Origin of the sequence: Pseudogulbenkiania ferrooxidans 2002 (assembly GCF_000174355.1) — a bacterium.
In the GTDB taxonomy this organism is placed as follows: domain Bacteria; phylum Pseudomonadota; class Gammaproteobacteria; order Burkholderiales; family Chromobacteriaceae; genus Pseudogulbenkiania; species Pseudogulbenkiania ferrooxidans.
This window is the reverse complement of sequence record NZ_ACIS01000010.1, coordinates 1-169,976: the sequence shown is the minus strand read 5'-3', so window position 1 is coordinate 169,976 and position 169,976 is coordinate 1. Positions and strand designations below refer to the sequence as shown.

At 67.2% G+C, this 169,976-nt stretch carries 148 protein-coding genes and 1 pseudogene; 88 read left to right on the top strand and 61 right to left on the bottom strand.

Going from position 1 to position 169,976, the window contains the following annotated elements; all coding sequences use genetic code 11:
* The first annotated feature begins 245 nt into the window (after positions 1-245).
* The 5 genes from FURADRAFT_RS17375 (at position 246) to FURADRAFT_RS17355 (ending at position 5,951) form a co-directional block, all read left to right on the top strand.
* On the top strand, positions 246-1,424 hold the full coding sequence (locus FURADRAFT_RS17375; protein ID WP_008955482.1) for a glycosyltransferase family protein: 1,179 nt from the start codon (positions 246-248) through the stop codon (positions 1,422-1,424).
* The gene (locus FURADRAFT_RS17370; protein WP_008955481.1) at positions 1,421-2,566 is read left to right on the top strand and encodes a glycosyltransferase family protein; all 1,146 of its coding nucleotides are present in this window, start codon (positions 1,421-1,423) and stop codon (positions 2,564-2,566) included. The genes FURADRAFT_RS17375 and FURADRAFT_RS17370 overlap by 4 nt, the downstream gene beginning before the upstream one ends.
* Positions 2,556-3,341, top strand: a complete 786-nt coding sequence (locus FURADRAFT_RS17365; RefSeq protein ID WP_008955480.1) for a polysaccharide deacetylase family protein — start codon at positions 2,556-2,558, stop codon at positions 3,339-3,341. The genes FURADRAFT_RS17370 and FURADRAFT_RS17365 overlap by 11 nt, the downstream gene beginning before the upstream one ends.
* Positions 3,335-5,419, top strand: coding sequence for a mechanosensitive ion channel family protein (locus FURADRAFT_RS17360; protein WP_008955479.1), 2,085 nt, complete (start codon positions 3,335-3,337; stop codon positions 5,417-5,419). Before FURADRAFT_RS17365 ends, FURADRAFT_RS17360 begins: the two co-directional genes overlap by 7 nt.
* Before the next feature lie 121 nt (positions 5,420-5,540).
* Complete coding sequence (locus FURADRAFT_RS17355) at positions 5,541-5,951, top strand: hypothetical protein (RefSeq protein ID WP_008955478.1); 411 nt, start codon at positions 5,541-5,543, stop codon at positions 5,949-5,951.
* 258 nt (positions 5,952-6,209) lie between these two features.
* Here FURADRAFT_RS17355 and FURADRAFT_RS17350 read toward each other — a convergent pair whose 3' ends face one another.
* Together FURADRAFT_RS17350 and FURADRAFT_RS17345 are read right to left on the bottom strand one after the other, a co-directional pair.
* Positions 6,210-7,598, bottom strand: a complete 1,389-nt coding sequence (locus FURADRAFT_RS17350) for an aminopeptidase P family protein (protein ID WP_008955477.1) — start codon at positions 7,596-7,598, stop codon at positions 6,210-6,212.
* 98 nt (positions 7,599-7,696) lie between these two features.
* Positions 7,697-9,304 (bottom strand): methyl-accepting chemotaxis protein, encoded by a 1,608-nt coding sequence (locus tag FURADRAFT_RS17345; protein WP_050773245.1) that lies wholly within the window; start codon positions 9,302-9,304, stop codon positions 7,697-7,699.
* A gap of 391 nt (positions 9,305-9,695) precedes the next feature.
* Between FURADRAFT_RS17345 and FURADRAFT_RS17340 the strand changes: the two genes are divergently transcribed.
* The gene (locus FURADRAFT_RS17340) at positions 9,696-10,673 is read left to right on the top strand and encodes a LysR family transcriptional regulator (RefSeq protein WP_008955475.1); all 978 of its coding nucleotides are present in this window, start codon (positions 9,696-9,698) and stop codon (positions 10,671-10,673) included.
* Here the strand turns inward: FURADRAFT_RS17340 and FURADRAFT_RS17335 are convergent.
* A complete protein-coding gene (locus tag FURADRAFT_RS17335) occupies positions 10,630-11,814 on the bottom strand; it encodes a benzoate/H(+) symporter BenE family transporter (protein WP_008955474.1) in 1,185 nt (394 codons plus the stop codon). The two genes, FURADRAFT_RS17340 and FURADRAFT_RS17335, sit on opposite strands and share 44 nt — an antisense overlap.
* 252 nt (positions 11,815-12,066) lie before the next feature.
* Between FURADRAFT_RS17335 and FURADRAFT_RS17330 the strand changes: the two genes are divergently transcribed.
* From FURADRAFT_RS17330 to FURADRAFT_RS17280, 11 genes are all read left to right on the top strand, one after another.
* On the top strand, positions 12,067-13,500 hold the full coding sequence (locus FURADRAFT_RS17330) for an aminotransferase-like domain-containing protein (protein ID WP_008955473.1): 1,434 nt from the start codon (positions 12,067-12,069) through the stop codon (positions 13,498-13,500).
* A gap of 243 nt (positions 13,501-13,743) precedes the next feature.
* Entirely contained in the window at positions 13,744-14,856 is a 1,113-nt protein-coding gene (locus FURADRAFT_RS17325) for an NAD(P)/FAD-dependent oxidoreductase (protein WP_008955472.1), read from the top strand.
* A gap of 422 nt (positions 14,857-15,278) precedes the next feature.
* On the top strand, positions 15,279-16,007 hold the full coding sequence (locus tag FURADRAFT_RS17320) for a response regulator (RefSeq protein WP_008955471.1): 729 nt from the start codon (positions 15,279-15,281) through the stop codon (positions 16,005-16,007).
* An 8-nt stretch (positions 16,008-16,015) separates the two neighbouring features.
* Positions 16,016-18,607, top strand: coding sequence for a hybrid sensor histidine kinase/response regulator (locus FURADRAFT_RS17315; protein ID WP_008955470.1), 2,592 nt, complete (start codon positions 16,016-16,018; stop codon positions 18,605-18,607).
* A gap of 185 nt (positions 18,608-18,792) precedes the next feature.
* On the top strand, positions 18,793-20,061 hold the full coding sequence (locus FURADRAFT_RS17310; protein ID WP_008955469.1) for an ABC transporter substrate-binding protein: 1,269 nt from the start codon (positions 18,793-18,795) through the stop codon (positions 20,059-20,061).
* A 264-nt stretch (positions 20,062-20,325) separates the two neighbouring features.
* Positions 20,326-21,270, top strand: coding sequence for a carbohydrate ABC transporter permease (locus tag FURADRAFT_RS17305; protein ID WP_008955468.1), 945 nt, complete (start codon positions 20,326-20,328; stop codon positions 21,268-21,270).
* Position 21,271: 1 nt separating this feature from the next.
* The gene (locus FURADRAFT_RS17300) at positions 21,272-22,102 is read left to right on the top strand and encodes a carbohydrate ABC transporter permease (protein ID WP_008955467.1); all 831 of its coding nucleotides are present in this window, start codon (positions 21,272-21,274) and stop codon (positions 22,100-22,102) included.
* Between the two features lie 6 nt (positions 22,103-22,108).
* Complete coding sequence (locus tag FURADRAFT_RS17295; protein WP_008955466.1) at positions 22,109-23,737, top strand: alpha-glucosidase family protein; 1,629 nt, start codon at positions 22,109-22,111, stop codon at positions 23,735-23,737.
* Positions 23,737-24,876 carry an ABC transporter ATP-binding protein gene (locus FURADRAFT_RS17290; RefSeq protein WP_008955465.1) on the top strand — a complete coding sequence of 380 codons (1,140 nt, stop codon included), beginning with the start codon at positions 23,737-23,739 and terminating at the stop codon, positions 24,874-24,876. Before FURADRAFT_RS17295 ends, FURADRAFT_RS17290 begins: the two co-directional genes overlap by 1 nt.
* 152 nt (positions 24,877-25,028) lie before the next feature.
* Positions 25,029-26,048 carry a porin gene (locus FURADRAFT_RS17285; protein ID WP_008955464.1) on the top strand — a complete coding sequence of 340 codons (1,020 nt, stop codon included), beginning with the start codon at positions 25,029-25,031 and terminating at the stop codon, positions 26,046-26,048.
* 267 nt (positions 26,049-26,315) lie between these two features.
* On the top strand, positions 26,316-26,552 hold the full coding sequence (locus FURADRAFT_RS17280) for a hypothetical protein (RefSeq protein WP_008955462.1): 237 nt from the start codon (positions 26,316-26,318) through the stop codon (positions 26,550-26,552).
* Positions 26,553-26,680: 128 nt separating this feature from the next.
* Here FURADRAFT_RS17280 and FURADRAFT_RS17275 read toward each other — a convergent pair whose 3' ends face one another.
* Positions 26,681-29,728 (bottom strand): transglycosylase domain-containing protein, encoded by a 3,048-nt coding sequence (locus FURADRAFT_RS17275; protein ID WP_236261622.1) that lies wholly within the window; start codon positions 29,726-29,728, stop codon positions 26,681-26,683.
* A 277-nt stretch (positions 29,729-30,005) separates the two neighbouring features.
* On the opposite strand from FURADRAFT_RS17275, the gene FURADRAFT_RS17270 reads away from it, so the two are divergent.
* Positions 30,006-30,206: a DUF1059 domain-containing protein gene (locus FURADRAFT_RS17270; RefSeq protein ID WP_008955460.1), complete on the top strand. Its 201-nt coding sequence runs from the start codon at positions 30,006-30,008 to the stop codon at positions 30,204-30,206.
* Positions 30,207-30,487: 281 nt separating this feature from the next.
* On the opposite strand, the gene FURADRAFT_RS17265 is transcribed toward FURADRAFT_RS17270, so the two are convergent.
* From FURADRAFT_RS17265 to hutI, 7 genes are all read right to left on the bottom strand, one after another.
* Entirely contained in the window at positions 30,488-31,486 is a 999-nt protein-coding gene (locus FURADRAFT_RS17265) for a 2-hydroxyacid dehydrogenase (RefSeq protein WP_040653154.1), read from the bottom strand.
* A gap of 15 nt (positions 31,487-31,501) precedes the next feature.
* Complete coding sequence (locus tag FURADRAFT_RS17260; RefSeq protein ID WP_008955458.1) at positions 31,502-32,785, bottom strand: MFS transporter; 1,284 nt, start codon at positions 32,783-32,785, stop codon at positions 31,502-31,504.
* A gap of 80 nt (positions 32,786-32,865) precedes the next feature.
* Positions 32,866-34,569, bottom strand: a complete 1,704-nt coding sequence (locus FURADRAFT_RS17255) for a PfkB family carbohydrate kinase (protein ID WP_008955457.1) — start codon at positions 34,567-34,569, stop codon at positions 32,866-32,868.
* 308 nt (positions 34,570-34,877) lie between these two features.
* Positions 34,878-35,894 carry a LacI family DNA-binding transcriptional regulator gene (locus tag FURADRAFT_RS17250; protein WP_040653153.1) on the bottom strand — a complete coding sequence of 339 codons (1,017 nt, stop codon included), beginning with the start codon at positions 35,892-35,894 and terminating at the stop codon, positions 34,878-34,880.
* A gap of 943 nt (positions 35,895-36,837) precedes the next feature.
* Positions 36,838-38,373: a histidine ammonia-lyase gene (hutH, locus tag FURADRAFT_RS17245; protein ID WP_008955455.1), complete on the bottom strand. Its 1,536-nt coding sequence runs from the start codon at positions 38,371-38,373 to the stop codon at positions 36,838-36,840.
* 150 nt (positions 38,374-38,523) lie between these two features.
* Positions 38,524-40,194 carry a urocanate hydratase gene (gene hutU / locus FURADRAFT_RS17240; RefSeq protein WP_008955454.1) on the bottom strand — a complete coding sequence of 557 codons (1,671 nt, stop codon included), beginning with the start codon at positions 40,192-40,194 and terminating at the stop codon, positions 38,524-38,526.
* 530 nt (positions 40,195-40,724) lie between these two features.
* The gene (gene hutI / locus FURADRAFT_RS17235; protein WP_008955453.1) at positions 40,725-41,963 is read right to left on the bottom strand and encodes an imidazolonepropionase; all 1,239 of its coding nucleotides are present in this window, start codon (positions 41,961-41,963) and stop codon (positions 40,725-40,727) included.
* A gap of 588 nt (positions 41,964-42,551) precedes the next feature.
* Between hutI and FURADRAFT_RS17230 the strand changes: the two genes are divergently transcribed.
* The 8 genes from FURADRAFT_RS17230 to FURADRAFT_RS17195 all read left to right on the top strand — a co-directional run bounded on the left by FURADRAFT_RS17230 (position 42,552) and on the right by FURADRAFT_RS17195 (position 49,992).
* Positions 42,552-43,322, top strand: coding sequence for an ABC transporter substrate-binding protein (locus FURADRAFT_RS17230; RefSeq protein ID WP_008955452.1), 771 nt, complete (start codon positions 42,552-42,554; stop codon positions 43,320-43,322).
* Between the two features lie 172 nt (positions 43,323-43,494).
* Entirely contained in the window at positions 43,495-44,184 is a 690-nt protein-coding gene (locus tag FURADRAFT_RS17225; RefSeq protein ID WP_008955451.1) for an ABC transporter permease, read from the top strand.
* Entirely contained in the window at positions 44,181-44,894 is a 714-nt protein-coding gene (locus tag FURADRAFT_RS17220) for an ABC transporter permease (RefSeq protein WP_008955450.1), read from the top strand. The genes FURADRAFT_RS17225 and FURADRAFT_RS17220 overlap by 4 nt, the downstream gene beginning before the upstream one ends.
* 24 nt (positions 44,895-44,918) lie before the next feature.
* Positions 44,919-45,686 (top strand): ABC transporter ATP-binding protein, encoded by a 768-nt coding sequence (locus FURADRAFT_RS17215; RefSeq protein ID WP_008955449.1) that lies wholly within the window; start codon positions 44,919-44,921, stop codon positions 45,684-45,686.
* A 318-nt stretch (positions 45,687-46,004) separates the two neighbouring features.
* The gene (locus FURADRAFT_RS17210) at positions 46,005-46,859 is read left to right on the top strand and encodes a D-hexose-6-phosphate mutarotase (protein WP_008955448.1); all 855 of its coding nucleotides are present in this window, start codon (positions 46,005-46,007) and stop codon (positions 46,857-46,859) included.
* Positions 46,860-46,934: 75 nt separating this feature from the next.
* Entirely contained in the window at positions 46,935-47,486 is a 552-nt protein-coding gene (locus tag FURADRAFT_RS17205) for a hypothetical protein (RefSeq protein ID WP_008955447.1), read from the top strand.
* A gap of 233 nt (positions 47,487-47,719) precedes the next feature.
* Complete coding sequence (locus FURADRAFT_RS17200; RefSeq protein WP_008955446.1) at positions 47,720-49,057, top strand: glycosyltransferase; 1,338 nt, start codon at positions 47,720-47,722, stop codon at positions 49,055-49,057.
* Positions 49,054-49,992: a hypothetical protein gene (locus tag FURADRAFT_RS17195; RefSeq protein ID WP_008955445.1), complete on the top strand. Its 939-nt coding sequence runs from the start codon at positions 49,054-49,056 to the stop codon at positions 49,990-49,992. The genes FURADRAFT_RS17200 and FURADRAFT_RS17195 overlap by 4 nt, the downstream gene beginning before the upstream one ends.
* Before the next feature lie 74 nt (positions 49,993-50,066).
* Here FURADRAFT_RS17195 and FURADRAFT_RS17190 read toward each other — a convergent pair whose 3' ends face one another.
* Positions 50,067-52,415: a sensor domain-containing diguanylate cyclase gene (locus FURADRAFT_RS17190; protein WP_236261621.1), complete on the bottom strand. Its 2,349-nt coding sequence runs from the start codon at positions 52,413-52,415 to the stop codon at positions 50,067-50,069.
* Positions 52,416-52,510: 95 nt separating this feature from the next.
* A complete protein-coding gene (locus tag FURADRAFT_RS17185) occupies positions 52,511-53,239 on the bottom strand; it encodes a 16S rRNA (uracil(1498)-N(3))-methyltransferase (RefSeq protein WP_008955443.1) in 729 nt (242 codons plus the stop codon).
* Between the two features lie 320 nt (positions 53,240-53,559).
* Here FURADRAFT_RS17185 and FURADRAFT_RS17180 point away from each other — a divergent pair, with 320 nt between their 5' ends.
* Positions 53,560-54,351 carry an inositol monophosphatase family protein gene (locus FURADRAFT_RS17180; RefSeq protein ID WP_008955442.1) on the top strand — a complete coding sequence of 264 codons (792 nt, stop codon included), beginning with the start codon at positions 53,560-53,562 and terminating at the stop codon, positions 54,349-54,351.
* 261 nt (positions 54,352-54,612) lie between these two features.
* On the opposite strand, the gene rarD is transcribed toward FURADRAFT_RS17180, so the two are convergent.
* Positions 54,613-55,518 carry an EamA family transporter RarD gene (gene rarD, locus FURADRAFT_RS17175; protein ID WP_008955441.1) on the bottom strand — a complete coding sequence of 302 codons (906 nt, stop codon included), beginning with the start codon at positions 55,516-55,518 and terminating at the stop codon, positions 54,613-54,615.
* A 332-nt stretch (positions 55,519-55,850) separates the two neighbouring features.
* Between rarD and FURADRAFT_RS17170 the strand changes: the two genes are divergently transcribed.
* From FURADRAFT_RS17170 to FURADRAFT_RS20640, 4 genes and pseudogenes are all read left to right on the top strand, one after another.
* Positions 55,851-59,333: an indolepyruvate ferredoxin oxidoreductase family protein gene (locus FURADRAFT_RS17170; RefSeq protein WP_008955440.1), complete on the top strand. Its 3,483-nt coding sequence runs from the start codon at positions 55,851-55,853 to the stop codon at positions 59,331-59,333.
* A 395-nt stretch (positions 59,334-59,728) separates the two neighbouring features.
* Positions 59,729-62,631 (top strand): annotated as a pseudogene (locus FURADRAFT_RS17165) (type VI secretion system Vgr family protein).
* Positions 62,612-63,994: a LysM peptidoglycan-binding domain-containing protein gene (locus FURADRAFT_RS20275; RefSeq protein ID WP_008955437.1), complete on the top strand. Its 1,383-nt coding sequence runs from the start codon at positions 62,612-62,614 to the stop codon at positions 63,992-63,994. The pseudogene FURADRAFT_RS17165 and the gene FURADRAFT_RS20275 overlap by 20 nt, the downstream one beginning before the upstream one ends.
* Complete coding sequence (locus FURADRAFT_RS20640; protein WP_008955436.1) at positions 63,966-64,730, top strand: hypothetical protein; 765 nt, start codon at positions 63,966-63,968, stop codon at positions 64,728-64,730. Before FURADRAFT_RS20275 ends, FURADRAFT_RS20640 begins: the two co-directional genes overlap by 29 nt.
* Positions 64,731-65,338: 608 nt before the next feature.
* On the opposite strand, the gene FURADRAFT_RS17150 is transcribed toward FURADRAFT_RS20640, so the two are convergent.
* A complete protein-coding gene (locus FURADRAFT_RS17150) occupies positions 65,339-65,578 on the bottom strand; it encodes a hypothetical protein (protein ID WP_008955435.1) in 240 nt (79 codons plus the stop codon).
* A gap of 173 nt (positions 65,579-65,751) precedes the next feature.
* On the opposite strand from FURADRAFT_RS17150, the gene FURADRAFT_RS17145 reads away from it, so the two are divergent.
* Positions 65,752-66,264, top strand: a complete 513-nt coding sequence (locus FURADRAFT_RS17145) for a GNAT family N-acetyltransferase (protein WP_008955434.1) — start codon at positions 65,752-65,754, stop codon at positions 66,262-66,264.
* A 65-nt stretch (positions 66,265-66,329) separates the two neighbouring features.
* Here the strand turns inward: FURADRAFT_RS17145 and FURADRAFT_RS17140 are convergent, their stop codons facing one another.
* The 4 genes from FURADRAFT_RS17140 to FURADRAFT_RS17125 all read right to left on the bottom strand — a co-directional run bounded on the left by FURADRAFT_RS17140 (position 66,330) and on the right by FURADRAFT_RS17125 (position 71,499).
* A complete protein-coding gene (locus FURADRAFT_RS17140; RefSeq protein WP_008955433.1) occupies positions 66,330-67,337 on the bottom strand; it encodes a sodium:calcium antiporter in 1,008 nt (335 codons plus the stop codon).
* A 338-nt stretch (positions 67,338-67,675) separates the two neighbouring features.
* On the bottom strand, positions 67,676-68,134 hold the full coding sequence (pyrI, locus tag FURADRAFT_RS17135) for an aspartate carbamoyltransferase regulatory subunit (protein WP_008955432.1): 459 nt from the start codon (positions 68,132-68,134) through the stop codon (positions 67,676-67,678).
* A 26-nt stretch (positions 68,135-68,160) separates the two neighbouring features.
* Complete coding sequence (pyrB, locus tag FURADRAFT_RS17130; RefSeq protein WP_008955431.1) at positions 68,161-69,081, bottom strand: aspartate carbamoyltransferase; 921 nt, start codon at positions 69,079-69,081, stop codon at positions 68,161-68,163.
* A gap of 339 nt (positions 69,082-69,420) precedes the next feature.
* On the bottom strand, positions 69,421-71,499 hold the full coding sequence (locus tag FURADRAFT_RS17125) for a methyl-accepting chemotaxis protein (RefSeq protein WP_008955430.1): 2,079 nt from the start codon (positions 71,497-71,499) through the stop codon (positions 69,421-69,423).
* A gap of 241 nt (positions 71,500-71,740) precedes the next feature.
* Between FURADRAFT_RS17125 and FURADRAFT_RS17120 the strand changes: the two genes are divergently transcribed.
* Positions 71,741-72,955, top strand: coding sequence for an HD-GYP domain-containing protein (locus FURADRAFT_RS17120; protein ID WP_008955429.1), 1,215 nt, complete (start codon positions 71,741-71,743; stop codon positions 72,953-72,955).
* Between the two features lie 18 nt (positions 72,956-72,973).
* Here FURADRAFT_RS17120 and FURADRAFT_RS21170 read toward each other — a convergent pair whose 3' ends face one another.
* The 7 genes from FURADRAFT_RS21170 to FURADRAFT_RS17095 all read right to left on the bottom strand — a co-directional run bounded on the left by FURADRAFT_RS21170 (position 72,974) and on the right by FURADRAFT_RS17095 (position 77,168).
* The gene (locus tag FURADRAFT_RS21170; RefSeq protein ID WP_008955428.1) at positions 72,974-73,129 is read right to left on the bottom strand and encodes a MazG-like family protein; all 156 of its coding nucleotides are present in this window, start codon (positions 73,127-73,129) and stop codon (positions 72,974-72,976) included.
* A 24-nt stretch (positions 73,130-73,153) separates the two neighbouring features.
* Positions 73,154-73,303 carry a nucleoside triphosphate pyrophosphohydrolase family protein gene (locus tag FURADRAFT_RS21165; RefSeq protein ID WP_008955427.1) on the bottom strand — a complete coding sequence of 50 codons (150 nt, stop codon included), beginning with the start codon at positions 73,301-73,303 and terminating at the stop codon, positions 73,154-73,156.
* A gap of 189 nt (positions 73,304-73,492) precedes the next feature.
* Positions 73,493-73,855 (bottom strand): SpoIIAA family protein, encoded by a 363-nt coding sequence (locus FURADRAFT_RS17110; protein WP_008955426.1) that lies wholly within the window; start codon positions 73,853-73,855, stop codon positions 73,493-73,495.
* A 102-nt stretch (positions 73,856-73,957) separates the two neighbouring features.
* Entirely contained in the window at positions 73,958-74,134 is a 177-nt protein-coding gene (locus tag FURADRAFT_RS20845) for a hypothetical protein (RefSeq protein ID WP_008955425.1), read from the bottom strand.
* 101 nt (positions 74,135-74,235) lie between these two features.
* Positions 74,236-76,221 carry a peptidase U32 family protein gene (locus tag FURADRAFT_RS17105; protein ID WP_008955424.1) on the bottom strand — a complete coding sequence of 662 codons (1,986 nt, stop codon included), beginning with the start codon at positions 76,219-76,221 and terminating at the stop codon, positions 74,236-74,238.
* Positions 76,222-76,497: 276 nt separating this feature from the next.
* Positions 76,498-76,812 carry a hypothetical protein gene (locus FURADRAFT_RS17100; protein WP_008955423.1) on the bottom strand — a complete coding sequence of 105 codons (315 nt, stop codon included), beginning with the start codon at positions 76,810-76,812 and terminating at the stop codon, positions 76,498-76,500.
* A 125-nt stretch (positions 76,813-76,937) separates the two neighbouring features.
* Positions 76,938-77,168 carry a DUF2789 domain-containing protein gene (locus FURADRAFT_RS17095; RefSeq protein ID WP_008955422.1) on the bottom strand — a complete coding sequence of 77 codons (231 nt, stop codon included), beginning with the start codon at positions 77,166-77,168 and terminating at the stop codon, positions 76,938-76,940.
* A gap of 156 nt (positions 77,169-77,324) precedes the next feature.
* Between FURADRAFT_RS17095 and FURADRAFT_RS17090 the strand changes: the two genes are divergently transcribed.
* Positions 77,325-78,548 (top strand): winged helix-turn-helix domain-containing protein, encoded by a 1,224-nt coding sequence (locus tag FURADRAFT_RS17090; protein WP_008955421.1) that lies wholly within the window; start codon positions 77,325-77,327, stop codon positions 78,546-78,548.
* Positions 78,549-78,636: 88 nt separating this feature from the next.
* Positions 78,637-78,945: a hypothetical protein gene (locus FURADRAFT_RS17085; RefSeq protein ID WP_008955420.1), complete on the top strand. Its 309-nt coding sequence runs from the start codon at positions 78,637-78,639 to the stop codon at positions 78,943-78,945.
* Positions 78,946-79,193: 248 nt separating this feature from the next.
* Here FURADRAFT_RS17085 and FURADRAFT_RS17080 read toward each other — a convergent pair whose 3' ends face one another.
* Positions 79,194-79,646, bottom strand: a complete 453-nt coding sequence (locus tag FURADRAFT_RS17080) for a GNAT family N-acetyltransferase (RefSeq protein ID WP_008955419.1) — start codon at positions 79,644-79,646, stop codon at positions 79,194-79,196.
* Between the two features lie 248 nt (positions 79,647-79,894).
* On the opposite strand from FURADRAFT_RS17080, the gene FURADRAFT_RS17075 reads away from it, so the two are divergent.
* Positions 79,895-80,440, top strand: a complete 546-nt coding sequence (locus FURADRAFT_RS17075) for a cytochrome b (protein WP_008955418.1) — start codon at positions 79,895-79,897, stop codon at positions 80,438-80,440.
* 77 nt (positions 80,441-80,517) lie between these two features.
* Here the strand turns inward: FURADRAFT_RS17075 and FURADRAFT_RS17070 are convergent, their stop codons facing one another.
* From FURADRAFT_RS17070 to thiC, 3 genes are all read right to left on the bottom strand, one after another.
* A complete protein-coding gene (locus FURADRAFT_RS17070) occupies positions 80,518-80,964 on the bottom strand; it encodes a MarR family winged helix-turn-helix transcriptional regulator (RefSeq protein WP_008955417.1) in 447 nt (148 codons plus the stop codon).
* 54 nt (positions 80,965-81,018) lie between these two features.
* Positions 81,019-81,582, bottom strand: a complete 564-nt coding sequence (locus FURADRAFT_RS17065; protein WP_008955416.1) for a YIP1 family protein — start codon at positions 81,580-81,582, stop codon at positions 81,019-81,021.
* 209 nt (positions 81,583-81,791) lie between these two features.
* Entirely contained in the window at positions 81,792-83,702 is a 1,911-nt protein-coding gene (thiC, locus tag FURADRAFT_RS17060; protein WP_008955415.1) for a phosphomethylpyrimidine synthase ThiC, read from the bottom strand.
* Between the two features lie 306 nt (positions 83,703-84,008).
* Between thiC and FURADRAFT_RS17055 the strand changes: the two genes are divergently transcribed.
* The 12 genes from FURADRAFT_RS17055 (at position 84,009) to pqqD (ending at position 93,943) form a co-directional block, all read left to right on the top strand.
* Positions 84,009-84,668: a protein-L-isoaspartate O-methyltransferase family protein gene (locus FURADRAFT_RS17055; protein WP_008955414.1), complete on the top strand. Its 660-nt coding sequence runs from the start codon at positions 84,009-84,011 to the stop codon at positions 84,666-84,668.
* Entirely contained in the window at positions 84,665-84,994 is a 330-nt protein-coding gene (locus tag FURADRAFT_RS17050; protein WP_369751193.1) for a rhodanese-like domain-containing protein, read from the top strand. Before FURADRAFT_RS17055 ends, FURADRAFT_RS17050 begins: the two co-directional genes overlap by 4 nt.
* A gap of 168 nt (positions 84,995-85,162) precedes the next feature.
* A complete protein-coding gene (locus FURADRAFT_RS17045; RefSeq protein ID WP_008955412.1) occupies positions 85,163-85,885 on the top strand; it encodes a uracil-DNA glycosylase in 723 nt (240 codons plus the stop codon).
* 99 nt (positions 85,886-85,984) lie between these two features.
* The gene (locus FURADRAFT_RS17040) at positions 85,985-87,286 is read left to right on the top strand and encodes a hemolysin family protein (RefSeq protein ID WP_150105099.1); all 1,302 of its coding nucleotides are present in this window, start codon (positions 85,985-85,987) and stop codon (positions 87,284-87,286) included.
* A gap of 163 nt (positions 87,287-87,449) precedes the next feature.
* Positions 87,450-88,667 (top strand): SAM-dependent methyltransferase, encoded by a 1,218-nt coding sequence (locus FURADRAFT_RS17035; protein WP_008955410.1) that lies wholly within the window; start codon positions 87,450-87,452, stop codon positions 88,665-88,667.
* 228 nt (positions 88,668-88,895) lie between these two features.
* A complete protein-coding gene (locus FURADRAFT_RS17030; protein WP_008955409.1) occupies positions 88,896-89,543 on the top strand; it encodes a response regulator in 648 nt (215 codons plus the stop codon).
* A gap of 260 nt (positions 89,544-89,803) precedes the next feature.
* Positions 89,804-90,949 carry a pyrroloquinoline quinone biosynthesis protein PqqE gene (gene pqqE, locus FURADRAFT_RS17025; protein ID WP_008955408.1) on the top strand — a complete coding sequence of 382 codons (1,146 nt, stop codon included), beginning with the start codon at positions 89,804-89,806 and terminating at the stop codon, positions 90,947-90,949.
* 105 nt (positions 90,950-91,054) lie between these two features.
* The gene (locus tag FURADRAFT_RS17020; RefSeq protein ID WP_008955406.1) at positions 91,055-91,561 is read left to right on the top strand and encodes a urate hydroxylase PuuD; all 507 of its coding nucleotides are present in this window, start codon (positions 91,055-91,057) and stop codon (positions 91,559-91,561) included.
* Positions 91,562-91,565: 4 nt separating this feature from the next.
* Positions 91,566-92,651 (top strand): 3-phosphoserine/phosphohydroxythreonine transaminase, encoded by a 1,086-nt coding sequence (gene serC / locus FURADRAFT_RS17015; protein ID WP_008955405.1) that lies wholly within the window; start codon positions 91,566-91,568, stop codon positions 92,649-92,651.
* Positions 92,648-93,385: a dihydroorotate dehydrogenase gene (locus FURADRAFT_RS17010; protein ID WP_008955404.1), complete on the top strand. Its 738-nt coding sequence runs from the start codon at positions 92,648-92,650 to the stop codon at positions 93,383-93,385. Before serC ends, FURADRAFT_RS17010 begins: the two co-directional genes overlap by 4 nt.
* 107 nt (positions 93,386-93,492) lie before the next feature.
* Positions 93,493-93,567, top strand: a complete 75-nt coding sequence (gene pqqA / locus FURADRAFT_RS21400) for a pyrroloquinoline quinone precursor peptide PqqA (protein ID WP_081455968.1) — start codon at positions 93,493-93,495, stop codon at positions 93,565-93,567.
* A 61-nt stretch (positions 93,568-93,628) separates the two neighbouring features.
* Positions 93,629-93,943 (top strand): pyrroloquinoline quinone biosynthesis peptide chaperone PqqD, encoded by a 315-nt coding sequence (gene pqqD, locus FURADRAFT_RS17005; RefSeq protein ID WP_008955403.1) that lies wholly within the window; start codon positions 93,629-93,631, stop codon positions 93,941-93,943.
* A gap of 59 nt (positions 93,944-94,002) precedes the next feature.
* On the opposite strand, the gene FURADRAFT_RS17000 is transcribed toward pqqD, so the two are convergent.
* The 5 genes from FURADRAFT_RS17000 to FURADRAFT_RS20635 form a co-directional block, all read right to left on the bottom strand.
* A complete protein-coding gene (locus FURADRAFT_RS17000; RefSeq protein WP_008955402.1) occupies positions 94,003-94,983 on the bottom strand; it encodes a polysaccharide deacetylase family protein in 981 nt (326 codons plus the stop codon).
* A 97-nt stretch (positions 94,984-95,080) separates the two neighbouring features.
* The gene (locus tag FURADRAFT_RS16995) at positions 95,081-95,644 is read right to left on the bottom strand and encodes a hypothetical protein (RefSeq protein ID WP_008955401.1); all 564 of its coding nucleotides are present in this window, start codon (positions 95,642-95,644) and stop codon (positions 95,081-95,083) included.
* Between the two features lie 358 nt (positions 95,645-96,002).
* Positions 96,003-96,980: an NAD-dependent epimerase gene (locus FURADRAFT_RS16990; RefSeq protein ID WP_008955400.1), complete on the bottom strand. Its 978-nt coding sequence runs from the start codon at positions 96,978-96,980 to the stop codon at positions 96,003-96,005.
* The gene (locus FURADRAFT_RS16985) at positions 96,977-97,735 is read right to left on the bottom strand and encodes a glycosyltransferase family 2 protein (RefSeq protein WP_008955399.1); all 759 of its coding nucleotides are present in this window, start codon (positions 97,733-97,735) and stop codon (positions 96,977-96,979) included. Before FURADRAFT_RS16985 ends, FURADRAFT_RS16990 begins: the two co-directional genes overlap by 4 nt.
* A gap of 88 nt (positions 97,736-97,823) precedes the next feature.
* Complete coding sequence (locus tag FURADRAFT_RS20635) at positions 97,824-98,159, bottom strand: hypothetical protein (protein ID WP_150105098.1); 336 nt, start codon at positions 98,157-98,159, stop codon at positions 97,824-97,826.
* A gap of 72 nt (positions 98,160-98,231) precedes the next feature.
* Between FURADRAFT_RS20635 and waaC the strand changes: the two genes are divergently transcribed.
* Positions 98,232-99,194 (top strand): lipopolysaccharide heptosyltransferase I, encoded by a 963-nt coding sequence (waaC, locus tag FURADRAFT_RS16980; RefSeq protein WP_050773246.1) that lies wholly within the window; start codon positions 98,232-98,234, stop codon positions 99,192-99,194.
* Entirely contained in the window at positions 99,191-100,453 is a 1,263-nt protein-coding gene (waaA, locus tag FURADRAFT_RS16975; protein WP_008955397.1) for a lipid IV(A) 3-deoxy-D-manno-octulosonic acid transferase, read from the top strand. The genes waaC and waaA overlap by 4 nt, the downstream gene beginning before the upstream one ends.
* Positions 100,454-100,706: 253 nt before the next feature.
* Here the strand turns inward: waaA and thiE are convergent, their stop codons facing one another.
* Together thiE and thiD are read right to left on the bottom strand one after the other, a co-directional pair.
* A complete protein-coding gene (gene thiE, locus FURADRAFT_RS16970) occupies positions 100,707-101,324 on the bottom strand; it encodes a thiamine phosphate synthase (RefSeq protein ID WP_008955396.1) in 618 nt (205 codons plus the stop codon).
* Entirely contained in the window at positions 101,311-102,186 is an 876-nt protein-coding gene (gene thiD, locus FURADRAFT_RS16965) for a bifunctional hydroxymethylpyrimidine kinase/phosphomethylpyrimidine kinase (RefSeq protein WP_008955395.1), read from the bottom strand. Before thiD ends, thiE begins: the two co-directional genes overlap by 14 nt.
* Before the next feature lie 76 nt (positions 102,187-102,262).
* Here thiD and FURADRAFT_RS16960 point away from each other — a divergent pair, with 76 nt between their 5' ends.
* The 9 genes from FURADRAFT_RS16960 to FURADRAFT_RS16920 all read left to right on the top strand — a co-directional run bounded on the left by FURADRAFT_RS16960 (position 102,263) and on the right by FURADRAFT_RS16920 (position 113,085).
* The gene (locus FURADRAFT_RS16960; RefSeq protein WP_014088782.1) at positions 102,263-102,415 is read left to right on the top strand and encodes a rubredoxin; all 153 of its coding nucleotides are present in this window, start codon (positions 102,263-102,265) and stop codon (positions 102,413-102,415) included.
* A 32-nt stretch (positions 102,416-102,447) separates the two neighbouring features.
* Positions 102,448-103,257 carry a M48 family metallopeptidase gene (locus FURADRAFT_RS16955; RefSeq protein WP_008955393.1) on the top strand — a complete coding sequence of 270 codons (810 nt, stop codon included), beginning with the start codon at positions 102,448-102,450 and terminating at the stop codon, positions 103,255-103,257.
* A gap of 4 nt (positions 103,258-103,261) precedes the next feature.
* Complete coding sequence (locus FURADRAFT_RS16950; RefSeq protein WP_008955392.1) at positions 103,262-103,642, top strand: MmcQ/YjbR family DNA-binding protein; 381 nt, start codon at positions 103,262-103,264, stop codon at positions 103,640-103,642.
* A gap of 188 nt (positions 103,643-103,830) precedes the next feature.
* Positions 103,831-104,247 (top strand): CopD family protein, encoded by a 417-nt coding sequence (locus FURADRAFT_RS16945; RefSeq protein WP_008955391.1) that lies wholly within the window; start codon positions 103,831-103,833, stop codon positions 104,245-104,247.
* 304 nt (positions 104,248-104,551) lie between these two features.
* On the top strand, positions 104,552-105,022 hold the full coding sequence (locus FURADRAFT_RS16940) for a CYTH domain-containing protein (RefSeq protein ID WP_008955390.1): 471 nt from the start codon (positions 104,552-104,554) through the stop codon (positions 105,020-105,022).
* A 100-nt stretch (positions 105,023-105,122) separates the two neighbouring features.
* Positions 105,123-106,400 (top strand): glutamate-1-semialdehyde 2,1-aminomutase, encoded by a 1,278-nt coding sequence (gene hemL / locus FURADRAFT_RS16935; protein ID WP_008955389.1) that lies wholly within the window; start codon positions 105,123-105,125, stop codon positions 106,398-106,400.
* Positions 106,401-106,735: 335 nt separating this feature from the next.
* A complete protein-coding gene (locus FURADRAFT_RS16930; RefSeq protein WP_008955388.1) occupies positions 106,736-110,848 on the top strand; it encodes a DEAD/DEAH box helicase in 4,113 nt (1,370 codons plus the stop codon).
* Between the two features lie 232 nt (positions 110,849-111,080).
* Positions 111,081-112,628, top strand: coding sequence for a sensor domain-containing diguanylate cyclase (locus FURADRAFT_RS16925; protein WP_008955387.1), 1,548 nt, complete (start codon positions 111,081-111,083; stop codon positions 112,626-112,628).
* 124 nt (positions 112,629-112,752) lie between these two features.
* A complete protein-coding gene (locus FURADRAFT_RS16920; protein WP_008955386.1) occupies positions 112,753-113,085 on the top strand; it encodes a cupin domain-containing protein in 333 nt (110 codons plus the stop codon).
* Positions 113,086-113,284: 199 nt separating this feature from the next.
* Here FURADRAFT_RS16920 and FURADRAFT_RS16915 read toward each other — a convergent pair whose 3' ends face one another.
* Both FURADRAFT_RS16915 and lptM read right to left on the bottom strand, forming a co-directional pair.
* Positions 113,285-114,382, bottom strand: coding sequence for an aminotransferase class I/II-fold pyridoxal phosphate-dependent enzyme (locus FURADRAFT_RS16915; protein WP_008955385.1), 1,098 nt, complete (start codon positions 114,380-114,382; stop codon positions 113,285-113,287).
* A gap of 121 nt (positions 114,383-114,503) precedes the next feature.
* Positions 114,504-114,620, bottom strand: a complete 117-nt coding sequence (gene lptM / locus FURADRAFT_RS21395; protein WP_367180154.1) for an LPS translocon maturation chaperone LptM — start codon at positions 114,618-114,620, stop codon at positions 114,504-114,506.
* A 181-nt stretch (positions 114,621-114,801) separates the two neighbouring features.
* On the opposite strand from lptM, the gene cyaY reads away from it, so the two are divergent.
* From cyaY to FURADRAFT_RS16875, 8 genes are all read left to right on the top strand, one after another.
* The gene (cyaY, locus tag FURADRAFT_RS16910; protein ID WP_008955383.1) at positions 114,802-115,119 is read left to right on the top strand and encodes an iron donor protein CyaY; all 318 of its coding nucleotides are present in this window, start codon (positions 114,802-114,804) and stop codon (positions 115,117-115,119) included.
* Positions 115,116-115,532, top strand: coding sequence for a YqaA family protein (locus tag FURADRAFT_RS16905; protein WP_008955382.1), 417 nt, complete (start codon positions 115,116-115,118; stop codon positions 115,530-115,532). Before cyaY ends, FURADRAFT_RS16905 begins: the two co-directional genes overlap by 4 nt.
* Before the next feature lie 286 nt (positions 115,533-115,818).
* Entirely contained in the window at positions 115,819-116,595 is a 777-nt protein-coding gene (gene rsmA / locus FURADRAFT_RS16900; protein WP_008955381.1) for a 16S rRNA (adenine(1518)-N(6)/adenine(1519)-N(6))-dimethyltransferase RsmA, read from the top strand.
* 142 nt (positions 116,596-116,737) lie between these two features.
* Positions 116,738-117,472 carry an amino acid ABC transporter ATP-binding protein gene (locus tag FURADRAFT_RS16895; RefSeq protein ID WP_008955380.1) on the top strand — a complete coding sequence of 245 codons (735 nt, stop codon included), beginning with the start codon at positions 116,738-116,740 and terminating at the stop codon, positions 117,470-117,472.
* Positions 117,473-117,567: 95 nt separating this feature from the next.
* Positions 117,568-118,473 carry a glutamate/aspartate ABC transporter substrate-binding protein gene (locus FURADRAFT_RS16890; protein WP_008955379.1) on the top strand — a complete coding sequence of 302 codons (906 nt, stop codon included), beginning with the start codon at positions 117,568-117,570 and terminating at the stop codon, positions 118,471-118,473.
* Positions 118,474-118,718: 245 nt separating this feature from the next.
* Positions 118,719-119,462 (top strand): amino acid ABC transporter permease, encoded by a 744-nt coding sequence (locus tag FURADRAFT_RS16885; RefSeq protein WP_008955378.1) that lies wholly within the window; start codon positions 118,719-118,721, stop codon positions 119,460-119,462.
* Positions 119,459-120,133 carry an amino acid ABC transporter permease gene (locus FURADRAFT_RS16880; protein ID WP_008955377.1) on the top strand — a complete coding sequence of 225 codons (675 nt, stop codon included), beginning with the start codon at positions 119,459-119,461 and terminating at the stop codon, positions 120,131-120,133. Before FURADRAFT_RS16885 ends, FURADRAFT_RS16880 begins: the two co-directional genes overlap by 4 nt.
* Before the next feature lie 5 nt (positions 120,134-120,138).
* A complete protein-coding gene (locus FURADRAFT_RS16875) occupies positions 120,139-120,873 on the top strand; it encodes an amino acid ABC transporter ATP-binding protein (protein WP_040653141.1) in 735 nt (244 codons plus the stop codon).
* Positions 120,874-121,112: 239 nt separating this feature from the next.
* Here FURADRAFT_RS16875 and thpR read toward each other — a convergent pair whose 3' ends face one another.
* A complete protein-coding gene (thpR, locus tag FURADRAFT_RS16870) occupies positions 121,113-121,649 on the bottom strand; it encodes an RNA 2',3'-cyclic phosphodiesterase (protein WP_268869738.1) in 537 nt (178 codons plus the stop codon).
* A 33-nt stretch (positions 121,650-121,682) separates the two neighbouring features.
* On the opposite strand from thpR, the gene FURADRAFT_RS16865 reads away from it, so the two are divergent.
* Entirely contained in the window at positions 121,683-122,897 is a 1,215-nt protein-coding gene (locus tag FURADRAFT_RS16865) for an EAL and HDOD domain-containing protein (protein ID WP_008955374.1), read from the top strand.
* A gap of 141 nt (positions 122,898-123,038) precedes the next feature.
* Here the strand turns inward: FURADRAFT_RS16865 and FURADRAFT_RS16860 are convergent, their stop codons facing one another.
* Both FURADRAFT_RS16860 and FURADRAFT_RS16855 read right to left on the bottom strand, forming a co-directional pair.
* Entirely contained in the window at positions 123,039-124,175 is a 1,137-nt protein-coding gene (locus tag FURADRAFT_RS16860) for a PilT/PilU family type 4a pilus ATPase (protein ID WP_008955373.1), read from the bottom strand.
* A 238-nt stretch (positions 124,176-124,413) separates the two neighbouring features.
* The gene (locus tag FURADRAFT_RS16855; protein WP_008955372.1) at positions 124,414-125,451 is read right to left on the bottom strand and encodes a type IV pilus twitching motility protein PilT; all 1,038 of its coding nucleotides are present in this window, start codon (positions 125,449-125,451) and stop codon (positions 124,414-124,416) included.
* Between the two features lie 166 nt (positions 125,452-125,617).
* On the opposite strand from FURADRAFT_RS16855, the gene FURADRAFT_RS16850 reads away from it, so the two are divergent.
* The 6 genes from FURADRAFT_RS16850 to aroG all read left to right on the top strand — a co-directional run bounded on the left by FURADRAFT_RS16850 (position 125,618) and on the right by aroG (position 130,004).
* Positions 125,618-126,313, top strand: coding sequence for a YggS family pyridoxal phosphate-dependent enzyme (locus FURADRAFT_RS16850; protein WP_008955371.1), 696 nt, complete (start codon positions 125,618-125,620; stop codon positions 126,311-126,313).
* Positions 126,314-126,364: 51 nt separating this feature from the next.
* Entirely contained in the window at positions 126,365-127,168 is an 804-nt protein-coding gene (proC, locus tag FURADRAFT_RS16845; protein ID WP_008955370.1) for a pyrroline-5-carboxylate reductase, read from the top strand.
* Position 127,169: 1 nt separating this feature from the next.
* Positions 127,170-127,751: a YggT family protein gene (locus tag FURADRAFT_RS16840; protein ID WP_008955369.1), complete on the top strand. Its 582-nt coding sequence runs from the start codon at positions 127,170-127,172 to the stop codon at positions 127,749-127,751.
* Between the two features lie 73 nt (positions 127,752-127,824).
* A complete protein-coding gene (locus tag FURADRAFT_RS16835; RefSeq protein ID WP_008955368.1) occupies positions 127,825-128,130 on the top strand; it encodes a c-type cytochrome in 306 nt (101 codons plus the stop codon).
* Between the two features lie 207 nt (positions 128,131-128,337).
* Positions 128,338-128,748, top strand: coding sequence for an RNA polymerase-binding protein DksA (dksA, locus tag FURADRAFT_RS16830; RefSeq protein ID WP_008955367.1), 411 nt, complete (start codon positions 128,338-128,340; stop codon positions 128,746-128,748).
* Positions 128,749-128,927: 179 nt separating this feature from the next.
* Positions 128,928-130,004, top strand: coding sequence for a 3-deoxy-7-phosphoheptulonate synthase AroG (gene aroG / locus FURADRAFT_RS16825; RefSeq protein WP_008955366.1), 1,077 nt, complete (start codon positions 128,928-128,930; stop codon positions 130,002-130,004).
* 100 nt (positions 130,005-130,104) lie between these two features.
* Here the strand turns inward: aroG and FURADRAFT_RS16820 are convergent, their stop codons facing one another.
* The 5 genes from FURADRAFT_RS16820 to FURADRAFT_RS20840 are packed head-to-tail and all read right to left on the bottom strand — an operon-like array spanning position 130,105 to position 132,367.
* On the bottom strand, positions 130,105-130,899 hold the full coding sequence (locus FURADRAFT_RS16820) for a TIGR00266 family protein (RefSeq protein WP_008955365.1): 795 nt from the start codon (positions 130,897-130,899) through the stop codon (positions 130,105-130,107).
* Positions 130,900-130,930: 31 nt separating this feature from the next.
* Complete coding sequence (gene mobA, locus FURADRAFT_RS16815) at positions 130,931-131,521, bottom strand: molybdenum cofactor guanylyltransferase MobA (RefSeq protein ID WP_008955364.1); 591 nt, start codon at positions 131,519-131,521, stop codon at positions 130,931-130,933.
* Positions 131,518-131,976, bottom strand: a complete 459-nt coding sequence (gene moaE, locus FURADRAFT_RS16810; RefSeq protein ID WP_008955363.1) for a molybdopterin synthase catalytic subunit MoaE — start codon at positions 131,974-131,976, stop codon at positions 131,518-131,520. Before moaE ends, mobA begins: the two co-directional genes overlap by 4 nt.
* A gap of 1 nt (position 131,977) precedes the next feature.
* On the bottom strand, positions 131,978-132,229 hold the full coding sequence (locus FURADRAFT_RS16805) for a MoaD/ThiS family protein (protein WP_008955362.1): 252 nt from the start codon (positions 132,227-132,229) through the stop codon (positions 131,978-131,980).
* Positions 132,230-132,367, bottom strand: coding sequence for a hypothetical protein (locus FURADRAFT_RS20840; RefSeq protein ID WP_008955361.1), 138 nt, complete (start codon positions 132,365-132,367; stop codon positions 132,230-132,232).
* Between the two features lie 113 nt (positions 132,368-132,480).
* On the opposite strand from FURADRAFT_RS20840, the gene FURADRAFT_RS16800 reads away from it, so the two are divergent.
* From FURADRAFT_RS16800 to FURADRAFT_RS16780, 5 genes are all read left to right on the top strand, one after another.
* Positions 132,481-133,644 carry an HPP family protein gene (locus FURADRAFT_RS16800; protein WP_008955360.1) on the top strand — a complete coding sequence of 388 codons (1,164 nt, stop codon included), beginning with the start codon at positions 132,481-132,483 and terminating at the stop codon, positions 133,642-133,644.
* 138 nt (positions 133,645-133,782) lie between these two features.
* Positions 133,783-133,983 carry a hypothetical protein gene (locus FURADRAFT_RS16795; RefSeq protein ID WP_008955359.1) on the top strand — a complete coding sequence of 67 codons (201 nt, stop codon included), beginning with the start codon at positions 133,783-133,785 and terminating at the stop codon, positions 133,981-133,983.
* A gap of 13 nt (positions 133,984-133,996) precedes the next feature.
* Complete coding sequence (locus tag FURADRAFT_RS16790; protein WP_008955358.1) at positions 133,997-136,732, top strand: ATP-binding protein; 2,736 nt, start codon at positions 133,997-133,999, stop codon at positions 136,730-136,732.
* A gap of 41 nt (positions 136,733-136,773) precedes the next feature.
* Entirely contained in the window at positions 136,774-137,142 is a 369-nt protein-coding gene (locus FURADRAFT_RS16785; RefSeq protein WP_008955357.1) for a response regulator transcription factor, read from the top strand.
* A 19-nt stretch (positions 137,143-137,161) separates the two neighbouring features.
* Positions 137,162-139,285 carry a 3'-5' exonuclease gene (locus FURADRAFT_RS16780; RefSeq protein ID WP_008955356.1) on the top strand — a complete coding sequence of 708 codons (2,124 nt, stop codon included), beginning with the start codon at positions 137,162-137,164 and terminating at the stop codon, positions 139,283-139,285.
* A gap of 114 nt (positions 139,286-139,399) precedes the next feature.
* Here FURADRAFT_RS16780 and fba read toward each other — a convergent pair whose 3' ends face one another.
* The 5 genes from fba to tkt form a co-directional block, all read right to left on the bottom strand.
* Positions 139,400-140,464, bottom strand: coding sequence for a class II fructose-bisphosphate aldolase (fba, locus tag FURADRAFT_RS16775; RefSeq protein ID WP_008955355.1), 1,065 nt, complete (start codon positions 140,462-140,464; stop codon positions 139,400-139,402).
* Positions 140,465-140,554: 90 nt separating this feature from the next.
* Positions 140,555-141,187 carry a LysE family translocator gene (locus FURADRAFT_RS16770; protein ID WP_008955354.1) on the bottom strand — a complete coding sequence of 211 codons (633 nt, stop codon included), beginning with the start codon at positions 141,185-141,187 and terminating at the stop codon, positions 140,555-140,557.
* A 120-nt stretch (positions 141,188-141,307) separates the two neighbouring features.
* On the bottom strand, positions 141,308-142,486 hold the full coding sequence (locus tag FURADRAFT_RS16765; protein WP_008955353.1) for a phosphoglycerate kinase: 1,179 nt from the start codon (positions 142,484-142,486) through the stop codon (positions 141,308-141,310).
* Positions 142,487-142,554: 68 nt separating this feature from the next.
* A complete protein-coding gene (gene gap, locus FURADRAFT_RS16760) occupies positions 142,555-143,568 on the bottom strand; it encodes a type I glyceraldehyde-3-phosphate dehydrogenase (protein ID WP_008955352.1) in 1,014 nt (337 codons plus the stop codon).
* Positions 143,569-143,661: 93 nt separating this feature from the next.
* Positions 143,662-145,650 (bottom strand): transketolase, encoded by a 1,989-nt coding sequence (tkt, locus tag FURADRAFT_RS16755; protein WP_008955351.1) that lies wholly within the window; start codon positions 145,648-145,650, stop codon positions 143,662-143,664.
* 219 nt (positions 145,651-145,869) lie between these two features.
* Here tkt and FURADRAFT_RS16750 point away from each other — a divergent pair, with 219 nt between their 5' ends.
* Complete coding sequence (locus FURADRAFT_RS16750; RefSeq protein ID WP_008955350.1) at positions 145,870-146,619, top strand: BPSS1780 family membrane protein; 750 nt, start codon at positions 145,870-145,872, stop codon at positions 146,617-146,619.
* 205 nt (positions 146,620-146,824) lie between these two features.
* On the opposite strand, the gene FURADRAFT_RS16745 is transcribed toward FURADRAFT_RS16750, so the two are convergent.
* Positions 146,825-147,292, bottom strand: coding sequence for a GNAT family N-acetyltransferase (locus FURADRAFT_RS16745; RefSeq protein ID WP_008955349.1), 468 nt, complete (start codon positions 147,290-147,292; stop codon positions 146,825-146,827).
* Positions 147,293-147,365: 73 nt separating this feature from the next.
* Here FURADRAFT_RS16745 and parC point away from each other — a divergent pair, with 73 nt between their 5' ends.
* The 5 genes from parC to FURADRAFT_RS16720 all read left to right on the top strand — a co-directional run bounded on the left by parC (position 147,366) and on the right by FURADRAFT_RS16720 (position 157,829).
* Positions 147,366-149,741: a DNA topoisomerase IV subunit A gene (parC, locus tag FURADRAFT_RS16740; protein WP_008955348.1), complete on the top strand. Its 2,376-nt coding sequence runs from the start codon at positions 147,366-147,368 to the stop codon at positions 149,739-149,741.
* A complete protein-coding gene (locus FURADRAFT_RS16735) occupies positions 149,738-151,288 on the top strand; it encodes a two-component system sensor histidine kinase NtrB (protein WP_008955347.1) in 1,551 nt (516 codons plus the stop codon). The genes parC and FURADRAFT_RS16735 overlap by 4 nt, the downstream gene beginning before the upstream one ends.
* Positions 151,281-152,627 carry a sigma-54-dependent transcriptional regulator gene (locus FURADRAFT_RS16730; RefSeq protein WP_008955346.1) on the top strand — a complete coding sequence of 449 codons (1,347 nt, stop codon included), beginning with the start codon at positions 151,281-151,283 and terminating at the stop codon, positions 152,625-152,627. Before FURADRAFT_RS16735 ends, FURADRAFT_RS16730 begins: the two co-directional genes overlap by 8 nt.
* Positions 152,628-152,843: 216 nt before the next feature.
* A complete protein-coding gene (locus FURADRAFT_RS16725; RefSeq protein ID WP_008955345.1) occupies positions 152,844-153,569 on the top strand; it encodes a response regulator in 726 nt (241 codons plus the stop codon).
* Positions 153,570-153,572: 3 nt separating this feature from the next.
* Entirely contained in the window at positions 153,573-157,829 is a 4,257-nt protein-coding gene (locus tag FURADRAFT_RS16720; protein ID WP_008955344.1) for an ATP-binding protein, read from the top strand.
* Between the two features lie 81 nt (positions 157,830-157,910).
* On the opposite strand, the gene FURADRAFT_RS16715 is transcribed toward FURADRAFT_RS16720, so the two are convergent.
* The 8 genes from FURADRAFT_RS16715 to FURADRAFT_RS16680 all read right to left on the bottom strand — a co-directional run bounded on the left by FURADRAFT_RS16715 (position 157,911) and on the right by FURADRAFT_RS16680 (position 167,265).
* Positions 157,911-159,500 (bottom strand): methyl-accepting chemotaxis protein, encoded by a 1,590-nt coding sequence (locus tag FURADRAFT_RS16715; protein ID WP_150105097.1) that lies wholly within the window; start codon positions 159,498-159,500, stop codon positions 157,911-157,913.
* A gap of 773 nt (positions 159,501-160,273) precedes the next feature.
* On the bottom strand, positions 160,274-161,107 hold the full coding sequence (locus tag FURADRAFT_RS21435) for a methyl-accepting chemotaxis protein (protein ID WP_236261623.1): 834 nt from the start codon (positions 161,105-161,107) through the stop codon (positions 160,274-160,276).
* Between the two features lie 599 nt (positions 161,108-161,706).
* Positions 161,707-162,258 (bottom strand): PAS domain-containing protein, encoded by a 552-nt coding sequence (locus tag FURADRAFT_RS16705; protein ID WP_008955341.1) that lies wholly within the window; start codon positions 162,256-162,258, stop codon positions 161,707-161,709.
* A 111-nt stretch (positions 162,259-162,369) separates the two neighbouring features.
* Complete coding sequence (locus FURADRAFT_RS16700; protein WP_008955340.1) at positions 162,370-163,050, bottom strand: Fe2+-dependent dioxygenase; 681 nt, start codon at positions 163,048-163,050, stop codon at positions 162,370-162,372.
* A gap of 107 nt (positions 163,051-163,157) precedes the next feature.
* On the bottom strand, positions 163,158-165,386 hold the full coding sequence (locus FURADRAFT_RS16695; protein WP_008955339.1) for a TonB-dependent receptor: 2,229 nt from the start codon (positions 165,384-165,386) through the stop codon (positions 163,158-163,160).
* A gap of 111 nt (positions 165,387-165,497) precedes the next feature.
* On the bottom strand, positions 165,498-165,908 hold the full coding sequence (locus FURADRAFT_RS16690) for an ExbD/TolR family protein (RefSeq protein WP_008955338.1): 411 nt from the start codon (positions 165,906-165,908) through the stop codon (positions 165,498-165,500).
* Positions 165,895-166,572 (bottom strand): MotA/TolQ/ExbB proton channel family protein, encoded by a 678-nt coding sequence (locus FURADRAFT_RS16685; protein WP_008955337.1) that lies wholly within the window; start codon positions 166,570-166,572, stop codon positions 165,895-165,897. Before FURADRAFT_RS16685 ends, FURADRAFT_RS16690 begins: the two co-directional genes overlap by 14 nt.
* A gap of 3 nt (positions 166,573-166,575) precedes the next feature.
* On the bottom strand, positions 166,576-167,265 hold the full coding sequence (locus FURADRAFT_RS16680) for an energy transducer TonB (RefSeq protein WP_008955336.1): 690 nt from the start codon (positions 167,263-167,265) through the stop codon (positions 166,576-166,578).
* Between the two features lie 135 nt (positions 167,266-167,400).
* Here FURADRAFT_RS16680 and FURADRAFT_RS16675 point away from each other — a divergent pair, with 135 nt between their 5' ends.
* The 3 genes from FURADRAFT_RS16675 (at position 167,401) to hslU (ending at position 169,839) form a co-directional block, all read left to right on the top strand.
* Positions 167,401-167,646 (top strand): YdcH family protein, encoded by a 246-nt coding sequence (locus tag FURADRAFT_RS16675; protein ID WP_008955335.1) that lies wholly within the window; start codon positions 167,401-167,403, stop codon positions 167,644-167,646.
* 84 nt (positions 167,647-167,730) lie between these two features.
* Complete coding sequence (gene hslV / locus FURADRAFT_RS16670) at positions 167,731-168,267, top strand: ATP-dependent protease subunit HslV (protein ID WP_008955334.1); 537 nt, start codon at positions 167,731-167,733, stop codon at positions 168,265-168,267.
* A 228-nt stretch (positions 168,268-168,495) separates the two neighbouring features.
* Positions 168,496-169,839, top strand: a complete 1,344-nt coding sequence (gene hslU / locus FURADRAFT_RS16665) for an ATP-dependent protease ATPase subunit HslU (RefSeq protein ID WP_008955333.1) — start codon at positions 168,496-168,498, stop codon at positions 169,837-169,839.
* Positions 169,840-169,976 lie beyond the last annotated feature (137 nt).

Here is a 169,976-nt window from a genome sequence, read left to right as displayed (position 1 = left end):
ATCGTCGACGCCGCCAGCCGCGGCTGTGCACGATTGCAACGTCGAGCGCTTCAGCGCGCCGTTGCGACGATGCTGAACGACTGGCGTGCGCCGCGCCATGGCCGAGGCCGGCCCACACTACGTGCGCGAGCACCACTCGCTGGGGCGCGCCGCCGCGCTGCTGCGGGCGTACTGGCCGGGCCCGCCTGTCGTGGCATCGGCTATACCGGAAGAAGCCGTCCCGGCTGCTGCCAAGGTATCCCGCGATGAAGAAAAGCCGCATCCTGATCTATAGCCACGACTCGTTCGGGCTCGGTCACCTGCGCCGTTGCCGTGCCATCGCGCACGCCCTGGTCGAGCGCTACAAGTCGCTGACGGTGCTGATCCTGACCGGATCGCCGATCGCCGGCCACTTCAACTTCAAGGCGCGTGTCGACTTCGTGCGTATTCCCGGCGTGATCAAGCTCTACAACGGCGAGTACACCCCGCTCAAGCTGCACATCAGCCTGAAGGAGACGCTGGCGCTGCGCGAATCGATCATCCTGCACACCGCGCGCGTGTTCGAGCCGGACCTGTTCATCGTCGACAAGGAGCCGCTCGGGCTCAAGGGCGAGGTGGCCAGCACGCTCGACCTGCTCGCCACGCGCCGCACCCGCACCATCCTCGGCCTGCGCGACGTGATGGACGACGCCGACCGGCTGTCGCGCGAGTGGCAGGCCAAGAACGCGCTGCCGGCGCTGGAGAGCCTCTACGACGAGATCTGGGTGTACGGCAGCCGCAACATGGGCGACCCGCTCACCGGGCTGCCGATCACCCCCGCCATCCACGACAAGATGCTGTACACCGGCTACCTGCCGCGCCACCTGCCGGAGCATGAAAGCTCCGGCTTGCTGGAGGGGCTGCCCGAGCCCTACCTGCTGGTGACGCCGGGCGGCGGCGGCGACGGCGCCGAGATGGTGGACTGGGTGCTGCGCGCCTACGAGAGCGGCGCCGCGCTGCCGTGGCCGGCGCTGTTCATGCTGGGGCCGTTCATGTCGGCGCACGAGCAGGAGGCGTTCCGGCTGCGCGCCGCCCGGCTGCCCAACGTGCAGATCGCCACCTTCGACACCCAGTTCGAATCGCTGATGAACCAGGCGCGCGCGGTGGTGGCGATGGGCGGCTACAACACCTTCTGCGAGATTTTGTCGTTCAACAAGCCGGCCCTGCTGGTGCCCCGCACCGAGCCGCGCCTGGAGCAGCTGATCCGCGCGCGCAAGGCGACCGCGCTGGGGCTGACCACCATGCTCGACCCGGCGCAACTGGCCGACACCGCGCCGATGGTGGCGGCACTGCAGCGCCTGCCGGAGCAAGCGCCGCCGTCGGCCGCGGCACGGCGCAACATGCTGTGCGGGCTGCAGACCATCGGCAAGCGGGTGGGCGCCATCGTGCGGGAGCACGCCTCGTGAAGCTGCTGTTCTACGTCCAGAGCCTGCTCGGCATCGGCCACCTGCAGCGCGCCGCGCGGCTGGCGCGGGCGTGCCAGGCGCACGGCCTGGAGGTGCACATGCTGATGGGCGGCGAGGACAGCGCGCTGGTCGATTTCGGCGCCGCCCGGCGCATCGCGCTGCCGCCGCTGACCAGCGCCGACGCCCGCTTCACCACCCTGCTCGACCGCCACGGCCGGCCGCTCGACGCCGCGCTGGAGGCCGAGCGGCGCGACCGGGTGCTGGCGGCGCTGGAACAGGTGCGCCCGGCGCTGCTGCTGATAGAGAGCTACCCGTTCGGGCGACGCCGCCTGCGCTTCGAGCTCGACCCCCTGATCGAGGCGGCGCGCGCCATGACGCCGCGTCCGCTGGTCGTCTGCTCGGTGCGCGACGTGCTGCAGGGGCGTTCGCCCGAGCGCCAGACGGAGAGCGCCGCGCGGTTCCGGCGCGACTTCGACCACCTGCTGGTGCACGGCGACGCCGAGTTCCTGCCGCTGGCGGCGAGCTTTCCGGTGGCGCTGCTGCCGCCGGAGCGGGTGCACCACACCGGCTACGTCGGCGCCGCGCTGACGCCGTCGGACGACCCCGCGGCGGCCGGCGAGGTGCTGGTCTCGGCCGGCGGCGGCGCGGTCGGCGCCGAGCTGCTCGCCACCGCGCTGGCGGCCCGGCCGCTGACCCGGCTCGCGGCGCGGCGCTGGCGCCTGCTGTGCGGCCCGCGGCTGGAGGCGGCGCGGCGCCGGGCGCTGGAGCGCGACGCGCCGGACGGCGTGATCGTCGAGGACCTGCGCACCGACTTCGCGCCGCGCCTGGCGGTGGCGGCGCTGTCGATCTCGCAGGCCGGCTACAACACCGTGCTCGACCTGCTCGCCGCCGGCTGTCCGGCGGTGCTGGTGCCGTTCCAGGGCGAGGACCAGACCGAGCAGCGCCTGCGCGCCGAGGCGCTGGCCGCGCGCGGACGCGTCGCGCTGCTGGAGGAGAACGCGCTGACCCCGCTGGCGCTGGCGGCGGCGATCGAGCAGGCGCTGACCCTGCCGCCCACCCGCCTGCCACTCAGGCTGGACGGCGCCGAGCAGAGCGCGCGGCTGCTGCGGCGCTGGGCCGAGGAGGCCGGCCATGGCGGGTGACGATGGTTTTGCCGTGCTGCGTGCGGAACTCGACCGCTGGAGCGAGAGCGGCCGGACGGCCACCTTGTGGTGGCGCGACGACGACGCGGTGGCCGACAGCGCCGCGCTGCAACGGCTGCTGGACCTGGCCGATGCCCACGCCGTGCCGTTGTGGCTGGCGGTGATTCCGGCCGCGCTGGAGGACTCGCTGCCCGCCGCCCTCGCCGCCCGGCGCGCGCTCGGCGTGCTGCAGCACGGCATCGCCCACCTCGACCACGCCCTGCCGGGCGAGCGCAAGTGCGAGCTCGGCGCCGCCTGGCAGTGGGACGTGCTGCGCGCGGCGCTGCAGGGCGGGCGGGCGCGCCTGGCGGCGGCCTTCGGCCAACGTTTCCGCCCGGTGCTGGTGCCGCCCTGGAACCGCCTCCACCCCGGCTGGATTCCGCGCCTGCCCGAGGCGGGGCTGATCGGGCTCTCCACCCTCGGCCCGCGTCGGGTGCAGCCCGGTCTCGCCGTGGTCAACGTGCACGCCGACCTGATCGACTGGCGCAGCCGCCAGTACGCCGGCGACGCGGCGCTGGCGGCGGCGCTGGCGCGCCACCTCGCGGCGCGGCGCCGCGGCGAGGCCGACGCCCAGGAACCCAGCGGCATCATGAGCCACCACCGCGTGCACGACGCCGCCATCTGGGACGGTGCCGCGCGCCTGCTGGCGCTGCTGGCCGCCCACCCCGCCGCCGCCTGGCACGATCCGGCGACGTTGTGGCATGCCGCTGTGGCGGAGGGCGCGCCGCCATGCTGAACGAGCTCTTCAACAGCACCAACCAGATCGCCGACGTGCTGTGGATCATCCAGCAAATCCTCGGCCGCGCCGCCGGCGAGCTGCAACTGATCGCGCAGCAGATCGACCACGACATCACCGCCGCCGGCTGGGACCGTTTTGCCGGCATCACCGTGCTGGTGGTGGGGGTGGCGATGCTGGCCGAGTACCTGGCCGGGCGCCGCTTCCGCGCGCTGGCCAACGCCATCGGCCGCGAACAGGCCAGCGGGCTCGGCAGCCGCATCGGCTACCAGCTGCTGCGCACGCTGTTCCGGCTGCTGTGCGTCGGCATCTTCATGATCACCGCGCAGGGCATGCTGCTGCTGACCAGCAACACCAACGACGTGCGGCCGAAGCTGCTGTTCAGCCTGCTGCTGGCGACGGTGACCTTCCGCGCCGTGGGCGTGCTGTCGCAGGCGGTGTTCGCCCCCACCGCCAAGGGCATCCGCCCGCTGCCGATCGCCTGCGAGCAGGCCATCGGCTTCCACCGCGGCGTGATGACCTTCACCCTGCTCTACATCGTCGGCTTCCAGGGCACCGATTTCCTGGCCTGGCTCGGCATGGACGGCGAACTGGTGCGCCTGCTCAAGGTGCTCACCGGCCTCGCCCTCAACCTGTTCGCGCTGGGCTTCGTCTGGCTCCAGCGCGGCACCATCGAGCAGTTGTTCCAAAGCCGCGACCGCAACGGCGGGGAACACGGCCTGGCCATCATCCTGAGCCAGTCGTGGCCGCTGCTGGTGACGCTGTGGCTGCTGGCGATCTGGCTGCTGTGGAGCCACAGCCTGATCATCGGCAACCTGCAGCACGCCGCCAAGATGTCCTGGCCATGGTGGCTCACGCTGCTGTTCCCGATCATCGACCGGCTGTTCGCCGCCGCGCTCTACAAGCTGTGCCAGTTGCCCTGGCTGCAAAGCCATACCTTCGCCCAACGCTCGCGCCGCTTCCGCCGCATCATGCAGGGCGGGCTGAGGCTGATCATGCTCACCGTCGCGGTGCTGACCGTGGCCGACGTGCTGGGCTACGACGCCATGACCATGAGCGGCGACGGCCGCATCAGCCGCCTGCTCAAGTCGCTGCTCGACAGCATGGTGATCGTGCTCTTGGCCTATATGGTGTGGGAGGTGCTGTTGTCGCAGATCGAGCGCCAGCTGCCGCCGCCGGAGCAGGAGGTGCAGAGCACCCTGGCCGACGAGGGCGAGGGCGCCGCCGCCGGCAGCCGGCGCGAGACGCTGCTGCCGCCCTTGCGCACGCTGCTGTTCTTCTTGCTGCTGATCATCCTGACCCTGAGCCTGCTGCACGCGCTGGGGGTGGAGATCGGTCCGCTCCTGGCCGGCGCCGGGGTGATCGGCATCGCCATCGGCCTGGGGGCGCAGAAGCTGGTGCAGGACGTCATCTCCGGCATCTTCTTCCTGCTCGACGACGCCTTCCGCCGCGGCGAGTACATCGAGGCCGGCGACTTGCGCGGCACGGTGGAGCGGCTGTCGATCCGCTCGATGCAGCTCAGGCACCACCTGGGCGCGCTGCAGACCATCCCCTACAGCTCGATCCGCACCGTGCGCAACATGAGCCGCGACTGGGCGACCATGAAGCTGGAGATCCGCCTGCCCTACGACGTCGACCTGGAGACGGTGCGCAAGGTGATCAAGAGCGTCGGCGAGGAGATGCTGGCCGACCCCGAGCTCGGGCCGCACTTCATCCTGCCCCTGAAGTCGCAGGGGGTGATGCGCATCGAGGAGTCGGCGCTGATCGTGCGCATGAAGTTCACCACCCGCCCCGGCGAGCAGTGGGTGATCCGGCGCGAAGCCTACCGCCGCGTCAAGGAGGCGCTGGAGGCGCGCGGCATCCTGTTCGCCCACCGCGCGATCCACGTCATCCTGCCGGTACCGGCGCCGGCCAAGCCGCCCCCGCCCATGGCGCCGCTGGCGGGCTACGACGACACCCACGAGCTGACCGAGGAGGACAGCCAGCGCCTGGCGGCGATGGCCGGCGCCAGCGCCGGGGCGATCCTGGCCGCCGAACTGGAGCGGCAGAACCGCATCGACGACGAGGATTCGCCCTGACGCCCCGCGCCGGGCCTCCGCCGTTCGGCCTAGCCCCTCCCCCTCGTCGGGCGTATCGAAGGACCCGCCGCCGTCGCGCTACACTGCAGCTTCCCCCCTGCCCGTATTGGAATACCGCGTCATGACCCAGATCACCGATTTCGACTCGCTGCTGGCCGCCGCACGCCAGCAGCCCGACCCGCAACGCCTGCTGTTCGTGTTCGTGCGCTCGGTGCTGCACGACGACCACGCCCCGCACGAAGCCGAACGCTTTAACGCCGGCCAGGGCGGCATCCTGCAGCCGGTGCTGTGCGTCGACAAGACCCCGGCCGAACTCACCAACTTCGCCGCGCTCAAGGCGGAATCGGCGCGCACCGGCGAGGCCTGGCAGCTCATGTTCGTCGCCGCCATCGGCGGTGCCAACGGCCAGGTCCCCAGCAGCGACGACGCCGAAGAGCCGCTCAAGCGCATGATCCAGACCATCCAGACCGGCGGCGACGTGTCGCGCTACCTGGCGTTCGATCATCAGGGCGAGCCGGTGCGCTTCCTCTGAGCGCGTCGCCCTCCCCGCCGCCGCGCACGCGGCGGCGCTGAAAACAAAAAGGTTGGCCGAAGCCCCGCACACGGGCTTCGGCCAACCTTTTGGTCGATGAGCGCGGTGAGACGGTTCAGAACCTGGTTACGATCTCGCGAGCTAGAGCGAGACAAGGCAAAAACGGCTGAGGAAGCGGAGTTTACACGTGGTAAATGAGCATTCCGAAGACGTTTTTAACGCCGTATCGCCGACGCGCAGCAGATCGTAAACAGGTTCTCAGCCCGCCATCGCCGCCTCCACCTCGTCCGCCGTCTTCGGGATCGGCGTGCCCAGCACGCGGCAGCCCTGTTCCGTCACCAGCACGTCGTCCTCGATGCGGATGCCGCCGAAATCGCGGTAGTCGTCGAAGCGCGCGTAGTCGATCAGCCCAGCGTGGCGGCCCTCGGCCCGCCAGGCGTCGATCAGAGCCGGGATGAAGTAGATGCCCGGCTCCACCGTGATCACCATGCCGGCCTTGAGCGGCTTGCCCAGACGCAGGTAGCCGAGGCCGAACAGCGCGCTGCGCTGGGCCTCGCCGCCGTAGCCCACCAGGTCCTCGCCCAGCCCCTCCATGTCGTGCACGTCCATGCCGATCTGGTGCCCCAGGCCGTGCGGGAAGGCGATGGCGTAGGCGCCGGAGTCGACGATGGTGTCGGCGTCGCCGTGGAAGAAACCGAGCGCCGTCATCCTCTCCACCATCACCCGCGCCGCGCACTTGTGCACCTCGAGATAGGGTACGCCCGGGCGGATCGCCTCGAGCGCGGCCAGTTGCATCGCCAGCACCGTGTCGTACAGCGCGCGCTGACGCGGCGTGAAGCGTCCGCCCACCGGCAGCGTGCGGGTGATGTCGCTGGCGTAGCCGCTGGCACTCGCTGCGCCGCTGTCGTTCACCACCAGGTCGCCGGCCGCCAGCACCTGGTCGTGGTGATGGTTGTGCAGCACCTCGCCGCGGCGCGAGAAGATGCTGGGGTAGGCCAGCTGCCAGTCGTGGCGGCGCACGATGCCTTCCATCTCGCCCACCACCGCGCGCTCGGCCACGCCCGGCCGCGCCGCGCGCATCGCCGCCAGGTGCATCGCGTGCGTCACCGCGAGCGCCGCTTCCATCTCGGCGATTTCCTCGTCGCCCTTGATCTCGCGCAGCGCCACCACGGCGCGGGTCAGCGCGGCGGAGACGCCGGCGCCCAGCTCGTCCGGCGGCAGCGCCAGCAGCCGGCCCAGCTCGATCTGCGTCTCGCCGCGGTACGGCGCCAAGTAGTGCACGGTGCGGCCGGCGTCGCGCGCCGCGCGCACCAGCGCCGCCAGTTCGGCGTACGGCCGCGCCACGGCGACGCCAACGGAGGCGGCGCGCTCGGCCAGGCTGGGCTGCGGCCCGGTCCATACCACCTCGGCGACGTCGGGCTCGCGCCCGAACAGCGTCACCGCGCCGCTGTCGGCGTCGATCACGCCAGCCAGCCCGGGCTCGTTCAGGCCGAAGAAATAGCGGAAGGAGCTGTCCTGCACGAAGGGGTAGATGTTGTCGCGGTAGTTCATCGGTGCGTCGACGTTGCCCGGGAACAGCAACAGGCCGGACAGGCCCGCCGCCTGCAGGCGGGCACGGCGCTGCAGGTAGATGTCGGCAGAAAACATGGAGTCGATACCTTGTGGGTGACGGAACGGGGGCACTGGATTGTATACAGTCGTTCAACTGTACACGCGCCGCCGCCGCCCCGCCAGCGCCGGGCCTCTCACACGCGGTAGGCGCTGACCTCCTGGCGCATGCTCCCCGCCACCTCTTCCAGCCGCGCGGCCAGTGCGGCGGCCTGGCTGGCGGCGCAGCTGTTTTCCTCCGCACCTTGCGCCACCACTTCCACCTGCTGGGCGATGCTGTTGGTGGCCATGCCCTGCTCGCGGATGGCGTCGGAAATCTCCGTCACCAGGCGCGCGCTCTGGCTGGCGCCGTGATGCAGGCTGCTCATGCTCTGTTGCGCCGACTGCACGCCCTCCTGGCCCTGCTCCACCTGCTGCACGGTCTGCTGCATGCGCCCCACCACGCTGCCGGAGACCTGCTGGATGGCGGCGATGATGGCGCCGATCTCCTGGGTGGAGGCGGCGGTGCGCTCGGCTAGCTTGCGCACCTCATCCGCCACCACGGCGAAGCCCCGCCCCGACTCGCCGGCGCGCGCCGCCTCGATCGCGGCGTTGAGCGCCAGCAGATTGGTCTGCTCGGCCACGTCGCGGATCACGCTTACCACAGAGGCGATGTCCTGGCTGCGCGATTCGAGCTGGACGATGTCTTCCGAGGCGCCGCTCACGGTCGCGGCGATGGCCTGGATGTCGGCCACGGAACGCCCGATCACCTGCTGGCCGTTGCCGGCCTGCCCGGCGCTCTCGCCCGCCAGCTGCTGCGCCTCCTCGGCGCGGGTGGCGACATGGTTGATGCTGACCGTCATTTCTTCCACCGCGGCGGCCATCTGCGCCGACGAGGCGCTCTGCGTGTCCGAACTCTGGGCCACCTGGCGCGACGCCGCCTGCAGTTCCTGCGACGATTCCGCCACCGCCATCACGCCTTGCTGCAGCGTGCGCAGGCTGGACTGCAGCCGCTCCAGCAAGCGGTTGAAGGCCTGCGAGGCCTGGCCGATCTCGTCCCGCCCCGCAGCCGGGGCGCGCAGGGTGAAGTCGAGCCGGCTGCTGATGGTTTCCATCGTGCTCGCCAGGTCGCCGAGACCGCGCTTGATGTTGCGGCACAGCAAGCCGCCCCACACCAGCGCCAGCAGCGCGGACAGCGCCATCAGGCCGAAAGACAGCCACAACGACTGGGCGTAGGCACGGTCGTTGTCCTGCTTCATGGCGACGGCCATTCTGTTGTTGTAACCGATATGCTGCGTCCAGGAGGCGGCCAGTGCCGCGCCCTTGCCGCGGCCGGCGAAGGCGACCGCGGCGTTGGTGTCGCCGCTGCGCGACGCCCCCAGCGTATGGTCCATCTCCTGCTTGTAGGCCGCATACGTCGCCTTGTCCGCCGCCAGCGCGGCGCGGTCGTCGGCGTCGCTGACCAGCGACTCGTAGGCCGCGAGCTGCGTGTCGATGGCGCTGAAACTCTGCCGGATCTGGCTCTCGTACTCGGCCTTCTTCGCCGGGTCCGCGGTGGCGATGTGCTTCCACACCGCCACCCGGGCATTGGCCGTGGCATCCTTGGCGGCGACCAGGATCTTGACGCTGGGCATGATGTCCGTCGTGAACCCTTCGATACGGATTTGCGCCCGGGACAGCTGCCATACCGCCAGCCCTCCCGCCGCGATCACCAGCAGCACCCCGATCAGGAACGCCAGTATCAAACGCGTTGTGATTTTCATCATCCACCTCGGCTCACTGGAAAATCCTCGGGAAGAGCGGCGCAGCCCGTCCTTCCAAAACAAACGTTTGCATTCCACCCCGCCACGCCACCCGCCCGCATTTTGGTGCAAAACAGCAACAACTCCCGCCATGCCGCGGCACTGGCAATTTTCACACTCCAGCCATCGGGCCATAACGCCGTCATTCTGTTCATGACAAAAAGGGCAAGCGCTCTGCTCTGGCCGTGCGCGAATCTCATAGGTTGATTTTTTCTCACCGCCATCGATGCGTTTTCGGAATTCACTAATTAATCCTGCGGCTGATTTGTAATAGAAATCAAAAAGTACATAATTGACGCACAGCCGGCATAAAAAATACAGTCCTCAGGCATCCCATTTGAATAAACAAAAATTAATGAAAAGACAATTACCGTCTCTCAATGCCCTCAAAATCTTCGAGGCGGTGGGCCGCACCCTCAGCTTCACCCAAGCCGCGTCGGCGCTGGGCCTGACGCAAAGCGCGCTGTCCCGGCAAGTCAAGACACTGGAAACGGCGCTGGGCCAGAAACTGATCGACCGCAATCAGAAACGGATCGTGTTGACGCCGGCAGGACAGCAGTTGTTGGCCGCGGCGAGCCAGGCCTTCGATACGCTGGAAAAAGCCATCGGGCAGATCAACGAGGCCACGGCGCGACAGGTGCTGCATATTCGCTGCCCGGTCTTTTTTGCCAGCCAGTGGCTGATTCCGCGCCTGCGGGAGATCGAGTTCATCAGCGGAGCCGACAAGATCATCATCAGCTCGCCCGAGCGGCCGAATGACAGGGACATGCCGCCGGTGTCGTGCGAGGTGCGCTGGGGAGACGGTTCATGGCCGGGCTTCGACGGCGAACTGCTGCGCTCGGTGCGCCTGCAGGCGTTCTGCGCGCCGCCGGTGGCCGAACTGTTCGCCCACAGCGGCGACACCAGCCGCTTGCGCCTGCTGATCTTCCAGCAGCCCAACCAGCAGATCTGGCAGCACAGCTGGAACCGCTGGCTGGAGGCCAACCCGCTGCCGGGCAGCACCGAACGGCTGGTGTGCGACTCCCCGAAATCGACGCTGAGCGCGGCCTGCAAGGGCCTGGGACTGGCCCTGTGCGACCCGGTGATGCTGGAGAGCGAACTGGTTCTCGGGCAGCTGGTGCCGTTCAACGAGCATCAAGTCGGCTGTGCCCATTCCTATTGGATCAAGACGCCCGGCGCCGGCGACAGCCCCGCCAGCCAGCGGCTACACCAGTACCTGACGCAATACTTCGGCAATGCCGGCCGGCGTGACAGCGGCACCGCCACAGGTCGGCGGCATGCTCCAGGCGTCAGGCCGGAGCCAGGCGCCAACGCCAGCGCAGCAGGCCGCTGACCGCCCCACCCGCCAGCAAGGCCCACAACGGGGCGCCGAGCCCGGCGATGGTGACGCCGGAGGCCGCCACCACGAAGGTGAGCAGCGCCGCCTCGCGCTGGCGCTCGTCGCCCAGCGCGGTGGCGAGCGAGGAGGCCAGCGTGCCGAACAACGCCAGCCCGGCGGCGGCGGCCACCAGCGCCTTGGGCAGGGTCAGGATCAGCGCCGCCAGTGCGCCGCCGGCCAGCCCCAGCAGGATATACAACACCCCGCACACCACCCCGGCCATGTAGCGCCGCGCCGGGTCCGGGTGCGCCTCGGGCCCGGTGCAGATCGCCGCGGTGATCGCCGCCAGCACCACGCCGTGCCCGCCCAGGGGCGCGGTGACGATCGACATCAATCCAAGCGTGGTGACCGGCGAGCGCGCCGGGATGCGGTAGCCGGACGAGGCCAGCACCGCCATGCCCGGCAGGAACTGCCCGGTCAGCGCCACCAGCGCGAGCGGAATGGCGAGGTTGACGAAGGCCGTCCACGACCATGCCGGCAGGGTGAACTGCGGCCCGGCGCCGCCCTGCCACGCCGGCAGCGCGCCGAACAGGCCCTGCACGCCGGCGATGACGAATCCCAGAGCCAGCGCGAGCGGCAAGGCGTAGCGCGGGAACAGCCGCCGGCCGAGGAAGAACGCCGCCGCCATCGGCAGCACCAGCGCCGCGTCGTGGCTGGCCGCACCGGCCAGCTCGGCGACGAAGCGGAACAGGATACCGCCCAAGAGCGCCGCCGCCAGCGCCGGCGGGAACACCTTCATGATCCTGTCGAACACGCCCGACACGCCGATCGCGGTGACGATGACCGCCGCCGCCAGGAAGGCGCCCACCGCCTCGGGGTACGGCACTCCGGGCAGCGCCACCAGCAGCAGCGCCGCGCCCGGCGTCGACCAGGCGGTGATCACCGGCGCCTTCCAGCGCAGCGACAGCCACAAGCCGGCGACGCCGGAGCCGATCGACACCGCCCACACCCAGGAACCGAGCTGGGCGGCGCTCAGGCCCGCCGACTGCGCGGCGTGCACGATGATGAGAAAAGGGCCGGAATACCCCACCAGCAGTGCAAGCACCGCGGCGAGGACGGCCGAAGGCGACAGATCGCGCCAGGGGGAAAGCGTCATGGTCCTGCTCCTTGGAGCCGCTAACACAACCCACTTGGCATTGCTGTGCGCGTGCGGATCCATCGCTGGGCGCGCATTTGCCGTACTGGGTGTACGGGGGCAGCCGCGCGCCTGGCCAGGACCGCTGCACGGGGTTGGTTAACCGCTCAGATGTCATCGATGGCCCCAGCGTAGTCCCGCCGCGCGACGCCGCCTTCACACAGCGCGCCAAACAGCTTAGGCTGGGCGCAATCTGTTCTATATAACAAGACGATGAACGCCACTCCGCATTACCAGCGCATCGCCGCCGAGCTGCAGGCCCGCCTCGACGCCGGCGAATTCGTCCCCGGCAGCCGGCTGCCGGCGGTGCGCCGCCTGGCCGAACACTACGGCGTCAACACCCTGACTGCGCTCGCCGCCTACCGCCTGCTGGAGCAGCGCCAGAGCGTGGTGGCGCGCCCGCGCGCCGGCTTCTACGCCGCGCTGCCGCGCCGCGCGGCCCACCCCGAGCAGAGCGCACCGCTGCCGGCGCCGGCGGCGCTGGTGCAGGTCGACAGCCGCGTCTCGCACCTGCTGCGCCTGTCCGGCTCGCGCCTCGCGCTGCAACTGCACATGGCCGAGGCCGCCACCGCGCTCTACCCCACCGCCGAGCTGGCGCGCCGCCTGCAGCACACCTTGCTGCGCCAGCCGGAGCTGATCGGCGCCTATCTGGCGGAGTCGGAACAGACCCGGCTCAAGCGCGAGATCGCCCGCCTCGCCGCCGGCGCCGAGCTCGATCTCACCCCCGGCGACATCCTGATGACCCAGGGCATCACCGAGGCCATCAGCCTGGCGCTGCGCCTGCTCACCCGCCCCGGCGACACCGTGGCGGTGGAAACCCCGGTCTACTTCGGCCTGCTGCAGACGCTGGAAAGCCTGGGCCTGAAGGCGCTGGAGATTCCCTGCACGCCGGACGCCGGGCTGTCGCTGGAGGCGCTGGAGTTCGCGCTGCGCCACGGCCCGGCGGTGCGGTGCCTGGTCACCGTGCCGCACTTCCAGAACCCCACCGGGGCGCTGATGCCGGACGACAACAAGAAGCGCCTGCTGCAGCTGGCGCGCCGGCACGGCGTGACGATCATCGAGGACGACGTGTTCGGCGACCTCTACTTCGGCCCCCGCCGCCCCACCCCGCTCAAGGCCTGGGACCGCGACGGCGAGGTGATCTACTGCGCCTCGTTCACCAAGAGCTTCGCGCCGTCGTTCCGCCTGGGCTGGCTCGCCGGCGGGCGCCACCACGCGGCGCTGGCACGCTTGCGCGAAAGCAGCTCGCTGGTGAGTTCGTCGCTGCTGCAGGTGGTGCTGGCCGACATGCTCGCGGCGGGCGATTACGCACGCACCAGCCAGCGCCTGCGCCAGCAGCTGGCGCAGCAGATGCAGGCCACCGCCGACGCGGTGCTGGCGGCGTTCCCGCACGGCACGCGCGTGCGCCGGCCGCAGGGCGGGCTGCTGCTGTGGGTGGAGTGCCCGGAGGGCGTTGACACCACGCAGCTGCTGGAAGCCGCGCTGGCGCAGTCGATCAGCTTCGCCCCCGGCCTGCTGTTCTCGGCCGAGCCGCGCTTCCGCCACTGCCTGCGCCTCAACTTCGGCCAACCCTGGAGCGGGCAACTGGCCGACGCCATCACCCTGCTCGGCCGCCTGGCCACCGCGCAGCTGGCCGGACAGGATTGAGAACCTGTTCACGATCTGTCGCGAGCGGCCCTCAGCGGGGTGAAGAGCAGCGCAGGAACCGGAATGTACTGGAATACATGAGGACTCCCGATCGCTGAGCCAATCTCTGCGTGCCAATCTCTCGCTGAGCCAATCGAAGATTGGCACGCAGTGATTGGCTCAGTGATAGATGGGCACGCAGTGCACATGAGCCCCGATCAGGGATGCGCAGCAAGATCGTGAACGGGTTCTGAGGAAACGACCATGGACCACATCGACACCCTGGTGATCGGCGCCGGCGTCATCGGCCTGGCGGTGGCACGCGCGCTGGCCCTGCAAGGACATGAAGTCATCGTCGCCGAAGCCGAAGCCGCCTTCGGCCACCACACCTCGAGCCGCAACAGCGAGGTGATCCACGCCGGGCTCTACTACCCGACCGGCTCGCTCAAGGCGCGGCTGTGCCTGGCCGGGCGCGCATCGCTGTACCGCTACTGCGCCGCGCGCGCGGTGCCGCACCGCCGCCTCGGCAAGCTGCTGGTCGCCACCCAGGCCGGCGACGCGCCGCGGCTGACGCACATCGCCCAACGCGCCGCCGCCAACGGCGTGAGCGACCTGCGCTGGCTGGAACAGGCCGAGCTCGCCGACCTGGAGCCGGCGCTCGCCGGCCACACCGCACTGTTGTCGCCCGCCACCGGCATCGTCGACAGCCACGCCCTGATGCTGGCGCTGCTGGCCGACGCCGAAGCCGCCGGCGCGCTCTTGGCGCTGGCCTCGCCGGTGGTCGGCGGGCGCATCGAGCCGGACGGCCTGGTGCTCACCATCGGCAGCGACACCCCGTACTACCTGCACGCGCGCCGCGTGGTCAACGCCGCCGGGCTGTGGGCGCAGCGCGTCGCGGCGGCCATCGACGGCCTGCCGGCGGACTCCATTCCCCCGCTGCATTACGCGCGCGGCGTGTACTTCACGCTGAGCGGACGCGCGCCGTTCTCGCACCTGATCTACCCGCTGCCGGTGGCGGGCGGACTGGGCACCCACCTCACGCTCGACCTCGCCGGCCAGGCGCGCTTCGGCCCGGACGTGGAATGGGTGGACGCGGTGGACTACCGCGTCGACCCGGCGCGCGCGGGCTGCTTCTACCAGAGCATCCGCCAGTGGTGGCCGGCGCTGCCGGACGGCGCGCTGCAGCCGGGTTACGCCGGCATCCGCCCCAAGCTCGCCGCGCCGGGCGAGGCCGACGCCGATTTCGTGATACAGGACGAGCGCCAACACGGCGTGCCGGGGCTGATCAACCTCTACGGCATCGAATCGCCGGGGCTGACCAGCTGCCTCGCGCTGGCCGACGAGGTGGCGCGGCGGCTGGCGCCAGGCGCCGTGTAACAATTGAAACACATCGCCACGCGCTTTCTGTTATGAACCAGTGCATCCTCTGTGAGGATCGACAGAGCTCGGCATCTACAATCGAACTCGGAGCCAGGACAAAACCGACTCGTCCCTATCCCCGTTGGCCTGTACCGTTTGGACAGGGTAGGGCAAGGTTTTAAGCCGCCGCCTGTTTGAGCGATTTGACGTTAGCAAATCGCGAGTTCGGCGGCGCCTTGCCCTACCTTGGTCAAGCGGGAATTCACGGGCCGTCGGGGTCGCCTGGGGTTGCAAGGGGGCTGGCGACGCAGCCCCCTTGCCTGCCGGCGGTCAGCACCGCTTGAAATGTCGTCCGCGCAGCGGACACAAAAGCCCGACTCAATAAGAAACGGGATGCCAAACATCGTGAACAACACGATGAATAAGGAGGAGACCCCCGCATGGACGACAAGCACCGCATCCTGATCGTCGACGACGAGACCGAGGTGCGCGACTGGCTCGGCGCGCTGCTGGAGGACGGCGGCTTCGCCCCGCACGGCGTGGCCGACGGCGCGGCGATGCGCCAGGCCCTGGCCGCACAGCGCTTCGCGCTGGTGATCCTCGACCTCAGACTCAAGGGCGAGGACGGCCTGATGCTGGCGCGCGAGCTGCGCGGCCAGTCCGCCGTGCCGATCATCATGATGAGCGGCAAGGGCGACGAGACCGACCGCGTACTGGGGCTGGAACTGGCCGCCGACGACTACCTGACCAAGCCGTTCTCCGGGCGCGAACTGCTGGCGCGCGTGCGCGCCGCGCTGCGCCGCACCACCGAGCTGTCGATCCCGCTGCAGCGCCACCCGGGCGAGGCGCACGAGTGCTACGCCTTCAACGGCTGGCTGCTCGACCTGACCGCGCGCGAGCTGCGCCAGCCGGACGGCACGCCGTGCGCGCTGACGCAAGGCGAGTTCTCGCTCTTGGCCACGCTGGTGCGCCACCCGCAGCGGGTGTGGAGCCGCGAGCAGCTGCTGGAGCAGACGCGCGGCCTCGACACCGAGGTGTACGACCGCACCATCGACGTGCTGATCCTGCGCCTCAGGCGCAAGATCGAGCCCAACCCGCGCCACCCCGAACTGATCTGCACCGAGCGCGGCCTGGGCTACCAGTTCCGCGCCGCGGTCAGCCGCCCTTGAGGTCCGCCGTGCCGTCCCCCTCGCGCCTGTTGTGCTCCGCCTGGTCGCAGCCGATCCGCACCCGGCTGCAGGCGGCGTTCGCGGCGATGTTCGTGCTGATGCTGGCGGTGACTCTGGTCGGCGTCAGCGGCATGCGCACCACGCTCGGCACCCTCACCGGCTTTCGCGAGGAGGTGATGCCGGAGCTGGCGCGCGTGCTGGAGCTGGCGGAAAAAGTGTCGCAGGTGGCCGCCATCGCCCCCAACCTGGCCGACAATTACGCCCCCGACACCCTGCCCGACGACGTGCAGCGGCTGCAGGCGCTGATGGGCGACATCCAGCGCCTGTCGCTGGCGCTGCCGCCGCAGGCCGACCGCCGCCTCGCGGTCAGCAGCATGCTGGACGGCGCCGGACGCGACCTCGAGCAACTGCTGCTGTTGTCCGGCGACAAGCGCCACCACCAGCAGGCGCTCGACGCCTACCGCCTGCGCCTCGATCACCTGCTCGAGCAGCTCGGCCACGGCGGCGTGGTGCGCCGCGCGCCGACCCTGCTGCCGTTGTGGCACACACTGCAGGCGGTGCCGCTGGCGCGCGACCGCGCCGCGCTGGGCGCGCTGGAAGCCGACGCCGAAGCGCTGCTGCTGGCGATGCAGCGGCGCGGCGAGACGCGCTACCTGCCGCCCTGGCTCCACACCGAGCTGGACGTGATCTGCTGCACGCCGCAGAACCTGTTCGAGCAGCGCCGCCAGGTGCTCGCCACCGACGAGCGCATAGCGCTGCTGCTGCAGCTCTACCGCAGCAACGCGGTGCAGCTCAGCCAGCGCACCGCCGCCTACGTGCAGGAACTGCGCGCGCTGGCCGACAATCGCAGCCGCCGCGTGCAGGTCACCATCCGCTCCGGCATCAGCGGACTCACCGTGCTGGCGGCGGTCGGCGTGCTGGTGGCGCTGTTGGCGGCGGGCTACGTGCGGCGCGTGGCGCGGCAGATGCAGTCGATCTCGCGCGTGATGAGCCGGCTCGCCGCCGGCGACACCGCGCAGGCCACCCCCGCCACCGAACGCGCCGACGAGATCGGCGAGCTGGCGCGGGCGTTCCAGGTGTTCCGCGACAACCTCCTGGAAAAGCAGCGCCTGGCGCAGGGCCTGGAGGCGCAGCGCCGGCTGCTGCAGACGGTGTTCGCCAGCATGAACGACGGCCTCTCGGTGTACGACGCCGACGGCGCGCTGATGGTGTGGAACCCGCAGTTCCCGGCCCTGCTCGGCATCGACCCGGCGCGGCTCAGCAGCGGCCTGCCCTACCCCGCGCTGCGCACGGCGATGCCCGCCGGCACGCGCTGGCAGGCGGTGGCGGCCGATACCGCGGCGCACACCGCCGACGGTCGCGAGCGCATCGCCAGCGCCGCCGAGCTGCACCTGCCTGACGGCCGGGTGCTGGAATTCCGCAGCCGCGCCATGCCGGAGGGCGGCTGGGTGGCGGTGTGCCGCGACGTCTCGGCGCGCCGCGTCGCCGAGGCGCAGTTGCAGCAGATGCAGAAGATGGAGGTGCTGGGCCAGCTCACCGGCGGCGTGGCGCACGACTTCAACAACTTCCTGGTGGCGATCCTCGGCAACCTCGAGCTGCTGGAGCAGCGTGACGACCTGCCCGACGACGCGCGCCGCCGCCTGGAACGCGCCCACGGCGCCGCCAACAAGGCGGCGGCGCTGACGCGCCGGCTGCTGGCCTTCGCCCGGCGCCAGCCGCTCACGCCGGAGATCGTCGACCTCGACGACATGCTGCAGGAAATGCTCGACCTGATCGAATACAGCGTCGGCGAGGGCATCGCCGTCACGGTGCAGGCCGAACCCGGGCTGCGTGTCTGCGTCGACCGCGGCCAGCTGGAAAACGCCGTGCTCAACCTGGCGCTCAACGCGGCGCAGGCGATGCCGGACGGCGGCCGGCTCGACCTCGTCGCGCGCCGCGACGACGGCGCCACGCCGCTGTCCGGCCCGGCGCTGTGCCTCTCCGTGCGCGACACCGGGCGCGGCATCCCGCCCGAGGTGCTGCCGCACGTGCTGGAACCGTTCTTCACCACCAAGGAACAGGGCAAGGGCAGCGGGCTCGGGCTGTCCATCGTGTACGGCTTCCTGCGCCAGAGCGGCGGCGACGTCGGCATCGACAGCACCCCGGGCCAGGGCACCACGATCTCGCTGTGGCTGCCGCCCGCCGCGCCGCACTGCCCCCTGGAGCGCGGCCCCGCCGTGCTGCCCACCACGCTGCCGCCACGGAGCGTGCTGCTGGTGGACGACGACGCCGACGTGCGCGACACCGCCGTGGCGCTGCTGCAACAACTGGGCGCCACGGTGCACGCGGTGGCCGGCGAGGCGGCGGCGCTGGACTGGCTCGCCGCCGGCGGCGCGGCCGAGCTGGTGCTGTCGGACGTGATGCTGGGCGAGGGCGGCGACGGCGTGCGCCTGTACCGCCGCCTGCAGCAGGCGCATCCCGGCCTGGCGGTGGTGCTGACCTCCGGCCTGCCGCCGGAATACCACGCCCGGCGCAGCGACTGGCCGGCCGGCGCGCCGTTCCTGGCCAAGCCCTACACCCTGCCGGAACTGGCACGGCTGTTGGCCCGGGACGCCGGCTAAGCCGCCAAGGTTGGCCGAAGCCCGGCACCACCGGCCATTGTTGCAATTGTTAACGCCACCCCGCAGAAGATGAAATTTGCCATTAACGCCGCCGCGTTTAGATGGGTACAGGACACCGTGACGCCAGCGCCGCCACACACCGGCCGGCCCCACGATACCGACCACACAACGAGGAGAGACCCGTCATGAAAATCGCGTTGATGAGCGCCGCCGCCGTGCTGGCGCTGGCCGGCACCGCCGAAGCCGCCACCCTGCGTCTCGAATGCGGCGCGCCGGGACCGGGCCAGAATGTCTGCATGGACTCGGCCAAGGAATGGGCCAAGAAAACGGGCAACGAAGTGCAGTTCGTGGCGACGCCGAACGACTCGAACGAGCAACTGGCGCTGTTGCAGCAACTGCTCGGCAGCGGTTCGGACAAGATCGACGTGCTGCAGATCGACGTGGTCTGGCCCGGCATCCTGGCCAACCAGCTGCTGGACCTGAAGCCCTACAGCAAGGGGGCGGAAAAGCAGCACTTCGCCAGCATCGTCGCCAACAACACCGTGGCGGGCAAGCTGGTCGCCATGCCCTGGTACATCGACACCGGCATGATGTACTACCGCAAGGACCTGCTCGACAAATACCACCTGAAAGCGCCGACCACCTGGGACGAGATGACCGCGGTGGCCAAGAAGATCCAGGGCGCGGAGCGCGCCGCCGGCAACGACAAGCTGTGGGGCTACGTCTGGCAAGGGCGTGCCTACGAGGGGCTGACCTGCAATGCGCTCGAGTGGGTGTCGAGCTTCAACGGCGGCACCGTCGTCGACGCCAAGGGCAAAGTGACCATCAGCAACCCGAACGCCGCCAAGGCGCTCGACACCGCCGCCAAGTGGGTGGGCACCATTTCGCCCAAGGCGGTGCTGAATTTTGCCGAAGAAGAGGCACGCGGCGTCTTCCAGTCCGGCAACGCGGTGTTCATGCGCAACTGGCCGTACGCCTGGTCGGTGATGAACCAGGACGGCAGCGCGGTCAAGGGCAAGGTCGGCGTGATGATGCTGCCCAAGGGCGGCAACGCCGGCCGCCATGCCGCCACGCTGGGCGGCTGGCAACTGGCGGTGTCGCGCTACTCGAAGAACCCCAAGCTGGCCGCCGACCTGCTGCTGTACCTGACCAGCGCAGAAGCGCAGAAGTACCGCGCCATCACGGGCTCGTTCAACCCCACCATTCCGGCCCTGTACAAGGACCCCGACATCATCAAGGCCAGTCCGTTCATGGCCGAGCTCTACCCCACCTTTGCCAGCGCCGTGCCGCGCCCCTCCACCGTGACCACCAGCAAGTACAACCAGGTGAGCAACCAGTTCTGGAACGCCGCCCACGACGTGCTGTCGGGCAACGCCAAGTCGGCCGACGCGCTGGCGCAGCTGGACGGCACGCTCAAGCGGCTGGCTCCGGCAGGCTTCGTCGCCGCCAAGTAATTCTCCCCCTTCGCCCGCGTACATCGCTCTCCGCACAGCGGGGCGCGGGCCTTTTCTTGTTCCAAAAAGCATGAGGAACGAAAACGCGAAGGCAAGTTGAGCGGGGCCGCAGACAGTACACACGGTACGGCCAGGCTCGCTGAGCGAATCTCTGCATGCAAATCTTTGATTTGCCCAACGATAGATTCGCACGCAGTCCGCACAACGCATGCCGACAAAGTTAGCGTTTCTCAGGCGCATTGGAATCACCCTGGAGAGTCTCCCATGACGAGTCAAACCCTGACCTCGGCGGCCCCCGTGCGTCCGTCGTCCGCCGAGTCCTCGCTGCAGCGCTCGCGCCAGCGCACGGCCTGGCTGCTGGTGGCGCCGGCGCTGGTGGTGCTGCTGGCCATCGCCGGCTGGCCGCTGCTGCGCACCATCTGGTTCAGCCTGACCAATGCGCAGCTGGGCGACCTGACGCAGCTGCAGTTCGTCGGGCTGGACAACTATATCGGCGAGAACGGCGTGCTGCGCGATGCCGCCTGGTGGAGCGCGGTGGCCAACACGCTGCGCTTCTCCGTGATATCGGTCACGCTGGAAACCCTGCTCGGGCTGGGCGTGGCGCTGCTGCTCAACACGCCGTCGCGCGTACGCACCCTGCTGCGCGCCGCCGTCTTGGTGCCCTGGGCGATCCCGACCATCGTGTCGGCCAAGATGTGGAGCTGGATGCTCAACGACCAGTACGGCGTGATCAACGTGCTGCTGCAAAGCCTCGGCCTGATCGACCATCCGCTGGCCTTCATCGCCGATCCGGACCTGACGTTTTTCACCATCATCCTGGTCGACGTGTGGAAGACCACGCCCTTCATGGCGCTGCTGATGCTGGCCGCGCTGCAGATGGTGCCCTCCGACTGCTACGAGGCCGCGCGCGTCGACGGCGTGCCGCGGCTGCGCGTGTTCAGCCACATCACGCTGCCCCTGATCCTGCCGGCCGTGCTGGTGGCCATGGTGTTCCGCGCGCTCGATGCGCTGCGCGTGTTCGACCTGATCTACGTGATGACCTCGAACAGCCGCCTGACCAAGAGCATGTCGGTGTACGTGCGCGAACAGCTGGTGGACTTCCAGCAGGTCGGCTTCGGCTCGGCCTCGGCCACCGTGCTGTTCTTGGTGATCGTGCTGTTCACCGCCGGCTACATGGCCTTCACCCGCCGCCGCATGCAAGGAGTATGAAATGAAAAAGCATCCGGTAGAGACCCTGCTGTATTACGTCGCGGTGGCGCTGGTGATGGTGATCAGCCTGTTCCCGTTCTTCTACACCATCAGCTCGTCGCTCAAGCGCGGCAACGAGCTGTTCTCGACCTCGCTGTGGCCGGCGCACCCGTCGTTCAGCAACTACGCCAGCCTGTTCCGGGACCAGCCGTTCGGCGCCTACCTGCTCAACTCGGTGCTGGTATCGGGCGGCGCGGTGCTGCTGTCGCTCGGCGTCTCGGTGCTGGCCGCGTACGCGCTCGGCCGGGTGTCGTTTCGCGGCCGCGGCGTGCTGATGATGACCATCCTCGGCGTGTCGATGTTTCCGCAGGTGGCCATCCTGTCTGGCCTGTTCGAACTGGTGCGCGCGCTCGGCCTGTACGACCGCCTGGGCGCGCTGGTGCTGACCGACCTGATCTTCACGCTGCCGTTCACCATCTGGGTGCTGGTCACCTTCATGCGCGAGCTGCCCAAGGAGCTGGAAGAGGCGGCGCTGATGGACGGGGTCGGCGTGTTCACGCTGATCTTCCGCATCTTCCTGCCGCTGTTGTTGCCGGCCCTGGCCGCCACCTCGCTGCTGGCGTTCATCGGCGCCTGGAACGAGTTCCTGTTCGCGCTCACCTTCACCATCTCGCCCGAGCAGCGCACCGTGCCGGTGGCCATCTCGATGATCTCGGGCGGCAGCAGCTTCGAACTACCGTGGGGCACCATCATGGCCGCCTCGGTGATCGTGACCGTTCCACTGATCCTGCTGGTACTGCTGTGCCAGCGCCAGATCGTCTCCGGCCTCACCGCCGGCGCAGTCAAGGGGTAAGACATCATGCAAAAGCACAATCCGAACTGGTGGCGCGGCGCCGTCATCTATCAGGTTTATCCGCGCAGTTTTCAGGACAGCAACGGCGACGGCATCGGCGATCTGCCGGGCATCACCCGCCGTCTGCCGCACATCGCCGGCCTGGGCGCCGAAGCGATCTGGATCTCGCCGTTCTTCAAGAGCCCAATGGCCGACTTCGGCTACGACGTGGCCGACTACTGCGACGTCGACCCGATGTTCGGCACCCTGGCCGACTTCGACGCGTTGGTGGCCCGTGCCCACGAACTGGGCCTCAAGGTGCTGATCGACCTGGTGCTGAGCCACACCTCGGACCAGCACCCGTGGTTCGTCGAGAGCCGCGCCAACCGCGACAACGCGCGCGCCGACTGGTACGTGTGGGCCGACCCGCAACCGGATGGCACGCCGCCCAACAACTGGCTGAGCGTGTTCGGCGGCTCGTCCTGGCAGTGGGACACCCGGCGCGAGCAGTACTACCTGCACAACTTCCTGGCCAGCCAGCCCGACCTCAACTTCCACAACCCCGCGGTGCAGGACGCGCTGCTCGGCGTGGCGCGCTTCTGGCTGGAGCGCGGCGTGGACGGCTTCCGCCTCGACGCGATCAACTTCGGCACCCACGACGCGCAGCTGCGCAACAACCCGCCGCGTCCGGCCGAGATGGACAGCCCGGGTGCGCCGCGCAGCAACCCCTACACCCACCAGCGCCACCTCTACGACAAGACCCAGCCGGAGAACCTGCTGTTCCTGGCGCGGCTGCGCCAGCTGATCGACCAGTACCCGGGCGCGGTCACCGTCGGCGAGATCGGCGACGACCTGCAATACCCGACGCTGGCCGCCTACACCCGCGGCGACGAGCACCTGCACATGGCGTACGTGTTCACGCTGCTCACCGAGCACTGCGCCGCGCCGTACCTGCACGGCGTGCTGGCCGACTACCTGCGCGAAGCCGGCGACGCGTACGCCTGCTGGTCGCTCGGCAACCACGACGTGCCGCGCATCGTCAGCCGCTGGCAGGCGCTGGGTGGCAGTCCCGAGGCGCGCGCCAAGCTGCTGCTGGCGTTCCTGCTGGCGCTGCCCGGCGCGCTGTGCTTGTACCAGGGCGAGGAACTGGCGCTGGCCGAGGCCGAGGTGCCGTTCGAGCTGCTGCAGGACCCGTACGGCAAGACCATGTGGCCCGAGTACAAGGGACGCGACGGCTGCCGCACCCCGATGGTGTGGGACAGCAGCGCCCAGGGCGGTTTCAGCAACGGCACGCCGTGGCTGCCGGTGTCGCCGCAGCACCTCGAACGCACGGTGGCCCATCAAGAAGCCCGTGCTGACTCGACGCTGGCGTTTTACCGTCATCTGATCGAATGGCGCCGCGCGTATCCGGCGCTGCGGCTTGGCAGCATGACGCTGCTGGCGCCGCATGAGCAGGTTCTGGCCTTGGTGCGCGAACTCGACGGCGACCGCATCCAGTGCGTGTTCAACCTGTCTGACCGCCCCGCCACGCTGCCGCTGGCCGGCCACGCCCAGTTGCTCGCTGGCAACGGCTTCGACGCCGACCTCGCGGGCACGGAATTGACCTTGCCGCCGCTTTCCGCCGCCTTCCTCCGTCTCTCTGCAGGAGAAGCATGATGTGCCAGATTCGTCTCGATAATGTCCAGAAGCGCTTCGGCGACAACCCCATCCTGTCCGACATCCAGCTGACCGTGGAAGCCGGCGAGTTCTGCGTCTTCATCGGCCCCTCCGGCTGCGGCAAGTCCACCCTGCTGCGCCTGATCGCCGGGCTGGAAGACACCAGCGCCGGCAACATCCACATCGACGGCGTGCGCGTCAACGACCTGGCGCCGGCCAAGCGCGACGTCGCCATGGTGTTCCAGAGCTACGCGCTGTACCCGCACATGACGGTGTACGACAACATGGCCTTCGGCCTGCGCCATCTCAAGCTCGGCCAGGCAGAGATCGACCGCCGCGTGCGCGCCGCCGCCGAATCGCTGCACCTGGCCGCGCTGCTCGAGCGCAAGCCGGGCGCGCTGTCCGGCGGCCAGCGCCAGCGCGTGGCGATCGGCCGCGCCATCGTGCGCCAGCCCAAGGTGTTCCTGTTCGACGAGCCGCTCTCCAACCTCGACGCCTCGCTGCGCGTCAAGACACGCGTCGAGATCGCCCGCCTGCACCGCTCCCTGGGCCGCGCCAGCATGATCTACGTCACGCACGACCAGACCGAAGCGATGACGCTGGCCGACAAGATCGTGCTGCTCAAGCCCCTGGCGGGACAGGACGGCGTACCCAGCATCGCCCAGGTCGGCCATCCGCTCGAGCTCTACCACCATCCGCGCAACCGCTTCGTCGCCAGCTTCATCGGCTCGCCGTCGATGAACTTCATCGACGCCACGCTGCAACACGCCGGCGCCGATGGTCTCGCCTGCAGCGCCGGCGGCATCACCCTGCCCGCCGCCGCCGACGCCCGCACGCTCCCGGCCGGCAGCAGCGTGACGCTGGGCATCCGCCCCGAGCACATCGCCGTCGGCCAAGGCCCGCTCAAGGGCCGCGTCATCCACCTCGAGCACCTGGGCGAACACAGCTACGCCTACCTGGAGACCCCGCTCGGCGCCACGCCGCTGATCGCCAAGCTGAGCGAGCAGCAGGCCGCCATCGGCGACACGCTGCCGTTCGCACTGCCGGCACCGCACCTGCACGTGTTCGACGCCGAGGGCGACGCGCTGCCGCGGCTGAGCCGGCACGACGTGACGCCGGCCGCCCTGGCCACCCACTGAGGGCCGCTAACAGACCCCTCTTGGCATCATTGCACCGGGTTTTGTTAGCCACTCCGAATCACCACAAGCAAAAAAACGGCGGCACCCCCTTGCCCATTGCACGGCAAGGAAGGCCGACCGCCGTCTATCACCAGCAGAGAGGGAATGGAGACATGAAACTGAACTACCTGATCGTGGCACTGGCCGGTCTGTCCGCCACCGCGTACGCCGACGTCAGCCTCATCGGCAAAATGGAAGGCGGCCTGCAACGCAAGAGCAACGTCGACGGCACCCATGTCAACGGCGTCAAGGACTTCGGCTCGGAAATCGACTTCGTCGGCAGCGAGGACCTGGGCGACGGCATGAAGGCGATCTGGCAGATGAACAACAACGTGCACCTGGACGGCGGCCAGTCCGGCGACACCTTCGCCTCCGGCGATACCTTCGTCGGCCTCTCCGGCGCGTTCGGCGCGGTCAAGCTCGGCCACGGCGTCAACGCCTACGGCGACAACTACTACGGCGCCAACTTCTACGACGTCGGCGACCACGGCGCGGACCGCGGCATCGGCGGCGTGCTGGGGCTGGGCGACGCCGGCGGCCAGAAGGGCGCGATCAAGTACGAAACGCCGAAGTTCGGCCACTTCAACGCCGCGGCCAGCTGGGCGGCCGGCGAAAAAGGCAACGGCAGCGCGGCCGGCAACGCCTGGGCGCTCGGGGGCAACTTCGAAGGCGCCAACTACGGCCTGCACGCCGGCTACAGCCGCCAGGACCTGGTCAACGGCGCGGCCGGGGCCTACAGCGCCGTCGGCCACGCCACCGACTGGGTGATGTCCGGCAAGCTGACCCCGTTCTACGGGCTGACCATGGGCCTGGAGTACAACCACGCCACGCTGTCGGCCACCGCCGGCGCCCTGACCGGCACGTCCCTGGTGGTGCCGGCCGATCCGGCCGCCATGAAGAGCGTGGCACTGCACGCCGAGTACAAGCCGGACCGGTTTGCGCTGCGCCTCTCGCTCACCCACACCGACAATTACAAGTACGTTTCCGACCAGAAGCGCAACGAGTTCGTACTGGGCACCAGCTACAACCTGTCCAAGCGCACCGCGCTGCTCGCCGAGTACCTGCACAGCAAGGTCAGTACCGACGAGCGCGCCAGCAGCGAACTGGTGATCGGGCTGCACACCGAGTTCTGAGTTCCGAACACGCGCTCACCTCGGCCGCAGGCTCCTGCGGCCTCCTTCCCGGCCGCCCTCTGCGGCCGTTTTCCCCTCTCCGTGACACCCGCCGGCTGGCGCGACAACATGAGAGGCCTCCTTCACAATCTCTCCCTGATTTGGCAGAAAATCGGGTCAATAATGAGAATGGCTCTCGGGGCACCGGATGGTCGACACCGTCCGCCACTCGTGGCGTCACGGCGTGTCTTGCGCCCGATGGCCGTCACAACAACAAGGAGTCCGATCATGATCAGGTATGTATCCGCCGCCCTCGTCTCCGCCGCCCTGCTCGCCGGGCCGGCACTGGCCGCCAGCCCGGCCCAGCCGCAGCAAGAACAGGGCAAGCCCGCCACCAGCCTGCAACAGGCTACCGAGATCTACATTTCGACCAAGCTGGATTGCGACAACATGAGTCAATACCGCAAGGACCTGTGCCTGCGCGATGCCGAGGAAAAATACCAGCAAGCCAAACAAGCCGGCTAAACGCCGCTTGCCCGTGACGAGCGCCGTGGCGCTGCGCCGGCGTCCTGCGCCGATGGAATAGCTGCCCGCACGGCGCCCGGCCATCCCCCGCAACGCCACGCCCCGCCTCTAGCCAGGCCCTGCTCCGTTCAGGCCAGTGCGTGGCGGCAGGCCGGCGACTGACCGAGCGGCACGTTGAGCCCGGTCAGGCGCGTCAGCGTCGGCGCCAGCACCTTCATGATCTGCACCGGCAGGCCGCTGGTGAAGCCGTACTTGGCGGCTTCCGGTCCCTCCACGTAGGCGGTCAGGGTGCCGAAGTAGCGGTCGCCGATGAAGAACACGAAGGTGCCCGAGCGGCTCACCACGCGCGACGACAACAGCACCCCGCCCCGGCCGAAGGTGTCGAAGCGGTGGTCGCCGGTCCCGGTCTTGCCGCCCACCGGCAGCGGCGTGCCGTCCTGGGCGGTGAAGGCGCCCTTGAGCCGGGCGGCGGTGCCCTGCTCGACCACCTCAGTCAGCGCCTCGCGCGCCACCTGCGCCACTTCCACCGGCAGCAGCCGTTCGCCCTGGTTGCGCCGGTACGCCAGCGCCACTTCGTACGGGGTGCCGGCGGCGAAGTGCAGGCGGTCGATCAGGATGCTGGGCTGGCGCACGCCATCGTTCACCAGCACTCCCATCAGTTCGGCCAGCGCCGCCGGCCGGTCGGCCGACGCGCCGAGCGTGGTGGCGTAGGACGGCACCAGCGAATCGAACGGGTAGCCCAGTCGTTTCCAGCCCTTGTGGATTTCGCGGAAGGCGTCTTCTTCCAGCAGTTCGCGGATACGCCGGTCCTGCCCGACCTTGTTGCGCGACTTGAACAGCCAGCCGTACACCTCCTGGCGCTGCTCGCGGCTCGCCACGAGCGCCTGCGACAGCGTGGCCTTGGGTTCGCGCGCCAGATAGCCCAGCAGCCACAGTTCCAGCGGGTGCACCCGGGCCAGGTAGCCGCGGTCGTTGAGGTTGAAGCGGTCGATCGCGTAGTTGGCGTAGAGCTTGGCGATGTCCTTGTCGTCCAGCGACGAGTTGGGCAGGTGCGTCGTCAGGAAACGGCGGAAGGCGTCCACCCCGGCCTCGGGATGCAGCGAGCGGTAGATCACCGCCAGCCGCACCGGGCTCGGCCGGATGCCCTGCACCAGCAGCTCCTCGGCCTCGGCCGGGCTCTTGCCGTGGTATTTCTGCCAGAAGCCGTGCAGGTACACTTTCCCCTCGCGGTCGGCGAAGCGCTGCAGGTAGGCCATGCGGCGCGGGTCGTTGGGGTCGGACAGCAGCATGGTGCTGGAGCCTGGCACCAGGTACATGTAATGGCGCACCACGTCGCGCATCAGGCGCACGAACACCAGGTTGACCGAATTGCGCAGGCCCTCGCGCACGGTGAGTATCTTGTAATTGTCGAGCGGGTTGAAGTTGACGAAGGTGTGGATACCGCCGCCGGTGTAGAACGTCTCGCCGGGGTTGGCCGAATACTTGCGCTCCATCGCCGCTTCCAGCATCGCCTTGAGGCTGCGGTCCTGCGCTGTTTTCAGGTAGTCGACCGCCCAGCGCGTGATGAAGTCGAGCTCCGCCACCGGGACTTTCTTCAACTCCTCCGAGCTCATCCCGACGTAACGCTGGTGCAGCCCGGCGACGATTTCCAGGTAGCTCACCAGGGTGCGCAGCTTGGCGGTGGAGCCCAGGTCGAGCTTGGTGCCGCGGTTGATGTCGAAAGGCTGGTCGTAGTTGTCGGTCTGCACCCGTACCAGGTTGACCCCCGGCGTGCGCTCGAACAGCGTGAAGCTGTAGATGACCTTGGCCGGGTCGCCGGTATCGAGCAGGCGCGGCGCGATCAGGCCGGCGTCGCGCGCCTTGTCCGGATCGCGCAGGCCGTACAGCGTAGTGCTCGCCACCTGCTGCAGCGGCTGGTCCAGCGTGCTCTGGGCGCTCAGGTCGAGGTGGTCCAGATCGTACAGGCGCGGCAAGCCGAGCAGGCCGGCGATGCGGGTGCGCGTGGCGTTGGCGGCCTTGCGCTCGAGGAACGACACCGGCGGCGCGCTGATCGCCCCCGCGCGCAGCGTGAGCGGCTGGGCCAGCGCCGCGTCGCGCCAGGCCGGCGCGATCACGCCGGCCGAGGCGAGCAGACGCAGGTAGCTGTCGGTGAGCTCCTCCAAGGGCTGCGGCGAACCGCTCAGGTAATACGACGGGCGGCGCTGCGCGATCATCAGGCTCAGCGCCTGCTTGTAGGCCAGCGCGCGCTCGGCCAGCGGCGCCGTGGTATCGCCGGCCAGCAGCCGGTTGACGTCGGCCATGTCGCGGCCGTACCAGGCCCACAGCCCGTCGCCCAGGCCGTTGACCGCGCCGTAGCCGCTCTTGGCGCTGAGCGGCACGGTATTGACGTAGTTCAGCGCGATCTGGCGGCGCTCGGCCGTGGTGTCCTCGCCGCTGCGGTAGGCACGCACCGAAGCCGAGGCCATCTGCCGCAGCTTGTCCTTGGGACTGCCGGTACGCCCGCCCTCGGAATGGCGGTACTTCTCGATCTGGGTGGCGAGCGTGCTGCCACCGGAGGTATCGACGTCGGACATGAAGACGCTCTGCACCCGCTCGATCACCGCCTTGGAGAAGCGTCCCCAGTCCACCGCCGGGTTGCGCGTCGGGTTGCGGTCGTCGAGCAGCTCGCGGTTCTCGATGAACAGCAGCGACTGCATCAGGATCGGCGGAATGGAATCGAAGCTGTGGTAGGTGCGTTCTGGGTAGCGCGCCGCAAACAGCGGCTCGCCGCTGCAGTCGGACACGTTGAGGCCGGCTTGCATCTTCTCACGGTAGCTCGGGTACAGCCCGAAGTCGATCAGCTCGCGCTGGCTGAGCGACATGCGCGCCTGCTGCTCCACGACATAGCCCTGGCCTTGCAGCCGCTGCAGGAAGCCTGGCAGCGCGGTATAGCCCAGCAGCTGGTCGTACGGGCCGGTCTTGGGATAGCGCAGCTCGCGCGCGGGCGCCGCTCCAGGCTGGAGCTTGAAGGTGAGACGATGGTTCAGTTCGCTCAGGAAGCGCGCCTGCCAGCGCGAACTGGTGACTTCCTCGGAGATCAGGTAGGCGGCGACGGCGATCAACGCCAGCACCACCAAGGCCACGATCACCCAGGGACGACGGATGACGGCTCTCACCCCGCGCAGCGCAGGATTCATGCCATTCGACATAAGCTCCCCCTTTCCTGCCTCTGAATCCTTTTCTTTCATAGTAGGCTACTCCCTGCGCAGATTTCTCCAGACGCGATCGTCCCGCTCCGCTTATCTACACTATTCGCCTCTTTGCGCCCAAAGGCCACCCCGACACGCAGCAGGGGCGGGAGAAGATGGGAAAAGTGCTATAAATCAGGTGCAAACAGGTGAAAATCGATTCGCAGCAGCAGGGGTGTCGCCACCAGGATGACGCGCACGTCCCCAAGGGGCAAAGGAACGGACCATGGCCAGGAAATTCATAGACTGCCGGGAGCATCCGGCTACCCCGCAATGCACGGTGTCGATCGCTGCCGACAGCGAGGACGAGCTGTTGAGCGCCGCGGTGCAGCACGCGGTCGCGGTGCACGGTTACCAGGATAGCCCGCAGCTGCGCGAGCAATTGCGCCAGATGTTCAAGGAAGAACACGTCGAGACTGCACACTGAAACACCGCCCGGACACTAGGCAATAAAAACGGCTCCCGCGGGAGCCGTTGTCGTTGGTGCAGCCAGTCGGGCCGGCCGTCGGGAGAGGCACCGATGTCATTAACCTAGCGGACTGCCGGCTTGGTTGCCGGCAGCCATAACCGAACCGGCACCACTCCCATCCTTATGGCGGGAGCCGCCAAGGTTTCAGGCCGCCGCCGGCTTGAGCGGATGTGACGTTGGGAACGGGTTCACCGTCGCCCGAGACAAGCGCAGACCCGGTTAAGAACAGCTCAAGGCCATCAGCTGGCTTCCCCCAAGGTGGCAAAGGGCCGGGACGACGGGTTCACCACGGCCCGGGGGCGCTGTCCATTCAGACCGGCAATCAAATTATCGACCGCCATCTCCGCCATGGCGAAGCGGGTTTCGTGCGTGGCCGAGCCGATGTGCGGCAGCGCCACCACATTCGGCAACTGCAGCAAGGGCGAATCGGCCGGCAGCGGTTCGCGCTCGAACACGTCGAGGCCGGCGCCGTGGATGGCGCCGCTCTTGAGCGCCTGGATCAGCGCGGCCTCGTCCACGATGGGCCCGCGCGAGCCGTTGATGAAGATGGTTTCCGGGCGCATGCGGGCAAAGGCATCGGCGTCGATCAGCTTGTCCGTTTCCGCCGTCAGCGGCAGCACCACGCACACGAAGTCGGCACTGGCGTAAAGCTCGTTCAGCCCGACGCGGCGCGCGCCGTAGGCCGCTTCTGCCTCCGGCACGGCATGGCGGCTGTAATAGACCACGTTCATGCCGAAGCCCAGGTTTGCGCGCCGCGCCACCGCCTGGCCGATGCGGCCGAGGCCGATCAGGCCGAGCGTCTTGTGGTGCACGTCCACGCCGAAATGCGCCGGGCCGATGCTGCGCTGCCAGTGGCCGGCCTTGACGAATTCGGCCAGCTCCACGACGCGCCGCGCCGTCGCCAGGATCAGCGCGAACAGGGTGTCGGCGGTGGTCTCGGTCAGCACGTCCGGCGTGTTGGCGAGCAAGATGCCGCGCCGGGTCAGGTAGTCGACGTCGAAGGTGTCGTAGCCGACCGAAATGGTCGAGATCAACTCGAGCTCACGCGCCGGGTCGAGCAGCGTCGCGTCGATCCTGACACTGGAGCCGATCAGCCCGTGCGCGCCGGCGACCGCCTCGGCAAAGGCGGCACGGTTGGTATCGTTGACGCCGTCGAAGCCGATCACCTCGAACTGTTCGGCCAACCGCGCCAGCAGCGCCGGCGGCAGTTTCTTGTAGGCGACTACACGTTTTTTCATGGCAAGCATTCCGTCTCAGGGGTTGGCATGGCGGGCGGTCACCACGATGTCCGGCTGCACCTCGGGGCGCACCAGCAGGGTGACCAGCGCGGACACGAACAGCGAGCCCGCCATGAAGATGTAGGAGGCGTCCGGGCTGCCGGTGGCGCTGTTCAGGTAGCCGACCAGGTAGGAGCCGAGGAAGCCGCCGAGCGCGCCGGTGCTGTTGATCAGCGCCATGGCGCCGCCGGCCACGTTCTTCGGCAGCATTTCCGGCACGATGGCGAAGAACGGGCCGTAGGGAGCGTACATTGCCGCACCCGCCACGGTCAGCAGCGCGTAGGCGAGCCACAGGTGGCTGCTGCCGGCCAGGTAGGAGCCAAGGAAGGCGAGCGCGCCGATCAGCAGCGGCGGCCACACAAACAGCTTGCGGTTGCGCAGCTTGTCGGAGAAGTGCGAGACCGCCAGCATGGACAGCACCGCGGCAAGATACGGCAGCGCCGACAGCCAGCCGGTGGCCACCATGTCGAGCTTGGACGCTTCGCGCAGGATCGACGGCAGCCACAGCACGAAGCCGTACACGCCGATGCTCCAGCAGAAGTACTGCAGACACAGCAGGATCACCTTGGGCTGGCGGAACGCCTCGCGGTAATTCTTCACCGCCTTGAGCCCGACCTGCTCCTGCGCCAGCGCGGCGGCGAGCGCGGTTTTCTCCTGCTCGTCGAGCCAGCTGGCGTCGGCCGGACGTTCCTTTGCCGTCAGCGCCCATACCACGGCCCAGAGTACCGCCGGCAGCCCTTCGATGATGAACATCAGGCGCCAGCCGAACGCCTGCACCAGGTAGCCGGACAGGATCGACATCCACAGCACGGTCACCGGGTTGCCGAGGATCAGCACCGTGTTGGCGCGCGAGCGCTCGCCGCGGGTGAACCAGTTGCTGAGGTAAATCAGCATGGCCGGCATCACCGCCGCCTCGACCGCACCGAGCAGGAAGCGGATCGCCAATAGCCAGTAAGCGTTGTGCACCATGCCGGTGAGCGTGGCGCAGCCGCCCCACAGGATCAGGCTCCAGAAGATCAGTTTCTTGACGTTGCGCTGCTGCGCGTAATACGCCGCCGGTATCTGGAAGAAAAAGTAGCCGAGAAAGAACAGCGCCCCGATCAGCGAGGCCATGCTCTTGCTGATGCTGAGGTCGGTCGACATGTGCGCGGCGGCGGCGAAGCCGTAGTTGGCGCGGTCGAGGTAGGCCAGGCTGTAGGTGATGAACACCATGGGCAGAACGAATAACCAGCGGCGGCTGGTGGCGGTACGCGACTCCATGTTTGTCTCCTTTATATGATTTATGTAGTGCTACATGACGGCTCGAGCCGTTTTTCTTGTGTGTTGAAATCGTGTCCGGGTCAGGCGGGGCTGGCCGCCTCGAGCTCGGCGCGCGTGGGCAGCCCTTCCATGTCGCCGACCGATTGGATCGCGAAGGCGCCGACCCGATTGCCACGTGCCACCGCGGCGGCGAGCGGCAGGCCTTCGAGCAGCGCGCTCACCACGCCGGCGGCAAAGCCGTCGCCGGCGCCCACCGTGTCGACCACTTCGTCCACCCATACTGCGGCGACGTAGCCCTGCGCGGTGGCGCTGCGGTAGTAGGCGCCCTCGGCACCGAGCTTGATCACCACCAGGCACGCGCCCTGTGCGAGGTAGAAGGCGGCGATGTCCTCCGGGCTGCGGCAGCCGGTGAGCAGGCGTCCTTCGGCGATACCGGGCAGCACCCAGTCGGCCTTGGCCGCCAGCGCGTTGATGCGGCGGATCATCTCGGCTTCGGATGGCCACAGGCTCGGGCGCAGGTTGGGGTCGAACGAGATGGTCTTGCCGGCGCCACGCATGAAATCGAGCGCGTGCTGGGCGAATTGCCAGGTGCCGTCGGACAGCGCCGGCGCCACGCCGGTGCAGTGGAAATGGCGTGCGGCGGCGAAATAGGCCGGGTCGAAGTCGGCACGCGACAGCCGGCTGGCGGCCGAGCCCTTGCGGAAATATTCGACGACGGGGTCGGAACCGCCGACGGCGCGTGACTTGAGCTGAAAACCGGTCGGGTAGCGCGGGTCGGTGGCGACGCAGCGGCAGTCGACACCCTCCGCGGCCAGCGTGGCGCGCACAAAGCGACCGAACGCATCCTGGCCGAGCCGGCTCACCCAGCCCACCCGATAGCCGAGGCGCGCCATGCCGACGCAGAAGTTGGTCTCCGCCCCGGCCAGGCGACGGCTGAAGTGTGCCACCGCGGCCAGCTCGCCCGGCTCGTCCGCCACGAACATCGCCATCGCCTCGCCGAAGGTGACCACGTCGAGCGTGTCGACCGCGTCTGGCGCTTGGGGCTCGGCGAGCAGCGCGACATAGCGCGCGGTGAGCGCGGCCAGGTCGCCGCCGCTGAGCGGAAATTCGATCGCGCGCGGGATATCGGTACGAAAGTGTGCAAACAGCCGGCGCCAGCCGGCATCGCTCTCGGATAGCGGCACCGCGTGCAGCTTGCCGCCGCGTGCTTCGACGCCCTTGCCGTGGAGATAGTCGACGTAAGGGGCGAGCGCCACGGCCGCCGCCAGCGGGTCGGTATCGGTCCAGTGCCAGTTGCCGATGTCGAAAGTCATGCCGACCGGCACGCCCTCGGCACGGCAGGCGGTAAAGAAGGCCACGAGCGGTGCCAGCGTGCCGCCGTGGGGGGTCTGGTCGTTTTCCACCAGCAGGCGGATCGGGCTGCCGGCCAGGCGCTGCGCGAGCGGGGCGAGATCGGAGACGGCGCCGTAGTGGCCAAGCGGCAGCTTGAGCGTGCCGGCGCCGAGTTCGACGGCTTCGGCGAGTGCCAGCTCCAGGCGGGCCAGATCGAGCTGGCCGTCCGTGCCGAACAGCTCCAGCGGCGCGGAGTAGACCACGTCCAGATGCGAAGCGGCCAGCGCGTCGGCAAGCGGGCCGAGCAGCGGCGGTGAGGTGGGGAAGAGCTCGCGCCGGATCTCGATGCCGGCGGCGCCGGCCGCAGCGGCGAGCGCGATGAAATGCTGTTGGCCGTGCGTCTGTACCAGGCTTGCGCCGTAGGCGGACGTCACCACGTTGACTGCGTGCATATTGGTTTTCCTCTTGCGCATTCGGCTGTCTTGGACCGATTTATGGAACCGGTTCCATAAACAGCGAAAAAACATGGCGCGCCGAGGCGAGCCATCGTTTCTGTCATTTTGTTACGGCGAATATAGCACCAGCCTTGCGCAAAACAACAAGAATTTTATCGCCAAGATAAAAATGACGGTGGCTGTGTTGCGCGTAACACACGGCCTTTCCATTGAAAAATGGACTCGGTTCCATCGCGATGGATGGCGCCCCGCCGAGGGCAGGTCATCGACAAGGACGGGAGAGACGGCGCGGAACGCGCGCCGTGTCAGGCGGAGGTCGAGCCGCGCACGATCAGCGTGCCGGGCAGCAGCAGTTCGTGGTGGTCGTGGCCGGGGGTGGCGATGCGTTCGAGCAGGCGGGTGGCGGCCTGAAAGCCGATCTCGTCGGTCGGTTGTGCCAGCGTGCTGATACCGGGCTCGACCAGCTTGGACCAAGAGAGCTCATCAAAGCCGAGCAGGCCCACCTGCTGCGGCACCGTGAGGCCGAGCCGGCGCAGTGCCAGCACCAGTTGCAGCGTGACGACGCCGCTGGCGGCCAGCAGGGCTTTGCGCTGGGTGCCCGCGCGCGACATGAAGGCGGCCAGCGCATGGTCAAGCGCCGCGTCGCCTTCCAATGCGGCCAGTTCGAGCGTTTCGCCGCGGCAGTCCGGCCGCGCCGCCAGCGTCTCCAGAAAGGCGGTATGACGCTCCTCGCGCGAGCTGACCGCGCGGATCGGCTGCGTCACGTACAGGATGTCGGTAAAGCCACGCTCGATCAGATGCACAGTGGCGGCGCGCCCGGCCTGACGATTGTCGAGGCCGACCAGGTCCACCTCGATGCCGGACACGCGCCGGTCCACCAGCACCACCGGCAGGTTCGATTCCAGCAGGTCGTACATGAAGCGGCTCGGGCGCCCCTGCGAGTGCACGATCAGCCCTTCGACGTCGTACGAGCGCAGCATGGTGAGCGCCTGCTTCTCGCGCGCTTCGTCGTTGCCGGTGTTGCACAGCATCAGCGTGTAGCCATGCTGCTGGCACACCGCTTCGGCGCCGTGCAGGATGGCCACCGAATAGGGGTTCATCACGTCGGCCACCACCAGGCCGATCAGGCGCGTGCGCCCCCCCTTGAGCCCGCGTGCCATCTGGCTCGGGCGGTAGCCGAGGCGCGCGATCGAGGCCTCGATACGCTGGCGGATGTCGTCCGACAGGACCTTGAACTCGCCGGACAGATAGCGGGACACACTGGTCTTGGAGACACCGGCGTCGCGAGCCACGTCCATGATGGTGGCGCGGGAGTCGCGCATGGATCCATTGCGATGATGCTTGTCGGCGCTTTTCATTCGGTGGTTTGGTGGGGTCTGGAAGGCTTTTAGAAAAGGGATTCGGGAAGCAAAAATCAAAAATAATTTTAAGATAGCCTTCGCCAACCCGGCAAGCGCCGTGGTCGGTTATGAAAACATCTTGCATTTTCCCCTCATCGCACTGCAACGATGGTGATGATTGGCCAAATCAGGTTTGGAGGAAAGGCAAAATGGCGGAATAGGGTTTCTTCAATTGCGTCCCCTCCGTGTATTTTCTCGATGGATTGAGGGCGGCCCAGGTAATCCCGTACAGGTCTCAAAAGATCGGGTTTGACCTGCCAACGATTCATTAGGGTGTGTGCGTGGTAGCGGATTTGTATCCTGATTTAACCTTTTTGTGGTGCACAACATACGCCGTCACTGACTCAATGAGGAGCAGTGGGCCTGCATTGCCGACATATCGCGCGGCCGGGCGGCTGAGAACCACCCCGTGACTCATCCAAGCCATGCGCCATCGCTGAAACTTCTGATGGAAATTGCACGCTGCTCACCCTGCAGCCAGAACGAGGCTTGCTGGTGCGGATTGATTCGACGACCCAAATAATCCGGATAGATCTTGGCCGTGCGGTTTTCCGTATTCTCGAAGAATCGATGTTTTTAATTCCAACTCGTCGGAAAAAAACGTCTTTAGCAAGCGCAGGAACGATAGGCCTTCAATTCTATCAGGAACCGGTCGCTGCTTACGGCAAATCAGGTACGCGCGGCGGAACGGTTTTGAAGGGATATTGGCTTGTGCAACGTTTATTATTCCTTCTGCTTTTATACCCTCCTTGATAGTAGCCCGGACGTGCTTGGTGCCTGAATCAGCACCCCAACAAAAAAATGGCCCCTTGCGGGGCCATGTAACGAACCAGACGGTCCAGACAGGAATGAGATCAAAGACGGCTTACAGCGACGGCAACAGGCCGTCGATGGCGAAGCGGTTGTAGTCGGCACGCTGGATCAGCGCGGCGGCTTTCTGGATGTCCGGCGCGAAGTAGCGGTCCTTGTCGTAGAACGGCACTTCGGCACGCAGCAGCGCCTTGGCGGACTCCAGTTGCTCTGCCGCCTTGTTCGGTGCGCGGAAATCCACGCCCTGGCAGGCAGCCAACAGTTCCACCGCGAGGATGCCGGCGGTGTTGTCGGCCATGTCGCGCAGGCGACGGCCGGCGAAGGTAGCCATGGACACGTGGTCTTCCTGGTTGGCCGAAGTCGGCAGGCTGTCGACCGAGGCCGGGTGCGCCAGCGACTTGTTCTCGGAAGCCAGCGCGGCCGAGGTCACCTGGGCGATCATGAAGCCGGAGTTCACCCCGCCGTTGTTGACCAGGAACGGCGGCAGCTTGGACAGGTTGCTGTCGATCAACAGCGCCATGCGGCGTTCGGACAGCGAGCCGATCTCGGCGATGGCCAGCGCCAGGTTGTCGGCGGCGAAGGCCACCGGCTCGGCGTGGAAGTTGCCGCCGGAGATGATGTCGTTGTCGTCGGCGAATACCAGCGGGTTGTCGGAGACGGCGTTGGCTTCGGTCAGCAGCACTTCGGACGACTGGCGGATCTGGGTCAGGCAGGCGCCCATCACCTGCGGCTGGCAGCGCAGGGAGTACGGGTCCTGCACCTTGCCGCAGTTCTCGTGCGAGTGGGAGATATCGCTGGCATCACCCAGCAGCGCACGGTATTGGCGGGCGGCGTCGATCTGGCCCTTGTGGCCGCGCACCTGGTGGATGCGGTCGTCGAACGGACGGCGGCTGCCCTGCGCGGCTTCCACCGACATGGCACCGGCCACGGCGGCGGCGACGTACAGGTCTTCGGCGGCGAACAGGCCTTCCAGCGCGAAGGCGGTGGATGCCTGGGTGCCGTTCAGCAGCGCCAGGCCTTCTTTCGGGGCCAGGGTGATCGGGTCCAGGCCGGCGGCGTGCATCGCTTCGCGGCCGTGCACGCGCTGGCCGTTCACGAAGGCTTCGCCTTCACCGATCAGCACGGCGCTCATGTGCGACAGCGGGGCCAGGTCGCCGGAGGCGCCGACGGAACCCTTTTGCGGGATCACCGGGTAGATGCCCTTGTTGAACAGGGTGATCATCGCCTCCAGCACCAGGCGGCGGATGCCGGAGAAGCCGCGCGCCAGCGAGTTGATCTTGAGCGCCATGACCAGGCGCACGGTGCTGTCCTTCATCGGCTCGCCGATGCCGGCGGCGTGCGACAGCACGATGGAGCGCTGCAGCAGTTCCAGTTCTTCCGGGGCGATCTTGGTGTTGGCCAGCAAGCCGAAGCCGGTGTTGATGCCGTACACGGTGCGGTTCTCGGCCAGCACGCGCGCCACGGTGGCGGCGGAGGCGTCGATGGCGGCGTGAGCGGCCGGGTCCAGCGCCAGCTGCACGGAAGCGTCACGGGCGATCAGGCGCAGTTGGGCCAGCGTCAGCTTGCCCGGGGTGATGGTGATGGTGGTCATGGGTATTCCTTGTGTCTTGTCTGCCGTGGCGGTCCGTATCGGCCGCAGCGTGCATTCGCAGGATGGGTGGCGCGCGGCACAACCCATCGATACGGGGCAATCATTGTGATGGGTGAGGGGTCAGCCCTTCACCCATCCTACGATAGCGGTTTACTTCAACATCGGCAGGTCGAGGCCCTGTGCTTTGGCGCAATTCTTGGCGATGTCGTAGCCGGCGTCGGCGTGGCGCATCACGCCGGTGCCCGGGTCGTTACGCAGCACGCGGCCGACGCGCTTGGCGGCTTCGTCAGTACCGTCGCACACGATCACCACGCCGGAGTGCTGGCTGAAGCCCATGCCCACGCCGCCCCCGTGGTGCAGCGACACCCAGGTGGCGCCACCGGCGGTGTTCAAGAGTGCGTTGAGCAGCGGCCAGTCGGATACTGCATCAGACCCGTCCAGCATGCTTTCGGTTTCGCGGTTCGGGCTGGCGACGGAGCCGGAATCGAGGTGGTCGCGGCCGATCACGATCGGGGCCTTGAGCTCGCCGTTCTTCACCATTTCGTTGAAGGCGAGGCCCAAGCGGGCGCGGTCTTTCAGGCCGACCCAGCAGATGCGCGCCGGCAGACCCTGGAAGCTGATGCGCTCACGCGCCATGTCGAGCCAGTTGTGCAGGTGCGGATCGTCCGGGATCAGTTCCTTGACCTTGGCGTCGGTCTTGTAGATGTCCTCCGGGTCGCCCGACAGCGCCACCCAGCGGAACGGGCCGATGCCCTCGCAGAACAGCGGACGGACGTAGGCCGGCACGAAGCCCGGGAAGTCGAAGGCGTTCTCGACGCCCATTTCCAGCGCCATCTGGCGAATGTTGTTGCCGTAGTCGAGGGTGGCGGCGCCGCGGCTTTGCAGCGTCAGCATCGCCTGCACCTGCTTGGCCATGGTCTGCTTGGCCGGCAGCACGATCGATTGCGGGTCGTTCTGACGCGCGGCACGCCACTGCTCCATGGTCCAGCCCTGCGGCAGGTAGCCGTTGATCGGGTCGTGGGCGGAAGTCTGGTCGGTCACCACGTCCGGGGTGATGCCACGGGCGACCAGTTCGGCGAACACGTCGGCGGCGTTGCCGAGCAGGCCCACGGAGACGGCCTTGCCGGATTGCTTGGCGTCTTCGACGATGGCCAGCGCTTCATCCAGCGTGGTGGCCTTGCGGTCGACGTAGCGGGTCTTCAGGCGGAAATCGATGCGGGTTTCGTCGCATTCGACGGCGATCATGCTGAAGCCGGCCATGGTGGCGGCCAGCGGCTGCGCGCCACCCATGCCGCCCAGACCGCCGGTGAGGATCCAGCGGCCTTTCGGGTTGTTGTCGAAATGCTGCTTGGCCACCGAGAAGAAGGTCTCGTAGGTGCCCTGCACGATGCCTTGCGAGCCGATGTAGATCCACGAGCCGGCGGTCATCTGGCCGTACATCATCAGGCCCTTCTTATCCAGCTCGTTGAAGTGGTCCCAGTTGGCCCAGTGCGGCACCAGGTTGGAGTTGGCGATCAGCACGCGCGGGGCGTCGGCGTGGGTCTTGAACACGCCCACCGGCTTGCCGGACTGCACCAGCAGGGTTTCGTCGTCTTCCAGACGCTGCAGCACTTCCAGGATCTTGTCGTAGCACTCCCAGTTGCGCGCCGCGCGACCGATACCACCGTACACCACTAGGCTCTGCGGGTGCTCGGCCACTTCCGGGTCGAGGTTGTTCTGGATCATGCGGTAGGCGGCTTCGGTGAGCCAGCTCTTGCAGGTCTTTTCGCTGCCGCGGGGGGCGTGGATGACACGGGAAGCGTCAAAGCGCGGGTCAGTCATGGTGGGGACTCCTCCTAATGGCCTGCTCCGGCAGGCGCGGTATGAAACGGGTCGCTGTCCATCGCAGCGGGGGCGCTCTGTCAGCGCCCGGTTTGCTCTGCGATCGGCAAATGTCTATACAAGTGAGCTCAGTGTAGCGAGATCATATTGTCTATACAAGTGGAAAATCGCGATTTAGGCGAAAAATGTTGCCGGAAGCCGACAGCCCCCGGCGCCATCCGCCGCCAAGCCAGGCGGGCCGCGGGTTACGACGGGGCGCGGAGAATCCGGAAAGGGAATCGAGAGACGCCGCAGGCGCGCGCAGCGTGCCGCCGCGCCGCCTCGCAAGCGCAGAACGGGCGTCGTGCGCCCCGCACCATGCGGCGGGTTTGGCGTAGCTGCGCCACCCTGGTGCGGAGCGACGCGCCGTGCCGGTCTCACCGGAAGGCCGGCAGAAAACGCTCAGGGCGGGCATCCCGTCGGCCGCCACGAACCAACGAAATACCCGCCCTGAGGCGGCCGGAGGCGGGCGATGACCCGCCGCTTGGGCCCTATTCGTGCTGGATCACGCCGCGGAACACGCGCAGTTGCAACGGATTGGTGCCGAGGCCGTAGACGATCTCGGCCGGGTGTTCGATGTCCCACAGCAACAGGTCGGCGACGCAGCCTTCGGCCAACCTGCCGTGCGTCGCGCCGCGCCCCAGCGCCTGCGCGGCGTGGCGGGTGGCGCCGGCGAGCGCCTCTTCCGGGGTCAGGCCGAACAGCACGCAGGCCTGGTTCAGCGCCAGCCGCAGCGAGGCGAACGGGCTGGTGCCGGGGTTGAGGTCGGTGGACACCGCCATCGGCACGCCGGCGGCGCGCAGCTTGGCCACCGGCGGTTGCTGCGTCTCGCGCAGGAAGTAATAGGCGCCTGGCAGCAGCACCGCCACGGTGCCGGCGGCCTTGAGCGCGTCCACCCCGGCGTCGTCGAGGTATTCGATGTGGTCGGCGGACAGCCCGTGGTATTCCGCCACCAGCGCCGCGCCGTGCAGATTGGAGAGCTGCTCGACGTGGCCCTTCACCTGGAGGCCGTGCTGCCGCGCGGCGTCGAACACGCGCCGCGCCTGCGCCGGGCTGAAGCCCACCCCCTCGCAGAACACGTCCACCGCTTCGGCCAACCCTTGTTGCGCCGCGGCCGGCAGGATGACGTTCACCACGTGCTCGATGTAGCCGTCGGCGTCGCCGGCGAACTCCGGCGGCACGGCGTGCGCCGCCAGCAGGGTCGGCGCCACCTCCACCGGCAGCACCGCCGCCAGCCGGCGCGCCGCGCCGAGCTGCTTCAGCTCGTCCGCCAGCGTCAGGCCGTAACCCGACTTGATCTCGACCGTGGTCACCCCCTCCTGCATCAGCGCCTTCAGGCGCGGCAGGCTCAGTGCGGCCAGCGCCTCCTCGTCCAGCGCGCGCGTGGCGCGCACCGTGGAGACGATGCCGCCGCCCTCGGCGGCGATCTGCTGGTAGGGCACGCCGGTGAGACGCTTTTCCCACTCGGCGGCGCGGTTGCCACCATAGACGAGATGAGTGTGGCAGTCGATCAGCCCCGGCGTGAGCCAGCGCCCCGCGCCGTCGATCACCTCGCCGGCGAAGGCGGCCAGATCGATCCCGGCCTGCGGCACGATGGCGGCGATGCGGCCGTCGCGCACCAGCAGGGCGTGCGCGTCCAGCGCGCCGTAGGGCGCGGGGTGGCGCGGGTCGAGGGTGGCCAGGCGGACGTTGATCCACAGGCTGTCACCGTGCAGAGGGGGACGGGTCATGGCGAAAGGCTCCGATAGTTGTATATACATTCAATCACAGCCGCGCTCCAAGTCAAGCCCCGCGAAGGTGGCCGTCACCCTCTGCGACCGGATTCCGGGCCACGTTGTCCCGCCCCGCGGCGCCGCCCGGGTCGAATCTGATTATGTCTATACAATATTTCACCCGGCGCGGTGGCCGCGCCGGGCCGCGCTGTCGTAGATAAGCCACAAAGGGATGCGCGATTTTCGCCGCCGCGGCAGGCACGGCGAGCCCGCCCTCGCCACACCATGGCCAAAACGCCGTCAAACATTTGATACAGAAGGATAAACAACACATACCAACGCCATGCCGTCTGAATTTTTCGGCCAAGGTGCGGCCTGCAGCGGCGGCGTTCCCCCCACTTTTTCTCCTGACGCTGAGCAGGGTCTCTGCAAAAAAGCGATTGCGCCGTGCCGGCTTCGCTCTTAGATTTGTCTATACATTTAGCCGATCCAACGCAAGAGTGGCGGCATGATGGCCAGCCGCGCGGCACGCGCCGGATGGCCTTATCCCGGCCCTGGCCGCCCGCCTCGGCCCATTGCACTCAGCTGTCTACGGAGACATAGCCCATGAAGAAACTCGCCCTCACCGTTTGCCTCGCCCTGGCCTCCAGCGGCGTGTTCGCCAAGGACTGGAAGGTCATTCGCTTCGGCGTCGATGCCAGTTACGCCCCGTTCGAATCGAAAGCCGCCGACGGCAAGCTGACCGGCTTCGACATCGACCTGGGCAATGCCATCTGCGAGAAACTGAAAGCCAAATGCGTGTGGGTCGAGAACGACTTCGACGGCATGATCCCGGCGCTCAAGGCCAAGAAGTTCGACGGCATCCTGTCGGCGCTGTCGGTCACCGAGAAGCGCGCCGAGCAGATCGCCTTCTCCGACAAGATGTACAACTCGCCGGTGCGCATGATCGCCAAGAAGGGCGCGCCGCTGCAGCCGACCCCGGAATCGCTGCGCGGCAAGCGCATCGGCGTCGAGCAGGGCTCGACCCAGGAAGCCTACGCCAAGGCGCACTGGGAGCCCAAGGGCGTGAACGTGGTGCCGTACCAGAACCAGGACCTGGTGCTGTCCGACCTGGTGTCGGGCCGCCTCGACGCCTCGCTGCAGGACGCGGTGCAGGCCGACGTCGGCTTCCTGAGAACCGCACGCGGCAACGGCTTCGCCTTCGCCGGACCGGAAGTGAACGACGCCAAGATCCTCGGCACCGGCACCGCGATCGGCCTGCGCAAGGACGACGCCGACCTGCGCCAGCAGATCAACCAGGCACTCGCCGCGATCCACCAGGACGGCACCTACCAGCGCCTGGCCAAGAAGTACTTCACCTTCGACATCTATCACTGAGCGGTTCCACGCGGCTGCGAGTGCGGCGCCGCCCCACACGGGCGGGGCCGATCGACCCGGTCAGGGGCGCCATCGCGCCCCTGACCGGGGTCGAGCCATTGCGGCGTGATGACCACCATGGCGGATGGGCGGCGGCCACCGCGCCATCGCTAACCATGTAAAGGAGTAAGCCATGCTGCTGCAAGGCTTTGGCCCGCTGATTGCGAGCGGCACCTGGATGACGATCAAACTGGCGCTGTTGTCGATGCTGGCGTCGGTGCTGATCGGACTCGTCGGCGCCAGTTCCAAGTTGTCCGGCAGCCGCCTGTTGCGCGGCCTTGCCACCGGCTACACCACGCTGATCCGCAGCGTGCCCGACCTGGTGATCATGCTGCTGCTGTTCTACAGCCTGCAGATGCTGCTCAACCAGGCCACCGAGTGGGCCGGTGTCGAGCAGATCGACATCGACCCCTTCCTCGCCGGGGTGGTGACGCTGGGCTTCATCTACGGCGCCTATTTCACCGAAACCTTCCGCGGCGCCTTCCAGGCCGTGCCGCGCGGCCAGCTCGAGGCGGCGGTGGCCTACGGCATGAAGCCGTGGCAGGTGTTCCGCCGCGTGCTGTTCCCGCAGATGATGCGCTTCGCGCTGCCGGGCATCGGCAACAACTGGCAGGTGATGATCAAGGCCACCGCCCTGGTGTCCATCATCGGCCTGTCCGACATCGTCAAGGCGACCCAGGACGCCGGCAAGAGCTCGATGCAACTGTTCTATTTCTGCGTGGTAGGCGGGCTGATCTACCTCGCCATCACCACGGTATCGAACGGCGCCCTGCTCTGGCTGGAGCGGCGCTACTCGGTCGGCGTCAGAAAGGCCGCACTATGAACGAGATTTTGCAGCAATACTGGCAGGCCTATTTGTGGAGCGACGGCTACCACCTGTCCGGGGTCGCCATGACCCTGTGGCTGCTGGTGGCGTCGATCGGCATCGGCTTCGTGCTGGCGGTGCCGCTGGCGGTGGCGCGCGTGTCGCCCAATCCGCTGATCCGCGGCCCGGTGTGGTTCTACACCTACGTGTTCCGCGGCACGCCGCTCTACATCCAGCTCCTGGTGTTCTACACCGGCATCTACAGCATCGAGTCGGTGCGCGCCCAGCCGCTGCTGGACGCCTTCTTCCGCGAGGGCATCAACTGCACGCTGCTGGCGTTCGCGCTCAACACCTGCGCCTACACCGTGGAAATCTTCGCCGGCGCGATCCGCGCCACGCCGTACGGCGAGATCGAGGCGGCGCGCGCCTACGGCATGTCGAGCTTCACGCTGTACCGCCGCGTCATCCTGCCCTCGGCGCTGCGCCGCGCGCTGCCGTACTACAGCAACGAGGTGATCCTGATGCTGCATTCCACCACGCTGGCGTTCACCGCCACGGTGCCGGACATCCTCAAGGTGGCACGCGATGTCAACTCCGCCACCTACGCCTCGTTCGAGGCCTTCGGCATCGCCGGCGCGCTGTACGCCGTGATCGTGTTCGCGCTGGTCTGGCTGTTCCGCCGCGGCGAGCAGCGCTGGCTCGCCTTCCTCAAGCCGCAGGCGCATTGATTCGCCGTATTGGGAGAGATTGAAATGTACAAACTGACCGTGGACGACCTGCACAAGAAGTACGGCACCCACGAAGTGCTCAAGGGCGTGTCGCTCAAGGCCAAGGCCGGCGACGTGATCAGCATCATCGGCTCCTCGGGTTCGGGCAAGAGCACCTTCCTGCGCTGCATCAACTTCCTCGAGCAGCCCTGCGCCGGCGCCATCACGCTCAACGGCGAGGCGATCCGCACCGCGCCGGACAAGACCGGGGCGCTGTGCGTGAGCGACGCCAGGCAGCTGCAGCAGATGCGCACCCGGCTCGCCATGGTGTTCCAGCACTTCAACCTGTGGGGCCACATGACGGTGCTGGAGAACATCATCGAGGCACCGATGCACGTGCTCGGGGTGAGCCGCGCCGAGGCCGAGGCGCGCGCGCGCAAGTACCTGGCCAAGGTCGGCCTGCCAGAGAGCGTCGAGGGCAAGTACCCGTCGCACATGTCGGGCGGGCAGCAGCAGCGCGTGGCGATCGCGCGCGCGCTGGCGATGGAGCCGGAGGTGATGCTGTTCGACGAGCCGACCTCGGCGCTCGACCCGGAGCTGGTGGGCGAGGTGCTGAAGGTGATGCAGACGTTGGCCGAAGAAGGCCGCACCATGCTGGTGGTGACGCACGAGATGGGCTTCGCGCGCGAGGTGTCCAACCACGTGATCTTCCTGCACCAGGGCCGGGTGGAGGAGGAAGGCCATCCGCGCGAGGTGCTCAACCAGCCCAAGAGCGAGCGCCTCCAGCAGTTCCTCGCCGGCAGCCTGAAGTAAGCAGCGGTACACGCTCTTTTTGCGCGCCGCGCGGGGCCGGTGGTGCTCGGCCGCCGCCGCAAAAAGAGCGTGAAGCGGTTCTAAGAACCTGTTTACGATCTCGCGAGCTAGAGCGAGACGAGGCAAAAACGGCTGAGGAAGCGGAGTTTACAAGTAGTAAATGAGCATTCCGAAGTCGGTTTTATCGCCGTATCGCCGAAGCGCAGCAGATCGTAAACAGGTTTTAAGCCCACCCCGGGGAGAGGCGGGCGATGTAGCGCTGCGGCTACGCCGCCGCTACGCTACCATCGTACCCGCCCGTTTTTCCCCGGAGTCGCCATGTCCCTCACCCTGCCCGACGGCGCCAGCCTGAGCGAGCTCGCTCCCGGCGTCACCCTGCTCACCCTCGCCCACGACCGCTTCGACGCCCGGCTCTCGCTGTTGGGCGGCCAGCTGCTCGACTACACCCGCCACGGCGAGCCGCCGCTGCTGTACCTGTCGCCCGCCGCCGTGTTCCAGCCCGGCAAGGCGATCCGCGGCGGCATTCCGCTGTGCTGGCCGTGGTTCGGCGCCCATCCCGACGACGCCGGCGCGCCGGCGCACGGCGTGGCGCGCCAGCAGCCGTGGGTGTTGCAGCAGGTGTCGCGCGACGCCGACGGCTTCAGCGTGCGGCTGGCCGGCCCGCGCCACGGCGCGCTGGAGGCCAGCCTCGAGCTGCGCCTCGACGACGCCGTCGAGCTGGCGCTGACCACCCGCAACCACGGCAGCGCGCCGGCCACGCTCTCCACCGCGCTGCACAGCTACCTGGCGCTGGGCGACATCGACGGCGCCACCCTCACCGGCCTCGCCGGCGCCAGCTACCTCGACCAGCTGCAGGGACAGCCGTCACGCTTCGGCAGCGAGCCGCTGCGCTTCGAGCACGAGATCGACGCCATCGTCTACCCCGAGGGCCCGCTCACGCTGCACGACGCCGCCTGGGGACGCACCGTCACCCTCAGCGCCGCGGGCTCCGCCAGCAGCGTGGTGTGGAACCCGTGGATCGCCAAGTCGGTCCGCCTGGCCGACCTGCCGGACGACGGTTACCGCCACTTCGTGTGCGTCGAGACCGCCAACGCCGGCCGCGACGCGCGCCTCCTGGCGCCGGGCGAAAGCCATACCCTGCGCACCCGCCTGCAGGCGCAGCCGATCTCCTGACAGCGCGCCGCGACGCGCTATAATGGCCGGCTGCCGCCGCATCCAGCGCGGCGGCCGAGCCGGACCCCGAGACCCATGACGACGCCCCAGAAACTTTCCCGCTTCCTGCCCCTGGCCTTTCCCAACGGCAACCGCATCAGCCGTTTCGCCAAGGCCTGCCCGCACTGCCACAGCATGGTGACGGCGCGCGACATGGAAGGCATCGCCCGCCTGCTGCACGACAAGATCGTGCTGGCGGCCGAGGCCGAGTGCCCGGAATGCCACCGCCGCTTCCCGGTCGCCTGCGTCATCAGCGACGACAAGCGCGTGCACCGCGTGCGCCTGCCGCTGTGGCTGTTCCGCCTCTGGCTCAAGCTGGCGCTGCGCAACCTGCCCGAGCCGCAGCTGCAGGAAGACTGGTCGGTGCCGGAAGAAACGCCGCCGGCCGGCATCCGCCTGCCCGACAACGCCGTCGTCACCCGCTCCCCCGACGTGCTGGGCCAGTTCGACGGCACGCCGATCAACGCCTGGCTCGACATCGACGGCCGCCACTTCGTGTTCGAGCGCGCCCTGCCGCCGGCCGGCCAGCTGTGCCTGACCGACAGCGAGCTGCTGTTCGAAGGCAAGCTGGTGTACCGCCTGGCCTGATGCTTCCCGGCCGCTGCCGGCCGGCGGCGGCCTCTTCGCGCGGCAACAAAAAAACGACACCTTTCGCGCCATTCATGCCGTCCAGTTAGCGCAAACGCATTTTAAACTGGATGTTGTTTTTCATATAACATAACATGCCCGGCTGCGCGACTCGTGCCGGCTACGGCAGGCGGCGGGTCCGGGTGGCGGGCCGGCGTGCCCGCCGGTCGTCAATCCAGCCGAACATCCCCTCCATGTATCTTTCCGTACGCAGCAAATTCGCCCTGGCCACCAGCGGTGCGGTCGTCTGGACCGCGTTGTCCGCCTGGCTGGCACAACCCTGGTTTGCCGAACTAGGCACTCACCTCGGCCGTTACCTGGCATGGTTCCTGATCGGCGGCATCGCCATCGTGCCGGGCTTCATGAACGCCTTCCTGCTACTCAGCCTGGCGCTCGACAAACGCCCGCGCCGCCAGCCGCTGGAGAGCTACCCGCCGCTGAGCATCCTGATCGCCGCCTACAACGAGGCCGCCTCGATCGAGGAGACGCTGGTCAGCATCGAGCGCCAGGACTACCCGGGCGAACTGCAGGTGATCGTGATCAACGACGGCTCGCAGGACGACACCGCCGCCATCGTGCGCCGCTGCCTGCCGCGCTACCCGTGGCTGCACCTGCTGCACCTGGAAAAGAACGGCGGCAAGGCCAACGCGCTCAACCTGGGGCTGGCCCAGGCGCGCCACGAGCTGGTGCTGACGGTCGACGCCGACTCCTACCTGTACCGCAACGCGCTGTGCGCCATCGTCGAACGCTATCGCCAGGACCCGCCCAACACGCGCGCCGTGGCGGGCACGGTGCTGGTGCGCAATTCACGCGAGAACTGGGTGACGCGCTGCCAGGAGTGGGACTACTTCCACGGCATCGCCGCCATCAAGCGCGTGCAGTCGCTGTACCAGGGCACGCTGGTGGCGCAGGGCGCCTTCTCGCTGTACGACCGCGCCACGCTGATCGAGGTGGGCGGCTGGCCGGAGAACGTCGGCGAGGACATCGTGCTGACCTGGGCCATCCTCAAGGCCGGCCACCGCGTCGGCCACAGCGAGGACGCCTGTCTGTTCACCAACGCCCCGACCACGGCGCGCCAGTTCCTGCGCCAGCGCAAGCGCTGGTCGCGCGGCATGGTCGAGGCCTTCAAGCAGCACCCCAGCCTGCTGCTGAAGCCGCAGCTGCCGACCTTCTTCATCTACTGGAACCTGCTGTTCCCCTGGCTCGACCTGGCCTTCACCATCGGCTTCATCCCCGGGCTGGTGCTGGCGCTGTTCGGCCACTACTGGATCGTCGGCCCGATGACGCTGGCCCTGCTGCCGGTGGCGCTGCTGATGAACTTCATCATGTTCTCGGTGGAACGCAAAATGTTCGACCTGCACGGCCTCAAGGTACGGCGCAATACGCGCGGCTTCCTGATCTACACCCTGTGCTACAGCCTGCTGCTGCAACCGGCCTGCCTGCTGGGCTACCTCGCCGAACTGTTCAATGCCCGCAAGCACTGGGGCACCAAGGACACCGCACCCATCAAAGTACAGCCGGAGGGCAAATGAACAAGCTGCTGCAACCCACCCTGCTCGCCCTGCTGCTGGCCGCGAGCCCGTTCGGCCAGGCCGCCGAGACCACCAACGACGACCAGGGCGCCGGCGCGGCGTTCTTCCTGTCGCGCGACAACGAGGGCTTCACCACGCGCCGCCTGGCGCTGGAATACCTGCCCGACTACCAGCACGCCGACGCCCTCACCGGGGTGCGCTACACCGACCATCACTACAGCCAGCACGACTGGCAGCGCGACGGCCAGCAAATCGCCCTGCTGCACCGCCAGATCGACCCGGCCACCGCCAACGGCTGGCAGATCGACACCGGCCTGTTCCGCCAGGGCGGCCACGACCTGGTGACGCTGGACGGCAGCTACCGTCGGGCCCTGGCGCAGCGCACCGGGCTGGAGCTGTTCGTCAACCGCGACTGGGTGGAAACCCAGCACTCGCTCGACCGCGGCGTGCACTTCAACTACTGGGGTGCCAGCCTGGACCAGGGCCTGGGGGAACACCTGACGCTGGTGGGCCTGGCGGCGCGCCAGGACTTCTCCGACGGCAACGAGCGCAGCCACGGCCGCCTCAAGCTGATCTACCAGCCCTGGCTCGACCTCGGGCTGACGCTGCAGGCGCGCTACCGCACCTACCACAGCAGCAGCGACGACGTCGACGGCGCCTACTTCAACCCCAAGAACTACGACGAGTCGATGCTCGCCGTGGGCTGGCGCAAACGCCTGCAGGGCTGGACCGGCACGCTCACCGCCGGGCTCGGCCGCCAGCAGGTCAACGACGACCCGCGCAGCAACACCCGCCTGCTCGAACTCGGCCTGCAAAGCCCGCTGCGCGCCCAGCAGTCGCTGCGACTGCGCGGCGGCTACAGCCAGAGCGCCTCGTTCAACGGCCCGGATTACCGCTACCGTTACCTGCAGGGGGAATGGATCGCGCGCTTCTGAGCCGCTGCGAGGTTGGCCGAAGCGCGCTGCCGGCCTGAGCGCCTGAGCGCGGCACCGGCCATGTAGCGCGCCGCTCAGGCGTCGGCGGGGTCGAGCGGTTCGCCGGCGATGCAGATCGGCGGCGCCGCGCCGGTCTTGGCGCGGTACATCGCGGCGTCGGCACGCTGGATCAGGGCCCCGACGCTGTCGCCATGCTCCGGGTAGGTGGCGATGCCGATACTGGCGGAGACCGCGAGCCGCAGCGCGCCCACCTCGCAAGGTTGTTCGATCGCCGTGCGCAGGGTGTGCGCCAGCTGCTCGACGCTGGCGAAGTCATGGTATTCCGCCAGCAGGATGACGAACTCGTCGCCGCCCAGGCGGCACACCGTGTCCGACTCGCGCACCAGCGCCAGCAGGCGATCGGCCACGGTGCGCAGCACCACGTCGCCGACGTCGTGGCCGTAGCGGTCGTTGATCGGCTTGAAGCGGTCGAGGTCGAGGAACAGGATGGCGAGCCGGCGCTGGTAGCGCCGCGCCAACGCCAGCGCCTGGCTGGCGCGCTCCAGCAGGTGGGCGCGGTTGGGCAGCCCGGTGAGGTAGTCGTGATGCGCCAGGTGACGGATGCGCTCTTCCGCCTGGCGCCGCTCGGTGACGTCCTGGAACATGCCCACGTAATTGACCACCCGGCCCTGGCCGTCCACCACCCGGCTGATCGAGATCATCTCCAGGTACAAGTGGCCCTGCTTGTGCCGGTTCAGCAATTCCCCTTCCCAGAACCCGTCCTGCCCGATGCTGCGCCACAGCTCCTGATAGAAGTCCGCGTCGTGCTGCCCGGAGGCCAGGATCTTCGGCGTCTGGCCGATGATTTCCGCGGCGCTGTAGCCGGTGATGAGGGTAAAGGCCGGGTTCACCGAGACGATGCGCTCCTCGGCGTCGGTCACCATGATGCCGGTCGGGCTCGCCATGAACACGGTGCTGGCCAGGCGCATGCCCGCCTCGTTCTTGTGCCGCTCGGTGACGTCCTCGATGACGCCGACGATGCCGAGCACCCTGCCCCCGGCATCGTGCAGGGCGCAGCCGGTGGTCACGCCCCAGAACTCGCCGCCGTCGAAACGCCGGTAGCAGCGCTCGATGCTGGCCGGGGTGCCCTGCTGCGCGCTCACCCGCGCCTGCCAGTCGCGCGCGCCGTCCTGCTCGGCGGGCGGCAGCAGGGTATCGTAATCGCGGCCGATCAGCTCCGGCAGCAGGGTATGGAACATCGCCGCCATGCGCTGGTTGGCGTGGGCGATCTTGCCGTCGGGCTTCATCAGGAACAGGGCGACGCTGGAACTGTCGTAGATGGCGCGCAGCAGCGACTGCTGCTCGGCCAGATGGCGGTTGGCGAGCGAGGCTTCGCGCAGCGCGGCGGCCAGCCGCTGGTGGCTGCGGCCGAGCAGTTGGCTGGCGGCCACCAGCAGCAGGGTCAGCACGATGCCGCTCGCCAGCACGATGCGGGCGTTGCCGTCGAACGCCTCGCCGCCCCAGTAGCCCGCCAGGGGCTCGACGCGGAAGGTCCAGGTGCTGCCATGCAGGCTGGCGCGCCGCACCACCGCCTCGCCCTGCGCCGCGGCGCCGGGGTGCAGCTGGTACATCTGCGCGGCGGGCTGCAGCGTGTCGCCGGCGTACACCTGCAGCGCGATTTGCGACGACAGCTGCGGGTATTCGCTTTGCAGGTAGCGTTCCAGCAGCTGCCTCACGCGCAGCGGCGAGTAGGCCCAGCCGAGCAGCGCCGCGCGCCGCTCGGCCACGCTGGCCAGCGGCGCCCCGGCGCGGTACACCGGCTGGAACAGCAGCACGCCGGGCTGGGCATCCTGCCGGGTTTCCTGCAACAGGGTGAGCTTGCCGGTCATCAGTGCCCGCCCCTCGTCGGCGGCGCGGCGGGCGACGGCGAAGCGCGTCGGCTCCAGCGACATGTCGAACCCCAGCGCGCGCCGGTTGCGCCAGTCGAAGGGCTCGACGTAGATCACCGCGGTGTAGGGGTCACGCGGCCCGGGCGGGCGGATATCGTAGTCGGCAAAGCCCTGGGCGCGCATCGCGGCGACGTGGCGCGCCTTGTCGCGCGCCGGCACGATGGCGACGTAGCCGATGCCGGTGATGCCGGGGTAGTAGCGCGGCAGCTCGAGCCCCTGGACGTAGCGCCGGAACTCGTCGCGCTCGACCTCGGCGCTGGCGGCAAACAGCCCGGCCACGCCGCGCAGGATCTGCGCCTGCACTATCATGCGGTGCTCGAAGCCACTGACCAGCTCGGTGACGCGAATCTCGAACTTGGCCCGCGCCAGCGCCGCCTCGCGCGTGCGCATGTGCTGCGCCTGCAAAGCGGTGAGCGCGACACCGACGATGAGAATCAGCCAGGGCAGCGCGCGGAACAACGGTCGCCCTGGCGTTGGCACAGTCTGCTTCGGCACGTCATGGCCCCCCCGGCCACTGGCATACTCTTCATCTTAATCGCCAGCGGTGCGGGATGGGACCGATTTTTGTCCGGAAACGGGGCCGCCCGGCCTCAGCCGCGGTAGTCGCCCCACACCGTCTGGATCGCCGCCACCGCCGCCAGCGCCGCGGTCTCGGTGCGCAGGATGCGCGGGCCGAGCTTGAGCGGGGTCCAGCCGGCCTCGATCGCCGCGCCCTCCTCGCGCGCCGACAACCCGCCCTCGGGGCCCGCCATCAGCCAGGCCGAGGCCGGGGCGGCGGCGATGTCGGCCAGCCGTTGCGTGCCGAGCGGCGACAGCACCAGCCGGGCGTCGGCCTCGGGCAGCTCGCGCAGCCATTCCGCCAGCGTCAGGATCGGCCGCACCTCGGGCACGCTGTTGCGGCCGCACTGTTCACAGGCGGCGATGACGATCTCCTGCCAGCGCGCCACGCGCTTGTCGGCGCGCTCGCCCGAGAGCCGCACCACCGAGCGCTCGGCGGTCAGCGGCTGGAACACGCTGACCCCCATCTCCACGCCCTTCTGCAGCGTGAATTCCATCTTGTCGCCGCCGGAGATGGCCTGCGCCAGCCCGAGCCACACCGGCGACTCGCGCGCGACGTCGGCAAACTCGCCCAGCACGCACTCGGCGTCGCGCTTCAGCACCCGGCTCAGGGTGGCGGGATATTCCCCGCCGCGGCCGTTGAACAGCGTGATGGCGTCACCGGGATTGAGGCGCAGCACCTGAACGTGGCGCAGCACGCTGTCGGGCAGCGCGAGGGTCATGCCGGGGGCAAGTTCCCCGTCGAGAAAAAAGCGTGGCATTGTCTTGAAAGTCCTTGGCGATACCGGTATTTTGCTTTGTTTGCTGCGGTTGCAACAATACTCTTCTTGCCGTCGCCGGCCCTGCCCCGGCTCACTCGGCCACAGCACCGACGCGTAGCGTGCGAAAGCAATCGTCGCGGGCGGCCCTCTGCAGGGTGAAGAGCAGCGCAGGAACCGGACTGTACATAAAGTACATGAGGATCGTGGCTGAGCGAATCTCCACGAGCGATTCGCCCGCGCAGAGCCGCGCATGAACCCCGATCAGGGATCGCGCAGTAGATCTATTCACAAGCTCTCAGCTCATCGTTAAGGAGAAACGGATGCAGGTGGTCGACCAGGTAATACGGGCCCTGCGCGAAGTCGCCCAGACCGAAGTGATGCCGCGTTTCCTGCGCGTGGGCTCCAGCCGCAAGGTCGACGGCACGCTGTTTACCGAGGCCGATCTCGCCTGCCAGCAGGCGCTCGTGCGGCTGCTGCCGACCATCCTGCCGCATCCGGTGCTGGGCGAGGAGATGGACCGCGCCCAGCAGGAGGCGCTGTGGCAGGCCCACCGCGACGGCCTGTGGGTGGTCGACCCGATCGACGGCACCACCAACTTCATCAACGGCCTGCCGTATTTCGCCATCTCGGTGGCGCTGATGATCGACGGCAAGAGCGAGCTGGGCGTGATCTACAACCCGGTGTCCGACGAGATGTTCTACGCCCGCCGTGGCCAGGGCGCCCACATGAACGGCATCCCGCTGCCGCTGAAGAAGGTGCCCAATTGCATGGGCGACGCCATCGCCGGGGTCGAGGTGAAGTACCTGCGCTCGGGCAAGCTGGCGGCGCGCCTCAACAGCCTGGCGCCGTGCGGCAGCCAGCGCAATATGGGCGCCTCGACGCTGGACTGGTGCTTCCTCGCCGCCGGCCGCTACGACCTCTACCTGCACGGCGGCCAGCGCCTGTGGGATTACGCCGCCGGCGTGGTGATCCTGGAAGAAGCCGGCGGCCAGGCCGCCACGCTCAACACCGACGACTACTGGGCCGACCAGCCGTGGAGCCGCTCCGCCATCGCCGCGCTCGACCCGGAACTGTTCACGCAGTGGCTGCGCTGGGTGCGCGCCAACCAGTAAAGTAGGCGGCGGCGCCTTGGCATCTTGAGCGCCGGCGGTGCTGCGTGCGAATCCATCGCTGAGCAAATCAGAGATTTGCACGCAGTCATTCGCTCAGCGATCAGGAATCCTCATGGGCTGTATGTACATTGCGGTTCCTGTGCGCTGGCGGCACTCAACCTGCCTTGACTCGCTCGCCCACTTGGGCAGGCTCAGCCCCATCTCCCCCAGGAAACAAAAAAGGTTGGCCGAAGCCAACCTTTTTTGCGCCATGAACCCCGATCAGGCCGGCTTCACGCTACGGGTGCGCAGGTAGTCCAGCAGCCCGGCGCCGGAATACAGCGCCAGCCCGGCCCAGATGAAGCCGAAGCCGACCAGCCGGCCGGCGCCGAACGGCTCGTGGAACAGCCAGGCGCCGAGCAACAGCTGCATGATCGGACTGGTGTACTGGATCACCCCCACCGTGGCCAGCTTGAGGCGGCGCGCGCCGGCGGCGAACAACAGCAGCGGAATCGCCGTCACCACCCCGGCCCCGGCCAGCATCGCGTCGTGCAGGCCGTCGACGTGGCCGAACGATCCCTGCCCCTGCCATTCGAACCACAGCAGCGCGCCCAGCGCCAAGGGCAGCATCAGGAAGGTTTCCAGCGCCAGCCCCGGCAGCGAGGCCAGCGGCGCCTGCTTGCGCAACAGCCCGTAGCAGCCGAACGACAGCCCCAGGCCCAGCGCCACCCACGGCGGCGTGCCGGCCAGGATGGTCAGCCACAGCACGCCGAGCGCCGCCAGCCCCACCGCCGCCTTTTGCACCGGCACCAGCCGCTCGCTGAGGAACAAGCGCCCCAGCAGCACGTTGATGAGCGGGTTGATGAAGTAGCCCAGGCTGGCGTCCAGCACGCGGTCGGCGTTCACCGCCCAGATGTAGATCAGCCAGTTGGTCGACAACAGCGCCGAGGACAAGGCGAAGATGCCGAGCCTTTTCGGCTCGCGCACGAACGGAACCAGCCAGCCCCACTGGCGCTGCACCAGCAGCAGCAGCGCCACGAACAGCGCCGACCAGGCGATGCGGTGGCACAGGATCTGCAGCGCCGGCACGTCGTGCAGCGGCTTCCAGTAGAGCGGGAACAGCCCCCAGATGAGGAAGGCACCGAACACGAACAGCACGCCGCGCCCGGTTTCATGGGATGAAGACATGGGAAAATCTCGATGTGGGAGGGTCATCGGCGCAACACGCCGTTTTTATCCCTGTAGCCTAACGCCCGCCCGCTCTACCTTCAATTGGCTCTGGCAGACAAGACTGTTCAAGTGGCCGAACAATCGTCACCTGCGTTAGCACTTGCTGCACTGGCACAGACGCAACGCGGGTCATGCCGATCCGTCAATCTCTTTGACGTTTACGTTAACGTTACCTATAGTCCGCTGAAACTACCGCGCGGCATCCTTGAACTAAAACAGTAAGAGGAGAAGGCCTGCCCACAAGGCGGGTTGCCGCTGACGCCACAAGCGAGCACAGGAGGAGAACCCACATGTCGATCCGCCATGTCGATCTGGAAGAAAAGTACACCGCGCCCACCGGGCAAGTATTCATGACCGGCATCCAGGCGCTGGTGCGCCTGCCGATGATGCAACAGGAGCGCGACCGCGCCGCCGGACTGAACACCGCCGGCTACGTCACCGGCTACCGCGGCTCGCCGCTCGGCAACGTCGACCTGTCGATGCAGAAGGCCGAGCCGTATCTCAAGCAACACAACGTGGTGTTCCACCCCGGCATCAACGAGGACCTCGCCGCCACCGCGGTGTGGGGCACGCAGCAGGTCAACCTGTTCGAAGGCGCCAAGTACGACGGCGTGTACGCCATGTGGTACGGCAAGGGCCCGGGCGTGGACCGCTCCGGCGACGTCATCAAGCACGGCAACGTGGCCGGCACCAGCCAGTTCGGCGGGGTGCTGCTGGTGGCGGGCGACGACCATGCCGCCAAGTCCTCCACCTTCCCGCACCAGTCCGACCACATCCTCGCCGCCAGCATGATCCCGGTGCTCAACCCGTCCGGGGTGCAGGAAGTGCTCGACTTCGGCCTGCACGGCTGGGCGATGAGCCGCTACTCCGGCTGCTGGGTGTCGATCAAGGCCATCACCGACACCGTGGAGAGCGCCGCCATCGTCGACGTCTCGCCCGAGCGCATCAATGTGGTGATCCCGGACGACTTCCCACTGCCGCCGGACGGCCTCAACATCCGCTGGCCCGACACCCCGCTGGCGCAGGAAAAGCGCGTGCTGCACCACCGCCTGTACGCCGCGCTGGCCTACGCCCGCGCCAACCACCTCAACAGGATCGTGCTCGATTCGCCGCAGCCGCGCCTCGGCATCATCACCACCGGCAAGAGCTACCTTGACGTGATGCAGGCGCTCGACGACCTCGGCATCGACGAGGCGCTGGCGGCCGAGATCGGCCTCAGAATCTTCAAGGTCGGCATGACCTGGCCGCTCGAGCCGGAAGGCGTGCGCCACTTCGCCGAGGGGCTGGACGAGATCCTGGTGGTGGAAGAGAAGCGCCAGATCATCGAATACCAATTGAAAGAGCAGCTGTACAACTGGCGCGACGACGTGCGCCCGCGCGTGGTCGGCAAGTTCGCCGAGAAGGGCGAATGGGCGCTGCCGCACGGCGACTGGCTGCTGCCGGCGGCGGGCGAGCTGACCCCGGCCATGATCGCGCGCGCCATCGCCAGCCGCCTGGCGCTGATCTTCGACAGCCCGGTGATCCACGACCGCCTCAAGTTCTACGATGACAAGGAAGCGCAGCTGGTACAGCCGCGCGAAGCGATCGCACGCGTGCCGCACTACTGCTCGGGCTGTCCGCACAACTCCAGCACCAAGGTGCCCGACGGCAGCCGCGCGCTGGCCGGCATCGGCTGCCACTACATGGCCACCTGGATCGAGCCGCACACCAAGACCTTCAGCCAGATGGGCGGCGAAGGCGTGGCCTGGCTCGGCCAGGCGCCGTTCACCAACACCCGCCACGTGTTCGCCAACCTGGGCGACGGCACCTACTTCCACTCCGGTCTACTGGCGATCCGCGCCGCCATCGCCGGCAAGGTCAACATCACCTACAAGATCCTCTACAACGACGCCGTGGCGATGACCGGCGGCCAGCACGTCGACGGCCCGCTCAACGTGCCGATGATCACGCGCCAGCTCGCCGCCGAGGGCGTCAAGCGCATCGTCATCACCAGCGACGAGCCGGAGAAGTACCAGAACGTGAAAGGGTTGGCCGAAGGCGTCGAGGTGTTCCACCGCCGCGAGCTCGACCGCCTGCAGAAGGAACTGCGCGAGACCGAAGGCACCACCATCCTGATCCACGACCAGACCTGCGCCGCCGAGAAGCGTCGCCGCCGCAAGCGCGGTGACTACCCCGACCCGGCCAAGCGCGTGTTCATCAACGAACGCGTGTGCGAAGGCTGCGGCGACTGCAGCGTCAAGTCGGGCTGCCTGTCGGTGATGCCGGTGGAAACGCCGCTGGGACGCAAGCGCAAGATCGACCAGTCGAGCTGCAACAAGGACTACTCCTGCCTGGAAGGCTTCTGCCCGAGCTTCGTCACCGTCGAAGGCGGCAAGCTGCACAAGCCGGCGGCGGCTTCGGCCAACCTCGGCAGCCTGCCGCCGTTGCCCGCGCCGCTGGTGCCGTCGGCGCACCACCCCTACGGCATCATGGTCACCGGCGTCGGCGGCACCGGCGTGGTCACCATCGGCCAGGTGCTGGGCATGGCGGCCTACCTCGACGGCAAGGGCGTCACCGTGCTCGACATGGCCGGCCTGGCGCAGAAAGGCGGCTCGGTGTGGTCGCACGTGCGCATCGCCGACAACAAGGAGCAGCTGCACGCGGTGCGCATCGCCGCCGGCGACGCCAACCTGATCCTCGGCTGCGACCTGGTGGTGACCGCCGCCGAAGAGGCGCTGGCCAAGATGCGCGAGGGCTTCAGCCACGCCATCATCAACAGCTTCGAGTCGCCCACAAGCGCCTTCCTGAAGAACCCGGACCAGCGCTTCCCGGCGCGCAGCATGAAGGACGCCATCATCGAGTCGGTCGGCGCCGGCCACTACTCCGAGGTCAACGCCACCCGTCTCGCCACCTCCCTGCTCGGCGACGCCATCGCCAGCAACATGTTCATGCTGGGCTACGCCTGGCAGAAGGGGCTGGTGCCGGTGAGCGAGGAAGCGATCATGGAAGCGATCCGCCTCAACGGCGCCGCGGTGACCTTCAATCAGCAGGCCTTCTTCTGGGGCCGCCACGCCGCGCACGACCCGGCGCGCGTCGAGGCGCTGGTCACTCCCAACGCCGTGGTGCAGTTCGTTCCACGTGAAACACCGGACGCCGTGCTGCACCACCGCGCCCAGCTGCTCACCGCCTACCAGAACGCCGGCCTGGCCGAACGCTACAAGGCGCTGGTGCAACGCGTGAAGGCAGCCGAGGAAGGCGTCAAGCCGGGCAGCCAGGCGCTGACGCTGGCGGTGGCCAAGAGCTACTACCACGTGCTGGCCTACAAGGACGAGTACGAAGTGGCGCGGCTCTACAGCGACGGCGAATTCCTGCGCGCGCTGGACGGCACCTTCGAGGGCGACTACACGCTGCACTTCCAGCTCGGCGCCAGCTGGATGACCGGCGGCAAGGCCAAGAAGATCAGCGTCGGGCCGTGGATGCTGCCGGCGATGAAGGTGCTGGCCAAGCTGCGCTTCCTGCGCGGCACCCCGCTCGACGTCTTCGGCTGGCAGGCCGACCGGAAACTGGAACGCCGCCTGATCGGCGAGTTCGAAACGCTGGTCGACACCCTGCTCCAGGGGCTCAAGGCCGACAACCTCGCCAGCGCGGTGGAGCTGGCCAAGTTGGCCGAAGGCATCCGCGGCTTCGGCCCGATCAAGGACCGCAGCTACGCCTTTGCGCAGCAGAAGCAGCAGGAACTGCTGGCTGCCTTCGCCGGCAAGGGGAAGGTCGTCAAGGGCGTGGTGGCGGCCTGAATCTCCGTGGCCTCACACTGCAATAGGAATTAGGGAAGCAACAGTAGTCGAGGAGTGTTGGGCGCGGACGAGTTCCGCGCCTTTTTTTCGTCTGATAGTCGGGCAAACAATTAAGGAAGCATCTGGCCACCCACTTGCCCTAAAAACCGCTGACTCTTGCCAAAGGCTACCGACGGTTCCCCCCTTGCAGGGGGTGCTGTTTCCCTTCCCTTACTCCTACTTATCCAAGACCCAACACCCCTGCCCCGCCACCGTTGGGATAGCACACCGTCCAGATCCGACTTCGTTTTTCCCTACTGCCTCATATTGCCATATGCATAACCATGCTAGACAATGCCGCCTCTCTCTTTTGTCATATTTTGTTACCCGACAAGATCCCTATCGTCTGACTCCCCATGGCCTTTCACTCCCTCCTCGCCAGCTTCGCCGCCGCCTTCAGCCAGGAGCAGCGCCTCCTCACCCTGCACCTGGGCGACGGCCAGCGCTGGGGCGAGACGCTGCTGCCACTCGCCGTGCACGGCGACGAGGCGGTCTCCGACAGCTACCGCTACCGCGTCGAGTGCCTGTCGCCCGATGCCGGGCTCGAACTGAAGTCGCTGCTCGGCGTGCCGGTGCGGCTCGGTCTCGCCGGGGCGGACGGGACCGAGCAGGTGCGCGGCGGTGTGGTCAGCGCTGTCGACAGCCTGGGGGCCGACGGCGGCTTTGCCAAGTACGCCCTCACCGTCGAGCCGCCGTTCGCGCTGCTGCGCCTGCGCCGTACCTCGCGGGTGTTCCAGGACCTCTCTGTGCCCGATATCGTGCGCCAGGTGTTCGCCGAACACGCCGCCGCCAACCCGGTGTTCGCGGCGGTGCAGCGTCTCGACTTCGCGCTCGCGGGCGAGCTGCCCTCCCGCAGTTACTGCCTGCAATACCGCGAGAGCGACTACGACTTCCTCGTGCGCCTGCTGCACGAAGAAGGGTTGGCCTGGCGCTTCGAGCATGGAGAGGGAGCGAGCGAGCAAGGTCGCGCCGCGTCGCGCGGGGCTCTCCCGCTGGTCCAGCTCGTCGCCTTCGACGACCCGTATTCGCCGCCGGCCGCCGGGGTGGAGCGGGTGCGCTTCCACCGCAGCGATGCCACCGAGGAAGAGGATGGCCTCACCCGTTGGGATGGCGCGCGCCGGATCGTGCCCGGCGGCGTGGCGCTGGCCAGCTTCGACTACCAGCCGGTCGCCACCGGCCACAGCGGCGAGTCCAGCGCCGTCGAGCAGGGCTCCGATGGGACGCGGCTGCAGAGCAGCCTGCAGGACTACGACGTCCCCGGCCCGTACTACGCCGGCCAGCTCGCCCACTACGCGCGGCTGCGCCAGCAGGCGCACGACGCGCAGGCCAAGCGCTTCGACGGTGGCGGCTCGGTGCGCGGGCTCGCCGCCGGGCAGTGGTTCCGCCTCGACGATCACCCGGCGCACGAGGGAGACGCTCCCGAACAGCGCGAATTCATCGTCACGCGCCAGACCTTCACCGCCCGCAACAACCTGCCGACCGACCTGGCACGGGCCCTGCCGCCCAGCCTTCGGCCAACGTCGACCGCCGGCGCGGGGGCCGACACGTCGGCAAGCGACGTTCCGTACCACACCACCTTCAGCGCCCAGCGCCGCGGCCTGCCGCTCACCCCGGCCTACGCCGGCACCACGCTGGCCAAGCCCACCGCGCGCGGCGCCCAGACCGCCACGGTAGTCGGCCCGGCCAACGAAGAAGTGCACACCGACGCCCACGGCCGCATCAAGGTCCAGTTCCACTGGCAGCGTCCCGACGAACACCCGACGATCGGCGCCAACCTCGACGACACCTCCAGCTGCTGGCTGCGCGTCGCCATGCCCTCGGCCGGCGCCGGCTGGGGCCACCAGTTCATCCCGCGTATCGGCCAGGAAGTGCTGGTCGACTTCCTCGAAGGCGACATCGACCGCCCGGTCATCACCGGCGTGCTGTACAACGGCAGCCACCCGCCGCCCGCCTTCAGCGGCGCCGGCAACCTGCCGGCCAACAAGACCCTGTCCGGCATCAAGTCGAAAGAGCACCAGGGCGGCCAGTACAACGAACTGCTGTTCGACGACACACCTGGCGAAGTGCGCGCCAAGCTCAGCAGCGAGCACGGCCAGACGCAGCTCAACCAGGGCTACCTCACCCACCCCAGAACCGACGGCAAAGCCACGCCGCGCGGCGAGGGCTTCGAACTGCGCACCGACCGCCACGGCGCCATCCGCGCCGGCCACGGCCTGCTGCTCAGCACCGAAGCGCAGCCCTCAGCCTCCGGCAAACAACTGGCGCGCGACGGCGCGCAAAGCCAGCTCGACGCCGCGCTGAGCCTGAGCCAATCGCTGGGCGAGACCGCTACCGCGCAGCTGGCCGACTCTGTCGAAACCGGGCCCACCGAGATCAAGCCCGACAACGGCAAAGGCGCGAACAAAGCCGACGGCCACCTGCAACACCACGTGCAGGCACTGAAAGCGTGGGAGGCCGGCAGCAACCCGACAAAGAAGGCAAGACCGCGAAAGAACAGGGTGGCCAACAACCGCTGATGATCCTCAGTGCCCCGGCCGGCCTCGCCGCGACCACCGACAACAGCCTCACCCTGGCCGCCGGCACCAATCTCGACCAAATAGCCCAGCGCGACACCCAGCAGACCTCGGGCCGGCGCTGGCTGCACAACGTGGGGCAGCACATCAGCCTGTTCGTCGCCGGAGTGAAGGACTCAATCAGCCTCAAGCTGATCGCGGCCAAGGGCAAGGTGCAGGTCCAGGCGCAGAGCGATGCGATGGAGCTGACTGCAGACAGGGATGTGACCATCACCTCCTGCAAGGGCAAGGTAGTGGTGATCGCCAAAGAAGAAATCCTGCTCACCAGCGGCGGCGGCTACATCAAGCTGTCCGGCGGCAATATCGACATCCACTGCCCCGGCACGGTCAGCGTGAAGGGGGCGGAGCATGCGTTGAGCGGGCCGACGAGCATGAATGTCCCCATGACAACTATGCCAATTAGCAAAGATACGCCTTGTCATAGCCAGAAACTTGATTGGTCGTCCTTTCCTGGTGAGTGGCTACCATTTCCCGCTTCGTACCAATCTCGAAGTCTACTTGGTAACCAGCAATTAGCCGTACTACACGCCACACAGGACAACACGGAGTCAGCCAGCGTCACGGCCAGCTCACCGGAGAAAGTCAACCATATGTTGATGCTTGCAGAAAGCTGGCACATGGAAGAAAGCATGGCCGATTGGTCCAGCCAAGAACACGAGGTTGAAGATGACGCAGATGCCAACTGAGATTCATATTGTCCAAGAAGGCGACACGCTCAGTCTCATCGCCAAAAGCCGGGGCGTGCCGCTATCCAAGCTGATCAAGCTCAATAAGCTGCAAAATCCGAACAGGCTGCAGGTCGGCCAGCCCATTTATCTGAGCGAACGCGCCGCCTTTTCAATCAGAGTACTGTTTCTGGATGCATTGCGCCATCCAATAGAGAACCTGGCATATCAACTGGTGATTGACGGCAAGGCCCATCATGGGAAAGCCGAAAAAAATGGCCTGTCAGATGAGAAGGTGACCCGTCATGCTGACTCCACAGTTGAGATCCTGGCCAAGGACTTCATGGGTAACTGGCAGCGATTGGGAGCTACCGTATCTGGTTACGGTGAAAAACTGATCACGCTGGTTAGCCCCTATATATCGTTCAAGGATCAGTTGGAGCCACATCCTGCCGGCGCACCAACCACACCGACACCTGCGGATAAAAAGCCAGTGCCCTCCAAAGCCAAGCCTGATTTGCCGAAAAAACCAGCTGGCAACCCTGTGCCCAATAACCCCGATGTCAAAAAGAAAAAGAAAAAAGGCAAGGAAGGGGAATCGGTTATTGAGATCGGTGTCGATCTGCCAAAACAACTGCTGCAATACATGCAGGCCTTTGAGGAAAAACCGATCTCGAAAGATGATTGGAGCAACTTAGCGCGCGATCTCAAGTGCGAAGTCAACGTGCTCAAGGCAATCGCCAAGGTCGAGTCCGGTGGCCGCTCGGCATTCTGGGTGATCAACGACACCCATGCGCACAAGGTGCATGCCCCCAAACTGGTCTTCGAGCGGCACCACTTTCACCGATTAACCTGTGCCAATGGGCCGCATTTCAATAGCAAAAAGAAGCGCTATCACGGACCGGGAGTGCCAGGTTGCAAAAGCCCATATGACATCTATCCGGATATTTGCTGGCCAGTGGCATACCGCAAGGCCAAATACCTGAAGCAGGAAGACAAGGCCCTGCCCGACGGCCGCGTGGACAATGAAGATATTTACGACAACAGGCAGGATTATCTGCGCCTGATCAATGCTTACGGCCGGAATTCAGAAGCCGCACTCAAATCCGCCTCGTGGGGCAAATTCCAGGTCATGGGATTCAATCATGCTGCATGTAACGCGACCGAGGTTGAAACGTTTGTGCAGATGATGTGCCGGAACGAAGCCGGCCAGATCGAACTGTTGGCCGGATTTATCGAAAAAAATCCTGGCCTGTGGGCCGCGGTCAAGGCCAAGGACTGGGCCAATATTGCCAAACATTACAATGGCCCGAGCTACAAAACTTACAATTACGACGTCAAACTGAAGGAAGCCTATGAACAGTACTGCAAAATGGCTGGCTAGCGCCCTGTGTGTACTCGGAATGACCTACGCGCAGGCCGAGCTTGCCGTGGATACCAAATTCGCTGGTTCAACCAAAAACCAAGACCAGATGACAATGGAAGAGCGAATCACGCCAGAGCAAGAGAAATTCAAGCAAACTTGGGAACAGCGTGTGCTGCAGGATATTGCAGCCAGCAACGAAGGTATCACTCCGACCAATGGCTTAGCAGACCTGAGTAGGGCTCACCTGCTCTGGAATGGTGTGGATTACTATGCGTGGTCAGTACATTATCAGTCTGCGGAACAAATACGTCGGAACCGGGAAGAGGTCCGCATGAAAATAAACCGACCCGCCATACCCGGCGGTGGGGTGTGTGCCCTGTTTCTGCATGACAAGAAGCTCAACCCGGTCACCTCCATCAAAATCAATCTACCGGAAAACAATCACGCTACCTTTTGCAATGGCACCAGGGCTCTGGGCGGGGCGGGCAAGGGAGCTGACGGCCTCCTGCTGACCGTCAGCTACTACCTGACCGACGGCAAACTGGCGCAGCGGGCACAGGACATCGGCAAGGACTGGCGGGAACAAACCCTGTTGCTGCGCCTGCAAAAAGATGCCACTGGCCGTGTACAACTGGTCCAGGATGACCGATGTCTGGGCAATCCCAATGCGTACAAGAACATTCCCATTGCCCGCAAGGCACTGGCGAAGTGCAAGGACATGAATAATGGCTGGATCATGATCGAGGATCGCTAAGTCAGACTCCCAAGTGGGGACCCGCAAGTACAAGGCGGTTTCAGCGCCGGGCAGTTCATAGAAAAAGAAGCAATCCTGGAAGCACTTCCCATTGACGAAACCGCCGAGCGGAGCGGAAGCAAGCATGGGTAAGGCCATAACATGTGGCTATACGCACACACAGGCAAAGTAGCCGCGCCCCCCTGGGCAAAGGCAGTTCTGTATAACGGTTCCCGCCAGCGAGACCCGCGCACCAGTTCAATGGAGATGGCCGACAACCCCTGGGCCCTGCCATCGGCAAGGCCTCACTCAGCGAAGCACAAGTCATCGCCTTGTGGGAGTCCATCACCGACATGCTGCGACCACGGTCGAATGGGTTTTGAGGCGGGATGATGCTACACGTCAAAACCGGCCACGAACCAGCTTGCAAAGACTGCCACCCAACGCTTCGCTCCACCGTGTCCATTGCCGGCCCCTGCGAGCTGGCGGTGCTCTCCCTGCCCCCGCGCGCGCACGGGAACAGGGAGTAGCCAAGGTCCACACAGAGTTGTTCGAGGAGTGTTGGGCGCGGACCGGTTCCGCGCCTTTTTTTCGTCCCGGGCGGGACACACGCGCACCAGCGCGGCACCTCAGGACAGCATCAGGCTCAGCCGGCGCGCCTGCTCCAGCGCCTGGTCGCCCTGGCTGCACTCGTCCTCCCACACCCAGACCCCGTGCACCCGGTCCAGCGTCTCCACCAGCCAGACGCGTCCGCCGCTGCCCAGCGCCACCCGGCGCGCCCGCGCCGGTCGGCAATAGTTGAACATCACCAGTTCGCTGGTGATACCGGCCACGGCCTCCGGCTTGGCTTTCGACTTGAACTTGAACATGTTGACTCCGGGAATCTCGATCCGGCTGGATACAATGCAATCCTCGTGCCAGTTTCCGGCTCCTTTTGACAGCCGTGGAACCAACACCTAGCATGAATCCTCAAGCATCGACTCCGCACCAGAACGGCACGGCTCGAGAGAGCACTGCCGCCCGCCCAGAGGAGACCTCCAGCATGCACATCCGTGACGCGCGCCTCGCCGATCTGCCGCCGATTCTCGCCATCTACAACGACGTCATCGCCACCTCGACCGCGGTGTACTGCGACCTCCCCAGCACGCTGGAAGAGCGCCAGGCCTGGTTCGAGGGACGGCGGGCGCAGGGCTACCCGGTGCTGGTGGCGGAATACGGCGACGAAGTGGTCGGTTTCGCCAGCTTCGGCGATTTTCGCGCCTTTCCCGGCTTCCGCTACACCGTGGAGCACAGCGTGCACATCCACCGCGACCACCGCGGCCGCGGCATCGGCGAGCACCTACTGCTGGCGCTGTTGCCGCGCGCCCTGGCCCTGGGCAAGCACGTCATGGTGGGCGGGGTGGACGCCGCCAACGAGGGCTCGGTGCGTTTCCACGAGCGCCTCGGCTTCACCCAGGTCGGCCACATGCCGCAGGTCGGCTACAAGTTCGGCCGCTGGCTCGACCTGGTGTTCCTGCAGCGCTACCTCGACGCCCCGGACAGCCCGCGCGACTGAGCGCCCTCCCCGCTTGCGACGGAAAACCGGACGCCCGGCCGGTTTTCCGTCGGCCTCGCCGTCCTTCAGCTCAGCCCGATGGCGAGGTAGACCGCGTACAGCACGCCGTTGAACAGCAGGTGCCACACCCGGATGCGGCCGGCCAGGTAGCGCAGCCAGCCCGCCGCCAGCAGGGTGATGGCGATGCCGGCGAAGACTTCCTTCTGCGGCGCCCACGGCGTCAGCGCGATGCCGATGGCCGGCAGCAGCGTGCCCTGGAACACCATGGCACCGGTGATGTTGCCGAACGCCAGGGTGTCCTTGCGCTTGCGGATCCACAGGATGGAATTGATCTTTTCCGGCAGCTCGGTGGCGATCGGCACCACCATCAGCGCCAGCAGCAGCGCCGAGATGCCCAGCTGGTGCGAGGCGCGGTCGACATGCTGGATGAAGCCGTCGGCACCGTACACCAGCAAGCCCAGCCCCAGCCCCAGTTGCAGCAGGATGGTCAGCCAGTTGGTCGGCAGACCGGCACGCGCCAGGAACATCGCATCGCCCGCCTGGGTGGCGTGCCCCTCGCCGACCAGCGCCGCCGAGGCCTTCAGCGTGCGCAGGATGTAGAGGAAATACAGCAGCACCAGCACGGCGCTGATGGCGGCGCGCACGAAGGGCTGCTCGTGCGGCACGAACATCGCCAGCGCCGCCAGGGAAAAGGCGCCGAGGAAGGTATCGAGGTCGCGCTTGAGGCCGCTCTTTTCCGGCCGCAGCGCGCCCTGCGCGCCCCGTTTCTGCCAGGCGAACAGCGTCATCAGGCAGGTCGACAGTGTCGACAGCATCAGCGGCGCGCCGAGAATGGCGCCGACGCCGATCTCCTCGCTGACCATGACGTCGCCGCTGGCGGTTCCGCCGAAAATCGCCAGCAGCGGCACCAGCGTCTCCGGCATGGCGGTGCCCACCGCGGCGAACAGCGACCCCGTCACTCCCTCGGAAATCCTCAGCTTCTCGCCCAGATGCTCCAGCGCGTTGGTGAACACCTCCGCCGCCACCAGGATCACCAGCAGCATCAGGCCCAGGCCGGCCAGTTCCGACACCATCGTCCGCGCTCCCCTTTTTCTGCTGCACGTGGCCCCGCCCCGCTTCGCAGCGCCTTCCCTGCCCGTTATAGGCCGGCGTGGCGCAGCTGGACAGCCGGCCGGCGCCGCTTGTCCGGGGCGCCCGGCGCCGTCGCGCTGCCCTGTCCCGCGAGCGTGAAGCGCTTGGCGCACACGGCGGCCGCTGACCGCCACCCACGCGGCGCGGCACGAGATCGGCGCCGCCACCGGCGCCGGCCATAAAAAAAGCGCCGCGGTCATCCGCGGCGCTTTCTTGTTTGGTTTTGTTGCACTGTCGTTTTGCAGCGCTTACTTGTAGTTTCTCCACTCCTGAGTACGACTTAGCGCACTTCGACTACGATATCCTTAGTGAAGACTTTTTCGCAATACTTGCATTTCATTTTCGTGTCGTTCTTCACTGTTCTGACGTAAAAAAAGCTCTTTACCGGCTCTTTATGCGAAATGCAATTGGAGTTCGGGCAGGCGAACACCCCTTCGATCTCTTCCGGCAGCTCCAGCTTGTGCTTTTTCACCACCTCGAAGTTGGAAATCACGTTCACCGTGGCCTTGGGCGCGAACAGCGCCAGTTCGTTGGCCTGCTCCTCAGTGAGCGCGATGTTCTCGACCTTGACCACGTCCTTGCTGCCCATGTGGCGGCTTTGCAGGTTGAGGCCGACGGTGACGCGCTCGCCGGTTTCCACCAGCTGGAACAGGCGCAGGATCTTCAAGCCCTGACCGGCCGGGATGTGGTCGATCACGGTGCCCTCTTTCAGGGCTTCTACGTTGCGGGTGTATTGCATGGTCGTCCTTTCCTTGCTCGATCGGCTCACACGGTTTCGTTCAGCACCAGCGCCAGCAGCGCCTGGCGCGCGAAGACGCCGTTACGCGCCTGTTCGAAGTAGTAGGCGTGCGGGGTGTCATCCACCGCCACCTCGATCTCGTCGACGCGCGGCAGCGGGTGCATCACCTTCATGTTGGGGCGGGCGTGGTTCAGCATCTCGGCCTTGAGGATGTACTGGCCCTGGATCTGCTTGAATTCGGCCTCGTCGAAGCGTTCGCGCTGGATGCGCGTCATGTACAGGATGTCGACGTGCGGGATCACCTCTTCCAGCGACTCGGCCAGGGTGTAGGAGATGCCGCGCTCGTCCAGCTCCTCGCAGATGTAATCCGGCATCGCCAGCACTTCCGGCGCCACGAAGTAGAAGTGGCAGTTGAACAGCGACAGCGCCTGCGTCAGCGAGTGCACGGTGCGGCCGTACTTGAGGTCGCCGACGAAGGCCAGCGCCAGGTTTTCCAGGCGGCCCTGCGATTCCTTGATGGTGAACAGGTCGAGCAGGGTCTGCGACGGGTGCTGGTTGGCGCCGTCGCCGCCGTTGATCACCGGCACCGCCGAGAATTCGCTGGCCAGCCGCGCCGCGCCCTCCTGGGGATGGCGCATCACCACCGCGTCGGTGTAGGAGCTGATGATGCGGATGGTGTCGGCCAGCGTCTCGCCTTTCTTGGCCGAGGTGTTGGCGCCGTCGGCGAAGCCGATCACGGTGCCGCCCAGGCGCTGGATCGAGGTCTCGAACGACAGCCGGGTACGGGTGGACGGTTCGAAGAAGCAGCTGGCCACCACCTTGCCGGCGAGCAGGTCATGTCGCGGCGCCGCCTTGAGGCGACCGGCGGTTTCCACCACCAGCTCGAGCTCCTCGCGGGTGAAATCGGGGATGGAAATGATGTGCTTCCGGTACAGGGGATTGGCCATGGTGCGGGTTCCTCGCGGTGTGATTCCATTTACAGAGCAAACCTGCCGCCCGCCTGGGCGGGCAGTTTTGCTCTGGAAACGCGATAACGGGTCTCTCACAGATAAAAAAAAGCCCCTGACGTCTCAGGAGCTGATTTTGACAACACGCCTCGCCCGGGTTCCCCGGCGCACGCCAACGCGTCTTTCCCGCCCTGGCGGGCGGAGGCGGCATCGCAGAACAGAAAGCGTACGCGGCACATGGGGTTGATCCGAACAAAACCGTCGAATTATAAGCCGAAACCGGCCGGCTGATAAGCACCCGTTTGGTGCGGTGGCGCCGCGCCACCGCACCCGGCCCGCTCAGAGGCGGAAATGACCCACCAGTTGCTCGAGGTTGGCCGAAAGCGTGTGCAACTGCTCCGCCGCGGCCGAGACCTCCTGCACCACGTCGCGGTTGGACTGCGCCATGGCGCTGATCTGCTCGACGTGGCGCGCGATCTCGGCGCTGGCCGAGGACTGCTCGCGCGTGGCGGCGGCGATGTCGACGATGTTGCCGACCAGTTGCTGGCTGCAGTGGGACACCTGCTGCATGCTGCCGTCGGCGGCCTGGGCGACGCCGACGCTGCTCACCGCGCGTTCGCGGCTGCCGTCCACCTCGCGCACCGCGTCGCGCGTCTCGCGGCCGATGGCCTCGACGATGCGGCCGATCTCCAGCGTCGCCTCGGCGGTGCGCCCGGCGAGGTTGCGCACCTCGTCGGCCACCACGGCGAAGCCGCGCCCCTGCTCGCCGGCGCGCGCCGCCTCGATCGCGGCGTTGAGCGCCAGGAGGTTGGTCTGGTCGGCGATGTCGCGGATCACGCGCACGATGCTGCTGACCTCTTCCGAGCGGCTGCCCAGCGCGCCCATGCGCTCGGCCAGCGCGTGCATGTCGCCGGTCATCGAGTCGATCTCGGCCGCCACGCGCTTGACCGTGACCACGCTCTGGTCGGTGATGGAGCCGGTCTGGCGCGCCAGTTCCTCGGCGCGGCCGGCCGAATCGGCGATGTGCTGCACGCTGGTGCTGACCTGTTCCACCCCGGCGGCGGTGGCGCTGGCGGTGTCCGACTGCGCCGCCGAAGCCTGCTCAACCTGGCCCGCCGACGCCGTCAGCCGCGCCGCCGCCTCGGCCACCGCGTGGCTCTGCTCGCGCACCCCGACGAACATCCCGTGCAGGCTGTCGATGAAGCGGTTGAAGGCGGTGGCGGTGCGGCCGATCTCGTCGCGGTTGGCGATGGCGATGCGCGCGGTGAGGTCGCCCTGGCCCGACGCCAGCTGCTCCATGGTGTCGGCCAGCTGGTTGAGCGGGCGGGTCAGCGCGCCGACCACCAGCGCCAGGATGGCGATGATGGCAATCAGCGCCAGCACGCCGATCAGGATCGCGCTGTTGCGCAGCTTGAGCGCCGGCGCGGTGATGGCGGCGCTGGGAATGCTGACGCCGAGCGACCAGAACTGGCCGGTGTCGCCGATCTTGACCGGGAAGAAGAAGTGGGTGAAACCGTCCGCCTCGAACACAAAGTTCTCGCCCTGGCGGATCTGCAGCAGCTTCTCGCCCAGCGCCTCGTCCTTGCCGACCGGCTTGCCCACCTTGGCCGGATCGGGGTTGGCCACGTACATGCCGCCCTCGGACACCAGCCGCACGTAACCGGTCTGGTACAGCCGGATGAAGCCGTAGCGCTGCTGCAGCGCGTCGAGCGCCAGGTCGGTGGCGGAGACGCCGATAAACTTGTCGTCCTGGTCCTTGATCATCGTCACCAGCGAGCTCTCCAGCACCTTCTTGCCCTGCACCTCGTAGAAGAACGGTTCGGTGATGGTGTCGCGGCCGCGCTGCTTGGGCACGTAGTAGTAATCGCCCCAGCCCGGCTTCTCGTAGTCGGGCTGGTAGCTCTGCGGGTTGTCCTTGTACTTCGGGAAGGCCTTGACCCGCTCGGCGTCCAGCATCACGTCCATCTTGGCGTGGCCGGAGGCGTCGCGCGTGACGTAGGGGGTGTAGCGCCCGGTGGGGTCGTGGCGCGGCCAGTCGAGGCGATAGGCGTCGTCGCGGCCGTCCAGCGCGTTGGGCTCCCACAGCATCCACAGCCCGATGTTCTGCGGCGAGTGGTCGAGCATCGTCACGATCATGCCGTCGACCACCTTGCGCTCGGGCGGCGCCGTCTTCTTCAGCCCCAGCACCGCCTCGGCGAGGTGATGCGGCAGGACCATGTTCTGCCCCAGTTCGGCCTCGACCTGGCGCGCGTAACCCTGCGCCTGCTCCGACGCCAGCTGGTAGCCCTGCTCCAGCGCGCTGTCGTAGCTGATCTTGGCGATCAGCCCCACCATCACGGCAAAGCCCAGCGCCACCGACAAGCCGCCGATCAGGGTGATCTTGCGGCTGAGTTTTCCCCACTTCTCTTTCGTTCTCATGGCTGACGTTTCCCCTGCTTGGGTTGTGGGCCTGTTGCCGGCCCTGTGCTCGCAGGCTTGCCCTCGACTCGGCGATTACCGCAGAATGCAGGCAAGAAATGCGCTTTATTTTCAATAATTTCTTATCAAATTCGTCGTGACGGGTTAATGATCACGACGCCACTCTCCCGGCGCCGCGATCCTAGTCCCTCTGCCTCGGTGCCAATTGAATGAAAACGACATACCACTGCGGTTTTTTGCCATGATCAAGTGCATCGATATCGCCGACTTGAAGCCGGGCATGTTCATCCACGACCTCAACTGCGACTGGATGAGCCATCCCTTTCTGCGCAACCGCTTCGTCATCGGCAGCGAGGGTGAGATCGACAAGATCCGCCACGCCGGCATCCATCAGCTCTACATCGATACCGGCAAGGGGCTGGACGTGGCGCACGCGCCCACCGTGGCCGAGGTGAAACAGCAGCTGGAACAGGAAATCCGCACCTTTGCCGAGGGCAAGAGCCAGTTGCCGCGCCGGGTGGACGCGGCCGAGGAGTTCGGCCAGGCGCGGCGCATCCACGCCGAGGCGCACCAGATCGTGCGCGACATCATGCAGGACGTGCGGCTGGGACGGCAGGTGCAGCTGGAGCGGGTGGAACCGACGGTGGAGAAGATGACCACCTCGATCCTGCGCAACAACGACGCCCTGCTGGCGCTGTGCCGCATCAAGAACAAGGACGACTACACCTTCCTGCATTCGGTCAGCGTGGGTGCGCTGATGGTCAGCTTCTCGCGCGCCATGGAGCTGGAGCACGGGATGCTGCACCACGCCGGCGTGGGCGGCATGATGCACGACATCGGCAAGATGACGGTGCCCGACGCCATCCTCAACAAGCCGGGCAAGCTGAACGAGAGCGAGTTCGCCATGATGAAGTGCCACGTGGTGGCCAGCGAGAAGATCCTGCGCCAGACTCCGGGCATCTCCGCCATCGCGATCGAGGTGGCGGCGCAGCACCACGAACGCCACGACGGCAGCGGCTACCCGCGCGGCCTCAAGGGCGACGAGATTTCCGAGCTGGGGCAGATGGCGGCGATCGTCGACGTCTACGACGCGCTCACCTCGGACCGCTGCTACCACCGCGGCATGACCCCGACCGACGCCTTGCGCAAGATTTACGAATGGTCGAAGTTCCACTTCAACCCGACGCTGGTGCAGGCGTTCATGCGCAGCACCGGCATCTACCCGGTGGGCACGCTGGTGCGGCTGGAAAGCGGCAAGCTGGCGGTGGTGGTGGAGCAGAGCGAGAGCAATATGCTCACCCCCAAGGTCAAGGCCTTCTTCAGCACCAAGAGCAACAGCTACATCACGCCGCTGCTGATCGACCTGGCGCGAGGCCTGGGCCAGGGCGGCGGCGACCGCATCGTGCGCCACGAATCGCCGGAGCAGTGGGGCGTCGACCCGCTGCGCTTTCTGTAAGGTACCGTGCCGGCGCGCTCAGGGCGCCGGGTACTTGCGCGCATTCTTCACCAGCTTGTCGCGCACCGCCGCGTCGAGGTCGACGCCGGTGACGCTGGCCAGCCGCACCAGGTACATCAGCACGTCGGCCAGTTCCTCCTGCAGATGGGTGAAGCGCGCCGGGTCTTCGGCCAACCTGGCCGCCTCGTCGTCGGACAGTCACTGGAAGATTTCCGCCAGTTCCCCCACCTCGCCGGTCAGCGCCAGCACCAGGTTGCGTGCGGTGTGGTAGCGCGGCCAATCGCGCTCGAGGGCGAACTGGTCCAGGGCGGCGGCGAGGCCGCTACTGTCGATCAAGGGGTGGGTCATACGAGGCGGCTCCTTGGGAATGGAGCGACAGTGTTTCACGTGAAACCGGCGTTGGCAAAACCCGGCCGTGCCGTCACGCCGTGGCACGTTCAGCGAAACCGGCCGGCGCGCAGCGCCAGCCCGGCCCGTTGGCCCCGGCAGGGGTAGCGCCGCACCGCCGCGAGCGAGGCCCGCCGCCCGGCCCGGCCATCACAACTCCTCGTGGATCCAGGCCCAGGCCGCCGAGGTCTCCTCGCTCGGGAAATAACGCAGCGAGGCCAGCGTGAACGGCCGTACCAGCTTCACCATCCATTCCTGCCACGTCTCGTCGCCGACCACGGCGATACGCTCGAAATCGGCGTAGTGGCGCGTGCCGAACTTCATGTCGTCCCACACGGCGTGCAGGTCCCAGCCGTGGAAGTCGTCGAACTGGGCGTACAGCCGCGCCTTCTTGCCACCACGCAGCGCCGCCTCGACCAATGGCTCCAGCGTGCGGTAGTCGGCGTCGTGCAGCGTGCCGCGCAACTTGATCGCCACCACCCGTGGCGAGGGGCTCGTCAGCATTTCGATCATCGTCGTCTCCTTGCGCCATGCCCTACTTCCAGTATGGCTCGCCGGTCGGCCGGAAGTGGCACGAATGAGACGGCGGACAGCAGCGAAGCGTCGCCCGCCGTGCTACTTGTCTTCGGCGGCGTCGATCTGCTGCTGCATCTGCTGGTTCTGGGCGTCGACGGTATGCTGCACCGCCTTGGCCTGGTCCAGCATCTCGCGCTGCGGCGCGGCGATCTTGGCCGGCGACGGCGGTTTGCAGGCGCTGAGCGACAACAGCAGCAAGACGAGGAGAGAACGCATGGCGGCTCCTTTGGGCGGCGCAGGTCAGCTTCCGTTGTAGGTGCGAAAGGCGGCCATAGCAAAACGGCCAACCGCTGAAGGTTGGCCGAAGGAGCTGGGGATTACACCGGACGCTGCTTGAAGAAGGTGAGCGGCGCGCTGGCCGGGATTTCCGACGGCGGTGCGGACTTGAGGATGTGCTTCTTCATCTTGCCCATCACGTGCATCTCGCACGGACGGCATTCGAACTTCAGGGTGTAGGTCTCGTTGCCGGACTTGAGCACCATCGGGTCGGCGCGCACCTGCCCCATCACCCCCTTCACCCCCTTGGCCTGTTTCGGGCACAGGTTGTAGGAGAAGCGCAGGCAGTGCTTGGTGATCATCAGCGACACCTCGCCCTCCTCCTGGTGAGCTTCGTAGGCCGGTTCGATCACTTCCACGCCGTGCTTCTTATAGAAGTCCCACGCCAGCGCGTTGTAGACGTTGGCCAGATAGCTCAGCGTCTTTTCCGGGTAGGCCACCGGCGGCTCCACCGGCACCTTGCGCGGCTGGCGGGGCCAGGCGGCCAGGCGCGCCGCGTCCAGCTGCTCGATGGCGTCGCGGCGCAGGCCGTTGACCACCGAAGCCGGCACGAACCATGGCTGGGACAGATTCAGCGTCACGTCGTGGGCAAGGAACATGGTGTTGCCGAGCTTGGCCAGGTTGTCGCGCAGCCCGGCCTCGGCACGGGCGGCGTCCTTGGCCGGTTCCAGCGCGATCACGGCGCTGGCGCTGGCGCTGCAGCCATCCTCGTCGGTGACGGTCAGCGTCAGCCCCTCGGCCGTCTCGCCCAAGGTCAGCCACACCCCGACACGGCGCTCGGCCGACTTCTTCAACAGCGCCAGCTCCCAGGCGTGGTCGCGGTTGCGGCTGAGGTCGGTGCCGGGCTTGAGGCCGGCCAGCACGCTCGGGTCGTTCGGCTCGCAGCGCCATAGCAGGTCGCCGCCGGGCACCTTGCCGACCTGCTTCACGGTGTTGAGCTGCATGCCCACCACCTCGCGCTTCTTCATGAAGTTGATGCCGTCGCCGTTGGACATGGTCTCGGGGGTGGCGATCTCCAGCCAGGTCTCGCCCACCTGGTGCACCGTGCCCAGCGCCACGCCGACGAACTTGGGCGAATCGAAGGCGCCGATGTCCTGCTTGCGGCCGGTGGCGAAGTAGTCGGTCGCACCGCGGTGGAAGGTCTTGTCCGGGTCCGGCGCGAAGAAGATCTCGCTGCTGCCGCTGGAGGCCGGTGCCAGCTCCGGGCGGCGCTCGATGATCTCGTCGAGCAGCAGGCGGTAGTGCGCGGTGATGTTCTTGACGTAGCTGACGTCCTTGTAGCGTCCCTCGATCTTCAGCGAGCGCACCCCGGCGTCCAGCAGCGCTTCCAGGTTGGCGCTCTGGTTGTTGTCCTTCATCGACAGCAGGTGCTTGTCGAACGCCACCACGCCGCCCTTCTCGTCGGTCAGCGTGTACGGCAGGCGGCAGGCCTGCGAGCAGTCGCCGCGGTTGGCGCTGCGCCCGGTGTCGGCGTGGCTGATGTAGCACTGCCCGGAGAACGCCACGCACAGCGCGCCGTGGATGAAGTATTCGATGGTGGCGGGGTCGGCACTCTCTGCCACGCTCTGTGCGATCTTGGCGATCTGCGGGATGGTCAGCTCGCGTGCCAGCACGATCTGGCTGAAGCCGGCGTCGGACAGGAAGCGCGCCTTGTCGGCGTCGCGGATGTCGCATTGGGTCGAGGCGTGCAGCTGGATCGGCGGCAGGTCCATCTGCAGGATGCCCATGTCCTGCACGATCAGCGCGTCGACGCCGGCGTCGTACAGCTGCCAGATCAGCTTGCGCGCCGGCTCCAGCTCGGCGTCGTGCAGGATGGTGTTGAGCGTGGTGAAGATGCGCGCATGGTAGCGGTGGGCGAATTGCACCAGCCCGGCGATGTCCTCCACACTGTTGCAGGCGTTGTGGCGCGCGCCGAAGCTCGGCCCGCCGATGTACACCGCATCCGCCCCGTGCAGAATCGCCTCGCGGCCGATCTCGGCGCTCTTGGCGGGGGACAACAGTTCGACTTGATGCGGCAACAGACTCATGCGACGGCTTCCTTGCTGGGGGTGGGGGTGCGCGCGGTCACGCGACAGGGGCGGAAGTATAGCGGAATCAGGGATTTAGGTGTAGGGCGGAAGCCTGACTGAGCAAGGTAGCGCAGCGTTGCGAAGGAACGGCGTTCCGCCATCAGCGACGATGATGGAACCGGTGGCGGCCCCCCCGGCATAAGCCGGGGGGGCCGCCCGACATGGGACGACCCACATCGGTGCAGCCGGAAAGCCACTCCCTGGCAGCCTTCCGCCTCGCGCCGGGGTCGCCCTCTAGCCGATGACGCGGAAGATGTCCCAGCGCTGCGTGCCGGACACCACGTGCGGCTCCAGCGCGCGGCTCCACGCCGCGTGCGCGTCGAGCGAGCCGAGCTTGCGCCATACCGCGTCGAGTTCGGCCAGATCGGCGATCTCGACCTCGGACTGGATGGTGGACTCCCTGGCGCCGATCGAGCCGTTCAACAGCCGCACCCGCTCGGGGGTCCAGCCGACCTGCGAACCGATCTCGCGCAACCAGCGCTGCATCTCCGCCACCACCTCGGGCTTGTGGCCGAACTTGGCCTCGATACTCCAGCGGGCGATCATCATGATGGGTCTCCTTACCTAGCTGTCGAGAGCCCGTTTGCGCCGGCACCAGCACCCGCCGCCGTCAGGCTCACCCCCAGCATAGGCCATGCCGACCACCCCGCCAGCGCCATCTCGCCGGCACAACGCTATTGGCTCAGCAAGGTCGCCAGCTCGTCCACCGCCTCGGCCCACTCGGCGTCGCTTTCCAGCGCCTGGCGCAGAAAATCGGCCTGCGCCGCGCTCCAGAACGGCGCGTCGGCCACCTCCATGCCGTGCTCCAGCCGATGCTTGGCCAGAAACGCGTCGATCGTCGCGGCGTCGCCGCCCAGGCCGAGTTGCTGGAACAGCTGCGGCAGTTCGTGCTTACCGGTATCCATGTCGTTCTCCTTGTGGTGTGGGGAATGGGAATAAAGACTCACACAGACAGCTTAGTCGCTGATGCGGCAGGGGGAAGGCCAAAACACGCAAACAGCGCCAAGCTCCCCCTCCCCCATTTGCTATAGTCATGCCTTCTCCCTCTCCATGCCATCGCCATGACCACGGTTCACCTCTCGCCAACCGCCGCCCGCCACCTGCATCTGGCCGCCCAGGGCCTGTTGACGCCGCCCAGGCGCCGGGCCGGCAAGGGCGATGTGCTGGCGGCGATCCGGCGCATGGCCCTGCTGCAGATCGACACCATCCACGTGCTGGCGCGCAGCCCCTACCTGGTGCTGTTCAGCCGGCTCGGCGCCTACGACCCGGCCTGGCTGGATGAATTACTGGCCGAGGGCGCGCTGTTCGAGTACTGGGCGCACGAGGCCTGCTTCGTGCCATCTGAGGACTACCGCCTGCTGCGCCACCGCATGCTCGACCCGGCGGGCATGGGCTGGAAGTACTCGGTGGCATGGATGGACAAGCACCGCGCCGAGATCGAACAGCTGGTCGAACACATCCGCGTAAACGGCCCGGTACGCTCGGCGGATTTCGCACGGCAGGGCGGCAAGGGCGACGGCTGGTGGGACTGGAAGCCGGAGAAGCGCCACCTCGAGGTGCTGTTCACCGCCGGGCGGCTGATGGTGTCGGCGCGCCAGCGTTTCCAGCGCGTCTACGACCTGGCGGAACGGGTGCGCCCGGACTGGGACGACGCGCGCGACCTGCCGCCGCCGCAAGTCGCGCGGCACGAATTGATCCGCCATAGCTGCCGCGCGCTGGGGGTGGTCAAGGCGGGCTGGGTGGCGGACTACTACCGCCTCAAGCGCGGCCGCTACGACGCCGCGCTGCACGCGTTGGCCGACGCCGGCGAGCTGCTGCCGGTGCGCATCGAGGGCTGGCAGCACGACGCCTTCGTGCACGCCAGCCTGGCCGACGAACTCGCCTTGGCAGCGGACGAGCGGCTCAAGGCCAGCGCCACGGCGCTGCTGTCGCCGTTCGACCCGGTGGTGTGGGACCGCCGCCGCGCCGCCGAGCTGTTCCGCTTCGACTACCGGCTGGAGTGCTACACCCCGGCGCCGCAGCGCCAGTACGGCTACTTCGTGCTGCCCATCCTGCAGCGCGGCCGGCTGGTGGGGCGGCTGGACGCCAAGGCGCACCGCGCGCAGGGGGTGTTCGAGGTCAAGGCGCTGTACCTGGAGCCGGGAGTGCGCGTGACGCAGCGCCTGACCACCGACCTGTGCGCCGCCCTCGCCAAGCTGGCCGCCTGGCACGGCACGCCGCAGCTGGCGGTCCAACAGGCACCGGACGGGCTGGCCGCCGCGCTGGCGGGAACGGGAGGCGCCTGAAGGAGGTCGTGCCCTCCCGGGCCACGCCGAGGAACTTCCGCCGCGCGAATCGCCTCTGACCTATTCCAGATGACGCGGAGAAATCTCTATGCCGAAGTCTTACCTTCCCCTCGCAATCGCGCTGGCGCTGGGGCTTGCCGCCTGCAGCGACAAACAGACGACCAAGCTACAGCAGTCGGCCTCGGACGCGATCGGCGCAGTGCATAGCACCGTCGAGGCAGCAAGCGCCCCGGTGGGCGAGCTGAAACAGGAAGCCAGCGCCGCGCTAGGCACGGCGGCCAACAAGGTCGGGAGCGCCGCGGCGGCCCTCAAACCCGAACTGAAACAGCAGATGGACAAGCTGAAGCAGCAAGCTTCGGCGGTGAAGGAAGCGGTCAAGGGGCTACAGGAGCATTAAGCCCGCCGGCCCGACAAAACGGCAGCCTAAGGCTGCCGTTTTTCATGGCGACACCCCGATGGGCCACGGGCGGCGGCGTGGGCATGACGGGCAACACTTCACCAATAACTCCCGAATTGCTCCATTTTTTCTCCCCACTCCTCACCTAGCATGGCCTCACCCGGCACCGAACGGGCGGACGCGAAGCAAGCCGTCTGCCCCTCCTGCACGGTGGGGACAGCCCGCTTCGGCCAACCCTGGCGCCGGGTTCAGCCCAGCAACCGGCGGTACTGCACGAAGCCGGAACGCTCGGCGATGCGGTCGTACAGCTGCATGGCGTCACGGTTGGTCTCGTGCGTCAGCCAGTGCACACGCGAACAGCCGTCCGCCGCCGCCTGACGGTAGACGTGCTCGATCAGCCGGCGTCCGACGCCGCGGCCACGCACCCCCTCGGCCACGTACAGGTCCTGCAGGTAGCAGTAGTCGCCCACGGTCCAGCACGAACGGTGGTAGACGGTGTGCACCAGCCCGACGGCCTCGTCGCCCTGCCAGGCCAGATAGGCGGCCATCGGTTCGGCCGGATCGAGCAGGCGCTGCCAGGTGACGGCGCTGGTGGCCTCGGCAATCGTGGTTTTGTAGAACGCCTGATAGCCCAGCCAGAGTGGCAGCCAGGCGGCGTGGTCGGCGGCGCTCACGGCGCGGATGTGCAGTTCGGTGCTCAAGGTTGGCTCCTGCGGGGGACGATCGCCACAGCATGCCGCAGGCCGCGCCGCGGCGACAGAGCCACTCGCCACCGCCGCCGGGGAACCACTGGCACGGTGCGCCCGGTGCCCCGGCTCAGGAACGGTACCGTTGCGCCAAGGCAACAAATGAGCCCGATTTTTCGATCATCTGTCGCGATAGGTGGAGTTAAGTCTGCATTAAGACGGCGCTCCTACCCTTAACGGCAGCAAGTAAACAGGAGTACATCATGTTGAAAAATTCCCAGCACAGTTATGGCTGGCTGGCCCGTGCCCTGCACTGGCTGTCCGCCCTGGCCATCATCGCCGCCCTGGCCTTCATCGAATTCAAGGATGTCTTTCCCAAGGGCACGCCGTTGCGCGACGCCATGAAATTCGGCCATTTCCAGGCCGGTCTGATCGTCTTGCTGCTGGTGCTGCCGCGCCTGCTGTGGCGTCTCGGTAACCGCGTGCCCGAGATCACCCCGGCGCCGCACAGGCACAGCGCGGCGCTGGCCAAGCTCGCGCACTGGGTGCTGTACGCGCTGATGCTGGCCTTGCCGCTGCTGGGGATTGCGATCGTGCAGGGCAGCGGTCACGAACTGGCGTTCTTCGGCCAACCCCTGCCGGTGCTGTTCACGCTGGACCGCGCCACCGCCCACGACCTGAAAGAAGTGCACGAAACGCTCGGCAACGTGCTGTTGTGGCTGGTGATCGGGCACGCCGCCGCCGCGGTATGGCACCACCGCTTCGTCAAGGACAACACCCTCACCCGCCTCACCGGCCCGCTGCGCTGACCGGGCAATGGGGATGCCGCAACAAAAAAGGTTGGCCGAAGCCAACCTTTTTCTTTGCCCGATCGCCTGAGCGCCGCTCAGGCGCCCTCCCCCAGCCCCTGCTGCGTCTGCAGCAGCAGGTCGAGCGACGCAAGCCCTCCACCCTGCCGGAGCAGGATCAGCTCGTCGCGATGCGCCTGCGCCAGTGTTTCCACCAGTTCCTCACCCTTGGCCAACAAGCTCACCTCGACGCAGCGGCGGTCTTCCCTTCCCGGACGGCGCTGCACCAGGCCTTGCGCCTCGCAGCGCGACACCAGCCCCACCACGCTGTGATGATGCGACTGCAGCCGTTCGGCCAGCTCGGCCACGGAGGCCCAGTCCCGCCCCGGATAGCCGCGCAGTTGCAGCAGCAGCTGGTATTGCTGCGGGGTCAGACCATGCTGTTGCGCCAGCTCCTCGCTGAAACGCAGAAACAGGCGCAAACGGTAACGGAAATCGGCCAGATGCTCGAAATCGCGTTTCGACAGGGAGGAATGGAAGGTCATGGCTGGATCGCGGGCTGAATTCTGGGGCACCCTAGCACAAATCGCCCTCCCGCCCTACAGCAGCGGCAGCACCAGCAGCCCGATCACCAGCGCCCACAGCAGCGCCCCGACCGAAAACACCGTGTAGGTGACCGACAGCGTCCGCACCCAGTGATCGTGCTCGAACAAGGCGTCCAGCCCATGCAGAATCAGCCCGGCCGAGGCGAACAGCCCGGTGCCCCCCGCCAACAGGTTGAACAGCGGGCTCGGCACCATCAGCGTCAGGGCGGACAGCCAGATCGGCAGCGGGGCGATCGCCGCCAGACGGTAGCAGTCGCGGTACGCCAGCGGCCGGGTGCTGCGCACCGAGTGCCGGATCACGTAACCCATCAGGGGCACGCACAGCCAGCTCACCAGCAGGAACAGCAGCGCGACGTAGCACCATTGGCGGAAGGGCACCGCGGGCGCGTACACCTCGCCGTGAAAGTACGCGGCGTACACGATCATCGCGCTGCTGAGCAGCGACGCCGGCAGCACCACCTTGCCGAAGCTGGCCGCCAGCGAGGGATGGCTCCTGGCCAGTTCATCCCAGCCGTCTTCCGACGATATCAGCATGCGAACGGGCGTAAGCAGACTCATGGCAAAGCTCCTTGGTTTACGGCGATGGCCTCTCTAATATATCGCATTACGATATATTTACAAGCCATCCTTTGATTCGCCTCGCCAGCGGATCCACCCAGGATGGCCCGCACCGGGGTCACGCGGCATCCCTCTCCTCCGCCGTCGGTGCAAAAAAAAAAACGGACCGCCTTGGCGGTCCGTTCTCGTCAGCCAAAACCGGCCTCGGTTCAGATCTTGTCATACAGCTTGGCGCCGCCCTTGACGAACTCGATCGACTTCACCTCCATGCCCTTGGCCAGCGCCTCCTCTTCGGCCAAGCCCTGCTGCGCGGCGAAGTCGCGCACGTCCTGGGTGATCTTCATCGAACAGAAGTGCGGGCCGCACATCGAGCAGAAGTGCGCCACCTTGGCCGAATCCTTCGGCAGCGTCTCGTCATGGAACGAGCGCGCGCGGTCCGGGTCGAGGCCGAGGTTGAACTGGTCTTCCCAGCGGAACTCGAAACGCGCCTTGGACAGCGCGTTGTCGCGGATCTGCGCGCCCGGATGCCCCTTGGCCAGGTCGGCGGCGTGCGCGGCCAGCTTGTAGGTGATGATGCCTTCCTTGACGTCGTCCTTGTTCGGCAGGCCGAGGTGCTCCTTCGGCGTGACGTAGCACAGCATCGCGGTGCCGTACCAGCCGATCTGCGCCGCGCCGATGGCGCTGGTGATGTGGTCGTAGCCCGGCGCGATGTCGGTGGTCAACGGGCCCAGGGTGTAGAACGGCGCCTCGTGGCACCACTCCAGTTCCTTGTCCATGTTCTCCTTGATCAGCTGCATCGGCACGTGGCCCGGGCCTTCGATCATCACCTGCACATCGTGCTGCCAGGCGATCTGGGTCAGTTCACCCAGGGTCTTCAGTTCGCCCAGCTGCGCGTCGTCGTTGGCGTCCCACACGCTGCCCGGACGCAGGCCGTCGCCGAGCGAGAAGGCGACGTCATACGCCTTCATGATGTCGCAGATCTCTTCGAAATGCGTATAGAGGAAGTTTTCCTTGTGATGCGCCAGGCACCACTTGGCCATGATCGAGCCGCCGCGCGACACGATGCCGGTCATGCGGTTGGCGGTCATCGGCACGTAGCGCAGCAGCACGCCGGCGTGGATGGTGAAGTAGTCGACGCCCTGCTCGGCCTGCTCGATCAGCGTGTCCTTGAAGATGTCCCAGGTCAGGTCCTCGGCCTTGCCGTTGACCTTCTCCAGCGCCTGGTAGATCGGAACGGTGCCGATCGGCACCGGGCTGTTGCGCAGGATCCACTCGCGGGTTTCATGGATGTTCTTCCCGGTCGACAGGTCCATGATGGTGTCGGCACCCCAGCGGATACCCCAGGTCATCTTGTCGACTTCTTCCGAGATCGACGAGGTCACCGCCGAGTTGCCGATGTTGCCGTTGATCTTCACCAGGAAGTTGCGGCCGATGATCATCGGCTCGGATTCCGGGTGGTTGATGTTGTTGGGGATGATGGCGCGGCCGGCGGCCACTTCCTGGCGCACGAATTCCGGGGTGATGGTGTCGACCATGCCGGCACCGTAGTTCTGGCCCGGGTGCTGGCGCGTCATCAGCTCGACGAGGCGCGCGTTCTTGCCGCCGGCGGTCTTCAGCGACTCGATGTAGGCGGCGCGGTTCTGGTTCTCGCGGATCGCGATGTATTCCATCTCCGGCGTGATGATGCCCTGGCGCGCGTAGTGCATCTGGGTGACGTTCTTGCCCGGCAGCGCGCGGCGCGGCTGACGCGTCAGGTTGAAGCGCAGCTCGTCGAGCTTGGCGTCGGCCTCGCGGGCGCGGCCGTACTCGGAGCTCAAACCGGCCAGCTGCTCGGTGTCGCCGCGCTCCTCGATCCAGGCGGCGCGGATCGGCGCCAGGCCGGAGCGGATGTCGATCTGGGCGGCCGGGTCGGTGTAGGGGCCGGAGCAGTCGTAGACGTAGATCGGCGGGTTCTGCTCGCCGCCGAACTGGGTCGGGGTGTCGGCCTGGCTGATCTCGCGCATCGGCACGCGGAGGTCGGGGCGGGAGCCTTCGACGTAGATCTTGCGGGAATTGGGCAGCGGCTGGATGGCGGCTTGGTCCACCACCATTTCGGTTTTCAGGTTGGTCGGCGCGTTCATCGGTCGGTCTCCGTGGTTGCTTCGATGAAACAGCGCAGGGAGCGGAACGCCGGACGACGGGGCCATGGGCGGGAAGTACGGCGGGAGCCGGACTTCAATTAAAGACGCTTCCCTACGCCGGTATTATCCGGGTCAGGTTCCAAGGGTGTTTCTCACCGGCGCCCCGTGTTTATGTAAAAAAACCAATCCTTCGATGGGGACTGGCTCATAAAAAACGGGGGCAGGACCCCTAGCGATGCTGTGAAGGTACGGTAAATATGGGATAATCGCAAGTTATTGTCGACAAAGCCCTTCCGGAGTGAACTGATGGATTTTGAGAATGCCCGCTTCAACCTGGTCGAACAGCAAATTCGTCCGTGGGATGTGCTTGACCCCAAAGTACTCGATCTGCTGTTTCACGTGAAACGTGAGGATTTCGTGCCGGACGACAAGCGCACGCTGGCCTTCGTCGACACCGAACTGCCGCTCATCAACGGCCACAAGATGCTGCAGCCGAAGGTGGAAGCCCGCCTGGTGCAGGACCTCGGCCTGAAGCCGGAAGACAAGGTGCTGGAAATCGGTACCGGCAGCGGTCACGTCACCGCCCTGCTGGCCAGCCTGTCGCGCCACGTCTACAGCGTCGACCTCGACCCGGTGATGAAGGAAATGGCGGCCAAGAACCTGAAGAAGGCCGGCATCAGCAACGCCACTCTGGTCGAAGGCAACGGTGTCGACGGCTACGCCGCACAGGCGCCGTTCGACGCCATCCTGGTCGGCGGCTCGCTGCCGGTGGTGCCGGACAGCCTGAAGCAACAGCTGGCCGTCGGCGGCCGCATGATCCTGGTGGTCGGCGACGAGCCGGTGATGACCACCAAGCTGATCGAGCGCGAGAGCGAAACCGTCTTCCGCGAGACCAACCTGTTCGAAATCTGCATCCCGCGCCTGGCCCACTCCGAGGCGGTCGAGCCGGAACGGTTCAGCTTCTGATGGTCAAGGAAATCAGCGCCGGCGAGCTGGCACAGTGGCTGGCCGACGCCAGCGCCGAGCAGCCGGTGCTGCTGGACGTGCGCGAGGACTGGGAAGTGCAGCTGTGCCGCATTCCCGGTTCGCTGCACATCCCGATGAACCTGATCCCGCTGCGCATGAGCGAGCTGCCGGATGACCAGCCCATCGTCACCGTCTGCCACCACGGCGTGCGCAGCTTCCAGGTGGGGCTCTACCTCGCCAATGCCGGTTTCGAGCCGGTGATCAGCCTGCGTGGCGGCGTCGAGGCCTGGGCCTGCGACGTCGATCCGACCATGGCGCACTACTGAACCCGCGCCATTTCCTTCCTCAAGGCCTTTCCCTCACGCCGTGCGGGAACGGCCTTTTTGCTGACCGGTCTTAGCCTCGGAGCGCGCTCGCCAGCCGGCCCCCGGCCGACGCCGAGCCGCTTGCAAGCGTGCCAAGCCCCCCGTTCTTCTGCGACAACAACTAACGCCATGCCGCAACTCGACTATCTCGCCCCCACCCTCGCCCGCGTCCATCCCGCCTGGGAGACCGTGCTGAGGTCGCCTGCGTGTTTCAAGGCCCTGAGCCAGATCGACCGCACCCTCGCCAATGAAGCCGCCGCCGGCAAGACCCTCTACCCGCCGCGCGAGCAGATCTTCCACGCCCTGAGCTACGCCGCCCCGGCCGACGTGCGCGTCGTCATCCTCGGCCAGGATCCCTACCATGGCGCCGGCGAGGCGATGGGGCTGTCGTTCTCGGTACCGCCGGGCGTGCGCATTCCGCCCAGCCTGCGCAACGTCTACAAGGAAATCGCCGCCGATCTCGGCACCGGCCTGCCGGCTTCGGGCGACCTGACGCCTTGGGCGCGGCAAGGCGTGCTGCTGCTCAACAGCGTGCTGACGGTGGAGGCCGACAAGGCTGGCAGCCACGGCAAGCTGGGCTGGCAGAACGTCAGCGACGCGCTGATCGACGCCGTCAACGCCGAGAACCCCGGCTGCGTGTTCCTGCTGTGGGGCAACTGGGCGCAGGGCAAGGCGGAGCGCATCGACACGCGCCGCCACAAGGTGCTGTGCGCCGCCCACCCCTCGCCGCTGTCGGCCAGCCGCGGCTTTCACGGCTGTCGCCACTTCTCGCAGGCCAACGCCTGGCTCGCCGCCGCCGGGCGCGGCGTGATCGAGTGGGCACCCGCCGCCGAACAATCGCTGCTGTTTTGACCCGGTCCCTCAGCGGCCCGCTTCCCAGCGGGCCGGCCTTGCCCTAAGCTTGGAGTCCCGCAACTCTTTTTCCCCACCGTGGACATATTCATATTACTGTTGCTGATCCTGCTCAACGGCGTGTTCGCCATGTCCGAACTGGCGCTGGTGTCGTCGCGCAAGGTCCGTCTTCAGCAATGGGCCGACGACGGCGACAAGGGCGCGCAGGCCGCGCTCAAGCTGGTCGAAGAGCCCACCCGCTTTCTCTCCACCATCCAGATCGGCATCACCTCGATCGGCATCATGTCCGGCGTGTTCGGTGAAGAAGCCATCGCCCAGCACCTGGCCGCCTGGCTCAAGCAGTACCCGTTGATCGCACCGTATAGCGACCCGCTGGCGTTCGGCGTGATGGTGGTGACCATCACCACCCTGTCGCTGCTGTTCGGCGAGCTGGTGCCCAAGCGCCTCGCCATGCACAACCCGGAACTCTTCGCCGCCGTGCTGGCGCGGCCGATGAAGCTGCTGTCGCGCGCCACCGCGCCGCTGGTGCGCGTGCTGAGCCTGTTCACCGACGCCATCCTGCGCCTGATGGGCGCCAAGAAGAGCAAGGAGCCCTCGATCACCGAGGAAGAAATCAAGGTGCTGATGGAACAGGGCGCCGACGAAGGCGTGTTCGACCGTGCCGAGCAGGAGCTGGTGGAAAACATCTTCCGCCTCGACGACCGCAAGGTGGCGTCGATCATGACGCCGCGCAAGGACATCATCTCGCTCGACATCGAGGACGACCACACCAGCAATTGCCAGCTGATGCAGTCGCACCCCTACTCGCGCTACCCGGTGTGCAAGGGCGGCATGGACCAGCTGATCGGCATCGTCGACGCCAAGCACCTGCTCGACCGCCTGCTCTCCGGCGGCAGCGTCGACTTCACCGCCGGCATGCACCCGCCGCTCTACGTGCCGGCCACGGTGTCGCTGATGCAGTTGCTGGAGCAGTTCAAGCGCGCGCGCATCCACATGGCGCTGGTGGTGGACGAGTACGGCGAGCTGGAAGGCCTGGTGACGCTGCACGACGTGCTGGAGTCGATCGTCGGCGGCCTGCCGGCCGGTCCGCAGGAAGACGAACAGCTGATCATCCAGCGCGACGAACACAGCTGGCTGGTGGACGGCATGGTGGCGCCGGACGAGCTGCGCGAGCACTTCGCCATCGACAGCCTGCTGCCCGGCGAGGACACCGGCAACATCCATACCCTGGGCGGCGTGGTGATGTTCCAGCTGGGCCGGGTGCCGGTGGCGGCCGACCGTTTCGAGTGGAACGGCTTCGCCTTCGAGGTGGTGGACATGGACAAGACCCGTGTCGACAAGGTCATGGTCAGCCGCCTGCAGGCAGCGTCGGCGCCGGAGGAAGAGCCGCCGGCAGCGTGAGCCGTCGGCATCGTGCCGCATCTTCCTGCAACGCCGCCCTTGGGCGGCGTTTTGCTGTCTGGTCGTCGCCCGTCATGGCACGCTTGGCAAAAGCGCACTACGCTGAAATTGACCAGCCTGGTCGCGCGCCGGCACCAGGCTTCAGCGATATGAGGACCGCAGCATGCTCGAACACACCCTGGCCGCCCCCGTCGAAGCGTGGGTCAAGTCGTTCCGTCACCATCTCAACCTGCCCGTCGCCATCGTGCTGCCCTCCGGCCAGAGCCTGGCGCTGGGCGACTTCGAACAGCCCCGGCTGGCCATCCGCGTGCGCTCGTGGAAGTCGCTGCCGCTGTTGCTGTCGCCGTCGGTGGACCATCTGGCCACCGCCTACGTCGAGGGCGAGCTCGATCTGGACGGCACCCTGGACGACATCATCGAGCTGGGCTACGCCTTCGCCCTGGCCGAGAACCCGGTGCCCGGCACCAGCTTCCAGCCCGGCCACGTGCGCCACACGCGCGAGCTCGACCGCGAGGCGATCCGTTTCCACTACAACGTCTCCAACCGCTTCTACGCGCAGTGGCTGGACCGCGACATGGTCTACTCCTGCGCCTACTTCGCGCACGGCAACGAGACGCTGGAGGAGGCCCAGCACGCCAAGATCCGCCACATCCTCACCAAGATCCGACTGCAGCCCGGCCAGACCCTGCTCGACATCGGCTGCGGCTGGGGCGCGCTGGTACGGCTGGCGGCGCGCGAATTCGGCGCGCGCTGCGTCGGCATCACGCTGTCCGAGGCGCAGTACGAGCACGCCGTGGAACGCGTGCGCCAGGAAGGGCTGCAGCGGCAGGTGGAAATCCGCCTGCAGGACTACCGCGACGTCGACGGCCGCTTCGACCGCCTCACCAGCGTCGGCATGTTCGAGCACGTCGGCCTCTCCAACCTGGTGGACTACTTCGGCACGCTGAACCGCCTGCTCGCCGATGGCGGCCTCGCCCTCAACCACGGCATCACCACCACCTCGGCGGCCAGCGACGGCACCGCCGGCGGCGGCGGCGACTTCATCGAGAAGTACGTGTTCCCGCACGGCGAGCTGCCGCATATCTCGCTGGTGTTGCGCACGCTGCAGGAAGGCGGGCTGGAGCCGATCGACGTGGAGAGCCTGCGCCGCCACTACGCCGTCACGCTGGCGGCCTGGGCCAGCCGCTTCGAGGCCGCCCGCGAGGCGATCCGCCAGGAAGTGGACGAAAAGACCTGGCGCATCTGGCGCCTCTACCTTGCCGGCTGCGCCTACGCCTTCCGCACCGACAAGGTGTCTATCTTCCAGGTGCTGTGCCAGAAGGCCGGCCAGGACGCCGCCACGCTGGCGTGGTCGCGCGACTACATGTACCGCGGCCGCTGAGGTGGCGTCTGCATCGTCAAAGGTTGGCCGAAGACCGCGCCTAGTCTGAAAGGACTAGGCGCGTAGTGCCTCTTTCCCGGCGCGCCACCCCATCCGGCGAATAGTGCCTCGCCGCCGCGCTCCCTACCATGCAGGGTGACGGAAACCGTCCCGCTCACGGCACGGTACGTTGCCGAGGCCGCGCCGCCGCCGCGCCCGCCTCGGCAAGCGCCTATGGGAGAGTCCACGATGAAACAATCGCTGGCCGGCTTGAGCATCCTGCTCGTCGACGATCACGCGCTGGTACGCATGGGCCTGCGCACGCTGCTGGAAAGCGCCGGGGCCCAGGTGCTGGGCGAAGCCGACAACGGCGAGGAGGCCTTGCGCCTGTACGAAGAAACCCGGCCCGACGTGCTGATCCTCGACCTCTACATGCCCGGCATGGGCGGCTTCGCCACTCTCGAACGGCTGCGCGCGCGCCATCCCGCGGCGCGCGTGCTGATCCTCTCGGCGCACCATGAAGTGGCGATGCCGGTACGCGCGCTGCGCATCGGCGCCCTGGGCTACCTGTGCAAGCGCAGCGCCCCGCAGGAGTTCGTCAAGGCGGTGCGCCAGATCGGCAACAACCAGCGCTATCTCGATCCGCAGCTGGCGCAGCAGGTGGCGCTGGCCCAGCTGGGCGGTGCCGCCGACCCCTCCGAAGCACTCACCGACAAGGAATTCGCCATCTTCCTGCAGCTCGCCCAGGGACACTCGGTCAACGAGGTGGCGGAGGAACTGCACCTGAGCCCGAGCACCGTCGGCACCCACCTCTACCACATCAAGCAGAAGCTCAACGTGCAGAACGCCGCCGAATTGGCGCTGATCGCGGTGCGTTGCGGCCTGATCGACGTCTAATCGAGACCGATTACGACATGACCGCCGCAGGCGGCCGCCCCCTCCGTCCTAGCGAAAATCATGAGGCCCGGCGCCGGGATGCCGTGAGGCCGCGTTCCCGGCATCGCCGACGCGCGCGCGTGTGACCGTGCCGACAATGATCCCAGATACCGCTGCACGAAACCGTCGCACGCCCTCGCCAGGCGGCGCTGTACGGCCGTCCGCCGGTCTACAGGAGCCGGGCGTCCCGCACCGGCCTGCCGAGGAAAGAGGAGCGCACCATGCCGAAAGAATCGACCGGGCTCAGCCTGGATGGCCAGGGCAAACCGCTGTGGCTGTCGCTGGAACTGACCTACCGCTGCCCGCTGAAATGCTCGTGGTGCAACAACCCGCTGGATTTCGACAAGTACACCGAACACGAACTCAGCACCGAAGAATGGAAACGCGTGCTCGCCGAAGCGCGCGAGCTGGGCGCACTGCAGCTGGGCTTCACCGGCGGCGAACCGTTGCAGCGTCCCGACCTGGAAGAGCTGGTGGCCTACGCCGACGAGCTGGGCTTCTACACCAACCTGATCACCTCGGGGGTCGGGCTCAACGAGGCGCGCATGGCGGCGCTCAAGCAGGCCGGCCTGAAGCAGGTGCAGCTGTCGCTGCAAGCGACCCGCGCCGCGCTCACCGACCAGCTGGTGGGCACCCGCGCCCACGCCCGCAAGCTGGAAGCGGCACGCCTGATCAAGGCGTACGGCTTCCCGATGGTGCTCAACATGCCGGTATTCCGCCACAACATCGACCTGATCGACGAGATGGTAGCGTGGGCCGCCGAGCTCGGCGTCGAGTACATCGAATTCGCCAACATCCAGTACTACAACTGGGCGCTGCTCAACCGCGACGAGCTGATGCCGACGCGCGAGCAGATCCAGCGGGCCGAGGCGGTGATCCAGCGCTGGCGCGAACGGCTCGACGGCGCCATGACGATCTATTTCGTCATCCCCGACTACTTCGAAGACCGCCCCAAGGCGTGCATGAACGGCTGGGGCGCCATCCATCTCACCATCGCCCCCGACGGCGTGGCGATGCCGTGCCAGGAGGCACGCGTGATTCCCGGGCTGGAATTCCACTCGGTGCGGGATCAATCCCTGGCCTGGATCTGGCACGACTCGCCGCTGTTCCGCAAATACCGCGGGCTCGACTGGCTGCCGGAACCGTGCCGTTCCTGTTCCGAAAAGGAAAAAGATTTCGGCGGCTGCCGCTGCCAGGCCTTCCTGCTCACCGGCGACGCCGGCAACACCGACCCGGCCTGCAGCCGCTCGCCGCAGCATGTCCTGGTGCAGGCGGCGGTGACGCAGGCGGTGGCGCCACAGCGCTTCCGCAAGCCGCTGATCAAGCGTTCCGCCAACGGCGTCTGCACCAGCTTCATGGAGGAGTGAATGCGCCATCCCTACGACAGCGCCGGCGGCACCCTGCTGCTGGGCGCGCTGCTCACACTGCTGCTGTTCCTGCTGGTGCGCCTGCTGGCCGGCTGAGGAGACACCATGGACGCAATGACACTCGACCTGCTGGTGCGCTGGGTGCATTTTCTCGCCGGCATCGTCTGGGTCGGCCACAACTACTCCAGCGTGGTGCAGCGGCCAAGCTGGCGCCCGCTCAGCGCCGCGGACCTGACCGACGACCAGAGCCCGCGCTTCCAGGCGCTGCTCAACCGCGAGCACGGCACCTTCCGCTGGGCGGCGGTGCTGACCTGGTGCGCCGGCCTGCTGATGCTGTGGCAGCGCGGCATCCTGGCGTCGGCACTGACCCTGCACGGGGCGCAGGCGCCGATCGGCGTCGGCCTGTACCTCGGCACGCTGATGATGCTCAACGTCTGGTTCGTGCTGTGGCCGCATCAGAAGAAGGTGCTGGGGCTGGTGCCGGCCAGCGTCGAGGAGCGGCTGCGCTGCTCGCGCATCACCCATCTCTCCTCGCGCACCAACACCATGCTTTCGCTGCCGCTGCTGTTCTTCATGGCAGCGGGCACGCACGGCGGCTTCCTGTTCGGCTGAGACCATGAGCCCGGCCTACAACTTCGCCTCCGGCCCGGCGCGCCTGCCGGATGCCGTGCTGGAGCGGGCACACGACACCCTGCTGCTACGCGGCGCCGACGGCGCCTGCGCGCTGGAGCGCCCGTTCTCCAGCCCGGCGTTCCGCGCCACGCTGGAGCGCGCCCGGCAGCGCCTGGCGGCGCTGCTCGACCTGCCCGCGGGCTACCGCGTGCTGTTCCTCGCCGGTGGCGCGATGCAGCAGTTTTCCATGGTGCCGCTCAACCTGCTCGGCCCGTCGCGTCGCGCCGCCTACGCCGACTCCGGCTACTGGGCCGGCCGCGCCATCCGCGAGGCGCGCCGTTTCGCCGAGGTGGCGGTGGTGGCGCGCTACCAGGGCGACACCCCGCTCGCCGCGCCGCCGCTGGAGAACTGGCGGCTGCCGGACGACTGCGCCTACTGCCACATCACCCCCAACGAAACCGGCGAAGGCATCGCCTACCCCGCCCTGCCCAACACCGGTGCCGTGCCGCTGGTGGCCGACGCCACCTCCTGCTTCCTCGCCGCCCCGCTGGATATATCGCGCTTCGGGCTGATCTACGCCGGCGCCCAGAAGAACATCGGTCCGGCCGGGCTGACCGTGGTGATCGTGCGCGAGGACCTGCTGCAACGGGAGGCGCGCTACGCCCCCGCCCCTTATTGCTATCGCCAGCAGCTGGCCGAGAACAATACCGTGAACACCCCGGTGGGCTGGGCCATCGAGCTCGCGGCACTGGTATTCGACTGGATCGCGGAATCGGGCGGCCTGGCGGCAATGGCAGAGGCCAACCGCCGCAAGGCCGAGCGGCTGTACCACGCCATCGACACCAGCGGCGGCTTCTACCGGGCGCCGGTGGCGCACGGCCACCGCTCGCCGAGCAACGTGCGTTTCCAGCTGACGGACGAGCGACTCACCGAGCCCTTCCTGCAGCAGGCCGAGGCGGCCGGGCTGACGCATCTGCGCGGCCACTGTCACGTCGGCGGGCTGCGCGCCAGCCTCTACAACGCCATGCCGGAAGCCGGTGTCGCCGCCCTGGTGGCGTTCATGGCGGACTTTGCCCGGAGACAGGGGTGAACACGGCGCCGTTTCATTGGGGCCGCCGCCCCGGGCTGGCGGGCGGCATCGACAAGAGCGGGGCGCAGGCGGCGGCACTGCTCGCGGCCGGCTTTGCCGCGGTGGAGTTCGGCACCGTGACGCCGCAGCCGGTGCCGGGGCAGCAGCCCGGCGTGGCGGCGCTGGCCGCGACGCTGGCCCGCCTCGGGGCACGTGGCGACAGCGCCATCGGCATCGGCCTGGGCATGACACCGGGCGCCGCGCCGCCAGCGCTGCACGACGACTGGCTGTACGGCCTGCAGCAGGCGGCGCCGGTGGCGGATTACCTGAGCTGCAATCTCAGCGCCCGGGCCTACCGTCCGCTGCTGGCGGCGGAGCACGACGCGCTGCTGCGGCAGGCGCTGGCGGCCATGGTGCGGGAACGCGACCGGCTCGCCGCGGCCTCCGGGCGCCGCCTGGCGCTCGCGCTCAAGCTGCCGCTGGCGTCGGTCCGCCTCGCCGTCGCCGCCGCCACGGCGGGGTTCGACGCCCTGATCCTGGTCCAGCCGGACGGCATGACGCTGCGCGGCCTGGCACACCAGCTGCACGGCGGTCCGGCGCTGATCGCGGTGGGCGGCATCCGCCGCGCCGCCGACGTGCGTGCCGCGCTGGCGGCGGGGGCGCACGGGGTGCAGGTGCATCGCCTGTTCGCCGAGCACGGCCCGGCCTGCCTCGCCATGCTGTGCGAGGAGCGGCTGGCGCGGCCCGTCTCATGATTTTCACGAGCCGTTTTTGGCCCGCTGCCGCTGGCTGGCGTCCGGGCCGGGCCGAATAATCGTTACTGGAGCGGCATGGGGCCGCACCGCAACCGAAGGAGACCGTCATGACCTGGGAAACCCCCGCCTACTGCGAAATCCGCCTTGGCTTCGAAGTGACCGCCTACGTCTACGTGCGCTGAGCCACGGGGCGGCAGCGGCAACAGCGCTGCCGCCCCCTTGCGCCGATCAGGAGCTACCGCCATGACCCCATCCCACCCGCTCGACCACGCGCGTCCCCGGCTGGCACCGCACTTCATGTTTCGCTGGGAGGCGAGCCAGCAGGCCTACATCCTGCTTTACCCCGAAGGCCTGATCAAACTCAACGTGTCGGCCGGAGAAATCCTGAAACGCTGCGACGGCCAGCGCAGCGTGGACGATATCGTCGCCGACCTGCAGGCCGCCTTTCCCGACAGCGCGGCACAGATCGAGAGCGGCACCCGGGCGTTCGTCGACACCGCCTGCGCCAAGGGCTGGCTGCAGCTCATGGTAGCCGGCGCGCAACCCGCGCGCGACTGAACGCCCCCTACCGGCAATGGGCGCTCGACCAGCGCCCGTCGGTGTTGATTGTTGGCCGATCAACGACTGGCGGCCGGCGTCTCGTTGAGGCAGTTGCGGGGTTGCCGGTTGATGGCTTCCTGCAGCGCCTGGAGCCGCTGGTAGTCGGTGGTCTGGATGCCCTTTTCCTGCATCAGGCGGTGGATTTCCGGCCCTTCCCACACCTGGAAATCGCTCAGGCGCAGCATGATGTCGCCGATGCGCTGGCGCGCGTCCGGGGTGTCCTCGGCCGGGTGGATGGCGAACTGGTGCAGGCCGGGCGGCAGGTTGCGCACCGCGAAGTCGTAGCCGTCGTAGCGCACTTCGAGGTTCTGCGGCCGGATTTCCGGGTTGTACTGCATGATGTAGCTGTCGGCCACCACGTTGCCGCGCAGCTGCTCGCCCCTGCTCAGCGGCAGTTGCTGCGCCACCGGATGCCACAACAGTTGCAGCACCACCGGGATGCCGGTGAGCTTGGGCAGCGACAGATAGAGGTTGATGAAGTCGTTGCGGATGCGCCAGAACACCATGTGGGTGTCGAGGTGGGTGATGGTGAGACCGGCGTCGCGCGCCTTCTGGATCTGCGCCAGGAGTTCACGCCGCACGTCGTCGATGTCGGCGTGCGCCGCCAGTTCTTCGATGTTGCCCCACAGCCGGCCTTCCGGGTTGTACAACGAGGGCACCTGCTCGCGCGGCAGCACCGCGCCCCAGCCGTAATCCTCCTGCCATTCGTCGGTCAGCGTCAGGTGCAGCCCGACCGCCTTGTGACGCTGGCGCACCTCCGCCGCGGCCGCGGCAAAATGCGGCGCCGGCACCATCAGCGACAGATCCTGGATCTTGCCCTCGTCGAGCAAGCGGAACGCCGCGCGGTCGAGGTCGGGGTGCATGCCGACGTCGTCGGCGTTGACGATCGCCAGCTTGGCGTCGTCGGGATAACCGAGGCAGCGCGTCAGCGGGGTGGCCGCGCAGTTGAGGGCAAAAGACGCCAGTACGGCGCCGAGTAGGGGGAGTTTGGGCAACATGGACGAGCAATCAACGACACACAGGCGGCTACTGTAACGGCTCGCGGCCGCCACGGCGAGCACTAATCTCGCCTTGCCGCCCTCCTCCCCTCGGGGTCTAGAGCATCACCGCGGCCTGGACCGGGGCCGGACCGGCAGCGGGTGGCGGCGGCGCGGCGGGAGCCGGCTGGGCCGTGGTGCCGGACGGCTGGGCCGCCGCCGGAGCGGGTGGTGCAGGTGGTGCGGCTGGCTGGGCCGGCGCGGCAGCCGGTTCCGTTGCCGGGTCCGTGACCTTCTTCATCAGCGCATCGGCGATGCTGCGTTCCTTCTCGGCCCGCGCCTGGAAGCTCTGCAGCGGCTTGATTTCCCACTTGAGCTGCCCCCAGGCCGGTAGGTCGCGCAGCAGGCGGTCGGCCTCGTCGTTGGATGCGGCATCGAGGATGAAGGCGAAGGTTCGGTCGCCCACCGGCATGCCGCCGACGATCTTCCTGGCGGCCTCCAGCTTCATCAGCGCGTCGAAGGTCGGCAGCAGTTCTTCCTCCACCGCCTCCACCGCTTCCGACGGCGTCGCGTAGTCCGGTGCGCCCGAGCCGATCACCAGGTATTGCGCGGCTCCAGCGGCCGGCCCCAGCGCCGCCAGCGCAACCGCCAGCAGCCACCGGGGCACCACCTTGTTATCCATACATGTCCTCCCACTGCCTGATTGCTAGCGGGTCGGTCAAGGTCGCCAGGCAGTACGACGTTGGCCGAAGCCAGGACGCCAGACAGCGGCAATGGGCGGGGAACCCTGCAAGCGGCGCGCACGCAAATGGGTTCGAGGGAGCAATCGCGAAGCTGGTCAACGGGGTCGATTCGGCATGAACACCCGGTCCATACCATGCAGTATGGCTAACAAATCCAAAAAGAACAGCTTTAAAACAGGGCCATTTTCTGGCCCGTAAACGGCCGCTGCGCGGTTTTCCTGATTTTGGACGCCGGAACCGCTCGGCAGAACAGAAATGCCGTGGCGGGCCTCTACGGCGTCGCCACGGCGGTCTGGTTCACACGCCGTGGTAGCCACGGTACCAGGCGACAAAGCGCTGCATGCCGTCGGCCAGCGGTGTGTCGGGCGAGAAGCCGACCGCGGCGCGCAGCCTGGCGGTGTCGGCGTAGGTCACCGGCACGTCGCCGTCCTGCATCGGGTAGTAGTCCTTCACCGCCTCGCGCCCGCAGGCGGCTTCGGTGGCGCGGATGAATTTCATCAGCTCGACCGGGTTGTGATTGCCGATGTTGAACAGCCGGTACGGCGGCTGGCCGTCGGCGCCCTGCGGCACATGCTCCATCACGCGCAGCACGCCTTCGACGATGTCGTCGATGTAGGTGAAGTCGCGCTGCATCTTGCCGTGGTTGAACACCTTGATGGTTTCGCCCTTGAGGATGGCCTCGGTGAACAGCCACGGCGCCATGTCCGGGCGGCCCCACGGGCCGTACACGGTGAAGAACCTGAGGCCGGTGGTGGGCAGCGCGTAGAGGTGGGCGTAGCTGTGCGCCATCACCTCGTTGGCCTTCTTGGTGGCGGCGTAGAAGCTCACCGGGGCGTCGACGCGGTCGTCCTCCGAGAACGGCACCTTGGCGTTCTGGCCGTAGACGCTGCTGGAGCTGGCGTACACCAGGTGCTTGACCGGGTGGCGGCGGCAGGCTTCCAGCACGTTGGTGAAGCCGGTGAGGTTGCTCTGGGCGTAGGCGTGCGGGTTCTGGATGCTGTAGCGCACCCCGGCCTGGGCGGCGAGGTGGATCACGTAGTCGACGCGCTCGGCGGCGAACAGCGCCTCGAGTCCGTCCCAGTCGGCGATGTCGAGCCGGTGGAAGGCGAAACCCGGGCGGCTCTGCAGCGTGGCGAGCCGGGCGTGCTTGAGCTCGACGGCGTAGTAGTCGTTGAGGTTATCCACAGCCACGACGTCGACCCCGCCCTTGTCCAGCAGTTTTTCGCACACGGCGCGACCGATGAAACCGGCGGCGCCGGTGACCAATACTTTCATTGCGTGTTCTCCAGACGGTGAAGCTCGATCAGCTTCGCGTATTTGATGTAGCTGTTGAAGCAGCCGATGCTGATGTGCACCAGGCCCGGCACGCCGTCGCGAAAGCCCTGGCGCAGCAGGTAGAACTTGAAGAAGCGCAGCAGCGGGCTGAACACCAGCTTCGGCCAACCCACGCGCTTGCCGCGCTCGAACAGCGCCTGTGCCTGCAGATCGGTGTAACGGTTCTGCTTGGTGAGATAGAGCGCGATGTCTTCGCCCGACTCGTGCATCAGGTCGCCCTTGAGGTTTTCCACAGGCCCGTCTGCGATGACGTACTCGTGCACCGCGTGGTCCGACCAGCGGGCCCGGCGCCGGTCGAACAGCCGCAGGCTGAGGTCCGGGTAGCCCTCGCCGTGCCGCAGGAAACGACCCATGAATTTGTTACTGCGCGGAAAACGGTAGGCCGCCGCTTGTGGATTGTCCGGCAAGTCTTTGATTTCACTGGACAATCTGGCTGACAGCCATTCGTCGGCATCGAGGCACAGCACCCAATCGTGGCGTGCCTGCTGCACCGCAAACTGCTTCTGCGGACCGAATCCGAGCCAATCCTGGTGGATAACTTTGGCGTTATAGCTTTTGGCAATGGCAATAGTGTCGTCGCTGCTGCCTGAATCCACCACCACGATCTCGTCGGCAAAACGGCAGCTTTCCAGGCAGGCCGCAATCTGTTGTGCCGCATTCTTGGTGATCAATACGACGCTCAGTGCTGAGCTCATGGTTTCTTATTAGCCCTTTTATATAAAAACCGAAGAAACTGTAGAAGTCGCCCTTCCCCTGTGGACAAGTGCTTTTCCATTTTATAAATCAGTGCATTATCTTGCTTGAAAGGCTGTTGCCAACTGCCTTGTCAGCACCTTCATCAGTTGTGGATAAATAGTGAGCGGTCTGTCCTGAGCGCTTTACCCACAGCTTGTCGGCAGCTTGTGCGTGTCGTGTGGTGGACAGCGTGTTCTGCTCGCCATCGGTCTTTTCATTGACGCCCTTATATAAAATGAAACAACAGATGAAGGGGCCCTCAGTTTGTGGATAAGCTGAAAAACGACGTGCTAACTCAGTTACTTGCCCTGTTGATGAGCATGGGATTGTTTCAGCTGGCAACTCACGGACAGATTGTGGATAAATCCGCCAGAACTTGTCCACAGGCGGTTATCCACAGTTCGTGCCGGTGGATTTTACTTGGTTAACCACAGGGCCGCTCGTACAATGCCGGCCATGATGAATGTGCTGATCGTGCGCACCTCGTCGATGGGCGACCTTATCCACACCTGGCCTGCCGTGACCGACCTGCTTGCGCATTACCCCAACCTGCGTCTGGCCTGGCTGGCCGAAGAAAACTTCGCCGATATCGCCGCGCTGCATCCCGGGGTACGCGCGGTGATTCCGATCGCCTGGCGGCGCTGGCGCAAATCCCTGCTGTCCCCTTCCACCTGGGCCGAAATGCGCGTGTTTCGCGAACAGCTGCGGGCGCGTCACTGGGATCTGGTGCTGGACGCCCAGGGACTGGTCAAGAGCGCGCTGCCCGCCAAGCTGGCGCGCGCGCCGCTCGCCGGCTACGGCTGGTCGAGCATCCGCGAGCCGCTGGCCAGCCTGTTCTACGACAAGAAGCACCGTGTCAGCCGCCAGCTTTCCGCGATCGAGCGCAACCGCCGCCTGTTCGGCCTGACCTTCGGCTACCAGCCGGAAGGCGCACCGGATTTCGGCATCCACGCCGGCCCCCGGCCGGCCTGGCTGCTGCCGGGCGACTACGCCGTGCTGCTGCACGCCACCAGCCGTGCTTCCAAGGAATGGCCGGAGGAGCGCTGGGTGCAGCTGGCCGACACCCTGGCGCGCCAGGACGGCATGGTGGCGGTGCTGCCGTGGGGCTCGGCCAAGGAGAAGGAGCGCGCCGAACGCCTGGCCGCCAAGATGCACGCCGGGGTGGTGGCGCCCAAGCTGTCGCTGAGGGAGGCGGCCGGCCTGCTCGGCCACGCCGAGGCGGTGGTGGGTGTCGACACCGGGCTGACCCACATGGCCAACGCCGTGAACGTGCCGCTGGTGGCGCTCTATACCGATACCGATCCGGCCCGAACCGGCGTGGTGGAAGGTCCGCGCGCGCTCAACCTGGGCAACGCCGGGCAGTGCCCGACGGTGGACGAGGTGCTGGCGGCGCTGGTGCGGGTGCGGAGCGCGGCGTGATCTGGCGTACCTTGTATAGCGCGCTGTGGACGCTGGCCACGCCGCTGATCCGCCGCTACCTGAGAAAGCGCGCAAAGAAGGCGCCGGCCTACCTCGAGCACTGGGACGAACGCTTCGGCCAACGTGTCGTACCCGCCGCCACCGGGGCGATCTGGGTGCACGCGGTGTCGGTGGGCGAGACGCGCGCCGCGCTGCCGCTGGTGGCGGCCTTGCGCCGGCGCTGGCCCGACGCGCCGCTGCTCGTCACCCAGATGACGCCGACCGGCCGCGCCACCGCCGAGGCGCTCTACCCCGACGCCGAAGTGCGTTACCTGCCCTACGACTACCCGCGCGCCGTGCGCGCCTTCCTGCAGAGCTACCGTCCGCGCTTCGGCGTGCTGATGGAAACCGAGCTGTGGCCCAACCTGATCCACGCCGCGCACGCGCAGCGGGTGCCGTTGTTCCTCGCCAACGCCCGGCTGTCGGAAAAATCGCTCAGGGGCTACCGCAAGGTGGCCCGGCTGATGGCGCCGGCGCTACGCCAATTCCGCGCCATTGCCGCCCAGAGCGCCGACGATGCCGGCCGTTTGCAGCAGTTGGGCGCAGTCGATGTCGCCGTCTGCGGCAACACCAAGTACGATTTCACCGCGCCCGAGGCGGCGCTGGAGCTGGGCGCGGCGTTCCGCCGGCGCATCGGCACGCGCCCGGTGCTGGTGTGCGCCAGCACGCGCGACGGCGAGGAAGCGCTGATCCTGGACGCCTGGCGCGCCGCCGGCCGCGCCGTGGCGGATGTCCTGCTGGTGATCGTGCCGCGCCATCCGGAACGCTTCGCCAGCGTGGCGGGGTTGGCCGAAGCCGCGGGCTTCGCGGTGCAGCGCCGCAGCGACGATGCCGCGCTACGCGACACCACCCAGGTCTGGATCGGCGACAGCATGGGCGAGCTGTTCGGCTACTACGCCGCCGCCGATGTCGCCTTCGTCGGCGGCAGCCTGCTGCCACTGGGCGGGCAGAACCTGATCGAACCGGCCAGCGTCGGCGTGCCGGTGCTGTTCGGGCCGTCCATGTTCAACTTCGCCGATGCCAGCGCCAAGGCGCTGGCAGCCGGTGCCGCACTGCAGGTGGCCGACGCCGCGGCGCTGGTGCAGCAAGCGCTGGCGCTGCTGGCCGACCCGGCCCGTCGCCAGAGCATGCGCCAGGCGGCGCTGGGGTTCACCGCCGCCCATCGCGGTGCCAGCGAGCGCATCGTGGCGCTGATCGCGCACGGCCTCGAGCGCCGCTGAGTTCCCTTTCCCCTCGGATTTTGCTGCGGCGTCGCGCTGCCGCTGCCGTGGCACGACCTCCTCCTCGCTATTTTTTTCTGACATTCAAACTGAATTTTTATCGTTTCTGGGAATGAAGCGGCACGACTCTCGTTGCTCGCGTCGGGACATGGCCATCCCGGTGTCGATACATGAAAAAAGGCGGGAGAAAGTCTCCCGCCTTTTGGCGTGGTGGTCTGCTGGTTTCACGTGAAACCAGCGGTGGCGATCCGGCTCAGCGCCGCAGCGCGGCCGCCAGCTGTTCCGCGGTTTGGGCCGGGTCGGCGGCGTCGAACAGCGCGCCGATCACCGCCAGCATGTCGGCGCCGGCACTGATCACCTCTCCGGCATTATCTGCGGTGATGCCGCCGATCGCCGCGCTCGGCACGCCGAGCCGCTTGGCCTGGGCGAACAGCTCGAGCGGCGCGCGCACCGCGTGCGGCTTGGTGCCGGACGGAAACACCGCGCCGAAGGCGACGTAGCTGGCGCCGGCCGCCACCGCCGCCTCGGCCAGTTTGATATCGTCGTAGCAGGAGGCGCCGATGATGGCGTCCGCTCCCAGCCGGGCGCGCGCCGCGGCGATGGCGGCGTCGTCACGGCCCAGGTGCACGCCGTCGGCGCCGACCGCCAGTGCCAGCTCGACGTCGTCGTTGACGATGAAGGTGACGCCGTGGCTGTGGCACAGGCTCGCCAGCAGGTTGGCCTGCCAGAGCCGCCGCACCGGGTCCTGGCTCTTGTTGCGGTACTGCAGCAGGCGCACGCCGTGCGGCAGCACGTCGCTCACCCGCTCGATCAGGCGCTCGCTGTCGTCGGTGTCCGGGGTGATGGCGTACAGTCCCTCAAGCGTGGCCAACGTCGTCTCCTTCGCCGTCCTGTTCCGCCTCTTTGCCCTCTTCCTCCGCCACTTCGCGCGCCCAGAACAGCCGGTCCGGGATGTACTGGCCCATGCCGGGGCGGAAGGCGTTGAGCAGGGTCTGGTAGGTGTACTCCTGGGCGTCGGTGATGGCCTCGTCTACCGGTGCGCCGGCGGCCAGCATGCCGGCGATGGCCGAGGCCAGCGTGCAGCCGGAGCCGTGGTAGCGCTCGGGCAGTCGCTCCCAATGGTGCTGGCGCACCTTGAGGTCCTTGCTGTAGTGGGAGTTGATCACCTCGCGCGTGTTCTCGTGGGTGCCGGTGATCAGCACGTGCTCGCAGCCCAGCGCCAGCAGCCGCTTGGCGCAGTCGTCGAGCGTCAGGCTGTCTTCCTCGTCCGGGTCGTTGGCGGCGAGCCGGCGCGCCTCGATGCTGTTGGGGGTGAGCACGCTGACCTGCGGCAGCAGCATGTCGCGCAGCGCGGCGATCATGTCGTCGTCGGCGAGGTCGTCGCCGCCGTCGCTGGCCAGTACCGGGTCGTATACCAGCGGGATATCGGGGTAATCGGCCATCAACTGGGCGATAACCGCGACGTTTTCGATGCTGCCGATCATGCCGATCTTGAACGCGGCCACCGGGATGTCCTCCAGCAGGCAGCGCGCCTGGTCGTTGACCCAGTCGGCCTCCATGACCAGGAAGTCGCTGACCCCGGCGGTGTCCTGCACGGTGATGGCGGTGATGACCGACAGGGGGTGGCAACCGAGGCTCGCCAGCGTCAGAATGTCGGCCTGGATGCCGGCGCCCCCGGACGGGTCGGAGCCGGCCAGCGTCAATACGGCGGGCAGAGGGGATGGAGTGCTCAAAGCTTAGCCTCTTTGTCGGTCAGGATTTAGAATCGGTATTTTAACTGAGCTGGGGCCAAAGGCGATGCGCAGCTGGATGTGTCTTATTTGTGGTTTCATTTACGAGGAAGAGGCGGGCCGCCCCGAAGACGGCATCGCGCCGGGCACCCGCTGGGAAGACGTGCCGGTGAACTGGACCTGCCCGGACTGCGACGCCCGCAAGGAAGATTTCGAAATGGTCGAGTTCTGAACCCGGCCGCGTCAATGCGAAGGAAAATCGAGATGTCGTGGAAACTGTCGTTCATGGCGGCGACGCTGGTCGCCGTGACCGGCTGCGCCGAGGTCTCCACCACCCAGTCCGGGGCGGTGGGCGTCCAGCGCAAGCAGACCATGCTGCTGTCGTCGCAGGAGGTGGAGCAGGCCTCCGCCAAGTCGTACGCGCAGGAAGTGAGCAAGGTGCGCGGCACCGGCAAGCTCAACAACAACGCCGCGCTGACCGCGCGCGTGCGCACCGTCGCCAACCGCCTGATCGCGCAGACCCCGGTGTTCCGCCCCGACGCGCGCAACTGGCGCTGGGAGGTCAACGTTGCCGATTCCCCCGAACTCAACGCCTACGCCATGGCGGGCGGCAAGGTTATGGTCTATTCCGGCCTGATCACCAAGCTGGCGCTGACCGACGACGAACTGGCGGCGGTGATCGGCCACGAGATGGCGCACGCGCTGCGCGAGCACTCGCGCGAACAGATGAGCCAGGCCTACGCCCAGCAGATGGGGCTGTCGGTGGTCGGCGCGCTGGCCGGTCTGGGACAGGGCGCGATGGACTTGGCCTCGCTGGCCGGCGATCTGGCGCTGACCAAGCCCAAGAGCCGCACCATGGAGAGCGAGGCCGACGTCATCGGCCTGGAGCTGATGGCGCGCGCCGGCTACAACCCCAACGCCGCGCTCAGCGTGTGGCGCAAGATGATGGCCACGGGCAACGGCAACGGCCCGGAATTCCTCTCCACCCACCCGTCGGACAGCAGCCGCCTGCAGGAGCTGTCGGCGCGCATCCCGCGCGTGATGCCGCTGTACGAAGCCGCGCGTCGGCGCTGAGCCGATGTTTCACGTGAAACCGGACCTCGCCGACCTGGAGCACTGCGCCCTGGCCCTGCCCGGCGCCACGCTCGACGTCAAATGGGGCGACGTGCGGGTGGCCAGCGTGGACGGCAGGATGTTCGCCACCTTTCACCGCGAGGTGGTGGCGTACAAGGTGGCGCCGGACGATTTTCTCGCCCTGAGCGGCCTGCCCGGCGTGCGCCCCGCCCCCTACCTGGCGCGGGCGCGCTGGATCGCGGTGAGCGACTGTTCCGCCCTGACCATGACCGACCTCAAGGCAGGGCTGGCCACGTCGTGGAAACTGGTGGTGCAAAAGCTGCCGCGCGCGCGCCGCGCCTTTTATTCCCGTTCCAGTTCAGAAGCAGAACGCGAAGGCGAGTGAGCAGCGACGAGACAGTACATTGAGTACGGCGAGTGCTCGCTGAGCGAATCACTGCGTGCCAATCCATCGCTGAGCAAATCTAAAGATTTGCACGCAGTGATTGGCCCAGCGATAGATTCGCACGCAGTCCGCGCCGCGATGCCGACAAAGTGATACGAATGAAATGGAATGGGAATAACGGACTGTAAATGACCTACCTCTACCTCAAGGCGTTCCACATCTTCTTCGTGGTGGCGTGGTTCGCCGGCTTGTTCTACCTGCCGCGCATCTTCGTCAACCTGGCGATGGCCGAGCACCCGGCCGAGTACGACCGGCTGCTGCTGATGATGCACAAGCTGTACCGCTTCATGACCCCGCTCGGCGTGCTGGCGCTGGCGCTGGGCCTGTGGCTGATGTTCGGCTACGGCGTCAGCGGCGGCTGGCTGCACGCTAAGCTGGCGCTGGTGGCCGGGCTGGTGCTCTACCACGGCGTCTGCGGCCGCTTCTGCCAGGCCTTCGCGGCGCGCCGCAACACGCGCAGCCACACCTGGTTCCGGGTGTTCAACGAACTTCCGGTGCTGGTGTTGCTGGCAGTGGTGATATTGGTGGTGGTCAAGCCTTTTTAAAAAGACGATGTTCAAGCTAAGTGTTGTATTTGGGTAAGTCGGCAGTAGATAAATCCCGTCAGGCTCGTGCCGTCAAGAAACCGGTTGCCAAGGGTTTAAGCCGCCGGTTGTTCGAGCGATTCGACGCTAGCGAATTGCGAGTTCCGGCGGCGCCTTGGCAACCGGTTTCTTGGCGGGGTTTCGCGAGACTCGGGAACGCTGGGGATGCAAGGGGCTTGGCGCCAGGCCCCTGCCCGTCCGCCGCGCGGAAGCGGCATTCAAAACAGCATTCGCATAGCGGACACAAAAAACCGAAGGAAACAACATGGCAATGGAAATCGAGCGGCGCTTTCGCGTCGCCAACGACGGCTGGCGCGGACTGGCCGAGGGCGTGCGCTACCGCCAGGGCTACCTGTCGGTAGAGAAGGAACGCACGGTGCGCGTGCGCGTGGTGGGCGAACAGGCCTGGCTCACACTGAAGGGCCACGTCACCGACGTGTCGCGCCACGAGTTCGAATACGCCATCCCGCTCGCCGACGCCCAGACCATCCTCGACAGCATGTGCCCGATGGTGGTCGACAAGCTGCGCTACCGCATCGAACACGGCGGCTTCGTCTGGGAAGTCGACGAATTCTTCGGCGAAAACGCCGGCCTGGTGATGGCCGAGATCGAGCTGCCGGCGGAAGACACGCCGTTCGCCAAGCCGGCGTGGCTGGGCGAGGAAGTCACCCACGACGGGCGCTACACCAACGCGCACCTGTCGAAGAACCCGTACACCCGTTGGCCGAAGGCGTGAGCGTCTATTTCCTCGCGCGGCTTGGGTTCGCCCGCCCGCTGCACTAGACTCTGGTGCTTCGGCCAATCTCTGCATAGTCAGTTTTCATCAGGAAACCATCATGTCCCGCAATCTCGAACTGTTTGAACGTGGCAAGCAAGTGATCCCCGGCGGCGTCAACTCGCCGGTGCGTGCCTTTGGCCAGGTCGGCGGCACGCCGCGTTTCGTCAAGCGCGCCGAAGGCGCCTATTTCTGGGACGCCGACGACAAGCAGTACCTCGACTACGTCGGCTCCTGGGGCCCGGCCATCCTCGGCCACGCCCATCCGGAAGTGGTCAAGGCGGTGCAGGACGCCGCCGTCGGCGGCCTGTCGTTCGGCGCGCCGACCGAGGGCGAGATCGAGATTGCCGAGGAAATCTGCAAGCTGCTGCCGTCCGTCGAGCAACTGCGCCTGGTCAGCTCCGGCACCGAGGCCACCATGTCGGCGATCCGCCTGGCGCGCGGCTTCACCGGGCGCGACCTGATCGTCAAGTTCGAGGGCTGCTACCACGGCCACTCCGACAGCCTGTTGGTGAAGGCCGGCTCTGGCCTGCTGACCTTCGGCAACCCGTCTTCGGGCGGCGTGCCGGCCGACTGCACCAAGCACACCCTGGTGCTGCAGTACAACGACGTACAGCAGCTGGCCGACACCTTCAAGGAAGTCGGCGACCAGATCGCCTGCGTCATCCTGGAGCCGATCGCCGGCAACATGAACCTGATCAAGCCGTCCGCCGAGTTCGTGCAGGCCTTGCGCGCGCTCACCGAACAGCACGGCGCGCTGCTGATCTACGACGAGGTGATGACCGGCTTCCGCGTGGCGCTGAACTGCGCCCAGGGCCTGCACGGCATCACCCCGGACCTCACCACGCTGGGCAAGGTGGTGGGCGGCGGCATGCCGCTGGCGGCGTTCGGCGGCCGCGCCGACGTCATGGCCAAGATCGCGCCGCTGGGTAACGTCTACCAGGCCGGCACGCTGTCCGGCAACCCGCTGGCGGTGGCGGCCGGGCTGACCACGCTCAAGCTGATCCAACAGCCGGGCTTCCACGACACCCTCGGCGCCCGCAGCGCCAAGCTGGCGGCGGGTCTGGCCGACGCCGCGCGCGACGCCGGCGTGGCGATGAGCACCGACAGCGTCGGCGGCATGTTTGGCTTCTACTTCAGCGACACCGTGCCGACCAGCTACGCCGAGGCCACGCGTTGCGACATCGCCCGCTTCAAGGCCTTCTTCCACGCCATGCTGGACGAAGGCATCTATCTGGCGCCGTCCGCCTACGAGGCCGGTTTCGTGTCGATCGCCCATAGCGACGCGCTGATCGACGACACCATCGCCGCCGCGCGCCGCGCCTTGGCGCGGCTGTAGTTCCACTTCGCCTTAGAACCGGTAACGTTGTCAGCGGCGTTGCGCGGGCTGCGTGCGAATCTCTCGCTGGCCAATTCTGCGTGCAAATCCTTGATTTGCTGAGCGATAGATTGGCACGCGGAGATTCGCTCGGCGAGCGCTTGCCGTCCTCTGTGCAGGGGCTGCGGCCCCGCTTACTGGCTTTCGCCTTAGCCTCGCAGACGCTCGCCTTGCCAGGCTGCGTTTTCTCGGTCCTAATGCTTTTGGGAATACCTTCCTTTTAGAACAGCTTGGCCGTCGCCCCCGTACCGGGTCTTCGGCCAACCCTGTCGTTTCGCCGTTCTGCCCCACCGACCATGACCGACTCGTTTTCCCACCACATCGAGCCCGCGCTCACCCCTGCCCACCAGGCGCTGCTGGCCGTGCTGGCGCTGCTGCCCGGCGGCGAGACCAAGGCCAACCTGCTGACGCTGCTGCACCGCGCCGAAGTACACGACGCCCACGGCAAGGAGCTCGACAGCGTGCGCCTCGGCACCCTGCTGGCCGAGCTGGAGAACCGGCAGTGGATCGTGCGCACCCCCGGCCTGCCCTACCGCCTGGTGCCGGCGGCGCGCAACGCCGCCTTGCTGCCCTTGCTGCAGGACCGGCGCGAACTGGCGCGCTGGAGCAAGCTGCTGCCGGAGCACCTCGGCAGCCGCCAGGCGAACTGGGGCGCCGCGGACCCGGCGCAGTGCCAGCTGCAGCTGTGGCTCGCCGTGCTCGCGGGCCAGGCCAGGCCGGCGCAGCGCTGGCTCGCGCAGTTGCACGAGCTGCAGCAACGCAGCGGGCAGACGCCGCCGGCGCCGGCCAAGCGGCTGTTCGCCGACGCTGCCGGGCGCGCCTTGTTCGACGGCCTGGCCGACGACGTGCAGGTGACGCTGCTGCTCGACTACCTGCCGGAGGCCTGCTGGCGCTTCGACGGCTTCCGTCACGGCTACGACTACGCGCTGTCGCGCTGGGACAGCGGCTACAGCGATTGGGACGAATTGGCCGAATGGCTGCTGCGCCAGGCGCTGTGGCGCGGCGATGGCGAGCGCGTGGCGTTGTTCGGCCGCCTCGGCAACAGCCTCGGCGGCGCGCTTAGCGCGCTGCTGCTGCAGGGCAGCTACGGCGCGGCGCTGGCCCATCTCGACGCCTGGCGCGACGAGCGCAAGGCCGAGACCCGGCAACGCAAGCTCGACCTGCCGGCCGAACTGCACGCGCTCTACTGCCTGGCCCTGCTCGGTGCCGCCGATCCGGCGCGCCAGGCCGAGTTGAAGCAGGCGATCCAGCACGGCATCAAGCACAACCTCGGCCAGAGCTACGGCCTGCTGCAGCACCTGGTGGCGCTGCAGGAAGGCGTGGCGGTGCCGGCCTACCTCGGCCTGCCCGAGCAGATCCACCTGGCCGGGCTGGACGGCCTGATGCTGGCGCTGGCGCTCTACTGGCTCGACGCCCGCCAGGCCACCTCAACGGCGTGGCAAGCCACGCTGCACGCCTTCCGCGAGCGCATGCAGCAGGAAGGCTACCAGCGCGTGGTCGAAGAACTGGAGGCGCTGCTGGAACGGCAATTCGGCGAGCCCCGCAGCACGCCGGACTGGCACAGCCGGCACGGTGCGCGTCCGCTGCTCGAGCTCTACCAGCGCCGCGAGGCCTGGCAGCATGCGCTCACCGCGCTCTCCTCGCTGGCCCCCGGCAAGGCCGCCGAGGCGCGCCAGGCGGCGCCGAATCCGACCCGGCTCGCCTGGTTCGTCAGCGCCGGCCGCCACGGCGTGCTGCTCGAACCGCGCGAGCAGAAGCTCGGCGCCAAGGGGCAGTGGAGCAAGGGCCGCGCGGTGGCGCTCAAGCGCCTGCTGGACGAGGCCGACAGCGCCGACTACCTGCTGGAGCAGGACCGCAACGTCATGCGCCACATCCAGCGCAGTTACGACGGCTACTACGGCGGCTCCAGCTACGAGCTCGACGGCGAAAAGGCGTTGCCGGCGCTGGTCGGCCACCCGGCGCTGTTCTGGGCCGACGCCCCCGACGTGCGCATCGACGTCGCCGCCGGCCAGGTGGCGCTGCAGCTCAAGGAAAGCGGCGCCCACATCCAGCTCAAGCTGACGCCGGCGCGGGTCGGCGCCGACAGTGAGGTGGTGTGGGAAAAGGACACGCCGACACGGCTGGTGGTCTACCCGGTGAGCAAGGAAATCCGCCAGATCGCCGCCATCGTCGGCAAGGAACTGACCGTGCCGCTGGCGGCCAAGGCGCAGCTGATGGAGGCCATCACCAGCATCGCGCCCTTGGTGCCGATCCACTCCGACCTGCCCGAGCTGGCGGCGCACATCGACACCGTGCCGGCCGACGCCCGGCTCTACGCCCACCTCCTGCCGCTCGAGCAGGGCCTGCGGCTGCAGCTGCTGATGCGCCCGCTGCCCGGCGGCGCCTGGTGCAAGCCCGGCCAGGGGCTGGAAAACCTGGTGGGCGAGGTGGACGGCAAGGCGTTGCAGACGCGGCGTCAGCTGAAAGCGGAAAAGCAGGCGCTGCAGGCGGTGCTGGACGCCTGCCCGGCGCTCGCCCAGGCCGACGGCGACGGCCAGGAATGGCAGCTCGCCGAGCCGCAGGCGGCGCTGGAAGTGCTGTCCGAACTGCAGGCGGTCGACCCGGCCACGCTGGAATGCGTCTGGCCCGAGGGCGAGCGCATGCGCATCAAGGCGCGGCGCGGCCTGGCGCAGATGAAGTTCGGTCTGCAAAAGCAGGGCGACTGGTTCGTGCTGTCCGGCGATCTCGAACTCGACGACGGCCGCGTGCTGCAGCTGCGCCAGCTGCTGGAACTGTTGCAGGCCAATCCCGGGCGCTTCCTCAAGCTGGGCGAGCAGGACTGGCTGGCTCTCACCGACGCCATGCGCCGCCGCCTCGACGAGCTGGCGCTGGTGGCCGACCACGTCGGCAAGGACGGCGCCATCCGCCTCTCCGCGCTGACCGCGCCGCTGCTGGCCGAGCTGGAACGGGAAGCCGGCCAGTTCGAGGCCGACGCCGCCTGGCGCGAGCAGCTCGCCGCGCTGGCCAGCCTCGGCGACTACCAGCCCACGCCGCCTTCCACGCTGCAGGCCGAGCTGCGCGACTACCAGCTGGAAGGCTACGCCTGGCTGGCGCGGCTGGCGCGCTGGGGCGTGGGCGCCTGTCTCGCCGACGACATGGGGCTCGGCAAGACGGTGCAGACCCTGGCGCTGCTGCTGGAACGCGCCCCGGCCGGGCCGCAACTGGTGGTGGCGCCGACCTCGGTGGCGCTCAACTGGTTGGCCGAAGCCGCGCGCTTCGCGCCGACCCTGAAGGTGCGTTCCTACCAGCAGCAGCGCGCGCTCGACACGCTGGCGCCGTTCGACCTGGTGGTGGTGAGCTACGGCCTGCTGCAGCAGGACGCCGACGCCTTCGCCGCGGTGCCGTGGACCAGCGTGGTGCTGGATGAGGCGCAGGCGATCAAGAACGCCGGCACCAAGCGCGCCCAGGCGGTGCTTGGCCTGCAGGCCGGTTTCAAGCTCGCCGCCAGCGGCACGCCGGTGGAAAACCACCTGGGCGAGCTGTGGAGCCTGTTCCGTTTCCTCAACCCCGGCCTGCTGGGCAGCCAGGAACGCTTCAACCAGCGCTTCGCCGTCCCGGTCGAACGCGGCGACAAGAACGCGCGCAAGGCGCTCAAGGCGCTGATCCAGCCCTTCATCCTGCGCCGCACCAAGAGCCAGGTGCTGGACGAGCTGCCGCCGCGCACCGAGATCACCTTCAAGGTGGCGCTGTCCGGCGACGAGCTGCATCTCTACGAAGCGCTGCGCCAGCAGGCGGTGGACAAGCTCGACGCGCTGGGCGAGCAAGACAACAAGCCGCTCAAGGTGCTGGCCGAAATCACCCGGCTGCGCCGCTTCTGCTGCCACCCGCGCCTGGCGCTGCCGGACAGCGAGCTCGCCGGCAGCAAGCTCAAGGCGTTCGCCGAGATCGCCGACGAGTTGCTCGAGAACCGTCACAAGGCGCTGGTGTTCAGCCAGTTCGTCGATCACCTCGCCATCGTGCGCGCCTGGCTCGACGAGCGCGGCATCGCCTACCAGTACCTCGATGGCTCCACCCCGGCGCGGGAGCGCAAGGCGCGCGTCGACGCCTTCCAGGCCGGCCAGGGCGACCTGTTCCTGATCAGCCTCAAGGCCGGCGGCACCGGCCTCAACCTCACCGCCGCCGACTACGTCATCCACCTCGACCCGTGGTGGAACCCGGCGGTGGAAGACCAGGCCTCGGACCGCGCCCACCGCATGGGCCAGCAGCGCCCGGTCACCGTCTACCGGCTGGTGGCCGAGCACACCATCGAGGAACAGATCGTGGCGCTGCACGCCGCCAAGCGCGACCTGGCCGACAGCCTGCTGGAAGGCGGCGAACTGAGCGCCAAGCTCGACGCCGACGCGCTGCTGCAACTGCTCAAGGGGGGCTGAGCGGGTTTCGCCGGAGGGGGACAGGCGGCCCCTCCGCGGGAGGCGCCTGGCATCGGCCAGGCTGCTAGTCCTCCTTGCCGCGCGGTTTTTGCTGCCAAACCGCGCCGACTTTTCCTATTCTTTCAGCATCAGTAGCATGCCCCGACACGGCGATGGCTAGCCTCGCAGCCCGACACCGCGACTAGGCGGCGTCGGCACGTTCACCCCCCTGTTCTCGCGCTGGGAAACCGTCATGCTCCGTTTCGACCTGCGCCGCCTGATCCTGCTGTTGGCCCTGACCGCGGTGTTGCTCGCCGTGATCAACGGCTTTTACTCCGGTTATCAGGTGCAGCGCGACATCCTGATCCGCAACACGCTCGAAGCGCACCGGGTCTACGCCGCCAAGGTGGCCTACAACACCGAGGTCTTTCTGCGCGCCACCCAGCAGAACCTGCGCGTCAACGCCGAGCGGCTGGTCGAGCACATGGACGACGCCGCCGCGCTGCAACGCGAGCTCGACCTGCTGCAGCGCTCCTCCGACAGCTTCAACACCCTGGTGGTGTTCGACGAACGCGGCGTGGTGCGCGCCGCCACGTTCCTGCCCCAGCTCGTCGGCCGGCGCCCGGAGAGTCCCGGCGCGCACGAGGCCCTGGCCAGGCAGAGTCCGCTGATCTCCGAACCCTACCGTGCCGTCACCGGGCAACTGGTGGTGATGATCTCGCAACCGCTGTTCGACCGTGCCAGCCGCTACCGCGGCTACGTCGGCGGCTCGATCCGGCTGCGCGAGAAGAACATCCTGCACGGCCTGCTGGGCGAGCACTACTACCGCGACGGCTCCTACCTCTACGTGGTGGACGGCAAGGGACGGCTGATCTTCCACCATGACCCCGCCCGCATCATGCAGGACGCCTCGGGCAACCCGGTGGTGGCGGCCGTGATGCGCGGCCAGAGCGGTGCCCGGCCGGTGACCAACACCCAGGGCGTGGCGATGCTCGCCGGCTACGCCTACGTGCCGAGCGCGCACTGGGGCGTGGTGTCGCAGCGCCCCAGGGCGCAGGCGCTGGCCGAGCTCGACCAGCTCATGCTGACCATGGCCAAGTACGCCGCGCCGCTGCTGCTGATCATCATCGTGGTGGTGTGGTGGCTGTCGCTGCAGATCGCGCGGCCGCTGCGGCAACTGGCGCGCGAGGCCGCCGCCATGGACAGCCACGGCGCCACGCCGCGCATCGAGGCGGTGCGCTCGTGGTACTTCGAGGCGCAGCAGCTGAAACAGGCGCTGCTGGTGGGGATGCGCGCCATGCAGCAGCAGCTCAACCGCTTCCGCCAGGAATCGAATACCGATGCCCTCACCGGCCTTGGCAACCGGCGCGAACTGGACAGCGTGCTGGACGACTGGAAATACAGCCGCCAGCCGTTCGCGGTGCTGATGATCGACATCGACTTCTTCAAGTCGGTCAACGACAGCTACGGCCACGATACCGGCGACCAGGCGCTCACCGCGCTGGCGCAGCTGATGCGCGACAGCGCGCGCGAGGGCGACGTGGTGTGCCGCATGGGCGGCGAGGAATTCGTCATGTTGCTGCCGGGGGCGGACGCCATCGGCGCGGAACGCGTGGCCGAACGCCTGTGTTCCCGCGTCGAAGCGTACCGCGTGCCCGGCCTGCCGGCCTTGACGGTGTCGATCGGCGTGGCCGCCGGCATCGCCGACGAAACCCCGGAGGCGCTGCTGCGGGAAGCCGACGACGCGCTCTACCAGGCCAAGCAGCAGGGCCGCAACCGCGTGGTGCTGGCCGCTGTGTGACGCCGCTGCGGGCTTCGGCCAACCTCGAGCGCGGCCGTGCCGGCAAGCGCTGGCGGCTTGGCTATGATCCAGTCAGGGGACGGCCCGACCCTGGGCCGTCCGGGCCGCTCACGGGAGCACGCCGATGCCGATTCACAACCTGCTCAACGACCTCCCCGCCGCCGGCGCCGAGGAAGCGTTCCACACCCTGCTGCGCCAGCCCGGCGTCAAGATCGAACGCATCGTCTCGTTCGGCCAGGCCAGCCCGCCCGGCTACTGGTTCGATCAGCCCGATGGCGAATGGGTGCTGCTGCTTGCCGGCGAGGCCAAGCTGCTGTTTGAGGACGAAGGTGTGCCGCGCGACCTCCGCCCGGGCGATTGGCTCGACATCGCCCCGCACCGCCGCCACCGCGTCGACTGGACCGACCCCGAGCAGCCCACGGTCTGGCTGGCGGTGCATTATTCCCATTTGCCTTAGCCGCGCTGACTTCGTCGTCGGGGTTGCGCCGCCTGCGCCGCTGGCGCTGGGCAAATCCCTGCGTGCCGGTCTTTCGCTTGGCTCGACGATGGATTGACACGCAGAGACCCGCTCAGCGAGCGCTTGCCGTGCTCCCTGAACGGTCGGCGGCCCTGCTCACGGACCTTCGCGTCGTGGTTGCGAAGGCGTCTGGTAATGGCTAGGCGGAGCCTGCCAGCGCGTCCAGCACCGCTGCGTCGAGCGCCTGCGGATGGGCGGTGACGCGCAGCAGATGCTTCATCGCCGCATGCGGCGGACGATGCACCGCCACGCCGTCGGCCAGCAGCGCGCGCTGGATGCGCTCCGCCACGGCGGCGTCCGGGTAGGCGATGGCGACGAAGTTGGTGCGGCTGGGCAGCACGCTCAGGCCGCGTGCGCACAGCGCTTCGGCCAACCTGGCCCGCAGCGCCAGCGTGTCGGCGATCAGCCGGCGCGCGTAGTCCGGCTCGTCCAGCACCGCCTGCGCCGCCGCCTGGGCGACTGCCGACAGCGCATACTGCGGGCGGATCTGGTCGGCCTTGGCGACGATCTCGGCGGCGGCGATGGCGTAGCCCACGCGCAGCCCGGCCAGCGCGTAGGCCTTGGACAGCGTGCGCAGCCGCACCGTGTTCGGCAGCACCCCGGCCGGCGGCGCGTCGTCCTCGTCCACGCAGAAGTCGAGGTAGGCCTCGTCCAGCAGCAGCACGCAGTCCGCCGGCAGCGCCGCGCGTAGCCGCGCGATGGCGTCGGCGCGGTGGTAGTGGCCGCTCGGGTTGTCCGGGTTGGCGAGGTAGACCAGCGCCGCCCGCTGCCGCTGGGCGGCCTCGGCCAGCGCCGCCAGATCGGGCGCCAGCAGGCCGTCGCCGCGGGCGTAGTCGACCTCGACCACCTGCGCGCCGACGCCCTCGGCGAAGTAGCGCAAGGTCGGGTACGTCCCCGCCGTGCTCACCACGGTATCGCCGACGTTGCAGAACAGGCGCAGCGTCAGCAGGATCAGGCTGTCGGCGCCGGTGTCGAACAGCACCTCGTCCGCCGTCACGCCGTTGAGCGCCGCGGCGCGCGTGCGCAGCGCGTGGGCGTAGGGATCGGGGTAGAGCCGTGCAAGCTCGGCCCCGGCGGCGCCGAGCAACTGCAGCAGCGGCGACGCCGGCTGCGGCATGCTCTCGTTGGAGCCGATGCGCGCCCGGATCGGGTGGCCGAGCGCCGCTTCCAGCTTCATGATGCCGGGAAACGGATTGACGATGGGGTGATGCGCGAGATGGCGGGCAAAACGGGTCATGGGGTCACTCCACAAACGCAATGCGGATCATTCTAGGCCATGGCGGCGGCAGGGTCCGCCACCGCAACGGCGGGCCCGATGAAAAATGCCCCGGCAGGCGGGGCATGGCAGTGGGCCGGGGTCACGGCGCCGAGGCATCGTGGTGCCGGTGTTTCGCCGGCGCGTCTTTGGGTAGATAGAGCGGGCCCTTGTAGCCGCAGGCCGTGACGATAAGGCACAAGGCCACGAGGGAGATCATGGTTCGCATGGAGGCGGGTCCGATGTGGCAAAATTACGATACTAGCAAAGCGCGCCGTGCCGATACATAGCGCCCGTTTCTTCCGGCGGTCCTCCCCGCGCAGCCCATCCGGGCTGTCCTGGCCCGTCCGCCTGGCGAAACCGGCATACGGCGGCGCGCCGACCCAACTGGACAAGACGACATGACCGACAGCGAATTCCTCATCCTGACCGACGGCATCTTCGCCCGCATCGAGAACGCCATCGACGACGCCGGCCTCGACGCCGACTTCCTCACCAACGGCAACGTGCTGGAAATCGAGTTCGACAGCGGCGCCAAGATCGTGGTCAACCGCCATAGCAGCAACCACGAACTGTGGATCGCCGCCAAGAGCGGGGGCTACCACTTCGCCTTGAGCGACGGTCAGTGGCTTGCCGCGCGCGACGGCGCCGAATTCTTCACCACCCTGTCGCAGGCCATACGCGAAGCCTCCGGCCAGGACTTCGAGCTCGCCGAATGATGGACACGGCGGCGCTGGCGCTGGCCGGGCTGGCCGCCTCGGCCTTCCTCTCCGCCACGCTGCTGCCCGGCAATTCCGAGCTCGCGCTCACCGCCTTCCTCTACAAGTGGCCCGACTGGTTGTGGCCGGCCCTGCTGTTGGCGACGCTGGCCAACACCGCCGGCAGCGTCAGCAGCCTGTGGCTGGGGCGGCTTGCGCCGAGGAAGGAGCTGTCGCCCAGGATCGCGCGCTGGTTCGAGCGCTTCGGCCCGGCCACCCTGTTGCTGGCCTGGGTACCGCTGATCGGCGACGCGCTGCCGCTGGCGGCGGGCTGGCTGCGCCTGCCGCTGCTGCCGAGCGTGCTGTGGCTGACTGCCGGCAAGGGGCTGCGCTACGCCGCCATCGCGCTGACGCTGCAGGTACTGACACGCTGACCGCTGACGCCGCAAGGTTCGGATTTCCGTTCCGGCGCCGTCAATACTGTTCGGTTTTCCGAACGAAATGCCGCGTTGCCCACCCCGCCCCGGCGCCGGGACGGTCCGCCCGGGTACGGGCAGGGTGGCAAAATCGGCGTGGCGATAGAAAATTTTTCTATGGGTATTTTAATGTCGATTGATTTTCATGTCGTTTTGCCACGCCAGTGAGACAAAAAAGCTACACCGGCCACTCTTTTTTTCGCCATCCGTCATGGATCGGATGAGCGCTTCATGACGAAAGCCCATGACAAAACACATACCCCGTAAACGCTTCGGCCAGAACTTCCTGCAGGACGCCAGCGTGATCGCAAGCATCGTGCACGCGGTCAACCCGCAGCCCGGCGACATCGTGGTCGAGATCGGCCCGGGCCTGGGCGCGCTGACCCGCCCGCTCTTGGCGCGTCTGCCGCACCTGCACGTGGTCGAGATCGACCGCGACATCATCAGCCGGCTGAAAAGCGAGTTCCCGCCCGAGCGCCTCACCATCCACGAAGGCGACGCGCTGGCCTTCGATTTTTCCAGCATCGGCACGCGCTTCAAGCTGATCGGCAACCTGCCCTACAACATCTCCACGCCACTGCTGTTCCACCTGGCGAGTTACGGCGACCGCGTGGTCGACATGCACTTCATGTTGCAGAAGGAAGTCATCGAGCGCATGGTGGCCGAACCGTCCACCGCCGATTACGGCCGGCTCACGGTGATGCTGCAGTATCGCTTTGAAATGGAACAGATTCTGCATGTGCCGCCGGGCGCCTTCTGGCCGCCGCCCAAGGTGGAATCGGCCGTGGTGCGCATGATCCCGGCGCCCGGCCGCTGCGGCGTGGCGACCGACGAAGCCGAGCTCGAGGCCCTGGTCACCCTGGCCTTCTCGCAGCGCCGCAAGACGCTGCGCAACAACCTCAAGGGCGTACTGGACGAGGCGGACTTCGCCGCGCTCGGCATCGACTCGGGGTTGCGCCCGGAGAACCTGACGGTGGAGCAGTACGTGGCCATGGCCAACCTGCTGAGCAGCCGGCGCTGACCCCGGCCCTTGCTGCGTTGCAGCTTGCGCCGGCCGCGGCCTGCCCCGAAAATCGTGGCGCGGCACGCCGGCCTGCTGCCGGCAGGCAAAGGTAACGTATTGAAACATAAATGAAAATCAGTAAACAGAAAGAGCGGTAACGATGATCCGATTCATGAACGTGCACAAGTGGTTCAAGGACCTGCATGTCCTCAACGACGTCAGCCTGAATGTCGCGGCCGGCGAGGTGGTGGTGGTGTGCGGCCCGTCCGGCTCGGGCAAGTCCACGCTGATTCGCACCGTCAACCAGCTCGAATCGATTAACTCCGGCGAGATCTGGGTGGACGGCAAGAACGTGGTCGACCCCAAGACCGATCTCAACGCGCTGCGCGCCGAAGTGGGCTTCGTGTTCCAGCACTTCAACCTCTACCCGCACCTGTCTGTACTTGACAACATCACATTGTCACCTCTAATGGTTAAGAAGATGGAACGGGCGGCTGCCGAGAAGCTGGCATTGCAATTGCTAGAACGCGTGGGACTGGCCCACAAGAAAGACGCCTTCCCGGCACAGCTTTCCGGTGGGCAGCAGCAGCGTGTGGCTATCGCCCGCGGCCTGGCCATGCAACCTCAGGTAATGCTGTTCGACGAGCCCACGTCGGCATTGGATCCGGAAATGATCGGTGAAGTGCTGCGCGTGATGAAAGACCTGGCGGAATCGGGCATGACCATGATGGTGGTGACCCATGAAATGGGCTTCGCTCGCGAAGTGGCCGACCGGGTGGTGTTTGTCGATCATGGCCAGATCATCGAAGAAGCCCAGCCTGAGGAGTTTTTCATGAACCCCCAGCACGATCGGGCCAAGCAGTTCCTGCGCCAGTTGCTGACGCCGATGCAATAAGCCGGCGAAGCAGGCAACGGGGGCGGGGCACGCTGTCAGCACAGCGACCCCCGAATAACGGGGGCGCCGAGATCAATAGAACAGGAGAAACTTGCATGCGCTTTACCACTCGACTCATCTGCACCGCCACCGTTGGCGCCCTGCTCGCTGCTCCGGCCATGTCCGCCGAGCTGACCGGCACCCTGAAAAAGATCAAGGACTCCGGGACCATCGTCATCGGTCACCGTGATGCCTCCATTCCCTTCTCCTACCTCGACAACAACCAGCAGCCGATCGGCTACTCGATGGACATCGCCCACAAGGTGGTCGAAGCCGTCAAGAAAGACCTGAAGATGCCGGGCCTGAAGGTCCAGTACAACCTGGTCACCTCGCAGACGCGCATTCCGCTGGTCCAGAACGGCACCGTCGACATCGAGTGCGGTTCCACCACCAACAACCTGGAGCGCCAGAAGCAGGTCGACTTCTCGGTCGGCATCTTCGAGATCGGCACCCGCCTGCTCACCAAGAAAACGTCCGGCATCAAGGATTTCCCTGACCTCAAGGGCAAGAACGTGGTGACCACCGCCGGCACCACCTCCGAGCGCCTGATCAAGGCCATGAACGCCGAGAAGCAGATGGGCATGAACATCATCTCGGCCAAGGACCACGGCGAATCGTTCTTGATGGCCGAATCCGGCCGTGCCGTCGCCTTCATGATGGACGACGTGCTGCTGTACGGCGAAATGGTGAAAGCCAGGAACCCGGCCGAGTGGGTGGTGACCGGCAAGCCGCAGTCGTTCGAAATCTACGGCTGCATGATGCGCAAGGGCGACCCGGCCTTCAAGAAAGTCGTCGACGACGCCATCAAGGCCACCTACAAGTCCGGCGAGATCAACAAGATCTACGCCAAGTGGTTCACCAGCCCGGTTCCGCCGAAAAACCTCAACCTGAATTTCCAGATGTCGGACGAACTCAAGGGTCTGATCAAGAGCCCGACCGACAAGTCTGCCGAGCAGATGTAATCCTGACGGGCGACTCGAGCCTGTCGTGAACCTGTTCCCGGCGCGTGGCGGCGGCATTGCCGCCGCCACGCGCCGGCTCGCAGCGCCAGCCCGCCGCCTGTGGCGGGACGATTCACAGCCAATCCCGCATTGGTCGTGAGGGTTGCTGCTGCCCGCGCCATATCCTCCTCCCGGTATGGCTGACGAACAGGAACATGCCAGGCTCCGGGGGGAGGTCGTCTCCCCTTTTTGTTTGGAGATTGGGTATGAATTACAACTGGGACTGGAACGTCTTCTTCAAGTCCACCGGCATCGGCACGGAAATCTACCTCGACTGGTTCATTTCCGGTCTGGGCTGGACCATCGCCGTGGCGCTGGCCGGCTGGATCATCGCGCTGATCCTGGGGTCGGTATTGGGCGTGATGCGCACGCTCCCCAACAAGACCGCCTCGGGCATTGCCACCGCTTACGTCGAACTGTTCCGCAACGTGCCGCTCTTGGTGCAGCTGTTCGTCTGGTACTTCCTGGTGCCCGACCTGCTGCCGGAACGCGCACAGATCTGGTTCAAGCAGGATCTGAGTCCGGCGACCTCGGCCTACCTGTCGGTGGTGGTCTGCCTCGGCCTGTTTACCGCGGCGCGGGTGTGCGAACAGGTGCGCACCGGCGTCCAGGCGCTGCCCAAGGGGCAGAACTACGCCGCCATGGCGATGGGTTTCCAGCAGGCGCAGATCTACCGCTATGTGCTGCTGCCGCAGGCTTTCCGCATCATCATCCCGCCGCTCACCAGCGAGTTCCTGAACATTTTCAAGAATTCCTCGGTGGCCTCGCTGATCGGCCTGATGGAGCTCTTGGCGCAGACCAAGCAGACCGCCGAGTTTTCGGCCAACCTGTTTGAAGCGTTCACGCTCGCCACGGTGATCTACTTCGTGCTCAACATGAGCCTGATGAAGTTCATGGGCTGGGTGGAAACCCGTCTGCGGGTGCCGGGCATGATGGGAGGTGCCAAATGATGGGTTTCGATTTCAGCCAGATCGGCCCGGCCCTGCCCGGCCTGATCGACGGCATGGTGCTGACGCTCAAGCTGCTGCTCCTGGCAGTGAGCGGCGGCGTGGCGCTGGGGACGGTGCTGGCGCTGATGCGCCTGTCCAGCAACCGCCTGTTGTCCGGTGCCTCCAAGTTCTACGTCAATTATTTCCGCTCGATTCCGCTGCTGCTGGTGATCACCTGGTTCTACTTCGTGGTGCCGCTGATCTTCAAGTGGATTTCCGGCGAGTTCGTCGCGGTCGGCGCCTTCACCTCCTGCCTGGTGGCCTTCATGATGTTCGAAGCGGCCTACTATGCTGAGATTGTGCGTGCCGGCGTCCAGTCCATTTCCAAGGGCCAGCTCAATGCCGCCTACGCGCTGGGCATGACCTACGGCCAGGCAATGCGGCTGATCATCCTGCCGCAGGCCTTCCGCAAGATGATGCCGCTGCTGCTGCAGCAGTCCATCATCCTGTTCCAGGACACCTCGCTGGTGTACGCCGTGGGCCTGATGGACTTCCTCAACACCGCCCGCTCCAAGGGGGACATCGTCGGTCAGCCGAATGAGTTCCTGATCCTGGCCGGGGTGGTTTATTTTGTTATCAGTTTCGGCGCCTCCACCGTGGTGAAGCGTCTGCAAAAGAGGTTGGCAGTATGAGCGCGATGATTACTCTCAAGAACGTCAGCAAATGGTACGGTGACTTCCAGGTGCTCACCGATTGCTCGACCGCCGTGGAAAAGGGCGAAGTGGTGGTGGTGTGCGGCCCGTCCGGCTCCGGCAAATCCACCCTGATCAAGACCGTCAACGCGCTGGAGCCGTTCCAGAAGGGCGAGATCATCGTCGACGGCCTGTCGGTGGGCGACCCGAAGACCGACCTGCCCAAGCTGCGCGCGCGGATCGGCATGGTGTTCCAGAACTTCGAGCTGTTCCCGCACCTGTCGATCACCGACAACCTGACCATTGCCCAGGAAAAGGTGCTGGGGCGCAGCAAGGACGAGGCGCGCCAGAAAGGCCTGCACTATCTCGATCGCGTCGGCCTCAAGGCGCACGCCGCGAAGTTTCCGGGCCAGCTCTCCGGCGGTCAGCAGCAGCGCGTGGCGATCGCCCGCGCACTGTCGATGGACCCGATCGCCATGCTGTTCGACGAACCGACCTCGGCGCTCGACCCTGAAATGGTCAACGAGGTGCTGGACGTGATGGTGGAACTGGCGCACGAGGGCATGACCATGATGTGTGTGACCCACGAGATGGGCTTCGCGCGCAAGGTGGCCAACCGCGTCATCTTCATGGACAAGGGCGCCATCGTCGAGGATTGCGCCAAGGAAGAGTTCTTCGGCGATATCAAAGCCCGCTCCGAGCGTGCCCAGCACTTCCTGTCGAAGATCCTGCAGCACTGAGCCAGCGATGCCGGCGAGCCGAACGATCTTCTGCCCGCCTTGTCTGAGCAACGCCACCGCAACCCGGTGGCGTTTTCCATATCCGCTGCCGTGGGAAAAGGCAGCCTGTAGCAGGGCCGATGGTATCCCCCGGCCTTGTCCGGGAGACGGGAGGCCGTCGGGGTGGACGATGTTTCACGTGAAACCTGTTCTGCCGGTAAGGGTGGCGCTGGCCTTCCTGTCCTCGAGCAAGCCGCCTGTCACGGCCAGCGCCGCAGCTCGCGGTACTGCGGCCCCTGCGGCGTTAGTGTGGATTCCATCAGCAACACGCGCCGCAAGACGAACGGTAAGGGGGAGATGTCCTGGGGCGGCAGCCGGTGGCGCGCCCGGCGCAGCAGCGTCACGTGCGGCACGTATGGACGCGTTTCGGTCGGGAACCCGGCCTGTGCCAGTCCTTGCTGCAAGGCGGCCACCAGTTCGCTCAGCACGAGGCATGGCTGAGAACTGCCGGCCCAGACGATACCGTTGGGCCAGCCGCCGACACGGTCGATCGTCCACACCTCTCCGGCCAGAAGCGGCAAGCGCTCCCCCACCGCCAGCAGTTCGTCCAGCCGCTCGGGAGCGACCTCGCCCAGAAAGGCCAGGGTCAGGTGCAGCCGCTCGGCGGCGACGACATGGCCACGGCTGTGTTTGGCCAATAAGTTGCCATTGGCATGCAATGACACGGAAGTCGACTTGTCCGGTATGATGGCAAAAAAGAGTCTCAAGACCCGATTCCTTTCCCCTAAACTGATCACTCGACGCTTTTCAGGGACGACGCAGGTTTCTTCATGTACTCAACGCACTATCTGGGGCGGCAGCCGATTGTCGATGCCAGGGAAAACCTGGTGGGGTATGAATTGTTGTTCCGTTCCAGCCCGGTCAACGCCGCGCATGTCGTCGACGATTTCGCCGCCACCGCCACGGTGATCCGCCATGCCTTCGTCGACCTCGGCGTCGCCGAGGTGCTGGGCGACCGGCTGGGCTACATCAACGTCGACGAACAGCTGTTGATGAGCGACCTCATCAACGTGCTGCCGCACGACACCGTAGTGCTGGAAATCCTGGAAACGGTCCGGGCGACGCCCGCCCTGCTGGTGCGGCTGGCCGAGCTGCGCCAGCGCGGTTTCCGCATGGCGATGGACGACCTGGTATCGCTGACCAGCGACAAGCGCGCCCTGCTCGATTACGTCGACGTCGTCAAGATCGACCTCAGCCAGGTCGAGCTGAGCGCGTTGCCGGCGCTGATGCAAGCACTGGAAGGTTTCCGCGGCAGCTTGCTGGCGGAAAAGGTCGACAACCCCGAGCAGTTCGAAACCTGTCGCGAGTTCGGCTTCAAATTGTTCCAGGGCTACTTCTTCGCCCATCCCACGGTGATCCACTCGCGCCAGGTCCGGCCCAAGGTGTCGGTGCTGCTGCGCTTGCTGGGGTTGATCCTGAGCGATGCCGAAACCGATGCCCTGGAGGAAGCGTTCAAGAGCGCTCCCGACATCGCACTGATGTTGCTCCGGCTCACCTCCACCGCGGTCATGGCCGACAAGTCGGCGGTCACCTCGATCCGCCAGGCCATCCTGCTCCTGGGACGGGACAAGATCAAGCGCTGGACCCTGCTCTTGATGTTTGCCACCGCCACGCCCCAGGGCGACAAGGTCCGCCACAATCCCCTGCTCGAACTGGCGGCCATGCGCGGCCGCATCATGGAGCGGCTGGCCCAGAGCCTGCGGCCGGAGGCGCCCCAGTTGGCCGAACAGGCCTTCATGGTCGGCATCCTGTCGCTGGTCGACGCCCTGATGCTGCGCCCCAAGACCGAGCTGATTCCGCAGCTGCCGGTCGATCAGATCATCAAGGACGCCGTGCTCGATGGCCGGCACATCCTCGGCGAATGGCTCAAGGTCACCGTGTCGCTGGAAGACGAAAACACGGTACAGCCCGCCGGCTACGATGCCGAACTCCTCACCCGAATCGAGACCGAGTCGCTGGACTGGGTCAAACGCATGTGGGCGTAAGCCGGCCCGGGCCTTTACCCCGCCCGTGCGCCCCTTTCCCGTGGACCCGGTCATGCTCCAGGCCTCGGCCGCTTTGCTAAGCCCGCTCCGGCGAGGTCGCCCTTCCCGGTCTGCGCTCCGTGACCGGGAGTGGGCGGGTGTTCAGATGATGTCGAGGTGGTCGATGCCCTCGAGCAGGTCGCGATCCTTGGCGCCCTCGCCGTACAGCTTGATCTTCAGGCGCAGGTCGTTGACCGAGTCGGCATTGCGTAGCGCATCCTCGTAGCTGATCAGACCACCCTCGTAGAGATCGAACAGCGCCTGGTCGAAGGTTTGCATGCCGCTCTCGCGCGACTTGCCGATCACCTCCTTCATCGAGGCGATCTCGCCTTTGAAGATCAGGTCCGCCATCAGCGGGCTGTTGAGCATCACCTCCACCGCAGCCACCCGGCCGCGCCCGGTGGCGAGCGGAACCAGCCGCTGCGAGATGATGGCGCGCATGTTCAGCGACAGGTCCATCAGCACCTGCTGGTGACGCTCTTCCGGGAAGAAGTTCAGGATGCGGTCGAGTGCCTGGTTGGCGTTGTTGGCGTGCAGGGTGGCGAGACAGAGGTGGCCGGTTTCGGCGAACTGCAGGCCATAGCCCATGGTCTCGCGGTCGCGGATCTCGCCCATCAGGATCACGTCCGGCGCCTGGCGCAGGGTATTCTTCAGAGCAATGTCCCAGCTGTCGGTGTCCACCCCGACCTCGCGCTGGGTCACGATCGATTTCTTGTGCGGGTGCACGTATTCGATCGGGTCCTCGATGGTGATGATGTGGTCCTGGCTATGGCTGTTGCGCCAGTCCACCAGCGCGGCCAGTGAGGTGGACTTGCCCGAGCCGGTGCCGCCGACGAAGATCACCAGGCCGCGCTTGATCAAGGCCACGTCCTTCAGCACTTCCGGCAGGCGCAGCTGGTCGAAGGTGGGAATCTCGGTATTGATCTTGCGCAGTACCATGCCGGCCATGCCCTGCTGGATGAAGGCGCTGACGCGGAAGCGGCCGATGCCCGGCGGGCTGATGGCGAAGTTCGCCTCCATCGAGGATTCGAACTCCTCCATCTGGCGGTCGTTCATCACCGAACGTACCAGCTCCTTGGTGTGCTGCGCCGACAGCGGCTGCGGCGACACCGGGATGATCTTGCCGTCGATCTTCATGGCCGGCGGGAAGTCGGCCGAAATGAAGATGTCCGAAGCGTTCTTGCCAACGGCGTGCTTGAGCAGGTCGTGGATGAACTTCGAGGCCTGGTCTCTTTCCATGATCGTTTTCCATCGTTGCCGGCGCTGAACGCCGGTGTCAGGCCTGTCTCACGAGGCGGGTTCCCCGGCCGGTTGCTTGGCGCCGGAGTGACGGAACCTCGAGGTCGCGGGAGCACATGGAGATCCCGCGTCGCGGCGCCCATCGCGCCGGGCCAACCGTCGACTCGCTCGGCATGGGATGGGCGCGGCAGGCGTCCGCTCACCGCGACAAGGGCTTGCCGTCTCGTGAAAGGGGCGTTTAGAACAAATCCTTGTTGCTGGCCTTCAGCCGTGCCTCGGCCGGCGACGCGATGTTGCGGCGTACCAGTTCCTGCAGGCACTGGTCGAGCGTCTGCATGCCGTACTGCTGGCCGGTCTGGATCATCGAGTTGATCTGGGCGATCTTGTTCTCGCGGATCAGGTTGCGGATCGCCGGCGTGCCGACCATGATCTCGTGCGCCGCCACCCGTCCGCTGCCGTCCTTGGTCTTCAGCAGGGTCTGCGAGATCACCGCACGCAGGCTCTCCGACAGCATCGAGCGCACCATCTCCTTCTCGCCGGCCGGGAACACGTCGACGATACGGTCGACGGTCTTGGCGGCTGAACTGGTATGCAAGGTGCCGAATACCAGGTGGCCGGTTTCCGCTGCGGTCATGGCGAGGCGGATGGTTTCCAGGTCGCGCATTTCCCCCACCAGGATCACGTCCGGGTCTTCGCGCAGCGCCGAGCGCAAGGCGTTGGCGAAACTGTGGGTCTGCTGCCCCAGTTCGCGCTGGTTGATCATGCAGCGCTTGCTCTGGTGCACGAATTCGATCGGGTCTTCCACGGTCAGGATGTGGGAGAATTCATTATCGTTGATATAGTCGATCATCGCCGCCAGCGTGGTGGACTTGCCGGAGCCGGTCGGCCCGGTCACCAGCACCAGGCCGCGCGGGTAGCTGGCGATCTCCTGGAAGATCTTCGGCGCCGACAGCTCCTCCAGCGTCAGCACCTTGGACGGAATCACCCGGAACACGGCGCCCATGCCGCGGTTCTGCATGAAGGCGTTGACCCGGAAGCGGGCGATGCCCGGCAGCTCGAACGAGAAGTCGCACTCCATCATTTCTTCGAACGCCTTGCGCTGGAAGTCGTTCATGATGTCGTACACCTTGTCGTGCACTTCGTGGTGCTCCAGCGGCGGCAGGTTGATGCGGCGCACGTCGCCGTTGACCCGGATCATCGGCGGCAGGCCGGCCGACAGGTGCAGGTCGGACGCCTTGTTCTTGACGGTGAAGGCCAAGAGCTCGGAAATTTCCATTTATAATTCTCCCCAATTCGATACCGCTACGGCGGGCCGTCAGCGCCAGACCACCGGCATGACCTTTCCTGATTGTAAGCATAAGCGCCGGGACTTGGTATGCTGATGCAGTGGGAGTCGTCCCGACGTGGGGCGGCGGCAGTGTTGCGGTTGCACCAAGGACATCATGACTTCAGCTATTTCATCCTCTCTGGCCGCGGTCCGCCAGCGGCTGGCCGCGGCCGAGGCCGCCGCCGGGCGTGCATCCGGCTCGGTATGCCTGCTGGCGGTCAGCAAGACGTTTCCGGCCGACGCCATCCAGGAGGCGTACGCCGCCGGGCAGCGCGCTTTCGGCGAAAACTACGTGCAGGAGCTGCAAGCCAAGGGCGGAGTGCTGGGCGGGCTGGACATCGAGTGGCACTTCATCGGGCCGCTGCAATCCAACAAGACGCGCCCGGTGGCGGAACTGGCACACTGGGTGCATTCGGTGGAGCGTCTGAAAATCGCCGAACGCTTGTCGTCGCAGCGTCCCGCATCCTTGCCGCCGCTCAATGTCTGCCTGCAGGTGAACGTCTCGGGCGAGGGGAGCAAGAGCGGCTGCGAACCGCACGAGGTGCTGGCGCTGGCGCGTGCCGTCGCCGCCCTGCCGCGCCTGACCTTACGCGGCCTGATGTGCATCCCCGAGCCGACCGCCGATCAGGCACGGCTGGCGGGCCAGTTTGCGCTGTTGCGCCGGCTACGCGACGAGATGGCGGCACAAGGCCTGGCGCTCGACACCCTGTCGATGGGGATGTCGGCCGACCTGGAGCTGGCGGTGCGGGAAGGCTCGACGCTGGTACGGGTCGGCACGGCCATTTTCGGCTCCCGGACGTATCCAGCATAATGGTTTTGCCAAATTGGCTACGATATACAATCGACAAATAGAGGACTCAGCATGCAGATCACCTTCATCGGCGGCGGCAACATGGCCTCCGCCATCATCAGCGGCCTGGCCAAACAGGGCGGCCACCGCATCAGCGTGGTGGAGCCCAGCGCCGACAAGCGTACCCAGTTGGAACAGGCCTACGGCGTGACCGCGCTGGAGCAGCCGCCGCAACACCTGTCGGCCGACGATGTGGTGGTGCTGGCGGTCAAGCCGCAGCAGCTGAAGGACGTGTGCCTGGCCCTGGCCCCGGTGCTGGGCAATGCCCTGGTGGTGTCGATCGCCGCTGGCGTCGGCATTGCGGCGCTTGCGCGCTGGCTCGGTTCCGGGCGCATCGTGCGCGTGATGCCCAATACGCCGGCCATGGTTGGCAAGGGTGTCTCGGGGCTGTTCGCCCCGCACGGCCTGGCCGAAGGCGATCGCAACAACGCCGCCGCTATCATGGCGGCGGTGGGCAAGGTGTTTTGGCTCGAGAACGAGAGCGGCATCGACGACATCACCGCGGTATCCGGCAGCGGCCCGGCCTACGTGTTCTACTTCATCGAGTCGATGATTGCGGCGGCGCGTGAACTCGGTTTTGACGATGCCACCGCGCGTCAGCTGGTGCTGGGCACCTTTGACGGCGCCGTCGAGCTGGCCAAGCAAAGCGATCTCGACGTGGCCACGCTGCGCGCCAACGTCACCTCCAAGGGCGGCACCACCGAGCGGGCCGTCGCCCGTTTCGAGGCCGACGGCGTCAAGGCGGCGATCCAGGCCGGGATGCAGGATTGCCGGGCGCGTTCGGTGGAGTTGGGCCAGCTACTGAGCCAGGACTGAGATGATCGCCGAGACCCTGCAATTTCTGATCAAGACGCTGGCCGACCTGTTCGTGCTGGTGCTGCTGCTGCGCTTCTACCTGCAGGTGGCGCGTGCGCCGTTCAAGCACCCGCTGTCGCAGTTCGTGATGGCGGTGAGCAATTTCGCGGTGCTGCCGATGCGCAAGCTGGTGCCGAGCGTGCACGGCTATGACACGGCCACGCTGCTGCTGGCGCTGCTGGTCGGCCTCTTCAGCAACGTGCTGATGCTGGCGCTCAATCCCCTGCCGTACAGTTTTGCCGCGCCGGAAACCTGGCTGGGGCTGTTGTGCCTGTCGCTGCTGGACGTGTTCCGCCAGTCGCTGTACCTTTTGATGGGGGCGGTCATCGTCCAGGCCATCCTGAGCTGGGTGAATCCGTACAATCCGTTGACACCGATCCTGGACGCGCTGACCCGGCCGTTCCTGCGGCCATTCCGCCGGGCCGTCATCGGCGGGGTGGATTTGTCGCCGCTGATCCTGTTCCTGATCATCCAGGTGATCCTGATGCTGCCGGTGCGGGCGCTGGAAAGCGTTTTTCTGATGCAACTCAAGGTCGCGTTATAGCTGTTATGGTTTGCTGTCGGGTTGAATCCCGACATTACGGGTGTGTCCTATCCAAATCTTTAAGGAGAGAGGTATGAAAAAGACGCTGCTGGCTGCGGTCATGCTGGGCGTAGTCGCCACGCCGGCCATGGCCAACCTGCAACTTGCCCAGAAATACAATTGTCTGGCCTGTCACTCGGTGGACAAGAAGGTAGTGGGTCCGGCCTACAAGGATGTCGCCAAGAAATATGCTGGTGACAAGGGCGCCGAAGCCAAGCTGATGGCCAAGGTCAAGGCCGGTGGTTCCGGGGTGTGGGGCGCGGTGCCGATGCCGCCGAACCCGCAGGTCAGCGATGCCGACCTGAAGACCCTGGTGAAGTGGGTGCTGTCGCTGAAATAAGCGGCCGGGCTCGGAATTCGCAAAGGGCGGCCTCGGCTGCCCTTTGTCGTGTAATAAGGCTTGTCATTGTGTGCGAATCGCACTATACCGGGGCACATGAGGAGGGATTTTCCCGGCGAGTCGTCTGTCCAATATAGTTGCACAAAGACCATGCCACCGGTAATCTTCAGCGCTTGTCTGCCAACTCTATGCTGGAAGCACTAAATTATGGCCAAGCTGACCGAACAGGATATCCTCAACTGGGAAGGCGAGGATTACATGAACGCCGACCACCTTGAGTTCTTCAAAGAGCGGCTGTTGCAGATGCAGCAGGAGTTGTTGAGCAACGCCAACGCGACGGCGAACCATCTGCAGGAGCAGGAGGCCACTCCCGACCCGGCCGACCGGGCCACGCTCGAGGAGGAATACGCGCTGGAACTGCGTACCCGCGACCGCGAGCGCAAGCTGTTGCAGAAGATTCAGTCGTCCCTGCGCGATATCGAAGACGGTTCCTACGGCTTCTGCGAAGACACCGGCGAGCCGATCGGGCTCAAGCGCCTGATGGCGCGTCCGACCGCCACGCTGTCGGTGGAGGCACAGGAGCGCCGCGAACGCATGAAGCGCCAGTACGCCGACTAATCCGCGGCGAGGGTGAATGAAAAAAGCGTCCCAAAAGGGCGCTTTTTTTGTTTTTTATCCGGGTTGGCGGTGTACCGCCAGGATGCGGCCGGGTGGGCGCGGGACTTGTCGCAGTGCGCAAAATGCAGGTATTGTGTGATGCAGTCAATACACAGAAAAATGCCCCGAGGCACATCACCATGCAACGACAGACCGACGACGTCCGAATCCGCGAAATCAAGGAGCTCCTGCCTCCGATTGCGCACCTCTACGAGCTGCCGATCACCGAAACCGCCTCCGAGCTGATCTACAACACCCGCCGCGAAATCGCCGCGCTGCTGCGTGGCGAGGACGATCGCATGCTGGTGGTGATCGGCCCGTGTTCGATCCACGATCCGGCCATGGCCGAGGAGTACGCCGAACGCCTGATGAAGCTGCGCCACGAGCACGCCCGCGAGCTGATCGTGGTGATGCGCGTGTACTTCGAGAAGCCGCGCACCACGGTGGGCTGGAAGGGGCTGATCAACGATCCGCACCTGGATGAGTCGTACGACATCAACTCCGGTCTGCGCCTGGCGCGTCGCCTGCTGTTGAACCTGAACAACGCGGGCATGCCGGCGGCCACCGAATTCCTCGACATGATCACGCCGCAGTACTTCGCCGACCTGATCTCGTGGGGCGCCATCGGCGCGCGCACTACCGAGTCGCAGGTGCACCGCGAGCTGGCGTCGGGGCTGTCCTGCCCGGTGGGCTTCAAGAACGGCACCGACGGCAACCTGAAGATCGCCGTCGACGCCATCCGCGCCGCGAGCCAGCCGCACCACTTCCTGTCGGTGACCAAGACCGGCCATTCCGCCATCGTCTCCACCGGCGGCAACCCGGATTGCCACGTGATCCTGCGCGGCGGCAAGGAACCGAACTACTCGGCCGAGCACGTGCGCGCCGCCGCGGCCGAACTGGCCGGCGTCGGCCTGGCGCAGAAGCTGATGGTGGACTTCAGCCATGCCAACAGCCGCAAGGACTACAAGCGCCAGATGGAAGTGGCGCGCGACGTGGCGGGCCAGTTGGCCGCGGGCGACAGCCACATCTTCGGGGTGATGGTGGAAAGCCACTTGGTGGAAGGTCGCCAGGACCTGAAGCCGGGCTGCGAGCTGACCTACGGCCAGAGCATCACCGACGCCTGCATCGGCTGGCAGGATACCGAGGATCTGGTGCAGATTCTGGCCGACGCGGTCAAGGCGCGTCGTGCCAAGGTGGGCGTGCCGGCGGGCAAGTGAGTCTGCAACGCGGCATGACAAAACCCGGCTCAGGCCGGGTTTTTTGTTTTCCAGGGCGAATGTCCGCTGTGGCGCAGCGGGCTTCGGCCAACCTTGAGGGTCAGTCCCGGCCGTCGAGCAGGTCGCCCAGTCCGCCCAGCACCGAACCCTGTTCGCTGGAGCGGCCGCCGGCTTTCGGGCTGGCGGCGATCAGCCGGTCGGCCAGGCGCGACAGCGGCAGCGACTGCAGCCATACCCTCCCCGGCCCGGTGAGGGTGGCGAGGAACAGCCCTTCGCCGGCGAACAGCGCGCTCTTGAGCTTGCCGACGTACTGGATGTCGAAATCGACCGAGGGCTGGTAGGCCACCACGCAGCCGGTGTCGACGCGCAGCGTCTCGCCCGGCGCCAGCTGACGCTCGGTCAGGGTGCCGCCGGCGTGCAGGAAGGCGTAGCCGTCGCCGTCCAGGCGCTGCATGATGAAGCCTTCGCCGCCGAACAGCCCGGTGCCGATCTTCTTCTGCAAGGCGATGCCGAGGCTGACGCCTTTGGCGGCGGCGAGGAAGCTGTCCTTCTGCGCGTACAGCGTGCCGCCCAGTTCCAGCAGGTGCACCGGCACGATCTTGCCGGGGTAGGAGGCGGCGAAGGCGACGCGTTTTTTGCCCGGCGCCTGGTTGACGAACACCGTGGTGAACAGCGACTCGCCGGTGAGCAGGCGCTTGCCGGCGCCCATCAGCTTGCCGAGCAGACCGCCCTGCGCCGCCGAGCCGTCACCGAACACGGTGTCCATGCTGATGCCGTCCTCCATGTAGTACATGGTACCGGCCTCGCCGACGGCGGCCTCGCCCGGGTCCAGCTCCACTTCGACGTACTGCATGTCGTCGCCGAAGATCTCGTAATCGATCACGTCCATCGCCATGCGCATTCTCCTGACTGGGGTGGCTGTTCCATCATGCTAGCCCAGCGGGTCCGGCAGCGGCCAGTGCCGCCAGCGCGTCGGGGGTGTTGAGGTTGGGCAGGGCCTGATCGAACGGCACGATGCGGTGCTCGAGCGTGGCGAGCCAGCCGCGGATGGAGCGGCCGCCGCCGGCGAGGTAGGCTTCGAGCGCGCCCTGTAGCCCGGGACGCAGCGCCAGCAAGGTGGGATGCCAGTGTTCCGGATCGCTTGCCGAGGCGGCGGCGAGGCCGCCCTCCAGCGCCGCCAGCAGCCGTGACGCCAGCTCGGCCGGCAGCCGCACCGCGTCGCAGGGCAGCATCAGCAGGGTGTCGTGCGGGGCGGCGGCAAGACCCGCCAGCAGGCCGGCGAGCGGGCCGGGGTAGTCCGGCAGCGTGTCCGGCAGTACCGGGTGGCCGAAGGCGCGGTAGATGTCGAGGTGGCGGTTGGCGGAGATCAGGATGCGCGCCGGGGGGGGAGTCTGCGCCGCCAGCGCGGCCAAGGTATGGGCGATCAGGGGTTGGCCGAACAGCTCGAGCAGCCCCTTGTCCTGGCCGCCCATGCGCGTGGCGCGCCCGCCGGCCAGGATCAGCGCGCTGTAGCTCATTGCCAGCGTCCGGCGGCGCCCTCGTCGCTGGACTTGGCCTCGACCCAGCGGCTGTGGCCGTCGGCGTCGATTTCCTTTTTCCAGAACGGTGCCTGCGTCTTCAGGAAGTCCATCAGGAATTCGCAGGCGGCGAACGCGGCGGCACGGTGCGCGCTGGCGGTGACCACCAGCACGATCGGTTCGCCCAGCGCCATCCGGCCGACGCGATGGTGGATCAGCGCGGCGGAGAGCGGCCAGCGCGCACGCGCCTCGGCGACGATGGCGGCGAGCGACTTCTCGGTCATGCCGGGATAGTGTTCCAGTTCCAGCGCGGCGACGTTGTCGCCATCGCCATGGCGGCGCACCACGCCGACGAAGCTGACCACGGCGCCGACGCCGGGATCGGCCGACAGCCGGGCGATTTCCTGGCCGGCGTCGAAGGTGGCGGCGTCGACGCGGATGGTGAAGGCGTCCATGTCAGCCTCCGGTGACCGGCGGGAAGATCGCCACTTCGTCGCCGGCGGCGAGTCCGCTATCCACGGTCGCCAGCTCCTGGTTGAGCGCGACGCGGAACACGCGGCCTTCGGCCAACTCGTCGGCCCAGGCGCCGCCGCGCGCGCGCAGCTCGGCGAGCAGCGCGCCGACGCTGGCGGCATCGCTCTCCAGGGTTTCGTGATCACGGCCGAAGGCGTCCTTCAGTCGCGCAAAATACAACAGGTTCAGTTTCATCTATTTCGACTCCGGGTCGGCATCCGGCTTGCCGCGCCCGGCCAGCATCACCCACAGGTGAAAGGCCAGCCCGGCCAGTGGTACCAGCGCCATGATGACGACGAAAACCCATTCCAGGGGAGATAGCAGTTCGCTCATGGTGCCAGTGTACGCAAGCCGGCGGCCCAGGCCAATGCGCCGGGTGGCAGAGGGCCGGCTGGCCGAAAGTAGTAGAAGTGGTATCTGGAATACATGTTCTTTACAATAGCGAGATGACTACCTTCGCCCCCACCCTCCCCCTGTCCGCCACCCTGCGTCGCCGCCTCGGCCGCTGGTGGCCTGAACCCCTGGTCATCAGCCGGCGCGAGCAGCTGGCGGTGGCCGTGGCCGCGCTGGCGGCCATCGCCTTGACCGCGCTGATCACCCACCTGACCGTCGGCGACGCGCCGTGGCTGGTGGCGTCGATGGGCGCCGCCGCGGTGCTGCTGTTCGCCTTGCCGAGCAGCCCGCTGGCGCAGCCCTGGCCGCTGGTCGGCGGCCATGTGCTGTCGGCCGCCATCGGCGTCGTCTGCGCGCGCTGGGTGCCCAATCCCTGGCTCGCCGCCGGGATGGCGGTCGGGCTCGCCATCTTTGCGATGATCTCGCTGCGCTGCCTGCACCCGCCGGGCGGCGCGATCGCACTCAACGCCGTGATCGGCGGCCCGGCGATCCACGCCATGGGCTTCGGCTTCGTGCTGTGGCCGGTACTGCTCAACGCCCTCGCCATGCTGGCGCTGGCGCTGCTGCTCAACAACCGCGTGCTGCGCCGCCCGTACCCGCGCCCGCTGCCGCAACCCAACCGCCACCTGATCAGCGACCCCAAGCCGCTGGAGCGCATGGGCATCCGCGACGAGGACGTCGAAGCCGCGCTGGCCGGTTTCAACCACCTGCTCGACATCAGCCGCAGCGACCTGGAACAGGTGATGACCTTGGCCGAAATGCACTCCTACCGGCGCCGCCTCGGCGATATCCGCTGCCGCGACATCATGTCGCGCGACCTGATCAGCCTGCGCCCGGACGCCAGCCTGCAGGAGGCGTGGCGCCTGCTGCGCCGGCACAAGGTGCGTGCGCTGCCGGTGCTCGGCGAGTTCGGCCAGGTGCTGGGTATGGTGTCGCTGGTGGACTTCCTCAAGCGCCTGGACGGCACGCCGCAGGGCTTGCGCGAGCGCGTGGCGAAGCTGTTGGGCGGGCGCGGTGCCGACAACCGCGTGGCGGCGATCATGAGCACGCCGGTGGTGAGCGTGCGCGAGACGCTGCACCTGGTCGAGCTGGTGCCGCTGTTCGCCGACCGCGGCCTGCACCACGTGCCGGTGGTGGGGGCGGACGGCACGCTCACCGGCATGATCAGCCAGTCCGATCTGATCGCCGCCTTGTACCAGGGCAAGCTGGCCGCCTGAGGCGACGTGGCCGCGGGGTGTGGCGAGGTCCGCCGCCGCACCCGCCCATCGCTACGGATCCCCGTCGGCGGCCGCCCTCTGCCTGCGGCCGGTGGCTTGTGCTTATAATGCAAGCATAACCATATCGGGGAGAGGGCCATGCAGGGCAGCATTCTCAGGGGACCGCGCCTGGTCGCGTTGTTTCTCGCCGGTTGCCTGCTGTTCAACTACCCCGTGTTGGCGCTGTTCGATCGCCCGGCCGAGCTGTTCGGACTGCCCCTGCTGTTCGTCTACCTGTTCGCCGCCTGGTTCGGCCTGATCGCGCTGATGGCGTGGATCATCGAGCGTCGGCGCGACTGAGGCGGAACCGACCTTGATCCCGGCCCCCCTCCTCGCCGTCGTCGCCCTGCTCTACCTGGGGCTGCTGTTCGCGGTCGCCTGGTGGGCGGACCGCCGCGCCGACCAGCAGCGTTCGGTGATCGCCAACCCCAGCGTGTACGCGCTGTCGATGGCGGTGTACTGCACCACCTGGACCTTCTACGGCAGCGTCGGGCGCGCCGCCGTCTCCGGGGTCGGCTTCCTGCCGATCTACCTCGGCCCGACCCTGGTGATGGCGCTGGGCTGGTTCGTGCTGTTGAAGATGATCCGCAGCGCCAAGGCCAACCGCATCACCTCCATCGCCGACTTCATCGCCTCGCGCTACGGCAAGAGCCAGCTGCTGGGTGGGCTGGCGACGGTGATCGCGGTGGTGGGCGTGGTGCCATACATCTCGCTGCAGCTCAAGGCGGTGTCCGGCAGCCTCGCCATCCTGCTGCCGCATCCGGCGGCGCTGCTGTCGCGCCCTGCTGCGGCGCAGCCGTTCTTTGCCGACAGTACCTTCTACATCGCCCTGATCCTCGCCGCCTTCACCGTGCTGTTCGGCACGCGCCACCTCGACGCCACCGAGCGCCACGAAGGCATGGTGGCGGCGGTGGCGCTGGAGTCGGTGGTCAAGCTGGTGGCGTTCAGCGCCGCCGGCCTGTTCGTCACCTACGGCCTGTACGACGGTTTCGGCGATATTTTCCAGCGCGCCCAGGCGGTGGAGCGGCTGCGCGTGCTGGCGGGTTCGCTGGCGGCGGGCCAGGGCTACGCCACCTGGTTCTCGCTGACCTTGCTGGCAGCGTTGGCCATGCTGTTCCTGCCACGCCAGTTCCAGGTGGCGGTGGTGGAAAACGTCAACGAGTCGCACCTGAAACGCGCCATCTGGCTGTTCCCGCTCTACCTGTTGCTGATCAACGTCTTCGTGCTGCCGATCACGCTGGGCGGCCTGCTGCGGTTTTCCGGACAGGGGGTCGACGCCGACACCTTCGTGCTGACGCTGCCGGTGGCCGCGCACCAGGATGCGCTGGCGCTGCTGGTGTTCATCGGCGGGCTCTCTGCCGCCACCGGCATGGTCATCGTCGAGACCATCGCGCTCTCCACCATGGTCTGCAACGACCTGGTGATGCCGCTGCTGCTGCGCTGGACGGGGCTGGCGCAGGGCGGTGCGCGCGATCTCTCCGGCCTGCTGCTGGCGATCCGGCGCGGCGCCATCCTGGCCATCCTGCTGCTCGGCTATCTCTATTTCCGCCTCGCTGGCGAGGCCTACGCCCTGGTCGGCATCGGCCTGATCAGCTTCGCCGCCGTCGCCCAGTTCGCCCCGGCGATGATCGGCGGCCTGTACTGGCGCGGCGGCACGCGCGACGGTGCGCTGGCGGGGCTGAGTGCGGGTTTCCTGGTGTGGGGCTATACCCTGCTGTTGCCGTCGTTTGCCAAGTCCGGCTGGCTGCCGGCCGGCTTCCTCAGCGACGGCCCGTTCGCCCTGGGCCTGCTGCGGCCGCAGCAGCTGTTCGGCCTCACCGGGCTGGACGAGATTTCGCACAGCCTGTTCTGGAGTTTGTGCGCCAACCTCGGCGCCTACGTCGCGGTGTCGCTGCGCCGGCCGCCCACGGCGGTCGAGGCCGGCCAGGCACGGCTGTTCGTCGACGCCCTGAAGCTGAGCCGCCCGGTGGGCGTGGCGTTGTGGCGTGGCCGCGCCGACAGCGGCGAACTGCAGACGCTGGTTGGCCGTTTCCTCGGCCCGGAGCGGGCGCGCGCCGCGTTTGCCGGCTACGCGCGGCGGCACGGCGTGGCCGACCCCGCCATGCTGGAGGCCGACGCCGACCTGGTGCACTTCGCCGAGTCGCAGCTGGCCGGCGCCATCGGCAGCGCCTCGGCACGGGCGGTGGTGGCCTCGGTGGCGCAGGAAGAGCCGCTGTCGCCGGCCGAGGTGATGGAGATCCTCGACGAGGCCTCGCAGCTGCGCCGCTACAGCCGCGAGCTGGAGCGCAAATCGCAGCAACTGGCGACGACGACGCGCGAACTCACCGCCGCCAACGCGCGCCTGCAGGAGCTCGACCGGCTCAAGGACGATTTCATGTCGTCGGTGACGCACGAGCTGCGTACGCCGCTGACCTCGATCCGCGCCCTGTCCGAGATCCTGCGCGACGACCCCGACATCCCGCCGCCGGAGCGCCAGCGCTTCCATGCCATCATCGTCGGCGAGACCGAGCGCCTGACGCGGCTGGTGAACCAGACCCTCGATCTGGCCAAGATCGAATCCGGCAACGCCGAGTGGCACACCACCGAAATCGACCTCAAGCAACTGGTGGCGCAGTCGGCCGAAGCCACGGGGCAGCTGTTCCGCGACAAGGAGGTGACGTTGTCGCTCGAGTTGCCGCAGCGGGTGCCGCCGCTGTTGGCCGATCGCGACCGGCTGATCCAGGTGATGCTCAACCTGCTGTCGAACGCCGCCAAGTTCGTCGGCCGCGGCGGCAGGGTGACGGTGCGACTCGCCGAGACCCCGGAGGGGCTGCGCGTGGACGTCGCCGACAACGGCAAGGGCATCGCGCCGGAGGAGCAGCAACTGATCTTCGAGCGCTTCCGCCAGGGCGGCGGCGGCATGACCGACAAGCCCGCCGGCACCGGCCTCGGCCTGCCGATCAGCCGCCACATCATCGAGCACTTCGGCGGCCGGCTGTGGGTGGAGAGCATCCCCGGCGCTGGCGCGACCTTTTCCTTCGTGCTGCCGCGCGCGGCTGTGGGACAATGACATGACATACGCAGCGTTCAGACTGCGACAGGAGACCGGGCATGAGCAAGACACTGTTGATAGCCGACGACGAACCCAACATCGTGATTTCCGTCGAGTACCTGATGAAGCGCGAGGGGTTCGAGGTGCTGGTGGCGGGCGACGGCGAGGAAGCGCTGGCGAAAATTCGGCAGCATCGGCCGGACATCGTGCTGCTTGACGTGATGATGCCCAAGATGAACGGTTTCGACGTGTGCCAGGCGGTGCGCGCCGATCCGGCGCTGGCCGGGGTGCGCATCCTGATGCTGACCGCCAAGGGGCGCGACACCGAGGTGGCCAAAGGCCTGGCGCTGGGGGCCGACGTCTACATGACCAAGCCGTTCTCGACCCGCGAGCTGGTGGAGAAGGTACGCCAGCTGGTCGGTCAATGAGCTGCCGGAGGCCGAACCGATGACGCCGTCGCGCAAACTGGGGCTGGCTGCCGGCACCGTCTGTCTCGTCCTCGTCGCGGCACTGGCAGCCACGGCGTGGCTGGCCTGGCATGCCGCCCGCGGCACCGGGCTCGCCCTCAACGATCTGGTGACGGCGCTGCTGATCCTCGCCCTGCTGCTGTGCGGCAGCGCGGTGGCGGCATTGCGCGACGCGGTGGCGCGCTACGTGCGGGCGCCGCTGCGCCTGGCCGAGCAGGTCGCCACCGTGGTGGCCGACGCGTCGCGCCGGGTGAAGACCGACGGCGGCAGCGAGTTGCACGGCCTGGTCCTGGCGATCAACGAGCTGGCGGCGGCGCGCGCGGCGCTGCAGCGCGACGTGGCGGAACAGGTACGCACCGCGCAACGCTCGCTCGAGGCCGAGAAGAACCGCCTCGCGGCACTGATGGCGGAGCTGCACCAGAGCGTGGTGGTGTGCAACCTCGACGGCCGCATCCTGCTCTACAACCAGCACGCGCGCAGCGAGGTCGGCGACGAGTTGCTGGGGCTGGGGCGCTCGATCTACGCCATTTTCGATCACGGCCTGATCGCCTACGCGCTGGAGAGCGTGGGCCAGCGCCTCGGGCGCGAGAGTGCGCCGGCGGCGGAGTTCGTCGCCGCCACCGCGGCCGGCCGGTTGCTGCGCGTGCACCTGGCGCCGGTGCTGGGCGGCGACGCCCAGGAGGCCGCCATGGCCGCGCCGACGATCGCCGGCTTCGTGCTGATCCTCGACGACATCACCGCCAGCTTCGCCGAGGAGTCGCGGCGCGACACCGTGATCCAGGCCTTTACCGAAGGCGTGCGCGGGCCGCTGGGCAGCCTGCGTGCCGCCGCCGAGATGCTGTCGGACTACGGCGACATGGGCGAAGACGAGCGGCGCCGTTTCCTCGGGGTGATTCGCGACGAGGCGCAGCAGCTGTCGCAGCGCCTGGAGCATGCCGCCAGCGACTACGGCGACGCCCTCAAGGCGCGCTGGCCGCTAGAGGTGGTGCGCGGCGTGGACGTGGTGACGGCCGCGCTGCAGCGGGTCACGGCGCAGACCGGCGTGCCGTGCAAGGCCGAGGACCTCGACGACACGCTGTGGATCAAGGTCGACAGTTTCTCGCTGTTGCAGGCGCTGAGCTACCTCACCGGCCGCCTGCACGACGAGTACGGCGTGCGCGAGGTGCGCCTGGCGCTGTCCCGCGCCGAACACCACGCCCAGCTCGACCTGATCTGGAGCGGCACCGCCATGAACACCGAGACCGCGATGTCCTGGGAGCTCGACGCCATGCGGGGGGCCGGAACCAGCGCGCCGTCGGTGCGCGAGGTGGTCGAGCGCTGCAACGGCGAGATGTGGTTCGAGCGCCAGCGCGCCGCGCACCGCGCCCTGTTCCGGCTGCTGCTGCCGCTGGTCGAGCCGCGCCGCGAGCGTCACGAAGAGACGCGCTTCCTGCGCGGCGGCAGCCGGCCGGAGTTCTACGACTTCGACCTGTTCCGCTGGTCGGAGGGCGGGCACGCCCTCGACGAGCGCCTGCTGTCGGAGCTGTCCTACACCGTGTTCGATACCGAGACCACCGGGCTGGAGCCCGCCGCCGGCGACGAGATCATCCAGATCGGCGCCACCCGCATCGTCAACCGTCGCTTGCTGCAGCACGAGGGCTTCGAGCAGTTGATCGATCCGCGGCGGCCGCTGCCGGAGGACTCGGTGAAGATCCACGGCATCACCCCCGAGATGCTGGCGGGCCAGCCGCCCCTCGACACCGTGCTGCCGGCGTTCCGCGCCTACTGCGCCGACACCGTGCTGGTGGCGCACAACGCCGCCTTCGACATGCGCTTCCTGCAGCTGAAGGAGGCGTCGACCGGGGTGCGTTTCGACCAGCCGGTGCTCGACACGCTGCTGCTGTCGGCGGTGCTGCACCCGAACCAGGAGTCGCACCGCCTGGAGGCGATCGCGGAGCGGCTGGGGGTCACCATCATCGGGCGGCACACCGCGATGGGCGACGCCATCGTCACCGGCGAGGTGTTCCTGAAAATGATCCCGTTGCTGGCGGAAAAGGGCATCCGCACCCTGCGCGAGGCGCGCGAGGCGTCGGAGCGGACCTATTACGCGCGCATCCGCTACTGAGCGGGGATAAAAAAACACCGCCGGGCGGTTCGGCCGCGGCGGTGTGATTGGGCGGGTCGGGCGCTTGGCGCTGGTGAAAGAAATCGCCGCGCAGCCGATTTATTTCCCAGCGGCTTACTTGACGATCTGCGCCAGCTCACCCTTCAGGTACTTGTTGGCCATGGTGTCGAGGCTCACCGGCTTGATCTTGCTGGCCATGCCGGCGGCGCCGAAGGCTTCGTAGCGGGCGATCACGATGTCGCGCATCGCCGCGGTGCTGGCGGCCAGGTATTTGCGCGGGTCGAACTCTTTCGGGTTCTGCGCCAGGAAGCGGCGGATGGCGCCGGTCGAGGCCAGGCGCAGGTCGGTGTCGATGTTGACCTTGCGCACGCCGTGCTTGATGCCTTCGACGATTTCTTCCACCGGCACGCCGTAGGTCTCGCCCAGCTCGCCGCCGAACTCGTTGATGATCGCCAGCCATTCCTGCGGCACCGAGGACGAGCCGTGCATCACCAGGTGGGTGTTGGGGATGCGGGCGTGGATTTCCTTGATGCGGTCGATGCGCAGCACGTCGCCGGTCGGCTTCTTGGTGAACTTGTAGGCGCCGTGGCTGGTGCCGATGGCGATGGCCAGCGCGTCCACGCCGGTGTCCTTGACGAACTGGGCGGCTTCTTCCGGGTCGGTCAGCAGCTGCGAGTGGTCCAGCACGCCTTCGGCGCCGACGCCGTCTTCCTCGCCGGCCATGCCGGTTTCCAGGCTGCCCAGGCAGCCGATCTCGCCTTCCACCGACACGCCGCAAGCGTGGGCGAAGTTCACCACGGTGCGGGTGACGTCGACGTTGTAGGCGTAGTCGGCCGGGGTCTTGCCGTCGCTCTTCAGCGAGCCATCCATCATCACCGAGGAGAAGCCGAGCTGGATCGAGCGCTGGCACACGTCCGGGCTGGTGCCGTGGTCCTGGTGCATCACCACCGGGATGTGCGGGAATTCTTCCACCGCAGCCAGGATCAGGTGGCGCAGGAACGGCGCGCCGGCGTACTTGCGGGCACCAGCCGACGCCTGCACGATCACCGGGGCGTCAACCTTGTCGGCGGCTTCCATGATGGCGCGCATCTGTTCCAGGTTGTTGACGTTGAAGGCCGGCAGGCCGTAGCTGAATTCGGCTGCATGGTCCAGCAGCTGACGCATCGAAACGAGTGCCATGGTAATTCTCCAGAATAAGGCAAGGTGCCGTCATCGCGACGGCACCGGTATCAAATCAAAAGGTTGGCCGAAGCCGGTGCCAAACGGCGTTCAGTGCCGGCTGACACCGGACAGCGCCACGCCCGCCGCCATGAACGAGCCGCCGGCGAAGCGGTTCATCCAGGAGAGCCGCAGCGGGCTGTTGAGCCAGTTCCTGAGGCGCGAGCCGCCGGCGGCGTAGGCCAGCTGCCAGCTGCTCTCGATCACGTAGAAGGTGCCGGCCAGCGCCATCAGCTGCGGGCCTTGCGGCGCGCTGGCGTCCATGAACTGCGGGAACAGCGCGGTGAAGAACACGAAGGCCTTGGGGTTGCTCATCGCCACCAGGAAGCCGGTGCGAAAACGCTGCCAGGCGCTGCCTTCGGCGCGCTTGCCGCTATCCGGCCCCTGCCCCAGCGGCTGCGGCGCGGCGCGCCAGGTCTTGATGCCGAGCCAGATCAGGTAGGCCGCGCCGGCGTACTTGACCAGCGAGAACAGCAGTTCGGACGCCGCCAGGATCGCCCCCAGGCCGGCCGCCGAGCCCGCCATGATCAGCCCCAGCGCGCTCAGCAATCCGGCCAGCGTGGGCAGGGTGCGGCGCACACCGTAGCGGATGCCATGCGACAGCGCCAGCAGCATGTTGGGCCCCGGCGTGGCCGAGACGAAGAACACGGTGACGAGGAACAGCAGCCAGGTATTGAGCGACATGGGTTTGACTCCGTTTGGGGTGGCGGACCTTATAGGGTCCGCCAGCTTCGCTGTAGTGTCCAGCCTACTTGGCAGGCTGTTGCGGCGCCGCCACCGTCCAAGACAGGTTCTGTGGTCGTTTTACCGCGCGCGCTGCTGCAGGATCGCCACGGCCGGCAGTTCCTTGCCCTCGAGGAACTCGAGGAAGGCGCCGCCGCCGGTCGAAATGTAGCTGATCTTGTCGGTCACGCCGAACTTGGCGATGGCCGACAGGGTGTCGCCGCCGCCGGCGATCGAGAACGCGTCGGATTCGGCGATCGCCTCGGCCAGCGTACGCGTGCCATGGCTGAACTGCTCGAACTCGAACACGCCGACCGGGCCGTTCCACACCACGGTGCCGGCCTGGGCGACGATGTCGGCCAGGGCCTTGGCCGAATCCGGGCCGATGTCGAGGATCATGTCGTTCTTGGTGACCTCGTCGACCAGCTTCAGCGTGTCCTCGGCGTTCTCGGCGAACTCGCTGGCGCACACCACGTCGGTGGGCAGCGGCACGTCGCCGCCGTGGGCGCGGATCTTGGCGATGACCTTCTTGGCCTCGGCCACCAGCTCCGGTTCGGCCAGGGACTTGCCGATGCCGTGGCCTTCGGCCAGCAGGAAGGTGTTGGCGATGCCGCCGCCGACGATGAGCTGGTCGACCTTGTCGGCCAGCGCCTCGAGGATGGTCAGCTTGGTCGACACCTTGGAGCCGGCGACGATCGCCACCAGCGGGCGTGCCGGGGCTTCCAGCGCCAGCGCCAGCGCCTCCAGCTCGGCGGTCAGCAGGATGCCGGCACAGGCCAGCGGGGCGTACTTGGCGACGGCGTGGGTCGAGGCCTCGGCGCGGTGCGCGGTGCCGAAGGCGTCGTTGACGAACACGTCGCACAGGGCGGCGTAGGCGCGGCCCAGCTCGTCGTTGTTCTTCTTCTCGCCCTTGTTGAGGCGCACGTTTTCCAGCATCACCACTTCACCCGGGTGCACCACCAGCGGCTGTTCTTGCCAGCTGTTGTTGACCGGCACGCTCAGGCCCAGCAGTTCGGACAGGCGTTCGGCCACCGACTCCAGGCTGTCTTCCGGCTTCGGCTCGCCTTCGGTGGGGCGGCCGAGGTGGGTCATCAGGATCACCCCGGCACCGGCCTTCAGGGCGTGCAGGATGGATGGCAGGCTGGCGCGGATGCGGGTGTCGTCGCCGATGGTGCCGTGCTTGAGCGGCACGTTCATGTCGACGCGGATCAGCACGCGCTTACCGGCGAGGTCTTGTTCGGTCAGTTTGAGAAATTGCATGGCTCTATCCGTACGGACGCCGCGCCGCAGCACGTTGGCCGAAGGCGCGGCGTAGGGCGATCAAAGGCTTACTTGGCGGCGAACAGCGCGCGGGCGGTGCGCAGCATCTGCTGGCAGAAGCCCCACTCGTTGTCGTACCAGGCCAGCACTTTCACCATGTTGCCGTTGGAGACCTTGGTCAGCGTGGCGTCGAACACCGAGCCTTCGGTGCTGTGGTTGAAGTCGCTGGAGACCAGCGGCAGGGTGTTGTAGCCCAGGATGCCCTTCATCGGGCCTTCGGCGGCGGCCTTGAGGATGGCGTTCACTTCTTCCACCGAGGTGGCGCGGCCGGCTTCGAAGGTCAGGTCGACCAGCGACACGTTGATGGTCGGCACGCGCACCGCGAAACCGTCCAGCTTGCCTTTCAGCTGCGGCAGCACCAGGCCCACCGCCTTGGCGGCGCCGGTCTTGGTCGGGATCATGTTCTCGGTGGCGGAACGGGCGCGGCGCAGGTCCTTGTGGCGCACGTCGGTCAGCACTTGGTCGTTGGTGAAGGCGTGGATGGTGGTCATCAGGCCTTTGACGATGCCGAGCTCGTCGTTCAGCGCCTTGGCTACCGGGGCCAGACAGTTGGTGGTGCAGGAGGCGTTGGAGACCACGGTCATGTCGGCGGTCAGCACGTCGTGGTTGACGCCGTAGACGATGGTGGCGTCGACGTCGTCACCGCCCGGCGCGGAGATCAGCACCTTCTTGGCGCCGGCGTCCAGGTGCAGCTGGCACTTTTCCTTGCTGGTGAAGGCGCCGGTGCATTCCAGCACCAGGTCCACGTTCAGCGCCTTCCACGGCAGTTCGGCCGGGTTGCGGGTGGAGAAGAACGGGATCACGTCGCCGTTGACGATCAGGTTCTTCTCGTCGTGGCTCACCTCGGCGGCGAAGCGGCCGTGTACGGTGTCGAACTTGGTCAGGTGGGCGTTGGTGGCCAGGTCACCCGAGGCGTTGACGGCGACGATCTCGAAATCGCCGCACAGATTGTATTCGTAGATCGAGCGCAGGGCCTGGCGGCCGATACGGCCATAGCCGTTGATCGCGATGCGAATGGTCATATTGGTTCTCTCCCGGATTTTAACAAGAAGTCTTTGTGTTGCTTGTCGGCCATCCCGTCATGGCGGGATGGCCTTGATTGTATTTATTCAGGATCAGATGACGGCCAGCGTCTGGGCCACCACGTTGTCGACGGTGAAGCCGAATTCCTTGAACAGCACGGAGGCCGGGGCGGATTCGCCGAAGTGGTCGATGCCGACCACGGCGCCTTCCAGGCCCACGTACTTGCGCCAGAAGTCGCTCACGCCGGCCTCGATCGCCACGCGCGGCACGCCGGCGGGCAGCACGCTGGCCTGGTAGGCCTTGTCCTGCTTGTCGAACACGTTGGTCGACGGCATCGACACCACGCGCACCGCCACGCCCTGTTCGGCCAGCGCGGCCTGGGCCTTGAGCGCGAGTTCCACTTCGGAGCCGGTGGCGATCAGCACCGCCTTCAGCTCGCCAGCCGCTTCGCGCAGCACGTAGCCGCCCTTCGCGATGTCGGCGATCTGCTGGGCGTCGCGCGTCACGAACGGCAGGTTCTGGCGGCTCAGGATCAGGTTGCTCGGGGTGGTCTTCTGTTCGATGGCGTGCGCCCAGGCCACGGCGGCCTCGGTGGTGTCGCACGGACGCCAGGTGTTCATGTTGGGGATGTAGCGCAGCGTGGCGACCTGCTCCACCGGCTGGTGGGTCGGGCCGTCTTCGCCCAGGCCGATCGAGTCGTGGGTGAACACGAAGATCGGGTTGATCTTCATCAGCGCGGCCATGCGTAGCGCGTTGCGGGCGTATTCGCTGAACATCAGGAAGGTGCCGCCGTACGGGCGCAGGCCGCCGTGCAGCGTCATGCCGTTCATGATCGCGGCCATGCCGAACTCGCGCACGCCGTAGCTGATGTAGTTGCCGTTGCCCTGGGCGTCGATCCACTTCGAGCCGGACCAGTTGGTCAGGTTGGAACCGGTCAGGTCGGCCGAACCGCCGACGAATTCCGGCAGCAGCGGCGAGAACGTCTCGAGCGCGATCTGGCTCGCCTTGCGCGTGGCCACGGTCTGGGCGGCGTCGTTGATCTTGGCGATGGCGGCGGCCTTGGCCTCTTCCCAGCCCTGCGGTAGCTCGCCCTGCATGCGGCGTTCGAATTCGGCGGCGAGTTCCGGGTAGGCGGCGCGGTAGCGCGCGAACAGGCCGTTCCACTCGTTTTCGCGCGCCGCGCCGGCGTCGCGTGCGCCCCAGGCGGTGTAGATCTCGGCCGGAATTTCGAACGGCGCGTGCGGCCAGTTGAGGTGTTCGCGCGCGGCGGCGATCTCGGCCGCGCCCAGCGGCGCGCCGTGCACGTCGTGGCCGCCCTGCTTGTTCGGGGCGCCCTTGCCGATGGCGGTCTTGCAGCAGATCAGGGTCGGGCGGTCGGCCGTTTTCCTGGCGGTCTGGATCGCGGTCTGGATTTCCTCGGCGTCGTGGCCGTCGACGTTGCGGATCACCTGCCAGCCGTAGGCTTCGAAGCGCGCCGGGGTGTCGTCGGTGAACCAACCTTCGACATCGCCGTCAATGGAGATGCCGTTGTCGTCCCAGAATGCCACCAGCTTGCCCAGGCCCCAGGTGCCGGCCAGCGAGCAGGCCTCGTGCGAGATGCCTTCCATCAGGCAGCCGTCACCGAGGAACGCCCAGGTGGTGTGATCGACCACCGGGAAGCCTTCGCGGTTGAACTCGGCGGCCAGCATCTTCTCGGCCAGCGCCATGCCGACGGCATTGGTGATACCCTGACCCAGCGGGCCGGTGGTGGTCTCGATGCCGGGGGCGTAGCCGTATTCCGGGTGGCCCGGGGTCTTGGAGTGCAGCTGGCGGAAGTGTTTGAGGTCCTCGATCGACAGGTCGTAACCGGTCAGGTGCAGCAGGCTGTACAGCAACATCGAGCCGTGGCCGTTGGAGAGCACGAAGCGGTCGCGGTTGGACCAGTGCGGGTTGGCCGGATTGTGCTTCAGGTGATCGCGCCACAGGACTTCGGCGATGTCAGCCATGCCCATCGGGGCGCCGGGGTGACCGGATTTGGCCTGTTCCACCGCGTCCATGGCGAGAAAGCGGATGGCGTTGGCAAGCTCGGTACGGGAGACCATTCGGGAGAAACCTCGAAACTGTAGTGGGTCAACTACGGAAACCGGCCCGGGCCGCTGCCGTAACAGTGGCCGAAGCGGCGGAACCGTCGCTAAATCATGAAATTATCGCTGATTTGACCCCCGGGCGGCAACCGGCTGCCGCCAGTTCGGGGCGGCGGCGATCAACCTTGTCATATTGTTGGGGCTATGATGGAAGCTGAGCCCCGAGGATCGGAGTTTATGAGCGATTTTTTTACCTCTCCGCCGGGGACCATCACCCCGACGTCGCCGCCGCAACCGCGCCAGGTGAGCGCGGCGCATGGCTGGCGCTGGATCGTCGAGTCTTTCCTGATCGTGCGTGACCAGCCACTGACCTGGGCGCTATTCGCACTGGCCTATTTCGGGCTGCATCTTCTGGTCAGCTCGCTGCCGATGATCGGCGGCCTGCTGGCGTTCCTGCTGGGGCCGTTGTTCGCCGGCGGCTTCGTGCTGGCGGCGGCGCGTGCCGAGCACCATGACGAACTGGGGGTGGCCGACCTGTTCGGCGGTTTCCGCCGCGCCGGCCAGGCCTTGTTCGGCGTCGGCCTGCTCTATCTGGCGCTGTTGCTGGCGGCCCTGCTGGGGTTCGGGTTGCTGTTGCGCTTGCTGGGGGGGACGGTGCCGACGCCCGAGATGATGAGCGCGCCGGGCCACGTCGGAACCATGATGGCGAGCATGCTGCTGGGGGGCGTGATCGTGTTCGTGGTCAATCTGGCCTACTGGTTCGCGCCGGCGCTGGTGGTGCAGAACGGCCTGGCGGCGTGGCCGGCACTCAAGCTCAGCATCCGCGCCGGCCTCGCCAACTGGCCGGCGGTGCTGACCTGCGGGCTGATGCTGACCGTGTTGTTCGTGCTGGCGGCGCTGCCCTTGTTTCTTGGCCTGCTGCTGTGGTTCCCGGTGGTTTACGTCACCGGCTACACGGCGTGGAAGGATGTGTTCGGCCAACCTTGAGAACCTATCCACATTAGGCGGCTGTGCCTTTGCATCTTGAGCGCCGACAATACTGCGTGCCAATCTTCGATTGGCTCAGCGATCAGGAATCCTCATGTACTTTATGTACATTCCGGTTCCTGTGCGTTGGCGGCACTCAACCTGCTTTGGCTCGCTCGCCTGCTGTGGCCGGTTGACGCCTGATCGGGAAAGCGGGACTGAAGTCTCACTCGTCGAGTGGGCGGCGCATGTCGACGTGCAGGATGCCGCCGTCGTCGTACGGCTCGGACACGCGCTCGAAGCCGAAGTGGGCGTAGAAGTCCTGGGCGTAGGCCTGCGCCGACAGCATCATCGGCGCGCCGGGAAACAGCCGCGCGGTGCGCAGCACCGCTTCGGCCATCAGTTGGCGACCGATGCCGCTGCCGCGCCAGTCCGGTTCCACCACCACCCGGCCGATGGCGGCGGCATCCGGGTATTTCTGTTCCGGCGCGATCAGCCGGGCGTAGGCCACCAGGCGGCCCTGGCCGTCGCGGCCGGTCAGGTGCCAGCAATCGAGGTCGGTGCCGTCGATATCCTCGTAGATCGAGCGCTGCTCGACCACAAACACCCGCCCGCGCAGCTGCAGCATTTCGTACAGGGTAAGCAGAGTGAAGCCGTCGAAGCGGTGGCATTGCCACTGGATGAAGCTGGCCATAGTACAATCCTCCCCGATCAATTCCGACAACCAACATACCATGACATGCGCCTTGGCGCGTGTCCGGCCCGCCATGGACAACAACGACCTCTTCGCAGACGATATCGCCGAGCCTGCCGTGGCCGGCACTCCCCCCGCCGCGCCGCCGCCACCCGTCGCCGACGGCGACGCCGGCGAGTGGATTCCGCTCGACCTGTACGCCGAGCGCGCCTACCTCGAATACGCCATGAGCGTGGTCAAGGGCCGTGCCTTGCCGGAAGTGGCCGACGGCCAGAAGCCGGTGCAGCGCCGCATCCTCTACGCCATGCGCGACATGGGCCTGACGCACGGCGCCAAGCCGGTGAAGTCGGCGCGCGTAGTCGGCGAAATCCTCGGTAAATATCACCCGCACGGCGACAGCTCGGCCTACGAGGCGCTGGTGCGCATGGCGCAGGACTTCACGCTGCGCTACCCGCTGATCGACGGCCAGGGCAACTTCGGCAGCCGCGACGGCGACGGCGCGGCGGCGATGCGTTACACCGAGGCGCGCCTGACGCCGATCGCCGAACTGCTGCTGTCCGAGATCGACATGGGCACGGTCGACTTCGTGCCCAACTACGACGGCGCCTTCGACGAGCCGGCGCTGTTGCCGGCCCGCTTGCCGATGGTGCTGCTCAACGGCGCCTCCGGCATCGCCGTCGGCCTCGCCACCGAGATTCCGCCGCACAACCTGACCGAGGTGGCTGGCGCCGCCGTCGCCCTGCTCGACAACCCCGAACTCAGCACCGCCGAGCTGATGGCTTACGTGCCGGGGCCGGACTTCCCCGGCGGCGGCCAGATCATCACGCCGGTCGAAGACATCCTCGCCGCCTACGAGAGCGGCCGCGGCAGCGTGCGCGTGCGCGCCAAGTGGGAGGTGGAAAAGCTGGCGCGCGGCCAGTGGCGCGTGATCGTCACCGAGCTGCCGCCCGGCTCCAGCGCGCAGAAGGTGCTGGCCGAAATCGAGGAGGCCACCAACCCGAAGGTGAAATCCGGCAAGAAGACGCTGACGCAGGATCAGCAGAACCTCAAGAGCCTGATGCTCTCCCTGCTCGACCGCGTGCGCGACGAGTCCGACAGCGACAGCCCGGTGCGGCTGGTGTTCGAACCCAAGTCGAGCCGCCAGGACCCGGACGAGTTCATCAACGTGCTGCTGGCGCAGACCAGCCTGGAGGGCAACGCCGCGCTCAACCTGGTGATGATCGGGCTGGACGGCCGCCCCGGCCAGAAGGGGCTCAAGCCGATCCTCGCCGAGTGGCTGGCGTTCCGCCGCCGCACCGTGACGCGCCGCCTCGAGCACCGTCTCTCCCAGGTGGACAAGCGCATCCACATCCTCGAAGGCCGCATGATCGCCTTCATCCACATCGACGAGGTGATCCGCGTCATCCGCGAATCGGACGAGCCCAAGCCCGACCTGATCAAGGCCTTCGGCCTGACTGAAGTGCAGGCCGAGGACATTCTGGAAATCCGCCTGCGCCAGCTGGCGCGGCTGGAAGGCTTCAAGCTGGAGAAAGAACTGTCCGAACTGCGCGAGGAGCGCGAAGGCCTGCGCCACCTCCTCGCCACGCCGGACGCGCTGACCGGGCTGATGCGCGACGAGATCCAGGCCGACGCCGCCAAGTACGGCGACGCGCGCCGCAGCGAGATCAAGGCCGCCGAGCGCGCGGTGCTGACGCAGACCATCGCCGACGAGCCGGTCACCATCATCCTGTCGCAGAAGGGCTGGATCCGCGCCCGCGTCGGCCACAACGTCGATTTGAGCGCGCTTTCCTTCAAGGACGGCGACGCGCTCGCCACCGTGGTGGAAACGCGTACCGTGTGGCCGGTCATCGTGCTGGATTCCAAGGGCCGCGCCTACACCGTCGATCCGGCCGTGGTGCCGACCGGGCGCGGCGACGGCGTGCCGGTGGCGAGCCTGGTCGAGCTGCAGGACGGCGCCAAGCCGGCGCAGCTGTTGTCCGGGCCGGACAGCACGCGCTTCGTGCTGGCCAACTCCGGCGGCTACGGCTTCATCGCCAAGATCGGCGACATGGCCGGGCGGGTCAAGGCCGGCAAGGCGTTCATGACGCTGGAGGACGGCGAGAGCGTGCTCGCGCCGCTGCACGTGCCGGCTTCGGCCAAGCTCGACGCGCTGCGGCTGGTGGCGGCCGCCGACAACGGCCGCCTGCTGGCGTTTCCGGCCGGTGAGCTGAAGGAGCTGGCCAAGGGCCGCGGCTTGATGCTGATGCAATTGGGCGAGGGCGAGGCGCTCACCGCGATCGGCCTCGTCGGCGGCGACAAGGCGCAGCTGACGGCGCAGTCGGTGCGCGGCAAGCAGAGCGAGGAGAAGGTGGCGCTCGCCGAGTACGACGGCAAGCGCGCGCGGCGCGGCCAGCTGCTGCCGAAGAAGTGGCTGGTGACGGCCATCGTCGATCCGGCCGGACGCGCATGATCGAGCTGCCGCGTTCGCTCACGCTGCCTTCGGCCAACGCGCTCAGGCTGTTCAACGCGTTCCGCGGCACCATCGTGCTGGTGCTGCTGCTGGTGTCGCAGCTGCACGGCTTCGACGGCGAGCCCTTGCTGGTGGCCGGCCCGGCGTTCTACAGCTGGGTGCTGACCTACTCGATCCTGATCGGGCTGTGGCTGTCGCTCGGGCGCGGCCCGCTGGCGCACGGCGTGCAGGTCACGCTGGGGGTCAGCGTCGACATCGTCATGATCGTCGCGCTGATGGCGCTCAATGGCGGTGTGAAAAGCGGTTACGGCGTGTTGCTGCTGCCTTACCTGGCGGTGGCCGGGCTGCTGGCCTCCGGCCGCTACGCGCTGTTCTACGCCGCGCTGGCCAGTCTGGCGCTGCTGGGGGTCACGCTGTACGACATCCTGGCGTTGAACGGCACCACCGGTGAGCTGGTGCAGGCGGCACTCCTGGCCAGCGCCGGATTCGTCACCAGCGTCACCACCCACCAGCTGGCCCGGGTGGCGCGCGAGTCGGAGCAACTCGCCGCGGCGCGCGGCAGCGAGATCGCCCAGCTCAACCGCCTCAACGAGCTGGCCTTGCAGAGCCTGCGCGAGGCGGTGCTGGTGCTCGACCAGGAAGGCCGGGTGCGCCAGTTCAACGACGCCGCCACGCGCCACTTCGCCCTGGTCGAGCGTGGCAAGCTGCTGCCCGAGCTGGCGGCGCCGGTGGCGCGCTGGCGCCAGGACGGCTGTCCCTTGCTGGCGCGGCCGGTGCAGCTCAACGCCCAGCCCCAGGCGCTGATCGGGCGCATGGTGCCGCTCCTGACCGGGGACACCCCGACGCTGCTGCTGTTCCTGCGCGAGACGCGCGAGCTGGCGGAAGAGGCGCGCCAGCTCAAGCTGGCGGCGCTGGGGCGGCTGACGGCCAATATCGCCCACGAAATCCGCAACCCGCTGGCGGCGATCAGCCACGCCGCCGAGCTCTTGGGCGAGGACGCCGTCGACCCTTCCGCGCGGCGCCTGACGGCGATGGTGCGCGACAATACGCGGCGTATCGACCGCCTGGTGGAAGAGGTGCTGGCGCTCAACCGGCGCGACCGGGTGCGCCCCGAGGTGCTGCGCCCGGCGACGGTGCTGACCGAGCTGGTCGAGCAGTTCGTGCTCGGCGAAGCCGCCGCCGCCGGCCGCATCGTCACCACCTTCAACAGCCCGCGCGCCATGATCTTCGACCGAGGCCACCTGGCGCAGATTCTCGGCAACCTACTGGCCAACGGCTGGCGTTACTGCCAGCGCCATACCGGTTCCCTGCGCATCGAGGTCGACGAGAGCGAGAGCGCGCTCCTGATCGACGTGGTGGACGACGGGCCCGGCGTCGGTGCCGAGCACCAGTCCCACTTGTTCGAACCGTTCTATACCACCGAAAGCAGCGGCACCGGCCTCGGGCTCTACATCGCCCGCGAGCTGGCCGAGGCCAACGATGCCCTGCTCGCCTACCTGAGCCCGGGCGGGCGTTTCAGACTGTACTGCCGGAAAGCCTATGACTAGAACCTCCCTCCGCCGCGTGCTGGTCGTCGACGACGAGCCGGACATCCGCGAACTGCTGGAACTGACGCTGATCAAGATGGGGCTGGAGGTGGTGACCGCCGCCAGCGTCGGCGACGCCTGCCGCCAGCTGTCGCGCCAGCCGTTCGACCTGGCGCTGACCGACATGCGCCTGCCGGACGGCGAAGGGCTGGCGGTGGTCGAGCACATTGGCCAAGCCGGGCTCGACGTGCCGGTGGCGGTGATCACCGCTTACGGCAGTGCCGACAACGCGGTGGCGGCGATGAAGGCCGGCGCCTTCGACTACCTGCAAAAGCCGGTCAGCCTGGCGCAGCTGAGGACGCTGGTGCAGTCGGCGCTGGCGCTGGAGGGGCGCGCAGCCGGTAGTGCCGTGGACGGCGCGGTGCGGCTGGTCGGTGAATCGCCGGCGATGCAGGAGGTGCGGCGGCTGATCGATCGGCTGGCGCGTACCCAGGCCGCGGTCTACATCCACGGCGAGTCCGGCACCGGCAAGGAGCAGGCCGCGCGGCTGATCCACGAGCAGGGGCCGCGCGCGGCGCGGCCGTTCGTGCCGGTCAACTGCGGCGCCATCCCGGAAAACCTGATGGAGAGCGAGTTCTTCGGCCATCGCAAGGGGGCCTTCACCGGCGCCGACAGCGAACGCGACGGCTTCTTCCAGCAGGCCAACGGCGGCACGCTGTTCCTCGACGAGGTGGCCGACCTGCCGTTGGCGATGCAGGTTAAGCTGCTGCGCGCGATCCAGGAGAAGCGCGTGCGCAAGCTGGGCGGCGGCCCCGAGGAGGCGGTCGACGTGCGCCTGTTGTGCGCCACCCACCACGACCTGGCGGCGCTGGTCGACAGCGGCGCGTTCCGCCAGGACCTCTACTACCGCCTCAACGTCATCCAGCTCAACATGCCGCCGCTGCGCGAGCTGCGCGAGGACATCCCGCTGTTCGTCGGCCGCCTGCTGGAGCGGCTGGCCGGCGACGGCCCGCGTCCGCGCCTCAGCCCGGACGCGGTGAAGGCGCTGATGGGGTACAACTATCCCGGCAACTTTCGCGAACTGGAAAACATCCTGGAGCGCGCCGCGGCGCTGGCCAGCGACGGCCGGGTGGACGTGGCCGACCTGCAGTTGTCCGATGCCGCGTGCAGCGAGGGCGGGGCTGAGCCGCCGGTGGCGGGCGGGGGCGAAGGGCTGCAGGAGTATCTCGACCGGGTCGAGCGCGATGCCATCGTCAAGGCGCTGCAGGCGACCCGTTTCAACCGCACCCAGGCGGCCAAGCTGCTCGGGGTCAGCTTCCGCTCGCTGCGCTACCGCCTGGAGCGCCTCGGCATCAAGTAGCGTCGCCCAGGTTGGCCGAAGCCGGGCTGACCCGGTGTTCGGCCAACCTGGCCGGGCATGCCTCGGGTCATCCAGGGCCATGACAGGACCTGGAGCAGGGTGATGAAGAGTGGCTGTCGGTTCACTGCAGCCATGCCAAACGCTTAATCTCCTTGCCTCTGCGCCGGCTTCGCGTCCATCATGGAGGCTCAAGTCCCATGCTGAGGTGCCAACCGAATGAGTGTCGACTTTGCCAGACTCAAGGTCTTGGTGGTGGACGACCAGCTCCTGATCCGAACCCTGATGACGCAGGCCCTGCGCAATATGGGCCTGCGTCCGGAGGCCATCCTGCAGGCGGCCGACGGCGCAGCCGCCATTCGCACCCTGGATATCCGCCAGGTCGACCTGGTGCTGTGCGATATCCAGATGGACGGTCTGGACGGTATCGGACTCTTGAAAGAACTGCGCTGCGGGCAGACCGCCAACCCGTCCAACCTGCCGTTCATTTTCCTGTCCGGGCACGCCGACCGTAGCAACGTGCTGGCCGCGGCGCGTCTGCACGCCGACGGCTTCATCGTCAAGCCGCCCAAGCCGGCCGATGTCGAAAAGGCGATCGAACTGGCCATGACCAAGCCGCGCCCGGAGGCGGACCCGTTCCGCTATTTCTCGGTATCGACCCACTCTGGCCAGGCGCAGCACTTCAGCCAACCCCACGCTTCCACCCTGCTCGAGCACGCGGCGCTGGACGAGTCTCACCTTGCTGCCGGCATCCTGCTCCCCCTGGAAGGGGTCAAGCCCGGCATGGTGCTGGCACGCGATCTGACCAATTTGTCCGGCCACCTGCTGCTGCCCAAGGGGACCCGCATCACCGCCACCCAGCTGGCCGCGCTGCGCAACTTCCGCGACCGCTACGGCGTCAGCCATCTGTCCATCGTGGAGCCCGACCAGCCGGGTCGGGACTGAGTCATGACCGACGGCAAGGGACGCTGGACGCAGACGGTTGCCATCGGCCGGGCGGTGGTGCTGGTGGTGATCGTGCTGGGCGTGCTGCAGGGGCTGGCCTCCTACCTGCTGCTCCAGGACTCGCTGCACCAGTACCGCCGTGCCCAATGGCTGGTCGACCTCAACCGCGCCTCGCACCAACTGTTCCTTGCCGCCGATTTTCTGGAACGGGAAGGCACCCAGACCCGCCTGCTGCTGGTGCGCTCCCAGCCGCCGGGGCGCTACGAAGCGCCCGAGCTGCAGCGCCTGCGTCAACAGGGCGACCGGGCCTTGGCCGAGGCGCTGCACAGCGTGGAAGTGCTGGAAGGGACGAGGGACCGGGCCAACCTGGTCGCGATCCGCCAGCGTTATGACCATCTGGCCAAGCTGCGCACCGAGATCGACCGCTACCTGCAACACCACCCTGGCCGGGCCGACGAAAGCCTAGCCTTCAGCTGGCAACTGGCCAGCAACCACCTGTTCGAAAGCATCGACGCCGAACTCGCCAACCACTCGTACCGTCTCGGCGACGATGACAACGAGCTCCAGAGCCGGCTTGCCGGGGTCAAGTTCGATGCCTGGCTGCTGCGCCGTGCGATCGGCAGTGAAGGGGCGGCCCTGCTGATGCGCCTCGAGCTGAAACGGCGCCTCAACTCCAGCGACGAAGCCGACCTGGCGTCTCAGCGCGAACGTGGCCTTCTGATGCTGGAGCTGTTGCAGAGCAATATCCGCTATCTCGGTCCGGGTGCACTGTCGCAGCGTCTCACCAAGCTCAACGCGGCGACGTACCAGTTGTTTCGCATGAGCAACGCGCAACTTGCCGAATTGCAGGGCGCGGCGGCCTCGCTGCCGGTCAGCGGAGTCTACGTGGAGGCCATACGCCGGGCGCACGACGAGGTGCTGTTCCTGTCCGACGACGCCTCCCGGCTGGCGGAATCGACGCTGGAGGCGCATCGTCAGGCGCTTTATCGCGAGCTGCAGCTGACGGTGCTCGCCTCGCTGCTGGCGTTCGCGCTGTATGCGGCGCTGCTGTTCGCCGTGATGCGCCGCATCCTGCGCCCGCTGCGGCGCCTGCAGCAGGTGCTGGATGCCACCCGCGACGCCATTCTCACGGTCAACGATGAAGGCATCATCCAGATGGCCAACCTGGGGGCCGAGCAGCTGTTCGGCTATCGTCGCGACGAACTGCCAGGACGGGCCTACGGCGAGCTGCTGGAGCTGGCGCAAGCCGTGCCGCCGCAGGACGGCGTCACCCCGGAGGGCGCCGAGACCCGTCTGCAAGGGGTCGGCATCCGCCGCGACGGCAGCCGCTTCTTTACCGGGATCACCTTGAGCGGCATGGCGCAGGGGCGCTTCGGGCGCCACACGCGCCGCTTGCTGGTGGTGCGCGACGAACACGAACAACGGCTGGCGGAAATGGCGCACGAGCGCAGCCTGGCCCTGCTGTCGGCGATCTCGGGGGTGACCTCGCTGCTGTTGGCCAACCGTGCCCGCCTGCATGTTTTCACCCGGCTGCTGGCGCTGTTTCTTGAGTTCTGCCATGCCGCCGAGGGCGGGCTGATCGTGGTCGAGCCCGATGCGGACGGCGGCCAGCGCTTTCGTTTCCTGGCCCGGCAAGGATGCCGCGACACCCTGGCCTGGGATGTTCTGCTGGATTCGCTCTCCGAGCTGCTGGCGACGGCCGACGGCGACATGGAACTGGAGATGGGGGCGGCGCCGTGGCGGCTGATGCCGGTCCGGCAGGAGCAGCGGCTGATGGCGCTGGTGTGCCTGAAAGCGCCGGACCAGGACGCCATGGCGCAGGCGCAGGACGCCCTGCTGGCGGCGTTTGCCAGCATCATGGGGTTCTACGCCGAAGAAAACCGCCGCAAGGCATCGGAGCAGCGGCTGCGGGCCGTGTTGCAGGAAGAGGAAGCCGTGTACGCGGCCTCGCCGGTCGGCTTGCTGCGCATCGACGAAGACTTCCGGATCCTGCGCGCCAACCACGCGGCGGAACAGCTCTTCGGCACCGCGCGGGGCGGCTTGCTGCCGTTGCATCTGTTCGAACTGGTCGCCGACCAGCAGATCTGGATTCCGCTCGGACAGGCCTTGTGCCGCGCGCGCGAACAGGGCGACCGCGTGCAGTATGAGGCGGAATGCCTGCGCAGCAACGGCATGCCGGTGTGGGTGCTGATCGAGGGCCAGGCACTGCACGGCGAGAGCGTCCAGGGGGGCATGATTCTGGCCTGCCTCGACATCACCGAGCGCAAACTGGCCGAGTTCGCCCTGCAGCAGGCGCGCGATGAGGCGGCGGAATCCCGTCACCAGCTGTTGGGGGCGATCGAGTCGATTTCCGAGGCCTTCGTGTTGTACGGACCGCACGATCAGCTGCTGCTGTGCAACCAGCGCTTCGCCGACCTGGTCAGCGAGGGGCAGTCATCCGACGCCCTGCTCGGTATCTCGTTCGAGGACACGGTGCGGGCGTTGCTGCAGCGGGGCGAGCGTCCCGAGCCGGGGTTCGACGCCGTGCAGTGGCTCGCCGAGCGGGTGCATCGCCACCGCCAGGGCGCCTCGTCCTTTTCGCTGCAACTGGGCGAGGCGTGGTGGCAGATCAACGAGCGGCAGATCCCCGGGCGCGGCACGGTCGGGGTCTGGGCCAACATCACCGCGCTCAAGCAGCAGGAGGCGGAGCTGATCGAGGCGTGCCGTCAGGCCGACAGCGCCAATCATGCCAAGAGCGCCTTCCTGGCGGCGATGAGCCACGAAATCCGCACGCCGATGAATGGCGTGCTGGGCATGGTCGAACTGTTGGCGCTGACCCCGCTCGACCCCGAGCAGCACGACGCGGTGGACACCATTCAGGAGTCCGCCAAGACCTTGCTGCGCCTGATCGACGACATTCTGGATTTTTCCAAGATCGAGGCCGGCCGGCTCGACCTCGCACCCGAGGCGACGTCGGTGGCCGGCATCGTCGCCCAGGTGCATGGGCTGTACCTGGAAAACGCCCGGCGCAAGGGGCTGTGGTTCACCACCTGGGTCGACGAGCGGGTGGCGCCCTGCCTATTGCTCGATTCGCTGCGGCTGCGCCAGATCCTGCAGAACTTCGTCAGCAATGCGCTCAAGTTCACCCAGCAAGGCTCGGTTGAGATGCGCGTCTCGCTGCTGGCGGAGGATGAGCTGGCCCAGACCCTGCGTTTCGACGTCGTCGATACCGGCATCGGCATGACCAGGGACACCGTGGCGCGCCTGTTCGAGCCGTTCACTCAGGCCGAGAGCGATACCACCCGCCGCTTCGGCGGTACCGGGCTGGGGCTGGCCATCTGCCGCCGCCTGGCCAGGCTGATGGGGGGAGACGTCAGCCTCGACAGCGAACCGGGGCAAGGCAGCTGCGCCACGCTGACGCTGTCGGCAGCGGTGTTGGAGGCGTCGCCTGCGCCGCTCGCCGATGCGCCGCCCGTGCCCTTGGGCCTCGACCGGACGGTGCTGGCCGGTTTCAAGCCGATCCTCTTCGTCGAAGACAACCCGACCAATCGCAAGCTGGGACAGAAGCAGCTGGAGCTGCTGGGCTACCCGGTGGAGGTGGCGGAAGACGGCGTGCAGGCCTTGCAGCGCTGGCGCAGTGGGCACTTCTCGCTGATCCTGAGCGATTGCCATATGCCGGTGATGGACGGCTATCAGCTGGCACGCGCCATCCGCCAGCACGAGCAGCTTGGGGAGGGAGGCGGCCGGATCCCGATCGTCGCCTGCACCGCCAACGCCGGCAAGGAAGAGGCGGACCGCGCACTGGCGGCCGGCATGGATGATTTTCTCACCAAGCCGCTCAACCTGGCCCAGCTTGGCCGGATGCTGGAGAAGTGGCTGTGTCGCCCTGCCGTGGCGGACATGGCGGCGGAGCCCGGCCTGGAGCCGGCGGCGCCTAAGGGCGAGCCGGTGGAGCGCTCCGCGCTGGCGGTCTACAGCAATGGGGACCGCATGCTGGAATGGGAAATCCTGCAGGACTTCCTGCAGAGCAACCAGGAAGACGTCGCCGCGCTGCGCGCCGCGGTGGACGCCAACGACAGCGCGCGTGTGGCGTGGGCCGCGCACCGTATCAAGGGGGCCAGCCGCATGGTCGGCGCCATGGCGCTGGGCGCGGTGGCCGAGGCGCTGGAAACGGCCGCGCGCCAGCCGGAGCCGGGCGGGTTCGGAACCGACATGGCGGAGTTCGAGGCCCGGCTGCAGGAGCTCACCGTCTGGCTGGAGGCGGAAGGCCAGTCGGCCTGAGCCGGCGCATGCGCTGGTCCGCGGTGCCATGGAAAACCACCAGCCTTGCGCCTGGCGGCCCGGCTTCGGCCAACGCTTGCGTTACAGCCGGAAGCGCGAAACGGCGTCGTGCAGGCCCTTGGCCATGCTGTCGATGTCATGCACCACCCGCGTGGCCAGGGCCACGGCGCTGCGCGTTTCCGTCACCACCCCCGCCACCTGTTCCACGCTGCCGGCAATGCTGGTGCCGGCCTGGCTTTGCTCGGACATCGAATAGGCGACGTTGCGGAACAGCGCCAGGGTCTGTTCGGCGCTGCGGCTGATGCGATGGAGGGTTTCGGCCGCTTCATGCACCTGGCTCGCGCCGTTTTCCACCGCCGGCCGGATTTCCTCCATGCATGCCGATACCGTCGAGGTCTCGCTCACCACCGTACCGATGATGCTGGCGATCTCGCTGGTGGCCTCGGCGGTGCGTTCCGCCAGCTTGCGCACCTCGTCGGCGACCACGGCAAAGCCGCGCCCGGTCTCGCCGGCGCGCGCCGCCTCGATGGCCGCGTTGAGCGCCAGCAGGTTGGTCTGGTTGGCGATGTCGCGAATGGTCTCGGCGATACCGCTGATGCTGCTGGTGTGCTCGGCCAGGCGCTCCACCATGGCGGCGGCGCCGGTTACCTGGCCGGAGACGGCGAGGATGCTTCCGGCCGCTGCCTGGGCGACGCCGCAGCCGCTGCGTGCCAGCTCCGCCATGGTCTGCGAGTCGCTTTCGGTCTGCCGTGCGCTGTCGGAAACGTGGTCGATGCTGACCGACAGCTGTTCGATGGCGGCGGCGGCGGAGGTGGTCGACTCGCTGGCCGTGTTCGATACCTGGTCCAGCTTGCGCATCTCGCCGGCCAGCTCCTGGGCGGTATGCGTCATCAGCGCCGACGAGCGGTTGATCTGCTCGATCATTTGGCGCAGCCCGGACTGCATGCGCCGCATCGCCATCAGCAAGCTGTGTTCCTGGCCCTGAGCGACGATGTCGCGGCTCAGGTCGCCGGCGGCGATGGCCTCCATGATCTCGGCGGCGTAGGCGGGTTCACCGCCCAGCGTGCCGATGATGCGCCGTGACATGGCCAGCGACAGCAGGCCGACCCCGATCATGACCGCCGCGCTGACGCCGAGCAGCAGCGATGCCTCGCGCCAGAAGATGGCGTCGACGTCGTCGACGAAGATGCCGGTGCCGACCGTCCAGCCCCAGCGCTCGTAGCGCATCACGCCGTTGAGCTTAGGTATCGGCTGCTGGCTGCTGCCGCGCGAGGTCTGGATCGTGGTGATGCCGTACTTGTGACCCGCCAGCGCCTCCTCGTAGGCCGCCACCGTGGTGCGCCCGTCCGGCAGCGTGCTGCCGAGATCCACCTTGCCCACGCGTTCCGCCTTGGGATGGACCTTGAGCACGTTGTTGGCGTCGCGGGCGAAGAAGTAGAGGTCGTCCACGCGCAGCATGTTGAGGGCGGCGCTGGCCTGCCGTTCGGCCTCGGCGCGGCTCAGCTTGCCCTGTTGTTCCAGGGCGCCATAACGGTTCATCACGCCCTCCGCCATGCGCAGGGCCACCGTGATCTGTTCGCTCTTCTGGCTGTAGAGCTCGCTGCGCAGCGAGTGGAGCGCCAGGCCGGCGATGAGCAGGGTGCCGAGAAAGCTGGCGAGGACAAGGATCATTAGTCGTGTGCGTAGGCGCATGCTGTGTGCTCCAGATGGTCTGTGTCGAGTGTCGTCCGGTCTGCCGGGGGGCCGGCCAGCCGGGCCACGGCGGTGTGGATGTTGTTGTCAGGGCCGTGGTCGTTGGATTTTAAATTATGTGTGTAAACAAACGGCCACGCATCCTGGGTTTTTGTTTCAAACCCTGGCGGGCTGGGAGGCGGTTCCCATGGGGCATGGCCTGGCCGGATGGGTTGGTGCTTTTTTGGGGTGAAGCGGGGGTGATTTTGCGGACGGATTTTTCAGACGCTGTGATGGAGTTATGACGGTATTTTCTTTGTTTGTAATTTATAAAATGAAATACATTATTTATTTACGTAAATAATTGTATTGCGGTGATGTCTGGCCCTTGCAGGATTGAGCGCTGCAGTGCTGGTTGGTCCTGCGGACTCGTTGTCTTTACGGGGCGCGGACAAAACCCGGTGCGGCGATTTTTGCCAGGCGCGCGGCGGCAGGCAGTACACGTAGCACGGCAACGCCGCGCAACGACGTCGCGGTGCTTGGGCGGTCAGGGCTTTGCAAAGGTGCTTATCCTGGGGCACGGCAGTACCGCCTTGGGACCGGTGGGGCTGAATCAGGGCATGGCCAGGAGTCGACGGCAGGTCGAGAGGCGGGGCGGGAGGCGGAGGGAGGAGCGTTGCAGCGGTCGGCGCAGGAAGCGCCGGGTGACACGAGGCAGCAGGGGAGGGTGAGGGCCGGCGCCTTGTCAGGGAAGGCGCCGGCACGGGTCATGGCTAGTGGGCGGAGCGCTCGTCGGCCATGCGGTCGAACAGTTGCAGCATGGCTTGGCTGTGCTGCTCCAGTTCGCTCATCAGCTGGATGATCTGGTTTTCGTCCATGCTGTCCGGCTGCTGCGAGGCGCTGAGCGCCGACGACACGCATTGCTCCAGGGCGGCTTGTGGCTGCCGGTATTCGCCGTAGGCACGGGTGGCGGCAAAGGCGTGCAGGTGTTCGTCCAGCTGCTCCTGGCGCGGCGGCGGGCCGGCCTGCTGCCCCTCCTCGACGGCGTGGTAGACGTGCTGCTTGAACATGATGTGGCCGACCTTGACCAGCGACGATTGCGATTTGTCGCGCACCCGGTATACCTGGCTGGTCGCTTCGTCCGAGCTTTGCGCCAGACGCGCGAAATGCTGGCGGAAGGCGTCGACCGAGGTCTTGACCTCGTTGGCGACGCCGCCGGCCTGCTGCGACTTGCTCTGCATGTCGGCGATGCGGGCCGACAGCGAGGCCAGCACGGTCTGCACCTGGTGGGCGGTGTCCTTGCTGCGCTCGGCCAGCTTGCGTACCTCGTCGGCGACCACGGCGAAGCCGCGCCCGGTCTCGCCGGCGCGCGCCGCCTCGATGGCCGCGTTGAGCGCCAGCAGGTTGGTCTGGTCGGCGATGTCGGAGATGGCCGAGAGCGAGCTCTCGATGCCTTGCCACGCCTGGTTCAGCGCATGGCTGGCGTCGCTCATGCTGTGCACGCTGGCAGCGATGGTGTCGAGGCTGCCGCTCAGGCGGGCGGCGCTCTCCAGGCTTTCGCGGGCGCCGTCGGCATTGCTGCGCGTGATGTCCGACACGGTTTCCATGGCCTCGCTGATGGCGGCGAGGTCGGCCTGGTTGGCGGCCAGGTTCTGGCGCAGGTTGGGGGCGTTGAGATGGTTCAGCTGCGAGGACAGCCGGTTGCGCCGTACGAACTCGCTGTTGTCTTCCATGGCCTGGATCGCCTTGTCGATGTTGTCCATCGAGCTGGCGAACACGCCGGGCAGGCCTACCTTCAGCGGGCGCCGGCTGTAATCGCCGCGGCTGACGCGGGCGAAGCAGGTGTTCATTTCCTTGAAGTAGGTTTCCACCAGGTCCATGAAGTCGTTCAGCTCCCACGCCACCATGCCGACCTCACCCTGTTTCTGGGTGCGCGTGGCGCGGTGGTGCAGTTCGCCCGAGCGGGCGTAGCCGAGCTGTTCGTGCAGGGTGTCCAGGGTGGCCAGGATGCGGCCGGACTGGCGCTGGATGAAGGCCGAGGCCAGCAGCGAGCACAGCAACACCAGGCCCAGGATGTAGGGCTGGGCGCCGTCCGGGGCGAAGAAGTGGGCGACGAAGCTCAGCACCAGCAGCAGGTTGAAGGCGAGCAGGGCGAACTTGATGTAGTCGCGGATGAAGGGGGAACGTTTGCGCTGGAGTGGGGTGTTCATCGCTGGGCTGCTCCCGCTTGGGCCGGTTTGTTCAGGTCCAGCACCATGTTTTCGAACGAGCTGTACTGGCGGCGTTTGACCTCTTCCAGCAGCCAGGCGACCGAGGCGTCGGGAGCGGCGGCCTTGCCGCTGCTGGCCTCGATCTCGCGCATGCGGCGGTAGAGCTCGGTCATGGTGTCGATCGCCTTGCGCGTGGCGCAGCGTCGCACCGAGTAGTAGCCCATCAGCTGGCCGTGCCGGTCGTAATCCGGCGTGATGTTGGCCATGACCCAGTAATAGTCGCCGTCGGCGGTGTAGTTCTTGATGATGCCGAAGAACTCCTGGCCGGCCTGCAGCGTTTTCCACAGCAGGCGGTACACGCCGCGCGGCATGTCGGGGTGGCGGATGATGTTGTGCGGTTGTCCCAGCAGCTGCGGTTCGGCGTACCGGGAGATGCGCATGAAGACCCGGTTGGCGTAGCTGATGTGGCCCTTGGGGTCGGTCTTGGTGATGATCAGTTCGTCCGGCTGCAGGGTGACTTCCCGGCTGGCCGTCGTCGTGGCGTCCATGTTTCTCTCCCATCTTGTTTGCCCGCTGGGTGTGCACGCCCAAGGCTTTGTTATGACAGTGTGGATGAGCTCTCCGGGCGCGGCAAGAACATTGTCAACGCGGCTGTGGTATCAGATGTCGGCCCACATTCTCAAGAGATTGTGATAGTTGGCGGTGAGCATGATCAGCGCGTCGTTGTCGCCGTGCGTGCGGCGCAGGTTGCTGATGGCGCTGTCCATGTCGAACAGCAGGCTGCGTTTGGCGTCGTCGCGCACCATGCTCTGGGTCCAGAAGAACGAGGCAATGCGCGCGCCGGCGGTGACCGGTTCGACGCGGTGCAGGCTGGTCGACGGGTACAGCACCATGTCGCCGGCGGGCAGCTTCACCTGGTGCAGGCCGTAGCAGTCCTCGACCACCAGTTCGCCGCCCTGGTATTCGTCCGGGCCGGTGAAGAACAGCGTGCAGGACACGTCGGTGCGCACCCAGTCGCCGCTGAAGGGGTCGGCGCGCACGGCGTTGTCGACGTGGTTGCCGAAGTCCATGCCGCCCTGGTAGCAGTTGAACAGCGGCGGAAAGACCTTCTTGGGCAGCGCGGCGGAGAAGAACAGGCTGTTGCGCTTGAGCGCGGCCTCCACCATGGCGGACAGCTCGCGCGCCTCGGCGCAGTCCTGCGGCAGCTGCAGGTTGCGTTTGACCTGCGCCGACTGGCTGCCGGCGGTGAGGCGGCCGTCGGCCCACGGGGCGCGTTCGAGCAGGGCGCGGCCGTGCGCCAGTTCTTCGGGGGTGAGGACGTCGGGGACGTGGAGCAGCATGTGCGTTGCCTTTCGGGCGCCGTGCCGGCGCGGTTGTTCGATGCGGTGTCGGGGGCAAGGGCTTCGGCCAACCCCGGGGTTGGCCGAAGCCCGGGCTCGGGGTGGACTCAGTACTTGTAGCCGATGGTCAGCTGCGCCTCGCGCTGGTTGCCGGCGTAGGCGTGGCCGGTGTACTGGCCGATGTAGTACTTCTTGTCGGTGAGGTTGTTCAGGTTGAGCTGCACCTTGTACTTGCGGGTCTCGTACGCCAGCATCGCGTCGTAGCGGATGAAGCCCGGCAGGTAGTTGGCCGCCGACTGGTCCTTGCTGCTGTCGCTGGAATAGCGTTTGCCGGTGTAGTAGGCGCCGAAACCGGCGGTGACGGTGTCGCTCAGCTTGTAGGTGGTCCACAGGTTGGCGGTCCGCTTCGGCGTGTACTTCGGCACCGCGCCGGCGTTGGCGTCGGAGGCCGACTGGGTGGTGTTGTTCCAGCCCTGGTCGATCACCGGGTCCAGCAGCGCGGCGCCGGCGAACACCGACCAGTTCTCGCTCAGGCGGCCGCCCACCTCGAACTCGATGCCGTCGGTGTGGCGCTTGGCGTACAGGATGCTGATGTCGGGCGACAGCGCGTCGGTGTTGCGCTCGTTGTACTTGATGGTGCGGAACAGCGCGGTGCGGAAGGAGGCGTCGCCGTCCAGCAGGTCCCATTTGGCGCCGATCTCGTAATGCTCGTTGCGCTCCGGCTTGAGCCGGTCGGCGCTGGCGCCGCTGGTGACGTCGAACTGGTAGGCCTCGCCGGACGGGTTCATCAGGTTGCTGTAGCCGGCGTAGTAGCTCTGGCTGGTGCTGGGCTGCCAGATCAGGCCGGTGCGGTAGCTCATGCCCTTGTCGTCGCGCACGTTCTCGCGGCTGACGCTGCCGTTGCTGTAGGCCTTGTAGCTGCCTTCCAGCCGGTCCTGGCGCAGCCCGGCCATGAATTTCCACTGCGGGGTCAGCTCGACGGTATCGGTGGCGTAGAGCGCCCAGTTGCGCGTGACGTAGCTGTTGGACGGGCTGGTGCTGTAGCTGCCGGTGTAGCTGACGGCGCTGGGGTCGCCCACCGTGGTCAGCAGGTTGGCGATGTTCTGGCTGGCGACGATGCTGAAGGCGTCCTGGGTCTCGTGGGTGAATTCGACCCCCGCCAGCAGGTTGTGGCGCAGCCCGCCGGTGTCGAAGCGGCCGGTGTAGTCGTTGCTCCACGCCTGCACCTCGGTGAGCGAGCCGCGGTTCTTGCCGGAATAGCGCAGCAGGGTGGCGTCGGTCACCGGGGTGCCGGCGCTGACGCCGCCGCTGTTGCTGTCGTTGCGCAGCTGCGGCTGGGCCACGGTGAGCCAGCGGTCGTAGCGGCCGACGCGCAGCTGGCTGCTCAGTTCGTGGTCTTCGGCCAACTTGTGGCTCAGGCGCACGGTGGAGATGTCGGTCTGGATGTCCTCGCTGTTCATGCCCTGCAGGCCGTAGTAGCGGTCGGCCGGCACGTCGATCGGACGGTGCGTGTTCGGGTCGTACGGCACGCCCAGCATCGGCGTGTTGTTCTCGGTCAGGTGCAGGTGCGACAGCGTCAGCGTGGTCGGCTCGCCCAGGCCGAAGGCGAGCGACGGCGCCACGCCCCAGCGCTTCGCCACCTCGATGCCGTTGGGCGTGCCGTCGTTGGTCGCCATCAGGTTCAGGCGCGCGGCCGCCGTGTCGCTGAAGGCCTGGTTGATGTCCAGCGTCATGCGCTGGAAGTCGTCGGTGCCCACGGTCAGGCTGCCCTCGAGTTTTTCCCCGGCGAACGGCGTCTTGCTGACCTGGTTGACCACGCCGCCGGTGCTGCCGCGGCCGAACAGCATCGAACTCGCCCCCTTCAGCACCTCGATCTTCTCGTCGTTGAACGGGTCGCGGTTGTACTGCGCCACGTCGCGCTGGCCGTCGCGGTAGGTGTCCTGGAACGCCGCGAAGCCGCGCAGGTAGACCTGGTCGCCGGAGCGGCCGCCCTCGCCGGCGGCGAAGGTGATGCCCGACACGTTCTTCAGCGCGTCCTTCAGGTTGCTGGCCAGCTGGTCGTCCAGCAACTGGCGGTTCACCACGGTGATCGCCTGCGGGATGTCCTTCAGCGCCTGCTTCTGCTTGCCGATGTTCGAGGTCTCGGTCTTGTAGCTGCCGCGCAGCGGCTGCTCGGCGGTCACGCTGACCGTCTCGAGTTCGGCGCTGTCCGCCGTGGTGCCGGCGGCGTAGGCCAGCGCCGGCGACAGCGCCGCCGCCAGCATGCCGGCGGTGAGCCGGGCCGGCAGTTTGGATTGAGCGACGTTGGCCGAAGCCTTCAGGCTCTTTGGGTTCATGGTTTCCTCTGCAAAAGGGTGGGTGGTGACGGATTCCGGGCGCAAGACGACCCGCGGCCTCCCTCTGTGATGGAGGTCCGTGGGGCGTGTCGCGCGGGAATCAGGGGTGGATCAGGGGGCTTCGGTGACGAAGCCGATGCGGCTCACGCCGCTCTGCTGGGCGCTGGCCAGCGCCTCGGCGACGTACTCGTAGCGCGCGTTCTTGTCGGCGCGCAGATGCAGTTCGACCTGCGGGTTGGCGCGCGCGGCGGCGGCGAAGCGCGCCGCCAGCGCCTCGCGCGCCACCGGGACGTCGTTCCAGAAGTAGCGGCCGTCCGGCTGGACCGCCAGGCGGATCGCCTCCGGCTTGTCCTCGAAGCGGGCCGCCGCCGCCTGCGGCAGGTCGACCTTGACCGCGTTGGTCAACAGCGGCGCGGTAATGATGAACACCACCAACAGCACCAGCATCACGTCGACCAGTGGCGTGGTGTTGATCTCCGCCATCGGGGCGTGCTCGCCCTTGTCGAAACTACCGAACGCCATCGATCTCTCCCGCCTGGGTCAGCAGTTGCGCGTGCAGGTCGTGCGCGAAGTGGTCCATCTGCTGCGCCATCACCCGCTGCAGGCGCATGAAGGTGTTGTACGCCAGCACCGCCGGAATCGCCGCCGCCAGGCCGGCGGCGGTCGCCACCAGCGCCTCGCCGATCGGCCCCGCCACGGTGGCGATCGACACCTGTCCCTCTGCGGCGATGTTCACCAGCGCGTGGTAGATGCCCCACACCGTGCCGAACAGGCCGATGAACGGCGCGGTCGAGCCGACCGAGGCCAGCAGCGTCATGCCCGCCTCGTGGCGGCCGGTCTCCTGCGCCAGCCGTTTGCGGATGGCGCGGGTGAGGAATTCGTTCAGGTCGCAGGCCTGCCCCAGCGAGCGCTGCGCGTTGGCGTGGAAGTGGCGCAGCGCCGACAGGCCGTCGCGCGCCAGGTTGGCGTAGGCCGAGGTCGAGCCGGCCAGTGCCGCTTCCGCCGTCGGCCAGTTCGCGGCGTTCCACAACGCGGCTTCGGCCAGCTTGTTGTCGCGGCGCGCGCGCCAGCCCTGCACGGCGCGCAGCGCGATGACGTACCAGGTCAGGATTGACATGGCGATGAGCAGCATGAACACCGTCACGAGCACGGCGTCCCCCTGGTGGAATACGGTCAGCAGATTCATGGTTCAGTGGCTTTTGATGGAAAAATCGACGGGTACGATGAAGTTGAAGGGAATGGCCTCCTGCCCGCGCCGGGCCGGCACGAAGCGCCATTGGCGCACCCCCTCCAGTGCCGCGCGGTCCAGCCGCGGGTAGCCGCTGCTCTGCGCCAGGCTGACGTCCAGCGGGCGGCCTTCGGCGCTCACCTGCACCCGCACCCGCACCGTGCCGCTCTCGTTCAGCTCCAGCGACAGCGTCGGGTAGCGCGGCTTGGGATTGTCCAGGTAGCCGCCGCGGTAGAGCGGCGGCGTGATCGGGGCGTCGGCCGCCTCGGCCGCTTTGGCCGGGGCCGCGCTGCTGGAGGTGGCCTCGCTGCGGTGCTCCTCCGGCGCCGGGGACGGGGACGGCGTGGCGCTCGGTGTTGCCGCACCGGGACGCGGCGCCGGGGTACTCAAGAGCGGCGGGGAGGTGGCCGCGCTACGGCGCGCGGCCGGGCGCTCGGGCCTGGGCTTCGGTTCGGGGCGTGGCGCCGCCTGCACGGGCGGGGCCGGAGCGGCCGGATGCGGCGCGGCAAGGGACACCAGTTCCATGCGTGCCAATTGCGGCGGCGTGATCGGCACGTGTTGAGCGGCCAGCAGGGTCAGCCCGGCCAGCGCGGCGACGTGCAGCAGGGTGACGCCGCTCAGGGCGGCAAAACGTTCGGTACGCGAGTTCATACGAGAATGATAACGCAAATTATTATCATTAACATAGTGGCTGTGCGCATTTGATACAGGTCAACGGGGGCATCCGGCGTCGGGCGTAGCATGGTTCCATCCCCTATTGCCTTCCATCACTTGCAGGAGCGTGCCATGCACATCGACCATCACCCCCTCGCCGCCGAGTTTCCCGGCGATCAGGACAAGATCCACCAGCTCAAGCAGGATAGCGCCCGCTTTACCCGCCTGTTCATCGACTACGAGCAGGCCGATAAGGCCGTAGTGCGCATCGAGAACGAGCTGGAGGCCGCCAGCGACGTGGAACTGGAACGGCTCAAGAAAACCCGTCTGGCGCTGAAGGACGAACTCTACCGGCTGATCCGCGGCGGCGTGTCCTGACCCGCTTGCAATCCGTCCACTTGCCTACATATCCTGAAAAGCTGCTGGCAGCTCGCCGGTAGCTTTTTTCATTGGAACAAGAACATGCAGCAGTTTGACGGAACCACCATCGTCTCCGTCCGCCGTGGACAGCGCGTGGCGCTGGGCGGTGACGGACAGGTCACCCTCGGCAATATCGTGATCAAGGCCACCGCGCGCAAGGTTCGCCGCCTCTATCACGACAAGGTGCTGGCCGGTTTTGCCGGCGGCACCGCCGATGCCTTCACCCTCTTCGAGCGCTTCGAAGCCAAGCTGGAAAAGCACCAGGGCCACCTGGTGCGCTCGGCGGTGGAACTCGCCAAGGACTGGCGTACCGACCGCATGCTGCGCCGCCTGGAAGCGATGCTGATCGTGGCCGACAAGGAAAGCACGCTCATCATCACCGGCAACGGCGACGTGCTCGAGCCCGAGCAAGGCATCGCGGCGATCGGCTCCGGCGGCGCCTACGCCCAGTCGGCGGCGCGTGCGCTGTTCGAGAACACCGAACTCGACCCGGCCGTGGTGGTCAAGAAGTCGCTGGAGATCGCCGGCGACATCTGCATCTACACCAACCACAACCACCTGATCGAGACGCTGGACTGAAAGCCCATCGACTCGGCGACCGCCTCCGCCGCCTGAGCGCCAGCGGCGCTCGCACCGAGGAGGCCGGCACGCCCGTCGCGATGGGGTTTGCCAAAGCACGCCCCGACCGTCTCGGGGCCACCGTAACATCCGACCGCCGCGACTCTATATAAGAGTGTGCGGTGGTCCCAGCCGGAGCCGGACCCGAGCTTGGCCGACGCCTTCGGCCAACCTTGCCGGAAATACGCCATGACCCAAATGACCCCGCCGGAAATCGTTCACGAGCTGAACAAGCACATTATCGGCCAGGACGCCGCCAAACGCGCCGTGGCCATCGCCCTCCGCAACCGCTGGCGCCGCCAGCAGGTGGCCGAGCCGCTGAAGAGCGAGATCACCCCCAAGAACATCCTGATGATCGGCCCGACCGGCGTCGGCAAGACCGAAATCGCGCGCCGCCTGGCACGGCTCGCCAACGCCCCCTTCATCAAGGTCGAAGCCACCAAGTTCACCGAGGTCGGCTACGTCGGCCGCGACGTCGATACCATCATCCGCGACCTCACCGAGATCGCCATCAAGGACACCCGCGACGCCGCCATCAAGCGCCTGCGCCACCGCGCCGAAGACGCCGCCGAAGACCGCATCCTCGACGTGCTGCTGCCGCCGGCCCGTCAGCCGGCCGGCTTCTTCGCCGGCGAGGAAGAAGCGCCCGCCAGCAAGCCCGAAGACAGCGCCACCCGGCTCAAATTCCGCAAGATGCTGCGCGAGGGCAAGCTCGACGACAAGGAAATCGAAATCAACGTCGCCGCGCCGCAGGGCAAGATGGAAATCCTCGCCCCGCCGGGCATGGAAGACTTCTCCAGCCAGCTGCAGACCATGTTCCAGGGCCTGGGCGCCGGCAAGCAGAAGGCGCGCAAGCTGAACGTGGCCGAAGCGCTCAAGCTGGTCATCGAAGAAGAAGCCGCCAAGCTGGTCAACGAAGACGAGATCAAGCAGGAAGCGCTGCAGAACGTCGAACAGAACGGCATCGTCTTCATCGACGAAATCGACAAGGTCGCCAGCCGCATCGAAGGCAATGGCGCCGACGTCTCGCGCGCCGGCGTGCAGCGCGACCTGTTGCCGCTGGTCGAAGGCACCACCGTCACCACCAAGTACGGCATGGTCAAGACCGACCATATCCTGTTCATCGCCTCCGGCGCCTTCCACCTCGCCAAGCCGTCCGACCTGATCCCGGAACTGCAGGGGCGCTTCCCGATCCGCGTCGAACTGACCTCGCTGACCGTCGATGACTTCCGCCAGATACTCACCAACACCGACGCCTGCCTGACACGCCAGTACGAAGCGCTGCTCGCGACCGAAGGTGTCGAGCTGGTGTTCGCCGACAGCGGCATCCAGCGCATGGCCGAGATCGCCTGGCACGTCAACGAAAAGACCGAGAACATCGGGGCGCGCCGCCTGTACACCGTGATCGAAAAGCTGCTCGAGGAAATCTCCTTCGACACCCGTACCGGCCGCTTCGAAGTCGACGCCGCCTACGTCGACAGCAAGCTCGACATGCTGTCGCAGCGCGAAGACCTGGCGCGCTACGTGCTGTAACGGGCTGCCATGGCGCTTCCGATTGCGAGGAAGCGGTATTTTCAAAAAAAGCCGGCAAAAACGCCGGCTTTTTGCTTTTTTGCATGGTGCCGGCGGGCCGGAAGCGGCGCGGCGGGCGGGTGAGTCGGGTGGTGCAA

Coding starts and splice junctions, on each gene's coding strand:
- FURADRAFT_RS17275 (WP_236261622.1), bottom strand. CDS start 29,728: ATGAATCCTGCGCTGCGCGGGGTGAGAGCCGTCATCCGTCGTCCCTGG.
- FURADRAFT_RS16985 (WP_008955399.1), bottom strand. CDS start 97,735: ATGAGCTCAGCACTGAGCGTCGTATTGATCACCAAGAATGCGGCACAA.
- FURADRAFT_RS16805 (WP_008955362.1), bottom strand. CDS start 132,229: ATGAAACTGAACCTGTTGTATTTTGCGCGACTGAAGGACGCCTTCGGC.
- FURADRAFT_RS17270 (WP_008955460.1), top strand. CDS start 30,006: ATGGCCAGGAAATTCATAGACTGCCGGGAGCATCCGGCTACCCCGCAA.
- FURADRAFT_RS17205 (WP_008955447.1), top strand. CDS start 46,935: ATGACGACGCCCCAGAAACTTTCCCGCTTCCTGCCCCTGGCCTTTCCC.
- FURADRAFT_RS16875 (WP_040653141.1), top strand. CDS start 120,139: ATGATTACTCTCAAGAACGTCAGCAAATGGTACGGTGACTTCCAGGTG.
- FURADRAFT_RS17000 (WP_008955402.1), bottom strand. CDS start 94,983: ATGTTGCCCAAACTCCCCCTACTCGGCGCCGTACTGGCGTCTTTTGCC.
- FURADRAFT_RS16945 (WP_008955391.1), top strand. CDS start 103,831: ATGACCTACCTCTACCTCAAGGCGTTCCACATCTTCTTCGTGGTGGCG.
- FURADRAFT_RS20275 (WP_008955437.1), top strand. CDS start 62,612: ATGACGCAGATGCCAACTGAGATTCATATTGTCCAAGAAGGCGACACG.
- FURADRAFT_RS16860 (WP_008955373.1), bottom strand. CDS start 124,175: ATGGAAAGAGACCAGGCCTCGAAGTTCATCCACGACCTGCTCAAGCAC.
- FURADRAFT_RS16750 (WP_008955350.1), top strand. CDS start 145,870: ATGAGCGATTTTTTTACCTCTCCGCCGGGGACCATCACCCCGACGTCG.
- FURADRAFT_RS16925 (WP_008955387.1), top strand. CDS start 111,081: ATGCTCCGTTTCGACCTGCGCCGCCTGATCCTGCTGTTGGCCCTGACC.
- FURADRAFT_RS16915 (WP_008955385.1), bottom strand. CDS start 114,382: ATGACCCGTTTTGCCCGCCATCTCGCGCATCACCCCATCGTCAATCCG.
- FURADRAFT_RS16680 (WP_008955336.1), bottom strand. CDS start 167,265: ATGAACTCGCGTACCGAACGTTTTGCCGCCCTGAGCGGCGTCACCCTG.
- FURADRAFT_RS17075 (WP_008955418.1), top strand. CDS start 79,895: ATGTTGAAAAATTCCCAGCACAGTTATGGCTGGCTGGCCCGTGCCCTG.
- FURADRAFT_RS17140 (WP_008955433.1), bottom strand. CDS start 67,337: ATGGTGTCGGAACTGGCCGGCCTGGGCCTGATGCTGCTGGTGATCCTG.
- FURADRAFT_RS16735 (WP_008955347.1), top strand. CDS start 149,738: ATGATCGAGCTGCCGCGTTCGCTCACGCTGCCTTCGGCCAACGCGCTC.
- tkt (WP_008955351.1), bottom strand. CDS start 145,650: ATGGTCTCCCGTACCGAGCTTGCCAACGCCATCCGCTTTCTCGCCATG.
- pyrB (WP_008955431.1), bottom strand. CDS start 69,081: ATGGCCAATCCCCTGTACCGGAAGCACATCATTTCCATCCCCGATTTC.
- dksA (WP_008955367.1), top strand. CDS start 128,338: ATGGCCAAGCTGACCGAACAGGATATCCTCAACTGGGAAGGCGAGGAT.
- FURADRAFT_RS17285 (WP_008955464.1), top strand. CDS start 25,029: ATGAAACTGAACTACCTGATCGTGGCACTGGCCGGTCTGTCCGCCACC.
- FURADRAFT_RS17265 (WP_040653154.1), bottom strand. CDS start 31,486: ATGAAAAAACGTGTAGTCGCCTACAAGAAACTGCCGCCGGCGCTGCTG.
- FURADRAFT_RS16780 (WP_008955356.1), top strand. CDS start 137,162: ATGACGCCGTCGCGCAAACTGGGGCTGGCTGCCGGCACCGTCTGTCTC.
- FURADRAFT_RS17200 (WP_008955446.1), top strand. CDS start 47,720: ATGTATCTTTCCGTACGCAGCAAATTCGCCCTGGCCACCAGCGGTGCG.
- FURADRAFT_RS20840 (WP_008955361.1), bottom strand. CDS start 132,367: ATGAGCGAACTGCTATCTCCCCTGGAATGGGTTTTCGTCGTCATCATG.
- hutH (WP_008955455.1), bottom strand. CDS start 38,373: ATGACCACCATCACCATCACCCCGGGCAAGCTGACGCTGGCCCAACTG.
- pqqE (WP_008955408.1), top strand. CDS start 89,804: ATGCCGAAAGAATCGACCGGGCTCAGCCTGGATGGCCAGGGCAAACCG.
- hutI (WP_008955453.1), bottom strand. CDS start 41,963: ATGACCCGTCCCCCTCTGCACGGTGACAGCCTGTGGATCAACGTCCGC.
- hutU (WP_008955454.1), bottom strand. CDS start 40,194: ATGACTGACCCGCGCTTTGACGCTTCCCGTGTCATCCACGCCCCCCGC.
- proC (WP_008955370.1), top strand. CDS start 126,365: ATGCAGATCACCTTCATCGGCGGCGGCAACATGGCCTCCGCCATCATC.
- FURADRAFT_RS17345 (WP_050773245.1), bottom strand. CDS start 9,304: ATGATGAAAATCACAACGCGTTTGATACTGGCGTTCCTGATCGGGGTG.
- FURADRAFT_RS21165 (WP_008955427.1), bottom strand. CDS start 73,303: ATGACCCACCCCTTGATCGACAGTAGCGGCCTCGCCGCCGCCCTGGAC.
- FURADRAFT_RS16765 (WP_008955353.1), bottom strand. CDS start 142,486: ATGCAATTTCTCAAACTGACCGAACAAGACCTCGCCGGTAAGCGCGTG.
- rarD (WP_008955441.1), bottom strand. CDS start 55,518: ATGTCTTCATCCCATGAAACCGGGCGCGGCGTGCTGTTCGTGTTCGGT.
- FURADRAFT_RS17355 (WP_008955478.1), top strand. CDS start 5,541: ATGACCCAGATCACCGATTTCGACTCGCTGCTGGCCGCCGCACGCCAG.
- FURADRAFT_RS17375 (WP_008955482.1), top strand. CDS start 246: ATGAAGAAAAGCCGCATCCTGATCTATAGCCACGACTCGTTCGGGCTC.
- FURADRAFT_RS17300 (WP_008955467.1), top strand. CDS start 21,272: ATGAAAAAGCATCCGGTAGAGACCCTGCTGTATTACGTCGCGGTGGCG.
- FURADRAFT_RS20640 (WP_008955436.1), top strand. CDS start 63,966: ATGAACAGTACTGCAAAATGGCTGGCTAGCGCCCTGTGTGTACTCGGA.
- FURADRAFT_RS17330 (WP_008955473.1), top strand. CDS start 12,067: ATGAACGCCACTCCGCATTACCAGCGCATCGCCGCCGAGCTGCAGGCC.
- FURADRAFT_RS16895 (WP_008955380.1), top strand. CDS start 116,738: ATGATCCGATTCATGAACGTGCACAAGTGGTTCAAGGACCTGCATGTC.
- FURADRAFT_RS17185 (WP_008955443.1), bottom strand. CDS start 53,239: ATGCCACGCTTTTTTCTCGACGGGGAACTTGCCCCCGGCATGACCCTC.
- FURADRAFT_RS17035 (WP_008955410.1), top strand. CDS start 87,450: ATGCTCGAACACACCCTGGCCGCCCCCGTCGAAGCGTGGGTCAAGTCG.
- hemL (WP_008955389.1), top strand. CDS start 105,123: ATGTCCCGCAATCTCGAACTGTTTGAACGTGGCAAGCAAGTGATCCCC.
- moaE (WP_008955363.1), bottom strand. CDS start 131,976: ATGGACGCCTTCACCATCCGCGTCGACGCCGCCACCTTCGACGCCGGC.
- FURADRAFT_RS16705 (WP_008955341.1), bottom strand. CDS start 162,258: ATGGACGCCACGACGACGGCCAGCCGGGAAGTCACCCTGCAGCCGGAC.
- FURADRAFT_RS16880 (WP_008955377.1), top strand. CDS start 119,459: ATGATGGGTTTCGATTTCAGCCAGATCGGCCCGGCCCTGCCCGGCCTG.
- FURADRAFT_RS16675 (WP_008955335.1), top strand. CDS start 167,401: ATGCACATCGACCATCACCCCCTCGCCGCCGAGTTTCCCGGCGATCAG.
- FURADRAFT_RS17100 (WP_008955423.1), bottom strand. CDS start 76,812: ATGATGATCGCCCGCTGGAGTATCGAGGCCAAGTTCGGCCACAAGCCC.
- FURADRAFT_RS17215 (WP_008955449.1), top strand. CDS start 44,919: ATGTACAAACTGACCGTGGACGACCTGCACAAGAAGTACGGCACCCAC.
- FURADRAFT_RS17030 (WP_008955409.1), top strand. CDS start 88,896: ATGAAACAATCGCTGGCCGGCTTGAGCATCCTGCTCGTCGACGATCAC.
- FURADRAFT_RS16960 (WP_014088782.1), top strand. CDS start 102,263: ATGTGTCTTATTTGTGGTTTCATTTACGAGGAAGAGGCGGGCCGCCCC.
- hslV (WP_008955334.1), top strand. CDS start 167,731: ATGCAGCAGTTTGACGGAACCACCATCGTCTCCGTCCGCCGTGGACAG.
- thiC (WP_008955415.1), bottom strand. CDS start 83,702: ATGAACGCGCCGACCAACCTGAAAACCGAAATGGTGGTGGACCAAGCC.
- FURADRAFT_RS17125 (WP_008955430.1), bottom strand. CDS start 71,499: ATGAGAACGAAAGAGAAGTGGGGAAAACTCAGCCGCAAGATCACCCTG.
- FURADRAFT_RS16820 (WP_008955365.1), bottom strand. CDS start 130,899: ATGGCGATGGACGTGATCGATTACGAGATCTTCGGCGACGACATGCAG.
- FURADRAFT_RS16770 (WP_008955354.1), bottom strand. CDS start 141,187: ATGTCGCTCAATACCTGGCTGCTGTTCCTCGTCACCGTGTTCTTCGTC.
- FURADRAFT_RS16795 (WP_008955359.1), top strand. CDS start 133,783: ATGCAGGGCAGCATTCTCAGGGGACCGCGCCTGGTCGCGTTGTTTCTC.
- FURADRAFT_RS17340 (WP_008955475.1), top strand. CDS start 9,696: ATGAAAAGACAATTACCGTCTCTCAATGCCCTCAAAATCTTCGAGGCG.
- FURADRAFT_RS17255 (WP_008955457.1), bottom strand. CDS start 34,569: ATGCACGCAGTCAACGTGGTGACGTCCGCCTACGGCGCAAGCCTGGTA.
- FURADRAFT_RS16865 (WP_008955374.1), top strand. CDS start 121,683: ATGTACTCAACGCACTATCTGGGGCGGCAGCCGATTGTCGATGCCAGG.
- FURADRAFT_RS16785 (WP_008955357.1), top strand. CDS start 136,774: ATGAGCAAGACACTGTTGATAGCCGACGACGAACCCAACATCGTGATT.
- FURADRAFT_RS16955 (WP_008955393.1), top strand. CDS start 102,448: ATGTCGTGGAAACTGTCGTTCATGGCGGCGACGCTGGTCGCCGTGACC.
- serC (WP_008955405.1), top strand. CDS start 91,566: ATGAGCCCGGCCTACAACTTCGCCTCCGGCCCGGCGCGCCTGCCGGAT.
- FURADRAFT_RS17350 (WP_008955477.1), bottom strand. CDS start 7,598: ATGTTTTCTGCCGACATCTACCTGCAGCGCCGTGCCCGCCTGCAGGCG.
- FURADRAFT_RS16715 (WP_150105097.1), bottom strand. CDS start 159,500: ATGATCCTTGTCCTCGCCAGCTTTCTCGGCACCCTGCTCATCGCCGGC.
- cyaY (WP_008955383.1), top strand. CDS start 114,802: ATGACCGACAGCGAATTCCTCATCCTGACCGACGGCATCTTCGCCCGC.
- FURADRAFT_RS17335 (WP_008955474.1), bottom strand. CDS start 11,814: ATGACGCTTTCCCCCTGGCGCGATCTGTCGCCTTCGGCCGTCCTCGCC.
- FURADRAFT_RS16700 (WP_008955340.1), bottom strand. CDS start 163,050: ATGCTGCTCCACGTCCCCGACGTCCTCACCCCCGAAGAACTGGCGCAC.
- FURADRAFT_RS21435 (WP_236261623.1), bottom strand. CDS start 161,107: ATGGAAACCGTGTCGGACATCACGCGCAGCAATGCCGACGGCGCCCGC.
- FURADRAFT_RS16920 (WP_008955386.1), top strand. CDS start 112,753: ATGCCGATTCACAACCTGCTCAACGACCTCCCCGCCGCCGGCGCCGAG.
- FURADRAFT_RS17290 (WP_008955465.1), top strand. CDS start 23,737: ATGTGCCAGATTCGTCTCGATAATGTCCAGAAGCGCTTCGGCGACAAC.
- FURADRAFT_RS16685 (WP_008955337.1), bottom strand. CDS start 166,572: ATGAATCTGCTGACCGTATTCCACCAGGGGGACGCCGTGCTCGTGACG.
- FURADRAFT_RS17295 (WP_008955466.1), top strand. CDS start 22,109: ATGCAAAAGCACAATCCGAACTGGTGGCGCGGCGCCGTCATCTATCAG.
- FURADRAFT_RS16890 (WP_008955379.1), top strand. CDS start 117,568: ATGCGCTTTACCACTCGACTCATCTGCACCGCCACCGTTGGCGCCCTG.
- FURADRAFT_RS16905 (WP_008955382.1), top strand. CDS start 115,116: ATGATGGACACGGCGGCGCTGGCGCTGGCCGGGCTGGCCGCCTCGGCC.
- FURADRAFT_RS17110 (WP_008955426.1), bottom strand. CDS start 73,855: ATGATCGAAATGCTGACGAGCCCCTCGCCACGGGTGGTGGCGATCAAG.
- FURADRAFT_RS16885 (WP_008955378.1), top strand. CDS start 118,719: ATGAATTACAACTGGGACTGGAACGTCTTCTTCAAGTCCACCGGCATC.
- FURADRAFT_RS17210 (WP_008955448.1), top strand. CDS start 46,005: ATGTCCCTCACCCTGCCCGACGGCGCCAGCCTGAGCGAGCTCGCTCCC.
- FURADRAFT_RS16695 (WP_008955339.1), bottom strand. CDS start 165,386: ATGAACCCAAAGAGCCTGAAGGCTTCGGCCAACGTCGCTCAATCCAAA.
- FURADRAFT_RS17120 (WP_008955429.1), top strand. CDS start 71,741: ATGATCAAGTGCATCGATATCGCCGACTTGAAGCCGGGCATGTTCATC.
- FURADRAFT_RS17280 (WP_008955462.1), top strand. CDS start 26,316: ATGATCAGGTATGTATCCGCCGCCCTCGTCTCCGCCGCCCTGCTCGCC.
- pqqD (WP_008955403.1), top strand. CDS start 93,629: ATGACCCCATCCCACCCGCTCGACCACGCGCGTCCCCGGCTGGCACCG.
- FURADRAFT_RS17095 (WP_008955422.1), bottom strand. CDS start 77,168: ATGGATACCGGTAAGCACGAACTGCCGCAGCTGTTCCAGCAACTCGGC.
- FURADRAFT_RS16990 (WP_008955400.1), bottom strand. CDS start 96,980: ATGAAAGTATTGGTCACCGGCGCCGCCGGTTTCATCGGTCGCGCCGTG.
- mobA (WP_008955364.1), bottom strand. CDS start 131,521: ATGAGCTACAGCGCGCTGATCCTGGCCGGCGGGCGCGCCACGCGCATG.
- FURADRAFT_RS16725 (WP_008955345.1), top strand. CDS start 152,844: ATGAGTGTCGACTTTGCCAGACTCAAGGTCTTGGTGGTGGACGACCAG.
- FURADRAFT_RS17325 (WP_008955472.1), top strand. CDS start 13,744: ATGGACCACATCGACACCCTGGTGATCGGCGCCGGCGTCATCGGCCTG.
- FURADRAFT_RS16850 (WP_008955371.1), top strand. CDS start 125,618: ATGACTTCAGCTATTTCATCCTCTCTGGCCGCGGTCCGCCAGCGGCTG.
- FURADRAFT_RS16940 (WP_008955390.1), top strand. CDS start 104,552: ATGGCAATGGAAATCGAGCGGCGCTTTCGCGTCGCCAACGACGGCTGG.
- FURADRAFT_RS17305 (WP_008955468.1), top strand. CDS start 20,326: ATGACGAGTCAAACCCTGACCTCGGCGGCCCCCGTGCGTCCGTCGTCC.
- FURADRAFT_RS17065 (WP_008955416.1), bottom strand. CDS start 81,582: ATGAGTCTGCTTACGCCCGTTCGCATGCTGATATCGTCGGAAGACGGC.
- parC (WP_008955348.1), top strand. CDS start 147,366: ATGGACAACAACGACCTCTTCGCAGACGATATCGCCGAGCCTGCCGTG.
- FURADRAFT_RS17055 (WP_008955414.1), top strand. CDS start 84,009: ATGGATTTTGAGAATGCCCGCTTCAACCTGGTCGAACAGCAAATTCGT.
- aroG (WP_008955366.1), top strand. CDS start 128,928: ATGCAACGACAGACCGACGACGTCCGAATCCGCGAAATCAAGGAGCTC.
- FURADRAFT_RS17220 (WP_008955450.1), top strand. CDS start 44,181: ATGAACGAGATTTTGCAGCAATACTGGCAGGCCTATTTGTGGAGCGAC.
- FURADRAFT_RS16690 (WP_008955338.1), bottom strand. CDS start 165,908: ATGGCGTTCGGTAGTTTCGACAAGGGCGAGCACGCCCCGATGGCGGAG.
- FURADRAFT_RS16995 (WP_008955401.1), bottom strand. CDS start 95,644: ATGGATAACAAGGTGGTGCCCCGGTGGCTGCTGGCGGTTGCGCTGGCG.
- FURADRAFT_RS16730 (WP_008955346.1), top strand. CDS start 151,281: ATGACTAGAACCTCCCTCCGCCGCGTGCTGGTCGTCGACGACGAGCCG.
- FURADRAFT_RS16950 (WP_008955392.1), top strand. CDS start 103,262: ATGTTTCACGTGAAACCGGACCTCGCCGACCTGGAGCACTGCGCCCTG.
- hslU (WP_008955333.1), top strand. CDS start 168,496: ATGACCCAAATGACCCCGCCGGAAATCGTTCACGAGCTGAACAAGCAC.
- FURADRAFT_RS17170 (WP_008955440.1), top strand. CDS start 55,851: ATGTCGATCCGCCATGTCGATCTGGAAGAAAAGTACACCGCGCCCACC.
- FURADRAFT_RS17150 (WP_008955435.1), bottom strand. CDS start 65,578: ATGTTCAAGTTCAAGTCGAAAGCCAAGCCGGAGGCCGTGGCCGGTATC.
- FURADRAFT_RS16930 (WP_008955388.1), top strand. CDS start 106,736: ATGACCGACTCGTTTTCCCACCACATCGAGCCCGCGCTCACCCCTGCC.
- FURADRAFT_RS17260 (WP_008955458.1), bottom strand. CDS start 32,785: ATGGAGTCGCGTACCGCCACCAGCCGCCGCTGGTTATTCGTTCTGCCC.
- fba (WP_008955355.1), bottom strand. CDS start 140,464: ATGGCACTCGTTTCGATGCGTCAGCTGCTGGACCATGCAGCCGAATTC.
- gap (WP_008955352.1), bottom strand. CDS start 143,568: ATGACCATTCGCATCGCGATCAACGGCTATGGCCGTATCGGCCGCCAG.
- waaC (WP_050773246.1), top strand. CDS start 98,232: ATGATGAATGTGCTGATCGTGCGCACCTCGTCGATGGGCGACCTTATC.
- FURADRAFT_RS17320 (WP_008955471.1), top strand. CDS start 15,279: ATGGACGACAAGCACCGCATCCTGATCGTCGACGACGAGACCGAGGTG.
- rsmA (WP_008955381.1), top strand. CDS start 115,819: ATGACAAAACACATACCCCGTAAACGCTTCGGCCAGAACTTCCTGCAG.
- FURADRAFT_RS16855 (WP_008955372.1), bottom strand. CDS start 125,451: ATGGAAATTTCCGAGCTCTTGGCCTTCACCGTCAAGAACAAGGCGTCC.
- FURADRAFT_RS16800 (WP_008955360.1), top strand. CDS start 132,481: ATGACTACCTTCGCCCCCACCCTCCCCCTGTCCGCCACCCTGCGTCGC.
- lptM (WP_367180154.1), bottom strand. CDS start 114,620: ATGATCTCCCTCGTGGCCTTGTGCCTTATCGTCACGGCCTGCGGCTAC.
- FURADRAFT_RS17365 (WP_008955480.1), top strand. CDS start 2,556: ATGGCGGGTGACGATGGTTTTGCCGTGCTGCGTGCGGAACTCGACCGC.
- FURADRAFT_RS16835 (WP_008955368.1), top strand. CDS start 127,825: ATGAAAAAGACGCTGCTGGCTGCGGTCATGCTGGGCGTAGTCGCCACG.
- FURADRAFT_RS17045 (WP_008955412.1), top strand. CDS start 85,163: ATGCCGCAACTCGACTATCTCGCCCCCACCCTCGCCCGCGTCCATCCC.
- FURADRAFT_RS17310 (WP_008955469.1), top strand. CDS start 18,793: ATGAAAATCGCGTTGATGAGCGCCGCCGCCGTGCTGGCGCTGGCCGGC.
- FURADRAFT_RS16840 (WP_008955369.1), top strand. CDS start 127,170: ATGATCGCCGAGACCCTGCAATTTCTGATCAAGACGCTGGCCGACCTG.
- FURADRAFT_RS17090 (WP_008955421.1), top strand. CDS start 77,325: ATGACCACGGTTCACCTCTCGCCAACCGCCGCCCGCCACCTGCATCTG.
- FURADRAFT_RS17195 (WP_008955445.1), top strand. CDS start 49,054: ATGAACAAGCTGCTGCAACCCACCCTGCTCGCCCTGCTGCTGGCCGCG.
- FURADRAFT_RS17225 (WP_008955451.1), top strand. CDS start 43,495: ATGCTGCTGCAAGGCTTTGGCCCGCTGATTGCGAGCGGCACCTGGATG.
- FURADRAFT_RS17360 (WP_008955479.1), top strand. CDS start 3,335: ATGCTGAACGAGCTCTTCAACAGCACCAACCAGATCGCCGACGTGCTG.
- pyrI (WP_008955432.1), bottom strand. CDS start 68,134: ATGCAATACACCCGCAACGTAGAAGCCCTGAAAGAGGGCACCGTGATC.
- FURADRAFT_RS17250 (WP_040653153.1), bottom strand. CDS start 35,894: ATGCGCGACTCCCGCGCCACCATCATGGACGTGGCTCGCGACGCCGGT.
- FURADRAFT_RS17145 (WP_008955434.1), top strand. CDS start 65,752: ATGCACATCCGTGACGCGCGCCTCGCCGATCTGCCGCCGATTCTCGCC.
- FURADRAFT_RS17105 (WP_008955424.1), bottom strand. CDS start 76,221: ATGAGTCTGTTGCCGCATCAAGTCGAACTGTTGTCCCCCGCCAAGAGC.
- FURADRAFT_RS17020 (WP_008955406.1), top strand. CDS start 91,055: ATGGACGCAATGACACTCGACCTGCTGGTGCGCTGGGTGCATTTTCTC.
- FURADRAFT_RS17180 (WP_008955442.1), top strand. CDS start 53,560: ATGCAGGTGGTCGACCAGGTAATACGGGCCCTGCGCGAAGTCGCCCAG.
- FURADRAFT_RS20845 (WP_008955425.1), bottom strand. CDS start 74,134: ATGCGTTCTCTCCTCGTCTTGCTGCTGTTGTCGCTCAGCGCCTGCAAA.
- FURADRAFT_RS17230 (WP_008955452.1), top strand. CDS start 42,552: ATGAAGAAACTCGCCCTCACCGTTTGCCTCGCCCTGGCCTCCAGCGGC.
- FURADRAFT_RS16720 (WP_008955344.1), top strand. CDS start 153,573: ATGACCGACGGCAAGGGACGCTGGACGCAGACGGTTGCCATCGGCCGG.
- FURADRAFT_RS17070 (WP_008955417.1), bottom strand. CDS start 80,964: ATGACCTTCCATTCCTCCCTGTCGAAACGCGATTTCGAGCATCTGGCC.
- FURADRAFT_RS16745 (WP_008955349.1), bottom strand. CDS start 147,292: ATGGCCAGCTTCATCCAGTGGCAATGCCACCGCTTCGACGGCTTCACT.
- FURADRAFT_RS17085 (WP_008955420.1), top strand. CDS start 78,637: ATGCCGAAGTCTTACCTTCCCCTCGCAATCGCGCTGGCGCTGGGGCTT.